208 protein-coding genes and 2 tRNA genes (2 of these 210 running past the window's edge) are annotated in these 223,924 nt (G+C 68.2%); 94 read left to right on the plus strand and 116 right to left on the minus strand.

Translation table 11 applies throughout. The features are described 5' to 3' along the window. The 5 genes from nhaA to AZL_RS01345 form a co-directional block, all read left to right on the plus strand. Positions 1-349 carry the final stretch of a Na+/H+ antiporter NhaA gene (gene nhaA / locus AZL_RS01325; RefSeq protein WP_012972873.1) on the plus strand. The gene continues 848 nt to the left of window position 1, outside the view, so 349 of the gene's 1,197 nt are visible here — the last part of the coding sequence; its start codon lies beyond the left edge, outside the window; the stop codon is at positions 347-349. 160 nt (positions 350-509) lie between these two features. Then, entirely contained in the window at positions 510-947 is a 438-nt protein-coding gene (locus AZL_RS01330) for a DUF4112 domain-containing protein (protein WP_012972874.1), read from the plus strand. An 82-nt stretch (positions 948-1,029) separates the two neighbouring features. After that, positions 1,030-2,493 carry an oxygen-independent coproporphyrinogen III oxidase gene (hemN, locus tag AZL_RS01335; RefSeq protein ID WP_012972875.1) on the plus strand — a complete coding sequence of 488 codons (1,464 nt, stop codon included), beginning with the start codon at positions 1,030-1,032 and terminating at the stop codon, positions 2,491-2,493. Positions 2,494-2,763: 270 nt separating this feature from the next. Then, positions 2,764-3,204, plus strand: a complete 441-nt coding sequence (locus AZL_RS01340; RefSeq protein WP_247894245.1) for an SH3 domain-containing protein — start codon at positions 2,764-2,766, stop codon at positions 3,202-3,204. Positions 3,205-3,346: 142 nt separating this feature from the next. Then, on the plus strand, positions 3,347-4,255 hold the full coding sequence (locus AZL_RS01345) for an ImuA family protein (protein WP_012972877.1): 909 nt from the start codon (positions 3,347-3,349) through the stop codon (positions 4,253-4,255). Positions 4,256-4,277: 22 nt separating this feature from the next. On the opposite strand, the gene AZL_RS01350 is transcribed toward AZL_RS01345, so the two are convergent. Beyond that, entirely contained in the window at positions 4,278-4,487 is a 210-nt protein-coding gene (locus AZL_RS01350; RefSeq protein ID WP_042442309.1) for a hypothetical protein, read from the minus strand. Positions 4,488-4,835: 348 nt separating this feature from the next. Here AZL_RS01350 and AZL_RS01355 point away from each other — a divergent pair, with 348 nt between their 5' ends. Both AZL_RS01355 and AZL_RS01360 read left to right on the plus strand, forming a co-directional pair. Continuing rightward, complete coding sequence (locus AZL_RS01355; RefSeq protein ID WP_042442311.1) at positions 4,836-5,540, plus strand: tRNA-uridine aminocarboxypropyltransferase; 705 nt, start codon at positions 4,836-4,838, stop codon at positions 5,538-5,540. A 154-nt stretch (positions 5,541-5,694) separates the two neighbouring features. Beyond that, complete coding sequence (locus tag AZL_RS01360; RefSeq protein ID WP_247894246.1) at positions 5,695-6,276, plus strand: tyrosine phosphatase family protein; 582 nt, start codon at positions 5,695-5,697, stop codon at positions 6,274-6,276. Between the two features lie 63 nt (positions 6,277-6,339). Here the strand turns inward: AZL_RS01360 and AZL_RS01365 are convergent, their stop codons facing one another. The 3 genes from AZL_RS01365 to AZL_RS01375 form a co-directional block, all read right to left on the minus strand. Then, positions 6,340-6,972, minus strand: a complete 633-nt coding sequence (locus AZL_RS01365) for a 2OG-Fe(II) oxygenase (protein WP_012972881.1) — start codon at positions 6,970-6,972, stop codon at positions 6,340-6,342. A 77-nt stretch (positions 6,973-7,049) separates the two neighbouring features. Next, positions 7,050-7,706 (minus strand): 2OG-Fe(II) oxygenase, encoded by a 657-nt coding sequence (locus AZL_RS01370; protein WP_012972882.1) that lies wholly within the window; start codon positions 7,704-7,706, stop codon positions 7,050-7,052. 191 nt (positions 7,707-7,897) lie between these two features. Further along, entirely contained in the window at positions 7,898-8,905 is a 1,008-nt protein-coding gene (locus tag AZL_RS01375) for a mitochondrial fission ELM1 family protein (RefSeq protein ID WP_012972883.1), read from the minus strand. Positions 8,906-9,058: 153 nt separating this feature from the next. Between AZL_RS01375 and AZL_RS01380 the strand changes: the two genes are divergently transcribed. Then, positions 9,059-9,625: an Lrp/AsnC family transcriptional regulator gene (locus AZL_RS01380; protein ID WP_012972884.1), complete on the plus strand. Its 567-nt coding sequence runs from the start codon at positions 9,059-9,061 to the stop codon at positions 9,623-9,625. Positions 9,626-9,681: 56 nt separating this feature from the next. Here the strand turns inward: AZL_RS01380 and chrA are convergent, their stop codons facing one another. Beyond that, positions 9,682-10,971 carry a chromate efflux transporter gene (gene chrA / locus AZL_RS01385; RefSeq protein ID WP_012972885.1) on the minus strand — a complete coding sequence of 430 codons (1,290 nt, stop codon included), beginning with the start codon at positions 10,969-10,971 and terminating at the stop codon, positions 9,682-9,684. A 153-nt stretch (positions 10,972-11,124) separates the two neighbouring features. On the opposite strand from chrA, the gene AZL_RS01390 reads away from it, so the two are divergent. Then, positions 11,125-12,057, plus strand: a complete 933-nt coding sequence (locus AZL_RS01390) for a dienelactone hydrolase family protein (protein ID WP_148219156.1) — start codon at positions 11,125-11,127, stop codon at positions 12,055-12,057. A 186-nt stretch (positions 12,058-12,243) separates the two neighbouring features. Here the strand turns inward: AZL_RS01390 and greA are convergent, their stop codons facing one another. Next, positions 12,244-12,717 carry a transcription elongation factor GreA gene (gene greA / locus AZL_RS01395; protein WP_012972887.1) on the minus strand — a complete coding sequence of 158 codons (474 nt, stop codon included), beginning with the start codon at positions 12,715-12,717 and terminating at the stop codon, positions 12,244-12,246. Between the two features lie 98 nt (positions 12,718-12,815). After that, entirely contained in the window at positions 12,816-16,061 is a 3,246-nt protein-coding gene (carB, locus tag AZL_RS01400; RefSeq protein WP_012972888.1) for a carbamoyl-phosphate synthase large subunit, read from the minus strand. A 262-nt stretch (positions 16,062-16,323) separates the two neighbouring features. Here carB and AZL_RS01405 point away from each other — a divergent pair, with 262 nt between their 5' ends. From AZL_RS01405 to AZL_RS01420, 4 genes are all read left to right on the plus strand, one after another. Further along, positions 16,324-17,154, plus strand: a complete 831-nt coding sequence (locus tag AZL_RS01405; protein ID WP_012972889.1) for a hypothetical protein — start codon at positions 16,324-16,326, stop codon at positions 17,152-17,154. A gap of 10 nt (positions 17,155-17,164) precedes the next feature. Next, entirely contained in the window at positions 17,165-17,539 is a 375-nt protein-coding gene (locus AZL_RS01410; RefSeq protein WP_042442315.1) for a hypothetical protein, read from the plus strand. A gap of 4 nt (positions 17,540-17,543) precedes the next feature. Beyond that, positions 17,544-18,614 (plus strand): DUF4424 family protein, encoded by a 1,071-nt coding sequence (locus AZL_RS01415; protein ID WP_012972890.1) that lies wholly within the window; start codon positions 17,544-17,546, stop codon positions 18,612-18,614. Positions 18,615-18,830: 216 nt separating this feature from the next. Continuing rightward, a complete protein-coding gene (locus tag AZL_RS01420; RefSeq protein WP_042442319.1) occupies positions 18,831-19,487 on the plus strand; it encodes a hypothetical protein in 657 nt (218 codons plus the stop codon). Positions 19,488-19,571: 84 nt separating this feature from the next. On the opposite strand, the gene AZL_RS01425 is transcribed toward AZL_RS01420, so the two are convergent. The 5 genes from AZL_RS01425 to AZL_RS01445 form a co-directional block, all read right to left on the minus strand. Continuing rightward, the gene (locus AZL_RS01425; protein ID WP_012972892.1) at positions 19,572-20,186 is read right to left on the minus strand and encodes a NapC/NirT family cytochrome c; all 615 of its coding nucleotides are present in this window, start codon (positions 20,184-20,186) and stop codon (positions 19,572-19,574) included. Then, positions 20,183-20,704: a nitrate reductase cytochrome c-type subunit gene (locus tag AZL_RS01430; RefSeq protein WP_042442322.1), complete on the minus strand. Its 522-nt coding sequence runs from the start codon at positions 20,702-20,704 to the stop codon at positions 20,183-20,185. Before AZL_RS01430 ends, AZL_RS01425 begins: the two co-directional genes overlap by 4 nt. A gap of 14 nt (positions 20,705-20,718) precedes the next feature. Then, a complete protein-coding gene (napA, locus tag AZL_RS01435; protein WP_012972894.1) occupies positions 20,719-23,220 on the minus strand; it encodes a nitrate reductase catalytic subunit NapA in 2,502 nt (833 codons plus the stop codon). Positions 23,221-23,304: 84 nt separating this feature from the next. Then, complete coding sequence (locus AZL_RS01440) at positions 23,305-23,571, minus strand: chaperone NapD (RefSeq protein ID WP_012972895.1); 267 nt, start codon at positions 23,569-23,571, stop codon at positions 23,305-23,307. A 36-nt stretch (positions 23,572-23,607) separates the two neighbouring features. Further along, positions 23,608-23,802, minus strand: coding sequence for a periplasmic nitrate reductase, NapE protein (locus tag AZL_RS01445; protein WP_012972896.1), 195 nt, complete (start codon positions 23,800-23,802; stop codon positions 23,608-23,610). Positions 23,803-24,060: 258 nt separating this feature from the next. On the opposite strand from AZL_RS01445, the gene AZL_RS01450 reads away from it, so the two are divergent. The 4 genes from AZL_RS01450 to AZL_RS01465 all read left to right on the plus strand — a co-directional run bounded on the left by AZL_RS01450 (position 24,061) and on the right by AZL_RS01465 (position 31,394). Then, the gene (locus tag AZL_RS01450; RefSeq protein ID WP_247894247.1) at positions 24,061-24,816 is read left to right on the plus strand and encodes an MgtC/SapB family protein; all 756 of its coding nucleotides are present in this window, start codon (positions 24,061-24,063) and stop codon (positions 24,814-24,816) included. Between the two features lie 81 nt (positions 24,817-24,897). Further along, the gene (locus AZL_RS01455; RefSeq protein ID WP_012972898.1) at positions 24,898-27,006 is read left to right on the plus strand and encodes a sensor histidine kinase; all 2,109 of its coding nucleotides are present in this window, start codon (positions 24,898-24,900) and stop codon (positions 27,004-27,006) included. A 192-nt stretch (positions 27,007-27,198) separates the two neighbouring features. Next, a complete protein-coding gene (locus AZL_RS01460; RefSeq protein ID WP_247894346.1) occupies positions 27,199-29,190 on the plus strand; it encodes a sensor histidine kinase in 1,992 nt (663 codons plus the stop codon). 170 nt (positions 29,191-29,360) lie between these two features. Beyond that, entirely contained in the window at positions 29,361-31,394 is a 2,034-nt protein-coding gene (locus tag AZL_RS01465; RefSeq protein WP_247894347.1) for a sensor histidine kinase, read from the plus strand. Here AZL_RS01465 and AZL_RS01470 read toward each other — a convergent pair. The 5 genes from AZL_RS01470 to msrA form a co-directional block, all read right to left on the minus strand. Then, on the minus strand, positions 31,388-32,002 hold the full coding sequence (locus AZL_RS01470) for a pyridoxamine 5'-phosphate oxidase family protein (protein WP_012972901.1): 615 nt from the start codon (positions 32,000-32,002) through the stop codon (positions 31,388-31,390). The two genes, AZL_RS01465 and AZL_RS01470, sit on opposite strands and share 7 nt — an antisense overlap. Beyond that, positions 31,999-32,499, minus strand: coding sequence for a DinB family protein (locus tag AZL_RS01475; RefSeq protein ID WP_012972902.1), 501 nt, complete (start codon positions 32,497-32,499; stop codon positions 31,999-32,001). The genes AZL_RS01470 and AZL_RS01475 overlap by 4 nt, the downstream gene beginning before the upstream one ends. 52 nt (positions 32,500-32,551) lie before the next feature. Then, positions 32,552-34,492, minus strand: a complete 1,941-nt coding sequence (locus AZL_RS01480) for a DNA translocase FtsK (RefSeq protein ID WP_012972903.1) — start codon at positions 34,490-34,492, stop codon at positions 32,552-32,554. Further along, complete coding sequence (locus AZL_RS01485) at positions 34,489-35,058, minus strand: PAS domain-containing protein (protein WP_012972904.1); 570 nt, start codon at positions 35,056-35,058, stop codon at positions 34,489-34,491. Before AZL_RS01485 ends, AZL_RS01480 begins: the two co-directional genes overlap by 4 nt. 167 nt (positions 35,059-35,225) lie before the next feature. After that, positions 35,226-35,867 (minus strand): peptide-methionine (S)-S-oxide reductase MsrA, encoded by a 642-nt coding sequence (msrA, locus tag AZL_RS01490; RefSeq protein ID WP_012972905.1) that lies wholly within the window; start codon positions 35,865-35,867, stop codon positions 35,226-35,228. Between the two features lie 195 nt (positions 35,868-36,062). Here msrA and AZL_RS01495 point away from each other — a divergent pair, with 195 nt between their 5' ends. After that, entirely contained in the window at positions 36,063-36,524 is a 462-nt protein-coding gene (locus tag AZL_RS01495) for an RNA polymerase sigma factor region1.1 domain-containing protein (protein WP_042442326.1), read from the plus strand. 6 nt (positions 36,525-36,530) lie between these two features. Here the strand turns inward: AZL_RS01495 and AZL_RS01500 are convergent, their stop codons facing one another. From AZL_RS01500 to AZL_RS01530, 7 genes are all read right to left on the minus strand, one after another. Continuing rightward, entirely contained in the window at positions 36,531-37,370 is an 840-nt protein-coding gene (locus AZL_RS01500; RefSeq protein WP_012972907.1) for a TrmH family RNA methyltransferase, read from the minus strand. A gap of 35 nt (positions 37,371-37,405) precedes the next feature. After that, positions 37,406-37,984: a YqaA family protein gene (locus AZL_RS01505; RefSeq protein ID WP_012972908.1), complete on the minus strand. Its 579-nt coding sequence runs from the start codon at positions 37,982-37,984 to the stop codon at positions 37,406-37,408. A gap of 128 nt (positions 37,985-38,112) precedes the next feature. Further along, positions 38,113-38,730, minus strand: a complete 618-nt coding sequence (locus AZL_RS01510; RefSeq protein WP_012972909.1) for a YgjV family protein — start codon at positions 38,728-38,730, stop codon at positions 38,113-38,115. Positions 38,731-38,966: 236 nt separating this feature from the next. Continuing rightward, a complete protein-coding gene (locus tag AZL_RS01515) occupies positions 38,967-39,362 on the minus strand; it encodes a winged helix-turn-helix domain-containing protein (RefSeq protein ID WP_012972910.1) in 396 nt (131 codons plus the stop codon). A gap of 105 nt (positions 39,363-39,467) precedes the next feature. Then, the gene (locus AZL_RS01520; protein ID WP_012972911.1) at positions 39,468-40,445 is read right to left on the minus strand and encodes a glucokinase; all 978 of its coding nucleotides are present in this window, start codon (positions 40,443-40,445) and stop codon (positions 39,468-39,470) included. Positions 40,446-40,495: 50 nt separating this feature from the next. Continuing rightward, on the minus strand, positions 40,496-41,905 hold the full coding sequence (gene otsA, locus AZL_RS01525; protein ID WP_012972912.1) for an alpha,alpha-trehalose-phosphate synthase (UDP-forming): 1,410 nt from the start codon (positions 41,903-41,905) through the stop codon (positions 40,496-40,498). Between the two features lie 449 nt (positions 41,906-42,354). Next, the gene (locus tag AZL_RS01530) at positions 42,355-43,296 is read right to left on the minus strand and encodes an N-formylglutamate amidohydrolase (protein WP_012972913.1); all 942 of its coding nucleotides are present in this window, start codon (positions 43,294-43,296) and stop codon (positions 42,355-42,357) included. Between the two features lie 206 nt (positions 43,297-43,502). Between AZL_RS01530 and AZL_RS01535 the strand changes: the two genes are divergently transcribed. Continuing rightward, positions 43,503-43,577 (plus strand) — tRNA-Val (locus AZL_RS01535). 66 nt (positions 43,578-43,643) lie between these two features. On the opposite strand, the gene AZL_RS01540 is transcribed toward AZL_RS01535, so the two are convergent. From AZL_RS01540 to AZL_RS01555, 4 genes are all read right to left on the minus strand, one after another. After that, positions 43,644-44,159, minus strand: coding sequence for a glycosyltransferase family 9 protein (locus tag AZL_RS01540; protein ID WP_148219157.1), 516 nt, complete (start codon positions 44,157-44,159; stop codon positions 43,644-43,646). Positions 44,160-44,216: 57 nt separating this feature from the next. Further along, entirely contained in the window at positions 44,217-45,158 is a 942-nt protein-coding gene (locus tag AZL_RS01545) for a tetratricopeptide repeat protein (RefSeq protein WP_042442328.1), read from the minus strand. Between the two features lie 208 nt (positions 45,159-45,366). Then, positions 45,367-45,442: transfer RNA gene (locus tag AZL_RS01550), tRNA-Ala, on the minus strand. A 150-nt stretch (positions 45,443-45,592) separates the two neighbouring features. Further along, positions 45,593-45,982: a TIGR02300 family protein gene (locus tag AZL_RS01555; protein WP_012972916.1), complete on the minus strand. Its 390-nt coding sequence runs from the start codon at positions 45,980-45,982 to the stop codon at positions 45,593-45,595. Positions 45,983-46,369: 387 nt separating this feature from the next. On the opposite strand from AZL_RS01555, the gene aroA reads away from it, so the two are divergent. The 3 genes from aroA (at position 46,370) to rpsA (ending at position 50,328) form a co-directional block, all read left to right on the plus strand. Further along, positions 46,370-47,728, plus strand: coding sequence for a 3-phosphoshikimate 1-carboxyvinyltransferase (aroA, locus tag AZL_RS01560; protein WP_012972917.1), 1,359 nt, complete (start codon positions 46,370-46,372; stop codon positions 47,726-47,728). Positions 47,729-47,732: 4 nt separating this feature from the next. Further along, positions 47,733-48,431: a (d)CMP kinase gene (gene cmk, locus AZL_RS01565; RefSeq protein ID WP_012972918.1), complete on the plus strand. Its 699-nt coding sequence runs from the start codon at positions 47,733-47,735 to the stop codon at positions 48,429-48,431. A 190-nt stretch (positions 48,432-48,621) separates the two neighbouring features. Continuing rightward, the gene (gene rpsA, locus AZL_RS01570; RefSeq protein WP_012972919.1) at positions 48,622-50,328 is read left to right on the plus strand and encodes a 30S ribosomal protein S1; all 1,707 of its coding nucleotides are present in this window, start codon (positions 48,622-48,624) and stop codon (positions 50,326-50,328) included. Between the two features lie 122 nt (positions 50,329-50,450). Here rpsA and AZL_RS01575 read toward each other — a convergent pair whose 3' ends face one another. Beyond that, entirely contained in the window at positions 50,451-50,903 is a 453-nt protein-coding gene (locus AZL_RS01575; RefSeq protein WP_148219158.1) for a PRC-barrel domain-containing protein, read from the minus strand. A 768-nt stretch (positions 50,904-51,671) separates the two neighbouring features. Here AZL_RS01575 and AZL_RS01580 point away from each other — a divergent pair. The 3 genes from AZL_RS01580 to ppdK all read left to right on the plus strand — a co-directional run bounded on the left by AZL_RS01580 (position 51,672) and on the right by ppdK (position 60,993). Further along, positions 51,672-55,424 (plus strand): vitamin B12-dependent ribonucleotide reductase, encoded by a 3,753-nt coding sequence (locus AZL_RS01580; protein ID WP_012972921.1) that lies wholly within the window; start codon positions 51,672-51,674, stop codon positions 55,422-55,424. Between the two features lie 258 nt (positions 55,425-55,682). Continuing rightward, positions 55,683-57,935: a sensor domain-containing protein gene (locus tag AZL_RS01585; protein WP_012972922.1), complete on the plus strand. Its 2,253-nt coding sequence runs from the start codon at positions 55,683-55,685 to the stop codon at positions 57,933-57,935. Positions 57,936-58,299: 364 nt separating this feature from the next. Continuing rightward, on the plus strand, positions 58,300-60,993 hold the full coding sequence (gene ppdK, locus AZL_RS01590) for a pyruvate, phosphate dikinase (protein WP_012972923.1): 2,694 nt from the start codon (positions 58,300-58,302) through the stop codon (positions 60,991-60,993). 71 nt (positions 60,994-61,064) lie between these two features. Here the strand turns inward: ppdK and AZL_RS01595 are convergent, their stop codons facing one another. The 5 genes from AZL_RS01595 to AZL_RS01610 form a co-directional block, all read right to left on the minus strand. Further along, a complete protein-coding gene (locus AZL_RS01595; RefSeq protein WP_148219159.1) occupies positions 61,065-61,544 on the minus strand; it encodes a hypothetical protein in 480 nt (159 codons plus the stop codon). Positions 61,545-62,426: 882 nt separating this feature from the next. Beyond that, complete coding sequence (locus tag AZL_RS35210; protein WP_012972925.1) at positions 62,427-64,559, minus strand: hypothetical protein; 2,133 nt, start codon at positions 64,557-64,559, stop codon at positions 62,427-62,429. A gap of 130 nt (positions 64,560-64,689) precedes the next feature. Next, the gene (locus tag AZL_RS01600; RefSeq protein ID WP_148219160.1) at positions 64,690-65,049 is read right to left on the minus strand and encodes a helix-turn-helix domain-containing protein; all 360 of its coding nucleotides are present in this window, start codon (positions 65,047-65,049) and stop codon (positions 64,690-64,692) included. Beyond that, positions 65,033-65,437 (minus strand): toxin-antitoxin system TumE family protein, encoded by a 405-nt coding sequence (locus AZL_RS01605; RefSeq protein WP_012972927.1) that lies wholly within the window; start codon positions 65,435-65,437, stop codon positions 65,033-65,035. The genes AZL_RS01600 and AZL_RS01605 overlap by 17 nt, the downstream gene beginning before the upstream one ends. A 229-nt stretch (positions 65,438-65,666) precedes the next feature. Further along, positions 65,667-66,893, minus strand: a complete 1,227-nt coding sequence (locus AZL_RS01610) for an MFS transporter (protein ID WP_012972928.1) — start codon at positions 66,891-66,893, stop codon at positions 65,667-65,669. 88 nt (positions 66,894-66,981) lie between these two features. Here AZL_RS01610 and AZL_RS01615 point away from each other — a divergent pair, with 88 nt between their 5' ends. After that, positions 66,982-67,881 carry a LysR substrate-binding domain-containing protein gene (locus tag AZL_RS01615; RefSeq protein ID WP_012972929.1) on the plus strand — a complete coding sequence of 300 codons (900 nt, stop codon included), beginning with the start codon at positions 66,982-66,984 and terminating at the stop codon, positions 67,879-67,881. Between the two features lie 17 nt (positions 67,882-67,898). Here the strand turns inward: AZL_RS01615 and glgA are convergent, their stop codons facing one another. Then, positions 67,899-69,368 (minus strand): glycogen synthase GlgA, encoded by a 1,470-nt coding sequence (glgA, locus tag AZL_RS01620; protein ID WP_012972930.1) that lies wholly within the window; start codon positions 69,366-69,368, stop codon positions 67,899-67,901. A gap of 133 nt (positions 69,369-69,501) precedes the next feature. Continuing rightward, positions 69,502-70,773 carry a glucose-1-phosphate adenylyltransferase gene (gene glgC / locus AZL_RS01625; protein ID WP_012972931.1) on the minus strand — a complete coding sequence of 424 codons (1,272 nt, stop codon included), beginning with the start codon at positions 70,771-70,773 and terminating at the stop codon, positions 69,502-69,504. A gap of 600 nt (positions 70,774-71,373) precedes the next feature. Between glgC and AZL_RS01630 the strand changes: the two genes are divergently transcribed. The 4 genes from AZL_RS01630 to AZL_RS01645 all read left to right on the plus strand — a co-directional run bounded on the left by AZL_RS01630 (position 71,374) and on the right by AZL_RS01645 (position 77,988). After that, the gene (locus AZL_RS01630; protein ID WP_012972932.1) at positions 71,374-72,816 is read left to right on the plus strand and encodes an ammonium transporter; all 1,443 of its coding nucleotides are present in this window, start codon (positions 71,374-71,376) and stop codon (positions 72,814-72,816) included. A gap of 210 nt (positions 72,817-73,026) precedes the next feature. Next, a complete protein-coding gene (locus tag AZL_RS01635; RefSeq protein WP_012972933.1) occupies positions 73,027-73,884 on the plus strand; it encodes a pirin family protein in 858 nt (285 codons plus the stop codon). A 179-nt stretch (positions 73,885-74,063) separates the two neighbouring features. Next, the gene (locus AZL_RS01640) at positions 74,064-74,606 is read left to right on the plus strand and encodes an invasion associated locus B family protein (RefSeq protein WP_042442334.1); all 543 of its coding nucleotides are present in this window, start codon (positions 74,064-74,066) and stop codon (positions 74,604-74,606) included. A 349-nt stretch (positions 74,607-74,955) separates the two neighbouring features. Then, positions 74,956-77,988, plus strand: coding sequence for a bifunctional diguanylate cyclase/phosphodiesterase (locus AZL_RS01645; protein WP_148219161.1), 3,033 nt, complete (start codon positions 74,956-74,958; stop codon positions 77,986-77,988). Positions 77,989-78,079: 91 nt separating this feature from the next. On the opposite strand, the gene AZL_RS01650 is transcribed toward AZL_RS01645, so the two are convergent. Together AZL_RS01650 and AZL_RS01655 are read right to left on the minus strand one after the other, a co-directional pair. Continuing rightward, positions 78,080-78,496, minus strand: a complete 417-nt coding sequence (locus tag AZL_RS01650) for a hypothetical protein (RefSeq protein WP_012972935.1) — start codon at positions 78,494-78,496, stop codon at positions 78,080-78,082. A gap of 138 nt (positions 78,497-78,634) precedes the next feature. Further along, positions 78,635-79,549, minus strand: coding sequence for a pseudouridine-5'-phosphate glycosidase (locus AZL_RS01655; protein WP_012972936.1), 915 nt, complete (start codon positions 79,547-79,549; stop codon positions 78,635-78,637). A gap of 40 nt (positions 79,550-79,589) precedes the next feature. Here AZL_RS01655 and AZL_RS01660 point away from each other — a divergent pair, with 40 nt between their 5' ends. Both AZL_RS01660 and AZL_RS01665 read left to right on the plus strand, forming a co-directional pair. Continuing rightward, positions 79,590-80,666, plus strand: a complete 1,077-nt coding sequence (locus tag AZL_RS01660) for a ligase-associated DNA damage response exonuclease (protein ID WP_012972937.1) — start codon at positions 79,590-79,592, stop codon at positions 80,664-80,666. Then, positions 80,663-82,264, plus strand: a complete 1,602-nt coding sequence (locus AZL_RS01665; protein ID WP_012972938.1) for a cisplatin damage response ATP-dependent DNA ligase — start codon at positions 80,663-80,665, stop codon at positions 82,262-82,264. The genes AZL_RS01660 and AZL_RS01665 overlap by 4 nt, the downstream gene beginning before the upstream one ends. 27 nt (positions 82,265-82,291) lie before the next feature. Here the strand turns inward: AZL_RS01665 and thrH are convergent, their stop codons facing one another. From thrH to AZL_RS36495, 4 genes are all read right to left on the minus strand, one after another. Beyond that, positions 82,292-82,939: a bifunctional phosphoserine phosphatase/homoserine phosphotransferase ThrH gene (thrH, locus tag AZL_RS01670; RefSeq protein ID WP_012972939.1), complete on the minus strand. Its 648-nt coding sequence runs from the start codon at positions 82,937-82,939 to the stop codon at positions 82,292-82,294. Beyond that, on the minus strand, positions 82,936-83,589 hold the full coding sequence (locus AZL_RS01675) for a LysE family translocator (RefSeq protein ID WP_012972940.1): 654 nt from the start codon (positions 83,587-83,589) through the stop codon (positions 82,936-82,938). Before AZL_RS01675 ends, thrH begins: the two co-directional genes overlap by 4 nt. Before the next feature lie 67 nt (positions 83,590-83,656). Then, entirely contained in the window at positions 83,657-83,722 is a 66-nt protein-coding gene (locus AZL_RS36555; protein WP_086935380.1) for a hypothetical protein, read from the minus strand. Positions 83,723-83,753: 31 nt separating this feature from the next. Further along, positions 83,754-84,017: a hypothetical protein gene (locus tag AZL_RS36495; RefSeq protein ID WP_162470989.1), complete on the minus strand. Its 264-nt coding sequence runs from the start codon at positions 84,015-84,017 to the stop codon at positions 83,754-83,756. Between the two features lie 46 nt (positions 84,018-84,063). Here AZL_RS36495 and AZL_RS01680 point away from each other — a divergent pair, with 46 nt between their 5' ends. Beyond that, positions 84,064-85,008, plus strand: a complete 945-nt coding sequence (locus tag AZL_RS01680) for a LysR family transcriptional regulator (protein ID WP_012972941.1) — start codon at positions 84,064-84,066, stop codon at positions 85,006-85,008. Here the strand turns inward: AZL_RS01680 and AZL_RS36190 are convergent. Further along, positions 84,980-85,156, minus strand: a complete 177-nt coding sequence (locus tag AZL_RS36190; RefSeq protein WP_158305954.1) for a hypothetical protein — start codon at positions 85,154-85,156, stop codon at positions 84,980-84,982. The genes AZL_RS01680 and AZL_RS36190 overlap by 29 nt on opposite strands. A gap of 333 nt (positions 85,157-85,489) precedes the next feature. Between AZL_RS36190 and AZL_RS01685 the strand changes: the two genes are divergently transcribed. After that, positions 85,490-86,653 (plus strand): patatin-like phospholipase family protein, encoded by a 1,164-nt coding sequence (locus AZL_RS01685; RefSeq protein WP_042442336.1) that lies wholly within the window; start codon positions 85,490-85,492, stop codon positions 86,651-86,653. Positions 86,654-86,716: 63 nt separating this feature from the next. Further along, positions 86,717-87,496, plus strand: coding sequence for a 3-hydroxybutyrate dehydrogenase (locus tag AZL_RS01690; protein ID WP_012972944.1), 780 nt, complete (start codon positions 86,717-86,719; stop codon positions 87,494-87,496). A gap of 80 nt (positions 87,497-87,576) precedes the next feature. On the opposite strand, the gene AZL_RS01695 is transcribed toward AZL_RS01690, so the two are convergent. The 3 genes from AZL_RS01695 to hemA form a co-directional block, all read right to left on the minus strand. Then, positions 87,577-88,353, minus strand: coding sequence for an Hpt domain-containing protein (locus AZL_RS01695; RefSeq protein WP_012972945.1), 777 nt, complete (start codon positions 88,351-88,353; stop codon positions 87,577-87,579). 125 nt (positions 88,354-88,478) lie between these two features. Continuing rightward, complete coding sequence (locus AZL_RS01700; RefSeq protein WP_012972946.1) at positions 88,479-89,024, minus strand: hypothetical protein; 546 nt, start codon at positions 89,022-89,024, stop codon at positions 88,479-88,481. 200 nt (positions 89,025-89,224) lie between these two features. Next, positions 89,225-90,439 (minus strand): 5-aminolevulinate synthase, encoded by a 1,215-nt coding sequence (gene hemA, locus AZL_RS01705; RefSeq protein ID WP_012972947.1) that lies wholly within the window; start codon positions 90,437-90,439, stop codon positions 89,225-89,227. 357 nt (positions 90,440-90,796) lie between these two features. On the opposite strand from hemA, the gene AZL_RS01710 reads away from it, so the two are divergent. After that, positions 90,797-91,909 (plus strand): DUF2235 domain-containing protein, encoded by a 1,113-nt coding sequence (locus AZL_RS01710; RefSeq protein WP_012972948.1) that lies wholly within the window; start codon positions 90,797-90,799, stop codon positions 91,907-91,909. Positions 91,910-91,999: 90 nt separating this feature from the next. On the opposite strand, the gene upp is transcribed toward AZL_RS01710, so the two are convergent. The 6 genes from upp to AZL_RS01740 form a co-directional block, all read right to left on the minus strand. Further along, positions 92,000-92,650, minus strand: coding sequence for a uracil phosphoribosyltransferase (gene upp / locus AZL_RS01715; RefSeq protein ID WP_012972949.1), 651 nt, complete (start codon positions 92,648-92,650; stop codon positions 92,000-92,002). 102 nt (positions 92,651-92,752) lie between these two features. Further along, a complete protein-coding gene (locus AZL_RS01720; RefSeq protein ID WP_012972950.1) occupies positions 92,753-93,661 on the minus strand; it encodes a diguanylate cyclase in 909 nt (302 codons plus the stop codon). 114 nt (positions 93,662-93,775) lie between these two features. Further along, the gene (locus AZL_RS01725; RefSeq protein WP_012972951.1) at positions 93,776-94,420 is read right to left on the minus strand and encodes a phosphoribosylanthranilate isomerase; all 645 of its coding nucleotides are present in this window, start codon (positions 94,418-94,420) and stop codon (positions 93,776-93,778) included. Beyond that, positions 94,417-95,142, minus strand: a complete 726-nt coding sequence (gene pyrF / locus AZL_RS01730; RefSeq protein ID WP_042442339.1) for an orotidine-5'-phosphate decarboxylase — start codon at positions 95,140-95,142, stop codon at positions 94,417-94,419. Before pyrF ends, AZL_RS01725 begins: the two co-directional genes overlap by 4 nt. 118 nt (positions 95,143-95,260) lie before the next feature. Then, complete coding sequence (locus AZL_RS01735; RefSeq protein ID WP_012972953.1) at positions 95,261-95,836, minus strand: biliverdin-producing heme oxygenase; 576 nt, start codon at positions 95,834-95,836, stop codon at positions 95,261-95,263. Positions 95,837-95,857: 21 nt separating this feature from the next. Then, positions 95,858-97,780: an ABCB family ABC transporter ATP-binding protein/permease gene (locus AZL_RS01740; protein ID WP_012972954.1), complete on the minus strand. Its 1,923-nt coding sequence runs from the start codon at positions 97,778-97,780 to the stop codon at positions 95,858-95,860. Positions 97,781-98,070: 290 nt separating this feature from the next. Between AZL_RS01740 and AZL_RS01745 the strand changes: the two genes are divergently transcribed. From AZL_RS01745 to AZL_RS01755, 3 genes are all read left to right on the plus strand, one after another. After that, a complete protein-coding gene (locus AZL_RS01745) occupies positions 98,071-100,602 on the plus strand; it encodes a methyl-accepting chemotaxis protein (protein WP_012972955.1) in 2,532 nt (843 codons plus the stop codon). A gap of 191 nt (positions 100,603-100,793) precedes the next feature. Continuing rightward, entirely contained in the window at positions 100,794-101,678 is an 885-nt protein-coding gene (locus AZL_RS01750) for an ABC transporter permease (RefSeq protein WP_012972956.1), read from the plus strand. Positions 101,679-101,742: 64 nt separating this feature from the next. Further along, positions 101,743-102,549 (plus strand): ABC transporter permease, encoded by an 807-nt coding sequence (locus AZL_RS01755; RefSeq protein WP_012972957.1) that lies wholly within the window; start codon positions 101,743-101,745, stop codon positions 102,547-102,549. Positions 102,550-102,552: 3 nt separating this feature from the next. On the opposite strand, the gene AZL_RS01760 is transcribed toward AZL_RS01755, so the two are convergent. Beyond that, positions 102,553-102,798 carry a hypothetical protein gene (locus AZL_RS01760; RefSeq protein WP_042442341.1) on the minus strand — a complete coding sequence of 82 codons (246 nt, stop codon included), beginning with the start codon at positions 102,796-102,798 and terminating at the stop codon, positions 102,553-102,555. Between the two features lie 205 nt (positions 102,799-103,003). Between AZL_RS01760 and AZL_RS01765 the strand changes: the two genes are divergently transcribed. Both AZL_RS01765 and AZL_RS01770 read left to right on the plus strand, forming a co-directional pair. Further along, positions 103,004-103,426, plus strand: a complete 423-nt coding sequence (locus AZL_RS01765) for an acyl-CoA thioesterase (RefSeq protein ID WP_012972958.1) — start codon at positions 103,004-103,006, stop codon at positions 103,424-103,426. 50 nt (positions 103,427-103,476) lie between these two features. Beyond that, entirely contained in the window at positions 103,477-104,808 is a 1,332-nt protein-coding gene (locus AZL_RS01770) for a class I SAM-dependent RNA methyltransferase (protein WP_012972959.1), read from the plus strand. A gap of 56 nt (positions 104,809-104,864) precedes the next feature. Here the strand turns inward: AZL_RS01770 and AZL_RS01775 are convergent, their stop codons facing one another. Beyond that, positions 104,865-106,076, minus strand: coding sequence for a class I SAM-dependent rRNA methyltransferase (locus AZL_RS01775; protein ID WP_012972960.1), 1,212 nt, complete (start codon positions 106,074-106,076; stop codon positions 104,865-104,867). Positions 106,077-106,153: 77 nt separating this feature from the next. Continuing rightward, complete coding sequence (locus AZL_RS01780; RefSeq protein ID WP_042442343.1) at positions 106,154-106,699, minus strand: hypothetical protein; 546 nt, start codon at positions 106,697-106,699, stop codon at positions 106,154-106,156. Positions 106,700-106,946: 247 nt separating this feature from the next. Between AZL_RS01780 and ccoN the strand changes: the two genes are divergently transcribed. From ccoN to AZL_RS01815, 8 genes are all read left to right on the plus strand, one after another. Further along, complete coding sequence (gene ccoN, locus AZL_RS01785; RefSeq protein WP_012972961.1) at positions 106,947-108,443, plus strand: cytochrome-c oxidase, cbb3-type subunit I; 1,497 nt, start codon at positions 106,947-106,949, stop codon at positions 108,441-108,443. 21 nt (positions 108,444-108,464) lie between these two features. Then, positions 108,465-109,202, plus strand: coding sequence for a cytochrome-c oxidase, cbb3-type subunit II (ccoO, locus tag AZL_RS01790; protein ID WP_012972962.1), 738 nt, complete (start codon positions 108,465-108,467; stop codon positions 109,200-109,202). 15 nt (positions 109,203-109,217) lie between these two features. Continuing rightward, positions 109,218-109,379 (plus strand): cbb3-type cytochrome c oxidase subunit 3, encoded by a 162-nt coding sequence (locus AZL_RS01795; protein WP_012972963.1) that lies wholly within the window; start codon positions 109,218-109,220, stop codon positions 109,377-109,379. A 3-nt stretch (positions 109,380-109,382) separates the two neighbouring features. After that, positions 109,383-110,273, plus strand: coding sequence for a cytochrome-c oxidase, cbb3-type subunit III (gene ccoP, locus AZL_RS01800; protein ID WP_012972964.1), 891 nt, complete (start codon positions 109,383-109,385; stop codon positions 110,271-110,273). 263 nt (positions 110,274-110,536) lie between these two features. Next, positions 110,537-111,067: a FixH family protein gene (locus AZL_RS01805; protein ID WP_012972965.1), complete on the plus strand. Its 531-nt coding sequence runs from the start codon at positions 110,537-110,539 to the stop codon at positions 111,065-111,067. A 41-nt stretch (positions 111,068-111,108) separates the two neighbouring features. Further along, on the plus strand, positions 111,109-113,628 hold the full coding sequence (locus tag AZL_RS01810; RefSeq protein WP_012972966.1) for a heavy metal translocating P-type ATPase: 2,520 nt from the start codon (positions 111,109-111,111) through the stop codon (positions 113,626-113,628). Beyond that, entirely contained in the window at positions 113,534-113,758 is a 225-nt protein-coding gene (gene ccoS, locus AZL_RS36800; protein ID WP_042675091.1) for a cbb3-type cytochrome oxidase assembly protein CcoS, read from the plus strand. Before AZL_RS01810 ends, ccoS begins: the two co-directional genes overlap by 95 nt. A 158-nt stretch (positions 113,759-113,916) precedes the next feature. Beyond that, a complete protein-coding gene (locus AZL_RS01815) occupies positions 113,917-114,603 on the plus strand; it encodes a Crp/Fnr family transcriptional regulator (protein WP_086935327.1) in 687 nt (228 codons plus the stop codon). 105 nt (positions 114,604-114,708) lie between these two features. Here AZL_RS01815 and AZL_RS01820 read toward each other — a convergent pair whose 3' ends face one another. From AZL_RS01820 to AZL_RS01830, 3 genes are all read right to left on the minus strand, one after another. After that, complete coding sequence (locus tag AZL_RS01820; RefSeq protein WP_012972969.1) at positions 114,709-115,797, minus strand: COX15/CtaA family protein; 1,089 nt, start codon at positions 115,795-115,797, stop codon at positions 114,709-114,711. Positions 115,798-115,935: 138 nt separating this feature from the next. Continuing rightward, positions 115,936-116,430 carry a lysozyme gene (locus AZL_RS01825; protein ID WP_012972970.1) on the minus strand — a complete coding sequence of 165 codons (495 nt, stop codon included), beginning with the start codon at positions 116,428-116,430 and terminating at the stop codon, positions 115,936-115,938. A gap of 160 nt (positions 116,431-116,590) precedes the next feature. Next, complete coding sequence (locus AZL_RS01830) at positions 116,591-116,830, minus strand: hypothetical protein (RefSeq protein ID WP_042442346.1); 240 nt, start codon at positions 116,828-116,830, stop codon at positions 116,591-116,593. 399 nt (positions 116,831-117,229) lie between these two features. On the opposite strand from AZL_RS01830, the gene groES reads away from it, so the two are divergent. From groES to AZL_RS01860, 6 genes are all read left to right on the plus strand, one after another. Next, positions 117,230-117,520: a co-chaperone GroES gene (gene groES / locus AZL_RS01835; protein ID WP_012972971.1), complete on the plus strand. Its 291-nt coding sequence runs from the start codon at positions 117,230-117,232 to the stop codon at positions 117,518-117,520. A gap of 49 nt (positions 117,521-117,569) precedes the next feature. After that, positions 117,570-119,213, plus strand: coding sequence for a chaperonin GroEL (gene groL, locus AZL_RS01840; RefSeq protein WP_012972972.1), 1,644 nt, complete (start codon positions 117,570-117,572; stop codon positions 119,211-119,213). A gap of 247 nt (positions 119,214-119,460) precedes the next feature. After that, positions 119,461-119,826: a hypothetical protein gene (locus AZL_RS01845; protein WP_012972973.1), complete on the plus strand. Its 366-nt coding sequence runs from the start codon at positions 119,461-119,463 to the stop codon at positions 119,824-119,826. Between the two features lie 14 nt (positions 119,827-119,840). Continuing rightward, positions 119,841-120,758: a DMT family transporter gene (locus tag AZL_RS01850; protein ID WP_012972974.1), complete on the plus strand. Its 918-nt coding sequence runs from the start codon at positions 119,841-119,843 to the stop codon at positions 120,756-120,758. 420 nt (positions 120,759-121,178) lie between these two features. Next, a complete protein-coding gene (locus tag AZL_RS01855; protein WP_042442348.1) occupies positions 121,179-121,883 on the plus strand; it encodes a response regulator transcription factor in 705 nt (234 codons plus the stop codon). A gap of 206 nt (positions 121,884-122,089) precedes the next feature. Then, positions 122,090-123,268 carry a hypothetical protein gene (locus AZL_RS01860; RefSeq protein WP_012972976.1) on the plus strand — a complete coding sequence of 393 codons (1,179 nt, stop codon included), beginning with the start codon at positions 122,090-122,092 and terminating at the stop codon, positions 123,266-123,268. A 22-nt stretch (positions 123,269-123,290) separates the two neighbouring features. Here the strand turns inward: AZL_RS01860 and AZL_RS01865 are convergent, their stop codons facing one another. Then, positions 123,291-123,536 carry a hypothetical protein gene (locus AZL_RS01865; RefSeq protein WP_197540143.1) on the minus strand — a complete coding sequence of 82 codons (246 nt, stop codon included), beginning with the start codon at positions 123,534-123,536 and terminating at the stop codon, positions 123,291-123,293. Positions 123,537-123,800: 264 nt separating this feature from the next. On the opposite strand from AZL_RS01865, the gene AZL_RS01870 reads away from it, so the two are divergent. Further along, positions 123,801-124,811 (plus strand): zinc-binding alcohol dehydrogenase family protein, encoded by a 1,011-nt coding sequence (locus AZL_RS01870; RefSeq protein WP_012972977.1) that lies wholly within the window; start codon positions 123,801-123,803, stop codon positions 124,809-124,811. A gap of 41 nt (positions 124,812-124,852) precedes the next feature. On the opposite strand, the gene AZL_RS01875 is transcribed toward AZL_RS01870, so the two are convergent. After that, positions 124,853-125,746: a LysR substrate-binding domain-containing protein gene (locus AZL_RS01875; protein ID WP_012972978.1), complete on the minus strand. Its 894-nt coding sequence runs from the start codon at positions 125,744-125,746 to the stop codon at positions 124,853-124,855. A 172-nt stretch (positions 125,747-125,918) separates the two neighbouring features. On the opposite strand from AZL_RS01875, the gene AZL_RS01880 reads away from it, so the two are divergent. Next, positions 125,919-126,455, plus strand: a complete 537-nt coding sequence (locus tag AZL_RS01880; protein ID WP_012972979.1) for a substrate-binding domain-containing protein — start codon at positions 125,919-125,921, stop codon at positions 126,453-126,455. 225 nt (positions 126,456-126,680) lie between these two features. Then, complete coding sequence (locus tag AZL_RS01885) at positions 126,681-127,181, plus strand: GNAT family N-acetyltransferase (protein WP_012972980.1); 501 nt, start codon at positions 126,681-126,683, stop codon at positions 127,179-127,181. A 4-nt stretch (positions 127,182-127,185) separates the two neighbouring features. Here the strand turns inward: AZL_RS01885 and AZL_RS01890 are convergent, their stop codons facing one another. Next, a complete protein-coding gene (locus tag AZL_RS01890; protein WP_012972981.1) occupies positions 127,186-128,754 on the minus strand; it encodes an ATP-binding protein in 1,569 nt (522 codons plus the stop codon). Between the two features lie 255 nt (positions 128,755-129,009). On the opposite strand from AZL_RS01890, the gene AZL_RS01895 reads away from it, so the two are divergent. The 3 genes from AZL_RS01895 to AZL_RS01905 are packed head-to-tail and all read left to right on the plus strand — an operon-like array spanning position 129,010 to position 131,481. Then, entirely contained in the window at positions 129,010-130,878 is a 1,869-nt protein-coding gene (locus AZL_RS01895; RefSeq protein WP_012972982.1) for a GGDEF domain-containing protein, read from the plus strand. Positions 130,879-130,928: 50 nt separating this feature from the next. Next, positions 130,929-131,204, plus strand: coding sequence for a BrnT family toxin (locus tag AZL_RS01900; RefSeq protein ID WP_012972983.1), 276 nt, complete (start codon positions 130,929-130,931; stop codon positions 131,202-131,204). A gap of 19 nt (positions 131,205-131,223) precedes the next feature. Next, the gene (locus tag AZL_RS01905; protein WP_012972984.1) at positions 131,224-131,481 is read left to right on the plus strand and encodes a helix-turn-helix domain-containing protein; all 258 of its coding nucleotides are present in this window, start codon (positions 131,224-131,226) and stop codon (positions 131,479-131,481) included. A gap of 30 nt (positions 131,482-131,511) precedes the next feature. Here AZL_RS01905 and AZL_RS01910 read toward each other — a convergent pair whose 3' ends face one another. The 6 genes from AZL_RS01910 to AZL_RS01935 form a co-directional block, all read right to left on the minus strand. Next, the gene (locus AZL_RS01910; protein ID WP_012972985.1) at positions 131,512-132,291 is read right to left on the minus strand and encodes an ABC transporter ATP-binding protein; all 780 of its coding nucleotides are present in this window, start codon (positions 132,289-132,291) and stop codon (positions 131,512-131,514) included. Continuing rightward, a complete protein-coding gene (locus AZL_RS01915) occupies positions 132,288-133,178 on the minus strand; it encodes an ABC transporter ATP-binding protein (RefSeq protein ID WP_012972986.1) in 891 nt (296 codons plus the stop codon). Before AZL_RS01915 ends, AZL_RS01910 begins: the two co-directional genes overlap by 4 nt. Positions 133,179-133,181: 3 nt before the next feature. Next, entirely contained in the window at positions 133,182-134,126 is a 945-nt protein-coding gene (gene nikC / locus AZL_RS01920) for a nickel transporter permease (protein WP_012972987.1), read from the minus strand. Next, positions 134,123-135,133: an ABC transporter permease gene (locus AZL_RS01925; RefSeq protein WP_012972988.1), complete on the minus strand. Its 1,011-nt coding sequence runs from the start codon at positions 135,131-135,133 to the stop codon at positions 134,123-134,125. The genes nikC and AZL_RS01925 overlap by 4 nt, the downstream gene beginning before the upstream one ends. Positions 135,134-135,240: 107 nt before the next feature. Next, on the minus strand, positions 135,241-136,245 hold the full coding sequence (gene trxB / locus AZL_RS01930) for a thioredoxin-disulfide reductase (protein ID WP_012972989.1): 1,005 nt from the start codon (positions 136,243-136,245) through the stop codon (positions 135,241-135,243). Positions 136,246-136,296: 51 nt separating this feature from the next. Further along, on the minus strand, positions 136,297-138,225 hold the full coding sequence (locus tag AZL_RS01935) for a hypothetical protein (protein WP_012972990.1): 1,929 nt from the start codon (positions 138,223-138,225) through the stop codon (positions 136,297-136,299). A gap of 206 nt (positions 138,226-138,431) precedes the next feature. Between AZL_RS01935 and AZL_RS01940 the strand changes: the two genes are divergently transcribed. The 10 genes from AZL_RS01940 to sigJ all read left to right on the plus strand — a co-directional run bounded on the left by AZL_RS01940 (position 138,432) and on the right by sigJ (position 145,242). Further along, entirely contained in the window at positions 138,432-139,079 is a 648-nt protein-coding gene (locus tag AZL_RS01940; RefSeq protein WP_012972991.1) for a PadR family transcriptional regulator, read from the plus strand. 23 nt (positions 139,080-139,102) lie between these two features. Then, a complete protein-coding gene (locus AZL_RS01945; RefSeq protein ID WP_012972992.1) occupies positions 139,103-139,396 on the plus strand; it encodes a DUF2218 domain-containing protein in 294 nt (97 codons plus the stop codon). A gap of 225 nt (positions 139,397-139,621) precedes the next feature. Continuing rightward, positions 139,622-140,077 (plus strand): RrF2 family transcriptional regulator, encoded by a 456-nt coding sequence (locus AZL_RS01950; RefSeq protein ID WP_012972993.1) that lies wholly within the window; start codon positions 139,622-139,624, stop codon positions 140,075-140,077. Between the two features lie 114 nt (positions 140,078-140,191). Then, on the plus strand, positions 140,192-141,151 hold the full coding sequence (gene cysK, locus AZL_RS01955) for a cysteine synthase A (protein ID WP_012972994.1): 960 nt from the start codon (positions 140,192-140,194) through the stop codon (positions 141,149-141,151). A gap of 180 nt (positions 141,152-141,331) precedes the next feature. Continuing rightward, the gene (locus tag AZL_RS01960) at positions 141,332-142,141 is read left to right on the plus strand and encodes a hypothetical protein (protein ID WP_042442353.1); all 810 of its coding nucleotides are present in this window, start codon (positions 141,332-141,334) and stop codon (positions 142,139-142,141) included. Between the two features lie 85 nt (positions 142,142-142,226). Continuing rightward, a complete protein-coding gene (locus AZL_RS01965; protein WP_042443391.1) occupies positions 142,227-143,015 on the plus strand; it encodes a HesA/MoeB/ThiF family protein in 789 nt (262 codons plus the stop codon). A 33-nt stretch (positions 143,016-143,048) separates the two neighbouring features. Then, positions 143,049-143,513: a DsrE family protein gene (locus AZL_RS01970; RefSeq protein WP_012972997.1), complete on the plus strand. Its 465-nt coding sequence runs from the start codon at positions 143,049-143,051 to the stop codon at positions 143,511-143,513. Between the two features lie 15 nt (positions 143,514-143,528). After that, positions 143,529-143,786, plus strand: a complete 258-nt coding sequence (locus AZL_RS01975) for a hypothetical protein (RefSeq protein ID WP_012972998.1) — start codon at positions 143,529-143,531, stop codon at positions 143,784-143,786. A gap of 104 nt (positions 143,787-143,890) precedes the next feature. Next, positions 143,891-144,343 carry a carboxymuconolactone decarboxylase family protein gene (locus AZL_RS01980; RefSeq protein ID WP_012972999.1) on the plus strand — a complete coding sequence of 151 codons (453 nt, stop codon included), beginning with the start codon at positions 143,891-143,893 and terminating at the stop codon, positions 144,341-144,343. A gap of 5 nt (positions 144,344-144,348) precedes the next feature. Continuing rightward, positions 144,349-145,242 carry an RNA polymerase sigma factor SigJ gene (sigJ, locus tag AZL_RS01985; RefSeq protein WP_042442356.1) on the plus strand — a complete coding sequence of 298 codons (894 nt, stop codon included), beginning with the start codon at positions 144,349-144,351 and terminating at the stop codon, positions 145,240-145,242. Between the two features lie 35 nt (positions 145,243-145,277). Here the strand turns inward: sigJ and AZL_RS01990 are convergent, their stop codons facing one another. The 4 genes from AZL_RS01990 to AZL_RS02005 all read right to left on the minus strand — a co-directional run bounded on the left by AZL_RS01990 (position 145,278) and on the right by AZL_RS02005 (position 147,679). Further along, entirely contained in the window at positions 145,278-145,652 is a 375-nt protein-coding gene (locus tag AZL_RS01990; protein WP_042442358.1) for a hypothetical protein, read from the minus strand. A gap of 93 nt (positions 145,653-145,745) precedes the next feature. After that, the gene (locus AZL_RS01995; protein WP_247894248.1) at positions 145,746-146,462 is read right to left on the minus strand and encodes an HAD family hydrolase; all 717 of its coding nucleotides are present in this window, start codon (positions 146,460-146,462) and stop codon (positions 145,746-145,748) included. A gap of 132 nt (positions 146,463-146,594) precedes the next feature. Next, positions 146,595-147,014, minus strand: coding sequence for a hypothetical protein (locus AZL_RS02000; RefSeq protein WP_148219163.1), 420 nt, complete (start codon positions 147,012-147,014; stop codon positions 146,595-146,597). Between the two features lie 233 nt (positions 147,015-147,247). Next, positions 147,248-147,679 carry a Fur family transcriptional regulator gene (locus tag AZL_RS02005; protein ID WP_012973004.1) on the minus strand — a complete coding sequence of 144 codons (432 nt, stop codon included), beginning with the start codon at positions 147,677-147,679 and terminating at the stop codon, positions 147,248-147,250. A 405-nt stretch (positions 147,680-148,084) separates the two neighbouring features. On the opposite strand from AZL_RS02005, the gene AZL_RS02010 reads away from it, so the two are divergent. Beyond that, entirely contained in the window at positions 148,085-149,308 is a 1,224-nt protein-coding gene (locus AZL_RS02010) for a sensor histidine kinase (protein ID WP_042442360.1), read from the plus strand. A gap of 87 nt (positions 149,309-149,395) precedes the next feature. Here the strand turns inward: AZL_RS02010 and AZL_RS02015 are convergent, their stop codons facing one another. The 8 genes from AZL_RS02015 to AZL_RS02050 form a co-directional block, all read right to left on the minus strand. Then, complete coding sequence (locus AZL_RS02015; protein WP_012973006.1) at positions 149,396-151,234, minus strand: hypothetical protein; 1,839 nt, start codon at positions 151,232-151,234, stop codon at positions 149,396-149,398. Between the two features lie 448 nt (positions 151,235-151,682). Then, the gene (gene htpG, locus AZL_RS02020) at positions 151,683-153,563 is read right to left on the minus strand and encodes a molecular chaperone HtpG (protein ID WP_012973007.1); all 1,881 of its coding nucleotides are present in this window, start codon (positions 153,561-153,563) and stop codon (positions 151,683-151,685) included. Between the two features lie 132 nt (positions 153,564-153,695). After that, positions 153,696-155,339, minus strand: coding sequence for a hypothetical protein (locus AZL_RS02025; protein WP_148219164.1), 1,644 nt, complete (start codon positions 155,337-155,339; stop codon positions 153,696-153,698). 93 nt (positions 155,340-155,432) lie between these two features. After that, positions 155,433-156,101, minus strand: coding sequence for a glutathione S-transferase family protein (locus tag AZL_RS02030; RefSeq protein ID WP_012973009.1), 669 nt, complete (start codon positions 156,099-156,101; stop codon positions 155,433-155,435). A gap of 108 nt (positions 156,102-156,209) precedes the next feature. Continuing rightward, positions 156,210-156,671 (minus strand): GNAT family N-acetyltransferase, encoded by a 462-nt coding sequence (locus tag AZL_RS02035; RefSeq protein WP_012973010.1) that lies wholly within the window; start codon positions 156,669-156,671, stop codon positions 156,210-156,212. A gap of 140 nt (positions 156,672-156,811) precedes the next feature. Further along, entirely contained in the window at positions 156,812-158,011 is a 1,200-nt protein-coding gene (locus AZL_RS02040) for a TAXI family TRAP transporter solute-binding subunit (RefSeq protein WP_247894249.1), read from the minus strand. A 183-nt stretch (positions 158,012-158,194) separates the two neighbouring features. Then, positions 158,195-158,689 (minus strand): HupE/UreJ family protein, encoded by a 495-nt coding sequence (locus AZL_RS02045; RefSeq protein ID WP_042442362.1) that lies wholly within the window; start codon positions 158,687-158,689, stop codon positions 158,195-158,197. A 95-nt stretch (positions 158,690-158,784) separates the two neighbouring features. After that, complete coding sequence (locus tag AZL_RS02050) at positions 158,785-159,336, minus strand: hypothetical protein (RefSeq protein WP_148219166.1); 552 nt, start codon at positions 159,334-159,336, stop codon at positions 158,785-158,787. A 192-nt stretch (positions 159,337-159,528) separates the two neighbouring features. Here AZL_RS02050 and AZL_RS02055 point away from each other — a divergent pair, with 192 nt between their 5' ends. Beyond that, the gene (locus tag AZL_RS02055; RefSeq protein ID WP_247894250.1) at positions 159,529-161,028 is read left to right on the plus strand and encodes a DNA polymerase Y family protein; all 1,500 of its coding nucleotides are present in this window, start codon (positions 159,529-159,531) and stop codon (positions 161,026-161,028) included. Between the two features lie 67 nt (positions 161,029-161,095). Here AZL_RS02055 and AZL_RS02060 read toward each other — a convergent pair whose 3' ends face one another. Next, entirely contained in the window at positions 161,096-162,052 is a 957-nt protein-coding gene (locus tag AZL_RS02060; protein WP_012973015.1) for an acetyl-CoA carboxylase carboxyltransferase subunit alpha, read from the minus strand. A 190-nt stretch (positions 162,053-162,242) separates the two neighbouring features. Between AZL_RS02060 and AZL_RS02065 the strand changes: the two genes are divergently transcribed. After that, positions 162,243-162,995, plus strand: coding sequence for a class I SAM-dependent methyltransferase (locus tag AZL_RS02065; protein WP_012973016.1), 753 nt, complete (start codon positions 162,243-162,245; stop codon positions 162,993-162,995). Positions 162,996-163,013: 18 nt separating this feature from the next. On the opposite strand, the gene aceB is transcribed toward AZL_RS02065, so the two are convergent. Continuing rightward, complete coding sequence (gene aceB / locus AZL_RS02070) at positions 163,014-164,618, minus strand: malate synthase A (RefSeq protein WP_012973017.1); 1,605 nt, start codon at positions 164,616-164,618, stop codon at positions 163,014-163,016. Between the two features lie 91 nt (positions 164,619-164,709). Next, on the minus strand, positions 164,710-165,753 hold the full coding sequence (gene pspF / locus AZL_RS02075; RefSeq protein ID WP_012973018.1) for a phage shock protein operon transcriptional activator: 1,044 nt from the start codon (positions 165,751-165,753) through the stop codon (positions 164,710-164,712). A gap of 177 nt (positions 165,754-165,930) precedes the next feature. Between pspF and AZL_RS36560 the strand changes: the two genes are divergently transcribed. The 5 genes from AZL_RS36560 to AZL_RS02095 all read left to right on the plus strand — a co-directional run bounded on the left by AZL_RS36560 (position 165,931) and on the right by AZL_RS02095 (position 168,761). Further along, positions 165,931-166,095 (plus strand): hypothetical protein, encoded by a 165-nt coding sequence (locus AZL_RS36560; RefSeq protein WP_173380465.1) that lies wholly within the window; start codon positions 165,931-165,933, stop codon positions 166,093-166,095. 17 nt (positions 166,096-166,112) lie between these two features. Continuing rightward, entirely contained in the window at positions 166,113-166,784 is a 672-nt protein-coding gene (pspA, locus tag AZL_RS02080; protein WP_012973019.1) for a phage shock protein PspA, read from the plus strand. 107 nt (positions 166,785-166,891) lie between these two features. Next, on the plus strand, positions 166,892-167,119 hold the full coding sequence (gene pspB, locus AZL_RS02085) for an envelope stress response membrane protein PspB (protein ID WP_012973020.1): 228 nt from the start codon (positions 166,892-166,894) through the stop codon (positions 167,117-167,119). A 58-nt stretch (positions 167,120-167,177) separates the two neighbouring features. Further along, on the plus strand, positions 167,178-167,579 hold the full coding sequence (gene pspC / locus AZL_RS02090) for an envelope stress response membrane protein PspC (protein WP_012973021.1): 402 nt from the start codon (positions 167,178-167,180) through the stop codon (positions 167,577-167,579). 54 nt (positions 167,580-167,633) lie between these two features. After that, positions 167,634-168,761: an alpha/beta hydrolase family protein gene (locus AZL_RS02095; RefSeq protein WP_012973022.1), complete on the plus strand. Its 1,128-nt coding sequence runs from the start codon at positions 167,634-167,636 to the stop codon at positions 168,759-168,761. A 77-nt stretch (positions 168,762-168,838) separates the two neighbouring features. Here the strand turns inward: AZL_RS02095 and AZL_RS37370 are convergent, their stop codons facing one another. Further along, entirely contained in the window at positions 168,839-168,967 is a 129-nt protein-coding gene (locus AZL_RS37370; RefSeq protein ID WP_014246717.1) for a hypothetical protein, read from the minus strand. A gap of 294 nt (positions 168,968-169,261) precedes the next feature. On the opposite strand from AZL_RS37370, the gene AZL_RS02100 reads away from it, so the two are divergent. Further along, positions 169,262-169,843: an MAPEG family protein gene (locus AZL_RS02100; RefSeq protein ID WP_012973023.1), complete on the plus strand. Its 582-nt coding sequence runs from the start codon at positions 169,262-169,264 to the stop codon at positions 169,841-169,843. Here the strand turns inward: AZL_RS02100 and AZL_RS02105 are convergent. Next, complete coding sequence (locus AZL_RS02105) at positions 169,782-170,732, minus strand: glycosyltransferase family 2 protein (protein ID WP_012973024.1); 951 nt, start codon at positions 170,730-170,732, stop codon at positions 169,782-169,784. The two genes, AZL_RS02100 and AZL_RS02105, sit on opposite strands and share 62 nt — an antisense overlap. Further along, positions 170,729-172,174 (minus strand): membrane protein, encoded by a 1,446-nt coding sequence (locus AZL_RS02110; RefSeq protein WP_042442365.1) that lies wholly within the window; start codon positions 172,172-172,174, stop codon positions 170,729-170,731. Before AZL_RS02110 ends, AZL_RS02105 begins: the two co-directional genes overlap by 4 nt. Positions 172,175-172,411: 237 nt before the next feature. Here AZL_RS02110 and AZL_RS02115 point away from each other — a divergent pair, with 237 nt between their 5' ends. Then, positions 172,412-174,379 (plus strand): right-handed parallel beta-helix repeat-containing protein, encoded by a 1,968-nt coding sequence (locus AZL_RS02115; RefSeq protein ID WP_012973026.1) that lies wholly within the window; start codon positions 172,412-172,414, stop codon positions 174,377-174,379. 56 nt (positions 174,380-174,435) lie between these two features. Here AZL_RS02115 and AZL_RS02120 read toward each other — a convergent pair whose 3' ends face one another. The 4 genes from AZL_RS02120 to hemC form a co-directional block, all read right to left on the minus strand. Then, positions 174,436-175,785, minus strand: a complete 1,350-nt coding sequence (locus AZL_RS02120; protein ID WP_012973027.1) for a heme biosynthesis protein HemY — start codon at positions 175,783-175,785, stop codon at positions 174,436-174,438. Beyond that, positions 175,782-177,440 (minus strand): COG4223 family protein, encoded by a 1,659-nt coding sequence (locus tag AZL_RS02125; protein WP_042442368.1) that lies wholly within the window; start codon positions 177,438-177,440, stop codon positions 175,782-175,784. The genes AZL_RS02120 and AZL_RS02125 overlap by 4 nt, the downstream gene beginning before the upstream one ends. Positions 177,441-177,576: 136 nt before the next feature. After that, positions 177,577-178,356 (minus strand): uroporphyrinogen-III synthase, encoded by a 780-nt coding sequence (locus tag AZL_RS02130; RefSeq protein WP_012973029.1) that lies wholly within the window; start codon positions 178,354-178,356, stop codon positions 177,577-177,579. A 25-nt stretch (positions 178,357-178,381) separates the two neighbouring features. Then, entirely contained in the window at positions 178,382-179,320 is a 939-nt protein-coding gene (hemC, locus tag AZL_RS02135; protein ID WP_012973030.1) for a hydroxymethylbilane synthase, read from the minus strand. A gap of 169 nt (positions 179,321-179,489) precedes the next feature. On the opposite strand from hemC, the gene tsaD reads away from it, so the two are divergent. Both tsaD and AZL_RS02145 read left to right on the plus strand, forming a co-directional pair. Next, positions 179,490-180,563 carry a tRNA (adenosine(37)-N6)-threonylcarbamoyltransferase complex transferase subunit TsaD gene (tsaD, locus tag AZL_RS02140; protein WP_012973031.1) on the plus strand — a complete coding sequence of 358 codons (1,074 nt, stop codon included), beginning with the start codon at positions 179,490-179,492 and terminating at the stop codon, positions 180,561-180,563. 55 nt (positions 180,564-180,618) lie between these two features. After that, entirely contained in the window at positions 180,619-181,638 is a 1,020-nt protein-coding gene (locus AZL_RS02145; RefSeq protein ID WP_012973032.1) for an NAD(P)H-dependent glycerol-3-phosphate dehydrogenase, read from the plus strand. A gap of 7 nt (positions 181,639-181,645) precedes the next feature. Here the strand turns inward: AZL_RS02145 and AZL_RS02150 are convergent, their stop codons facing one another. The 6 genes from AZL_RS02150 to AZL_RS02175 all read right to left on the minus strand — a co-directional run bounded on the left by AZL_RS02150 (position 181,646) and on the right by AZL_RS02175 (position 188,473). Then, entirely contained in the window at positions 181,646-182,341 is a 696-nt protein-coding gene (locus tag AZL_RS02150) for a helix-turn-helix transcriptional regulator (RefSeq protein ID WP_012973033.1), read from the minus strand. Between the two features lie 31 nt (positions 182,342-182,372). Next, on the minus strand, positions 182,373-182,750 hold the full coding sequence (locus tag AZL_RS02155) for a VOC family protein (RefSeq protein WP_012973034.1): 378 nt from the start codon (positions 182,748-182,750) through the stop codon (positions 182,373-182,375). 133 nt (positions 182,751-182,883) lie between these two features. Next, on the minus strand, positions 182,884-186,015 hold the full coding sequence (locus AZL_RS02160) for an error-prone DNA polymerase (protein WP_012973035.1): 3,132 nt from the start codon (positions 186,013-186,015) through the stop codon (positions 182,884-182,886). Between the two features lie 103 nt (positions 186,016-186,118). Further along, positions 186,119-186,640 (minus strand): hypothetical protein, encoded by a 522-nt coding sequence (locus AZL_RS02165; protein WP_012973036.1) that lies wholly within the window; start codon positions 186,638-186,640, stop codon positions 186,119-186,121. A gap of 44 nt (positions 186,641-186,684) precedes the next feature. Further along, a complete protein-coding gene (locus AZL_RS02170; protein WP_247894251.1) occupies positions 186,685-187,278 on the minus strand; it encodes a hypothetical protein in 594 nt (197 codons plus the stop codon). A gap of 142 nt (positions 187,279-187,420) precedes the next feature. Then, a complete protein-coding gene (locus tag AZL_RS02175) occupies positions 187,421-188,473 on the minus strand; it encodes a GGDEF domain-containing response regulator (RefSeq protein WP_012973038.1) in 1,053 nt (350 codons plus the stop codon). Positions 188,474-188,706: 233 nt separating this feature from the next. Between AZL_RS02175 and AZL_RS02180 the strand changes: the two genes are divergently transcribed. Beyond that, positions 188,707-190,599 (plus strand): potassium transporter Kup, encoded by a 1,893-nt coding sequence (locus AZL_RS02180; protein WP_012973039.1) that lies wholly within the window; start codon positions 188,707-188,709, stop codon positions 190,597-190,599. A 158-nt stretch (positions 190,600-190,757) separates the two neighbouring features. Here AZL_RS02180 and AZL_RS02185 read toward each other — a convergent pair whose 3' ends face one another. The 6 genes from AZL_RS02185 to AZL_RS02210 all read right to left on the minus strand — a co-directional run bounded on the left by AZL_RS02185 (position 190,758) and on the right by AZL_RS02210 (position 195,956). Then, a complete protein-coding gene (locus tag AZL_RS02185; RefSeq protein WP_042442375.1) occupies positions 190,758-191,012 on the minus strand; it encodes a hypothetical protein in 255 nt (84 codons plus the stop codon). Positions 191,013-191,095: 83 nt separating this feature from the next. Beyond that, positions 191,096-191,692 carry a hypothetical protein gene (locus AZL_RS02190; RefSeq protein WP_012973041.1) on the minus strand — a complete coding sequence of 199 codons (597 nt, stop codon included), beginning with the start codon at positions 191,690-191,692 and terminating at the stop codon, positions 191,096-191,098. Positions 191,693-191,806: 114 nt separating this feature from the next. Next, positions 191,807-192,748, minus strand: a complete 942-nt coding sequence (locus AZL_RS02195) for an Hsp33 family molecular chaperone (RefSeq protein ID WP_042442377.1) — start codon at positions 192,746-192,748, stop codon at positions 191,807-191,809. A gap of 167 nt (positions 192,749-192,915) precedes the next feature. Then, positions 192,916-193,860, minus strand: a complete 945-nt coding sequence (gene argF, locus AZL_RS02200; RefSeq protein WP_012973043.1) for an ornithine carbamoyltransferase — start codon at positions 193,858-193,860, stop codon at positions 192,916-192,918. Beyond that, positions 193,857-195,029, minus strand: a complete 1,173-nt coding sequence (locus tag AZL_RS02205) for an aspartate aminotransferase family protein (protein ID WP_012973044.1) — start codon at positions 195,027-195,029, stop codon at positions 193,857-193,859. Before AZL_RS02205 ends, argF begins: the two co-directional genes overlap by 4 nt. A 123-nt stretch (positions 195,030-195,152) precedes the next feature. Beyond that, positions 195,153-195,956 carry an ABC transporter permease gene (locus AZL_RS02210; RefSeq protein WP_012973045.1) on the minus strand — a complete coding sequence of 268 codons (804 nt, stop codon included), beginning with the start codon at positions 195,954-195,956 and terminating at the stop codon, positions 195,153-195,155. Positions 195,957-196,078: 122 nt separating this feature from the next. Here AZL_RS02210 and AZL_RS02215 point away from each other — a divergent pair, with 122 nt between their 5' ends. Further along, entirely contained in the window at positions 196,079-196,669 is a 591-nt protein-coding gene (locus tag AZL_RS02215) for a regulatory protein RecX (protein WP_042442380.1), read from the plus strand. 186 nt (positions 196,670-196,855) lie between these two features. Here AZL_RS02215 and rpmB read toward each other — a convergent pair whose 3' ends face one another. The 10 genes from rpmB to hisN form a co-directional block, all read right to left on the minus strand. After that, positions 196,856-197,155 (minus strand): 50S ribosomal protein L28, encoded by a 300-nt coding sequence (gene rpmB / locus AZL_RS02220; protein ID WP_012973047.1) that lies wholly within the window; start codon positions 197,153-197,155, stop codon positions 196,856-196,858. 230 nt (positions 197,156-197,385) lie between these two features. Then, positions 197,386-198,120, minus strand: coding sequence for a hypothetical protein (locus AZL_RS02225; RefSeq protein ID WP_012973048.1), 735 nt, complete (start codon positions 198,118-198,120; stop codon positions 197,386-197,388). 236 nt (positions 198,121-198,356) lie between these two features. After that, positions 198,357-199,367: a methylmalonyl Co-A mutase-associated GTPase MeaB gene (gene meaB, locus AZL_RS02230; RefSeq protein ID WP_012973049.1), complete on the minus strand. Its 1,011-nt coding sequence runs from the start codon at positions 199,365-199,367 to the stop codon at positions 198,357-198,359. Positions 199,368-199,450: 83 nt separating this feature from the next. Next, positions 199,451-201,091 carry an ABC transporter ATP-binding protein gene (locus AZL_RS02235; RefSeq protein WP_012973050.1) on the minus strand — a complete coding sequence of 547 codons (1,641 nt, stop codon included), beginning with the start codon at positions 201,089-201,091 and terminating at the stop codon, positions 199,451-199,453. A gap of 25 nt (positions 201,092-201,116) precedes the next feature. Then, on the minus strand, positions 201,117-202,196 hold the full coding sequence (locus AZL_RS02240; RefSeq protein ID WP_042442382.1) for an ABC transporter permease: 1,080 nt from the start codon (positions 202,194-202,196) through the stop codon (positions 201,117-201,119). Further along, entirely contained in the window at positions 202,196-203,305 is a 1,110-nt protein-coding gene (locus tag AZL_RS02245; protein WP_012973052.1) for a microcin C ABC transporter permease YejB, read from the minus strand. The genes AZL_RS02240 and AZL_RS02245 overlap by 1 nt, the downstream gene beginning before the upstream one ends. A gap of 85 nt (positions 203,306-203,390) precedes the next feature. Beyond that, entirely contained in the window at positions 203,391-205,181 is a 1,791-nt protein-coding gene (locus tag AZL_RS02250) for an extracellular solute-binding protein (RefSeq protein ID WP_052293682.1), read from the minus strand. A 173-nt stretch (positions 205,182-205,354) separates the two neighbouring features. After that, positions 205,355-207,205, minus strand: coding sequence for an extracellular solute-binding protein (locus AZL_RS02255; RefSeq protein WP_042442384.1), 1,851 nt, complete (start codon positions 207,203-207,205; stop codon positions 205,355-205,357). A gap of 119 nt (positions 207,206-207,324) precedes the next feature. Further along, the gene (locus AZL_RS02260; protein ID WP_012973055.1) at positions 207,325-207,837 is read right to left on the minus strand and encodes a hypothetical protein; all 513 of its coding nucleotides are present in this window, start codon (positions 207,835-207,837) and stop codon (positions 207,325-207,327) included. A gap of 47 nt (positions 207,838-207,884) precedes the next feature. Next, a complete protein-coding gene (hisN, locus tag AZL_RS02265; protein WP_012973056.1) occupies positions 207,885-208,667 on the minus strand; it encodes a histidinol-phosphatase in 783 nt (260 codons plus the stop codon). 201 nt (positions 208,668-208,868) lie between these two features. Between hisN and nudC the strand changes: the two genes are divergently transcribed. Beyond that, entirely contained in the window at positions 208,869-209,777 is a 909-nt protein-coding gene (nudC, locus tag AZL_RS02270; RefSeq protein ID WP_012973057.1) for an NAD(+) diphosphatase, read from the plus strand. A gap of 10 nt (positions 209,778-209,787) precedes the next feature. Here the strand turns inward: nudC and AZL_RS02275 are convergent, their stop codons facing one another. The 3 genes from AZL_RS02275 to AZL_RS02285 all read right to left on the minus strand — a co-directional run bounded on the left by AZL_RS02275 (position 209,788) and on the right by AZL_RS02285 (position 211,989). Next, positions 209,788-210,093: a hypothetical protein gene (locus AZL_RS02275; protein ID WP_042442385.1), complete on the minus strand. Its 306-nt coding sequence runs from the start codon at positions 210,091-210,093 to the stop codon at positions 209,788-209,790. Between the two features lie 255 nt (positions 210,094-210,348). Then, positions 210,349-211,215, minus strand: a complete 867-nt coding sequence (locus AZL_RS02280; RefSeq protein WP_012973059.1) for a prephenate dehydratase — start codon at positions 211,213-211,215, stop codon at positions 210,349-210,351. Positions 211,216-211,275: 60 nt separating this feature from the next. Beyond that, positions 211,276-211,989, minus strand: a complete 714-nt coding sequence (locus AZL_RS02285) for a 3-deoxy-manno-octulosonate cytidylyltransferase (protein WP_042443397.1) — start codon at positions 211,987-211,989, stop codon at positions 211,276-211,278. 445 nt (positions 211,990-212,434) lie between these two features. Here AZL_RS02285 and AZL_RS02290 point away from each other — a divergent pair, with 445 nt between their 5' ends. After that, positions 212,435-212,974, plus strand: a complete 540-nt coding sequence (locus AZL_RS02290; RefSeq protein ID WP_012973061.1) for a c-type cytochrome — start codon at positions 212,435-212,437, stop codon at positions 212,972-212,974. Positions 212,975-213,086: 112 nt separating this feature from the next. Here AZL_RS02290 and AZL_RS02295 read toward each other — a convergent pair whose 3' ends face one another. Beyond that, positions 213,087-213,938 carry an NUDIX hydrolase gene (locus AZL_RS02295; RefSeq protein ID WP_012973062.1) on the minus strand — a complete coding sequence of 284 codons (852 nt, stop codon included), beginning with the start codon at positions 213,936-213,938 and terminating at the stop codon, positions 213,087-213,089. Positions 213,939-214,151: 213 nt separating this feature from the next. On the opposite strand from AZL_RS02295, the gene AZL_RS02300 reads away from it, so the two are divergent. The 5 genes from AZL_RS02300 to AZL_RS02320 all read left to right on the plus strand — a co-directional run bounded on the left by AZL_RS02300 (position 214,152) and on the right by AZL_RS02320 (position 221,460). Beyond that, entirely contained in the window at positions 214,152-214,592 is a 441-nt protein-coding gene (locus AZL_RS02300) for a response regulator (RefSeq protein ID WP_247894253.1), read from the plus strand. Between the two features lie 915 nt (positions 214,593-215,507). After that, positions 215,508-217,454 (plus strand): PrkA family serine protein kinase, encoded by a 1,947-nt coding sequence (locus tag AZL_RS02305; RefSeq protein ID WP_012973064.1) that lies wholly within the window; start codon positions 215,508-215,510, stop codon positions 217,452-217,454. A gap of 146 nt (positions 217,455-217,600) precedes the next feature. Then, positions 217,601-218,893 (plus strand): YeaH/YhbH family protein, encoded by a 1,293-nt coding sequence (locus tag AZL_RS02310; RefSeq protein ID WP_012973065.1) that lies wholly within the window; start codon positions 217,601-217,603, stop codon positions 218,891-218,893. 65 nt (positions 218,894-218,958) lie between these two features. Continuing rightward, entirely contained in the window at positions 218,959-220,512 is a 1,554-nt protein-coding gene (locus tag AZL_RS02315; protein ID WP_012973066.1) for a SpoVR family protein, read from the plus strand. A gap of 45 nt (positions 220,513-220,557) precedes the next feature. Beyond that, positions 220,558-221,460 carry an FkbM family methyltransferase gene (locus AZL_RS02320; protein WP_247894254.1) on the plus strand — a complete coding sequence of 301 codons (903 nt, stop codon included), beginning with the start codon at positions 220,558-220,560 and terminating at the stop codon, positions 221,458-221,460. Positions 221,461-221,529: 69 nt separating this feature from the next. On the opposite strand, the gene AZL_RS02325 is transcribed toward AZL_RS02320, so the two are convergent. Beyond that, complete coding sequence (locus tag AZL_RS02325; protein WP_042442389.1) at positions 221,530-222,381, minus strand: hypothetical protein; 852 nt, start codon at positions 222,379-222,381, stop codon at positions 221,530-221,532. Between the two features lie 190 nt (positions 222,382-222,571). On the opposite strand from AZL_RS02325, the gene AZL_RS02330 reads away from it, so the two are divergent. Both AZL_RS02330 and AZL_RS02335 read left to right on the plus strand, forming a co-directional pair. Then, complete coding sequence (locus AZL_RS02330; RefSeq protein WP_052293611.1) at positions 222,572-223,705, plus strand: serine hydrolase domain-containing protein; 1,134 nt, start codon at positions 222,572-222,574, stop codon at positions 223,703-223,705. A 210-nt stretch (positions 223,706-223,915) separates the two neighbouring features. Beyond that, positions 223,916-223,924: the beginning of a long-chain-fatty-acid--CoA ligase gene (locus AZL_RS02335; RefSeq protein ID WP_012973070.1), read on the plus strand. 1,743 nt of this gene lie beyond the right edge of the window; only the first 9 of its 1,752 coding nucleotides appear in the window; it begins with the start codon at positions 223,916-223,918; the stop codon falls past the right edge of the window.

Below are 223,924 nucleotides of genomic sequence, written 5' to 3' on the forward strand. Positions count from 1 at the left end.
CATCACCCCGGCCAGCCTGCTGGAGCCGGTGCCGCTCGGCATCGCGCTCGGCCTGTTCCTGGGCAAGCAGGCGGGCGTCTTCCTGGCGGTGTGGGCCGCCGTGCGGAGCGGCGTGGTCGAGCGGCCGGCCCGCGCCAGCTGGGGCCAGATCTATGGCGTCGCCGTGCTGACCGGCATCGGTTTCACCATGAGCCTGTTCATCGGGACGCTGGCCTTCGCCGACCCTCAGCATGCGGTCGCGGTGCGGCTGGGCGTGCTGACCGGCTCGCTCGTCTCGGCGTTGGCCGGCTATGGGCTGCTTTATGCCGCCGGTGCCGGGCGGGCGCGGGCGGCGGTCCGCGCCACCTGAGGAGCTGGGGGCTTGGAATTATCGCAAAAGATATCTTTCTGTGGTATCTGTTTGTGTCGCGAACTTTATGGCCGGATGGCGGAACCTGCGGGCCCCCGGTGGGTTCTTCCCCCTGCGGGGAGACGCGCGGCGGGCGCGGGACCGACAGATCGGGGGGACCATGATCGACGCCATCCGCACACGCCGGCGCAGCGTTGCCGAAGACCCTCCGACAAGCGCAAGCGGCGGGTCCGTTCCCATCGATTTCCAACGGCTGGAGCGGCTGCGCCGTCTGGCCCGGCTGATGGACACCCGCTGGCGCATTCCCTTCACCCGCATTCCGGTCGGGCTGGACGGCATCGCCAGCCTGCTGCCGGTTGCCGGCGACACGGCGACGGCGCTGGTGTCCGCCTACATCATCGTCGAGGCGTCCCGGTTCGACCTGCCCAAGGCGTTGGTGGCCCGCATGGTCTTCAACGTGCTGCTGGACTGGGCGGGCGGCTCGGTCCCGGTGATCGGGACGGTGTTCGACATCGCCTTCAAGGCCAACCGGATGAACCTGAACCTGCTGCACGAGCATCTGGAGCGCCGTCTGGCCGCGGCGGCGGCCAAGCGCTGAACCGAAGCGCCGAAGGGGCGCTTCCCCGCGATCTTGACGTGGATCAAGGCGGGGGCGGGGGTGCTGCGGCACTCTGTCGCTTATGAACGCCATCACCGCCCCCCTGGCCCGCGTGGCCGTTTCGCCGGCTTCCGCCGCCCCGTCCCGCTCCCATGGAGCCGCCAACGGAGTCGCCCATGGAGTAGCCCATGGAGTCGATGCCGCGCTGCTCGCCAAATATGACGGGCTGCGGGTGCCGCGCTACACCAGCTACCCGACCGCGCCGCACTTCACGCCCGAGGTGAACGGCGAGGTCTATGGCGGCTGGCTGGGGACCATCGAGCCGGCGCGGTCGGGATCGCTCTACCTGCATGTGCCCTTCTGCCAGAAGATGTGCTGGTACTGCGGCTGCCATACCAAGATCGTCGCCCGCTATGCCCCGATCGCCGAGTATCTCGGCCATATGCGGCGCGAGATCGCCATGGTGGCCGACCGCATTCCCGGCCGGCTGGCGGTGCGCCATATCCATTTCGGCGGCGGCACCCCGACCATGATGGCGCCGGATGATTTCGAGGCGATGATCGCCCTGCTGCGCGGCCGCTTCGACATCGCCGCCGATGCCGAACTTGCGGTGGAGATCGACCCCCGCACCCTGACGGCGGAGATGGCGGCGGCGCTGGGCCGCGCCGGGGTCAACCGCGCCTCGCTGGGCGTGCAGGATTTCGACGGGACGGTGCAGCAGGCGATCAACCGCGTCCAGCCGCGCGCCGTGACCGAACAGGCGCTGGCCTGGCTGAGGGATGCCGGCATCACCAGCGTCAATCTGGACCTGATGTACGGCCTGCCGCACCAGTCGGTGGAGAGCGTCAGCCGGTCCGCCGCGATCGCGCTGGAGATGGCGCCCGACCGTCTGTCGGTCTTCGGCTATGCCCATGTGCCGTGGATGAAGACCCACCAGAAGAAGATCGACGAGTCGGTCCTCGCCGACTCGCTCGGCCGCTGGGAACAGTTCGCCGCCATCGCCGACACGCTGTCGGCCGCCGGCTACAGCGCCATCGGTCTCGACCATTTCGCCCGCCCCGGCGATGAGCTGGCGGTGCAGCAGGAGGAGGGGCGGCTGGGCCGCAACTTCCAGGGCTACACCACCGACGATGCCGAGGTGCTGCTGGGCTTCGGCTCCTCCTCCATCGGCGCGCTGCCGCAAGGCTATGTGCAGAACGCCGTTCCTTTCGACCAGTATGCAGCCGCCGTCGAGGAGGGCCGCCTGCCCACCGGCAAGGGCATCGCGCTGACCGACGACGACAGGCTGCGGCGCGACCTGATCATGCGGCTGATGTGCGACCTGTCGGTCGACACCGCCGCCATCGCCCGTGCCCATGGTCAGCCGGAATCCTGCTTCGACGCCGAACTGGAGGGGATGGCCGATCTGGTCGCCGACGGTGTCGCGGTGGTGGAAGGCCGGCGTGTCCATGTGCCGGAAAGCGCCCGGCCCTTGATGCGCATCGTCGCCGCCCGTTTCGATACCCACCTGTCCAAGGGCGCCGGGCGGCACAGCCGCGCGGTTTGAGGGCGGGAGAGTCCTGGCGTTCAGGAGAACAGGCAGCCGGCGTCACCTGCCGGCCGCCCTTCCCGCGCAGCGGCGGGCGTGAAGATAAAAATTCGCGATAATTCGTTCGATCGGACCGCATATCCCGAAAAACGCATGGCGCGGTTGGGTGCGCTGCGGTGGCGAAGAGGGGGCGGGCTCCTGTATGGTCGCGCCGAAGGTCCTCTTTTCCTGTTCGGCCCGCCTCTGCGAAAGCACCGATCCATCTCAAGGTGAGCGATGATCCGGCGTGTGCGTACCCTTCCCCTGGTCGTGGCCCTGGCCACGCTGATGGTTCCCGGCTGCATGCCGTACGAGCGGATTCCCAATCCGCCGACCGTGCGCAGCGCGCCCGACACCGGAACCGGGCTGGAGCCGATCTATGGGGAGTGGCAGGTGGACAAGCCGACCCCCGCCTATGCCCAGCCGTCCGCCGGTGCCGGCGTCGTCGCCACGCTGGGGGCCGGGCAGGTGGTGACCACGCTGGGCCGGGTGCGCAACAGCGACTGGGTCGCGGTGAAGGCCGGCAGTTCCACCGGCTATGTCCGGCTGCATCTGCTCAGCCTGAAGAGCAACACGCCGCGCGGCAGCCGCGGCACCTCCACCACCCTGGCGAAGCCGGTCGACAATGCCGGCCCGACCATCAAGGCGGCCCCGCGCGGCAAGATCGGCGCCACGCCGATCGCCAATTGACCCGAGAGCCTGGCGGCCGCCGGAAACGGACGGCCGAGAAACGGGACGGCCGAGAAACGGGACGGGAGTCTCAGACTCCCCCTCGACATGGTTCCGTGATAGAACATATCAGAAACAAAAACCTGTCGAGCGGAGCCGAGTCATGTCCGTCCTGCCGTCTCCCGTCCAATCCGCGGAGGCTGCGCCGCGCGACCGTGCCGGCATGCTGGCCGAGCTGCGCGCGCGCATCCGGCGGATCGAGGGGGCGGGAGGGGAGGAGGGGCGGACCCTGCCGTTCGGCCTCGACTCGGTCGATGGCCATCTGTCCGACGGCGGACTGCCGCTGGGCTGCTTGCATGCGGTGGTGACGGAGAATCCGGGGGCGGGCACCGGCTTCGCCGCAGCGTTGCTGGGCCGGTTGGCGACGCCGAAGGCGCCGGCGCTGTGGATTCTGTGCGGGCGCGACCTCCATGCCCCCGGGCTGGCGGCCTATGGTCTGACGGCGGACCGGCTGATCGTGGCGCGGCCGGCGCGGCCGGTCGACGCGCTGTGGGCGATGGAGGAGGCGTTGCGCTGTCCCGCCCTGTCGGCGGTGCTCGGCGAACTGGAGGGGCTGGATCTCACCGCCAGCCGGCGGCTGCAACTCGCCGCCGAATCGTCGGGAGTGACCGGCTTCCTGCTCGATTCGGCGGCCGGCAAGCCGGGGGGGCAAGGAAGCCTGCGGGCGGAGGGGCTCAGCGCCGCGGTGACCCGCTGGCGTCTCGACGCCGCCCCAAGCCTGGGCGAGGAGAATGAAGCGCCGCGTTCGAGCGGAAGCCTGCCCGGCTTGGGGCTGCCGCGCTGGTCCGTCAGGCTGGAGCGCTGCCGGAGCGGACGGCCGGGGGGCTGGACCCTCGCCTGGGACGGCGGGAGTTGGCTCGACCTCGGCAGTGGAGAGGAGGACGGCCTCGCACAGGCCGCGCAACGCGACTCGGGGACATGGCCAACCCGGCGGCCGGTGTCCGACAACCGACAGGAAGGATTGTCGGATCACCGCCCAGGAGGCGGTGAGCGAACGGCGGTCGGGCGGTGACCGCCGCTACAGGAGCGACGGCTCAGTAGTTGGTCGCCCAATCCGGCTCGCACTGGCCGGGTTCGCGGCGGCCGGGCTGCTCCGCCCCGTCCGGCTCGGTCATCCAGCGCGGGTCATCCGCATCCAATGGCGCGTGCAGCGGGGCGTAGAGCGGCAGCTGGCGGGCGAATTCCGCGGTTTCGGCATCGCGGCGCTGCTTCAGCAGGCGATCGGCAAGGTGGGCGGGCAGCATGGCAGGTCTCCTTCTGAGCGCCGGATGGCACCGTGGATCAGCCTGACAAGGCCGGTCCTGGCCCACCCGTCGTCCTGTTTGCCTGGATAACGACTACGCAAGTTCCAGGCCAGCTGTTAAACGCGTCACACGGGTTCCATGACACACGACGAAATCTCTACAAACGGTTTATACGAAGCCACATGAACCCGCATTGACTCAGATGCGACACGGGAGGACCTCTCGTACATGCCGTGGCGGCATCGCTGTTCGATCGGACATCGCCGCCATCCGTGTGAGATGTGTTCCCTTCCGCGCCGTTCCAACCCATATTCGCGGCCAATCTCCTTCAAGGAATGCGTACCTCCCATGCACAGCGCTCCCGCACCGGAATTCTGCCCGAACTGCCTAAAACCTAACCATCTGTGCATTTGCGAGGCAGTCCAGCCGATCGACAATGGCGTGTTCCTGCTGATCCTGCAGCACCCGCAGGAGAAGCGGGAGAATCTGGGCACCGCCCAGATCGCCCATCTGCAATTCGCCAATTCGCTGGTGAAGGTCGGGTTGAGCTGGCCGGGGCTGAAGCGCATCCTGGGGCGGGAGGTCGATCCCAAGCGCTGGGGCGTGCTGTATCTCGGCCCGGTGAAGGATGGCGGCGCCCCCCGGCCGGAGGTGGCGGTGGTCGACAAGAACGGCCAGCCGCTGCGCGACAGCGCCGAAATCCTGGAGGATCTGGAGGGAGTCATCGTCCTCGACGGCACCTGGAGCCAGGCCAAGACCCTGTGGTGGCGCAATGCCTGGCTGCTGAAATGCCGCCGCATCGTGCTGAACCCACAGTTCCGCTCGCTCTATGGGCAGGCGCGCAAGGAGCCGCGGCGCGACAGCGTCTCCACCCTGGAGGCCGGCGCCTTCCTGCTGTCGCGGCTGGAGGGTGACCAGACCATCATGGACACCGCGCTGAAACCCTTCTCGCTGCTGTTGAAGAAGCTGCGGACCCGCCGCCCGCGCCCGGTGCCGCCGCCGGTTGGCGAGGCCGCCGGTTTGGACGGGGACGAGGCTGCCGGAGAGGAATGACGGGGCCGGAGAGGGACTCCGGCGCCGGGTGCGATGACGCCGAGTGTGATGATCTCGTGTACGAACGGTTGTCGGGTTGACGGCGGCGGGGCGGCGGGTGCCAAATGCGGCATCCCAGCCCCTCGTCTCCCTCTTCCCGCAATCCAACGAGAGAATGATGGCCAGCGATTTCGTGCCCTTCGGCCTGACCGTCTGCGGTCTCAGCGAACTGTGCAATTTCGGCGGCGGCAAGGTCAGCCATGTGCTGTCGATCCTCGACCCCGAGGTGGCGGAGCCGAGCGAGTTCGGTGATTACGGCGAGCATCAGCGGCTGGAACTGCGCTTTCACGATGTCATCGAGCCGACCCGTGGCCAGATCGCGCCGGAACGATCGGATGTCGAACGCATCCTGGCCTTCGGCCGCGACCTGCTGGCCGAGCCGGTGGACTGCCGCCATCTGCTGGTCCATTGCCATGCCGGCGTATCGCGCTCCACCGCGGCGCTGACGATGATCCTGGCCCAGGCGCGTCCCGACCTGCCGGCGGCCGACGCTGTGGCGGCGGTGGCCGCCATCCGTTCCCAGACCTGGCCCAACCTGCGGATGACCGAATTCGCCGACGATCTGCTCGGCCGCAAGGGCGAACTGGTCGCCGCCGTCCGCCAGCGTCACCGCACGCTCGGCCGGCAGCGCCCGGAACTGGTCCAGTTCATGATCGACAACGGCCGCATCCGCGAGGTCGAGGATCTGATCGACTGAGGAGCGGTGCCGGGGCGTGAGAGGAGCGCCGGCGCCCCTCTCCGACGCCCCTCCGGTCTTTGCTCAATAGCCGGCCGACTGGCCGCCGAAGACGCCCTTGGCCCAGGCGCCGACGCGGTGGCGCCACTGCTCGTGCCAGATATAGACGCTGCCCTTGACCCAGTTCATCTGGATCGCCCGGCGCTGGCCCTCGAAGGGGTAGTGGCCGTGCCAGGAGGTATCGCTGCGGCGGAAGCACATCAGGGTGCCTTCCTCCGGCGGAACCTCGGCGGCGTAATCCTCCAGATTCTGCGAGCGCAGGATGCGCAGGCGGCCGCCGGTCGCCTCCCAGGGCGGGTTCATGTAGATCAGCACGGTGATGACCTTGCTGGCCGAATCCGGGTGGATCTTGCCATCGGTTGGCCGGCACATGCCGCGCGCCGTGAACATGGTCGGGTATTTCGACAGGTCGAGTCCGAACTTGTCGGAGAAGGCCTTGCAGACCTCCGGCCCCTTCAGTTCGGCGATCATCCGGTCGAAGGCCGGCCCCTGGGGGAAGACGCCCAGCGGGATCGAGCCGGGCTTGTCCACCTTGGGATAGTCGCGGTGCAGCTCTTCAAGATACTCCCGCTTCACGAACCCCGGAACGCACAGGAAATCATAGGGATCGTGCTGCAAGGGGGTGGCGCGGAACTTGTCCAGATCAAGCATGGACATGGGTATCGAACTCCCAAAGAGCGTGCCGGTGGTTGGCTTTGCCCCAAAACCGGCGCCACTTAACCATGACCGGGGTTTTATGCAACAGGTTTGTCGGGGAAGCAGAGCTCCTGCCGGGCCCGCCATTCCGGGCCGACATAGTTCACGATGATCGATTTGCGCACACCGTCGATCGGGCGCTTCTCGAAACCGTGCCAGGTGTCGCTGCCGGGGATGAAGATCAGCCCCTCGTTGAAGGCGTAGGGGGCGCGGGCGACGACCGTCCGGTTCGCGTCCAGCACGTCGGTGCCCCAATGCGAGCAGTTCGGCCCCTTCGAGAGATAGATCAGCATCGTGTATTTCTTGACGCCGATGTCGGTGTGCGGCTCCAGCCAGAAGCCGTCGGTGTCCTGGCAATATTCGATGCGCAGGCTGCTGCCGGTCAGGTCGACGTCGCAGGTCCTCTGGATGGCGTCGACCACCGCGCGGCTTTGGAAGGCCTGGGCCACCGTCTCGCACACCGCGTATTTCGCGCGGTTCTCGGCGCCGAAATAGGTGCGCGACGCGTTGTTCGTCTCGCGCTTGCCATAGGTGTCGGACACCGGTGGCGGTCCCCAGGGCAGCTCGGCGATGGCGTCGGCGGTCTCTTCCGGCAGCACCTCGGACAGCAGCCAGTGATTGTAGGGCTGCTCGGACAGCCGGCTGCCGTCCAGGCAGCGCAGGAAGGAGGCGGAAACGGCGTCGGGGGTGGTCATGGTGGCGGAGATTCCGGATGGAAGGACGGCCCCGGACCGTGCTTCAGGCAAGACGGCCGGTATGCCAGCGCTTATGGCACGGTCCGCGCCGGAACTCCGCAGCAAAGCGGTCCTACCAGTGGGGTGCGCGCATTGGTCGCGCCGCACCCCGCCCGGCTTGCCGGGTTCGCCCGCCCTGTCCGGGCAGCGCGTCAGGACAGTCCGAGGCGCGTCCGGTGGGCGGACAGGCGGCGGCGCACCTCGTCGGCCACCAGCTCCGTCTCGTTCAGCGGCGCATAGTCCCACCGGTCCAGCGAACCGTCGAACGGCCGGGTGATGCCGTCCTGATACAGCCCGTCATGGAAGGCGCGGAACTTGGGCGACCCGCCCTCCAGCTCGATCACATAGACCGGCTTGCCGGTGGAGCAGGCTTCCGACGTCATCGACACGCTGTCGCAGGTGACGACCACCGCGTCGGCGAGACCGAGATAGGCGAAATAGGGGTTCTCGCCGCCGCCGTCCCACACCTCCGCCGGCAGGCCGGACAGGCGGGCGCGCAGGATCGCCTCGTTGTCGGTGCCGGTGCGGCGCGACGGGGTGACCATCAGCCCGGCGCCATGGCTGCGCGTCAGGTTGGCCAGCCGTTCGGCGACATCGCCCATGATGGTCGGCGTCAGGCGGTAGACGCCGTTGTCGCCGCCGATCAGCACGGCTATGCGCGGATGCGGCAGATGCGCCAGACGGGGAGCGAAGCGTTCGGCCGCGGCGGCCAGGATGGCGGGCGTCACCCGGTGCATGGCGCCGCGGGTCACCAGCACATTGTCGCCGCGCAGCTTGTCATGGCGCGGCACGACGATCAGGTCGAAATGCCGCGGGCTCATCACCGGGTCCTGGATCTGGACGGTGAAGGTCCGGCCGCCCGATCGCCGGCGCACCGCCAGCGAGACGGGAATGGATTGCCGGCCGGTGCCGATCAGCAGGTCGGGCCAGGGCGGCCCCACCGGATCGCCGCCGGGACCGGCGGCGAAGCGGTTGCCGATGCGCAAGTAAGGGGTCAGCTGGCGCCAGGGCGTGCGCAGGTGGACGCGCTTGACGACCGGCGTCATGCCGAGCGACTCCGCCAGACCGACGCATTGGTTTTCCATGCCGGCCTTGCCGTCCGACACGACCCAGCAGGTCAGGGGGGGGCGGGGCAGAGGGGGGCGTGTCAGGGGTTGCATGGGAACTCGAACCGTTGAAGCGTCGAAAGAGGGTGCGGCGAAAAGACCGTTATCCGGGTTGCTCGCCCTTGCGAGGGTTTCCGTCTTGGCGTAGACACCATGCCCGTGTAATATCCTTTCTCCAAATCATCCCCGGAGCGACCGAGTAAAACCATGCGGCGGGTCAAACTCGACCGAATTGACCGTCGGATTCTGCGCGATCTGCAGAACGACGGCCGGATGACCAACGTGGAGCTTGCCCGACGTGCCGGCATCTCCGCTCCGCCCTGCCTGCGCCGCGTCCGCGCGCTGGAGGAGGCGGGATTCATCCGTGGCTACCACGCCGACGTCAACCCCGATGCACTGGGGTTCGGCGTCACGGTGTTCGCCCAGGTCGGCCTCAGCAGCCAGGCCGAGGCGGACCTAAAGAAATTCGAGGAGCTCGTCAACAGCTGGCCGCTCGTGCGTGAGTGCAACATGCTGGCCGGCGAATATGATTTCGTCCTGAAGATCGTGGCGGAGGACTGGGACGACTACCAGCGCTTCCTGACGACCAAGCTGACGGCGGCCCCCAACGTCGCCCATGTGAAGTCGGCGCTGTCGATCCGCACCAGCAAACACACCCCCGGCGTTCCCATCGACGTCGATTCCCCCGACATCCCGGAAGGGACGGAGGACGACGAGGACGAGGATTTCGTCGAGGACGAGGCCGAGACGCCCGCCCGCGCCACCCGGCGCTGACGGGGGGCTGGGCTGAAGGGGGCGGGGTCTCGACCGGGTCCCCGCCATGGACCTTGTCAGAGGGACGATGCGGTGGCCTGGATCAGGCCCGCCGCCGCTCCCCCCAGCACCACCCAGTGGATCGCGACGGCCCGGCGGGTCAGCGCGTAGAGCGCGCCAAGCATGATCGCCCAGGCCCAGATCAGGCCGCCCATGCCGTGCCGCCCGTCCGGCAGCAGCACCGCCATCCCCAGATACACGCCCAGATTCAGGATCACCCCCACCACCGCCGCGGCGATGGCGGCCAGCGCCCCTGCGGCCAGACGGTTGTGGATCAGCCGCTCCACATAGGGGGCGCCGGCGAAGATGAACAGGAAGCAGGGCAGGAAGGTGACATAGGTCGTCAGCGCCGCCCCCAGCATTCCCGCCAGTTCCGGTGACAGAGCGCCCGGCCGGTTCCAGCCGGCGAAGAAGCCGACATATTGCGTGACCAGGATCAGCGGCCCCGGAGTCGTCTCGGCCAACGCCAGTCCATCGACCATCTCGCGCGGGCTGAGCCAGCCATAGGCGTCCACCGCCTGCCCGGCGATGTAGGGCAGCACGGCATAGGCGCCGCCGAAGGTGACGAAGGCCGCCTTGGTGAACAGCGCCGCGATGCCGCGCCAGGGATCGGGGCCGAGAGACAGCAGCACCGCCCCCACCGGCACCGCCCACAGCAGGATGAACAGCGCGGCAAGGATGAACAGCCGGCCAGGCTTCGCGGCCGGCTCCGCCAGTTCGCCATCGCCGTCGGCCACCGGGTGCGGGTGGGCGAACCAGTGACGGCCACCGCGCGCCGCCACGCCGCCGACCAGCGCCGCGCCACCGATCACCAGCGGGAAGGGCAGATGTAGCGCCGCCAGCGCCAGGAAGGCGGTCGCGGCCATGGCGACGGCCGCCGGCCCCTTCAGCGTGCGGCGGCCCATTCGCCACACCGCCGCGGCGATGATCGCCACCACCGCCGGCTTGATGCCGTCGAACAGGGCGCCGATCAATCCGGTGTCGCCATGGGCCGCGGCGATCCAGGACAGGGCCAGCAGCAGCAGGGCGCCGGGCAGGACGAACAGCCCGCCGGCCACCAGACCGCCGCGCAGGCCGTAAATCCGCCAGCCGATATAGGTGGCGAGCTGCTGCGCCTCCGGTCCCGGCAGCAGCATGCAGAAGTTCAGCGCGTGCAGGAAGCGGGTCTGGTCGATCCAGCGGCGGCGGTCGACCAGCTCGCTCTGCATCATCGCGATCTGCCCGGCCGGACCGCCGAAGCTGGTCAGGCCCAGCCTCAGCCAATAGAGACAGAAGCTGGCGAAGGGCGGGGCGGGGGAATTGCTCATATAAGCACCCTAGCGTAAACGCAACGGCAAGGCAGCCTTGGCAGAGTGGGAACAATTGCCGGGCACCCATGGCCTTCCGCATCGCGGAGGTTTAATATTGCAATTGCGAGCGCTGCCGTCGGGGCCGGCGCCGGAAGTCGGGGACGTTGCAGAATGAAGGCTTCCACCCGCGGTCTTGCGGCTGTGTTGGGGGCGGCGCTGTGTGCCGGTATCGGGGGAAAGGTGGCTGGCGGGCTGGACCTGTCGGTGGGAACCGCCCAGGCCGCCATCGGCGTCCATGCCGAGGAGATCGTCCGCTTCCCGTCCAGCGACGGGGATCTGACCGGGGGGGCGCCGACGATGCTGAGCGGCCGGCTGCTGCGCCCGGCGGGCAACGGTCCGCACCCGGCGGTGGTGATGCTGCATGGCTGCGGCGGCCTTTATGCCCGCAACGGCCGGGTGTCGCCGCGCCATGTCTGGTGGGCCACCCATTTGCAGCGGCAGGGCTACGAGGTGCTGATGGTCGACAGCTTCGGCCCGCGCGACGTCGAGGAGGTGTGCACCACCCCGCTGAAGGACCGCACCGTCCGCGCCACGGTGGAGCGCAAGCGCGATGCCTGGGCGGCGCTGGCCTTCCTGCGCAAGCGGCCGGAGGTCGATCACGAGCGGGTCGGGTTGATCGGCTGGTCGCAGGGGGGCGGCACCGTGATGGCCGCCTATGGTGCCGGCGAGGATGGCCCCGCGGTGACCGAAGGGGGCGGCTTCCGCGCCGCCGTCGCCTTCTATCCCGGCTGCAAGACGCCGTTGAGCAACGAGGATTGGCAGCCCGACGGCCCGCTGCTGCTGCTGGTCGGCGGCAAGGACGATTGGACGCCGCCGGAAAGCTGCATCGAGCTGGCGGGCCGCGACGGGATCAAGGACAAGGTCGAGCTGGTGGTCTATCCAGACGCCTATCACGGCTTCGATTCCCCGGACGCTCCGGTGCGCAAGCGCAAGGATCTCGCCACCGTTCCCGGCGGTACCGCCCATGTCGGCACCAACGAAGACGCCCGCACGGACGCGATCCGGCGGGTTGGCGACTTCTTCAAGGAAAAGCTTGGGGGGTGAGGGGTGCTTCCCGTTCCCTCTCCCGTCCCGGGAGAGGGAGGGGACCCGCCGCGAAGCGGTGGGGAGGGTGAGGGGTGATGCAAAAATCCAGAAGCGCATTGTGCCTTGCGCTCCCCCCCCTCACCCTTCCCATGCTCCGCATGGGCCCCTTCCCTCTCCCGGGGCGGGAGAGGGAGGATCAAAGCCTCAACGGAACTCGACCGACACGATCTCGTACAGCTTGGAACCGCCGGGGGTGGAGACCTCCACGCTGTCGCCGACGGACTTGTTGATCAGGGCGCGGGCCAGCGGCGCCTGGATCGACAGCAGGCGGTTCTTGATGTCGCTCTCGTCCTGGCCGACGATCTGATAAGTCGTCTCCTCGTCGGTGTCCTGGTCGGCGAGCGTCACGGTGGCGCCGAACTTGACGGTGCTGCCGGTCAGCTTGGCCGGGTCGATGACCTCGGCGCGGCTGATCTTGTCCTCCAACTCAAGCACGCGGCCTTCGATGAAGCTCTGACGTTCGCGCGCCGCGTGGTATTCGGCGTTTTCCGAAAGATCGCCATGTTCGCGGGCCTCCGCGATGGCTTTGATGACCGCCGGGCGTTCGGTGATCTTAAGGTGCTTCAATTCCTCCTGGAGGCGGTTGAAGCCCGCCGCTGTCATCGGAACTTTTTCCATGTTCGGTCCATCACCGCTTGCAGTCGTTCGACCTGTCCAGAGAGCGACATTAGGGACGAAGACGGCGCGGAGGAGGTCCGCCGCGCCGTCGTCCGTCCTTAATACGATCCGCTAAGGTACGACTGGAGCGGGGCGACTTCAAGGCTGCCGTTCCGGAGTGCGGCAATCGCTTCCACCGCCGCGCGAGCGCCCGCGACCGTGGTGTAGTAAGGAATGTTGTAGGTCAGCGCGGTCCGCCGCAGGCTGAAGCTGTCGGACAGCGCCTGGGCGCCCTCCGTGGTGTTGATGACCAGATGCACGTCGCCGTTGATCATGGCGTCGACGATGTGCGGCTTGCCTTCCACCACCTTGTTGACGACCTCGGCCTCGACCCCGGCGTCCTTCAGCACCTTGGCGGTGCCCGACGTGGCGAGGATGCGGAAGCCCATCTCGTGCAGCTTCTTGGAGATGATGGCCAGCGCCGGCTTGTCATGGTCCTTGACCGACACGAAGACGCAGCCCTTGACCGGCAGGGTGACGCCGGCGCCGAGCTGGGCCTTGGCGAAGGCCAGGGCGAAATTATGGTCGAGGCCCATGACCTCGCCCGTCGACTTCATCTCCGGACCCAGCACGATGTCGACGCCGGGGAAGCGGGCGAAGGGGAAGACCGCTTCCTTGACCGCGGTGTGCGGCGGGTTCGGGCCGTTCAGCGTGAAGGAGGACAGCGCCTCCCCCGCCATGACGCGGGCGGCGATCTTGGCGATGGCGGTGCCGGTGGCCTTGGCGACGAAGGGCACCGTGCGGCTGGCGCGCGGGTTGACCTCCAGGATGTAGACGGTGCCGGCCTGGACCGCGAACTGGACGTTCATCAGCCCGACCACCTTCAGCGCGCGGGCCAGCGCGTCCGACTGGCGGTTGATCTCGGCGATGGTCTCGGCCGGGAGCGAATAGGGCGGCAGGGCGCAGGCGCTGTCGCCGGAATGGATGCCGGCCTCCTCGATATGCTCCATCACGCCGGCGACATAGACCGTCTCGCCGTCGCAGACGACGTCGACGTCGACCTCGATGGCGTCCTGGAGATAGCTGTCGATCAGCACCGGGTTCTTGCCCGACACCTGCACGGCGGTGCCCATGTAGCGCTGGAGCCCGGCCATGTCGTGGACGATCTCCATCGCCCGGCCGCCCAGCACGTAGGACGGGCGGATGACGACCGGGAAACCGATCCTGCTGGCGACCGCCTCGGCCTCCTCCAGCGAACGGGCGAGGCCGTTGGCCGGCTGCTTCAGGGCCAGTTCATGCAGCAGCTTCTGGAAGCGCTCGCGGTCCTCGGCCAGATCGATGGCGTCGGGCGAGGTGCCGAGGATCGGAATGCCGGCGGCCTCCAATGCGGCGGCGAGCTTCAGCGGGGTCTGGCCGCCGAACTGCACGATGCAGCCGAGAACGGTGCCGTTGCGCTGCTCGACCCGCACCAGCTCCACCACGTCCTCGGCGGTCAGCGGCTCGAAATAGAGGCGGTCGGCGGTGTCGTAGTCGGTGGAGACGGTCTCCGGGTTGCAGTTGACCATGATGGTCTCGATGCCGGCCTCCTGGAGGGCGTAGACGGCATGGACGCAGCAATAGTCGAACTCGATGCCCTGGCCGATGCGGTTGGGACCGCCGCCGAGGATGACGACCTTGCGCTTGTCGGTCGGGTCCGCCTCGCACTCCGCCTCGCCGGTCCCGTCGGTCTCGTAGGTCGAGTACATGTAGGGGGTGGCCGAGGCGAATTCGGCCGCACAGGTGTCGATGCGCTTGTAGACCGGGGTGACGCCGGCCTCGCGGCGCGCGGTGGCGACCGCGGCCTCGCTGGTCTTGGCCAGCTCGGCCAGACGGGCGTCGGAGAAGCCCATCTGCTTCAGCTTCAGCCAGCCGGCCTTGTCGGTCGGCAGGCCATCGGCGCGGATCGCCGCCTCGCGGTCGACGATCGCCTTGATCTGCTCCAGGAACCAGGGGTCGTACTTGGAGACGGCCTGGACCTCCTCCACGGTGAAGCCGTGACGGAAGGCCTGGGCGATCACCAGCAGACGGTCGGGGGTGGGGGTGGCCAGCGCGCCGCGGATGGCGGTGCGGTCGGGGTTGCCGTCACCGATCTTGACCTCGTTGAAGCCGGTCAGGCCGGTCTCCATCGAGCGCAGCGCCTTCTGCACCGACTCCTGGAAGGTGCGGCCGATCGACATCGCCTCGCCCACCGACTTCATCGAGGTGGTCAGCAGCGGCTCCGAGCCCTTGAACTTCTCGAAGGTGAAGCGCGGCATCTTGGTGACGACGTAGTCGATCGTCGGCTCGAAGCTGGCGGGGGTGGTGCCGGTGATGTCGTTGGTCAGCTCGTCCAGCCGGTATCCGACGGCCAGCTTGGCGGCGATCTTGGCGATCGGGAAGCCGGTGGCCTTCGACGCCAGCGCCGAGGAGCGCGACACGCGCGGGTTCATCTCGATGACGATCAGGCGGCCGTTGGCCGGGTTGACCGCGAACTGGACGTTCGAGCCGCCGGTGTCCACCCCGATCTCGCGCAGCACCGCGATCGAGGCGTCGCGCATGATCTGGTATTCCTTGTCCGTCAGCGTCAGCGACGGGGCGACGGTGATCGAATCGCCGGTGTGGACGCCCATCGGGTCGATGTTCTCGATGGCGCAGATGATGATGCAGTTGTCGGCGCCGTCGCGCACGACCTCCATCTCATATTCCTTCCAGCCCAGCACCGATTCCTCGATCAGCACCTCGCCGACCGGGCTGGCGCGCAGGCCGCCGCGCACGATGTCCTCGAACTCCGCCCGGTTGTAGGCGATGCCGCCGCCGGTGCCGGCCAGCGTGAAGCTGGGGCGGATGATCGCCGGCAGCCCGACGAACTCCAGCGCGTCCATCGCCTCGGTCAGGGTGCGGACCATGCGCGACTTCGGCGATTCCAGGCCCAGCTTGTCCATGGCGTCGCGGAACAGGATGCGGTCCTCGGCCTTGGCGATGACGTCGCGCTTGGCGCCGATCATCTCCACGCCGAGCCGCTCCAGCGTGCCGTCGTCGGACAGCGCCATCGCCGTGTTCAGCGCGGTCTGGCCGCCCATGGTCGGCAGAAGCGCGTCGGGACGCTCCTTCTCCAGGATCTTGGCGACGACGGCCGGGGTGATCGGCTCGATATAGGTGGCGTCGGCCAGACCGGGGTCGGTCATGATGGTGGCCGGGTTGGAGTTGACGAGGATGACGCGGTAGCCTTCCTCGCGCAGCGCCTTGCAGGCCTGGACGCCGGAGTAATCGAACTCGCATGCCTGTCCGATGACGATCGGACCCGCGCCGATGATGCAGATGGATTTGATGTCGGTGCGTTTGGGCATGGGTCCGCTTCTCTGGAATGTGGTCAGCCGAAAACCCCCCGGCGCCGGGAACCGGAGACGGAGAGCAGGGGTGGGCATGTCGTGCAAGGCCCCCTTATAGGGGGTTCCGGTCCGGGGGGGAAGGGGTGGCATGGATGCCACCCTCGCATGACTGAATCTCGGGCACGGCACCTCCGGCCCATGCGGCCCTTGAACCGGTGGGGAAAGGAACGCATCAATTCCCCCTCTCCCTTTTCGGTTCCCCTTTGGAGACACGCCCCCGATGAGCCACGCCTTCGCCAAGGACAGCCGCGCCTGCGCCGCCTGCGTCTCGTGGGGCGGGGAGCGGGCGCTGTCGGACGACAACACGCTGGTGCATGTGGCCCGCCACGGGGTGGAGGGGGAGTGCCGCACCGCCAGCAGCCAGGACTACCGCCGCATCACCAAGGGCTATCACACCTGCACCGCCTGGGCGCCGCTGCCGATGCTGAAGAAGCATGGCGGCCGGATCGGCCACACGCCGGCCGGGCAGGCGCATACGCCGGTCACCGCCGCGGCCTCGCGGCCGATCACCGCCGCGGCTTCCCAGCCGGTGCCGGCGGCGGCGGCCTTCGCGTCGGCGCCGGTGGCGACCCCGGTGCTCGACGCGCCGCCACCGCCCTGCCGGGCCGATGTCATCGATGCGGAGCAGACGCCGCAGGTCCGCGCCCTCTACACCCACTGGGTGCGGCTGAAGCGCAAGCGCCGCATGCCGCTGGCCATCGAGATCGACACCGCCCAGGTGCGGGAGAGCGTGCCGCGCATCGCCCTGATGGAGCCGACCGCCGACGGCGGCGACTTCGTCTACAAATCCTGCGGCCGCGCCCTGCAACGCCGGCTGGCCGAGCGGCCGACGACGCGGCGGGTGACGGAGTGCCATCCCGAACAGGCGGCGAAACGCTGGCTGTCCGACCTGCGCGCCTGCCTGGACAGCGGCGAGCCGCGCTGCCTCCTGGTGCGCGACGACCCGATGCTGCCGGGGGCGAAGTTCGTCGAGCTGCTGCTGCCGCTGGCCGATGTCGAGGGCGGACCGGCCACCCGCGTGCTGGCCTACCGCCATGTGCCGGGCGGCTGAGGGGGCGGCGATGGAAGGCGGACCAGGGCGAGAGGAGCCGAAGGGAGAAGGACCGGGGTCCGAGATCGTCGGCGTCTGGCCGGCGGCGGTGTGGATCATCGTCGGCACCGGGCATTACCTGAACGACCCCGACCATTTCGCCGGCTGGAAGGGGGCCTTGTATTTCGTGCTGGGCACCGGGCTGGTGGCGCTGGTCGGCGGCATCGCCAGCCTGTCGGCCCGGCGCACCGTCGCCGGCATCCAGGAACGCCTGCTGAAGGAGGTCCGCCACCGCCGCGATTGGGCGAGCTGGTGGGTGGCGCTGGGATTGCGCGGGCTGGTGGGCTTGGGCGAGGCGGTGCTGGTGACGCTGCTGGCGCTGTCGGCGGTGGCTCTGCTGGGGTGACGGGATGGCTGCGAAACAACGGTCCGGCAAGGGGGGAATGATGGGCGGCAAAGGGATCGGATGGGGCGTTCTCCTGGCGATGCTGGTCCTGCCGGCGGCGGGCGGCGGCGCGTCGGCCAATGACAGCACCGGCTTCCAGGGCACCGGCGGGATCGAGCTGACCAGGACCGACGCCATCGAGATGCGGTCGGAGGATCTGTGGATCGGGATGGACGAGATCCGCGTCTCCTACGTCTTCCGCAATGTCAGCGACCGTCCGGTCGAAACGCTGGTGGCCTTTCCGCTGCCCGATCTCGACCTGTCGCCGGGATTGACGGCGTCGGCCTGGCAATTTCCCAAGGAGGCCGATGATTTCCTCGATTTCCGCCTGTGGATCGACGACCGGCCGGAGAAGCCCTCGCTGGAGCGGCGCGCCCTCTTCCAGGGCCGGGATGTGACGGCGGCGGTGGAGGCGGCGGGGGCGCTGGGCATGACGCCCTGGGCGCCGGGGGCCTATGACGACTACGCGCGGACACTGGACCCGGCGGCGCTGGCCCGGCTGCGCGATGCCGGGCTGATCCAGAACGGCGATTATAACAACAACCCGCAATGGACGCTGCGCACCCGCTATTTCTGGACGCAGACCTTTCCGCCGGGGCGCGATGTGCGGGTCCGCCATGTCTACCGGACCTTTCTGGGCCATTCCCTTCTCGGAGATGTGAGGAAGATCGACGCGCGCGGCGTGGTCGGGCGTCTGGTCGGCGAGGCGGCCGGGGGCGGAGCCGGGGCCGACCGCTATTGTCTGGAGGAATCGGCGCGGCGGACCGTGGTGGCCGTCCAGGCGAAATACCCGTCGCCGGCCATGCCCTACGGCACCGCGGAGATCGAATATATCCTGACCACCGCCCGCAACTGGCGCGGTCCGATCGGCCGTTTCCACCTGACCATCGACAAGGGCGCTCCGGAAAACATCGTCTCACTGTGCTGGAACGGTCTGAGCAAGACCGGCCCGACGACCTTCGAATCGACGATCACCGATTTCGTTCCCGACCGCGATATCCGCCTGCTGCTGTTCGTCCGGGCGAAAGCCCCCTGAAATCCGCTCGCCGGTCATGCCGGCGGCGTTTCCCGTGAAACGGAAACAGCCCCGCGCCACTCCGAAAAAGGGCGCTGGCCGGCTGGTTGAAATCGCCATGAGTGAATATATGACAATTAAACAATTTTATTGATATATTATATGCATAACATATCCTTCCGGCTGTGCCGCCGCTGCGAGCCAATGCCCTGGCGGCCAACCGATGGAGAGAGTCAGATGGCAGGCGTCGACATCGTGGTCAGCCGTGGGTTCAATCAGGAGTTCCGGCAAAACCCCAACACATCCCCCGGCTACATTTATAATTACGCGACGGATGACGAGACCTATTTCGTCAATCAGATCGCTCCGTTTCTGCCCCCCTGCGTGTCGTTCTCCGCGGACCCGGCGAATGATCCCCTGGTCTTCACGGCGGATACGCCGGGTCAGAGCGCGCTGGCCTGTTGCAGCACCATCTACCCTTATCCGGGCGACGCCCCGGCCTCCCTGCCGCGCCAGCTTGGGCTGTCCCTGTCGAACGGGCTGACGGTCACGCTGACCCTGATCGCCCGCATCCTGTCGATCGTCCCGCTGGCCGGCGATTCGCCCAGCGTCCAATGGGCCAAGGGCGAGATCGAGCGCCAGACCTCGGTCACCTTCCCGGCGGGCGCCGTGTTGCAGGAGATCATCAGCCCGGAGGGGGGGCGCTATGCCCTGGTCGCCGCCTTCGGCGACAGCGGTTACGACGTCACCAGCCTGGACGGGCTGGCCGATTTGCCGCTGCCGACCGGCTACACCTATCAAAGCTCCGTACTGTCCAGCTATCTGACGCTGGCGGTGGAGCAGACCGCCCATATCCTGATCTGCGGCAGCTTCAACTTTCAGCTTTATGCCTGACCGGAGCCGGCGCGAAGCGCACCGGACGCGAAAAGGCCCTTCCCCTCTTGTGGGAGAAGGGCCTTTTCGCGGTCGGGAGGGCGTTCACTTCACCGCGCTTGCGGTCCAGCCCGGCTCGATCCCCTGCATGTCGGGCAGGTGATGGGCGATGCCCTTGTGGCAGTCGATGCAGCTCCTCTCCCCGGTGAACAGGTAGGTCTCGTGCATCTTGGCGGCGCGCGGATTCTGCTTGGTGATGTCCATCGAATCGGCGCTGTGGCAGTTGCGGCATTCCAGCGAGTTGTTGGACTTCAGCCGTGCCCACTCGTGCTCGGCCAGTTCGCGGCGCTTGTCCAGGAACTTCTCGCGGGTGTCGATGGTGCCGAAGATCTTGCCCCAGACCTCCTTCGACGCCTGCATCTTGCGGGCGATCTTGTCGGTCCACTGGTGCGGGACATGGCAGTCCGGGCAGCTGGCCCGCACGCCCGACCGGTTGGTGAAGTGGATGGTCTGCTTCAGCTCCTCATAGGGATTGTCGCGCATCTCGTGGCAACTGATGCAGAAGGCCTCCTTGTTGGTGGCTTCCAGTGCGGTGTTGAAGCCGCCCCAGAAGACGACGCCGGCGATGAAACCGCCCAGCGTCAGGAAGCCCAGGCCGAAATGGACGCTGGGGCGGGCGAACAGGCGCCACAGGCCCAGCAGGGTGGAGCGGATCGTCATTTCTGGCCGCCTTGGGCATGGCCCAGGACCGAGTCGAAGTCTTGGAAGCTGTTGGGAACGATCGGCTGGGCGTCGGTCTGCGGCACATGGCACTGGGTGCAGAAATAGCGGCGCGCCGCCACCGTGCCCAGGGTCTGGCCGTCACGGTCCTGGAAATGGGTGACCGACAGCATCGGCGCCTGCGAGCCGGCCGTGTTGCGGCGGTCGTGGCAGGTCAGGCACTTGTTGATGTTCAAGTCGATCTGGTAGTCGCGGATGGCATGCGGGATCAGCGGTGGCTGGTCGGCGTAGTTGCGCACGCGCTTCTGGTCGTCGGTGATCTCGCGGTGGGTCGCCTCGGCCGGCACGTCCAGGGTGATCGGATGGTTGGTGGAGGGGACCTTGATCCCCCCCACCGTGCCGGTGCCCGACAGGGCGGCGGGCTTGTCGGCGGCCACGCCGCTGGTGGCGACGCCGACGGCCAGGGCCGGGATGCCGGCCAGCAGGGCCAGCGCGGCGATCAGGAAACGGGTCTTCATGATGCCGGCACTCCTCAGGCGTTCACGACGGGCGTGATCTTGACCGCGCATTTCTTGTAGTCGGTCTGCTTGCTGATCGGATCGGTGGCGTCGAGCGTCACCTTGTTGATGAGGACCGTCTGGTCGCAGAAGGGGACGAAGACCAGGCCGCGCGGCGGCTTGTTGCGCCCGCGCGTCTCGACCCGCACCCGCACCTCGCCACGCCTGGAGGTGACGCGCACCTCCTGCCCGCGCCGGACATTCAGATCCTTGGCATCGTCGGGATGCATGAACACCACGGCGTTGGGGAAGGCCTTGCGCAGTTCGGGAACCCGCATGGTCATCGAGCCGCTGTGCCAATGCTCGATCACGCGGCCGGTCGACAGCCAGAACGGGTAATCGGTGTCCGGCGCCTCGGCCGGCGGCTCGTAGGGCAGGGCGAAGACATTGGCCTTGCCGTCCTTGTTGCCGTAGAAGCGCATGCCCTCGCCGGCCTTCACATAGGGGTCGGAGCCCTCGCGGTAGCGCCACTTGGTCTCCTTGCCGTCGACCACCGGCCAGCGCAGGCCGCGTTCCTGGTGATACTGCTCGAAGGGCGCCAGATCATGGCCGTGGCCGCGGCCGAAGGAGGCGTATTCCTCGAACAGACCCTTCTGGACATAGAATCCGGCCTGCTTGGCTTCGAAATTGTTGTAGTTCGCATCGAGGTCGGACAGCGGGAAGCGGTCGACCTGACCGTTGCGGAACAGCACCTCGTACAGCGTCTTGCCGCGCAGCTCCGGCTTCCTGTTCAGGAGATCCTCCGGCCAGACCTCCTCCACGGTGAAGCGCTTGGAGAACTCCATCATCTGCCACAGGTCGGAGCGCGCGCCGTCCGGCGCATCGACCAGCTGGCGCCATAGCTGGGTGCGGCGCTCGGCGTTGCCGTAGCCGCCCTCCTTCTCCACCCACATGGCGGTGGGCAGGATCAGGTCGGCGGCCAGCGCCGTCACCGTCGGGTAGGGGTCGGAGACGACGATGAAGTTCTCGGGATTGCGGTAGCCGGGGAAGGTCTCCTTCGCCGTGTTCGGGGCCGTCTGCATGTTGTTGTTGCACATGACCCAGTAGGCGTTGAGCTTGCCGTCCTTCAGCATGCGGTCCTGCTGGACGGCGTGGTAGCCGACCTTGTCGGGGATGGTCCCCTCCGGCAGCTTCCAGATCTCCTCGGCGTGTTTGCGGTGTTCCGGGTTGGTCACCACCATGTCGGCCGGCAGCCGGTGGGAGAAGGTGCCGACCTCGCGCGCGGTGCCGCAGGCCGAGGGCTGGCCGGTCAGCGAGAAGGGGCCGCAGCCGGGCTGCGAGATTTTCCCGGTCAGCAGATGGATGTTGTAGCAGAGGTTGTTAGCCCAGACGCCGCGGACATGCTGGTTGAAGCCCATGGTCCAGAAGGACACGACCTTCACCTTGGGGTCGGCATACAGCTCGGCCAGCGCCTCCAGCCGGTTCTTCGGCACGCCCGACAGCTCATGCGCCCTGTCGAGCGTGTAGGGCTCGACGAACTTGGCGAACTCCTCGAAGCTGATCGGGTCGGAGTCGTTGGCCTTGTCGGCGTTCTTCGCCTTCTTCTCCAAGGGGTTGTCGGGACGCAGGCCGTAACCGATGTCGTCGCGGCCGCGCTTGAAGTTGCAGTGCTTCCCGACGAACTCCTTGTTCACCCGGCCGGTCTTGATGATGTGGTTGGCGATGTAGTTCAGGATCGCCAAGTCGGAGCCGGGGGTGAAGACCAGCCCGATGTCGGCGAGGTCGAAGCTGCGATGCTCGTAGGTCGACAGCACGGCGACCTTGCAGCCGGGATGGCTGAGGCGGCGGTCGGTGACGCGCGTCCACAGGATGGGGTGCATCTCCGCCATGTTGGAGCCCCACAGCACGAAGGCGTCGGCCTGCTCCATGTCGTCGTAGCAGCCCATCGGCTCGTCCATGCCGAAGGTGCGCATGAAGCCGGCCACCGCCGACGCCATGCAGTGGCGGGCGTTGGGATCGAGGTTGTTGGAGCGCAGGCCGCCCTTCATCAGTTTGGAGGCGGCATAGCCCTCAAAGATGGTCCATTGGCCGGAGCCGAACATGCCGACGGCGGTCGGACCCTTCTTCCTCAGGGTCTCCTTCCACTTCTCGGCCATGATGTCGAAGGCGGCGTCCCAGCTGATCGGCGTGAACTCGCCCTCCTTGTCGAACGCCCCGTCCTTCATGCGCAGCAGCGGCTGGTTCAGCCGGTCCTCGCCATACATGATCTTGGACAGGAAATAGCCCTTCACGCAGTTCAGGCCGCGGTTCACCTCGGCCTTGACGTCGCCGTGGGTGGCGACGACCCGGCCGTCCTTGACGCCGACCATCACGCCGCAGCCGGTTCCGCAGAAACGGCAGGGCGCCTTCGACCAGGTCAGCTTGGCGCCTTCGCCGGTCAGCAGGTTGGCGGCCGACGCGGGCAGGCTTATTCCCGCCGCCGCGGCGGCGGCAGCGGCGGCTTGCGCCTTCAGGTAATCGCGGCGGGACAGGAACATGGCGGGAAGACTCCAGCTTCGGAGAAAGGTCACGGGGAGGAAGCGTGTGCGGCGCGCCCGGAGGGCAACGGGATGGCGGCGCCGTCAGGTGGCGTCGATCGCGTCCGCGGGTTCGTAGTGGTGGTAGACCATGGTGGTGGTGTGCACGCCGGGGACGGCGTTCAGTTCGGCGATGCGGTCGATGACCTCGCCCGCGCTGGCGGTGACCAGCGTCACCACCGCCTTGCCGTTCTCCGCCGCGCACCAGTCCAGCCCGGCGACGGCGCTCGCCGCCTCGCGCACCGCGTCGGCGCGGTCGGGGCTGTGCTGGATGACGAGGCTGGAGATGTGGATCTCTGGCTGGCGCGGCATGATGGTCCTCGGTCCTCGGGGGGGGCTATGTGGGCCTCAATGGGTGAGGAGCTGGTACATCCAGATCGAGAAGCCGTAGGCGGCGACGGTGCCGACGGCGATCACCGGCCAGACCAGAACCGACAGTGACAGGAACATCAGCCCTTCCGCCCGGCGGGTGGGGGCCGGGGCGTGGTCGGTCGCCTTCCGGTCGGACGGATGGGACAGGAGGGGGGACGGGATGGGCCGCATGGCTGCACTCTCGGTCGGTGCGGGAATGGTTCGGGCCGGACGCCGGCCCAGCCCGTCAGGTTGGTCCTGGGCTGGTTCTTGGGTATCGGTTTTCATTCCTTAGTATTGATACTTTCCGCCTGTCTGGAATTGACCCAGGTCAAGTGGCGGCGGTCATGCCCTGTGACGGAATGGCGCTGCGCCATGCGTCGGGATGGGTGTTTCCCCACCCGCCGCGCTACAGTGGGGGCCGCCTCCGGAACGAGGGGCCGATTGGGAATGGAACAGGCGATGGATGTGCTGCGTGCTTACTGGTCACCGGCCGAATTGGTGACCAATGGATTGATTTTGCTTCATCTTCTGGGGGCGCTGGCGGTCGGCATGCTGCTGGGCTACGAGCGCAGCTATCACGGACGGGCGGCGGGGATGCGGACTTATGGGCTGGTCTGTCTGGCCTCCACCGCGTTGACGGTGGTCAACGCCTATCCCGCCATGTGGTTCGGCGGCATCGCGACGCAGGGGGGGCTGCATGGGGCGGTAGCGGCCGGCGACCCGACCCGGGTGATCCAGGGCATCGTCACCGGCATCGGCTTCCTCGGCGCCGGGGTGATCATGCGCGAGGGGCTGTCGATCCGCGGCCTGTCCACCGCGGCGTCGATCTGGGCGACCTCGGCCATCGGCGTGACCATCGGGCTCGGCTTCTACGCGGTCGCCATCGCCGCGGCGCTGCTGAGCATCCTGGTGATGAGTCTGCTGCGTCCGATCGAGCGGTTGTTGCCGCACCGCTCGGTGATCCACCTGACTCTGGTCTTTCCGCGCGACAAGGCGCCACCGCCGGAGGAGTTGCGGGTGCAGGCCAAGGCGCATGGCTTCGAGGTGGTCGACTGGTCCTTCCATCTCGCCAACGGCAGCGGCCAGTTCGAATGCCAGCTGGTTTTGCAGGGCAAGGGCGATGTCGATCCGATGGCGCTGGTCGGCGACCTCGCCTCGACCGACGCGGTGGTCGAGTTCAAGCTGTCTCCGTCGCGCATCTGATCGGGGCGGAGAGGAGGGTAGGGGGAAAATGCATACAGGGTTAATCTTTCTCTAAAGCTTTATCTTTAGCGATATCTGCCGATGATGAAGGACGCGAACAACGGCGGGAAAGCCGGTCTGCCGGCCCGGCAGCGTGGCGAGCGTCAACGGGCTGCGGAGCCCGCGGCCTCGGTGCCTGTCCGGGTCCGCCGGGGGGCCGGCACGTTCCTTCTTCTGTGCGCGGTTCTGCTGTGCGTCGCGGGAATGGCGGTTTCGGCAGCGGCGCGACCGGCGGCCGATCCCCTGCCATTGGGACCGGAGACGGCCAGCGCGACGCTCGCCGGCCATTTCGCCCGTCTGGTCGATCCCGACCGCAAACTGGATTTTGCCGACATCCTGAAGGCCGACGCCGAGGGACGGATGGAGCCGCAGGAGGATTTCCGCGGCGCCGGCCAGACCCAGGACATCCATTGGTACAGGTTCGACCTGATGCGCCAGCCCGGCGCCCCGGCGGACTGGCTGCTGGAGATGGGCGAGGCCTACATCGACCATCTCGATCTCTTCATCCCGAAGGCGTCCGGGGTGGCGATCGGGTCCGGGGGCGACGGGGTAGGAGTGGCGGGCCGGCCGCGATCGCCCGGAGCCTACCGGCTGGTCCGGATGGGCGATTTCGTTCCATTCAGCCAGCGGCCGATGCGGACCCGGCTGCATACGCTGCCGCTGAGCCTGCCGGAGGGGAAGCCGGTCTCGCTCTATCTGCGGGTCGATTCGGTCAGCGCCATCCGCCTGTCCGCCCGGATATGGACGCCGGCGGCCTATGTCGCCCACCAGACGACCGATCTGCTGTTCCAGGGGCTGTTCCTGGGGGTGTTGGGCATTCTGACGCTGGGCTATGTCGCGTTGGGCCTGCTGCTGCGCGACGGGGCTCTGCTGACCTACACCGGCTATGTCGCCACCGTTCTTTTCTACTACCTGTTCGCCAACGGCATCGCCGCCATCCTGTTGCCGGACATGCCCGGCTGGCTCAGCAACCTGATGGTGGGCAGCAGCGGTTTCCTGGGATTCGCCACGGCGCTGACCATGTGGGTCCATATCCTCGACTTGCGGAGCCGGGCGCCCCTGCTGAGCCGCTGCTACCAGGGGCTGGCGCTGGTGACGGTGCTGCTGCTGCCGACGACGGTGTCGCCGCTCTATGCCTTGACCGGGCCGGTGGTGACCCTGTCGGCCCTGGTCGTGGTGGTGATCGCGCTGGTGCTGACCGCGAGGATGATCTGGCAGACTCCTGACGACCTCAGCCCGCGCTTTTATATGGCCAGCACGCTGGTGTCGCTTGCCGGTTTCCTGTTGACGCAGATGTCCCTGCGCGGTGTGCTGCCGGCCGATTTCGCCGTCGCCGACCCCTACCAGATCTCCTCGATGCTGGCGGTGCTGGTGCTGGGCATCGGCCTGGCCCTGCGCATCGGCCGCCTACAGTCGGAGCGGCTGCGGGCCCGCGAGGAATCGGCCTTCGCCACCAAGCGGGCGGAGGAGCAGCGCAGCTTCGTCGCCATGCTGTCGCACGAGTTCCGGACGCCGCTCGCCGCCATCGACAGCGCCGCGCAGATGATCGAGCTGACAGGCACGGTGGCGGCACCGTCCGTACTGAACCGCCTGCACCGAATCCGCGGCACCACCCGCAAGATGGCGGAACTGGTGGAACTGTTCCTGTCCGCCGATGCGCTGGACCAGGGGGCGCTGGCCCTGAAGCCGGAGCCGGTGGCGCTGGGCCAACTGATGGAGGAGGTGCTGGGCGGCCTGAAGGGGACGGACGCGGACGAACGTCTGACCTTGTCCATCGTCTCTCCCGATCATCCGCTGCTGGTGGATGCTCCGTTCCTGGGGGTGGCGATCGGCAATCTGGTGCAGAATGCGCTGCGCTACTCGTCCCCCACCTCGGCGGTCCGGGTGGCGGCCGAAATCGACGGGACCGGAGTCGTCATCCATGTCGCCGACGAGGGGCGCGGCATGAGCCCGGAGGAGGTGGAGCGGATCGGCTCGATCTATTTCCGCGCCTCCTCCTCGCGCGGGACAAAAGGGTCCGGCCTGGGGCTCTACATGACGCAAAAAATCGTCGCCGCCCATGGCGGTACCCTTTCGGTGCGGAGTGGGCGCGACGAGGGATCGGTTTTCACCATCCGGCTGCCCGCGATGGCTGATCGACAAGCAAACTGATCCTCTTTTCCCGCCGGAGCCCTGCTTGGTCGCGGCCGGGAGACGACTGCCGCCCTGTTTGCCATCCTACCTCTTCCGGCGTATTACTTCGGGATCAAACCTTTATGAGCCTGGAGAGTGGAGGGGGCGATCATCGACCGGCTGGGCAAACGATGGAAAGCGGATAGGGCCGGAGGCACGGGCGTGCCCGCCATGGCCCCCTGGTCTCCATGGCTGTTCGGCCTCATCCTGTGGCTGGCGTCGGGTCTCATGCCGGTGGCGGCCTGGGCGCAGCCGGCTGTTCCGGCTGTGGCCGGGGCCGTGGAGCGGGTTGCCGACCCCCTGAGGCTGACGGCCTCGACCGATCGGGCATCGCTCGCCGGACATTTCGCCCGGCTGATCGACCGTGACCATGCGCTCGGCTTCAGCGATGTGCTGCGGGCCGATGCGGAGGGGCGGTTCGAACCCCAGACGATCTTCCGGGGCGCCGGGCAGACGCCCGACATCCATTGGTACCGGTTCGACCTGCTGCGGGAACGTGGGGCTCCGGCGGATTGGATCCTGGAGTTGGGCGAGGCCTACATCGACCATCTCGACCTCCATGTTCCCGATCCCGCCGCCACCGGCGAGACCCCCGGCTATCGCGTCGTCCACATGGGCGACTTCGTGCCGTTCAGCCAGCGGCCATTGAAGACCCGGCTGCACAGCTCGATGCTGGCCCTGCCGGAAGGCAAGCCGGTCTCCCTGTATCTGCGTATCGACTCGGTCAGTTCGATCACCTTGCGTGCGGCGATCTACGCCCCGTCGGCCTATGCCGGCTTCCAACTGCCGAACCTGCTGTTCCAGGGGCTGTTCTTCGGCGTGCTGGGGGTGCTGATCTTGGGGTATGTCGCGCTGGGCGTGCTTCTGCGCGACGGAGCCCTGCTGGCCTTCACCGGCTATGTGGCGAGCGTTTTTACCTTCTACCTGTTTTCGACCGGGGTGGCGTCGGTGCTGCTTCCCGACATTCCGGGCTGGCTGCAAAATCTGGTGGTCGGCAGCAGCGCCTTTCTCGGCGTTGCCGCGTCGGCGTCGATGTGGGACCGCATCCTCAATCTGCGGGTCCATCATCCGCGTCTGCACCGGATCTATGCGGGCATCCGCTGGATGGCGCTGCTGTCGCTGCCGACGGCGGTGTCCTGGCTCTATTCGATCACCAATCCGCTGATGCTGCTGATCGCCACCCTGGCGACGCTGACCGGTGCCCTTCTGTCGATCTGGCAGGCGATCAGGACTCCCGCCGATACCAGTGCCCGCTACTACGCCGCCAGCGGGTTGACGGCCATCGCCGGGAACAGCCTGACCCAGTTCACGGTGCGGGGCGCCCTGCCGGCCGACCTGCTGTTCGCCGATCCCTACCAGGTCGCCGTGCTGGGCACCGTGCTGTGCCTGGGCTCCGGCCTGGCGCTGCGCATCCGCACCCTGCAACGGGAGCGGGTGCGGGCGCAGGAGGAATCGGCCTTCGCCACCAAGCGGGCGGAGGAGCAGCGCAGCTTCGTCGCCATGCTGTCGCACGAGTTCCGCACCCCGCTCGCCGCCATCCAGGGGGCGGCGCAGATGATCGAGCTGTCGGGGGAGCTGCGGGCGCCGTCCATGCAGTCCCGTGTCCGCCGGATCGTCGAGACCACGCGGCGCATGTCCGACCTCGTGGAGCTGTTCCTGTCGGCCGACGCGCTGGACCAGGGGGCGCTGGCGCTGAAACCGGAGACCGTGCCGCTCGACCTCCTGCTCGACGAGGCGCTGGACGGGCTGGCCGGTGTGGAGGGCGAGGGCCGGCTGGTGGTGACGGTCGATGCGCCGGAGCGCCGGGTGCGGGTCGACGTGCCGTTCCTGGGGGTGGCGGTCGCCAATCTGGTGCGCAACGCGCTGCGCTATTCGCCGCCCGACACCGTGGTGCGGGTGGCGGCGGGGGTGGCGGACGGAGCCCTGGTCATCCGCGTCGCCGACCAGGGCCATGGCATGAGCCCGGAGGAGGTGGAACGCATCGGCTCGATCTATTTCCGCGCCGCCTCCTCCCAAGGGACCAAGGGGTCGGGCCTGGGACTCTACATGACGCAGAAGATCGCCGCCGCCCATGGCGGCACCCTGACGGTGGAAAGCACCCTTGGCGCCGGGTCGGTCTTCACCATCCGGCTGCCGGTGACGGACGGGCAGCAGGGAAACTGACATTCTTTTGCGGCTTGGAAGCGTTCGCGGCCTCGTTTGCCATCTTTTTCCTTTCAGCGTATCACTTTGAGGTCGAATCTTTGCGAGCCTGGAGAGCGGAGGGGGCGATCATCGACCGGCCGGACAAGCGATGGATGCTGGAGGCGGCCGGAGGCACGGGCGTGCCCGCCATGGCCCCCTGGTCTCCATGGCTGTTCGGCCTCATCCTGTGGCTGGCGTCGGGTCTCGTACCGGTGGCGGCCTGGGCGCAGCCGGCTGTTCCGGCTGTGGCCGGGGTGGTGGAGAGGGTTGCCGATCCCCTGCGGCTGACGGCCTCGACCGACCGGGCATCGCTCGCCGGACATTTCGCCCGGCTGATCGACCGCGACCATGCGCTCGGCTTCAGCGATGTGCTGCGGGCCGATGCGGAGGGCAGGTTCGAGCCGCAGACGCTGTTCCGGGGCGCCGGCATGACACGCGACATCCATTGGTACCGGTTCGACCTGCTGCGGGAACGTGGGGCTCCGGCGGATTGGATCCTGGAGTTGGGCGAGGCCTACATCGACCATCTCGACCTCCATGTTCCCGATCCCGCCGCCACCGGCGAGACCCCCGGCTATCGCGTCGTCCGCATGGGCGACTTCGTGCCGTTCAGCCAGCGGCCGTTGAAGACCCGGCTGCACAGTTCGGTGCTGGCCCTGCCGGAAGGCAGGCCGGTCTCCTTGTATCTGCGCATCGACTCGGTCAGCGCCATCTCCCTGCGGGCGGCGATCTACGCTCCGTCGGCCTATGCCGGCTTCCAGATGACGAACCTGCTGTTCCTGGGGCTGTTCTTCGGCGTGCTGACGGTCCTGACGCTGGCCTATGTCTCCCTTGGCGTGCTTCTGCGCGACGGAGCCCTGCTGGCCTTCACCGCCTATGTGGCGAGCGTCCTCTGCTCCTACGTGTTTTCGACCGGGGTGGCGTCGGTGCTGCTTCCCGACATGCCGGGATGGTTGCAGAATCTCGCGGTCGGCACCAGCGCTCTTCTCAGCATCGCCGGCGCCGCGGCGATGTGGGATCGCATTTTGAACCTGCGGGTCCATCATCCGCGTCTGCGCCTGCTCTATGTGGGCATCCGCTGGCTGGCGATCCTGTTGGTGCCGTCGGCGCTCTCATGGATGTATGGGATCGCCTTTCCGATCGTGGCGTTGGCCTCCCTGCTCTCGACGCTGCTCGGTGCGGTGCTGTCGATCCGCCAAGCCGTGAAGACTCCCGCCGATACCAGCGCCCGCTTCTATGCCGCCAGCGCGTTGATCGCTGTTCTGGGCTATGTGCTGGGTCAGGCCATCATTCGGGGCGCCCTGCCGGCCGACCTGCTGTTCGCCGAACCCTACCAGGTCGCCGTGCTGGGCACCGTGCTGTGCCTGGGCTCCGGCCTGGCGCTGCGCATCCGCGGCCTGCAACGGGAGCGGGTGCGGGCGCAGGAGGAATCGGCCTTCGCCACCAAGCGGGCGGAGGAACAGCGCAGCTTCGTCGCCATGCTGTCGCACGAGTTCCGCACCCCGCTCGCCGCCATCCAGGGGGCGGCGCAGATGATCGAGCTGTCGGGGGAGCTGCGGGCGCCGTCGATGCAATCCCGTGTCCGCCGGATCGTCGAGACCACGCGGCGCATGTCCGACCTTGTGGAGCTGTTCCTGTCGGCCGACGCGCTGGACCAGGGGGCGCTGGCGCTGAAGCCGGAGACCGTGCCGCTCGACCTCCTGCTCGACGAGGCGCTGGACGGGCTGGACGGTGTGGAGGGCGAGGGCCGGCTGGTGGTGACGGTCGATGCGCCGGAGCGCCGGGTGCGGGTCGACGTGCCGTTCCTGGGGGTGGCGGTCGCCAATCTGGTGCGCAACGCGCTGCGCTATTCGCCGCCCGACACCGTGGTGCGGGTGGCGGCGGGGGTGGCGGACGGGGCCCTGGTCATCCGCGTCGCCGACCAGGGCCACGGCATGAGCCCGGAGGAGGTGGAACGCATCGGCTCGATCTATTTCCGCGCCGCCTCCTCCCAAGGGACCAAGGGGTCGGGCCTGGGACTCTACATGACGCAGAAGATCGCCGCCGCCCATGGCGGAACCCTGACGGTGGAAAGCGCCCTTGGCGCCGGGTCGGTCTTCACCATTCGGCTGCCGGCCGCGGCGGAGCAGGAGGGCGGGAAGGCGTCCGCCGGCGCGGTGGCGCACCGGCTGCCGGTTCAGTAGAGCGTCTTCGGCATCTGTTCCGCCACGATCCGGTCATAGGCCTCGCCGCCTTCGCGCCCGGCGCTGGTCTCGGCCAGCAGGGTTCCCACCGACGGCAGGCTGGCCCGCTCCATCAGCGCCGCCGGATCCCACAGGCGGGAGCGCAGCAGGGCGCGGGCGCACTGGAAATAGACGGTTTCGATGGTGACGATCAGCACCGATTTCGGCGCCTTGCCGTCGACGGTGAAGCTCCCGCACAGAACCGGGTCGGCATCGATCCGCGCGCGGCCGTTGACGCGCAGGGTTTCGTTCATCCCCGGCACCAGGAACAGCAGCCCGACCCGCGGGTCGGCCAGTATGTTGCGCAGGCTGTCGATGCGGTTGTTGCCGCGGCGGTCGGGGATCAGCAGGCTGCGGTCGTCCACCACCCGGACGAAGCCCGGCCCGTCGCCGCGCGGCGAGGCGTCCAGCCCGTCCGGCCCGCTGGTGGCGAGGACGAGGAAGGGCGACGCCTCGATCAGCGCGCGGTAGCCGGGGGTGAGCGCCGGCACTTCCTTGGCGACCGAGCGGGCGGCCGGCTGGCCATAGAGCGCTTCGAGGGTGGCAAGGTCGGTGACCGGGCGGCTCATTGCAGGTTAAGCAGGAAATAGACGAGGTCGATCGACGGCGCATCGAGCCCGAACTGGCTCAGCAGGGCGTGGGCCTGTCCGCGGTGATGGGTCTGGTGGTTGAAGATGTGGGTCAGCACCTGGGTGAAGGGCAGCTCAAAAGCCATGCCCTCCGTGCTGCGGTAGGCGAGGATCGACCCGAAGCGTTCCGCCGGGGTGGCTGCCAGGACGCGCAGAATGCGCTCGTCCTCCGCCTCGCGGGCCGCGCGCAGCCCCGGAAAATCGTCATGCAGGATCTCGCCGAGCGACGACGGCTTCGGCCCGGTGCCCTCGATCCGCTCCAGCCACAGCCGGTCGGCCACCAGGATGTGGTTCAGCGTGCCGCGCAGCGAGCCGAAGAAGGCTCCCCGGTCCTCGCGATACTGCGCGTCGGACAGTTGGGCCACGGTCTCGTAGAGACGGCGGTTGGCCCAGCGGTTGTAGCGGGCGAGCGCCTCGAAATGCGGCTTGGGGTCCATGGGCGGTCTCCTTCCTTCCCGTCCCCTCCCGTTCCGGGAGGGGGAGGATCGATCAAACCCCGGCGCGCTTGGCCGACAGGCCGGCGTGGGACAGCAGAACCTCGCGCTTGCCCTGGTGGTTGGCCGGGCCGACGACGCGTTCGGTCTCCATCCGCTCGACCAGACGGGCGGCGCGGTTGTAGCCGATCTGGAGCTGGCGCTGGATGAAGCTGACCGACACCTTGCCCTCGCGCACCACCAGATTGACGGCCTGCATGTAGAGGTCGTCGCCGGTGGCGGCCGAACCGCCCTCCTCATCCTCCACCGCGGCGGCCTCCTCCTCCTCCTCGGTGATGGCGGTGACATAGTTGGGGGCGCCCTGGGCCTTGACATACTGGACGATCTCCTCGACCTCCGAATCGGAGACGAAGGGACCGTGGACGCGGGTGATGCGGCCACCGCCCTGCATGTAGAGCATGTCGCCCTGGCCGAGCAGCTGCTCCGCCCCGGCTTCGCCCAGGATGGTGCGGCTGTCGATCTTGCTGGTGACCTGGAAGCTGATACGGGTCGGGAAATTGGCCTTGATGGTGCCGGTGATGACGTCGACCGACGGGCGCTGGGTCGCCATGATCAGATGGATGCCGGCGGCGCGCGCCATCTGGGCGAGGCGCTGGATCGCCGCCTCGATCTCCTTGCCGGCGACCAGCATCAGGTCGGCCATCTCGTCGACGATGACGACGATGTAGGGCAGCGGCGTCGGCTCCGACGGCGTCAGGTCGAAGACATTCTCCGGCTCGCCCGGCGCCGGGGCGCGGCGCGGCATCTTCTCGCCGGCGGCGATCATCTCCGCCATGCGGGCGTTGTAGCCCTCGATGTTGCGCACGCCGAGCTTGGACATCGCCTCGTAGCGGCTTTCCATCTCGCGCACGGCCCAGCGCAGGGCGACCACCGCCTTCTTGGGATCGGTGACGACGGGGGTCAGCAGGTGCGGGATGCCGTCATAGACCGACAGCTCCAGCATCTTGGGATCGACCATGATGAAGCGGCAGCGCTCCGGCGGCAGCCGGTAGAGCAGCGACAGGATCATCGTGTTGATCGCCACCGACTTGCCTGAGCCGGTGGTGCCGGCGACCAGCAGATGCGGCATGCGGGCGAGGTCGGCGACCACCGGCTCGCCGCTGATGTCCTTGCCGAGCGCGATGGCGAGCTGGGCGGTGGTGTTGCGGAAGGCGTCGTGGTCGAAGCTCTCGCGCAGATAGACCATCTCGCGCACCGGGTTCGGCAGCTCGACGCCGATGACGCTGCGGCCGGGGACGATGGCGATGCGGGCGGTGACCACGCTCATCGAACGGGCGATGTCGTCGGTCAGGTTGATGACGGTCGCCGACTTGGTACCGGGGGCCGGCTCGAACTCGTACAGCGTCACCACCGGGCCGGGGCGGACGTCCATGATCTCGCCGCGGACACGGAAGTTCTTCAGGACGGTTTCCAGCATCCGCGCGTTGCGGGCCAGCACCGATTCGTCATGCTGCTGCACCGGGCGCGGCGGCGGGGTTTGCAGCAGCGAGACGGTGGGCAGCGAATAGACGGCGGGATAGTCCGCCGGAGCGGCGGGCGCGCAGGGGACGGGCTGGCTGGCGGCCGGTGGCGCCGCCTCGGCGGTGGCCACGACCCGCGCCGGTTCGCATGGCGGTTCGCATGGCGGGATGGCAGGGGCTTCGGCCTCGTCCGCCGCAGGGTCGCGCGCCTCATAGGCCCATTCGACGCCCGACAGGAAGGCGAAACCGGCGACCACCGCCAGCGCCTCGTCCGACAGGTTGGTGGAATAGACGGTGCCGGCGCGCGGCGTGCCGGGCAGCACCTCGACATCCCACATCACCCGGCCGTCGGGGCGCGGGTTGGGAACGAGGTTGAAGGGGCGGCCGTTCAGCGCGCACCACAGGTTGAACTCGTCGGCGGTCACCACGCCCGCCTGGGTGGGCGGGGCGGCGAGATGCGGCATACGCGGAGTCATGCCGAGGCTCCCGGCTTCTGAACGGTGAGGGGGATCGGGCCGGAGGAGGGGCCGCCCGGCCGCCCGCCCGGCCGTCCGTCCGGCCCCTGGGCTTGCAGCGGCGGGCGCGCCGCCAGCTCGCGCGGCGTCATCTCGTAGGCGGCGACCAGCAGCTTGTCGATGGCGACCCCGTCGCTGGACATCGGCAGAACCAGCCGTTCGAAGCTGCGGGTGCGGCCGCCGAAGAGCGCGGTGTGGACGCGGGCGACGGGCAGCCGTTCGCGGCGCACCGTCTCATATTCGGGTTGCAGGACGGCGCGCTGTTCCGGCGGCAAGTCGTCCAGCGTGGCGCCCAGACGCGATTGGCCGAAGGCGGCGGCCAGCGCCTTGCCGTAATAGGAATAGACAAAGGTGCCGGATTCCTCCCCGATCACCTCGAACACGGCGATGTTGTCCTTCCACGGCCGCAGATCGGCGGGGGAGATGCTGCTGGGGACCGGCGGCCGGCCGGCGACGGATTTGGTGAGCCAGAATTCGAGCAGGCCGCTGAGATACGGCGTCGCCAGCTCGGTTCTTTCCTTGGTCATGACAATCGCAGCTGGACGGGCGGCGCTCCCACGGTCTGACGACGCCGGAGCTTTCAAGAGCCGCCCGAACCATACCCGCAAGGGCCGGTGTGGCGCAACCGCGAGGGCCAAGCCCGGCGGGGGCGCCCGGCACCGGCTTTCACCGGCGTCTCATCCCGCCGCGCCGGTCATGCGGCGCAGGTCACGCCGGTGCCGCCCAGCCCGCAATAGCCGTTGGGATTCTTGGCGAGATACTGCTGGTGGTAGCCTTCCGCGAAATAGAAGGGCGGGGCCTCGCGGATCTCGGTGGTGACCGGGCCATAGCCGACCTGGGCCAGCCGGTCCTGATAGGCGGCCAGCGTCGCCGCCGCCGCCGCCGTCTGGGCCGGGCCGTGGGTGTAGACGGCCGAGCGGTATTGCGTGCCGACATCGTTGCCCTGGCGCATGCCCTGGGTCGGGTCGTGCGATTCCCAGAAGACGCGCAGCAGATCCTCGACCTTCACCATCGCCGGGTCGTAGACGACGCGGACCACCTCGGTGTGTCCGGTGCGGCCGGAGCAGACCTCCTCATAGGTGGGATTAGGGGTGTGGCCGCCCTGATAGCCGACGGCGGTCACCCAGACGCCGGGAACCTGCCAGAACTTGCGCTCCGCCCCCCAGAAGCAGCCGAGCCCGAGGTCGAGAACCTCCAGCCCCGGCGGGTAGGGGCCGGTCAGGCGGTGGCCGTTGACGTGATGCTGGTCGGGCACCGGGATCGGGTGGCTGCGGCCCGGCAGCGCCTCCTCCGGCGTCGGCAGCGTCGCCGGCTTGCGCAGAAAATGCCCCAGCATGATCGGGTCTCCCATCAGTGACGATCCGTCGGATCGATGACGATCCGTTCGAGCGACCTCTTATGTCGGGTGGCGGCCGGGCCGCGGCAAGATGGCGCGGGGCACGGATGGCCGCATGGCCCGGTCATGGACCTTCCCGCACGCTCGTGTGTTCGAGCCTGTATCCCGGAGGATTTTGAAGGAAGGAGGGCCAGCATGGCCAGCGCCACCGAAGACCGCCTCATCGACAGGCTGATCGACCACGGCCGCCGCAACGGCAACCGTCTGAGCGCCGAGGCGCTGGGCGCCGCCCTGCCGGTGGACAGCATGACGCCCGAGGAGACCGCCGCGGTGATCGAGCGGGTCGAGGCGGCGGGGATCGAGGTCGAGCTGGACGATTCCCACCTGATGCGCGGCCGACCCGGTCCGGCCCCGGCGCGCCAGCGTGACGACCATCGCCGCGGCGACGGGGTGGTGGACATGGCGAGCCCGGCGGCCCCGGCGGTGTCGGCTCCGGGGGCGGTGCCCTCGCGCCATGGCTGGGCCGACGACATCGCGACCGGTCATGCCGGCGGCCATCACGGCGGCGCGCCAACCTGGACGCGCAACGGGGTGGAGATGCTGCCGCTCGCCTGTGTCGCCGCGGTGGCGGTGGTGCTGATCGCGGCGCTGGGGTAAGGGGCGTTACCCGGCGGCGAGCGCGTGAATGAGGATGGCGGCGGTGGCGGCGACGTTCAGCGATTGGACATGCCCGCTGCCGGGAATGGTCAGCACCGCCTCGCAGGCCGCCAGCGTGGCCGGAGGGATGCCGTCCTCCTCGTTGCCCAGCACGACCGCCGGTGGCTTGGTGTCCGCCTTGCCGCGCCAGCCGGTCAAGGCGCCGGCATCGACCGCCGGCCGGCTCTGGTCCAGCGCCGTCCCGAACAGCCGGTGGCTGGCGCGCAGCCGTTTCAGCACGGCCGGCAGGGCGGGCGCGCGCTCCAGCGCCACCCACTCGAACCCGCCCTCGGCCACGCGGTAGGCGGCCTCCGACGGCAGGGCCTGTCCGGGATGGTCGGAGACCAGCACGCGGGGCAGACCGAAGAAGGCGGCGGTGCGCAGGATGGCGCCGAGATTGTGGGGGTTGCCGACCCCGTCGAGGATCAGCAGCGGCTCCGCCGCCCGGCGTGCAGCCTCGGTGTCGAACAGCGGCAGCGTGCGCGGCGCCATCAGCGCCACCACCCCGCCATGCAGCACCGTGCCGGCGACCTTCGCCAGCTCGTCGGCCTCCACCATGCGGTAGGGTTTGCGGGCCGCCGCCATCGCCTTGCAGAAGGCGCCCACCGCCGGCTTCAGCCGCTCGTCGAAGAACAGGCGCTCCACCCGCTCCGGCTCATGGGTGAACAGGGCCGAGACGGCGGCCAGCCCGGCGACGCGGAACAGCTTGCGCGATTCGGTCGGTTCCGGGGCCGACAGTGGAGCGGTGGCGGCGGCGGTCCGGGTACGGGCGCGGCTGGGATGGGGCGGGCGTCCGCGCGGAGGCATCGAGGATCCTGCTTGTGTGAAAAGGAGGCGGCGGCTTACAGCAGCTTCACCACCAAGAAGCCGCCGACCAGCGCCACCGCGAACACGCTGGTGACGAGCGTCAGCCGCTTTTCGATGAAGGCGCGGATCGGCGGGCCGAAGAAATACAGCAGCGCCGCCACCAGATAGAAGCGGATCGACCGCGAGATGATCGAGGCGCCGATGAACACCCACAGCGGCAGATGCGCCACGCCGGCGGTGATGGTCAGCAGCTTGTAGGGAATCGGCGTCATGCCCTTGATGATCAGGATCTCCGCCCCGTACTCGACGAAGGTCTGGCGCAACTGTTCGAATTTGTCGGTCAGATGGTAGAAGTCGATGACCCAGCGGCCGATGGTCTCATAGAGGAAATAGCCGATCATGTAGCCGGCGATGCCGCCGACCACCGAGGCCAGCGTGCAGATCGTCGCCAGCTTCCACGCCGCCTTGCGGTTGGCGATGACCATCGGCACCAGCAGCAGGTCCGGTGGCAGCGGGAAGAAGGAGCTTTCGGCGAAGGACACGCCGGCCAGCCATTTGGTCGAATCCTTCGACGCGGCCTTGGCCATGGTCCAGTCGTAAAGACGCTTCAGCATGTTGGGCCGCCCTTCGTCGCTGCCGTTGCGGTGCTTGAGGCCTCTTTTAGGCGCGCCGGTGGCGGCGCGCCAGTGCCCAATTCGCCCCCCTCCGGACAGCGGGAGCCCTCCGGAGGGGGTAAGCCCGATCAGGCGGCTTTGGCTGTGACTGCGGCTTTGGCTGCGGCTGTGACGGCGGCTGTGACGGCGGGCACGGCGTTGACGTTGGCCGCCGGCAGTGCGGCCGGGGCCTTGTCCTTGCGCAGCTCGCCGCGCAGGCGCAGCAGGTTGGCGGCGGCGCAGAAGGCGTCGGACGCCATGGCGAAGGGCGACATCACCAGGGCGTTGTGGCTGACCCAGAAGCCGCCGGCGACCAGCAGAAGGATCCGCATCCGCACCGCGTCCGACTGCCAGCGGGCGAGCGTGGAGAAGGTGATGCCCAGGCTGGACAGCGCCGAGGGCAGGCCCGACCAGGTGAACAGCGCGACGGCGGCGATGCCCGGCACCGTGGCGGCGAAGACCGCCGTCTGCCAGCGGCTCCGTCCTTCCGGCAGGGCCGCCAGCGCCTGCGCCACCACCAGCAGGCAGAGCGCGGCGGCGGTGTGGGCGCCCAGCAGAACATAATGGGTGATGAACATCAGGTTGGTGGCGGCCTGCCCGGCCAGCAGGGCGCGGCGCTTCTTCATCAGCGGCCAAAGGCACGAACCGGCGAAGGCGGCCGCACCGAAGGCGTCGGCGGCGCTGAAGGGCAGGGAGAGGGACGGCATGGCGGGGATCGGCTCGGGCGAAAGGCGAGGCGGCACGGCGCCGCGGCTGCGGCCCGTCCGGATGCCGGAGGAGGGGGCGGGGTGGGGAAGGGGTGTTGCCGTTCGGTCACGCTGGCGCCGCGCTGCAACAGGGCCATATGTACGGCGCCTTGCCGCGCCGCACCATGGGGCTTCCGGTCGCCCAGGGCTGCACCATGCGCATGGAAGAAAAAAGCGACGCCAATGTTTCGGCCGGGTCAGCCGGCCGGCGGTTCCGTCGCGGCGGTGTCGTCTCCGGCCGGCGCGTCGGCCTCCTGCTCCTTCAGCGTCTCCTCCAGCCAGCGCAGATGGGGCTCCGCGACCTTGCGGGCCTCCTCCTCGGTCCGGCGGTAGCGGGCGACCACTTCCTGGCCCAACGCGGTCAGGCCGGCGCCGCCGCCCTCGCGGCCGCCGACGCTGGTGCGGATCACCGGCTCGCGGAAGGCGGTGTTCATCGTCTCCACCAGGAACCAGGCGCGGCGGAAGGTCATGTCCAGCGACCGCGCGGCGGCGGAGATCGAGCCGGTGCGGTCGATGGCCTCCAGCAAAGCGATCTTGCCGGGGCCGATGGCGCCCGACGGATGCAGGAAACGGACACGGAGGTCGGCGTGCATGGTGTCCCGATGCCAATCCGGAAGGGATGGGGACAAGCATGTGGCCGCCGCCGCGCCGGTTCAAGCGGCAAGTGGGGAGGCGGATGAGGGCGGCGGCAGCCCGCTCTACTCCGCCCCCGCGGCTTCGGCCAGTCCCAGGAAGGCGGGCAGCTCGTGGGTGATGACATAGGTGGGGATCGGCGCCAGGAAGTCGTGCATGCGCCCCTTCTCCATGAAGCGCTTGCGGAAGCGGGAGTGGGTGAACAGCGGCCCCAGCTTCGGCACGATGCCGCCGGCGATGTAGATGCCGCCGCGCGCGCCCAGCGTCAGGGCGAGGTTGCCGGCGACGGTGCCCAACATGGCGCAGAACATCTCCACCGCCTCGACGCAGTGGGGATCGCCGCCGCCGATCGCGCTGTCCGCCACCTGGGCCGGGGTCAGGGCGGCCGGCTCCCGCCCGTCCAGGATCATCAGCGCGTTATAGAGATTGACGAGGCCCGGCCCGGACAGCACCCGCTCGGCCGAGACATGTTCGAAGCTCTTGCGCAGCTGGTCCAGAACGGCGCTTTCGCGGTCGCTCATCGGCGCCATGGTGGCATGGCCGCCCTCGCCCGACAGCGCGGTCCAGCGGCCGTTCGCCCCCGGCACCAGTCCGGACAGGCCCAGCCCGCTGCCCGGTCCCAGCACGCCGACGACGGCGCCCGGCTGTGCCGCGCCGTCGCCGATCTGGCGCCGGTCCTCCTCCGCCAGACGCGGCACCGACAGGGCGACGGCGGTGAAATCATTGATGACGGCCAGACCATCCAGCGCGAGGGCGTCGCGCACCCGCTTGACCGAGAATTGCCAGACCAGATTGGTCATGGCGATGTGGTCGCCGGTGACCGGACCGGCCACGGCGAAGGCGCCGCGCCGCGGCCGGCCTGGAGTGCCGGGCGCCGCCAGCCCGACGGCCGACAGATAGGCGGTGGCCGCATCCTCGATCGAGGCGTAGTCGGCGCAGCGCAGGACGCGGGTGTCGCGCAAGATCCGGCCGTCGATCAGGCCGAAACGGGCATTGGTGCCGCCGATGTCGGCGACGAGAATGGGGGCGGGGTCGGCGGCCATGGATCCGGGTCTGCGGTTGTGGCGGGGATTGTGGTGGGCCTGGCGGATGCTCAGGTGACCGGAAAGTCATACGGCGCGCGGGTCAGCGCGTCCACATAGCTTTCACGCCACCAGCCGATGTCCTGCCGCCGCAGGGTCTGCATCAGCGCGGCATGGCGTTCCTTGCGCTCGCCCAGCGGCATGGTCAGCGCCCGTTGCAGCGCGTCACCGACGCCTTCGATGTCGAAGGGGTTGACGATCAGCGCCTCGCCCATCTCGTGCGCGGCGCCGGCGAACTGCGACAGCACCAGCACGCCCGGATTGTCGCCGTCCTGGCAGGCGACATATTCCTTGGCCACCAGATTCATGCCGTCGCGCAGCGGTGTCACCAGCCCGACATTGGCCAGCCGGTAGAAGCCGGCGAGCACGCGTTGACCGAAGCTGCGGTTCAGGTAGCGGATCGGCTGCCAGTCGAACTCGGCGAACCGGCCGTTGATGCGGCCGGCCATCTCCGACAGCTCGCGGCGGATGGCGATATATTCCGGCACATCCTCGCGCGAGGGTGGGGCGACCTGGAGGAAGGAGACGCGGTTGCAATGCTCGGGATAGCTTTCCAGAAGCTGTTCGAAGGCGGCGAAGCGCTGTGGCAGCCCCTTGGAATAATCGAGCCGGTCGACGCCGATGATCAGCCGGCGGCCGACCAGGCTCTCGCGCAGCCTTTCGGCCTGGCGCGAGCGGCCGGCGGTGCGGGCCAGGCTTTCCAGCGCCGGGGTGTCGATGCTGATCGGGAAGACCTTCGCCAGCAGGGTGCGGCCGAAGGCGCGGATCATCGCCGTGCCGTAGGCGCCGCGCTGCTCGACCGTGCCGTCGGTCTCGGTGCGGATATAGTCGCAGAAGCCGCGCAGGTCGGTGGCGGTGTGGAAGCCGACCAGGTCATAGGCGCACAGCTCGCGGATCAGGTCGCGGTGGTTGGGCAGGGCGGTCAGCAGTTCCGGCGGTGGGAAGGGCGTGTGCAGGAAGAAGCCGATCCGCTGTGAACAGCCGCGGCGGCGCAGCTCGTCGCCGAAGGGGATCAGGTGATAGTCATGGACCCACACCATGTCGTCCGGGCGCAACAGCGGCTCCAGCCTGTCGGCGAAATAGGCGTTGACCCGGGAATAGCCCTCCCGCGTCCGCCGGTTCACCGAGATCAGCCCCAGCCGGTAATGGAACAGCGGCCATAAGGTCTGGTTGGCGAAGCCGTTGTAATACTCCTCATGGTCGCGGCGGCCCAGATCGAGCGTGGCGTAGGTCAGCTTGCCGGCATCGGTCCGGGTCGGCTCCGCCTGCGACTCGCCATCGACGACCTTTCCGCTCCAGCCGAACCAGATGCCGCCGGTCTTCTTCAGGGCGGCCAGGATGGCGACGGCGAGACCGCCGGCCGCCTGCTTGCCCTCTTCCATCAGGGCCACCCGGTTGGATACGACGACGAGCCTGCTCACGATCTTCTTCTCCTTATTGGCCGCCGGCAGGGTGTTCCGCACTCCACGGTCACGGGATCGCTCTACGGACACCCGATATGGGCCCCGTACGAAACGACCGTCGGCGGTCTTGGTTCCGAGCGTCGACCGTCAAGCTCAAGACAGGGGGGCCGGAGGTCGGAGGCTTCCCGTCCTTTGGGCGGGCGCTCCGCGGCGGGTCATGCTGCGATGCAGCATTTCCGGCTGGCCCACTCTCCGCTTCGTGATACCGTCGCGCCCGGTTAACGCAATGTAATAGATAGGAAATTCTTTTTTCTTGAAGGCGGGCGGGTGCGCGCCCATATTGTGCAGTGCGGCAGCGATCGCGCCTTGGCGCGGGCGTTGGCGTAACGCACTTCTTGGGCGTTTCCTCCCTAGACTGAGGCCGCGGGTCCGCCCGCGGCCCTTTTTTGCGTGATTGCGTCTTCGGGTCAGCGCGGACCCAGCCCGTCCGGCGGCAGCAGGCCCAGCGTATCGACCAACTCGGTCATATGGCGGGCCAGAATGTCGAGATAGGGCAGGCGGGTCAGCGCCGCCTCGTCCATATAGAGGGTGCGGGCGATTTCGATCTGAAGCGTGTGGATGCCCTGGCGCGGCCGGCCATAGTGGCGGGTGGTGTAGCCGCCGGCATAGGGGTTGTTGCGGCTGACGGCATAGCCCAGCCCGCGCAGGTAATCCTCGGCCGCGTCGATCACCGCCGGGGCGCAGGCGTTGCCGAAACAATCGCCCAGCACGATGTCGGGATGGCTGCCGCCGCGTCCGCCGCCATGCCCCCCCGTGGTGACGCTGCCCGACGGCATGGAATGGCAATCGATCAGCAGCGCGTGGCCGAAACCGTCGCGGGTTCCGTCCACCAGTTGGCGCAACGCGGTGTGATAGGGGGTGTAGCAGTGGCCGATCCGGTCAAGCGCCTCGGCGAAGCGCAGCTTGCCCTTGTAGATGTCCTCGCCGTTGGCGACGACGCGGGCGATGGTGCCCAGTCCCGCCGCCACCCGGGGTGAACGCGTGTTGACATAGGCCGGCAGCGGATCGGAGAACATCTCCGGATCCAACTCGTAGGCCTCGCGGTTGACGTCCAGATAGGCGCGCGGGAACAGGGCGCGGATCAGCGGCACACCGATGCCGGGGGCGAAGGCGAAGATCTCGTCGACGAAACAATCCTCCGACTTGCGCAGGGCGCGGGCGTCCAGGCGGGAGGAGGCGAGGAAGGCGGCGGAATAGGCGTTCCCGCTGTGCGGCGACGCCAGGACGAGCGGCAGCCTCTGGCTCCGCGGGGCCAGAATCTCGAAAGCCGGGCTGTCGGTCGGCGGAGCGTCGGCGGCCGGATCCGGACCGGCGCCGGCGGTGCGCTGCGCGTCGAAGGAGGCGTCCATGGTCGAAAGATGTAATGGACGCCGGCCGCCATGTCACGGGAGCTATGTCACGGGACCTGTGACGCGGGATTGACCGCCGCTCCGCCGCCGGCGGATAAAAAGAGCGTCGGGGCCATGAAAGGGCTTGCGCGGCGGCGAGGAGATCGGTATACACCCGCCCACGCCGGACGGAAGACGCCAAGCGCTCCGCCGCCGGCCGCTACAGTGGGCGGTTAGCTCAGCGGGAGAGCACTACGTTGACATCGTAGGGGTCACTGGTTCAATCCCAGTACCGCCCACCATTCTGAAGGCCGTGAACCGGAACGGGTTCGCGGCCTTCGCCGTTTTGGCGCGGTTCGGATCGGGGGTCACCGGACGATCGTGGTGGACGGAGCGGGGGCCGGGATGTGTCCCGGCAATGCCGCCAGGGCTTGCCGCAACTGATCCACGACATCCACCCACTGATGGGGCGCGTGTTGCCGGAACATCCGGGCGGTCGGGTACCAGAGCGGCCCGCCGTCCGGGGCTGGCATCCATCGCCAATCCGCCTGCAACCACCCCATCACCCAGGTCTCCTGGCCCATCGCGCCGGCCAGATGGGCGACGGCGGTGTCGGAGGTGATCACCAGATCCAGTGACGCGATGATCGCCGCGGTATCCGCGAAATCGGCCAGCCCTTCGCCGAGGTCACTGACATGGGACGGCAGGGATATCCCGTCGAGATCCCGCCGCCCGTCCCCGGCCTGCAAAATCACCGGTCGCCATCCCGGGGGGTCGAGCAGCCGGCGAACCGGTTCCAGGCGCGGCGACCGCAGGCGATCATACAGATAGTCGGAATTCCCCGCCCAGACGAGACCGAACGACCGTTCCGCCCCGGCGGGCAATTCGGCGCGCCACCGCCGGACCCGGTCCGGCGCCGCGCGAAGATAGGGATGGCGGAGCTAGGTCCCCGGTGTCACGCTCAACAGCTTTGCCAGTGACATCAGCGGCAGCGCGGCGTCGGCGTGCGCGATATCCCCGAAGGGCTGCACCGTTATGTTGGCGATCTGTCCTTGCAGCAGCGGAACCAGGGGAGCATGGACCTGGAGGATGATCCGCTTGACCCGCGCCGCGGCCAGGGGCAGGAAACGGCAGAACATCAGGACATCGTCGATCCCTTGCTCGCCACACAGGGCCAGCACCCCGTCCGGCATCGGCGTGCCATCCCAGCGCTTGATCCGGGTGGCCCATTTGACCGGTGGGGACAGGCTCGGAATCAAGGCGCGGCTCTCGCAATCCTCCCACCCGCGCGCCCAGTCGCCCGCCAGCAGGCGCTGATTGCCCCGCTCGAAACGGACCGACGCGGAGTGCGGCTCGACATCCGCGAGATGCCGGTACAGAGCCAGCGCTCGTATCCGGTCGTCGGCCTTGTCCAGCGCCACGGCGAGATTGTAGCGATGGCCGGGATTGTCCGGCTGTTGGCGGCAGGCCATGCCGAGCCAATCGATGGCCTCCGCCACCCGGCCGGTTGCGGTCAGGACGATGCCCAGATTGGCCATCGCGCCGGGAGCGTCCCGGGAGAGCGCCAACCGCCGCCGCAACCATGTCTCCGCCGCTCCGCTCTGCCCGCGCTCATGCAGGAGAGCCCCGAGATTCTCGATGGCGGCGTCCCTGGAGGGAGCGAGCGCGAGCGTGCGCCGCAGCCAGCGGGCCGCCTCCTCCAGCCGCCGGGTCTGGAGCAGCAGCGCCCCGAACCCGGCATAGAGACCGATGTGCTGAACCTGTTCGACGACCGCCCGGTAATCCTCCTCGGCGCCGGGCAGGTCGCCGGCGGCATGACGCGACATGGCGCGCATCGCCCGTTCGACCAAACTCTGCGCCTGGCTGGCCTGTGGGGTGCTCATGGCTGTCTTTGTGATCGTGCTCGGATATCGGCGGGCACTTTGCGGGGAGTCACGCCGCCATGGCAATCCCCTCGGCGTGGGCGTGGCCACGCGTTTCCGTCCCCGTGCGAGGAGGGGTCAGGGCGCTCCCTCGGCCGGTGATCGGGCTGGAGGCATGCTTGAAAACATCAAGGGCCCGGCGATGCGTTCGCCGAGCCCTTGATCGATTTGGTGGAGCCAAGGAGGATCGAACTCCTGACCTCTACAATGCCATTGTAGCGCTCTCCCAGCTGAGCTATGGCCCCTTATTCCTGGGGGCCGGTCGTTTCCGTCCGGCCTTGGTGGAGCGGGATAATAGTCAGGCAGCGGAGTGATGCAAGCGGAAAATTCGACCCTTCCGCGCTTTTTTCGCACCACCCCGCCGGACCTGCCGCCGCCACCGGGAAGGGCGCCGCTCAGCGCTCCTCCTCGTCCTCGCCCTCGACATCGACGACCTCGTCCATGTCGTCCTCGCCCAGCTCGGACGTGTCCTCGATCAGGACGTCGTCCTCGTCCTCGGCGGTGTCGCCGGCTTCCTCGATGTCGTCGACCGACATGTCGTCCTCGACATCCTCCAGTTCCGGAGTCTCGGCCTCGGCCTCGACCTCCTCCTCGTCCTCGGCCACGACCGCCACCTTCTTGGTGTCGTCGGCCGGAGCCGGACGGGCCTTGCGGGACTTCAGCAGAGCCTCGGGATCGAACTGCGCGCCACAGCTCGGGCAGACCGGCGGGTCCTTGCGCATGTCGTAGTAACGAGCGCCACAGCTCGGGCAGATGCGCTTGACGCCCCATTCGGGTTTGGCCACGCCACGTCCTCCGTCACAAAAAATCAGGGGTTCTCAAGAGGCGCCCTTTGCCACGCCCTGCGGCGCTTGTCAAAAAAAAGATGAGGTCGGCAGGCGCCCGCGGCGTCGCCGCCGCCGCGGGAAAGAGGTATTCCACCCGGCCAGGGGTTGCCTTTACACAGCGTTAACCATAATTCGCTACAACCGACCTGCACGCTGTGCAATGCCTCCATTTGGTTTCCTCCTTGACCTCGGGGCCGCCTTCGGGCGGCCTCCTTTCATTTGCGCGGAGACGATGCCGCAGGCGGCCGGGCGGCGGACGGCTTGGCCCCTCTCGCATCGGGGCGGGGGCTGTGATAGGAACGGCGGCCACAAGTATTTTCCGTTCCGATCCGAAGGACCCGTCCCATGACGCAGGCAAGGCCGCTGCGCTCCACCACCACCGGCGCGATCCGGGGCAGCATCCGCGTACCCGGCGACAAGTCGATCTCGCACCGGTCGCTGATGCTGGGCGCCATCGCCGTGGGCGAGACGGTCATCCATGGCCTGCTGGAGGGGGAGGACGTCCTGCACACCGCCGCCGCCATGCGCCTGCTGGGCGCCGAGGCGGAGCGTGAGGATAACGGCCAGGGGCCCGGCGTCTGGCGCGTGCGCGGCGTCGGGCTCGGCGCCTTGCGGGAGCCGGCCCAGGTGTTGGACATGGGCAACAGCGGCACCGCCGCCCGCCTGCTGATGGGGCTGGTCGCCGGCCATCCGATCACCTGCGTCTTCACCGGCGACGCCTCGCTGAACAAGCGGCCGATGGCCCGCGTCACCAAGCCGCTGGAGGAGATGGGCGCCCGCTTCGTCGGCCGCTCCGGCGGGCGGCTGCCGCTGACCGTGGTCGGCAGCGGCGATCTGGTGCCGATCACCTACCGGCTGCCGGTGGCCTCGGCCCAGGTGAAGTCGGCGATCCTGCTGGCCGGCCTCAACACCGCCGGCGCCACCACGGTGATCGAGGCGGAGCCGACGCGCGACCATACCGAACTGATGCTGCGCCATTTCGGCGCCAGCGTGACGACGGAGCGGCTGGCGGACGGCGCGCTGGCCGTGACCGTGATCGGCCAGCCGGAACTGACCGGCCGGACCATCCATGTGCCGGCCGATCCCAGCAGCGCCGCCTTCCCGGTGGTCGCCGCCCTGCTGCGGCCGGGGTCGGAACTGCTGCTGAACGATGTCGGCATGAACCCGCGCCGCACCGGCCTCTATGACACGCTGGTCGAGATGGGCGCCGACATCGCCTTCGAGAACCGCCGCGACCAGGCGGGCGAGCCGGTGGCCGACCTGCGGGTGAGGCACGGCGCCCTCAAGGGCGTGGTGGTGCCGGCCGACCGGGCCCCCAGCATGATCGACGAATATCCGGTGCTGGCCGCCGCCGCCGCCTGCGCCGAAGGCACCACGGTGATGCTCGGCCTGAAGGAACTGCGGGTGAAGGAGAGCGACCGCCTCGCCATGGTGGCGGAAGGGCTGACCCGCTGCGGCGTGTCGGTCGAGGTCGGCGCCGACGACAGCCTGACCGTTCACGGCACCGGCGGTACCGGCAAGGCGCCGAAGGGCGGCGCCACCGTCCTCACCGCCATGGACCACCGCATCGCCATGAGCTTCCTGGTGCTGGGCATGGCGACGGAGCAGCCGGTGTCGGTCGACGACGGGGCCTTCATCGACACCAGCTTCCCCGGCTTCGTCGGGCTGATGAACGGGCTGGGCGCCGCGATCGTGGAGGCGTAAGGCGATGACGCAGCCGCTTTCCAACCAGTCGGAACCCGCCAAGGCGGTCGTCGTCGCCATCGACGGCCCGGCCGCCAGCGGCAAGGGCACCCTGTCGCAGCGCATCGCCGACGCCTTCGGCTTCGCCCATCTCGACACCGGCGTGCTGTATCGGGCGGTCGGCGTGGCGGTGCTGCGGGCCGGCGGCGATCCGGCCGACACTGCGGCGGCGGCGCGCGCGGCCTATGAGCTGCACCCCGAGCATCCCATCCTGCGGGAGGTGGCGCTGCGCACCGACGAGGCGGCGCAGGCGGCCAGCAAGGTGGCGGCGGTGCCGGAGGTGCGGGCGGCGCTGCTCGACTTCCAGCGGCGTTTCGCCTCGCACCCGCCGGGCGGCGCGCCGGGGGCGGTGCTGGACGGACGGGACATCGGAACGGTGGTCTGCCCCGACGCCCAGGCCAAGCTGTTCATTACCGCTTCGGTGGAGGTTCGGGCCGAACGGCGACTCAAGGAGTTGCAGCGACGGGGGATTCCCGCTATATCCTCCGATGTCCTGGAGGACATGAAGTCTCGTGATGCGCGCGACAGCCAGAGAGCGGTGGCCCCGCTCCGTCCGGCTGCCGACGCTTTTGTGCTTGATACGTCCGCTCTCGATGCCGATCAGGTGTTCTCGATGGCGGTCGCCCACATCGGTTCGAAAACCGGTCTGAAGCCCACGGCGTAACGCCGCCGCTTTCGACCTCCGTTGACGGGCCGCCGGTGGCGGCGCGAACGGGTCCGACTCCCTCCACGGAAAACCATCAACCAAGTCGCCGGGCGTGGTGCCCGGCGCGGCGGTTCGGTCGAGGTCCAACCCGTTTTGCCGCGGGAGGGACCGGAACGGGGCCGCTTTCGCGCCACCTTTAGGAGTTTCAATGGCACAGTCACTGGCCCGCACGGTCGAAAAGGAAAGCTTCGCGTCTCTGCTTGAAGAGTCGCTGGGCGCGGCCGAGTCGCTCGAAGGCACGGTCGTCAAGGGACGCGTCGTCGCCGTCGAGAACGACATGGTCACCATCGACGTCGGTCTGAAGTCGGAAGGCCGCGTCGCGCTGAAGGAATTCGCCGTTGCCGGCCAGCCGCCCGAGCTGAAGGCGGGCGACACCGTCGAGGTCTATCTCGAGCGGATGGAAGACAAGAACGGCGAGGCGATGCTGAGCCGTGAGAAGGCGAAGCGCGAAGAGGCCTGGGCCCTGCTGGAGAAGTCGTTCAACGACCAGACCCGCGTCACCGGCGTCATCTTCGGCCGCGTCAAGGGCGGCTTCACGGTCGACCTGTCGGGCGCCGTCGCCTTCCTGCCCGGTTCGCAGGTCGACATCCGTCCGGTCCGCGACATCTCCCCGCTGCTGGGCACCCCGCAGCCCTTCCAGATCCTGAAGATGGACCGCTCGCGCGGCAACATCGTCGTGTCGCGCCGCGCCGTGCTCGAAGAGAGCCGTGCGGAGGCCCGTTCGGAGCTGGTGGCCAACCTCAAGGAAGGCCAGATCCTCCAGGGTGTGGTCAAGAACATCACCGACTACGGCGCGTTCGTGGATCTGGGTGGTGTCGACGGCCTGCTGCACGTCACCGACATCGCGTGGCGCCGCATCAACCACCCGTCGGAAGCCCTGCAGATCGGCCAGACCGTCACGGTCCAGGTCATCCGCTTCAACCCGGAGACCCAGCGCATCAGCCTCGGCATGAAGCAACTGGAAGCCGATCCGTGGGAAGGCGTCGAGGCCAAGTATCCGGTCAGCGCCAAGTTCAAGGGCCGCGTCACCAACATCACCGACTACGGCGCCTTCGTGGAGCTGGAGCCGGGGATCGAGGGCCTGGTCCACGTCTCGGAAATGTCCTGGACCAAGAAGAACGTCCATCCGGGCAAGATCGTGTCGACTTCGCAGGAAGTCGAGGTCATGGTCCTGGACGTCGATCCGCAGAAGCGCCGCATCAGCCTCGGCCTGAAGCAGTGCCTGGACAACCCGTGGGAGACCTTCACCGACAAGTTCGGTCCGGGTACCGAGCTGGAAGGCGAAGTCAAGAACATCACCGAGTTCGGTCTGTTCGTCGGCCTGCCGGGCGACATCGACGGCATGGTCCACATGTCCGATCTCGACTGGAACAAGTCGGGTGAAGAGGCGATCGCCGAGTACAAGAAGGGCGACCGCGTCAAGGTCAAGGTTCTCGACGTCGACGTCGAGAAGGAGCGCATCAGCCTCGGCATCAAGCAGCTGGCCAGCGATCCGTTCGAGTCGGCCACCGCCGGCCTGAAGAAGAACGAGGTCGTGACCTGCACCGTGACGCAGGTGACGGATGGCGGCATCGAAGTGACCGTCGGCGAGGGCTACACCGGCTTCATCCGCAAGTCGGACCTGTCCCGCGACCGTTCGGAACAGCGCCCGGACCGTTTCGCCGTCGGCGAGAAGGTCGATGCCAAGGTCACCCAGATCGACCGCGCTTCCCGCCGCATCTCGCTGTCTATCAAGGCCCGCGAGATGGAGGAGGAGAAGCAGGCGATGGCCGAGTTCGGTTCGTCCGACTCGGGCGCCTCGCTGGGCGACATCCTGGGCGCCGCTCTGAAGCGCAAGCAGCAGAACGACGAGTGATCGCCTGACGCCGCTTTCCCCTTCGGCAACGGAGGGGGAGGGGGCTCGCGATCTCCCGGAAGGGTAAGAGAAAGGCCGCGTCCCGGTTGGGGCGCGGCCTTTTTCCTTGCGTGCCTTCGTTGCTATCGCCGCGGTTCCGGGCTGCGGGTCAGCGAGGTGATGCTGTCGTCGTAGCGGAATTCCGGCATGTCGCGGACGCTGGCGGCGGTCACCTCGCGCAGCCGGATCGCCTCGTCGCCCCCGCCGATATCGGCGAGGGCCAAATCGGCCGCGATGTCCTTGCCGCCGAAGCCCAGCAGGCCCCCCGAATGGATGAGGATGTACTGGGCCTCCCCCTTGTCATTGAGGATGACGTCGGTGACGGTGCCGATCTTCGATCCGTCGGCGCCGACGACGCCGCGGTTCATCAATTGATCGACGCTGGGGCCGGTCTTGCGGTCCGCCACGGCACCGACAGCCGGAGTCGCGCCGTTGATGATGACGGTCTGGGCAAGGGACACCGGCGGCCCGGCCATCCCGACCAACAGTGTCAGCGTGGGTAATTCCAACCACATCTTGTGGGTGATCGTCCGCATGGGTGCCTCTCCTTCCCCAGGCTCGTCCGGGATCCCTCTTGGCTCCATGCGCCTCAACCGCGGAGGCCGGAAATGGTTGCGGGGAGGCCGTCACCGCCCTTTGCCGTGTCGATCCTCCCACCGGTTTGATGGCGACTCGCCTGCGGGCAAGGTCGGCTTTTCGAGTCGGTTCCCGCAGTCCGCCAGCGGGCCCGACAATTTGGCCCCGAGTCGCCACGCAGCGAATCGGTGGTGGGTACAACGGTGCGTAGGCAACAAGATATTGATTTTCACCACAAGGAAGCTCTGGCGGTCCGGCCTGTTTTGCGCTCTAATCAAGGGGTGCCGCGGCCATATCCAGGATCGGCGGCGAGTCGCGTGTCCACAGTTGGTGCCTTCCGGCCGCGATGCGGCCCAGATGCCGCCTCCCCGAAAATTTGCTTGGCGGGCGGGAACGAGATCCCCGGCAAGGGGTTGAACACCACAAGCCCAAGGTTTTGAGGGGTTCGGTCATGTCAACCACAATATCTAGCAGAGTGGGGCTTGCCTGCCCCGGTCGCGCTGGCTAGGATGCGGCTCACGTGACCCGGCCGGCCAAGCGGCGGCCCCGGTCCGGTGGGAGAGCGGCGACGGCGGACAGTTGGGCATAGGGCCCCTGCCCGCACGGCGCCGCGTCCATTGCCGGACCGCATGGCGGACAGGGACCGCCCGCCGCTCCGTCGGGACGGGTCGCACCATATTTACAGTCGAGCGCGCCGTGGCGCGCTCCAAGCAGGGGACAGTCTCATCATGCGGATCGAGCGTCGTTTCACGCACGAAGGTCAGGACGCCTACGCCAGCCTCGGCTTCCGCCAGGCGACCAGCGAGATCCGCAACCCGGACGGGACCATCGTCTTCCAGCAGACCGGCATCGAGGTGCCTGACAACTTCTCGCAGGTCGCCAGCGACATCCTGGCCCAGAAGTATTTCCGCAAGGCCGGCGTCCCCGCGGCGCTCCGCGCCGTTGAGGAGAACACCGTCCCGTCCTGGCTGTGGCGCAAGGAAGCCGACCAGGAGAAGCTGGCGGCCCTGCCGAAGGAGAAGCGTCTCGTCGGTGAGACCTCCGCCAAGCAGGTCTTCGACCGTCTGGCCGGCACCTGGACCTATTGGGGTTGGAAGGGCGGCTATTTCGACGGCGAGGCCGACGCCCGCGCCTTCTTCGACGAGATGCGCTTCATGCTGGCCGCCCAGATGGCGGCCCCGAACAGCCCGCAGTGGTTCAACACCGGTCTGCATTGGGCCTATGGCATCGACGGCCCGAGCCAGGGCCATTTCTACGTCGATTTCAAGACCGGCCTGCTGACCTCGTCCGCCTCGGCCTACGAGCATCCGCAGCCGCACGCCTGCTTCATCCAGTCCGTCGCCGACGACCTCGTCAACGAGGGCGGCATCATGGACCTGTGGGTGCGTGAGGCCCGCCTGTTCAAGTATGGCTCGGGCACCGGCTCCAACTTCTCCCGCCTGCGCGGCGAGGGCGAGAAGCTGGCCGGCGGCGGCAAGTCGTCGGGCCTGATGAGCTTCCTGAAGATCGGCGACCGCGCGGCGGGCGCCATCAAGTCGGGCGGCACGACCCGCCGTGCGGCCAAGATGGTCACGGTGGACATGGACCATCCGGACATCGAAGGCTACATCGACTGGAAGGTGAACGAGGAGCAGAAGGTCGCCGCGCTGGTGACCGGCTCCAAGATCTGCCAGAAGCACCTGACGGCGGTGATGGCCGCCGCCCAGTCGGGCCTCGACCCGAAGGAGAACAAGGAGCTCAAGAAGGCGATCCTCGCCGCCCGCAAGGACCAGGTGTCGGAGAACTACATCCAGCGCGTGATCCAGTTCGCCGGCCAGGGCTTCACCTCGATCGAGTTCAAGACCTACAACACCGACTGGGATTCGGAAGCCTACCTGACGGTCTCCGGCCAGAACTCCAACAACTCCGTGCGCATCTCCAACGAGTTCGTGCAGGCGGTGCTGGACGATGCCGACTGGAACCTGATCGGCCGCACCAACGGCAAGGTGGTGAAGACCGTCCGCGCCCGCGACCTGTGGGACAAGGTCGGCTATGCCGCCTGGGCCTGCGCCGATCCCGGCGTGCAGTTCGACAGCACCATCAACGAGTGGCACACCTGCCCGGCCTCGGGGCGCATCAACGCCTCGAACCCGTGCTCGGAATACATGTTCCTCGACGACACCGCCTGCAATCTGGCATCGCTGAACCTGATGTCGTTCCGTCTGAAGGACGGTTCCTTCGACGTCGAGGCGTTCGAGCATGCCTGCCGGCTGTGGACCATCGTGCTGGAAATCTCCGTGCTGATGGCGCAGTTCCCGTCGAAGGAGATCGCCCAGCTCTCCTACGAGTTCCGCACGCTGGGCCTCGGCTTCGCCAATCTCGGCGGCCTGCTGATGGCGTCGGGCCTGTCCTACGACTCGGACGAGGGCCGCGCCTATTGCGCTGGCATTTCCGCCGTGATGACCGGTGTCGCCTACGCCACCTCGGCCGAGATGGCGCAGGAGCTCGGCACCTTCCCGGGCTTCGAGGCCAACCGCGACCATATGCTGCGGGTCATCCGCAACCATCGCCGCGCCGCCAACGGCGAGATGAACGGCTATGAGGGGCTGGCGGTCGAGCCGGTGCCCTTCGTCGCCGACCTCTGCCCGGACCAGGAGCTGGCTCTGGCCGCCGTCCGCGTGTGGGACGAGGCGCTGGAACTGGGCGAGGCCCATGGCTTCCGCAACGCCCAGGCCACCGTGGTCGCTCCGACCGGCACCATCGGTCTGGTGATGGACTGCGACACCACCGGCATCGAGCCCGACTTCGCCCTGGTGAAGTTCAAGAAGCTGGCCGGCGGCGGCTATTTCAAGATCGTCAACCGGCTGGTGCCGGAGGCGCTGAAGACGCTCGGCTACACCCCGGACCAGATCGAGCAGATCGCGCTCTACGCGGTCGGCCACGGCACGCTGAGGAACGCCCCCGGCGTGAACCATGAGGCGCTGAAGGCCAAGGGTTTCACCGACGAGCTGCTGGAGCGTCTGGAAGGCAACCTGACCACCGCCTTCGACATCAAGTTCGTCTTCAACCGCTGGACCATCGGCGCCGAGTTCTGCACCCAGACGCTGGGCATCCCGGCCGAGACGCTGGACGCCCCCGGTTTCGACCTGCTGAGCCATATCGGCTTCACCAAGGCGCAGATCGAACTGGCCAACACCTTCTGCTGCGGCGCCATGACGCTGGAGGGCGCCCCCTTCCTGAAGGACGAGCATCTGGCGGTGTTCGACTGCGCCAACCCCTGCGGCCGCATCGGCAAGCGTTTCCTGTCCTGGGAATCGCACATCACGATGATGGCGGCGGCGCAGCCCTTCATCTCCGGCGCCATCTCCAAGACCATCAACATGCCGAACACGGCGACGGTCGACGAGTGCAAGGACGCCTATCTGATGTCCTGGCGCCTGGGCCTGAAGGCCAACGCGCTGTACCGCGACGGCTCCAAGCTGAGCCAGCCGCTCCAGGCCGCCCTGCTCGACGATGAGGAGGATGGCGAGGCGGTCGAGGCGGTGATCGAGGCGCCGGCCGCCGTCCGCGCCCAGATGGTCACCGAGCGCATCGTCGAGAAGGTGATCGAGCGGGTGGTCGAGCGGAAGAGCAGCTCGCGCGAGCGTCTGCCGCACCGCCGCAAGGGCTACACCCAGAAGGCCAATGTCGGCGGCCACAAGGTGTATCTGCGCACCGGCGAGTATGAGGATGGCCGCCTGGGCGAGATCTTCATCGACATGCACAAGGAGGGCGCCGCCTTCCGCTCGCTGATGAACAACTTCGCCATCGCGGTGTCGATCGGTCTCCAGTATGGCGTTCCGCTCGAGGAGTTCGTGGAGGCCTTCACCTTCACGCGCTTCGAGCCGTCGGGCATGGTCACCGGCAACGACACCATCAAGATGGCGACGTCGATCATCGACTACATCTTCCGCGAGATCGCCATCTCCTATCTGAACCGCACCGATCTGGCGCACGCCACGCCGGAGGATCTGGTGCCGTCGACGGTCGGCAGCGGCGACAAGCAGGGCGACCTGCCGGACACCCAGGTGCAGCCGTCCGACATCGTCCGCCGCATCGCGTCGACCGGCTATGTCCGCAACAACCTGCGCGTCCTGCATGGTGGCCAGACGGGCGGTCAGGTCCAGCGCGCCAGCGCCGCGGCGGCCTTCGCCGCCACCGGCACCGACACGGCCGCCGTCGGCGTCACCGCGTCGGCCGGCACCCAGGCCTCCGCCCAGGCCGCCATGGCGGCCAGCCCGGCGGTCGCCGCCGCCACCGCCCATGGCCATGTCGCCGCCACCGCCGCCACCGGCACCGCCTATGGCGGCAGCACCAGCGACCAGCGCTTCGACCGCATCCGCGAGGCCCGCGCCCGCGGTTACGAGGGTGATCCCTGCGGCGAATGCGGCAACATGACCCTGGTCCGCAACGGCACCTGCCTGAAGTGCGACAGCTGCGGTTCGACCACCGGCTGTAGCTGATCCGCCGGACGGTCGCCTGCCGGACGGTAACAAGTCCGGGCTGCCCTGAAGACAAGGAAAGGAGGAGGCGGGAGACCGCCTCCTCCTTTTCGCATGTGCAAAGACGATCCCTCCATGCCCCTTGGAATTATTCTTGTGTGCAAATAGCGTAATGGCCGGAGCGCGACGAATCTTGACCGCGCCGCCTGTGCTCATGTTAGCTGGGTCCATGGGGCGCCGGCGCGGCGTTCCCGAAGCTTGTCCGGAGGCACAGGGGTCATGGATTCGGCCGGGACCGCGCTGGACGACCGTCTGCCGTCCGATCGCCTCTTGCGGGTGACCGCCGCGCAATGGAGCGCGGCGCTGGTCTGGATGTCGGCCGACGGCATCATCATCGGAGTGAATCCCGGATTCTGCCAACTGGCCGGCAGCCCTCCGGAGGCGATGATCGGCCGTTCGCTGCCGGACCTGCTCGATCTCGGCGGGTATGATTGGCGTGCGGTGTGGGACGGGGTGCGGGGGGACCATCCAGCACCCGGAACCGGCGCCTTGCGGCTGCCCCAACGCGATGCGATCCCCGTCGATCTGCAATGGCAGCCGCTCACCGATGGGGACGAGACGTTCCTTCTTTGCGCGATGCGCTGTTTCGACGAGCGCGAGCGGGCGGAGGCGGTGGCCCGCCTCCAGCAGAATGTGCTGGAACTTGTGGCCGCCGGGCGATCGCTGAAGCAGGTTCTGGACTTTCTCTGCCGGCAGGTGGAGGCCTGCGCGCCGGATGCCGCCTGTTCGGTGATGTTGTGCGACGACGAGAACCGCATGCGGGTGGCGGCGGCGCCCTCCCTGCCCGCCGCCTATGTCGCCAGCATCGAAGGCTTTCCAATCGGGCCGGATGTCGGGGCCTGCGGCAGCGCGATGAGCCGGGGTGTGGCGATCATGTCGGCCGACATCGCCACCGATCCGCGTTGGAAGCCGTTTTGGGCGGAGACGCAGGCGCACGGGCTGGCCGCCTGCTGGTCGAATCCGATCAAGGGTCGTGGTGCCCGGATACTGGGCAGCTTCGCGCTCTATTACCGTAAGCCGCGCGCCGTTTCTCCTTTCCACAGCTCTCTGGTCCAGGCCTGCGCCCATCTCTGCGCGCTCGCCATCGAACATGACCGGGCACGGGCGGAGATCAACCGGCTGGCCTATTTCGACACGCTGACCGGGCTGCCCAACCGTCAGCTTCTGGCCGACCGCGCCACCGCGGCGCTCGCGCTCGCCGGACGCACGCGCCAGTCGGTGACCGTGATCTTCCTGGACATCGACCGCTTCAAGACCGTCAACGATTCTCTCGGCCATGCCGTCGGCGACCGGCTGCTGGTGGAGGTGACGGCGCGCCTGCGCCCCCTGTTCATCGAGGGCGATACGCTGGCCCGTCTGGGCGGGGACGAGTTCGTCGCCCTGTTGCCGGGCTGCGACGCCGCCCATGCCTCGCTGCTGGCCGAGCGGGTGCTCGCCGCCCTGTCGGTGCCGATGACGGTGGCCGATCTGACGCTGACTCCCACCGCCAGCATCGGCATCGCCGTCCATCCCGACGACGGCCTGGATTTCGATACGCTGCTGCGCCAGGCCGACGCGGCGATGTACCGGGCCAAGCAGGCCGGGCGCAACCGCTGCCACTTCTTCCGCAGCGACATCAACGAACAGGCGGTGCGCCGGCTGGAGATGGAGGCGGCGCTGTGCGAGGCGCTGGAGCGGCAGGAGACGGGCTGCGCCGGGGGCGAGTCGCCGTTCGAGCTGCATTACCAGCCCCAGGTCCGGCTGAGGCCGCGCTGCCTGCACCGGGTCGAGGCGCTGATCCGCTGGACCCATCCGCGCTGGGGCGCGGTGCCGCCGACGGAGTTCGTGCCGCTGGCCGAGGAGTGCGGGCTGATCGACCGGCTGGACAGCTGGGTGCTGAAAACCGCGGTGGCGCAGCTCGGCCGCTGGCGCGCGGCGGGGGTTCCGGTGCCGGGGATGGCGGTGAATGTCTCCGCCGTCCGTTTCGCCCGCGGCGACCTGCCGGATCAGGTCCGCACCGCGCTGGCCACCAACGGCATCCCGGCCAATGATCTGACGCTGGAGATCACCGAGCGGCTGATGATGACGGAGGAGGGCGGCGTCCATGACGCGTTGGACGCCCTGCACGCCCTGGGCGTCACCCTGTCGATCGACGATTTCGGCACCGGCTATTCGAGCTTGAGCTATCTGAAGCGTTTTCCGGTCGGCGAGCTGAAGATCGACCGCAGCTTCGTCAAGGAGTTGGACATCGATGCCGCCAACCGGCCGCTGGTCCGCGCCATCATCCAGATCGGCGAGGCTTTGGGCCTGACCGTGGTGGCGGAGGGGGTGGAGCGCGAGGCCCAGCACCTCATGCTGGAGGCGGAGGGCTGCGCCATCGGCCAGGGCTACCGCTTCGCCCGACCGATGCCGGCGGCGGCCCTGGTGGAATGGCTGGCGAACGAGGGCAAGGACTGGGTCGATTGTCCGCCCGAGGACTGCATCAGCTTCTGAAACATTTGCGATGGAAATGGTCCCGTGGTTCGTCCGGTTTTCTTTGAATTTGCGGGGTACTTCGGCGGCAATTCGCCGGTCGAATCGGTGTTATGCCCATCCGCCGGAGTAATGGGTTCCGGCCAATACGATATAGTCGCAACGCTCCTTTGCCGGTGAAGCGCGGGTCATCCCGATCTAGGCCACGCGACTGTCTTGTATCCCAACGTTTGGGGCGATAGAAGGTCCACTCAGCGGCATGTGCGGTCAAGCAAACTGACCACGGCGTTTCGCTGAGCGGAAAGGACCCGCCCGGTGGATCGCCCGTGGAGCACAAGGGGAGCACCCGCATGCCGGACGACCATGGGGCGAGAGGAAATCCGCGATGGCGAGCCAGGGTGAATCCAAGTGGGTCTACAGCTTCGGGGCCGGTGCCACCGAAGGACGGGCCGATATGAAGAACCTGCTGGGCGGCAAGGGCGCCAATCTGGCCGAGATGGCCAATCTTGGCCTGCCCGTTCCGCCGGGCTTCACGATCACCACCGAGCTGTGCACCTATTTCTACGCCAACGGCCGCTCCTATCCGCCGGAGCTGACGGTGCAGGTGAATGCCGCCATCGCGCGGCTGGAACAGGCGATGGACGCCAAGTTCGGCGACCCGGTCAACCCGCTGCTGGTGTCGGTCCGCTCCGGCGCCCGCGCGTCGATGCCCGGCATGATGGACACCGTACTGAATCTGGGCCTGAACGACGCCACCGCCGCCGGCCTCGCCAAGCGCTCGGGTGACGGCCGCTTCGCCTATGACAGCTATCGCCGCTTCATCCAGATGTACTCCAACGTCGTGCTCGACGTTGAGCATCACCATTTCGAGGATATCCTCGACAACCATAAGCGCGACAAGTCCTACAACCTCGACACCGACCTGTCGGCCGAGGATTGGCAGGCGGTGATCGAGGATTACAAGAAGGCGGTCGAGCGCGAGCTGGGCAAGCCCTTCCCGCAGGATGTGCAGGAGCAGCTGTGGGGCGCCATCGGCGCCGTGTTCGGGTCTTGGATGAACGCCCGCGCCATCACCTACCGCAAGCTGCACGACATCCCGGCCGATTGGGGCACCGCGGTCAACGTGCAGTGCATGGTCTTCGGCAACATGGGCAACGACTGCGCCACCGGCGTCGCCTTCACCCGCAACCCGTCGACCGGCGAGAACGCCTTCTACGGCGAGTATCTGGTCAATGCCCAGGGTGAGGACGTCGTCGCCGGCATCCGCACGCCGCAGCATCTGACCGTCGCCGGCAAGCTCGCCAACAAGTCCGACCTCCCCGCCATGGAGGAGGTGATGCCGGAGGTGTTCAACCAGCTGAACGAGGTCCGCCTCACGCTGGAGAAGCACTATCGCGACATGCAGGACATCGAGTTCACCGTCCAGCAGAACAAGCTGTTCATGCTCCAGACCCGCAACGGCAAGCGCACCGCTCCGGCGGCGCTGAAGATCGCGGTGGATCTGGCGAACGAGGGCGTCATCGACCGCAACGAGGCGGTGCGCCGCATCGACCCGGCCTCGCTCGACCAGCTGCTGCACCCGACGCTGGACCCCAAGGCCGACCGCAGGATCATCGCCAAGGGCCTGCCCGCCTCCCCCGGTGCCGCGTCCGGCAAGGTGGTGTTCACCGCCGACGAGGCCGAGCAGATGGCCGGCAAGGGCGAGGCGGTGATCCTCTGCCGCATCGAGACCTCGCCCGAGGACATCCACGGCATGCATGCCGCCCGCGGCATTCTGACCAGCCGCGGCGGCATGACCAGCCACGCGGCGGTGGTGGCCCGCGGCATGGGCCGCGCCTGCGTGTCGGGCGCCGGCGACCTGCGCATCGACTACAAGACCAGGCAGATGTCGGTCCGTGGCGTCGCCGTCAAGGAAGGCGACATCCTGACCATCGACGGCTCCACCGGCGAGGTGATGCTGGGCGAGGTGCCGACGATCCAGCCGGAGCTGTCGGGCGACTTCGCCACCTTGATGGGCTGGGCCGACAAGATCCGCCGGATGAAGATCCGCGCCAACGCCGAGACCCCGCTGGACGCCCGCACCGCGCGGAAGTTCGGCGCCGAGGGCATCGGCCTGTCGCGCACCGAGCATATGTTCTTCGACCCGGAGCGCATCCTGGCCGTCCGCGAGATGATCCTGGCGGAGGACGAGGCGGGCCGCCGCAAGGCGCTCGCCAAGCTGGAGCCCTTCCAGAAGAAGGACTTCGTCGAGCTGTTCACGATCATGACCGGCCTGCCGGTGACGATCCGCCTGCTCGACCCGCCGCTGCATGAGTTCCTGCCCAACACCGAGGAGGACATGGCGGAGGTGGCGGCGGCCACCGGCACCGATCCGCTGCGGGTGCGCCACCGCACCATCCAGCTGCATGAAGCGAACCCGATGCTGGGCCATCGCGGCTGCCGCCTGGGCATCTCGTACCCCGAGATCTACGAGATGCAGGCCCGCGCCATCTTCGCCGCCGCCGCCGAGGTCGCCAAGACCACCGGCGAGGCCGTCATTCCCGAAGTGATGATCCCGCTGATCATCACCAGGAAGGAGTTCGACATCCTCAAGGCGGTGATCGACCGCGCCGCCGAGCAGGTGAAGGCCGAGACCGGGGTGACGGTGGAGTATCTGACCGGTACGATGATCGAGATCCCGCGCGCCGCCCTGAAGGCCGGCGAGATCGCCTTGTCGGCCGAGTTCTTCAGCTATGGCACCAACGACCTGACCCAGACCACGCTGGGCCTGTCGCGCGACGACGCCGGCAGCTTCCTGCCGGAGTACCAGCGCCAGGGCATCCTGGAGCAGGACCCGTTCCAGTCGCTGGACGTCACCGGCGTCGGCGAACTGGTGGAGATCGCCACCGAGCGCGGCCGCAAGGTCCGTCCGGACATCAAGCTCGGCATCTGCGGCGAGCATGGCGGCGACCCGGCCTCGATCTCCTTCTGCGAGAAGATCGGGCTGACCTATGTCTCCTGCTCGCCCTACCGCGTGCCGATCGCCCGTCTGGCGGCGGCGCAGGCGGCGCTGAACAGCGACACGGTCAAGCGCGACTGAGCCGAACCGGGTAGCTGAAACGACGACGGCCCTCTTCCCGCAAGGGAAGGGGGCCGTTCCGTTTCGGGGGATTACGCCACCAGGGAGAGGCGGCGTCCCCGCGCCGGTCCTGACACAGGCGAATCCATCAAGTCACGCCGGCTCGGCGCATCTGCGCGCCCGTCGTAACGATCGATCGAGATGCCGGCCCCCAGGGTCTTGGCCAAGTCACGAACATAGAGGTCGTTCATCTGTCCTTGCGACAACCCGGAGGACATGCCCTGCTGAATGAGCCTCTCCTTATCCCAGGGCTGGCCTGTGGGTTTCCTGACCTCCGTGGTGCCATCGGACCACTGGATGGCGGCGATCTCACCATTCCTGCGCAATACGCTGTGGGCCTTGGTCGCAAAGAACCGCGCCGTCTGCGCGGCGTCGGGCTCCGCCTTCATCCGCTCCATCGCCGCGCGGGCGTTCCTGATCACATCGGGATCGGGAGCGGCGCGGGCGGGGTTGACCGGAATCATGTTCGACAACAAGGGAAGCATCCCGCCAATCTGCCCGATGCCAGCCATCGCCCCCTCCACTTGCGGATTTCCACGAGTGGGCGTTTTGCAACTTTCGGGCCGAGCGGGCGAGTGCGACGCGAGCCTGTATTCCTGTCGATATTCGCAAGCTCGACGGGAGCGCGGGCAGATTCTGCCGCCTGAGAGCGGACGATTCCTTCCCCTGGAAAACGGTCAAGGGGCAAGACCTGCCGCGGCATACGGATGGTCGACGTGTCCCGTGAGGGAAGGGGGATGGTTCGTTTCGGGGGCGGAGGTGGGCGGGTGGAACAGCGTGGAACGGATTTCGGGGGACTGTTCACTGTTCCATTTGGGGCACCCGGCAGGGGTGGTGGTGGTCGGATGGAACGTTTGGAACAGTTTGGAACGGTTTTCCGGGGGCCGTTCACTGTTCCATCCGGCGGGGCGGGTGTGCGGGAGAATGGGCGCAAGGGGGCGTGGCACCATTGGCGATGCATGCAGGAGACTCCTCGGGCGGTTGAGGCTTATAGTCCTATCGCGGATGGCCGTTGGCGGTAAGGGTGTGTGGGAAAGGCGTGGCAGACGTGTGGTCTACCGCGGCGATAGGGCTGGTCGTTCGTTGAGAGTGCCTCAGCTATCGAGCCAGTCCGCGACATCGCGCAAGGGGATCGCTTGGTCGACCGCAACTTGGAACCGCGCTTCGGCGATGGGGTGTGTAGCGCATCGTCATCAACTGGTTCGGATACGGTTGAAAGTTCGGCCATCGGGCACTTTCATCACCGAACATATGTAGCGAGTGTGGAGTGCTCCAGTTGATACGGATTAAGAGAGTACAGAACGAAGGCTCAAAGCATTGGGAAGCGCGCTTGGAGGGCGGCAGAGGCCGCCCCCATTTCACCTTAAATAGAAAGCTATCTTCGAAGAAGCTGATTAATCATTTGGAACATCTAATTCTCCGGCGGCACTGTCACTAAAGTATGCGGCTTCTGCGGCTTGTGTAATTCTATATGCTTTAACCGCACCAGCTTGTTCTCGTGCTACTAGGCCTCGATCTGCAAGATTTTTTGCACGTCGACCAATGAGCTGGCCCGAACAGTCAAGGTCAACTGCAATTTCAGACGCATACATCGACCTTTGTTCAGCATGTAAAATTTGGAGCATTCCCAGCTCAGTTTCTGGAAGTAGGAGTTCAATGCTGACCCCGTCTAACAGATCTGAATATTTTTTCGATAGATTGACAACAGATACCCGTCCAGAAGCGCATGAGGGGCATTTCATCCCAAACATCTGGAGTGCTGACAATTTGTCTATGTCAAATGCTGTGTGGCATGAATCGCATTTAATCTCCTGATTTTTCTGAAGATAAGCTCTTATGATGCCGTTATAATCAAATATTCTTTCGATGAAGTAAGCTCTTGCCTCCCGGATCATTGGATGATTTAAAGGTCTTCCAAACGCAATCTGGAATTTTTCACATAGTCCGTAGTTTAGACAATATACAGAAACTCTTCTTCCATCTCTGTCAGACTGCTCATAGTATTTTGTTACAAAGAAAGACAGTTCAAGTGTGGTAAGGAGGTCATCATAGGTTGTTAATACAAAGAAGTGGCTAGAAGGAGTTCTGCCAGATATAACCTTCGTTATCCGTGAATCTTTGTAATTTTTCAGTTCCTTTGATCTTGAAACAATCGCCTCTAAGAGCTCTTTGAGGGAGTAGATAGACGAGCGTTCATGAAAGGAAGTGTCTCGGAAGCGACCTGAAGAAAAGAAAGAGGAAACCTTCTCTTCATAATAACGCTTAGCTGCTTCTTGTATTGCTTTAATGCCAATCGGCTTCTGAAATAGCAAATTTGATTCATAGGCATATAACATAATATGCCCAAGTATTCTTGGGTTTGCTACTGTCGAATAAAACATTGTTCTCCATATATCGCTTGAAGAGGTGTCGAAAAAAGCTTCGGCATCTTTTCCGCAATAGTATGAAAGTCTTTTTTCGACTATTCTTTTTGTGAAGTGAATGCTTTTTTCTTCCATCGTGGAAACGTCGTTCGATCCATACATTGCATGTATGTCAAGGTAAACTTCTTCAATCTTAGTCTTATCTAGGCTGCCCAGGTATATTCTTCCGGGGTAGCCAGCTATTTTAAATCTAATAAACTCTGACCAACGTGTGAAAGGCGATATAATTGCATTCACAACAATCTTCATTTCCGGGAGAGGGAGTTCTGAAAAGTCATCAAGAAAAACATAGAGGTATTTTACACCTATAGTGTCCAAGACGTTCTTCAGTTCGTCAATAATCTCATTGATACCTACAACCCTCATCATCACATTTGCGTATTTTTCATCAAATGAGTGCTCGTCGCCAAATTCTCCTTTTGCTTCACTCTTCAAGCTTAGGGATGGCTTTTCTAAGCTAAGTGATGAGTCCAGAGAGGCGCCGAATATTTTCTTGTTTGTATATTTCTCAACTGCTGCGGTCTCTATGCTCACAAATCCGGAAATGCTCTCGAATTTCGGATTGCTTAGGCGTTGTAATATCTCATCAAGATTAGAAAATATCTCTTTCGCACTTCCCATAAACCGTTCCTTAAGACGCGAAAGAAAACTAAGCTCAACCTGTTTATATAAGTCTTCGCGGATACCACTGATAAGGGCTCGAAAGAAAGACAGATATAACATTAGGCGCTTAATTTCATCTGCGGGAAGCGTAGAATTTAACTGTGCTGCTTTCTCAATTGTCGCGGAGTCTACCTGAGAAGCTTCATAAACATTGCGTATATCCATATAGGAAGAAATAATATTTTTCTTGTTCTTTCTTATCTCATGCTGAGCGCGTTGGAAAATTGTTGATTTCCCAGTGCCCTTTCTACCGATTATCAGTGTAGTGTTATCTGCTAACAATGTCTTGAAAACTTGATCATTTGGCAGAGGGTCTACATAGAGTTGCTCTATGATTGAGCGGTTACTTTCGTCGCTAAGCTCAGAGCGGCTATATAGCTTCAGAGACGCTGCGGCCTGATGAAATGCGTCAAGTTGTTTTTCTGTATACAATTGCGGCATGTGTTCCCCCGTTTTCTATAGGGGTAACCCTAAGGCAGGGTGCCATTTCTTTCAAGCGGAGCGTTCTCTGCTGTGCAGCGTTTCATTGTGATTCTGGCGAGGGTAGCGACATGGCACGAGAGGCGATCTACTATTCCCTAGCCACCACCCGGCAAGTCCCCTGCACCAGATCGACATCGATCTCCGCCGCGACCAGTTCCGGCCGGATGCTCATGCCGTCGCGGACCAACCGCACCAGACCGTGCTTTGCCAAGTCTTGCAGGGCTCGCGAGACATTCGGCTGTGCGCGGTCGGCGAGTTGGGCGAGGCGGGAGACCGTCTCCGGGCCTTCGGTGGCGATCAACTGCATCAACGCCCGGTTGGCCGGGGTCAGCACGCCGAGAAGGCCGGACACCGACTCGCCATCCGTCACCGACCGCACCGGGGGAACCGGGCGGGTGCCCTGGGCGACCGCCAGCATCTCGTCGCGCACATCATGCAAGGTCCGCATCGCCGGTCCCTCCGTCGTCGTCATCCTCGGTGTCTTCCATCGCGATGGTCAGCGCGACACCCGCCGTCTGGCAAGCGCGCTCCGTCGCCGCGAAGAAATCGCTCAGCAGCGCGTCCGCTCCGGTGAAGGCGTAGGGAACCGGATCGGCCACGCGGCCATAACGGTGCTCATGGTCGAAGCGGGTTTCCCGGCCGACTCCATGCGCGTTGTCGAAGCCCATCAGGCGGGTGCCGTCCACATCATGCAGGGGCAGCGAATAACGCATGCCGTGGGGCTTCTCCGCGGTGACTGGCGTCCGCCAGAGGCGAAACCGCAGGCTCCACCCATTCTCCAGCCAGTAGCGCCGCCGGTGATATCCGAGAAGGCGCTCAACCGTTTCATCAACCATATATCGGATTCCAATATACCCTTCAATATGGGTTCATTGTATATCTCCGAAAGATATAAGGACAAGGGTCGATGGGAGAGGGTGGAGGGGGCGCTTTCGCGCGCCGCAAGGGGCATGCTGCCCCTTCGCGATCCCCTGGCAAAGGCTGGCGCCTTTGCTGCCTCCTCACCTTGAGCCTCCCCCCAGGGGGGAGGGGAAGTTTGCGGAGGGGAGGGGGCCGGAGGGCGGATCAGTCGCCGGCGGTTTCCACCGTCGGCGCCATGGCCCGCCGTTTGGTCAGCATGGGAAAGGCGGTGGCCAATTGCAGCAGGGCGATCAGGGCGAGGCAGCCGGCCCAGCCGAAGCGCTGCCAGAGGAGAGCCGGAACCAACGACCCCAGGCTCCCGCCCAGATAGTAGAAGAACAGATATCCACCGCTGGCCCGTGCGCCGGAGGTGCCGCCGCACAGGCTCAGCGCATGGGCCAGTACCGCCTGGAGGAAGAAGACAGCGGTGCTGAAGACGACGAGGCCGGCGATGACCGGCAGTGGCGACCCGGCCAGCGTCATCAGCAGGCCGAGCCAGGACAGCAGGGCGCCCGCCGCGACGGTCCGGCCATGGCCGATCCGGCTGACGACACGCCGCGTGCCATGGACGAAGACCAGCGACGGCAGGAAGACCAGATACAGGCTGCCGAGCATGGCGGTGCTCCAGCCGAAGGGCGGCTCCGCCAGCCGGAAGGCGATATAGGTGAAGACCGCGATCTGCGAGAACAGCAGGGCAAAACCGCCGGCATAGACCGCCGGCAGGCCCCAGGCGCCCTTCTCCCGGCTGTGGCTTCGCGGATCGCCGGCAGGCTGCCGGGCCGGACCGCTCCGCTCGGACGCCAGCGTCAGCGCCGGCAGCAGGGCAAGGCCATGCAGCAGCGCCATGGTCAGAAAGGCCGCCGGCCAGCCGAAGGACGGGATCAGCGAGGCAGGTCCCAGGCGCCCGACGATGCCGCCGCAGACCGTCCCCATGACATAGGTCGCCGACATGCCGAGCGCCGCGCGGGTGGAGGGCTGCCGTTCGATGCCGGCGAGCAGAGCGGACAGCACCATCGGCATGGTGGCGCCCTGCATCGCGCGCAGGACGAGCAACTCCGCGAAGCCGCCCGCCACCGCCAGCCCGACGTCCAGCAGGCCGAGCAGCGTCAGCCCGATGACGAGGGCGCGGCGCAGGCCAAGCCGCTGCACCAGCAACCCGGCCAGCGGCGAAGCCAGGGCAAGCCCCAGCGTCGTCACGGTCAGCAGCGCCGCGCATTGCCGCACCGACAGCCCGTGCAGCCTTTGCAGCTCTCCGCCCAGCGACTGGGTGAGATAGAGACTGCTGAAGCCGACCATGGCGCAGCAGAGCATCACGCAATGGTCGCGCCAGGGCGCCGCCGGTGTCGCTGCGGTAACGCCGGACCGGTTGTGTTCGTCTGAAATGGCTGTCATGCCGCCAAGCTAGACACGCGCCGGCGGCCGTGTGAAATACTGACTTCGATCGCTGTGATACGGGAATCAAATCAATGGGACGGCTGCGATGGATTTTCGTCAGATCGCCTGTTTCGTCGCCGTCGCCGAGGAACTGCATTTCGGCCGTGCCGCCGCCCGGCTGAACCTGTCGCAGCCGCCGCTGAGCCAGCAGATCAAGGGGCTGGAGGACCGGCTGCGTGTACGGCTGTTCGAGCGCAACCGGCGCGGCGTAAGGCTGACCCCGGCGGGGGAGACCTTTCTGCATTATGCCCGTCAGGTGCTGGACAGCGCGGCGGCCGGGGCGGAGGCGGCGCGCCGGGTGGCCGGCGGCGAGGTCGGCAGCCTTCGCATCGGCTATTCCGCCTCGGCGCTCTATTCCGACGAGGTGCTGCTGGCGATCGCCCGCTATCGCCGCCGCTATCCGGCGGTGGACATTCGGCTGCTTGAAAACACCACCCGGATTTGCGCACGGGAGGTGGAGGCCGGCCGCGTCGATCTGGCCATCGTGCGCGGTCCCCTGCCGGAGGCGGCGGACGGCTGGCCGGCGGACCGGCGACTCGTGGTGTCGCGGGAAAGGCTGATGGTGGCGATACCCCAGGACCATGCCCTGGCGAGCCGTGACCGGCTGGCGCTGGCCGACCTCGGCGACGAGCGGTTCGTCATCATGGCGCGCCGGCTCGGTACCGCGCTCAACGAACTGCTCGACCGGCTGTTCGCCGCCGCGGGGTTGCGTCCGCGGATCGCGCTGGAGACGGCGGAAATGGCGTCGCTGCTGGGGCTGGTCGGGGCGGGGGCCGGCATCGCGATCGTGCCGGCGGCGGTGACGGGCCACCGCTCCGGCCATATCGCCTTCCGTCCGCTGGCCGACCGGGATGCGGAGGTGGAGTTGTTCCTGCTGTTGCCGCCACTCCCCTCTCCGACCGCCGTCAGGCTGCGCGCCGAGTTGGTGGCGGCCGGGGCCGGCTGAACGCCCCTACTTCGGCCTTACCGTCCCCCAAGCCCCCGATACAGCTCCATGTACTCCTCCGCCGGCCCGTGCCAGCCGAAGTCGCGCGTCATGGCGCGGTGCTGCATCGCCTGCCAGCGGTCGGGCTTGCGATAGACGCCCAGCGCCCGGCGCAGCGCCCACAGCAGCTCCTGGCCCGTCGCGTTGACGAACTGGAACCCCGTAGCACTGCCGTCGGCGCTGGCGGCCGGGTTGGCGTCGATCACCGTGTCGGCGAGGCCGCCGGTGCGGCGGACCAGCGGCAGGGTGCCGTATTTCAGGGCGTAGAGCTGGGTCAGGCCGCAGGGCTCCGAGCGGGACGGCACCAGGAACAGGTCCGATCCCGCCTGGATGCGGTGGGACAGCGGCTCGTCATAGCCGATGCGCACACCGATGGAGTGCGGATGCCATTGGGCGAGCTGGCGGAAGCCGGCCTCGCTGGAGGCGTCGCCGCTGCCCAGAACCACCAGCTGGCCGCCCCACGACACCCATTGGCCGGCGGCCTCCAGAACCAGATCGAGGCCCTTGTGCCAGGTCAGGCGGCTGACCACGGCGGCCAGCGGGGCATCCGGCCGGCGGTCCAGGCCGAAGGCGGATTGCAGGTCGGCCTTGCAGGAATCCTTTCCGCCGAGATCGTCGGCGCTGTAGCGGGCGGGCAGATGCGGGTCGCTCGCCGGATCCCACACCGCGTAATCGACCCCGTTCAGGATGCCGGTCAGGACATCCGCCCGGCTGGCGAGCAGGCCTTGCAGGCCGGTGCCATGCTCGGCCGTCTGGATCTCGTTGGCGTAGGTCGGGCTGACCGTGGTCAGGCGGTCGGCGTAGAAGCAACCGGCCTTCAGGAAGCTGACATTGCCGTAATACTCCACCCCGTCGATGCGGAAGCTGGACGATGGCAGGCCGAGATCGCCCATCAGCCAGGGGCCGAAGAGGCCCTGATAGGCGATGTTGTGGATGGTCAGAACCGTGCCCGGCCGGACCGGGCCGGCGAAACGGTCGGGGCGCAGGGTCAGATAGGCGGGGATCAGCGCCGCCTGCCAGTCATGGCCGTGCAGGATGTCGGGCCGCCACCACGGGTCATAGGATTTCTCGGCCGCGAAGCCGGCGGCGACCCAGGCCAGCGCCGCGAAGCGCAGGGCGTTGTCGGCCCAATCCTTGCCGTCCGGTCCGAGATAGGGGTTGCCGGGACGGTCGAACAGCGACGGCGCGTCCAGCGCATAGGCCAGAACCCCGTCCGCCGTGGTGCCGACGCGAAGCCGGGCGCGATCGCAGCCGGGCAGGTCGGTGATCAGGTCGCCGACCTCGTGCAGGTTCCGCAGGCTGTTCAGAACGGCGGGATAGCCCGGCAGCAGCAGGCGGACATCGGCGCCGGCGGCGTTCAGGGCCGGCGGCAGGGCGGCGGACACGTCGGCCAGCCCCCCCGTCTTGACCATCGGGTAGCATTCGGACGTGACGTAGAGGACGCGCATCGGGAAGGCACTCGGATGAAAGGCGGGAGGGGGCGCTCATGGTATGGCGCCGATGCGGGGCCGGTGGGGAGCCGGGCCGCATCGGCGCGGGGCCATGGTGATGGTCCAAAAGAGGGGAGCGGCGAAATGCCGCCTACTCCTTCGGCAGCTTCTCGATCATCTCGCGGGTGATCAGGACGACGCCGCCCTCGCTGCGGTAAAAGCGCTTGGCGTCCAGCTCCGCATCCTCGCCGACGACGAGGCCGTTGGGGATGCTGACGCCGCGGTCGATCACCACCTTGCGCAGGCGGCAATGGCGGCCGATGTCGCATTCCGGCAGCACCACCGCCTCGTGCAGCTCGCTGTAGGAGTTGACGCGGACCGAGCTGAACAGCAGCGACCGCCGCACGGTGGAGCCGGAGATGATGCAGCCGCCAGACACCAGGCTGTCCACCGCCATGCCGCGCCGGTTCTCGTCGTCGAAGACGAATTTGGCCGGGGGAAGCTGTTCCTGGTAGGTGAAGATCGGCCAGTCGCGGTTGTACATGTTCAATTGCGGCGTGACGTGGCAGAGGTCGAGATTGGCTTCCCAATAGGCGTCGATGGTGCCGACGTCGCGCCAGTAGGGGGCGTCGTCCGGCGCGTCGATGATTGCGCTGTCGGCATAGTCGTGGGCGATGATGCGGGCGCCCGACTTCACCAGATGCGGGATGATGTCCTTGCCGAAATCACGGCTGGAACCGGGGGTGGCGACGTCGCGCTCCAACTGCTCGTAGAGGAACTGGGCGTTGAAGACGTAGATGCCCATGCTGGCCAGCGCCATGTCGGGCCGGCCGGGCATCGGCGGCGGGTCGGCCGGCTTCTCGACGAAATCGATGATGCGGCGCTCCTCGTCGATGTGCATCACGCCGAAGCCGGTCGCCTGTTCGCGCGGAACCGCGATGCAGGGCACGGTGACGTCGGCCTTGCGGTCGATGTGGTCGAGCAGCAGCGCGCCGTAATCCATCTTGTAGATGTGGTCGCCGGCCAGGATCAGGACATATTCCGGCTCGTGGTCGCGCAGGATGTCCAGGTTCTGATACACGGCGTCGGCGGTGCCCTGGTACCACTCCGTCTCGCTGACACGCTGCTGGGCCGGCAGCAGGTCGCAGAACTCGTTCATCTCGCCGCGGAACACGTTCCAGCCGCGCTGGAGATGGCGCAGCAGGCTGTGCGACTTGTACTGCGTCAGCACGCCGATGCGGCGGAAGCCGGAATTGACGCAGTTGGACAGCGCGAAGTCGATGATGCGGAACTTGCCGCCGAAATATGTCGCCGGCTTGGCCCGCCGGTCGGTCAGCTGCTTTAGGCGGCTTCCGCGTCCCCCGGCCAGCACCAGCGCCACCGCACGTCGTGGCGCGAGGCGCAGATCGCGTTTGTCGAGCATGGCCGTTACTCCCTTTGCCTTATTCTTGCGGCCGCGTGCGAGCGGCATTCCCGATGGAGGCGTTGACGGTGCCACATCTCGCCGCCATGTCCAATAGGCCCGGCGGTGGGGGCGCATCGGCCGACCCGCCGCCCGTCCCCCGCCGCCTCCCTCCGCGGTCCTAGGCGGAAAGAGGGGGCCGGTGATCGCCGCGCGGGCCATTGCCTGCCTATTTTTTGGACATTTGCCGGAATGGCAGCCAAAACGCTGTCATCGATCCCGGTTTCCGGCCCGGCCGATCCGTCGAAAGCCCGAAAATTGCGGCGAAATGTCGGAATCGGCATATGCTCATTTTCTGTGCAAGGGCTGGGTGCGACTCGTAGGAGGCTGCCCGTTCGGGAGTCCGCCGCCCGACAGCCCTGACGATTCCGAGCCATTTTCGGCTGGCACGCTTCTTGTAAAGGTGGAGGCGTCCTTGGTCCCGTCCGCCGCCCCGTCTTTGCCGGGGACGGGGCGACCGGGACGGGGTCGCCCCGATGCGGTGCCCGAGCGCGCGGAACACCTCCGGTGCCGCGCCGGCCGCAAGGGGGTGGGAGCGATTTTGGAGAAAGAGGAGCCTCGATGAACCGTCTGTTCCTTCTGGCCGCACCGATGATGGCGGTTGCTCTGGGCGCCGTCGGCCTGCCGGCCGCAGCCCTTGCCCAGGATCCGGCGGCTGCCGCCGCTGCGGCGGCGGCGGCCGCGGCCACCGCCACCGCTGCCGCCGCGCCGGCGGCTCCGGCGCTGAATGGCGGCGACACCGCCTGGATGCTGGTCTCCACGGCGCTGGTGCTGATGATGACCATCCCCGGCCTGGCGCTGTTCTATGGCGGCATGGTCCGCAAGATGAACGTGCTGGCGACGGTGATGCAGAGCTTCGCCATCACCTGCCTGGTCAGCGTCCTGTGGTACGTGATCGGCTACAGCCTGGCCTTCAGCGGCACCGGCGCCTATGTCGGCGGGCTGGACCGGCTGTTCCTCAACGGTCTCGACTTCACCAAGGCGTTCGTCCTGGGCGAGGCGACGGGCTCCGGCGTTCCGACGACGATCCCCGAGCCGGTCTTCATGATGTTCCAGATGACCTTCGCGATCATCACCCCGGCGCTGATCACCGGCGCCTTCGCGGACCGCATGAAGTTCTCCTCGCTGCTGGTCTTCACCGCCCTGTGGTCGATCGTGGTCTATGCGCCGATCGCCCACTGGGTCTGGTATCCGTCGGGCTTCCTGTTCGGCCTTGGCGTGCTCGACTTCGCCGGCGGCACGGTCGTCCACATCAACGCCGGTGTGGCCGGCCTGGTCGCCGCGCTGGTGATCGGCAAGCGCAAGGGCTATCCGAAGGACGCCTTCATGCCGCACAACCTGGTGCTGTCGCTGATCGGCGCCTCGCTGCTGTGGGTGGGCTGGTTCGGCTTCAACGCCGGTTCCGCCCTGACCGCCGGCCCGCGCGCCGGCATGGCGATGGCCGCCACGCATATCGCCACCGCCGGCGCCGCCATGGGCTGGCTGTTCGCGGAGTGGATCGTCAAGGGCAAGCCGTCGATCCTCGGCATCATCTCCGGCGCCGTCGCCGGCCTGGTCGCCATCACCCCGGCCGCCGGCTTCGTCGACCCGACGGGCGCCATCATCATCGGCATCGTCGCCGGCGTGATCTGCTTCTGGTCGGCCACCAGCCTGAAGCACATGCTGGGCTATGACGACAGCCTGGACGCCTTCGGCGTGCATGGTGTCGGCGGCCTGATCGGCGCCCTGCTGACCGGCGTGTTCGCCAAGATGTCGGTGTCCAACAGCGAGGGCGGCTTCGCCTCCGTCCTGCAAGCCGACCCGAAGGCCACGCTGGGCATGCTGGAAGGCAACGCCGCCGCCCTGTGGATCCAGGTCCAGGGCATCGCCTACACCGTCGTCTGGTGCGCCGTCGCCACCTTCATCCTGCTGAAGGTCGTCGATGTGGTGATGGGCCTGCGCGTCGAGGAGGATGTCGAGCGCGACGGTCTCGATCTCGCCCTGCATGGCGAAAGCATCCACTAAGACACACTCCCTTTCCCTCGGGTCTCTTCGAGAAGGCCGCCGGTTCTCCGGCGGCCTTTTTCGTCCGTCCGGCCCTTTCCGGCGGAGGGTCGCCCGTTGGGATTGTTGCGCGGGGAGGAACGCTGTGGCGCGGGCGTGCCGGCTTCACGGCGCGGCCGCGACGGACTAACTGTGGGACATTCGCCACGATGTCCGTCAGGAGTTGCCGCCATGTCCACCCAGCCCGCCATCCCCGGTGTCCGTCCGGTGCTCGCCGCCGTGGAGGGCATGGCCACCTCCGACGGCGCCGGGGTCAGCATGACCCGCATGCTTGGCACGCCGCGCCTGCGCACGCTCGATCCCTTCCTGATGCTGGACCTGTTCGGCTCCGACCGGCCGAACGACTATCTGGCCGGCTTCCCCGACCATCCCCACCGCGGGTTCGAGACGGTGACCTACATGCTCGCCGGCCGCATGCGCCATGCCGACAATCATGGGCATGAGGGGGTGATCGAGACCGGCGGCGTGCAGTGGATGACCGCCGGGCGCGGCCTGATCCATTCGGAGATGCCGGAGCAGACCGAAGGGCTGATGCGCGGCTTCCAGCTGTGGATCAACCTGCCGGCCCGGTTGAAGATGACCGAGCCGCGCTATCAGGAATTCCCGGCCGCCTCCATCCCGGTGGAGCGGCGAGAGGAGGGGGCGACGGTCACCGTGATCGCCGGCGACACCGCCCGCGGCACCGCCGGCCCGGTGCGGGCCGAGGCGACCGACGCCCGCTATTTCGACGTGGTGCTGCCGCCGTCCGTCGCCTTCGCCGAGCCGCTGCCCGCCGGCCACACCGCTTTCCTGGTGCTGTCCGAGGGCACGCTGACGGTTGGCGACGAAGGGCCGCTCTCGGGCCAGCGGGTGATCGTGCTGGGCGACGGCGAGCGGGTCGAGGCGGTGGCCGGGCCGGAGGGTGCCCGCTTCCTGCTGCTGGCCGGCGCGCCGATCGGCGAGCCCATCGCCTGGGGCGGTCCCTTCGTCATGAACACCCGTGAGGAGGTGATGCAGGCCTTCCGCGATTTCGAGGAAGGGCGCATCTGATCCCATGATGCCGCGCTTCGCGCCTGAACCCCCTGCGCGAGTCCCCTTGCGCGAAATCTCGCGCAAGCCCTTGTTCAAGCTCTTGTGCAAGCGCGGCATCTCGTTCCTTGCGCCCCCGCCGTCCCCGGTTATCATGGCGCTTTCGGTGTTAACGCGAATGATGGCGAGGAGCCGGAGCGATGCGTGCAATGGGTCTGTTGGGTGGCTTCAAGGCGGTGATCGCCACGGGGCTTCTGGCCGTGACGCTGGCCGGAAGTCCGGTCACCGCCAAGCCGGCCGTGGCGCTGGATGTCGCCAAGGCCGCCGCCGATTTCGGTCCGGAGGGCGCCTGGACCAACCAGTGCGACATCGACCGGATGACCGACAGCAAGACCTGCCGGCTGATGATCTACCGCCTGTTCGATGACGGAAAGGATGTCGGCTTCATCGCGCTGAGCATCATTCCGACCGGCAACGACTTCCACCTGTTCCTGACCACCAGCCAGGGCCTGCTCGACCGCTGCGCCATCCGCGTCGACCGCCAGCCGCGCATCGAATCGCATGTGGCGACGCTGAACATGTGCATGTTCCCGAACTTCGTGTCGGGCCGCGTCGCCGACCAGTTCCGCAACGGCACCACCATCCTGGTGCGCATCACCACCCGCCAGGGCAAGCGCGACATCGACTTCCCGCTGAACGGCTTCTCCCGCACCTTCGAGGAGATGCAGCGCGGCCTGCAATGACGGCCGGGAGCGTCTCCCCGTTCGCCCCCCTGTCCACGCCGGGCGTTGCCCGGCCGGGATGGGGGATGACTGCCTTTTAATAAATTGCGATGTGAAGTCGGGAAAAGGCGGGCGGTAAATATTCCCGCGGTCGATGCGCGTGGCGCTTGGGGATTCCCAATGGGCTGACCCGCATTAACAATGATATCCGGGACGGTCCCTAGGGGAACTCCTTACTAGAATCCTGTGGCGCCGAATTCGGCGCGCTGCATATCCTTTGATGTCAGAAGACCTAACTCTTCAGGGGCCATACGATTGGTGATATGGTGGCTGAAGGGTGGTTCGGGTCCCCGAGATCGAAGGATACCCCATGGCCGGATGGTCCATCATAGGCAGGCCCAGCCTCGTCCTGATGCTGGCTCTGCTGCTGGCGGCCATAATGCCGGCCGCCGATGGCCGGGCGACGGCGCCGAACCGCACGGTGCTGATTCTGCATTCCTATCACCAGGGCTATGAGTGGACCGACGGGCAGGCGGCCGGCATCGCCGAGTCGCTGGAGGTGGCTGCGCCCACCGCCATGGGCGTCACCTATTACCTGGACTGGAAGCGCTATCCCAACCCGGATGGGCTGGAGCGCCTGCGGGCGCTGATCGCCTACCGCCATCCCAAGGGGACCGTCGATGCCGTGATCGCCACCGACGACGCGGCGCTGGCCTTCGCGCTGGACCTGCGGCGCGAGATCTACGGCCCGGTGCCGCTGGTTCATGGCGGCGTCGTCGCGGCGACGGCGCGCCGGTTGACCCTGGGTGAGAGCAATGTGGCCGGGGTGGAGGAGGCCAAGGACATCGAGGGGACGGTGCGCATGGCGCTGGCGGCCAACCCGAGGCTGAAGCGCCTGTATCTGCTGCGCGACCGTACCGAATCGGGGATCGTGCTGGACGGCGAGGTCGCGGCGCTGGCGGCGGCCGGGCGCATCCCCGCCGGGCTGGAGCGGCTGGTCCTGCCCGATCTGCCGCTGCCGCAGTTGGAGGAGCGGCTGGCCGCCCTGCCGCCCGACAGTGCCGTGCTGCTGGGAAGCTACGCCACGGATCCCAACGGGCTGGTGCTGCCGCCCCAGCAGTTCCTGGAGCTGCTGAGCGCCGGCAGCGGAGCGCCGATCTATGGCTTGCAGGAGTATCTGCTGGGCCATGGCATCGTCGGCGGCAGCCTGCTGAGCGCGCAGGAGCATGGCCGTGCCGTGGGACGGCTGGTGGCGGAGCTGCTGAAGGGGAGCGCGCCGGTCCGTCCGCTGTCCCAGCAGCTGGTGGCGGCCGACAGCTCCTTCATCCGCGGGATCGATTACCAACAGGTCGAGCATCATGGGCTCAATCTGGCCGCCATCGCGGCGCAGACCGGGCCGATCGACCGGCTGGTCAACAAGCCCTTCTCGTTCCTGGAGACCTACCGCTGGCTGGTGTTGTCGGTCGGCGGCGCGCTGCTTCTGCTGTCCGGCATGGTGCTGCTGCTGGCCTTCGCGCTGCGCCAGCGGCGGATGGCCGAAGCGGCATTGCAGGTGAGCAACCAGGCGCTCGGCGAATCGCGCCGGGAATTGCAGGGCAAGGTCGAGGAGCTGACCGCCAGCAAGGACGCGCTGCGCGAGCGCGAAAGGCGGATGCGGCTGGTGGCGGAATCCTCCCGCGACATCCTGTGGACCTGGGACATCGTCAACGACATCCGCGTCCTGTCCGGGCGGGTGGAGGAGCTACTGGGCATCGATGCCCTCAGCATCGATTCGCGGCGGGCCTGGACCGACCGCATCCATCCCGAGGATCAGGCGCTGGCGGCCGAGGCGCTCCAGCGTCACCTGTCCGGCGAGCTGCCGGATTACCGGGCGGAATATCGCGTCCGCCACCGCGACGGCAATTATCTGTGGATCTACGCCACCGGCAAGGCCACCTTCGACGCGGGCGGAAAGCCGACGATGATGGCCGGTTCCTACACCGACATCACCGACCAGAAGCGGCAGCAGGCCTGGCTCGACCATCTGGCCCATTTCGATCCGCTGACCGGCCTGCCCAACCGGCTGACGCTGGAACAGCATGTCGATCGCCTGATCGCCGACAACAAGGCGTCCGGCAATGCCGCGCCGCTGGCGCTGCTGTTCCTCGACATGGACAATTTCAAGTTCATCAATGACGGGTTCGGCCACAAGTCGGGCGACGAGCTGCTGATGATGCTGGGCCTGCGCATCCGCAAGGGGGCCGGCGACGGGGTTTTCCTGGCGCGGCTGGGCGGTGACGAGTTCGTGGTGGTGGTGCAGGGCGGCGACGCCGAAGAGCCGGTGGAGGTGGCGAGGCGGGTGGAGCAGGCGATGGCGGCCCCCTTCCTGGTCGAAGGGCAGCATTTCTTCGTGTCTTGCAGCGTCGGCATCGCCCGCTATCCCTGGGACGGCCGTTGCTTCGACGATCTGCTGCAGAATGCCGACACCGCCATGTACCGGGCCAAGGACAGCGGGCGCGGGCGCATCTGCACCTTCACCTCCGACATGAACCGTAATGTGGTGGAGCGCATGCGGCTGCTCAGCCGCGCCCGGCTGGCCTTCGAGCGGCAGACCTTCTCCCTGCATTACCAGCCGCAGGTCGCGACGGCGGACGGGCGGGTCCGCGGCTTCGAGGCGCTGGTCCGCTGGACCGATTCGGAACTGGGCCCGGTGTCGCCCGACCGCTTCATTCCCGTCTGCGAGGATTCGGGCCTGATCGTGCCGCTCGGCTTCTGGGTGCTGGAGACCGCCTGTATCGAGGCGGTCGGTCTGGCCTGCCGCGGGGCCGGCGAGGTGACGATGAGCGTCAATATGTCGGCGGTCCAGCTCGCCCAGCACGACTTCGTGCCGCGGGTCCTGGAGATTCTGGCGAACACCGGCCTGCCGCCGCACCGGCTGGAGCTGGAGATCACCGAATCGCAGATGATCGGTTCGCTCGACGCCGCCATCGAGAAGCTGAACCTGCTGCGGCGGGCCGGCATCCACATCGCGCTGGACGATTTCGGCACCGGCTATTCCTCGCTGACCTATCTGCGGACGCTGCCGATCAACACGCTGAAGCTGGACAAGGCCTTCATCAACGACGTCCACCGCCGGCCCGATGCGCGCAGCATGGTGTCGTCCATCTCGCGCATCGCCCATGACCTGACCCGCAAGGTGGTGGCGGAAGGGGTGGAGGACACCGCCCAGTGGGAGGTTCTGGCGCAGATGGGGTGTGACCTGATCCAGGGCTATTTCGTGAGCCGCCCCCTGCCCGCCGACCGCATCGACGCCTTCCTGGTCGCCTGGGAGGAGCGGCGGGCCGGTCTGCCCTTCGTCCGGCACGACGTGGTGGTCGGCATGCCCACCGCCGGGACGGGCCGGCCGCCGGTTCCGGTTTCCTGAGCGGGCTGGCCCGTTCGCGGGGTTTCGGAAGCGAAAACGCCCCGCAGAGGATCTGCGGGGCGTTTTCGCATGCGGGGCTTTTCGGACCGGCTCAGTGCCGGGTGCGGGCCGGGGTGATGTAGACGCCGTCCCAGTCGACGCCGAACAGGGCGTCGTCGCCGGCCTCCTCCACCAGATCGTCATATTCGCCGGCCTCGATCAGGCCGAAGATCGAGGCGGTGCCGGAGGCGTCGAGGTCGCAGGTCACGACATGGCCGCCGACCTCGACCGAGGTGAAGAAGACTTCCGGCAGCTCCATGCTGTCCAGGTCGGCGGTGACGGCCACTTCGATCTCGTGGATGCTGCGGGCCGACAGCGACACGCGCAGCTTGGCCGCCTGGGAGGCCCAGACGATCCGCTTGACGTGAGCCGGCTCCTTCATCTCGGCGGCGCCTGGCGCCTCGTCGCCTTGGCCGGCCATGGCAATCATCCGGGAAACCAGGGTCGAGGTGCTGCCAGGTGCGCGCATGAAAGCCTCCGCTCGTGTGATGGGCCAAGATTTGCGCGCCGGCGGTTAACGGGGCCTTAAGCCGGCACCGGGGCTAAAGCCTTACCACCCATGCGGTATGACATAGCTGATCGGATTGGGATGATTTCGAAGGCGTTCTCAGGGGCTGGCCAGAGCCGCGGCGACTCCCGCCGCGATCCGCGCGTTGTTGCGGATCAGCGCGATGTTGGCGGTCAGGCTGCGTCCGCCGGTGAGGCGCTCCAGCGCCGCCAGCAGATGGGGGGTGATGTCCTTCCCCTTGATTTTCCTGGACTCCGCGTCGGCCAGCGCCTGGGTGACGGCGGCCTCCATGAGGTCGGCGTCCAGCGCGTCGGCGGCGGGGACCGGGTTGGCCAGCAGGACGCCGCCCTCCAGCCCAAGCCGCCATTTCGCCCGCAGGATGTCCGCCACCTGCCGCACGTCGTCACAGCGCTGATCGATGGGCAGGCCGCTGCGCCGGCTGTAGAAGGCGGGAAATTCGTCGGTGCCGAATCCCAGGACCGGCACGCCGCGCGTCTCCAGCACCTCCAGCGTCTTGGGCAGGTCGAGAATCGATTTGGCCCCGGCGCAGACGACGCAGACCGAGGTCCGCGCCAGCTCGTCGAGGTCGGCCGAGATGTCGAAGCTGGTCTCCGCCCCGCGATGGACGCCGCCGATGCCGCCGGTGGCGAAGACCGCTATTCCGGCCAGCCGCGCGCCGATCATCGTCGCCGCCACGGTGGTGGCGCCGAGCGCCCCGGTGGCGAGGGCGATGGGCAGGTCGCGCCGGCTCAGCTTGCGCGCCTTGGCGCCGGCGGTCGCCAGCCGCTCCAGCGCCTCGTCGTCCAGCCCGACGCGGATGCGCCCATCCATCACCGCGATGGTGGCGGGGACGGCGCCGGCGGCCCGCACCTCCGCCTCCAGCGCGCGGGCGGTCTCCAGATTGCGCGGATGGGGCATGCCGTGGGAGATCACCGTCGATTCCAGCGCCACCACCGGGCGTCCGGCGGCCAGCGCGTCGGCGATCTCGGGTGTCGGCAGCAGGATCGGGTTCATGCGCTGTGTCTCCGCTGGGTGGCGCCCTATATTAGGACCCATGTCCGCCGCACTCCAATCCAAACCCGACCGTCCCCATCCCGACAGGTGGATCAAGGTCCTGCCGGAGGGACTTTATGTCGAGCCCGGCGGCTTCTTCATCGACCCGGTGCGCCCGGTGGAGCGCGCCATCGTCACCCATGGCCATTCCGACCATGCCCGGCCCGGCAACCGCCATGTGCTGGCGACACCGGGCACGCTCGCCATCATGCGCCAGCGGATGGGCGAGGCGGCGGGCGGCGGCCTGCAACCGCTGGAGTATGGCGAGGGGCTGAGGATCGGCGAGGTCCGGGTCCGGCTGGTCCCCGCCGGCCATGTGCTGGGCAGCGCCCAGGTGGTGCTGGAGCATGGCGGGTGGCGCGTCGTGGTGTCGGGCGACTACAAGCGGCGGTTCGACCGGACCTGCGCCGCCTTCGAGCCGGTGCCCTGCGACGTCTTCGTCACCGAGGCGACCTTCGGCCTGCCGGTGTTCCGCCATCCCCCCGATCTGGAGGAGGTGGGGAAGCTGCTGCGTTCGATGGCGCTGTTCCCGGAGCGCAGCCATGTCGTCGGCGTCTATGCGCTGGGCAAATGCCAGCGGCTGATCACGCTGCTGCGGGCGGCGGGCTATGATCGGCCGATCTGGCTGCATGGCGCGCTGGAGCCGCTTTGCCGGCTCTACCGCGAGTTCGGCGTCGCGCTGGGGGAGTTGCGGCCGGCGACGGCGGCGGCGAAGGAGGCGTTGAAGGGCGCCCTGGTGCTGGCCCCGCCGGCGGCGGTGGCCGACCGCTGGGCGCGGCGGCTGGCCGATCCGGTGGTGGCGATGGCGTCCGGCTGGATGCGGGTGCGCCAGCGCGCCCGCCAGCGCGGGGTGGAGCTGCCGCTGATCATCTCCGACCACGCCGACTGGGACGAGCTGTGCCGGACGCTGGAGGATGTCGGCGCGCCGGAGGTCTGGGTCACCCATGGCCGGGAGGAGGCGCTGGTCCATCACGCCACCAGCCGCGGCATCCATGCCCGCGCCCTGGCGCTGATCGGCTTCGAGGACGAGGATGCGGACGGGCTTCCGGCTGGGGCCGCCGGGGGAGAGGCGTCGTGAACCGCTTCGCCGCGCTGATCGACGCGCTGGTCTTCATGCCGTCGCGCAGCGGCAAGATCCGTCTGCTGGTCGATCATTTCGCCAGCGCGCCGGACCCGGAGCGCGGCTGGGCGCTGGCGGCGCTGACCGGCGCCCTGAGCTTCCGCGAGGCCAAGCCGGCCGCCATCCGCGAGTTGGCGGCGGCGCGGGTCGATCCGGTGCTGCTGGCGCTGTCCTATGATTATGTCGGCGATCTGGCCGAGACGGTGGCGCTGATCTGGCCGGAACGGCCCAACCCTGCCAACAGCCCGCCGCCCGGCCCATCCCCCGGCCTGGACGAGGTGGTCGAGGGCTTGCGGGCGGCCAGGCGCGGGCAGGTGATGGGGCTGGTGGAGGGGTGGCTCGACACGCTCGATCCGTCGGGGCGCTTCGCCCTGCTGAAGCTGATCACCGGGGCGCTGCGCATCGGCGTGTCGGCGCGGCTCGCCAAGACGGCGCTGGCGGAATGGGGCAGGGCGGCGCGGCCGGAGGTCGGCGTCGATGACGTCGAGGAGGTCTGGCACGGGCTGACCGCCCCCTATCCCGAGCTGTTCGCCTGGCTGGAGGGGCGGGCCGAGCGTCCGGCGACCGGGGCCGGCGCCGGTTTCCGCCCGATGATGCTGTCCCACCCGCTGGAGGAGGAGGACCGCGCGGGACTCGACCCCGCCGCCTATGCCGCGGAATGGAAATGGGACGGCATCCGCGTGCAGCTGGTGGCGCGCGGTGGCGAACGGCGGCTCTACAGCCGCACCGGCGACGACGTGTCGGGCGCCTTTCCCGACATCGTCGATCACATGAGCTTCGACGCCGTGCTCGACGGTGAGCTGCTGGTGGCGCGCGACGGGGTGGTGGCCCCCTTCAACGACTTGCAGCAGCGCCTCAACCGCAAGAGCGTGACGGCGCGGATGCTGCGCGACGGGCCGGCCTGGGTCCGGCTCTACGACATCCTGTTCGACGGCGAGGAGGATCTGCGCGGCCTGTCCTTCGTCGAGCGCCGCGCCCGGCTGGAACGCTGGTTCGAGACGGTGCGGCCACGGCGGATGGATCTGTCGCCGCTGGTGCCCTTCGCCGGCTGGGACGAGCTGGCGGGCTTGCGCGAGGGCGCGCGGGAGAACGGCATCGAGGGGCTGATGCTGAAGCGCCGCGACAGCGCCTATCTGGCCGGGCGGCCCAAGGGGCCGTGGTTCAAGTGGAAGCGCGGGGCGCTGACGCTCGACACCGTGATGATGTACGCCCAGCGCGGCCACGGGAAGCGGTCGAGCTATTATTCCGACTACACCTTCGGCGTCTGGCGCGGCGAGGAGCTGGTGCCGGTCGGCAAGGCCTATTCCGGCTTCACCGACGCCGAGCTGATCGAGCTGGACCGCTGGGTGCGCACTCATACCACCCGCCGCTACGGCCCGGTGCGCGAGGTGGAGGCCGGGCTGGTGCTGGAGGTCGCCTTCGACAGCGTCCATCCCTCCACCCGGCACAAGAGCGGGCTTGCCATGCGCTTTCCCCGCATCCACCGCATCCGCTGGGACAAGCCGGCCACCGAGGCCGACCGGCTGGAGACGCTGGCGGCGCTGGTGGCGGGGTAGAGGCGGGGGGACGGGGCAGGGGGACCTTCAGCCTTCCTGCCCGCCGCCCTGATGCCGCCGGTAAGAGCTGTCGAACGCGGCCAACAGCTCGCCATACTCCGTGGCGACGGACAGGTCCGGGGCCGACGATCGGGTCTTGGCGGAGGGACGGAACAGGACCCCGCGCGTCGCCCGTCGCAACATCTCCACATCGTTCAGCGCATCCCCGACCGCGAAGGCGAACCCCCCGGAGCGTGGAAACAGATCGTAGCAGAGATGTTTGCCCCTGAAGCCGTTCCACGGGTCGCAGCCGGCGATCATCCCGTCGCCGTCGATCAGGAAGCGGTGGCAGATGATCCGGTCCAGATCGAAGCGGCCCACAAGGTCGCTGTTCATCGGCCCGAACGAATCGGAAACCAGCACCACCGTTCCCCGTCGCTTGAGGTCCCGCACGAAATCGATCGCCCCCGGCAACGGGGCGAGCCGGCGCAACTCCGTCAGGATCGGCTGGATGCCAATCCCGCCTTGCCGCAGAGCCGCGATCCGCTTGTCCATGAGGGCGACATAGTCCGGCGTCTCCCGCGTCGTCTCGCGCAGGGCGGGGAGAGCGAAGCGGTCGGCGAGGAAGGGCCACATTTCAGGAACGAGCACCCCTTCGAGATCCACGAAGGCGGTGGAGGGGACGGGGGTCGTCATCCGATGCTCCCGCCCTGTTCGAAGGCCAGAAGCAGGATGCCGAAGGTCGTGAGGATCGCACCGATCGCGACGTTGAAGATACGCTGCCGCCGCATGACGAAGGCGCGGACCTCGGGCCGGGACAGCCAGATGGACACGAGGGAGAACCACAGGAAATGCGACAACGAGATGAACAGGCCCCAGGCGAACTGCTGGGAGACCGGTGTCTCGCGGCCGATGACCTGGCTGTAGAGGCTGATCACGAAGATGGAGGTCTTCGGGTTGAGCCCGTTGGTCAGCACGCCGGTGAAAATCCCCCTGGCACCCGACCTTCCGGCGTGACCGGCCGACTCCCCGGCGGCGCCGGCCGCTCCGATCGCCCCGGTCGCGACAACACGGCTGAGCGCCGTCGAAGCCCCCATATAGATCAGATATGCCGTACCGAGCAGCTTGATGACGTCAAGCGCCTCGGGAAAGACCTTCTGGATGATCGCGATGCCGAAGATCGCATAGGCGATGTGGAACCAGCACGCCATCGCGATGCCCACGCTGACCGCCAGTCCCGCCCGCCGGCCATAGAGGCAGCTGTTGCGGGATACCATCGCGAAGTCGGCGCCGGGACTGAGGACGGCGAGCCATACGATCGATACAATGAGAACGGCCTGCTCCATATATGCCTCCTGGACGTTGAGATCGCCCAGCCGCCCGACATCGCCGGCACGGCCGGGTTTCCCCGTTTCACTTTCTGCGGAAGGTGAGGACCAGCACGTCGCGATGGCCGGGTTCGTTGGGGTTGAGACGCATGATCGGCGTCACGCCATGCGCAACCCGTTCGTCATTGACGTCGGCTTGCCGCCGTCACCGACGGCGTCGATGCGGAATTGATGGGCCTTGACATGCCGGTGCCCCGGGAAAACCGCTTGCCTTTGAGCAAAGGAATATCTTTATCGGCTGTATTTCTGCGGGTGGAAGATAAAAAATGGCCGGATTTTTGCTGATTATATCGGTTATTGCGCTGGTATGCATCTCTGTTCCCCAGTTTGGTCTTGTTGCCGCTTCTGTGGTTGGCGTAAATATGGGAACATATCGTGCTGATCATTTAAATCGACTTCATCTCACCTGTTTCCATGAGGAAAAGTCACAAGATGAGTGATCGACCCAATGTCCGGACACGCCTGCCGCAGCTCGGCGCTTTGAGGGTGTTCGAATCGGCCGCTCGCCACGGAAGCCTGACCCGCGCCGCCGAGGAGCTGCATGTCACGCATGGCGCCGTCAGCAAGCAGATCAAGAATCTTGAGCTGGAGCTTGGCGAGGACCTGTTCCTCCGTCGCAATCGCGGGGTGTTCCTGACCGAACGGGGACGGTCTTTGGCGGAAAGGTTGGGCATGATCTTCACGGAGCTGGAGGAGACACTTGTCGGCTTCCGCAGGAAGGGTCCGGATCAGCCTCTCGTCGTCTCGTGCGAGCCGACCTTGTGCCTGAAATTTCTCATTCCCAGTCTCGGCGACCTTTTGAAGGATACCGGGATGGAGGTGCGGGTGCTCGCGGCGGGGGGGAGCATCGATTTCAGGCGTGACCATATCGATCTCGCCATCCGACGGAACGACTTCGCCATCGATGGCTCCATCCATTCGACGATCATCTGCGACGAGGTGATGGGGCCGGTCTGCAAGGCCGGGATGTTGACGGCGGCCGATGCCGGAACCGGACGGTTCAAACTTCCAGCCCTTCACACCCGGACACGTCCCGATGCCTGGACGACATGGCGGCGGCTGAAACATCCTGCCGTGGACTGCGATTCGAACATCACCTACGAGCATTTCTATCTGGCGATCGAGGCCGCCATGGCCGGTCAGGGCATCGCGCTCGCATCACTTCATATGGTCCGCCGCGATATCGCCGCGAACCGGCTGAGCAGCCTCTGCGGGTTCTGGCCGGATGGCACCCATTACGTCGTCCTGTCGGAACGTCCGATCGAACAGGATGAAAGGGCCGTCCGTTTCGTGGGCTGGCTGTCCAAGGCGATGAATGACACTCTGGCCGACGGTGTGGCGGGCGGCCTCAGCGCAGCGGCGCCGTCACCACGGTGACGGAGGTCTCGGCCACGCTGCCGGCGACATCCACCGCGGTGCCGGCCATGCTGGCGGTGGCGCCGGCGACCCCGGTGACGACGCCGCAGCCGGTCAGCGGACCGCCCATCAGCAACAGGGCGACCAGTGGAAGCAGGCGGCGGGACATGGCGTCCTCCAGAGGATAGGGCTGGCCCGAGGCGGACCTCGACGGGATTGCAGCACGCAAATCCGACCGAAAGGTTAATTCGGGTATTTGACGCAAGTGTTGCGGAAGTTCCGATTGTGATCTGCGGCTTTCCATACAATGAGAAATAGTTAATCGTTTGGCTCGTGTCCGAAAAAGCGTGGTATGCCACAGGAAAAACAGCATGGCTGCCATGAGGAACCGGCCATTATCCAGCGGTGTTTCCGCGTGGCGGCAGTCAATTCCACTCCCATATCAGGCCTGCCGACCGAGGCGAACCATCTCCAATCCATTGATTGGTTGGGAAAGACACCGATGCGTGACGGATCCTTCGCTGATCTCATCGCCCCCTATGACCGGGTGGCTCTCGTCCTACAGGGCGGCGGCGCGCTCGGCGCCTATCAGGCCGGCGTCGTCGAAGGGCTGTTCCAGCACGACATCCATCCGACCTGGGTGGCCGGCGTGTCGATCGGCGCCATCAACGCGGCGCTGATCGCCGGCAATCCGCCGGACCGGCGCTGCGCCGCCCTGACCGAATTCTGGACCCGCGTCGCCCCGCCCTCGCCCTGGGAACATGCGGAGGCGTTGTGGCGGCAGCTCGATCCCGACGGCCCGTCGATCGCCATCCTCAACCAGTGGAGCGCCTGGCGGACGGCGCTGTCCGGCCAGCCCGGCTTCTTCCGCCCGCGGCCGCCGGTGGAATGGGCGGCGGCCGGTCCCTATGCCGGGCCGACCAGCGTCTATGACACCGGGCCGCTGAAGCGGACGCTGGAGGATCTGATCGATTTCGAGCGGATCAACCGCGGCGACATCCGGCTGTCGCTGGGGGCGGTCAATGTGCGGACCGGCAATTCGATCTATTTCGACACCGAGACCCACCGGATCGGACCCGAGCATGTGATGGCGAGCGGCGCCCTGCCGCCCGGCTTCGCCCCGGTCGAGATCGACGGCGAGTTCTACTGGGACGGCGGGCTGGTCTCCAACACGCCGCTCGACCATGTGCTGGAGGATCAGCCGCGCCGGGACACGCTGGTTTTCCAGGTCGATCTGTGGAGCGCCAGCGGACAGGTGCCGCGCGGCATGTCGGAGGTGCTGGAGCGCCAGAAGGACATCACCTATTCCAGCCGCACCCGCTTCAACACCGACAAGGCGACCTACGAGCAGACCCTGCGCAACCAGCTGGTCACCCTGCTCGACCGACTGCCCGACCATCTCAGCGACACGCCGGAGGCGAGGGCCCTGCGGCAGGCCGCCTGCGGGGCGGCGATCAACATCATCCACCTGATCTACCGCCGCAAAAGCTACGAGCGCGACAGCAAGGATTACGAATTCTCCAACGCCGGCATGCGGGAGCATTGGCAGACCGGTCTCAACGACACGCTGGCCACGCTCGCCCATCCGGACTGGCTGGCGGTGCCGTCGCGGCTGGACGGTCCCGTCACCCATGATGTGCGGCGCGACGACGCCCGGCCGTCCTGACCCCTGCGGCATCACCGACAACAGCCACCCCAACCGACATCGCAACCGATAAGGAGCCGACCCATGCGTTTGCAGGACAAAGTCGCCGTCATCACCGGTGCGGCGAGCGGGATCGGTCTGGAGATCGCCCGGACCTTCGCCCGCGAGGGCGCGCTGGTCGTCATCGCCGACCTCAACCAGGCCGGCGCCGACGCGGCCGCCGCCAGCCTCGACCCCACCGGGAAACGGGCGCTCGGCGTCGCCATGAATGTGACCGACGAGGCCCAGGTCGATGCCGGCATGGCCCGCGCCGTCGCCGCCTTCGGCCGGATCGACATATTGGTCAGCAATGCCGGCATCCAGACCGTGGCGCCGGTCGAGCAGTTCGAATTCGCCAAGTGGAGGCAGCTTCTGTCCATCCATCTGGACGGCGCCTTCCTGACCACGCGCGCCGCCCTGCGGACCATGTACGCGCAGGGAGGCGGCAGCATCATCTATATGGGATCGGTGCATTCCAAGGAGGCGTCGGCGCTGAAGGCGCCCTACGTCACCGCCAAGCACGGGCTGATCGGCCTCGCCAAGGTGGTCGCCAAGGAGGGGGCGGCGCATGGCGTGCGCGCCAACGTCATCTGTCCCGGCTTCGTCCGCACCCCGCTGGTCGAAAAGCAGATCCCGGAGCAGGCCAAGGAACTCGGCATCTCCGAAGAGGCGGTGGTGAAGACGGTCATGTTGAAGGAGACCGTCGACGGCGAGTTCACGACGGTCGAGGACGTCGCCGAGGCCGCGCTGTTCTTCGCGTCCTTCGGCTCCAACGCGCTGACCGGCCAGTCCCTGGTGGTCAGCCACGGCTGGTTCATGCAATAGGCGGCATCGAAAGCCGCCGGAACGGAAAAGGCGCCGGGTCGCCATCGGCCCAGCGCCTTTTCCGCTTTTCCGGCCTTGGCTCAGCCCAGATTGTGCTTGGCCACCACGGCGGCGAAATCATCGCCGAAATGCTCGCCGACGCGGATGACGGAGACGCCCTGGGGGATTTCCTGCAACGACGGATGGTCGAGGTTCAGCGAGGTCAGCAGCGCCATCGGCACATGGTGGGTCACGCTCATGGCGCGCAGCCCGCGGATCAGGTCGAGACCCGACAGCCCGTCCATCACCATCGAGGCGATGACCATGTCCGGCGGCACACGCACCGCGAGGCTGATCGACTCGATGGGGTCGGTCACCGTCATGGTGCGGAAGCCGCAGGCCGCCAGTTCCCCGCCCAGCTTCTTGGCGACCACCTTGGACGGGGTGACCAGCATGATCTCGACGTTGTGGACCTCGACGTCGGTGACCTGGAACTCGTAGCGCACCGGCAGGGCGCGGATGATCCGGTTGGTCTCGGCCAGCAGCGGCTGCTCGGCGCGGTCGACCAGCTCGGCGATGCGGTCGATGAAGATCTGGGCGTCGATCAGCTGCTTCTCGTCCAGCCGCTTCAGGCCGCTGAGGTAATCCTCCAGACGGTGGGCGACCAGGCTGACGGTGGGATAGCCGAAGCTGGTGCCCATGCCCCTGAAATTATTGGCGGCCAGCCGCAGGACGCCGATGGTCTCGGCATCGTTGCGCAGGCCCTTCACGCGATCGGCGAGCGTGACGTTCATCATCTCCAGCCGATCGCGCGCGTCGTCGACGAACTCCATGCGCAGGCGGTCTTCGAGATCGTCGGTCGACAGGTACGAGGCCATGGAGCGGTTTCCGGCTGGGGAAAGGGGTACTCCGAATGTACAGCAAATCCACGTGCCGAAACAGTCGCGGCGCGCCCCTATGAAAAAGGACGCGCCGCCGTTAAGGCTTTCCTGCGCAGCCGGGGTCAAAGCCGGGCGAGCAGCCCCTGGAACCAGGCCAGACGATCCTCGGCCTGGGCGATGTCCTGGTCCAGCCAGGAGGCGAAATGGCCGTCGCTGCCGACATCCGCCCGCTTCAGGTCGCCCAGCCGGGCCAGTTCGGTCTCGCAAAGGGCGACGAGATTGTCGATCTGGTCGCGCTGCGACTCGATGTCGAGCAGATGCAGGAAGCGCAGCTTCAGCCCGATCACCAGCTTGTTCAGCCCGTCGGCCGACGGTGCGCGGACATTGGCGCGCATCAGCGTGTCGAACTCCGCCCGGCCGGAGTCGGTCGGCCCGAGCAGGGCGTTGTCCTCCATGCCGCTGCCGTCGAGCGCCTCGATCAGCCCTTCGTAGCGCAGCATCTCCAGCGAGGTGCCCATCAGGTCCAGCGACGGTCCCATGATGCGGTCGAGGAAATGACGCACGGCACCGGCCAGATCGGCATAGCGCAACGGCCCGCCCTGGATCAGGGTGCCCAGGACGACGAGGCGCACAGCCTCCTTCGGCATCAGCGAGTTGTCACGGTACATGGCGAACCCCCTGGGCGATGCCCCGGAAAGACGGAATGAGCGGCATGGCCACGCCCGGTCCGCAGTACAAAAACTGCGAACCGGTCGCAACGCTATCCCCAAATTAGGGATGCGCGCCCCGTCTGTCCAGAGGGCAAAATGTCCGTACCGCCAAAGGGGGTTTCCGGTTCCGCCTCGGGCGGACCCGCCCGAGGCTATCGTCAGGCGGCGAGCCGCAGGTCCAGCCGGCTCCACACATCCAGCAGCGCATCGACCAGCATGCCCATCTGGGCGTCGGTGTGCAGCGGGGTCGGGGTGAAGCGCAGCCGCTCCGCCCCGCGCGGGACGGTGGGGTAGTTGATCGGCTGGACGTAGATGCTGTGACGCTCCAGCAGCTCGTCCGAGGCGCGCTTGCAGCGGTGGGCGTCGCCGACCATCAGCGGCACGATGTGGCTGACCGACGGCATCACCGGCAGGCCGGCATCGGCGAACATCCGCTTCAGCGTGGCGGCGCGTTCCTGGTGCTGGGTCCGTTCGGTCTGGCTGTGCTTCAGGTGGCGGATGGAGGCGAGCGCCCCGGCCGCCAGCACCGGCGACAGCGAGGTCGAAAAGATGAAGCCGGCGGCGAAGCTGCGGATGCAGTCGATCAGCGCGCCGGAGCCGGTGATGTAGCCGCCCTGCACGCCGAAGGCCTTGCCCAGCGTGCCCTCGATGATGGTCAACCGGTCCATGACGCCGTCGCGCTCGGCCACGCCGGCGCCGCGGGCGCCATACATGCCGACGGCATGGACCTCGTCGAGATAGGTCATGGCGCCATGCTTGTCGGCGATGTCGCAGAAATCATGGATGGGGGCGATGTCGCCGTCCATCGAATAGACGCTCTCGAACGCAACCACCTTGGGCCGGCCGGGGGCGATGCCCGACAGCAGCTCGTCCAGATGCTTGGGATCGTTGTGGCGGAAGATGTGCTTCTCCGCGCCGGAGTTGCGGATGCCGGTGATCATCGAATTGTGGTTCAGCGCGTCCGACAGGATCACGCAATTGGGCAGGATCTTGCCCAGCGTCGTCAGCGTCGCGTCGTTCGACACGTAGCCCGAGGTGAAGAGCAGCGCCGCTTCCTTGTGATGCAGGTCGGCCAGTTCGCGTTCCAGCAGCACATGGTAATGGTTGTTGCCGGAGATGTTGCGGGTGCCGCCGGCGCCGGCACCGACCCCGTCCAGCGCGTCGTGCATCGCCTTCAGCACGTCCGGGTGCTGGCCCATGCCGAGATAGTCGTTGGAACACCAGACCGTGACCGGACGCTCGCGCCCTTGGGAATCGCGGAAGGTCGCCGTCGGGAAATTGCCCGCATGGCGTTCCAGATTGGCGAACACCCGGTAGCGGCCGTCCTGCTTCAGGGTCGCAATCTGGTTGCGGAAGAAAGTCTCGTAATCCATCGCGCGTTTCCGTTCGCGTTCGTCCACAAGGGTCGCTGCACCGGTCGAAGCCAGAGGCGGAACCTATCCGTTTGGCGCATCGAAGAGGATGGCATGATCATTGCCGACATGCCAACCGGCATTGATCGAAATCAAGCCGCCGCCGCATGGGACCTTCGCACAAGTGGCGGGCTGCCCTGTCCCGCGGACGGCGCATGCCGGCATCCCGCCCGCCACCCGCCCAAACCGCGACTCCGGTCGTGGAATCGATGGCGGGAATCCTCCCTGGTTGCGATTTGTCTCAATTGATCTGTTGAAAGGGGAAAATTCTCATTGTCATCATCTCCTGCGCGCGGAGAGTCGGCGGGGAGGGCCAAGATGGCGAAGCGGATCGTCCTGTGTTTCGATGGAACCTGGAACAAGCCGGGCAGCGGCAACCGGCCCGATCAGGACAACGAGGCGTCGACCAACGTCTGGAAATTCTACAAATCGATTCTCGAGAACGCCCCCGACGGCACGGCGCAGCTCCCCTTCTATGATTCCGGCGTCGGCACCGACGAGAAGGGCGGCTTCCTCCATGACTGGTTCGACAAGGTCTTCGGCGGCGCCTTCGGCCTGGGGATCGACAAGAAGATCAAGGACGGCTACCGCTTCCTCGCCGCGAACTACAGGGATGGCGACCATGTCTTCATCCTGGGCTTCTCGCGCGGCGCCTACACCGCCCGCAGCCTCGTCGGGCTGATCCGCAATGCCGGCCTGCTGCCGGCGGACAGGCTGGATCAGACCGATGCCGCCTATGCCCTTTACCGCAAGCGCGACGAGGGCCCGGATGTCGAGGAGGCGAAACAGTTCCGCGCCACCCATGGCTCGGCGCTGATCCCCATCCATTTCCTCGGCGTCTGGGACACGGTGGGGGCGCTGGGGGTGCCGCTCGGCCTTTTCGAGCATCTTGACGAGGAGCTTTACGGCTTCCACGACACCGCGCTCACCAGCCTGGTGCGCAACGCCTTCCAGGCGCTGGCGATCGACGAGCATCGCAAGCCCTTCGCCGCCAACCTGTGGGATCCGCGGGAAAAGCCGGCGCAGCGGATGGAGCAGCGCTGGTTCGCCGGCTGCCATTCCAACGTCGGCGGCGGCTATGACGACGACAGGCTGTCGGACATCACGCTGAAATGGATGATGGACCACGCCATGGCCTGCGGGCTGGCCATCGACCCGATCTGGGTGCCGGACGTGACGCCCGGCAACGCGCTGGGCGTTATCGTCGATTCCTACGCCCGCTTCCTCGACGGGGTCGGCGAGCTGGTGGAGCCGCGCCATTACCGGCCGGTCTGCGTCCTGCCCTTCAGCGAGGAGAACCTGCACGACTCGGTGCCGCGCCGCGCCGCCGCCGACCCCGGCTATGCGCCGCCCAACATCGGCTACCGCAAGGCGCTGGTGCAGTTCGGCGCGGCGCCCGCGCCGCAGCCGGCTCCGGCCGCCGCCGGCTGACGGCGGGGGCCCGACGCGAAACGGGGCGGAGCCGTCCTCCGGCATCCGCCCCGTTCCATGTCGGTCCCGGCAATGCTTGCCTGGCAACCCTTACTTGGTGCCGAACATGCGGTCGCCGGCGTCGCCCAGGCCGGGGACGATGTAGGCGTCCTCGTTCAGGTGGCTGTCCAGCGCCGCGGTGAAGACCTTCACATCCGGGTGCGCCTCGTGGAAGCGGCGCACGCCCTCGGGTGCCGCGACGAGCGCCATGAAGCGGATGTTGTGGTCGTCCACCCCATGGCGGTTCAGCACGTCGCAGGCATGGGCGGCGGAATTGCCGGTCGCCAGCATCGGGTCGACGACGATGAACAGCCGCCCTTCGGCCGGCGGCAGCTTCACCAGATACTCGTGCGGCTGCTTGGTGTCATGGTCGCGGTAGAGGCCGATGTGCCCCTCGCGCGCCGACGGCACCAGCTCCAGCAGTCCGGCCGACATGCCGAGCCCGGCGCGCAGCACCGGCACCACCGCCAGTTTCTTGCCCAGGATCACCGGCGCGTCCATCGGTTGCAGCGGCGTCTCGATGCGCTCGGTGGTCAACGGGATGTCGCGCGTCAGCTCATAGCCCATCAGCAGCGAGATCTCGCGCAGAAGCGTGCGGAACCCGCCGGTCGACCGCTCCTTGTTCCGCATGTGGGTCAGCTTATGCTGGATCAGCGGATGGTCGAGGATGAACAGGTTGGGAAATTCAGGCAGGGTGCGCATGGAATCCGGATCACGGCTGACGGTTGGGTTGGACCCGATCCTAGCGCGCCCGGGGGGGCGGGGCCAAGGGTCCAAGGAACCCGGACCGGCGGCCGCGGTGTCCTACCCCCGCGCCACCTTCGCTACCACCTGCTTCGGGTCCGGACGGTCGATGCCGTAGCGGATCACGCGGTTGCGGCCGGAATTCTTGGCCTGATAGAGCGCGCGGTCGGCGCAGACCACCAGATCCTCGACGGTCAGGTCGGCCACCGCCTCCACCAGCCCGAACGACGCGGTGACCGGAATCATCCGCCCGTCCGGCAACACCACCGGCGAGCGCATCAGATCGACGCGCAGCCGCTCGATCACCGCATGGCCCTCGTCCAGCCCGGTCTCCTTCAGGCAGACCAGGAACTCCTCGCCGCCCATGCGGAAGGCCTCGTCGAAGCTGCGGACGCCGCGGCTGATGACGGCGGCGGTGGCGGCCAGCACCCGGTCGCCGATGTCGTGGCCATAGCTGTCGTTGATGCCCTTGAACTTGTCGATGTCGCACAGCGCGACGCAGAAGGGCTGGCCGGTGCGGCGGTAGCGGTTGTGCTCGCGCTCCAGCGCCTCGCCCATCCCGCGCCGCGTGCGCAGGCCGGTCAGCGGATCCAGCCCGGACGCGGCGGCGGCGAAGGCGCGCTCCATCCGGCGCAGATGCAGCATGAACTCCTCGAAGCGGCCGATCACCCCCTCGAATTCGGACTCGGTCGGCAGCTCGCCGCCGGACGCCTTCAACAGGATCAGCCGGGCCTGCCGGTGCATCTGCTCATGCAGGGTGACCAGCTTCTGCACCGCCGGCTGTTGCAGCACGTCGTCGCGGCTGGCGGCCTGGCACCAGGCGGCGAAGGACGCCGGCGCCGACGCCCATTCGCCGCCGCGGCCGTCGCGGTAGAAGACGGCGCGCTGCCACTGGCCGATCCAGCGCAGATGCTCGTCGAGCACGGCGCCGAGCGCCTCGGTCGTGGAGGGAGTGGTCGAATCGCTCATTGGCGCATCCTACCCGACGGCGCAGGGTTCCGCCATGCGATCAAGATAAGCCGAAGCATTCGTCTAAAACAGGGCGCGATCGCGACAAGGAGGTCTACATCGCGACAAGGAGGTCTACAGTGCCGCCACCGCCGTCAGGAAGGCGCTCACCAGCGCCGGATCCTTGTGGCCGGGGCGATCCTCGACGCCCGACGACACGTCGACCTCGGCGGCGCCGGTGATCCGCACCGCCTCGGCGACATTGTCCGCCGTCAGGCCGCCGGACAGCATCCAGGGGCGCGGCCAGCGCCGCCCGGCCAGGATCGTCCAGTCGAAGGCGATGCCGTTGCCGCCGGGCAGCGCCGACACCTTGGCCGGCGGCTTGGCGTCGAACAGCAGCCGGTCGGCGACCTCCGCCGCCGCCATCGCCGCGGCCAGATCCTCCGGCCCGCCGATCTTCACCGCCTTCATCACCGGCAGGGCGTAGCGGGCCTTGATCTCGGCGATGCGGCGCGGGGTCTCGCCGCCATGCAGCTGGATCAGGTCGAGCGGCACCTGCCCGGTGACATGCTCCAGGAACTCGTCGTCGGGATCGACGAACAGCCCGACGGAGCGCACGCCGGTCGGCAGCAGCCGCGCCAGTTCCGCCGCCATCGGCGGGGCGATGGCGCGCGGGCTGCGCGGATAGAAGACGAAGCCGACATAGCGCGCCCCGCCGGCGACGGCGGCGCGCAGGCTTTCCGGCTCGCCCAGCCCGCAGATCTTGGCGGCGACGCTCATGCGGCCCCTCGGGAGCTGGCGTCAATCTCGGCGGCGATGCGGCGGGCGGCGGCGGCCGGATCGGGTTCGGCGGTGATCGGGCGGCCGATGACCAGATGGTCGGCGCCGGCGGCCAGCGCCTCCGCCGGGGTCATGAAGCGCTTCTGGTCGTTGGTGGCGGCCCAGGCCGGGCGGATGCCGGGCACCATCAGGATGAAGTCGGGACCGCAGGCGGCGCGCACCAGCGCCACCTCGGCCGGCGAGCAGACGATGCCGTCCACCCCCGACGCCTTGGCCAGTTTCGCCAGCCGCACCACCTGCTCGGCCACCGGCTGCGACTGGCCGACCGCCGCCAGATCGCCCTCGTCCAGGCTGGTCAGCACGGTGACGGCCAGGATCTTCGGCCGGTCGGCCCCGGATGTCGCCGCCGTTTCCGCCGCCGCGCGCATCATCGCCGGCCCGCCGGAGCTGTGGATGGTCATGAAGGCCGGCTTCAGCGGCAGCGCCGCGCGCACGCCGCCGGCCACCGTGTTGGGGATGTCGTGCAGCTTGAGGTCGAGGAACAGCGGCGGGCCATCCTCGCCCACCACGGCGCGGACGCCGGCCGGGCCCTGGGCGATGAAGAATTCCAGCCCCAGCTTGATGCCGCCGACGGCCCCGGCCACCTGCCCGGCGATGCGGCGGGCGGCGTCGATCTCGGTGGTGTCGATGGAGCAATAGAGGCGCGAGGCTGGCGCGGTCATGGGAAGGCGGTCTCCAGAACCCGGATGAGGATGGTCCGGCACCCTAGATCGGATCGCGCGAAAGCGGAATCGATTTGAAGCGTGACGCCGATCGCCTGACGTAAAGCCGGCGCCGGCTTCACCCCTCTTGCCCAGCCGTCCAGCGCTCCAGCGCGGCGAACAGGCCGGCGGCGGCGGCGCAGGCGGCGGCGAGGGCCGCCGGCTCCGCGAGCTCGTCCTCCAGCCGCAGCGTCAACGTCCTCCAGGCCCCGGCCATGTCCAGCCCGTCCGAGGCGAGGAAGCGGGCGCCGCGCCGGGCGTCGAAGCCCAGCGCGCGGGTGATGCCCGGCAGCATCGCCCGCCCGCCATGGGCCGATCCGTCCAGCACATAGCGCGCCGCCAGCCGCGCTGGCGCGCCGTCCAGCGGCGGCAGGTCCGTCATCTCCGCCAGCCCGCCGGGATCGATGCCGAGGACCCGCAGATCCTCGCGCAGCAGCGCCAGCCGCGCCGTGCCCACCTCTCCCCGGACGGTCGCGAGCGTCCGCTCCACCGGCGCGTTGAAGCCGTGGAGCACCGCCAGGGCGCGGCCATACTGATCGGCGGTGATGTCCGGCCGGACCAGCGGCCGCAACACCGCCGCCTTGTCGAGCCGGTCATGCGTTTCCCGCGTCGCGGCGCGCAGCGCCTGCCGTGCCGGTCCCATGATCGGTGCCATGATCCTCGGCCCCCGTTCCGGTCAGGTCGGCGCCAGCACGCCGGGCAGCGGCCCGCGACCGTCCGGGGGACCGTCCGGGAGGTCTTGCGCCGGGTCTTCTTCCACCGGGCTTTCCGTCGCCGCCCGGCTGGTTTCCTGCTGCCGGGTCCACAGGGCGGCGTAGGCGCCGCGGGCGGCCAGAAGATCGGCATGGCGGCCGCGCTCGATCACCCGGCCGGCCTCCAGCACCAGGATCTCGTCGGCGTCGATCACGGTGGACAGGCGATGCGCGATCACCAGCGTGGTGCGGCCGCGGCTGACCTCGCGCAGATTGGCCTGGATTTCACGCTCGGTGTGGGTGTCGAGCGCGCTGGTCGCCTCGTCGAACAGCAGGATCGCCGGGTCCTTCAGGATGGTGCGGGCGATGGCGACGCGCTGCTTCTCGCCGCCGGACAGCTTCAGCCCGCGCTCGCCCACCGTGGTCTGATAGCCGTCGGGCAGCGCCATGACGAAATCATGGATGTGGGCCAGCCGGGCCGCCCGCTCCACCTCCGCCGGGCTGGCGCCGGGGCGGCCATAGGCGATGTTGTAGAAGACGGTGTCGTTGAACAGGACGGTGTCCTGCGGGACGATGCCGATGGATGCCCGCAGCGAGGCCTGGGTGACAGTGCGGATGTCCTGCCCGTCGATCAGCACCCGCCCGCCCTTGACGTCGTAGAAGCGGAACAGCAGCCGGCTGATGGTCGATTTGCCGGCGCCCGACGGGCCGACGATGGCGACCGTCCGTCCGGCCGGCACGGTGAAGCTGACATCCCTCAGGATCGGCCGGCGCGGGTCATAGCCGAACTCCACCCCCTCGAAGCGCAGTTCCGCGCCCTCGACCGCCAGCGGCCGGGCATCGGGGGCGTCGGCCACCTCGCGGTCCACCGCCAGCAGGGTGACCATCGATTCGATGTCGATCAGCGACTGCTTGATCTCGCGATAGACCACGCCGAAGAAGTTCAGCGGCTGGTAGAGCTGCAACAGATAGGTGTTCACCAGCACGAAGTCGCCCAGCGACATGCCGCCGTCGACGATGCCCTTGGCCGCCATGCCCATCACCACCGCCAGCCCCAGCGAGATGATCGCCGACTGGCCGACATTCAGCAGCGACAGGCTCTGCTGGCTGCGCACCGCCGCCTGTTCATAGCTTTGCAGCGCGTCGTCATAGCGGCGGGCCTCATGCTCCTCGTTGCCGAAATACTTGACCGTCTCGTAATTCAGCAGGCTGTCGATCGCCTTGGTGTTGGCCTTGCTGTCGGTGTCGTTCATATGGCGGCGGAACTTGATGCGCCATTCCGACAGGAAGAAGGTGTAGAGGATGTAGCCCATCACCGTGACGAAGGTGGCGAGCGCGAACCAGACGCTGAACAGCCTCCACAGGATGGCGCAGACCAGCGTGATCTCCACCAGCGTCGGCCCGATCGAGAACAGGGTGTAGCGCAGAAGCGCTTCGATGGCCCGCGTTCCCCGTTCCAGCGAGCGGGTCAGGCCGCCGGTCTGGCGTTCCAGGTGGAAGCGCAGCGACAGCGCGTGCAGATGCCGGAACACCGACAGCGCCACCTTGCGGATGGTGCGCTGCGCCACCGTGGCGAAAACGGCGTCGCGCAACTCGGCGAAGAGCAGCGAGGTGACGCGGGCGAGACCATATGCGACGATAAGTCCCAGGGGGATGGCGACCGCCGCCGGCGCGGTTCCCGATCCGGGGGTCAGCGCATCCACCGCATGCTTGTAGAAGATCGGCACATAGACGTTGGCGACCTTGGCGCCGACCAGCAGCAGCATCGCCACCACCACCCGCACCCGTGTCTCAAGGGACTCTCGCGGCCAGATATAGGGCGCCAGCGAACGGATCGCGGCGCGCAGGTCGCCGGACGGACGGCTGAAGGCATTGGTGCCGGAGGTCTGCGGAAGGCTGCGGCGCATCGGTTTTTTCGCTGGTCCCTGTAGTTTCGCGGGAAACCGACCCCTTGGGCATGGGCCGGAAAACGGCTCCGTCCCGAAAGCCGTCCCGGAAATCGCTGCACAGGCGACCTAACCTAGGGACCGGTGCGGCATCGTCAAAGCCCCGCGGCCCGGGCAGGGCGTTATTTTGACGCGGCCCTGGACCGCTTTCGGCGCATTTCTCAGCCCGATGGCAACGGACTGGAAACCATCTTCCACTACCCTTCCGGGCGAATCGCGTTCAAAGCGCACCGCAGATCAAGGCTTCGACCATGCAGAACGCCAGCTTCGCCGGCCGTTTCAAGGTGGGCACCCGCATCCAGGTGGGGTTCCTTCTGATCCTCGCCCTTCTCGCCCTGGTGGCCGCGCTGGGCGTGCGGTCGTTGTCGACGGTGGAGGACGGCTTCACCCGCTACGCGACCATCTCAGACGCGTCGCTGCGGATTTCCGACGTGGACGGCTCGGTCTCCGACATGCGCCGCAACGCGCTCAACTACTCCTTTACCGGCAACGCCGCCCTGGTCGCTCCGGTCCAGGACCAGCAGAGGAAGCTGGGCGAGAAGCTGCGCTCCATCCGCGAAATCACGCAGGATCCCGGCCGCCGCGCCAATATCGAGGCGATGATCCGCTATTTCGACAGCTACACCGCGAATTTCGCCCGGCTGGTCAAGGCGCGCGAGCTGCGCGCCCAGGTGGAGACGGAAGAGCTGACGCCGATGGGCATGAAGGCGCGCGAGGAGGTCGCTCAGACGATGGCCGCCGCCCAGGCCGCCGGCGATTTCGAAGCGGCCGCCCAGGCTGGCAAGGTCCAGGAACTGATGCTTGTCGCCCGGCTCGGCGCCCTGCGTTACACCTCGGCGCCGACGGTGAAGGGGGCGGAGGACGCGCGCGGCCAGATGGCCGATTTCATCAAGGCCGCGACCACCCTGTCGACCCGTCTGGCCGATCCGGCGCAAAAGCGCGCGATGGAGGATGCGGCGCAGACCGGCGCCCGCTATCTCGACGCCTTCAACCGCATCGTCAAGGCCGTCGACGAGGTCCAGGCGCTTGCCTTCAGCGTCATGACCAAGGAGGCGGAGGAGTTCGCCACCCTGGTGGACAAGACCATCGCCTCGCAGACGGAGGCGCGCGAGAGCGTGCTGGCGGGTGCGCAGACCGACATCGCCAACACCCGCAACCTGCTGATCGGCATGGCGGTCGGCGCCTTCGTCCTCGGCATCCTGGTGGCGCTGATCACCGCGCGCTCCATCGTCCGCCCGGTGGTGCAGATGACCGGCACGATGACGCAACTCGCCGCCGGCACCCTGACGGTCGATGTTCCGGCGCTGGAGAACCGTGACGAGATCGGCCTGATGGCCAAGGCCGTCCTGGTGTTCAAGGAGAACGCCATCGAGAAGAAGCGGATGGACGAGGCCGAGCGTGAGCGGCTGGAGGCCGAACGCCGCGCCGCCGAGGCCCAGCGCGCCCGCGAGCAGGCGATCGGCGAGGAGATCGCCGGCCTGATCGACGCGGTGTCGAAGGGCGACCTGGAACGCCGCATCGATCTGGCCGGCAAGGATGGCTTCTACAGGACCATGTCGGAGGGCATCAACCGCCTGACCGACACGGTGGAGGCGGTCATCGCCGATCTGGGCGAGGTTCTGGCGGCCCTGGCCCAGGGCGACCTGAACCGCCGGGTCACCCGCGATTACCAGGGCGCCTTCGAGCGGGTGAAGACCGACGTCAACGCCACCTCGACCCGGCTGGCCGAGATCGTCGGCCAGATCACCCAGGCGGCGGAGACCATCGCCGCCGCCGCCGCCGAGGTGTCGCTGGGCTCCTCCGACCTCGCCGACCGGACCGAGCAGCAGGCCTCCTCGCTGGAGGAGACCGCGGCCAGCATGGAGGAGCTGGGGGCGACCGTCCGCTCCAACGCGGAGAACGCCCAGCGCGCCAACGTGATGGCGGCCCAGGCCCGCAGCTCCGCCGAATCGGGCGGCGGCGTCGCCGGATCGGCCATCGAGGCGATGCGGCGGATCGAGGAATCCAGCCGCAAGATCACCGACATCATCGGCGTGATCGACGAGATCGCCTTCCAGACCAACCTGCTGGCGCTGAACGCGGCGGTGGAGGCGGCGCGGGCCGGCGACGCCGGGCGCGGCTTCGCCGTGGTGGCGCAGGAGGTGCGGCAGCTCGCCCAGCGCTCCGCCCAGGCGTCGAAGGAGATCAAGGGGCTGATCCTGGACAGCGACGCCCAGGTCAAGGACGGCGTCGATCTGGTCAGCAAGGCCGGTCAGGCTTTGGACGGCATCGTGTCCGGGGTGCAGCAGGTTGCGACCCTGATTGCCGAGATGGCATCCGCCTCCTCCGAGCAGGCTACGGCGCTGGACGAGATCAACTCGACCGTCGCCAACATGGACGAGATGACGCAGAAGAACGCCGCCCTGGTCGAGGAGACCACCGCCGCCGCCCAGGCGATGAGCGGTCAGGCCGGCGACCTGAAGGCCCTGGTCGGCTTCTTCAAGCTCGAACAGCCGGCGGGCTTCGGCTATGCCCCGGCACCGCGCGCGATGGCGGCCGCCCATGCCGTCCATACCGCCCCGGCGGTCGTCACCACCCGCCGCCCGCCGCCCGCCGTCCGTGCCACCGCCGCCAAGCCCGCGGCCCGCGGCAATGGCGGCAACGGCGGCGGCACGGCCCACGCCGCTGGCGCCAAGGCGCCGGCCCGTCCGGAGGCCCGGTCCGAGTCCTCGACGCGCGTCGCCGGCACGGTTCCGGTGCTGAAGCACAGCGTCGGCGACGACGATGACTGGAAGGAGTTCTGAGCGGACCCGCGAAGGCCGCCGGCCGGACGATCTTCGGCCGGACGATCTTCGGCCGTCCGGTCGGGGGCCGCGGGCCTTGAGGGCGTCGAGCGGCCCATTTCCCACCCACATCGTCATACGGCCGCGCTTGCGCCGGCACGAACCCCCATGATAGGCGTCGAATCGGTCCAACAGGTTGGAGCAGCGCCCGAATGACGGAGGTTCTTCGCCGGTACGGCCCGGTTCTGACCGGGGTCATCCTGCTCGCCGTGGCGCTGTGGCTGGCGCTGCTGGTGGTGCTGCCGCAACTGATGATGGTCGGCTTCTCCTTCCGGCCGTCGCTGCCGCCCTCGAAGATCGGCGGGCCGGAGGATGTCTTCACGGTCAGGAACTACCTGACGCTGTGGACCAACCAGATCCATCTGACGATCTTCCTGAAAACGATCTGGGCCAGCGCGCTCGTCACGGCGACCACCTTGGCGGTCTGCTATCCGGTCGCCTTCTACCTGGCCCAGGTCGCGCCGAAGCGGCGGCTGCCGCTGTTGATCCTGATGCTGGTCGTGCCCTTCTGGATCAACGAGCTGCTGCGCACCTTCTCCTGGTACATCATCCTGGCCTTCAACGGGCCGCTGAACGCGCTGCTGCTGGGGCTGGGCATCATCGACGAGCCGCGGCGCTTCCTGGGCGGCGACGCCGGGGTGATCGTCGGCATGGTCTATGTCTACATCCTGTTCATGGTCTTCCCGCTCTACAACGCCATCGAGTCGCTGGACCGCAACCAGATCGAGGCGGCGCGCGATCTCGGGGCCGGCTGGCTGCGCATCCATCGCCGGATCGTCCTGCCCCATGCCAAGCCGGGCATCGCCGTCGGCTGCATCATGACCTTCATGCTGGCGGCCGGCAGCTACGCCGTGCCGGCCCTGCTGGGCGGGCCGAACAGCCGCTGGTTCACCGAGATCATCTACAACTGGTTCTTCGAGGGCGGGAACTGGAACCAGGGGGCGGCCTACGCCTTCATCCTGCTGGTGCTGTGCATCGGCTTCATCCTCGGCGCGATGCGGTTGTTCCGCGTCGGGCTGGCGGATATCGCGAAATGAGCCGCCGCCAAATCTGCCCGCAGCCCATGGAATCGCAGACAGGATCGCAGACAGGATCGCCGACATGACCGCCGCCCGACTCCGCCGCCTGCTGACCGGCTCCTATCTGGTGCTGTTCTTCGCCTATCTGTTCCTGCCGCTGGGCATCATGGCGGCGGCGACCTTCAACAGCAGCCGCTTTCCCACCGTGACGCCCTGGATGGGCTTCACGCTCGGCTGGTTCCAGGCTTTGTGGGAGGATCAGCGCATGTGGGCGGCGCTGGGCACCAGTCTGGTCGTCGGGGCCGGAGTGATCGCGCTGGCGGTGCCGCTGGGGCTGGCGGCGGCGCTGCTGCTCGACCGGCTGCATAGCCGGGCCAAGACCTTCCTCTATGCCCTGATGGTGTCGCCGCTGCTGACGCCGGGGGTGATCGTCGGCATCTCGACGCTGGTGTTCTGGCGGGAATGGTTCGGGGTCAGCGGCGGTCTGTTCCTGACCGTGGTGGCGCAGTCCAGCTTCATCGCCGCCTACGCCATGCTGCTGTTCTCGGCAAGGCTGGAGCGGTTCGACCCGGTGCTGGAGGAGGCCGCCCTCGACCTCGGCGCCACCCATGGGCAGGTGTTCCGCCGCATCACGCTGCCGTACCTGATGCCGGCGATCCTGTCGGCGGCCCTGCTGGCCTTCCTACAGAGCTTCGAGAACTACAACACCACGATGTTCGTGCGCGGGCTGGACACCACGCTGACCGTCTATATCGCCAGCAAGGTGCGCACCGGCCTGACCCCGGCGGTCAACGCCCTGTCGCTGGTGCTGATCGCGCTGACCATCCTGGGGGCGGTCGTCTATGAAATCCTGCGCCGGCGCGAGGCGCGCCGGCAGGCAGGACCCTGACCCTCAGTCCTCGTCCGCCTCGTCGGCGTCCGCCTCGATCTGGGCGGCGAGGTCGCGCAGCATGTCGATGACGTCCTCGTGGCTGGTCTCGTCGACGGCGGCGTTGACCGCCGCCTCGATCATGGCGACGGCGATGTAGGGGCCGAGCGGGCCACCTTCCTTGATCGCCTCATCCAGGTGCTTTTCGGCGATCGACAGCGCCTTTTCGAACAGCGCCTCGGCCGTCTGGTTGGTGGTGTCCTTGCTCATCGTCCGGTCCGTTGCGGAGGGGTGGGTCCGACTCCAATAACACGGCCACCGGCGGATTGGTGCTGGAATTCGCGGACCCCGCCGGAAATAGCGGCTCCCAGACCATCGAGCGGAACCGTAAGCGGAACGGCAGGCCGGGCTTGCGCCGTCCCGGACCATACGCCACAGTCCGGGACCGCATTGACCTATACGGCAAGGGAACAGCATGACCGGGACGCCCGACCTGACCAGCCCCGACCTCTACCGCTTCTGGTGGGAGGAGCGGGTGCGTTTCAACGATCTTGACGCGCTCGGTCATGTCAACAACAACGCCCTCGGCGTCTTCTTCGAACAGGCGCGCATCGCCCTGCTGCACGGCGCCGGCGGCTTCCGCAAGGATGACCCCTGGACCGTGGTGCTGGCCCGCAGCCTGATCGAATTCAAGGCGGAGCTGCTCTATCCCAACACCGTGCGGGTGGGGGCGCGGGCTCTCAGGGTCGGCACCAGCTCGATCACGCTGGGCTGCGCCATCTTCCTGGGCGACCGCTGCATCGCCACCCAGGAGGCGGTGTCGGTGATCGTCGACAAGGCGGCCCATCGCCCGACGCCGATCCCGGAACCGTTGCGCGCCAAGCTGCTGGAGGCGTAAAGGGGGCGCTGACGTCCAGCATCCTCCCTCTTCGCTCCCGGATTCCCGCCATGACACGCCCCGCCAAGCGTCCCTTCGCCAAGGGACGCCCAGCCGCCCGCAAGACCGCCCAGCCGCCCCGCGACCTGCGGGAGATCGAGGTGACCATCACCGATGTCGGGGCGCGCGGCGACGGGCTGGCGCTGGCCGAGGGCGTACGCCTGTTCGTGCCGCACACGGTGGCCGGCGACCGCGTACGGGTCAGAGCCGGCGATGGCGATGGGAAGGGGGAGGGCGTACGCGCCGAGCTGCTGGAGGTGCTGGAGCCCGGTCCAGGCCGCCGGTCCCCGCCCTGCCGCCATTTCGGCCGCTGCGGCGGCTGTACGCTCCAGCAGATGGAGGACGATACCTATGCCGCCTGGACGGTTGGCGTGGTGCGCGGCGCGCTGGAGCGGGTCGGGCTGGGCGATACGGCGCTGGAGCCGTTGGCGCGTACACCCGCCGCCGCCCGCCGCCGCGCCCGGTTCGCGGCGCTGAAGCGCGGCGGGCGCGTCTGGTTCGGCTTCAACGAGCGGCAGAGCCATCGGCTGGTCGATCTGGAGGAGTGTCCGGTGCTGGCGCCCCGCCTGTTCGCCCTGGTGGAGCCGCTGCGGGTGCTGCTGGCCGGGCTGCTGCCGGAGGGCGGTGACGCCGACGTGATGCTGACCGACCTGGAGGGCGGGGCCGACCTGCTGCTGATCGGGCCGCGCGGCCTCGACCGTGCCGCCCGCGAGGCGCTGGTCGGTTTCGAGCCGGAGCGCGTCGCCCGCATCGCCTGGCAGCCCGCCGACCGCGCGGCGGTGGAGCCGGTGGCGAACCGCCGTCCGGCCTTCATCCGTTTCGCAAGCGTTCCGATCCAGCCGCCGCCGGGTGCCTTCCTCCAGGCCAGCGCCGAGGGGGAGGCCGCCCTGCTGGCGGCGGTGCGCGCGGGGGTGGGGCAGGCGGCCCGGATCGCCGACCTGTTCGCCGGCGTCGGCACCTTTTCCATTCCGCTTGCGCAACAAGCGTCGGTTCATGCGGTGGAGGGGGATGAAGCCGCGGTGACGGCGCTCGGCCGCTCGGTGCAGGGGCTGCGGCTGACGGCGGAGCGGCGCGACCTGTTCGAAAACCCGCTGGGGGTGAAGGAACTGAACCGCTATGACGCGGTGGTGTTCGACCCGCCGCGCGCCGGTGCGGCGGCCCAGGCGGCGGCGCTGGCCGGAGCCAGGGTGCCGCGGGTGGTGGGGGTGTCCTGCAATCCGGCCAGCTTCGCCCGCGATGCGCGGGTTCTGGTCGATGGCGGCTATCGTCTGGTCAAGGTCTGGCCGGTCGACCAGTTCCTGTGGTCGGCCCATATGGAACTGGTCGGCCTGTTCGAGAGATGATGTGCGGGCGGTGAAGGGAGGGGGGCGAGGGAACGGCGCCCCCCGCCGCCCTCTTCTCAATCCAGTTGCAGGACGATCGCCTTCAGATAGGCCGACTCCGGCAGGTGCGGATGGACCGGGTGGTCCGGCCCGGCGCCGGCGCTGCGCAGGATGCGGCCGGTGCGGCCGGCGTCGTTCAGGCCGCGGGCGACCTGCTCGGCGAAGGTCGGCGGGTCGACATTGTGGCTGCACGACCCGCAGAGCAGATAGCCGCCGGGGGCGGTGATCCTGGCGGCGAGACGCGCCATCTTGCGGTAGGCGCGGCAGCCGACCGCCAGATCCTTCTTCGACTTCACGAAGGCCGGCGGATCGGCGACCACCACCTGGAAGGTCTCGCCGGCGGCGTTCAGCCGTTCCAGCTCCTGGAAGGCGTCGGCCTTGCGCGCCTCGAAGCGGTCGGCGACGCCGTTCGCCTCGGCGGCGCGGGTGGCGTTCTCCAGGGCGAGCGCGGAGCGGTCGACCGCGATCACCCGGGTGGCGCCGGCCACCGCGCACTGGATGCCGAAGCCGCCATTGTAGCTGAAGAAGTCGATGGCCCGGCCGCCCCTGGCCAGCGAGGCGATGAAGGCGCGGTTGTCGCGCTGGTCGTAGAACCAGCCGGTCTTCTGGCCGTCCAGCGGGTTGGCGAAGAAGATGACGCCGTTCTCCTCCAGGCGGATCGGGCCGTCGATCCCGCCCTTCACCAGCCGGGTCTCCTCCGCCAGGCCCTCCAGCGCGCGCTGGGTGCTGTCGTTGCGCAGGATGACGGCGCGCGGGGCGATCACCTCGTCGATGGCGGCCAGGATCTCGTCGATCCGGCGGTCCATGAAGACGGAATTGGCCTGCACCGTCACCACATCGTCGAAGCGGTCGACGATCAGGCCGGGCAGCCCGTCCGCCTCGGCATGGACGACGCGGTAGAAGGGGCGCGGGAACAGCCGGTCGCGCAGCTCGACGGCCCGGCGCAGACGTCCGGCGATGAAGGCATGGTCCACCACGGTCGCCGGGTCGCTCGACAGCAGCCGGGCGGCGATCAGCGTGTGCGGATTGAAGGTGTAGATGCCCAGCGGCGTCCCGCCGGGGTCCAGCAGCCGCACCGGGCTGCCGGGCGGCACCGCCTTGGCGGTGTTGTCCATCTGGACTTCGTTGGAATAGACCCAGGGATGCCCATGCATGACGCGCCGCTGGCGGCCGGATTGCAGGTGGATCGCCGGGTATTTCTTGACGGGTTTGGTGCCGGTGTCGCTCATGGGCCCGCATCCTAGCGGCAAATCGGCGGCGCGCAATGGCCGCATGATGGCCGCGTGACGCGCCGCCGTCGGCCCGCCTATTCCGCCGAGACGGCGCCGTCGGGCGCTTCCCGGACATTGTCGTTGACCACGGCCAGATCCTTGCAGAAGCGGATCGTTTCCTGCCGGTGCCCTTCGATGAGGAAACAGCCGGGGATCGGATCGCGGCGGGACCCCTGCGGAAGATGGCGGTCCGGCAAGCTGGTGTGGATGGCGGCGCAGCCCAGCCGCCGGGCCAGCCCCTCCATCGCCCGCAGCAGCGTCTCGGCGATGCCGGCGACGTCGAACAGGTCGAGCACGACGAAATTGTCGACGCAGAGCGTGCGGCCATGGCGCAGATGCGGTTCCGCCGCGTAGCTGAACAGGCCGTGCAGGTATCCCTGGGCGTTCTGCACCGTCATGATGCCCTTGTGCGCGGGCACGCCGTCCCTGCCGGCATCGCTTCCGGTTGCGCCGCCCAGCAATGCTGCGGCAAATGCGCGCCATTGGTCGACCCCCAGGCCCGGCGCGATGGCGCAGACCAGCGGGTAGGCCTGGTCGATCTGGCGCCGACCAAGGGGTTTTGCGATGAAGCCGTCGTCCATTTCAGCCCGGGCGATTGCAAGGACGTTGAACGATGGCAGGCTCGGGGCGGAAGGGTCGTTGACGTAGATCAATGTTGCTTGCGCCCCCCCTCCACATAGTGGGCGCCATTGGAGACAGGCGCGCCCGGCGTCCCTCTCGGCATTGCCGAGTGCAACCTGTCCCGCTCCTTAACAGTACGTACCCAGTTGGTGGTGCAACCCAGAAGGCGCGGCCCCACGGCCGCCCGGGGCAAACGGGAGAGATTGTATGACATCAGCGACTCTGACTTCAGGGGCCACCCTGGGCAGCCAGCGGGTGTCGGAAGACGTGCGTTACCATGAGGACGCCATCCGACTCTTCGTGATCGCTGCAGTGTTCTGGGGCGTGGTCGGTTTCCTGGCCGGCACCTTCATCGCTCTGCAGCTGGCCTTCCCGGCGCTGAATCTCGGGCTGGAGTGGACGAGCTTCGGGCGCCTGCGCCCGGTCCACACCTCGGCCGTGATCTTCGCGTTCGGCGGCAATGTGCTGTTCGCCACCTCGCTTTATTCGGTTCAACGGACGTGTCGTCAGCATCTCTTCGGGGGCGAAGGGCTGGCGAAGTTCATCTTCTGGAACTACAACGTCTTCATCGTGCTCGCGGCGCTGAGCTATGTCCTGGGCTACACCCAGGGCAAGGAATACGCCGAGCCGGAGTGGATCCTCGACCTGTACCTGACGGTCACCTGGGTGCTCTATGCGGTCCAGTTCATCGGCACGGTGATGACGCGGCGCGAGTCGCACATCTATGTGGCCAACTGGTTCTTCATGGCCTTCATCCTGACCGTCGCCATCCTGCACATCGGCAACAACGTCAACATCCCGGTGTCGCTGTTCGGCATGAAGTCCTACACCTTCGTGTCGGGCGTGCAGAGCGCCATGGTGCAGTGGTGGTACGGCCATAACGCGGTCGGCTTCTTCCTGACCGCCGGCTTCCTGGGCATCATGTATTATTTCGTGCCCAAGCGCGCCGAGCGGCCGGTCTATTCCTACCGCCTGTCGATCGTCCATTTCTGGACCCTGATCTTCCTCTACATCTGGGCCGGTCCGCACCACCTGCACTACACCTCCCTGCCGGACTGGGCGCAGACGCTGGGCATGACCTTCTCGGTCATGCTGTGGATGCCGTCCTGGGGCGGCATGATCAACGGCATCATGACCCTGTCGGGCGCCTGGGATAAGCTGCGCACCGACCCGGTCCTGCGCTTCCTGGTGACCTCGGTCGCCTTCTACGGCATGTCGACCTTCGAAGGTCCGCTGATGTCGGTGAAGCCCGTCAACGCCCTGTCGCACTACACCGACTGGACCATCGGCCACGTGCATTCCGGCGCGCTCGGCTGGGTCGCCTTCATCTCCTTCGGCGCCATCTACTATCTGGTTCCGGTGCTGTGGAAGCGCTCGCAGCTCTACAGCCTGCGTCTGGTCAGCTACCATTTCTGGACCGCCACCATCGGCATCGTGCTCTACATCACCGCCATGTGGGTGTCGGGCATCATGCAGGGCCTGATGTGGCGCGCCTACGACAATCTGGGCTTCCTCCAATACTCCTTCGTGGAGACCGTGGCGGCGATGCACCCGTTCTACGTGATCCGCGCGCTGGGCGGCGTCCTGTTCGTCACCGGCGCCCTGATCATGGTCTACAACCTGTGGCGCACGGCGAAGGGCGATGTCCGCATCGAGAAGCCCTATGTCACCACGCCGCACAAGGCGACGGTCGGCGCGGCCTGACGCTAGGGAAGGATGCGAGAAATGGCTCAGGAAAAAAAGGGCTTCAGCCACGACCTGATCGAGCGGAACACCCTTCTGCTGATCGTGCTCGTGCTGATCACCGTGTCGATCGGCGGTCTGGTTCAGATCGTCCCGCTCTTCACGATCGAATCGACCATCGAGAAGGTGGAGGGGGTCCGTCCCTACTCCCCGCTCGAACTGGCCGGGCAGAACATCTACCTGCGCGAAGGCTGCTACAACTGCCACAGCCAGCAGATCCGTCCGTTCCGTGACGAGGTCGAGCGCTATGGCCACTACTCGCTGGCGGCGGAGTCGATGTACGACCACCCGTTCCAGTGGGGCTCCAAGCGTACCGGCCCGGATCTGGCCCGCGTCGGCGGCAAATACTCCAACGACTGGCAGGTCGCCCATCTGGTGAACCCGCGCGCGGTCGTGCCGGAGTCGATCATGCCGACCTATGGCTGGATGCGGGACCGTCCGCTGAGCTACGGCGACATCGCCGACCATCTGAAGACCTTGAAGATCGTTGGTGTGCCCTACACCGACGAGCAGATCGCCAACGCCAAGGCCGACCTGGAAGCGCAGAAGAACCCGGACGGCGACACCGCCGCCCTGCTGAAGCGCTACCCGAAGGCCGTGGTCGCGAACTTCACCGGCAACAAGACCGTCACCGAAATGGACGCTCTCGTCGCCTACCTGCAAGTGCTGGGCACCATGGTGGATTTCACCAAGTACCAGTCCAAGCAGTTGCAGCAGTAATCGGGGGAGGGATCCATGGACTTGGATTCGATCACGGTGATGCTTCGGTCCTTCTGGACGGTGTGGTTGATGCTGCTGCTGACGGGCATCCTGGTTTACGCCATGTGGCCCGGCAACCGCCGCACCTTCGACGACGCCGCCCAGATCCCGCTCAAGGATGATGGTCAGGAGCTTTAGACCATGGCACAGAATTACAAGGACGAGCTGTCCGGCGTCGAGACCACCGGCCACGAGTGGGATGGACTGCGCGAGCTGAACAACCCGCTGCCGAAATGGTGGCTCTATCTCTTCTATGTCTGCATCGCCTGGGCGATGGTGTATTACGTGTTCTACCCGGCCTGGCCGCTGGGCAAGACCTACACGAAGGGCATCCTGGGCTATTCCCAGCGCGAGGAGCTGGACAGCAAGCTGGCGGAAGCCAAGGCCGGTCAGGCCAAGTATCTGACCGCCATCGCCGCCAAGTCGGTCGACGAAATCCAGAAGGACAAGGACCTGCTGGGCTTCGCCATGGCCGGCGGCCGCTCCTACTTCAACGAGAACTGCGCCGCCTGCCACGGCGCCGGCGGCCAGGGCGCCAAGGGCTTCCCGACGCTGGCCGACGACGTGTGGCTGTGGGGCGGCACCTCGGCCGACATCTACAAGACCATCCAGCACGGCATCCGCTCGGATGACGGCGACACCCGCGGCACGCCGGGCACCGGCATGACCGCCTTCGGCAAGGATGGCATCCTCACCCGCGACCAGATCGATCAGGTGACGGACTATGTGCTGTCGCTGAACGGCAAGGCCGCCGATGCCGGCAAGGTCGCCAAGGGCAAGACCGTCTATGACGAGAACTGCGCCGCCTGCCATGGCGACACGGCCCAGGGTGCGCTTGCCGCCGGTGTCGACGGCGTCGGCGCCCCGCCGCTGAAACAGGCCAACTGGCTCTATGGCGGCGACAAGGCGACGCTGGTGGAGACGGTGACCAACGGCCGCGCCGGCGTGATGCCGGCCTGGTCCAAGCGTCTGGACGACGCGACGATCAAGTCGCTGGCCGTCTACGTCCACAACCTGGGCGGCGGCAAGTAAGCCGAACGGTCTGGAGCCAGCCGCTGGAACCAGAAGCTGGAACCAACGTCGGAACCGACAGGAAAGGGCGTCGGGGAGGTCACTCCCCGGCGCCTTTTTCTTTGCCGTCCGGGCGCTGTCGGCGGGCCGGAAAGGCCGATTCGTTAACTTCCTGTCATTTGATCCATCGCAATGTCCCTGCGGCAATCCGTCGCCATAGTTCCCGCGGCCGGAGTTTTCCGCCACTCTGACGACGCCGACTAGTCGAAGGGCAGCCAGCGACCATGAGCATCAGCACCATCACCGGAAATCGCCCCGCCGCTCCGAAGCGCGTCAAGCCGCCGCGCCAGAAGGGCTGGTACATTCCCTGGATTTTCGTCGGCGTCTTCATGATCGTCCTGGCGGTGAACGGGGTCATGGTCCATTTCGCGATGTCGAGCTGGACCGGGCTGGAGACCGAGAACCACTTCATCAAGGGGCTCGGCTACAACAACGACCTTGCCGGCGCCCGCGCCCAGGCCGAACGCGGCTGGCAGGTCCAGCCCGATTTCACCAGCACCGAACCGCGCAAGGCGGTGATCTCCATCACCGTCCGTGACAGGCAGGGCAACATCCTGAAGGATGCCGCCGTCACCGTGACGATGATCCGTCCGATCGCCGAGGGGCATGACAAGACGCTGTCGCTGCCCTATCTGGGCGAGGGCCGCTATGGCGCCCCGGTGGAGCTGGATCTGGAAGGCCAGTGGGACATGCGTTTCGTCATCACCCATGCCAGCGGCGATTATCAGGATCAGAAGCGCGTCTGGGTGCAGTGACGGCGGGACACGGGTGACGCCAGGATACGGGTGACGTTGAGATGACCGTCTGCCTCCATTGCGGACAAGAGCTTGGCGAGGGGGCGCAAGCCTTCTCCACGACCGCGGGCGATGGTGCCGGGCCCTTCTGCTGCACCGGCTGCGCCGCCGCCTACGACCTCGTCCGCGGGCTGGGGCTGGAGCGCTATTACGAGCGCCGCAGCGTCGATCCCACCGCCCGCCCGCTGCGCCCCGACGACGGCCCGGCGGCCGATTACGAGCCCCACGCCCGCGACGAGTCCGACGGCAGCCGCAGCCTGCACCTGATGGTCGACGGCATGCAGTGCGCCGCCTGCGTCTGGCTGATCGAATCGGCGCTCAATCGGCAGCCGGGCGTCGGCCACGCCCGCATGAACATGACCACGCGCCGGCTGACGGTGCGCTGGGATCCCCAGGCGACCGATGCCAACGCCGTGGTCGGCACGGTGGCGCAGCTGGGATACCGTGCCGTCCCCTTCGACCCCGACCGGCTGGGCGGCGTCCAGGCCAGGAGCGAGAAGGAGCTGCTGCGCTCGATGGCGGTGGCCGGCTTCGCCATGGGCAACGTCATGCTGCTGTCGGTGTCGGTGTGGGCCGGCCACAGCCAGGGCATGGGCACCGCCACCCGCGACCTGATGCACTGGATCTCGGCGCTGATCTGCATGCCGGCCATCGCCTACGCCCTGCGTCCCTTCGCGCGCTCGGCGCTGTCGGCGCTGCGTCATGGCCGCACCAACATGGATGTGCCGGTCACCATCGGCGTGCTGCTCGCCACCGGCATGAGCCTGTTCGAGACCATCCACAGCGGCGAGCACGCCTATTTCGACGGCGCCGTCATGCTGCTGTTCTTCCTGCTGGTCGGCCGCTATCTCGACCAGCGGGCGCGCGGCCGGGCGCGGTCGGCGGCGGAACAGCTGCTCGGCCTGCGTGCCAATGCCGTGACCATCCTGAACGCCGACGGCACCAGTGCCGTGGTGGCGCCGGAGCAGGTCACCCTGGGGAGCACCATCCTGGTCGCGGCCGGCGAGCGCATCCCGGTCGATGGCCGGGTGTCCGACGGGGTGTCCGACCTCGACACCGGCCTGATCACCGGCGAGACGGTGCCGGGCACAGCGCGGCCGGGCGACCAGGTCTTCGCCGGCACCCTGAACCTGACGGCGCCGCTGCGGCTGACCGTCACCGCGGTGGGCGAGGGCACGCTGCTGGCCGAGATCGTCCGGCTGATGGAGGTGGCGGAGCAGGGCCGCGCCAGATATGTCGCCATCGCCGACCGGGTGTCGCGCCTCTACGCCCCGGTGGTCCACCTGACCGCGCTGACCACCTTCACCGCCTGGATGCTGCTGGGCGGGGCGGTGTGGCAGGACGCGCTGATGAACGCCATCGCCGTGCTGATCATCACCTGCCCCTGCGCGCTGGCGCTGGCCGTGCCGGTGGTGCAGGTGATCGCCAGCGGCCGGCTGATGCGCCAGGGCACGCTGTTGAAGAGTCCGACCGCGCTGGAACGGCTCGCCGCCATCGACACGGTGGTGTTCGACAAGACCGGCACCCTGACCGAGGGGCGCCCGGTGCCGCAGCTCGATGGATTGGCGGCCGAGGATCTGGCGTTGGCCGCCTCGCTCGCCGGCGCCAGCCGCCATCCGCTGGCCCGCGCGCTCGCCGCCGCGGCACCCGAGGTGCCGGTGGCCGCCGGAGTGCGGGAGACCGCCGGCGCCGGCGTGTCGCTGCCGACCGCCGACGGCGAGGTGCGGCTGGGCAGCCGCCGCTTCACCGGCGCCCCGCTGGATGCGGAGGACGCCGCCGGCCCGGAGCTGTGGCTGGCCCGTCCCGGCGCCGCGCCGCGCCGGATCGTCTTCCTCGACGCGCCGCGTCCGGATGCCGCCGCGGTGGTGGCGGCGCTGAAGGCGCGCGGGCTGGAGGTGCGGCTGCTGTCGGGCGACCGCCGGGGGGCCGTGGCGGCGGTGGCGGAGCGGCTGGGCATCGCCGACTGGCGGGCCGAGCAGACGCCGGCCGACAAGACGGCGGCGCTGGCCGAACTGGCGGCCCGGGGCCGCAGCGTGCTGATGGTCGGCGACGGGTTGAACGACGCCCCGGCGCTGGCCGCCGCCGCGGTGTCGATGTCGCCGTCGACCGCGGTCGATGTCAGCCAGACCGCGGCCGACGTGGTGTTCCAGGGCCGGCTGCTGCGCCCGATCGTCGAGGCGGTGGAGGTGTCCCGCCGGTCGGGCCGTCTGGTCCGGCAGAATTTCGGCATCGCCCTGGTGTATAATCTGTGCGCCGTGCCGCTCGCCATGGCCGGCATGCTGACGCCTCTGCTGGCGGCGCTGGCGATGTCATCGTCGTCGCTGATCGTCATTCTGAACGCGCTGCGGTTGGCCCGCGGCGCCATCGTCAAGGATCTTCCCGTGCGGGACAACGCCGTCCGGGAACTGTCGGGTAAGGATTCGGGTGATGGACGAGCTTCTCTATCTGATCGCGATCGCGCTGAGCCTGGGCGGCCTGGGGCTGGCGGCCTTTCTGTGGGCGCTGAAATCCGGTCAGTTTGACGATCTGGACGGTGCCGCCCATCGTGTCCTGTTCGACGACGACCTGCCGGCGGCGCCCCATGGAGCCCCCGGCGCTGTCCCCCGGGCCGTCCCCGAGCCGTCCGCTCCGGAGGCCCGCCGCGGGCAATAGTACCAAATCTCCTATGGGCAAAGATTAGGTTGTATGCGTGCGAGGTTGCGATTCTCGGCGATTGCCACCAATATGGCCCCATGCGGAATGACAGGCTGGGTTCCTCCATGCCACCTTTTGATATGGTTCGCGCTCGGGAGAAGAGCGCTGCGACGGAAATGAATCCCTGCGGGGCCTGTCCCGTGCGCAGCCTGACGGTCTGTGCCGCCCTGGAACAGGAGGAAGTGCGCCGTCTTGCCGACATTCTGCAGAATGTGCGCATCGATGCCGGCCACACGCTGTTCGCGGAAGGCGACGCCGCCGACGCGCTCTACAATGTCACCTCCGGCACGGTGAAACTGTACAAGCTTCTGCCCGACGGGCGCCGCCAGATCACCGGCTTCCTGGTGACCGGCGATTTCCTCGGGCTGGCCGTCAACGACAGCTATGCCTACACCGCCGAATCGGTGACCAGCGCTTCGCTCTGCCGCTTCCCGCGCAAGAAGATCGATGCGCTGCTGGAGGAATTCCCCAAGATGCAGCGGCGCCTGTTCTCGATGGCGTCGAACGAATTGGCCGCGGCCCAGGACCAGATGCTCCTGCTCGGCCGCAAGACGGCCAAGGAGAAGATCTGCTCCTTCCTGCTGATGCTGTCGCAGCGCGCCGCCCGGCGCGGCCACAAGGAGAATCCGGTCTTCGTGCCGATGAGCCGGGCCGACATCGCCGACTATCTCGGCCTGACCACCGAAACCGTCAGCCGCACCTTCACCCAGTTGAAGACCGCCGGGGTGATCTCGTTGCAGGAAGGCAACAAGGTCCTGATCGCCGACCTCGACGCGATGTATGATCTGGCCGAAGGGGCGTGACGCGGCGCCCCGCGCCTTCGCGGGGCATGGGCGTGTTTGGTGATAAGTTCTTGAAATCCGTATAATTCTTGCCGGACCGGCTCGCCAGCCGGCAAGAACCGGGCGCTACCCGCGCCCGATCGGCCGCAATTCGAACAGCAGCCAGACCAGCATCGACACCAGCAGGATGGCGCCGGCCTGATGGGCGGCGGCGATCGGAATCCACACCACGGTCAACAGCGTGGCGATGCCCATCGCGATCTGCAACAGCACCATGGCGCCGGAGGCCAGCGCTGCGCGGCCGGCGCGGCCGGGAAGGCGGGTGGCCAGGACTCGGGCGCTCAGCAGCAGGACGACAAGACCGGTCAGGATCGCCAGCGTGCGGTGGATCAACTGGATCGCCGCGGTGTTCTCCACCGGGTTGAGCCACCAGGGGGTCAGCGTGTTCACCTCCGGCGGGATCCAATGACCGTCCATCAGCGGGAATGTGTTGTAGGCGAAGCCGGCATCCGATCCGGCGACGAAGGCGCCCCAAACGATGGTCACGGCGACCAGCCCCAGCGCCCAGCGGGCATGGCGGCGCAACCCCGCCGCCTCCGGCCGCCAGCCGGCCAGCGGCAGCGGGTCGAGCAGGCCGAGCGCGGTGCGCAGCAGCAGGGCATAGATCAGGATCGCGGTGCCGAGATGCAGGGCCAGCCGGTAATGGCTGACATTGGGTGAATCGACCAGCCCGCTCTTCACCATGAACCAGCCGATGCCGCCCTGCAAGCCGCCGAGCAGGAACAGGCCGGCGAGCTTCGGCCACAGAGCGGACGAGATGCGGCCCCGCATCCAGAAGCGCAGGAAGGGGATCAGGAAGACGAAGCCGATCAACTGGCCCCACAACCGGTGGAACCACTCCCACCAGAAGATCGACTGGAAACCGGCCAGATCCATGTGGCTGTTGTAGATGCGGAATTCCGGCGTCGCCCTGTACAGTTCGAAGACCCGGTTCCATTCCGCCTCCGACAGCGGCGGCAGGATGCCGATCAGCGGCTTCCATTCCACCATCGACAGGCCCGATTCGGTCAACCGGGTGATGGCGCCGATCACGGCCATGACCAGCACCATGGCGGCGCAGACCAGAAGCCAGAGGGCGATCGGCCGGTTCGGATTCGGCCGGATGGCGGAGGCGAGGCTGTCGGAGGCGAGGCTGTCGGAGGCGAGAGCGGTCAAGGCGGCATTCCGGAGCGCGGCGGTGGGATGTCCGCAAATGTGGGGCGAACATCCCGTCCCGTCAAACGGCTCTTGTCCGATGCCGGCAACGCCGGCTCGAAGGGGCCGGCACAAAGGGGCCGGCTCGGAGGACCTGGCTCAGGGCGTGCCGTCCCCGGTGGTGACGCCGGTCTTGGGCTGGCCGGTCTGGCTCACGAACAGCGCCTCCTCCGCCGCACGGCGGGCGACGAGGCCGGGCAGCCTGGTCGGCGTGCCGTTCACCGTGGCGTAGACCCAGCGGCCGAACTGGCCGGCGGCACCGGCATAGTCGCCGCTGTTCAGCAGCCTCAGCAGGGTCGAGCTTTCCAGGCTGCCGGCGCCCAGATTGAAGACGAAGGAGGCGAGCGCGCCGCGCTGATCCTCGTTCAGGGCAACCGTGACCAGGGCGTCGACATGACCGGCGGCGGCGGTCAGGTCGGAGGCGAGAAAGGCGTCCGCCTGTTCGACGGTGATGGTCTGCCCCATCTCGACGCCGGCGGTGTGACCGTAGCCGATGGTGGGAACGCCGGCCGGGCAGAGATAGGCGTCGAGATAGAGACCTTCGAAATGCTTCACGAGGTCGACCGCGGCTTGGCAGACCGGCTGGGTGGCCATGGATGGAAACTCCCGGATGGCGCGTTTTGCGGTCGCTGCCGACCGCCTTCGGGCGCGATCCTATCCTGCACGCTCGCGTGACGGGAAGTGTCGGTTTGAAATTGTCGTATTTGGTCGGAAGCGAATGGTCCGGGGGCGGCGATGGGATGGGGCGATGGTGTCAGGGCGTGAGGGTCTGCGCGGCGGCGAACAGCACGAACAGGGCGAACAGCAGCGCGAACAGCCCGGCGATGGTCGTGGCCTCCAGAAACGCCTCGATCAGCTGGCTTTCCCGGTTCCGCCAGCGCGTCCACAGGCCGGAAGCGATCTGACGGACGATGTGACGGAGGATTTGGGCGACGATGGCGGATGGCGCCTCGTGGCTTTCCATCCAGCGTTCAGCCTTCCGCTTCGCCATCATCGTGCCCTCCATCCTTGCCCCGGTGATTTATTAAAATTTTAGCGAAAGGCCGGAGACAGGGCTGTGACGGCGGTCACAGGGAGCCGTCGGGATCCGTTTTCCTGGTTCGGTGGGGACTCGCCGGCACGGGGACGGCCGGGTCCCGAATCGTGACCGTTCGAAGAAATCTCGCCGGCCCGCCATGCGGGTCGGAACAGGAAAATCAATACATCCCAATATGTTATCGGAAGGCTCCGAGGAATGGCGTCGACAGTCGCGTCAAATTCCCGAACGAGCCTCTTGAATCCCAAAACCGCTTCGATTAGCTGTCTGGCACTCGCCGGGCGGGAGTGCTAACAGCCTCCGGCCGGCGGAAAATCCATCAGTCAGAACCAAGCCTTGATCCAAGGAGGCATTCCCATGAAGTTCCGTCCGCTGCACGACCGCGTCGTCGTCAAGCGTCTGGAGTCCGACACCAAGACCAAGGGCGGGATCATCATCCCCGACACTGCCAAGGAAAAGCCGCAGGAAGGCGAAGTCATCGCCGTCGGTCCCGGCGCGCGTGACGAGTCGGGCAAGGTCGTGGCGCTGGACGTCAAGGCCGGCGACCGCATCCTGTTCGGCAAGTGGTCGGGCACTGAAGTGAAGATCGAAGGCGAGGATTTCCTGATCATGAAGGAATCCGACATCATGGGCGTGATCGAGGCCTAAGTCCTCCGCCCGTATCCTTCGAAATTTACCAGTAACAAGGAATCGAGACATGGCTGCCAAAGACGTCAAGTTCGGCCCCACCGCGCGCGAGAAGCTGCTGCGTGGCGTTGACATCCTCGCCGACGCCGTGAAGGTCACGCTGGGCCCGAAGGGCCGCAACGTCGTGATCGAGAAGTCCTTCGGCGCTCCGCGCATCACCAAGGACGGCGTGTCGGTCGCCAAGGAAATCGAGCTGGCCGACAAGTTCGAGAACATGGGCGCCCAGATGGTCCGCGAGGTCGCCTCGAAGACCAACGATCTGGCCGGTGACGGCACCACCACCGCCACCGTCCTGGCCCAGGCCATCGTCCGCGAAGGCGTGACCAAGGTCGCCGCCGGCCTGAACCCGATGGACCTGAAGCGCGGCATCGACCTGGCCGTCGCCACCGTCGTCGCCGACATCCAGGCCCGCGCCAAGAAGGTCACGACCAACGACGAGATCGCCCAGGTCGGCACCATCTCCGCCAACGGCGAAGCCGAGATCGGCAAGATGATCGCCCAGGCGATGGAGAAGGTCGGCAACGAGGGCGTCATCACGGTGGAAGAGGCCAAGAGCCTGGACACCGAGCTGGACGTCGTCGAGGGCATGCAGTTCGACCGCGGCTACCTGTCGCCGTACTTCGTGACCAACGCCGACAAGATGGTCGCGGACCTCGAGAACCCCTATATCCTGCTGCACGAGAAGAAGCTGTCGGGCTTGCAGCCGCTGCTGCCGGTTCTGGAAGCCGTCGTCCAGTCCTCGCGTCCGCTGCTGATCATCGCCGAGGACATCGAGGGTGAGGCGCTGGCCACCCTGGTGGTCAACAAGCTGCGCGGTGGCCTGAAGATCGCCGCCGTCAAGGCTCCGGGCTTCGGCGACCGCCGCAAGGCGATGCTGGAGGACATGGCCATCCTGACCGGCGGCCAGGTCATCTCCGAGGATCTCGGCATCAAGCTCGAGAACGTCACGCTCGACATGCTGGGCACCGCCAAGAAGGTCGTGATCTCCAAGGAGACCACCACCATCGTCGACGGCGCCGGCGACAAGGCCGACATCGAGGCCCGTTGCGGCCAGATCCGCGCCCAGGTCGAGGAGACCACCTCGGACTACGACCGCGAGAAGCTCCAGGAGCGTCTGGCCAAGCTGGCCGGCGGCGTCGCCGTCATCCGCGTCGGCGGTGCGACCGAGGTCGAGGTGAAGGAGCGCAAGGATCGCGTTGACGACGCGATGCACGCCACCCGCGCCGCCGTGGAAGAGGGTGTGGTCGCCGGCGGCGGCACCGCCCTGCTGTACGCCTCCAAGGCGCTGGACGCCCTGACCCCGGCCAACGACGAGCAGCGCGTCGGCATCGACATCATCCGCCGCGCCCTCCAGGCGCCGGTCCGTCAGATCGCCTACAACGCCGGCACCGACGGCTCGATCGTGGTCGGCAAGCTGCTCGACCAGACCGACACCAACTTCGGCTTCGACGCCCAGAAGGGTGAGTTCACCGATCTGGTTGCCGCCGGCATCATCGACCCGGTGAAGGTGGTCCGCACCGCCCTGCAGGATGCGGCCTCGATCGCCGGCCTGCTGATCACCACCGAGGCGATGATCGCCGAGAAGCCGGAGAAGAAGGCCGCTCCGGCCGGCATGCCGGGCGGCATGGGCGGCATGGACGACATGGGCTTCTGATAGCCCGTCGTTTCGACCGTTCCACGGTTCGGAAAGGGGCGCCTCCGCAAGGGGGCGTCCTTTTCTTTTGGTAGAATCGGCGCGCGCGGCCGTGCCACCGCTGCGCGGCCCCATCCGGAAATGTCAAGGCGAAGTCCGCCTTGCTTTGGCGCGGGCGGCTCCCAATAATCCGCCCCTCTTCGCCGGGAACCCCAGCCTGGGGCGCCGGCCTCCTGACTTCCGTATTTTTTGAACGAGGGCCTGTTCCATGCGCTCCTTCGAGGGCCAGCATTCCGACAACGTCGCCATCAAGCGCACCCGCGAGGAGAAGCAGCGTCAGCTGGTTCAGCTCAAAGAGCAGCTGGCGACGCTGAAAGCCCACGCGGCCCCCGCCATCCGTGAAGCGCTGGTCAAGCGCATCGCCGAACTCGACGCCGAGCTGCGCCAGCCCGCCAAGCCACCCCGCGAAGGGCGTGAGGGCAGGGCAGAAGGCCGGGGCGAAGGCCGCGACGATGCGCCGCGCCATCCCCGCCGCGAACCCCGTGCCAGCGTCTTCCGCGCCGAGGACGGCACCGACCGCAGCGCCGGTCCGACCGCGGCGAGCGTCTTCGCGTCGCCCCGCCGCCGCAGCTGAGGATCGGCAGCGCCATGCCCGCCGACCGCTCCGTCCCGGCCAAAGGGCTTCGTCTCGCCGACCAGGCCTGGCTGCTGATGATGATGCCGCCCCTGTTCTGGGCCGGCAACGCGGTCATGGGGCGGGCGGTCGCCGGGGCGGTGCCGCCCGTCGGGCTGGCCTTCTGGCGCTGGTTCCTGGGCATGCTGATCGTGCTGCCCTTCGCCTGGCGTCATCTGCGCCATGATCTCACGCCGATGCTGGCGCGCTGGAAAAGCGTTCTGCTGCTGGCGACGCTGGGCATCGGCGTCTTCAATACCCTTCAATACATCGCGCTGAACAGCACGACCGCGCTCAACTGCGTGATGCTGCAATCGTCGATGCCGGTGATGATCGTCCTGATGAGCGTCGTCCTGTTCCGCGACCGGGTGGGGGCGATGCAGGGGCTGGGGATCGTCGTGTCGCTGGCGGGTGCCACCACCCTGATCTCCCACGGCGATCCGGCGACGCTGCTGGGGCTGGAGCTGAATTCGGGCGATCTCTGGATGCTGGCGGCGGTGGTGATCTATGCCGCCTACACCACGCTTCTACGCCGCCGGCCGGCGGTTCATGGCCTGAGCTTCGTCGTCGTCACCTTCGCCATCGGCGCGCTGGAACTGCTGCCCTTCTATATCTGGGAGAGCCTGGGCGGCCATCCGATGCGGGTCAGCGGCATCACCCTGCTGGCGGTCGGCTACACCGTGCTGTTCCCGTCGATCGCCGCCTATCTCTGCTTCAACCGGGCGGTGGAACTGCTCGGCCCCAACACCGCCGGGCTGGCCATCCATCTGGTGCCGGTCTTCGGCAGCCTGCTCGCCATCCTGTTCCTCGGCGAACAGCTGCATCCGTATCATGGCATCGGCATCGCCCTGATCGCCGCCGGTATCCTTCTGGCGACCCGCCGCCGCGCCTGAGCCGTGGCGTTCGGGCGCCGGCAGCGCGCGACATGAAATTTCCCTTTTGTGCAATTAAGGGACTTGATCACAGCGGCATCGCGGTTCCACCAAGTCATTTTCCGCTCCGGCGAGCTTCTGATGAGATTGGTTATCAATTCGTTGGTTGTGTGTATGGCTAATTTGCGAAAATACTTCCGCTGTTCGCTGGCCGGTTTCGAACTATACCCTGGGGTAGCGCGAGGATTGGGCGGCTTGTTCGCCTGCTCGCGCGTATAATATCCCCGATATCCTTTTAGACATCCCCACTATCCCTCGCGATTGCAGCGGTCAATAAGGGATGACCGCTAAAATGCCGGACATGACGGTGGTTCGACACGGATCGATCGTCATCTGGAGCCGGCGCTGTTCGCCGGTCCGATGTGGTGGAGGTCCCCCAAAATGCCCCTGCAAATGTCCGCGCCCGTTTCCGTGCAAACCGCCTGCCTCGTTCACATCGTCGATGGCGACCTGCTGTCGCGCAGCACGCTGTCCCGGGCGCTGGGCGCCGTCGGCATCGCCTGCCGCGTCCACAGCACCGCCGCCGACGCGCTGGCCGTGCTGGGCACCGCCTCGTCCTGCATCGTCCTGCGCAGCGACCTGCCGGACATGACGATCAGCGAATTCATGGCCGAAGCCTCGCTGCATGGCCACGACCTGCCGGTCCTGGTGATGACCGAACAGGGCGACGTCGATGCCGCCGTCGCGGCGATGAGGGCCGGTGCCGTGGACTGCATCGCCCGCCCCTTCGCCGTCCCGGCCTTCCTGGAGCGGCTGCGCGCCTGCCTGGCCTCGGGCAACCCCCATGCCCAGCAGCGCGACCGCAGCCGCGACGCCGTCCGCCGGCTGGCCATGCTGAGCCGGCGCGAGTCGGAAGTGCTGGAACTGATCGTCGAAGGCAAGCAGAGCAAGACCATCGCCTGGGAACTGGGCATCAGCATCAAGACGGTGGAGGTCCACCGCGCCCGCATCATGGAGAAGACCGCCTGCCGCTCGATCGTCGGGCTTGGCCGTCTGTGGGAAGCGGCGGAAATGCTGCGCGGTCGCGACATGCCGCCCGTCCTGCCGATCCGTCAGCCGGCGCTGATGGGGGTGGCCGCATCCTGACGCCGTTCGGGGGGGCGGGCCCGCCCAATCGTCCTTGCCCGCCACCTTCTCCGCCACCTTCTGTCCGCCTTCCCCCATCCGGTGCCGTTTCGCCGGCACCGGCCGGTTGAAAAATGGGGATGGCCGCGTCCTTTTCTTGGGATTGACCGGGAGAGGATTGTAAAGTCACGGGGAACAGCAACCAGAGCGCTGACAGGAGCGGTCCGATGTTTCCCGATCATGGTCACCGTCGCATCGTCGTGGCTTCGCCCGACGACATCGCCACGGCGCGTCGGATCGCGGCGGAGCGGGCCGGGGGCGTGCTGGACTCCGGCGATGCGGCCCGGCTGGACCGGGTGGTGACCGCCGCGGCCCGCCATGCGCTGGGCCGGCCGGACGGTACGCTTCTGATCGCGCGGATGCGGAACGGGGCCGGTGTCGAATGCCTGGCTTACGACCGCGATCCCACCACCGTCGACCCGTCGGTACCGCCCGGCGCGGATGCGGCCCGGGATGGCGTTCCCGCCGCCGCCGCCCATGCCGCCGCCCATGCCTCCGGCTGCGCTCTGGACGCGGTCCGTGAAGAGGCCGATCGTTTCCATTTCCACATCACGCCGGGCATCGGGTCGGCGCTTCTGGCCCGCATCCTGAGGCCGGAAGCGGATGACGCGGCGCCGCCCGACGCCCTGGCGCAGACCGGGGCGGTGATGGTCGAGCGGAGCGGGGGCGGGGCCGCGCGTGGTGGGCCTTTCATCGATCACTGGTCCGTCGGTTGCGCCCCGGCCCGTGGTGGGGATGGCCCCTGCGGAATCGCCCTGATGATCGACGGCGACATCGCCAGGGAGGATGAGGCCAAAGCCGATGGCGATCCGCCGCCGCCCGTCACCATCATGACGCCCGAGGTGGTCCGGCAGGTGGAGACGGTGGTCGCCGCCACCGTGCCCGGACTGCCGGCTCCCGTGGTGGTGAACGCCATCCGGCGCGATCTGACCGGTCGGCCGGAGTTGCGGCTGTCCCATGGCCAGCCCCTGACCCGGATCGGGCGCTCCGCCGTCGCGGTCCTGCGGTTCGACGCCGAGGCGGTGGACTATACCGCTCTCGGCACCCTGGCCGGAGCGGTGGTGCGCCCTCAGGAGATCACGGCGCTCGGCGCCCGTTGGGCGATGATCGGGTTCAACCCGCTGGCTCCGGCCTCGGTCCATCTGCGGTGGGCGCCGGGGGATCATGTCGTGCTCTATACCGACGGATGCGACCGGTTGCCCGCCCTGTTCCTGCGCCGCGACCTGCACGAGGTCGAGCCGACGCTGGCGGCTCTGGTGCTGTTGCGCGACGGCGCGGTGCGCGACGACGACCACTGCATCGTGATTCTGCGCAACCGGGCCGACCGCCTGCCGGCGGCGGGCTGACGTCGTCGGGCTCCGCCGCCGGTCAGCGCCAGCCGCGCGGGCCGCCCCAGCCGCGTCCCGGTCCGTACCAGCGATCATGCCAGGGGCGGTGATAATAGTATCCCGGCCCGACCACCACCGGCGGCGGCACCGCATAGACCGGGGGCGGCGACACCACCACCGGCTCGCGATAGGCGGGATAAGGCTCGTAGGCGACGCAGCCGGACAGCGCGGCCGCACCGGCGGCGAGAAGCAGGGCTGTCAGGATCTTGGGGCCGCGTATGCTCATGGTCTTGGTTCCTGGCTGGACCCTCCGGTCGTCCGAGCCTTGCGGAAACCGGCGGCGGTGACGAAAGGCGGTCATCGGTATGAACAGCCCGTCCCGGCCGTCTATTCCATACCTCTTTCGCGTCCCGTCCCGCCCTGGTCGCGCCCGTTCTTTCATCCATCGCGATTTTGGATGGATGAAACAAGAACTATGAATTTCACCTATTCCGCTGGCTGCGCCATCCTGGGCCTCGACTTCTTCCCCTTCTTTGAAGACGAGGCCATCATGAAAGCCATCGGCTATCGCAAGTCCCTGTCCATCACCGAGGCCGACGCGCTGATCGACGTCGAGATCGACCGCCCGGCCGCCACCGGCCGCGACCTTTTGGTCCGGGTGGAGGCGGTATCGGTCAACCCGGTGGACACCAAGCTGCGCCGCAACGCCGCGCCCGCCGATGGCGCCCTGCGCATCCTGGGGTTCGACGCCGCCGGCGTGGTCGAGGTGGTCGGGCCGGACGCCACCCTGTTCCGCCCCGGCGATGCGGTGTTCTATGCCGGCTCCATCGACCGCCCCGGCACCAACGGCGAATATCATCTGGTCGATGAGCGCATCGTCGGCGCCCGCCCGGCCAGCCTGGGCGCCGCCGAGGCCGCCGCCCTGCCGCTGACCGCCATCACCGCCTGGGAGATGCTGTTCGACCGGCTCGGCCTGCCCCGTGATGGCGGAGACGGCAAGTCGCTGCTGATCGTCGGCGGGGCCGGCGGTGTCGGCTCCATCGCCATCCAGTTGGCCCGCCGGCTGAGCAAGGTCCGGGTGCTGGCCACCGCCTCGCGGCCGGAGACCGCCGACTGGGTGCGGGAACTGGGCGCCCATGACGTGATCGACCACAGCCGGCCGATGGCGGAGCAGGTGAAGGCGCTGGGGCTGGCCGGCGTCGATTACGTCTTTTCCACCAACGCGACCGATCGTCATTTCGGGGATCTGGTCGAGCTGGTGGCGCCGCAGGGTCATATCGGCCTGATCGACGATCCCGAGCCGATCGATGTCCGCCTGCTGAAGCGCAAGAGCGTCTCGCTGCATTGGGAGCTGATGTTCACCCGTCCGCTGTTCCAGACCGCCGACATGATCGCCCAGCACGACCTGTTGACCGAGGTGTCGCGGCTGGTCGATGCCGGCACCTTGCGCACCACCCTGACCGAAACGCTGGGCCGCATCGACGCCGCCACCCTGCGCAAGGCGCATGCCCTGATCGAATCGGGCAAGGCGCGCGGCAAGATCGTGCTGGAGGGCTTCTGATCCGCCTTGCGCCCGGCCTTCGCCGTTCCCCCGCCCGGCCGCTATACCGCCAGGGCGAGCGGCGGGCGGGCCGGGCGCAGGCCCGACAGGCCGTCGAGGAGGAAGCCCACCAGCGCTTCGGCGAGGTGGCGGTTGCGCGGCGTCTCGCCGAAGATGGCCATGTCGACATCGCCCAGCTCGGGCAGCCCGTCTTCCGGCCCCAGCCGGCGCATGCCGTCGGGGATGGAGGACTCGCTCAGCACCGCCACGCCCAGCCCGGCGCGGACGGCGGCCTGTACCCCCAGAACGCTGCCGCTGGTGTAGACCACCCGCCAGGATCGTCCGGCCTCGCCCAGCGCCGCCAGACCTCGGTTGCGGAAGACGCAGGGCGCCGGCAGGGCGCAGAAGGGCAGCGGGCTGTCGGCCGGAATCTCCAGCCCGGGCGCCGCCACCCAGCGCAGCGGTTCGCTCCAGAAGCCGCGGCCCCGGCCGTCGCCGGTGTCGCGGCGGGAGATGGCCAGATCCAACTCGCCGCCATCGAGCGCCGAGACCAGCTCGCCGCACAGCCCGACCCGCACATCGATGTGGAGGCGCGGGTGCAGCTTGGCGAAGCGGCGCAGGACGTGGGGCAGATGGTCGGCCAGGAAGTAATCGGCCACGCCGAGCCGCAACTCCCCCTCCGCCGCCGGTTCGGCGAAGCGGCGCACCGTCTCGTCGTTCAGGTCGAGCAGGCGGCGGGCGTAGCCCATCAGCAGTTCGCCGTCATGGGTCAGGGCCAGCGAGCGGCTGGTCCGCTCGAAGACCCGGCGGCCGAGAGTTTCCTCCAGCTTCTTGATCTTGACGCTGATCGCCGACTGGGTCCGGCCCAGCCGGTCGGCGGCCGCGGTGAAGCCGCCGGCCTCCGCCACGGTGACGAAGGCGCGCAGCGCGTCGATCTCCAGATCGGGCAGGGACATCGGGAATCATTCCGAACCATGATCATTCCCGGTCATTCTATCGCTGATGTTCATCGATGGCGAGTGTCCGCTGGGAGGGGGCCGGTGGGACAAGCGTTGGCCGGGCCGTTGAAGTGCCGCCGGGGCGTTCTCATTGTCAGCCTCCCGACGATCCCGAGGAGAGAGACGACCGATGACCCGTTTTCCCGCGCCGGCCGGCGGAGTGGCTCTTGGCCATCTGGCCCTTGCCTTTGCCGCTGCGGTGCTGCTCGCCGGCTGCCAGATGCCGGGCTTCGCGCCGCCGCCGCAACAGACCGCCGCCCTGCCGCCGCCGGCCGTGCCGAAGCCGCCGCCGGAGGCGCGGGGCATCTGGATCGTCGGCAGCCCGGCGCTGCGCGGCACCATCGACCAGGCGGCGGCCGGCTATGCCGGCGGGCCCGACACCAAGCCGCGGTTGGACGCCCGCGGCACCGCCGCCGGTTTCCGTGCCTTCTGCGCCGGGGTCGGTCTGGACCATCCCGACATGGTGGCCGCCGACCGTCCGATCACCGCCGCCGAGTTCCAGCGCTGCCGCGCCGCCGGCATCACGCTGACCGAATATGGTTTCGGACCCAAGCGCTTCGTCTATGTCAAGGACTCGCACCGGATGGCGGTGCCCGGCGTCAATGATTTCGTGACCAGCTGGGGCCAGGGCGGCAAGCCGGTGAGCGTGCCCGCCACCGGAAGCTGAGGGGCCGGACGCCGACCATTCCAAGCCGAAGGGGGCCTCGCTGGTTGCACCCTCGTATTTTCCCTGGGCCGCTCGTTGAGCGGCCCTTTTCGTCATCGCGGACCGTCGCGTGCCGGCCGAGGAGCTTCGCAATCAATTTGGTGGAATACAATCCAGTATAATGGAATCATGGTTCCGTGATCGGCAGTGCCGCATCGACACCATCGGGAACCGAAGGAGCGATCCATGACCCACGCCATCCGGGCGGCCACCGAGGCCGACCTTCCCGCGATCGTCGCCATCCTGAACGAGGCCATCCTCACCACCACGGCGGTGTGGAGCCTGACGCCGACCACGCTGGAGCAGCGCCGCGTCTGGATGGCGGAGCGTCTGGCCAACGGCATGCCGGTTCTGGTGTCCGAGATCGATGGCGAGGTGGCCGGCTTCGCGTCCTACGGCGAGTTCCGCCCCTGGGAGGGATACCGGCATACCGTCGAGCATTCGATCTATGTGGAGACCGGGCTTCGTGGCCGGGGACAGGGCCGTGCGTTGCTGACGGCGCTGCTGGATGATGCGACGCTCAAGGGCAGGCATATGATGGTCGCCGGCATCGAAGCGGAAAACGCCGCCTCGATCCGTCTGCATGCCGGCCTGGGATTCGTCGAGGCCGGCTGTCTGCGGCAGGTCGGCCGCAAGTTCGATCGCTGGCTTGACCTTCTTTTCATGCAGAAGCGTCTGGCCGCGTGACCGTTCACCCCGCCGCGAACAGCCCGCCCTCCTCGGGGGCGTCGGCCCTGTCGTCGGCGTTGGGGTCGCCGAGCGCGGTTTCCCAGCCGAGCGCCGGCAGGGCGATGGCGCGGGTGTTGCCCAGGCCGCTGCGGCTGGCGATGAAGCCGCGCTGTTCCATGTAGGTCAGCAGGCGGCGGCCGCGTCCTTTCGACCGGCTGCCGCAGGCCCGCGCCACGTCGGCGTCCGACGGGCAGGGGGCGTGGTCGAGGGCGGCGCGGGCCAGCAGCAGGAAGACCGGCTGGATGTCCTCCGCCAGGGTGGCGGCGACCTCCGTCGCCCGCTGCCAGGCGGGATCATCGCCGCCGCCGCCGGCCCCGGCGCGCGCGGTCGCCAGACGGCGGCGGAAGGCGGGCAGGGTCAGCCGGTCACCATCCACCCCACGCCCCCGGCAGCGCACCAGGAAATCCTGGTACAGCACGGCCAGCGAGCGGTAGGGCGCCTCCGGGTCGGCCAGCACCTCGGCCAGCACCGCGTCATAGCCGGCCTCGCGCTCGGCGGCCTGTTCGGGCGTTTCCTCCGGTTCCGGCGGCGGCACGGACGGTTCGGCCGCGGTCTCGTTGGGGGAGGGCGGCGGTTCGGCTGGCGGCTGGGCGGCGGTTCGGCCGCGCGCCAGCTGCGCCATCAGGTCGGCGCTGGCCGAGGTCGAGGGGCGGCGGACGTAGCGCGGCGGCTCCGGCCCGGTCGTGGTGAAGATCAGGTCGCGGGCATCCGCCACCGGGGTGGCGGGGGGCGGCATCAGGGTCGGGCTGCCGGTGCGGCCCTGGGTCTCCACCGCGCCGATGCGCAACGGCAGCGGCCGGCGCGACAGGGCGGGGCCGAGGGCGATGAAATGCCCGCGCTCCAGATCGCGGAACATCTCCGCCTGCCGGCGCTCCATGCCGAGCAGATCGGCGGCGCGCGCCATGTCGATGTCGAGGAAGGTGCGGCCCATCAGGAAGTTCGACGCCTCGGCGGCGACATTCTTCGCCAGCTTGGCCAGACGCTGGGTGGCGATCACCCCGGCCAGCCCGCGCTTGCGTCCGCGGCACATCAGGTTTGTCATGGCGCCGAGCGAGACCTTGCGCGCCTCGTCCGACACCTCGCCGGCGGCCGACGGGGCGAACAGTTGCGCCTCGTCCACCACCACCAGCATCGGATACCAGAAATCGCGGTCGGCATCGAACAGCCCGCCCAGGAAGGCGGCGGCGTGGCGCATCTGCATCTCCGCGTCCAGCCCCTCCAGGTTCAGCACGACGGAGACGCGGTGCTGGCGCACGCGGGCGGCCACCGATTGCAGGGCGGCCTCGCTGTGCTCGTCGGCCTCCACCACCACATGGCCGAAGCGTTCGGCCAGCGTGACGAAGTCGCCCTCCGGATCGATGACCGCCTGCTGAACCCACTGGGCGCTCTGTTCGATCAGCCGGCGCAGCAGGTGCGACTTGCCGGAGCCGGAATTGCCCTGGACCAGCAGACGGGTCGCCAGCAGCTCCTCCAGGTCGAGCGTCGCGGCCCCGCCCGCGTTCGTCGCCCCCATGTCGATGCCGACCTTCATTCCGCTCGCCTCCCACGCACCCGAACCGTCCCCGTTTGGGGAGGCGCTTCCTATAGCGCAGGCGGGCGCGGCGATACGAGGATTCGATTCGGGGCGGCAGCCTTGCCGACGGGGCGGCGCTCCCCGGCCGTACACACTTCAGCGGCGGGTGATCCGCACGCGCAACAATCTGGCGCTGCGGTCATGAAAACGCAAACAAGCCCTGTTACAAACAACGGCTGACCCGATGCGGGATCGGCGCTGGCGGACCGAGCGATGACTGTGCTGACCACGACCAAGGCCGGGATCCAGGCCGGACAGACGGAGAGCGACCGCGCCGAGCCCTATGGCGCGAGCTGGTCGGCCATCCGCTCGGGTCAGGGCGAGGGCGTCGCCTTCGACTGGGTGGCGGCGACCGGCGCGCTGAGTTATGCCTTCCAGCCCATCGTCCAGCTGCGGTCCGGCCGTTGCCACGGCTATGAGGCGCTGCTGCGCGGGTTCGAGCGTACCGGTTTCGCCAATGCCGCCGAGCTGCTGGACGCCGCCGAAGCCGCCGGCCTGCTGGCGGTGCTGGAGACCGCGCTGCATGCCAAGGCGGTCGCCGCCTATCGCGCGCTGTCCGGCTGGAGCGAGGCGAAGCTGTTCCTCAACCTCGACGCCCGGCTGGTCGGGCGCCCGGACTCCCCCTGGATTTCCTGCGATCCGGGGACGTCGCGCAACAGCGGCATCGTGCTGGAGCTGTCGGAGAATCGGCCGGTCGGCCGCGGGGTCGCGGTGGATGCCGCGGTCGACCGTTATCGCCAGAGCGGGAGCGGCATCGCCATCGACGATTTCGGCGTCGGTCATTCCGGCCTGCGCACGCTGTACGAGGCGCGGCCGGACTATGTCAAGATCGACCGCTTCTTCATCGCCGGCATCGACGCCGATGCGCGCAAGCGGGCGCTGGTGGCTGCGTTGGCCGGTCATGCCCACGCGCTGGGCATCCAGATCGTGGCGGAGGGGGTGGAGACCGAGACCGAATTCTACACCTGCCGCGATCTCGGCTGCGACTTCGCCCAGGGGTTCCTGATCGCCCGGCCGCGGCTGGATCTGACCAGCCTGCCGAACCGCTATCCGGTGATCGAGGACCTCAACCGCCGCGACCGCCGCCAGCCCAGCGAAGCGCACCGGCGCCTGTCGGAGGTGATCGAACGGCTGCCGCCGCTGCGGGTGGATTCGCGCAAGACCGAGCTCTTGGACTATTTCCGTCGCGAGGGCAGCGCCGCCATCGCCCCGATCATCGACGAACATGACCGGCCGCTCGGCCTGATCCTCGAGCGCGATCTGAAACGCTTCGTCTATTCGCGCTTCGGTGGAGAATTGCTGCGCAATCGCGGGCTGGGCGATCGGTTGGACGATCTGGTCATCCGCTCCCCGGTCTGTGACATCTCCACCCCGCTGGACCGGGTGATCGAAGCCTTTTCGACCGAGTCGGCCGCCGACGGCATCGTGATCGTCGAGGGCGGCGCCTATGCCGGCGTGCTGTCGAGCGGCGCGTTGCTGCGGCTGGTGCATGAACGCAATCTGGCGATGGCGACCGACCAGAATCCGCTGACCCGGCTGCCGGGCAACGCGGCGATCGTCCGCCACATCGAAGGGGCGCTGGACGACAGCGCGCGCGGCCATGTGCTGGCCTACCTGGATTTCGACAACTTCAAGCCCTTCAACGACAATTTCGGCTTCCGCCAGGGCGACCGCGCCATCCTGATGTTCAGCGAGCGGCTGAAGGCCTGGGCCGGCGGCGCCGGCGCGGTCATCGATGCCGACGCCTTCGCCGGCCATATCGGCGGCGACGACTTCTTCCTCGGCGTCAGCGGCGGGACGGAGGGCGAGGTTCTGGCCCGGCTGACGGAGCTGCTGGCCCTGTTCCGGTCGGATGCCGAGAGCCTGTATGATGCGGAAACACGGGTGAGCGGCGGCTTCCTGGCGAAGGACCGTTATGGGGCGCTCCGCCGCTTCCCGCTGCTGGCGGCCAGCGGGGTGGCCGTCGTCGTTCCGCCCGGCCAGCATGGGCTGACCCCCGACGCCATCAACGCCGCCATCGCCGACCACAAGGCCGCCGCCAAGGAGGCGGAGGACAAGCTGTGCGTGGTGCGGCTGGCGTGATGTAATATCCCTCTGGCATGGGCTCCGTCATTGACGTAGGATGACATCCCATGGGTGAGCCTTTCGATCCCGTCAAGAACCTGCTCAATCGTCGCAAGCATGGTTTGGACCTGTCTTTCGGGGCCGAGGTTCTTCGTGACCGGAACCTGATCGAAATGCCCGATCTGTCGATGGATTACGGCGAGGAGCGCTTCAACGCGCTGGGCATGGTCAATGGCAAGGTCTACGCCGTCACCTATACTGAGCGTGCGGAGGGGATAAGATTCATTTCCGTGCGGGAGGCCGACAAACGCGAGGCGGCCCACTATTTCAAGGCCAACTCCTGAGCAACGGCGTCCTAGCCCCATGGTGATCCCGATGAACGAGCACGAAACCTTTACCGATGAGCAGCTCGCCGCCATGAGGCATCCGCCTCTGGCGAAGCGCGTTCGCCGTTCGACCGGTCTGTCGCAGGAAGCCTTCGCCGAGCGTTTCGGCATTCCGCTGCGCACGCTCCAGGAGTGGGAGCAGGGGCGGCGGGAGCCGGATGGCGCCGTCGCGTCCTATCTGCGTGTCATTGAAAAGCAACCGGACATGGTGGCAGAGGTTCTGGCGGCCGAGTGATCGCAAGCCGGCGTGAAGAGGCGCCTCCCCTCACGCATAATCCCGGAAGCCCGCAGCCGCCACGCGGTCGTAGCCCCGGCTGGCGCGCAGGAGCTGCAAGGTGTAGGGCTCGCGCGCGGCACCCAGGCGCAACCCTTCCACACTCATCTCCTCGACCAGACGGCCGCGGTTCATCACCGCCAGCCGGTCGCACAGGTTGGCGACGACGGCGAGGTTGTGGGTGACCAGCACCAGGGTCAGGCCATGCTCCGCCCGCAACCGGCGCAGCAGGTTCAGGATCTCCGCCTGTACCGACACGTCGAGCGCCGAGGTCGGCTCGTCCAGCAGCAGGACGCGCGGTTCCAGCACCAGGGCGCGGGCGATGGCGACACGCTGGCGCTGGCCGCCCGACAGCTGGTGCGGGTAGCGGAAGCGGAAGGCGGGGCCGAGCCCGACGTCACTCAGCACCCGGTCGATGCGGGCGTCGGCGTCGCCCAGCCCATGGATGGCGATCGGTTCGGACAGGATGCGGTCCACCGTGTGGCGCGGGTGCAGCGAGCCGTAGGGGTCCTGGAACACCATCTGGCAGAGCTTGTGGAAGCCCTTCGGCCGCCGGCGCCCCTGGTCGGTGCCGGCGATGGCGATGCGGCCGGTCCAGTCGTCGTTCAGGCCGCTGACCGCGCGCAGGACCGTCGATTTGCCGGACCCCGATTCGCCGACAAGGCCGAAGCTCTCGCCGTCGCGCACCGACAGGGTGACGCCGTCCACCGCCGTGATGGCATCGGCACCCTGGCCGAAGCGGATCCGCAGGTCCTGGATGTCGATCATCATCCTCGGGCCTCCAGCCCATCGGTCAGCCCATCGGTCAGCCAGGCGGGATCGCGGCTCAGCACCGGCAGGTCGCCCGCCGGCGCGTCGATCCGCGGCAGGCTGGCCAGCAGGCCGCGGGTGTAGGGGTGGGTCGCCGCGTGCAGCTCCGACGCGCGGCAGCTCTCCACCACCCGGCCGGCATACATGATCAGGATGCGGTCGCAGAAGGAGGCGACCAGGTTCAGATCGTGGCTGACGAAGATCATGCCCATGCCGCGCCGGGAACAGAGATCGTCGAGGATCGCCAGAACCTGCATCTGCACGGTGACGTCGAGCGCCGAGGTCGGCTCGTCGGCGATCAGCAGGTCGGGGTCGGGAATCAGCATCATCGCGATCATGATGCGCTGGCCCATGCCGCCCGACACCTCGTGCGGGTAGCGGTCATAGACCCGCTCCGGGTCGCGGATGCGCACGGCGGCCAGCATCTCCAGCGCCCGGCGTTTGGCTTCGGCGGCGCCGGCCTTGTTGTGGACGCGGTAGGCCTCGGCGATCTGGCGGCCGATGGTCATCACCGGGTTCAGCGAGTATTTCGGGTCCTGCATCACCATGGCGATGCGCCGGCCGCGGATGTCGCGCATGCGCCGGGGCGACGCCGCCAGCAGATCCTCGCCGCTGAAGGCCAGCCGGTCGGCGGTCACCCGGCCGGGCGAGGGGACGAGGCGCAGGATGGAGCGTCCGGTCATCGACTTGCCGGATCCCGATTCGCCGACGATGCCCAGCTTCTCCCGCCCCAGGGTGAAGGAGACGCCGCGCACCGCCTCGGCCATGCCGGTGCGGGTCGGGAAGGCGACGCGCAGGTTGGCGACGTCCAGCAGGGGGGTATTGTCCGCCGGTCTTTTGTCGGTCATGGCTCAGTCCCCCTTCGGGTCCAGCACGTCGCGCAGACCGTCGCCCAGCAGGTTGAAACCGAGGCTGACGATGAAGATGGCGAATCCCGGCATGGCGGCGACCCACCATTGCTCCAGCACATATTGCCGGCCGCTGGCGATCATCGCGCCCCATTCCGGCAGCGGCGGCTGGGCGCCCAGCCCGAGGAAGCCGAGGCCGGCGGCGGTCAGGATCACGCCGGCCATGTCCAGCGTCGTCCGCACGATCAGCGAGGCGACGCACAGCGGCATGATGTGGCCGAGGATGATGCGCGGGCTGGAGGCCCCTTGCAGCCGGGCGGCGGCGATGAAGTCGGCGCGGCGCACGGTCAGCGTCTCCGCCCGCGCGATGCGGGCATAGGGCGGCCAGGAGGTGATGGCGATGGCGATCACCGCGTTCTCGATGCCGGGGCCGAGTGCCGCGACGAAGGCCAGCGCCAGGATCAGCTTGGGAAAGGCCAGCGCGATGTCGGTGACGCGCATCAGCGTGATGTCGACCCAGCCGCCGAAATAGCCGGCGACCGTGCCGATCACCAGCCCGGCCAGCGGCGCCGTCGCCGCCACCAGCGCCACGATCATCAGCGTCAGCCGCGCGCCATGGATCAGGCGGGACAGGATGTCGCGGCCGAAGGAGTCGGTGCCCAGCCAATGGGCGGTACCCGGCGGCATCAGCCGGTTGTTCAGATCCTGGGCGTAGGGGTGGTGGGGCGCCAGCAGCGGGGCGAGTGCCGCGACGACGACCAGGGCCAGCACGATCAGCAGGCCGGCGACGGCCAGCCGGTTGCGGCTGAACGCCACCCAGCCGGACCAGGCGCGGCCCAGCCGGGCCTGGGCGCGCGAGTGCGGCGTGTCGGTGGTCAGCCAGTGCCGCCAGCCGGCGGGCTGGGGGGTGGGCTTGGGGGCGGATTGGGGGGCGGTGCGCGCGGTCATCGGGCCCGGGGATCCAGAAGGCGGTAGAGAAGGTCGGACAGCAGGTTCAGCGCGATGAAGACCGCGCCGACCACCAGCGTCCCGCCCAGCACCGCGTTCATGTCGGCGCTGAGCAGCGAATTGGTGATGTAGAGCCCGAGGCCGGGCCAGGCGAACACCGTCTCGGTCAGCACCGACCCCTCCAGCAGGCTGGCATAGGACAGGGCGATGACGGTGATCAGCGGCACCGTGATGTTGCGCAGCGCATGGCCCCAGACCACGCGGGTCTCCGACAGGCCCTTCACCCGGGCGGTGGTGATGTATTCCTGGCGCAACTGGTCCAGCATGAAGCCGCGGGTCATCCGCGCGATGTAGGCGACGCTGTGGAGGCCGAGGATCGCCGACGGCAGCACCAGATGATGCAGCGCGTTCCAGAAGATATCGGTTTCGCCGGCCAGCAGCGCGTCCACCGTTATCAGGCCGGTGACCGGATCCACCATCCCCTCGTAGAAGACATCGACCCGGCCCGGCCCCGGTACCCAGTCCAGCCTGGCGTAGAACAGCAGCAGCGCCATCAGACCGAGCCAGAAGATCGGCACCGAATGGCCGATCAGTCCGAGCAGCCGGATGGCATGGTCGGGCCAGCGGCCGCGGTTGGTGGCGGCGGACACCCCGGCGGGAATGCCCAGGACCGCGCCGACGATGGCGGCGACCGTCGCCAGCTCCAGCGTCGCCGGGAAGACGCGCAGCACATCCTCCAGCACCGGGCGGGAGGTCAGCACCGAGGTGCCGAGGTCGCCCTGGACCACGTCGCCGAGATAGAGCAGGAACTGCCGCCACAGCGGCAGGTCGAGGCCGAGCTGCGTGCGCATCCGCGCGACGCTTTCGGCATTCGCCCGGTCGCCGAGGACGGACAGCACCGGATCGATCGGCACCACGCGGCCGATCAGGAAGGTGACCAGCAGCAGGCCCAGCAGGGTGACGGCCACCGTGACCAGCAGGGTCAGGCCGCGTTTCAGTGTAGGCAAGAGGACTCCCTCGCGGTGTGACGCTTCAGGGAATCACAGTCGGGGCTTTGCGCAAAGCCCGTCAAGGGCATATGGGGGTATGGGAGGGGGCAAACGCCCCCTCAAGCTCACCAGGTCCCGGCCGGGCTGCGGTCGCCATGGGCGCCGGCGGCCGGCTCATGGTGGGCGAGCCAGCGTTCGGCCTCGAGCGCCGCCATGCAGCCCATGCCGGCGGCGGTGACCGCCTGGCGGTAGACCTTGTCCTTGACGTCGCCGGCGGCGAAGACGCCGGGGATGTTGGTGGCGGTCGAGTCGGGCACCGTGACGATGTAGCCCGCCTCGTCCATCTCCACCTTGCCCTGGAAGATGCCGGTCGCCGGCACATGGCCGATGGCGACGAAGACGCCGGCCACCGGAATGACGCGCTCCTCGCCCGACTTCACGTTCTTCACGCGCACGCCGGTGACGGCGCGCGGGTTGCCCATGGTGCCGTCGCCCTCGCCGACGATCTCCTCGACCGTGCTGTCCCACACCACCTCGATCTTGGGATGGCGGAACAGGCGGTCCTGCATGATGCGTTCGGCGCGGAAGCCGTCGCGGCGATGGATGACCGTCACCTTGCTGGCATGGTTGGTCAGGTAGAGCGCCTCTTCAACGGCCGAATTGCCGCCGCCGACCACCGCGACCTCCTTGCCGCGGAAGAAGAAGCCGTCGCAGGTGGCGCAGGCCGACACGCCGAAGCCGCGATAGATCTCCTCGGTCGAGATGCCGAGCCAGCGCGCCTGGGCGCCGGTGGCGATGATCACGCTGTCGGCGGTGTAGGTGTCGCCGCTGTCGCCCTTGCAGACGAAGGGGCGCCGGGTGAAGTCGACGTCGGTGATCAGGTCGAACACCATCCTGGTGCCGACATGCTCCGCCTGCTTCTGCATCTGCTCCATCAGCCAGGGGCCCTGGATCGGATCGGCGAAGCCGGGGAAATTCTCCACGTCGGTGGTGATCATCAGCTGGCCGCCCGGCTGCATGCCCTGGACCATCAGCGGCTCCAGGTTGGCGCGCGCGGCATAGATGGCGGCGGTATAGCCGGCCGGGCCGGCGCCGATGATGAGGACCTTGGTGTGGTGCGTGCTGGCCATGGGTCTGATCCCGCAAGATATCGGCAGAAGGGGAGGGCTTTTGGAACGCTTCTAGAAGCCAAACATATGGTCAAGGCTGAAGGCGTTGTCACCGGCGGCAAGGCAGCCATGGTAGCCGAACAGGCGGCAACTGGTGTCGCGGATCAGCACATAGGCATGCTCGCCCGCCGCCAAACGTTCCGCTTCCGTGAACATCTCGCGATAGCGCCAGAACCGCGAGCCGCCGCAGGGGATGGCCAGCCGCTTGCGCGCCACCTCGACCCCATCGCGCCGCACCAGCACGAGGCTGGTGTCGGAGGTGGCATGCCAGCGGGTCGAGGCCGGATAGACGAGATGGCAGAGCGTGTCCCACGGGTCGGTGCCCAGCCGCAGGAACAGGCGGGTCGACAGGCCGGGCGGACGGCCATGGTAGCTCTGCGGCTCGTCTCGATAGACCATCGCCATGTTGAACATGTGGCTGCCGAAGCTGGTCTCCGCCACATGGCCAGTCGTTACGTCCTCGTAACGGACCAGGGCATGCAGCCAGCCGTCGGCAATCGTTCCGGCTTCGAAATCATAGACCAGTTCGACATGGCCCCAGCCATCGACAACCGGCCGGTCGGCGACCAGGCCGGTGACGTCCAGCGCCACGCTGTCGGAGCGCTTGAGGTTGCCGAAACGGTGCTCGGCCATGGCGGCGCCGTCGCGGTCATAGACGACGGCCTTCACCGGCAGTTCGGTCTGCGCCGTGCTCATCGGCGTCGGCAGCAGGATGGTGCGCCAGCGGCCCATCGGCAGCAGCGGCGCCGGCAGGATATGGCCCTTGCCGACGACGCCCTTGTCCACGGCGCCGCCGGTCAGTCGCGGCAACTTCGGGTCCGGCTTCAGGTCGGTGCGTTCGACATTGGCGTGCGCCATGCGGCGGCGGCCGTCGGCGGCGACGATCTCATAGCGCGGGCGGACGAAATGCTTGCCGGCCTGCACCTCGAACTGTTGCGGCCAGCGCGCCTCGGGGAACAGGCTGGCGACGTCGAGTTCGATGGTGGCGAAGGCGGGGACCGCGCGGTCGAGCCTGCGGATGTCGGCCGAGCCCATCAGGTTCAGCCCGACGGCGCCGGCCGGGATCGGGGTCGGGTGGCTGTTCTGGATCCACAGGGTCACCCGCTCGCCCTCGCGCGGGGCGGGCAGTCCGGCATAGAGGTCGGCCGGCCAGGCGTTGGCGTCGTGGGTGCAGGACAGCACCGTGTCGTCGTCGCCATAGGTATCGAGCGCGTATTTCACCACGTCATGGCCGGCGGCGCCGATGACATGCAGGAACAGCGATCCGCAGAAGTCGGACAGGTTGAAGCGTTCGCGCACCTGCCGGCTGTCGATCACGACGGTGCCGTCGGTCGGCGGCATCGGCTCGGTCCAGTCGGCGATCGGGCGCCCGTCGCCATCGAACAGGCAGGCCCACAGCCGGGTGCCCTTGGCGCCGTAGCGCGGCCAGTAATTGGCCGACACCACGCGGGTGTGGTGGCCGTCGCCGTCGCGGAACCAGGCGAAGTTGGTCGCCCAGTTGAATTTCGACAGGTAATGGCCGGGGTCGTTCAGCATGTCTTCCGGCACGCGCATGGCGTCGAGCGAAACGACACCGGCCTGCTTCGGAATCAGATGGGCGATGTGGCCTTCCAGCCGCTGCGAATCGAAGGCGACGACGAAGATCGTGCGGGCGCCGCTGGCCGGCAGGTCGGTGACCGGGCGGGCGGCATGGCCGAACACCTCCTTCCCCACCTGTTCCACGTCCTGGACATAGACGCCGCAGAGCTGGATGGCGGACAGGTCGTAGAACTCCGCCAGCCCCGACAGCAGCCCCAGCGGGTCATAGACCGCCACCGGGCCGAAGGAGGCCAGCCGCGCGATCAGGATCGCCGCCTTGGGGGCCGCCAGCGGATGGCCCACCGCCTTGAAGAAGCTGGAACCGCCGGTGACGTTGGAAAAGGTCTCGATCCGAAGGGGCATCAGGGCACACACGCGCGAAAGCAAAGCCGGGGCGTCGGTTATAGCCCCATCGGCCGGACAGGCGACAGAGATTTGCGGGCGGCGGCGTTTTGTCGGGATGGGCGGGGCCCGCCGGCATGGCCATCCGAAAGATCCCCCTTGTCTGAGAGCGTGTTTCGATATATCTAAGATTTCGTTATATCGAAACTGCATCAAGAGAGGGTTCCATGCTTCGGCATCTGTTTCACAAACATGGGCGCCGCTTTTCGCGTCCGGACTTCGACGACGAGGCTCCCGAGGGGCGCGGAGAGGGTAGGGGCCGTCATGGCCGTCATGGGCATCGCGGTGGCCGGGGCGGTGGCTGGGGCGGCGGCTTGGAAGGCTGGGGTGGTCATGGGCGGGGCGGCCGCGGCGAGCGGCGCGTCTTCGACCATGGCGACCTGCGCCTGGTCCTGCTGTGGCTGATCGCGGAGAAGCCGCGCTCCGGCTATGATCTGATCAAGACCATCGAGGAGATGGTCGGCGGCGCCTACAGTCCCAGCCCCGGCGTGGTCTATCCGACGTTGACCCTGCTGGAGGAGCAGGGACACATCCGGGTCGGCGCCACCGAGGGCAACAAGAAGCTCTATGAGATCACCGACGAGGGGACGGAGGCGCTGAAGGCGGCGGAACCGGCGGTGGCCGGTGTGCGCGAGCGCATCGCCCATGCCAAGGCCCGCCAGCAGCGCGAATCGTCGCCGCAAATCCATCGCGCCATCGAGAATTTCAAGCTGGCGCTCAGGCTGCGGCTGTCGCGCGGCGACCTGACGGCGGAGCAGACCCGGGCCATCGCCGACATCATCGATGACGCCGCCCGCAGCGTCGAACGCATCTGACCGGAGACGGAGGAGGCAGGACCATGGCCGTATCGACCGCGCGTGTCGCCACCGTGAACGGGCGCCGTTACATGACCCAGCTGTGCAAGCACTGGGGGCACAAGTTCGCGGTGGTCCATGACGAGACCCAGGGCCTCGTCCCCTTCGGCCCCGGCAGCCGCTGCCGCATGGCCGCCGACGCCGACGGGCTGACGCTGACCCTCGACGTGGCGGAGGACGGACGGATGGAGCGCATGCGGGGGGTGGTCATCGACCATCTGAAGCGCCTCGCCTTCCGCGAGGATCTGGGGGAGGTGGCCTGGACCCCGGCTGGGTGAGGGCGGCGCCGCAAGGCGGGTTGGCGCGATCTTCCCGGCCGCGCATTTTCCCGGCGGTTCATTTTCTCTGTCACGCATTTTCCCGAGTCCGACTGCGACAAATCCTGTTGAGAACTACCGCATTTGTGGTGTAAAACGATCCTTAACCAACAGGCGGGACTGGGATAGGCCGTGCGGTTTCCGCCGCCCGACCGTTCACAGTCGGATTACCGGGAGTCGTTCGTGATGCTCCGCATCTCCAAGAAGCTGATGTTCGCCATCGAGGCGGTCCTCGACATCGCCTACAACGCGGGCACCGAACCGGTGCAGTCCGGGGAGATCACCCGGCGCCAGGGCATTCCGAAGCGGTATCTGGAACAGGTGCTGCAACAGCTGGTGCGCGAAGGCGTGCTGGCCGGGGTGCGCGGCCCGCGCGGCGGCTACCGGCTGGCGCGCGAGCGGCGGCGGATCACGCTGGGCGAGATCGTCAAGGTCGTCCGCGCGATGGAGACCGCGACCGACCCGATCGAGGAGCCGGCGGGCTCCGTGCTGGGCCATCAGGTGGTGCGGCCGCTGTGGGGCGAGTTGCAGGACGAATGCATGGCCAAGCTCGACACCATCACCATCGAGGATCTGTGCATGCGGGCACGCCGCGCCGGGGTGGAGAGCGAGACCGAGGACCGGATCGACTTCACCATCTGAGGCGTCCCGTCGCGCCGGGCTTTCCCACTTCCCGTTTGACACGCCCCTTGCGCTGGATAATGTTCCACCCGGGGTGTTGAACTTACGTATAACACAAATTTCAGAGGTGGAATCATGGCTGCACCAGAGTTCCGCGGCAAGATCTACGACAGCATCCTCGACACGATCGGCGCCACGCCGCTGGTGCGGCTGGACCGCCTTGCCGCCGACGCGGGCGTCAAGGCGCAGATCATCGGCAAGCTGGAGTTCTTCAACCCGCTGGCCAGCGTCAAGGACCGCATCGGCCGCGCCATGATCGAGGCCGCCGAGGCGGCCGGCACCATCGCCCCCGGCCGCACGACCCTGGTTGAGCCCACCTCCGGCAACACCGGCATCGCGCTGGCCTTCGTCGCCGCCGCCAAGGGCTACAAGCTGATCCTGACCATGCCGGAGAGCATGTCGGTGGAGCGGCGCAAGATGCTGAAGCTGCTGGGCGCCGAGCTGGTGCTGACCCCGGCGGCGGAAGGCATGAAGGGCGCCATCCGCAAGGCCGAGGAGATCCTGGCCGCCGATCCCGACGCCTATGTCCTGCAACAGTTCAAGAATACCGCCAACCCGGCCGTCCACCGCGCCACCACGGCGGAGGAGATCTGGAAGGACACCGACGGTCAGGTCGATTTCCTGATCTCCGGTGTCGGCACCGGCGGCACGCTGACCGGCACCGCCGAAGTGATCAAGGCGCGCAAGCCCTCCTTCAAGGTGGTGGCGGTGGAGCCGGAGGACAGCCCCGTCCTGTCCGGCGGCATGCCCGGCCCGCACAAGATCCAGGGCATCGGTGCCGGTTTCGTGCCCGACATCCTGAAGAAGGAACTGATCGACGAGGTGGTGCGCATCTCCAACCAGCGCGCCTTCGAGACCGCCCGTGCCGTCGCCCGCCTGGAAGGCGTGCCGGTCGGCATCTCGTCCGGCGCGGCGTTGGCGGCGGCGCTGGAAATCGGTGCCCGTCCGGAGAATGAGGGCAAGCAGATCGTCGTCATCCTGCCGTCCTTCGCCGAGCGTTATCTGTCGACCGCCCTGTTCGAAGGGCTGGAATAATATAGCCTTTATGCGGGTGGGGGTGTGCGCCGCCCCCATTCCGCAGCCTTGCCGCGAAATTCCGGTCCGAAATTTGACGGAATTCGCGATTTCGGTTAAGCTTCCCGGGAATTCCAACGTCCTTTCCATCCGTGCCGCCGGAGTGCGCTGACGCGGGGGGGCTGCTGGGGAGTGACCGCCATGACGGATGTCTCATCTGCCACCTCTACCCCGCCCTATGTTCCGAATCTGTCGAACAGCGCGTTCTCCCAGCTCAAGGGAAGGACGACGGGGCTGAATTCCGACGGGGCGAACGCCGACACCCAGACCTTCACGGTCGGCAAGGCCGGCGAGTTCAACTTCAAGATCAACAACACCTTCACCAACGTCGAGATCCGCAACTCGCGCAACGAGGTGGTGACCACCATCCGCTCCACCGATTCGGCGGCGGACACCAGCGCGCGGTTGGGGCCCGGCACCTATACGGCGACCATCTCGCAGGCCAACCGGGCGGCCGGCGTGCGCGATTATTCGATGGACATCACCGAGCGGCAGAATGTCCTGGTGACAGCCGGCGGTGCGACGCTGAAGGGCACCGCCCAGCCACCGCAGAACGGCGACACCGGCGTCCAGAAGCACACCTTCAACGTGGCCCAGGGCGGCACCTTCACCGCCGACATCTCGCTGCCCAACACGCGCTGGGCGCTGATGGACAAGGACGGCAAGGTCGTCGCCGCCAGCGACTCGAACAAACCCGACGCGCAGGAGACCTTCCTGAAGAAGCCGACCTACAAGCTCGATCCCGGCCAATACACCATGGTGGTGGTGCCGCCCGCGAACCTGAAGTCGCCGACCGATTTCCGGTTGACCCTGGTGCCGCGCAACCCGACGCTGACCGAAACCGGCAGCAACCAGGAGAGCGAGATCGCCAAGACGCTGCGCGAACGCCAGACGCGGTTGCAGCAATGGGCGTCGCAGGCCAAGACCAAGCCGACCTCGGTCAAAGCCTGACCGGCTTGCGGCGCGTTGCCGCCGCGCGGAAAAGGCGGCGTCGAATGTTGCCGCAACGGTCCGTTCTTGCGCTATGCTGCCGGCCATGGACTTCACGGATACCCAGCTTCACCGCTATTCCCGCCATATCGTGCTGCCGGAAGTCGGCGGCATCGGGCAGGAAAAGCTGTTGCGTTCCAAGGTGCTGGTCGTTGGTGCCGGTGGGCTGGGGGCGCCCCTGCTCCTCTATCTGGCGGCCGCCGGCGTCGGCACCATCGGCATCGTCGATGACGACACCGTCGATCTGTCGAACCTGCAACGGCAGGTCATCCACGACGAATCGACCCTGGGCCTGCCGAAGGTGGAGAGCGCCGCCGCCCGCATCCATGCGCTGAACCCGGACGTCCGGGTGGAGGCCCACCGCATGCGGTTGAGCCGGGACAATGCGATGGAGCTGATCGGCGGCTATGATCTCGTCGCCGACGGATCGGACAATTTCGCCACCCGCTTCCTGCTGAACGACGCCTGCTTCCTGGCCGGCAAGACGCTGGTGTCGGCGGCCATCCTGCGCTTCGACGGGCAGTTGAGCAGCTTCAAGGCGCATCTGGGGGCGCCGCACCCCTGCTACCGCTGCCTGTTCCCGGAACCGCCGCCGCGCGGCACCGTGCCATCCTGCTCGGAAGGCGGGGTGCTGGGGGCGCTGGCCGGCTTCATCGGTTCGCTGCAGGCGACGGAGGTGCTGAAGGAACTGCTGGGGCTGGGGGAGAGCCTGTCGGGCAGCCTGCTGATGATGGACACGCTCTATGCGTCCTATCAGCGCATCGCCATCAGGCGGGATCCCGACTGCGCGCTTTGCGGCGATCATCGCACGATCCACGACCTCTCCGCCCACTGACGGGCGCCGTGGCGAAGACGGGAGGCGGCCAGCATGTCCATACCCAACTCCGCGACCGGTGCCGGCGGCACGACGGCTCTGTCCATCGTCCTGTTCGCCGGCGGTTTCGACCGCGTCCATTACGCCCTGGTGATGGCCAGCGCCGCGGCGGCCACCAATCGAAAGGTGACGCTGTTCTTCACCGGCCGCGCCCTGCGCGCCCTGGTGCGGGAGGAGGAGCCCGGCGTGCTGGGCTGGCACGACCTTGATCCGGCCGATGACGGCAGTTCGCCGGTGGCGCGCGACCGCTATTTCGCCACCCACGGCCTCGCCACCTTCGAGGAGTTGCTGGAGGCCTGCGTCGCGCTGGGCGTCACGGTGATGGCCTGCGAGATGGGGTTGCGGGCGCTGGGCCTGCCGTCGGGCGTGCCGCTGCGCGCGGACGTGCCGGTGACCAGCGGCGGCGTCGTCACCTTCCTGAACGAGGCGCCGGGTGGCGGCGCCATGCTGTTCGTCTAGGCCGCGGGACCAGCTATGAGCGACAATCGCGAGATCCTCGACCTCGCCAACCGGTTCGAGTCGATCGCCACCGATGGGTTCGAAGGGCGCCCCTACCGTCCGGCGCTGACCGACCTCGCCCGCCGGGTCCGGGTGCGGCCGGGGATGGCGCCACGCGTCGCCCATGCCCTTGGCATCATGATCCGGCTGATCGGCGAGAGCGATCCCGAGGAGCGTTTCGCCGCCAAGACCGCCATCCTGCGCGAGGCGGTCGGGCTGCTTGGCGACGCCTGAATCGGCACCCGGCGGGGTTGGTTGGGCGCAAGGCAGCCATGCGTCACGCCGGAGCGGTCCGTCCCGTCATAGGGGCGATGACACTCCAGACGAGGATGACCGCCATGGCTTTCCGTTTCACCGTCGCCGCCGACGCTCCCTCCCTGTACGCCACGATGCTGGCCACCACCAAGTCCATCCGCGGCGGCGGCCTGCCGACCGGGCTGATCCACCTGATCGACCTGCGCGTGTCGCAGATCAACGGCTGCGCCTATTGCATCGACATGCACGGCAAGGAAGCCCGTCATGACGGGCAATCGGAGCAGCGCATCGCCGCCGTGGCGGCGTGGGAGCGGTCGGACCTGTTCCTGCCGGACGAGCGCGCCGCCTTCGCCTGGGCCGAGGCGCTGACCCGCAACCGTCATGACGACATCGACGCCGCCCATCGGGAGCTGACGCGCCATTTCAGCGCCGGGCAGATCGCCCAGCTGACGGTGACGGTGGCGCAGATCAACGCCTGGAACCGCGTCGGCATCGCCCAGCATGTCGAAGGCACCGCCGTGGGACTGGCGGCGTGACGGCGATGGCCGACCCGGACGGCGCGCCCGCCGCCTTAGCCGCCTTAGCCGCCTTCGCCGGTGAACGGGCGCGGCTGCGCGCCCTGGCCTACCGGCTGCTCGGTTCTGTGGCGGAGGCGGAGGATGTCGTGCAGGACGCCTGGCTGCGCTGGGCGGCGGTGGACACCGCCGGCGTCGGGTCGGCCCCCGCCTATCTCACCACCCTGGTGACGCGGCTGGCGCTCGACCGGCTGCGCTCCGCCCGGATGGCGCGGGAGCGCTATTACGGTCTGTGGCTGCCCGAACCGGAGGTCACCGGCTGGGATCAGGCGGCCGGCGAGGAGGGGGAGCCCGAATCGGTGTCGCTGGCGATGCTGCTGCTGCTGGAACGGCTGGCGCCGGACCAGCGGGCGGTCTTCGTCCTGCGCGAGGCGATGGACCTGGATTATGCCGAAATCGCGGCGATGCTCGGCAAGTCGGCCGAGGCCTGCCGCCAGATCATGCGACGGGCCCGCGCGCGTCTGGCCGAGCCGGCCGCCGCCCTGGCCGACCCCGATGCCGGGCGGCGCCTGGCCGAAGCCTTCGCCGAGGCCAGCCTGCGCCGCGATCATGCCGCCATCGTCGCCCTGCTGTCCGACGACGCCCAGTGGCTCGGCGACGGCGGCGGCATGGTGCGGACGGTGGTCAATCCGCTCCATGGCGCCGACCGCATCGCGCGCTTCCTGCTGGGGGTTCAGCGCAAGCGCGGCGTCGGCTTCGCCTTCGTTCCCGTCCGGGTGAATGGCGGGCCGGGCCTGCTCGCCGATCTCGGCGGGGCCTTCCGCAGCGTGTGGGCCTTCGACATCGCCGATGGCCGCATCCGGCGGATCTACCAGATCGCCAACCCGCGGAAGCTCGGCCATGTGACGGGGTTCGGGTGACCGGCTTCCCGTGACGGGTGGCCGGCCAGCCGATGTTACGCCGCCGCCTCGTCCAGCCAGCGGTCGAGCGCGCCCAGGTCGACCGGGCGGGGCAGGACGGGGAAGGGCAGGTGCGGCATGCGCGGGCCGGTCATCAGGATGCGCGTCTGCGGATAGAGCATGGCGGCCAGCGCCGCGGCGCGGTCGCCTGCATCGCCCTCGTGATCGAGCGGCAGCAGGGCCACGACCGGCGCCTCCGCCCCGATGAGGGTGAGGGCCTCCAGCGGGTCGGCGGTCTGCGACACCTGGAAACCGCGGCCGGCCAGATGGCCGGCCAACGCCTCGCGTTGGTTGCGGTCGGCATCGGCCACCACGGCGCGGCGTCCGCCATAGCCCGGCATCCGAATGTCGGCATCGATGCTGAAAGCCACCTTCCCCCTCCGGCCATCCTGTTTTCGGTATGGCACGTTTTGCTTATGGACGGGCGGAGTATGGGGGCGGGCGGGCGGCTTTGTAAACGACCGCTACCTGTGGTTCGACCTTCGTCGAATACGGACGATTTCGCCCTTGTGCATCAGCGCCAGCATCGGCAGGTCGCTGGGATGGTTGCCGTAACCCCAGGTGGCGACGACCGGGCCGTTGCCGGCGATCCAGCCGGTCACCCGCTCGGCCTTGTCGCGGCGCACGCAGTTGGCGGTGCTCAACCGTCCGGTCAGCGCCCCGTCCACCACCTCCATGCCGGTGGCCAGCAGATCATCCACTTCCAGCCCGCGCAGCAGCGCCGGCATATAGAGGTCGAGCGCCCCGGTGGCGACCACCACGCGGCGGCCCTGGCGGCGATGCTCCTTCAACACCTCCAGCATCGGCTGGTGCCAGCGCACGCGCGGGACCATCCGTTCCGCCGCGGCCAGCGCGTCGGCGACCGGCAGGCCGCCCAGGGTGCGCTTCAGATAGATCGCCTTGACCGACCCCGGAAAATCGCAGCCCGGCCCGCGGCCGCGGACATGCCGATGCAGCGCCGACCGGATGGCGTCGGCCAGCGCCAGGGCGGCGCGGCGGCGGCCGATCACCTCGCCGACGAACATCGGGAGGCTGTCGCCATGGATCAGCGTTCCGTCGAAGTCGAAGAAGGCGACACCCGCCGGTCCGGTAACCGCCGGGCCGGCGGCGGAGGCCGGCGGCGTGAGGCCGGACACGAAATCGGATAGGGAGCCGGGTGGCGGGGCGGAACTTGTCTGCATGACCACGTTTATCCCGCCACGGCGGTGCGGTGGGCAAGGCTTTTCAACCCGCCCCGATGCGGGCCGCCCCCGATGCGGGCCTGAAGAGGATCGTCCCGGCCAGCCATTCCCAGCCGGCCGGTTCCGGCCCGGTCAATGGAGCATGGTCGGGCCGCAGGGCAGCCCGAACAGAGGACCGTCTTCCGATCCGGCATCGGACCCCGCTTCGGAGCCATCCTCCGGCCCGGTGCCGTCGTCGGCCTCCTCCAGTTGGGCGATGAGGTCGCCGGACGCCTCCTCCAGCCCGGCCTTGACGGCGATCAGCAGATTGATGATCTCGCCATTGTCCTGCTCCAGGCCGCGCACCCGCTCCTCCAGCCGGTCGATACGGCGCATCAGCAGGTCCGACAGCCGGTCCAGCCGCTCCAGGATGGGCTCGGCTGCCCCCGCGGTCCTGGTGCCGCTTCCGGTGTCGGCGATGGTCGGTCCCGCCCTGTCGGATGGGGGTTCCGGCGGGTTTTCCGGCGGCCGGGGGCGCCGGGCGTCGAGATGTCGGGTGTCGTGGTCATCCATGGGCGGCCGGTTCCGGTCAGTGATGTTTTCTCCCCGCCTAACCTTGGGCCGGCGGCCGGCAAGGTCCAGACCGTCAGCCGATGCACCCCGCAAGCGATGGCCGCCTGACCCGCCCGTCCCGCCCACGGCGATTCCGGAGAGGGGCGGGCTTGGCCGACACCCCTTGTGCGCGTGCTGGCGCGCGCATGTCGGGGTGCGGATTTCGCGGTGCGCGCATCCGGCGGCTCCCGTGGTCAGGACTCGGATTTGTCGGCGCGGCGCTTGCGGGGAACACCGTAGAGTTCAAGCCGGTGGCCGATCAGGTCATAGCCCAGTTCACGGGCGATGCTTTCCTTGAGCCGTTCCATCTCGTCATTGGTGAACTCGATGACTTCACCCGAATCGACATCGATCAGATGGTGATGGTGATCGGTTCTCGTCTCTTCATAGCGTGCCCGGCCATCGCCGAAATCGAGCCGGTCGATGACATGCGCCTCTTCGAACAGGCGCATGGTGCGGTAGACGGTGGCGATGGAAATGCGCGGGTCGATGGCGGCGGCGCGGCGATGCACCTCCTCCACGTCGGGATGGTCCGTCGCGTCCGACAGCACGCGCGAGATCACGCGCCGCTGATCGGTCATCTTCAACCCCTTTTTCACGCACAGCTCTTCGAGGCGCGAGGGCATGGACATCCCCTGTGATCCTGTCTTCTATGGTGGGCGGCGGTTCGCCCCTCCGGTCCCCCTGATGCCCGGTATGCCAGGAAAAACCGCCGGCCCGGCGATGGGCCGGGGACGGCCGCTCGCGGCATCCCGAATACCCGACCATCATACTGTGTTTCGGAGGCATTCTCAAACGCCCAGCTTTCCGCTGGCTGATAGCCGGCGGACCGGGCGAAAGACGGCGTTCGCGACGGGAATATGGGATTTTTGCCGCAATGTGCGGCGGGAACCGACGGTTGGGGTGGAAACCAATTGCTCATGATCCATTGCTAAGCTTTGTTGAAAGCCATGCCCTGCGATCCGACCTGTAGGAAAATGGCTGGCACGGGCTGTGAAACGAACCTGACGGAAGGGGAGAGCGGAGCCGCGATGACGCCATTCGATTTTCCGTCCTCCGTTCCGGCGATCCTGATCGAACAGCCTGCCGACGAACCTGCTTTCACCGCCGCCGGGCTGGCCGTTCCGGTGGCACCGCTGGCGCCGGCCGAGGAATGTGGTGCCGCCCTGGCCCGGTTCCTGCGCCAGCCGGAGCTTGCCGCCCTGCCGGTGGTTGATGCCGACGGCCATGTCGCCGGGCTGTTGGAGCGCCGCCGGCTTCTGCCCGATGGCGGGGGGGAAGGCCCCCTCGGACCGGAGCGCGAGCTGCCGGTCTCCACCCTGATCGACCGGCAACCGCTGGTGATCGAAGCGGCGACTCCGCTGGCGGAGATTGGACGGCGGCTGGCCCGGCTGAAGCCATCGGCTCTGGCGACCGGCTTCCTGGTGGTGGAGCAGGGCCGGTATCTCGGCGTCGGCACGGTGACCGGGCTGATGGCGCGTTCGGCCGAACAGACGGATCTGCGCGCCCGCCAGTTGGAGGAGGCGCGCCAGAAGGCCGAGCGGGCGATCCGGGCCAAGACCGCCTTCCTCGCCAACATGAGCCACGAGATCCGTACGCCGCTGACCGCGATGATGGGGTTCGCCGAACTGCTGGAGCAGGAGGTGCTGGGGCCGCACGCCATTCCGCTCTACCGTGAATACGCCCGCGACATCGCCGAAAGCGGCCGGCACCTGATGGAGCTGATCAACGACCTGCTCGACCTGTCCAAGGCCGATGCCGATCGGCTGGAGCTGGTGGAGGGGACGGTGGACGTGGTGCGGGTGGCGATCGGCGCGGCGCGGCTGCTGGCCGAGCGGGCGGCGCGCCATGGCGTGCGCATCGCCACCACCGTGCCGCTGGATCTGCCGCCTCTGCGCGCGGATGAGCGCAAGCTGCGTCAGATGCTGTTGAACCTGCTGTCCAACGGGGTGAAGTTCACCCCGGCCGACGGGGTGGTGACGCTCGGCGCCCATATGGCGGCGGACGGCGCCTTGTGGCTGTCGGTCCATGATACCGGCATCGGCATGACCGGGGAGGAGCTGGCCAAGGCGCTGGAACCCTGGGGCCAAATCGACAGCGCGCTGGCCCGCGTCCAGGTCGGCAGCGGGCTGGGGCTGCCCTTGACCAAGCGGCTGATCGAACTGCATGGCGGCCGGCTGGACATCGTCAGCCGCTGCGACGACGGCACCACAATGTCGTTGGTCTTTCCCCCGGCGCGGGTCGGGCGGGGGTAGCCGGCTCCCCGTCCGCCGGGTGGCCAATCAGGGGGCGGCCAATCGGGGGGTGGCCAATCAGGGGGCGGCCAATCGGGGAGCGGCCAATCAGGGAGCGGAAAGCCGGAGGTCCCGGTTGTCCTTGTCGCGCGCGTAGGTCAGATCGCGGGCGTATTTCCGAATTTTCTGCTGCACGTCCCTCAGCGTCATCATGCCGATGCCGATCTTGGCGATGTTGACGTTCTCGTCGTCGTCGATCCATTCCGCCAGCTTGACCAGCGCTTCGACTTCCCAGGTCGAACCATGGTAGCGCAGCTTGCCGGCGGTATAGATCTGCTGCCGGACACGGGCGTCGTCGGCGCTGGAGAAGCCCATGCTTCCTTTGACCGACTGCTTCCAGATCTTGATCAGCCCGGTCGCGTCCAACCGTTGCACGCAGGCATCCTTGGGCTTGCGGTTGCGTCCGCTGAGCCTTTCGTTCGCGATCACCCGGCACCACATCTTGATCTCGCACAGCTCCGCGAAGGCTTTGGCGTCGCCGGGCGTGACGCTGGAGGCTGGCACGTTGAAGGTGCTCACCCATTCGGTCTTCACCGTCCGGCGCAGCTCGTCGAGATAGGTGTCGATGCCGCGATGGGCGCCGTGCAGGAGCAGGAGCTGGGGCGCCGTGCTGGTCACATGCTCGATGAAGATGTCGACGATCGCATAGACATTCCTGTCCATGGTGCCTTCGAGCGTGCGATGGCCGAGATTTCCGGCCAGGACGGCGAGACGTGGCACCGTCGACCCCGACCGGTCCTTCACCGTCATGATGGTGTCGAACAGCGCGTGCTTCAGGTGTTGGGTCATCTCAAGGATCATGTCGCCGAACCGGTTCATGATCGTGACCTTGATCTGGGCCTTCCCCGGAACGCCGGTGATGTTCATCGCCCGATCCGCCACGTTCCTGCGGAATGACCGCGCGGCGCGGTGAATGATGGATTGGTTGAGGGTGGGCGGGCTGACGACCCGGCTGGCCTCGGCCCAGCTGCTGTCCGGCGCCTTGCTGTATTCGAACAGCCCGGTGGTCACGGTCGCTTCGATGCCTGATTTCAGCGCGTCCTTCGCGGTCTGGGCCGACACCTCGACGATATGACCGATCAGCCGTACGGCGACATCCGCCAGGGGGCCGCCGGCCAGGATCAGGCCTGACCGGACGATCGACAGGGCGAGCCCGACCTTGGCCTTCTCCGCCTCGCCGTCCTTGATCATCGCCTTTTCAAATTCGCCGTAAGCCGCCTCGACCCCTTCGAGCATCGCCTGGATGTGCCCCTGGAGAAGAAACAGGCTGCCCTGGACGTCGAGAAGGTCGCCGGTGGTCAGGAAATTGTCGAGTTTGGTCTTCAAGGCCGACTTCTCGCCATCCGCGAGCGACCGCGCCTGCCGCAGGGGGGCGTTCTTCTCGTGGATGTCGGCGCGGACCTTGGTGGCGGCCTGCCGGAAACGGAACAGGGGAGCCGGCCGGGCCGGCGGGGCGACGGTCATGATCCGGGACGGCGGCGGCGACGGCGGCTGCACCAGGGCAAGGGACAGTTCCGGCTGGACGGAGGGCGGAGCGGCGCGGCCGACGGCAGCAGCCTTGCCGCGGATCAGGCCGTCGAGATCGCCGTCGGACTTGCTCAACAAGGTGGCGCGGACGGTCGGCGCGTCGGCCGTCGTGGTTTCGCCGAGCAGCAGTTGGATGAGAAGCACCGCCCTGGCGCGATCACGGTGGTCCTTGGTGCCGGGCATGGTCATGCCGGACCGGGGAATCTGGAGCACGCGCATGAAGTCGTTGGCGGTCGACTCGTCCAGATCGGTCATCGCCTTGCGGATCTTGTCGACGAAGCCGCCGGCATTGGCCAGACGCAGGCCGGAATTGACGTCATTCCATTCCTTGACCCGTGTGAACGCGCCGCTGTTCGCCATGTTTTCCTTCCCTCCCTTGCCGCGCCGGGTCTTCCAACCCAGGCGATCCCCCGGTGACGCCAAGCCAACGACTTATCAGAAACGTAAAGACCGCTTTGGGGCTTGGTCAAAAAGACCGCTATCAACCGAAAAAACAACCGCCCAGCGGCAGGTTTGGGGAGGTAATATGACAAAGCGCATGTAGAGCCTGTGGGGAAATCCGCTAAATTTCACCGTGCTTCGCTTTATTATCCGCATAGATATGATTATATATTTTCTGCATATTCACAGTATTTCCAGAATTGTTCAATATCGATTGGTGCAAATGAATTTCCACTTGGGGTGGATTGCCGCGTCGCAACCGTGCGGGGAGGGCGGGGGCACGAGACTCCGCGCATGAAAAAAGCCCCCTCCTCCGGAGAGGAGAGGGCTTGGTCCCGCGCTTCAGGCAAGGGAGAAAGGGAGGGATTTACGCCAGCCCCTTCTCCATCGCGCTCGCCAGGCGGCGGGCGAAGGCGGCGGGGTCGGGCAGCGGCTCGCCCTCGACGATGCGGGCCTGGTCCAGCAGCAGCCACGCCGCATCCTCCAGCGCGTCGGTGGCGCCGCCGCCCTTGGCCCGGTCGGCCAGCCGCTTGATCAGGGCGTGCGACGGGTTGATCTCCAGGATGCGCTTGCCGGCCTCGCCGTTGAGCTGCTTGTGCTGCTTCAGCAGGCGTTCCAGATGCATGTCCATGTCGTTGTCGTCGGCGACCAGACAGACGGCGCTGTCGGTCAGACGCTCGGACTTGCGGACATCCTTCACCGCGTCGGACAGGGTCAGCTTCAGCAGGGCCAAGAGGTCGGTCAGCTCGCCCTCCGGCGCCTTCTCCTCCGGCTTCCCGGACTCCTCGCCCTTGATCTTGCCGAGGTCGGCGCCGCCGCGGGTCACCGACTTGAAGGGCTTGCCGTCATAGACGCCGACCGACGGCATCCAGAACTCGTCGACCGGGTCGGTCAGCAGCAGGACCTCCACACCCTTGGCCTTGAAGCCTTCCAACTGCGGGCTGCGCAGCAGGGTGTCGATGTCGTCGCCGCTGATGGTGTAGATGGCGTCCTGGCCCTCCTTCATGCGGCCGACATACTGCTCCAGCGAGACGAGATCGTCGCCGGCGGTGGTGCGGAAGCGCAGCAGCTTCAGCAGCTCGTCCCGGTGCTCGTAGTCCTCATAGAGGCCCTCCTTCAGCACCGCGCCGAAATTCTCCCAGAAGCTGTCATATTCGGCGGCGTTCTCGCCGTCCTTGGCCTTCTTCGACAGCTCCGACAGCACGCGCCGGGTGATGCCGGCCTTGATCTTGGCCAGCATCGGGTTGTGCTGGAGCATCTCGCGGCTGATGTTCAGCGGCAGATCCTCGCTGTCGACCACGCCGCGCAGGAAGCGCAGATAGGGCGGGATCAGCCCCTCGGCCGCGTCGGTGATGAAGACGCGCTTGACGTACAGCTTCACCCGGTGGGCACGCTTGGGGTCGAACAGGTCGAAGGGCTTGGTCGAGGGGACATAGAGCAGGTTGGTGTATTCCAGCGCCCCTTCGGCCCGCCAATGCAGGGTCAGCCACGGCTCGTCGAAGGCGTGGCCGACATGGTGGTAGAATTCCTTGTACTGGTCGGCGGTGATCTCCGACTTCGACCGCGTCCACAGGGCCGACGCGCTGTTCAGCGCCTTGGCGTCCTCGCCCTCGCCGAACAGGATCGGGATGGCGATGTGGTCGGAATATTTGCGGACGATGCCGCCGAGCCGGGTCTCGTCGAGATACTCGTCGTCGCCGTCGCGCAGATGCAGGACGATCCTCGTCCCGCGCGACAGGCCGTCGGCCTCGGAGATCGTGAACTCGCCCTTGCCGTCGGATTCCCAGCGCCAGCCGGTGGCCTCGCCGGCCTTGCGGGTCAGCACGGTGACCGTGTCGGCGGCCATGAAGGCGGAATAGAAGCCGACGCCGAACTGGCCGATCAGGTTGACGTCCTTCTTGCCGTCACCCTTCTCCGCACCCTCCAGCGACTTCATGAAGGCGGCGGTGCCGGAGCGGGCGATGGTGCCGAGATTCTCGACCAGATCTCCGCGGTTCATGCCGATGCCGTTGTCGGCGACGGTCAGGGTCCGCGCATCCTTGTCGACCAGCAGGCGGACCTTGAGGGTCGGATCGTCGGCCGAGAGTTCGGGCTGGGTCAGCGCGGCGTAGCGCAGGCGGTCGCAGGCGTCCGACGCGTTGGAGACCAGTTCGCGCAGGAAGACTTCCTTCTCGCTGTAGAGCGAGTGGGCGACGATGTCGAGCAGACGGCTGACCTCGGCTTGAAAACTGAGCCGTTCCTCGGTCATTGGGGGCACCTTCGTTGGTTTTTGCACGGGTGGTTGCGTCAAGACGGCGGAGATATGTGAAAGCGTCTCCGCCGTTCAAGAGGCTTGTGGCGTGCAACCGCGGGAGGTGCGCGGCGGGGTGTCGCGGTCCCCTTACTTCTTCTTCGGCTTTTCCGCCGGGGCCGGAGCCGGGGCGGGCTCGGCGCCGCCGCCCAGCAGCGCGGTCATGTCGGCGCCGTTCAGCAGGATCTGGCCGGTTTCCGTCACGTCGATCTTGTAGGTGCGGATGTCGGCGCCGCTGTCGTCCTTGCCGGCCTGGCCCAGGGCCTGGACCATCGCCAGACCGCCCAGCAGATCCTGGGTCTCCTTGTCGGCCTTGGCGCCCGGTGCCGGCTGCATCGCCTTCACCGCCGTGTCGATGCCGCGCAGCACCACGTTGGCGCCGCCCGCGACGCCGAAGGCGGCTCCGGTGGCGACCCGCAGCGCGCCGCTGGCGGTGCCGGCGGAGGCCGGGGTGTCGAGATTCAGCGCGTCGATGCGCAGTTCGGTCCCGGCCTGCCCCATCGCGGCCATCGCCTGCATCATGGCGGCGTCGGCCGGATCGGGCGTTGGGGCGGCGGCCGGCTTGGTCTTGCCGCCCTTCTTGGGCGGGGTCTCTTCCGCCTCGGCGCTCTTGGCCAGGTCGGTGAAGGCCTTCCACAGGGCGGCGTTCGGCAGCTTGGCGACCGACAGCTTCATCTCGAAGGCGCGCGGGGTGAAGGCGGCGGGGGCGGGCGACGGCGTCATGACGAAGTCGCGGGCCTCCAGGCCCATGCTGGCCGTCGACTGGTCCTTGTCGAGGTCGGTCAGGCTGCTGGTGGCGGCGAATTGTCCCAGCTTGACCGTCGTGCCATCCTCGGGATTGACGAAGGACAGGTTGGACAGGCGCATCGCGCTGGTGAAGCCGCCGAAGAGTCCCTGAAGTTTCGGCAGCAGCTCGCCGCTGTTCGGGGGCGCGCCCTTGGCGGCGGCCTGTTCCGACAGCTTCTGCAACTCGCTGATCTTGGTCAGGTCGATCCGGCTATAGGTGGCCTCGCCGGTGATGCTGCCGATCTTGACGAATTCCTTGTTCTTGTCGTCCTGGACCGACAGGCCGGTCAGGGCGGCGGCGGCGGGCCCGCTCCACAGCGTGGCGCCGCCGGTTCCGGCCTCCGGCTTCAGTTCCTGGGCCGTGGTGAAGGAGGCGATGGTGATCTTGCCCTTGCCGTCGGCGGCGGCGATGGCGATGTCGCTGTAGGCGGCGTCGAGCGCCAGCAGCGTTTCCAGCGTGCCCGACCAGGTGCTGGAGAAGGACTGCTTGCCGATGGAGATGATGGCGGCATCGACGTAATCGTCGTTGTCGCCCAGATTCTGCACCTTCATCGTCGAGGGCAGCGTGATCGCCACGCCATACTGGCCGTCATCCTTCGGCGTGACCGACAGCAGGACGGTGCCGATGTCGAACAGCGTGCCGTCGCCGGCTTCCGCCGACAGGCGGGGCAGGGTGACGTCGTAATGGTCGCCCGCCGGCTTGACCGTGGGCTCGCCGTCCCATTCGAAGCCGACGCCGTCGCCATCCTCGCTCGGCGGCGGGAACCAGCGCGCGAGATCCTTCTTCAGCGACGCGGCCAGGGTCTTGGCGCCGGCATCGTCGACCGCGGGGGCGGCCTGGGCCGGCGACCAGCCGGCGACCAGCGCCAGCATGCCGCCGGCGATCAGGGCGGGTTTCAGGGACCGGACCGGCCGGGCCGGGGCGGTCGGAAAACGGCGCAGACGCATCGAGGAAACTCTCCCAGCTACGATTTGGGAGTACGTTATGCTCGATACCCGAGGCGGGTCCATGCCCCTAATGGGCGAAATGCCAACGGGCGGTTAAAAATCCAGGTCGGCATAGTGCCTGGGCGGTGGGCAGCCGGTGATGTTGTCGGCCAGCAGCGCGCGGAAGCTGGGGCGCGACTTGATCCGGGCGTACCAGTCCTTGGCCTCCGGACTGCGGTCCCACGGGACATTGTCGATATAGTCCAGGCAGGACAACTGCACCGCGGCGGCGATGTCGGCCAGGGTGAAGACCGGCCCCGCCAGCCAGGGCCGGCGTTCCGACAGGAAGGCGATGTAATCGAGATGATAGGTGACGTTGGCCAGCCCGGCGCGAATCGCCGGGGCGAAGGGATGGCCCTGGCCGGACAGCCGCTTGATCAGCTTCTCGCCGACCAGATTCTCGGTCACCTCGCGCTCGAACTTCTGCAGGAACCAGTCGGCGACCCGCCGCACCTCGGCCCGCGCCGCGATCTCGCGCGGCAGCAGCGGGGTGTCGGGATAGGCCTCCTCCAGATATTCGATCACGGCGAGGCCGCCGGCGACGACCGTCCCATCCTCCTCCACCAGAACCGGAACCTCGGCGGCCGGGTTCAGCTTCAGGAAGTCGGTGCGCCGTTCCCATGGCCGTTCGACCACGGGTTCGAAGGGCAGGCCCTTCTCGGCGAGCATGACGCGCGCGGTGCGCGACAGGGCGTGGATCGGGTGGTGGTACAGGGTTCGCATGGCGGCGCGACTTTACCGCAACGCCGCAAACGAAAACAGCCCGCGCATCGGAGTCTTCGAGACTCGTCCAGGGAGGGGCGGAGGGGCGGGCGGTATGACGGCGCCCCCTTATCCCGCCCGTGATAGACGGTAGAGCACCAGCGCGTCCGGCTGGTTGGAGGGGGCGGCCACCGGAGTCCAGCCGTTGCGTTCATAGAAGGCGCGGGCGGCGGCGTTGCGGGCGGCGCAGGCCAGTTCGGCCGGACCCGGCGCGCCGTGCAGCAGGCCCAGCGCCTCGCGCAGCAGGGCGGAGCCGATGCCGCGCTTGTGCCATCCGGGGTCGATGAACAGGTTGTGGATTATGCCGGCCTTGGGGTCGAGCGAGACGAAACCGACCACCGTCCCGTCCGTCTCGGCGACCAGCACCGAATCCTCGCGCACGCAATCATAATAATCGTCGAGGCCGAATCGGTCGGCGGGCTGCCAGGAGAAGGCCTGGAGGCGGCCATGCAGGAAGATTTCGGCGCAACGTGCGGCGTCGGCGGCGCGGGCGGAACGGATCGCGATGCGTCCCCCATTGCCTGCCGGCATGCCCGTCCCCCTCTGTCCGTTGCGGTCCGTCCCGCGGAATGGTCCGACAGGATCAACCGGATTCCGGCCAGACTATTCCAGCGGCGGGGCCTGCGGAAACGGTCCTTTCGTCCTGTCCGCCGGTGGCGGGAGGGGGGCGCTCAGCGCGGGGCCTTGTCGTCGGCCGCCTTGTCATTTGGGGCCCTGTCATTCGGGGCGCGGCCATTCGGGGCCCGGTCATTCCGAACCCTGTCGGGGCCGGAGGCGCCCTTTTCCGGGGCGGCGTCGATGCCGCTTGCCGGCGGGCGCGCCGGCTCGTTGGCGGCGTTGCCCAGCAATCCCGTCTCGCGGTAATAGCGCTCGGCCCCCGGATGCAGGGGAACCGACACGTTGGCGACCGCGCGGGCGGGGTCGAAGTTGCGGCCCTGCGGGTGCCCTTCGGCCAGCACCCGGCGGGTGTTCTCGTGCCACAGCGCGCGGACGACGCCATAGATCAGATCGGGGTCGCGGTCGGCGCGGGTCAGCAGCTCCGCCCCCAGGCTCAGCGTCGGGGTGGGAGCGCTGCCGGGATAGGCGTTGGCCGGGATCTCGTGCTCGATGTAGAAGCGCTGGGTGCGCAGCAGCCGCTCGGCCGGCTCGCCGTCCAGCGGCACCAGCCGGATCGGCACCCGCGCCGCCACGTCGCTGACCGCCGCCACCGGATAGCCGCCGACCATGAAGAAACCATCCAGTTCCCCCTTCGCCAGCCGGTCGGCCGACGTGCCGGGCTTCAGGTAGAGCGGTGTGACCGTGCCTTCCGACAGGCCGTAGGCGTCGAGGATCAGCCGCGCCTCCACCAGCGTGCCGGATCCCTCCTCGCCGAGGGAGACGCTGCGGCCCTTCAGATCGGCCATGTGGTCGATGAAGCCGTCGGAACGGACGACGACCTGGATCGCCTCCGCATAGAGCATGCCGAGCGAGCGCAGCTCCGGGAAGGGGCGCTTGCCGGTGAAGCTGCCGGTGCCGGTATAGGCCCAATAGGCGACGTCGGCCTGGGCGAAGCCGGCCTCCACCGTGCCGGCGCGCAGCATCTCGACATTCTCCACCGACCCGTTGCTGGCCTGCGCCACCACGATCAGGCCGGGGATGCCGCAGCTTCCCCCCTTGTCGCAGGGGCGGGAGCCGGGCGGGTTGGAGATGGCGTTGGCGATCAGCCCGCCGATGGGGAAATAGGTGCCGGAGGTGGTGCCGGTGCCGATGCGGAAATAGCGCAGTTCCTGCGCGGCGGCGGGGCGGCCCGACAGCCCGTCGGCCAGCAGCGGCGCCAGGGCGGCGCCCCCCATCAGGCCGCCCATCAGACGGCGGCGGCTGAGGGCGGGCATGGCGGAAGATGCGGCGGAATCGGCCCGATGCTCCGGCAAGGGAAGCGCCGGCGGGGGAGGGCAGGCCTGGGCGTCTGCGCGGGGCACCGGGGAGGTCCGTTCGTCTTGCCCCTTCGTCCGGAGGTGGGAAGGGCGTGCCCTTGAAGATCTCCGCGCAACCCCGTCATTTCAAGGCACAAGCGGTCAAATCACCCCGACGAGGTCGAGAACGCCGGCGACTGCTACCGCACCGCCACACAAGCGCGCCGCCCGCTCCGACTCGGCCTGCGTCACCGCGATGGACAGCCCCAGCCCGCCGCAGGCGACCAGCATCAGCCCGGCGGCGAATCCGGCCCAATAAAGCGGCGGTCCCTGGTGGGCGTGGCCGTGGAACAGGGCGGCGACCGCGGCGACCAGCACCGCCAGCACGGCCGGCGCCCGCACCCCCAGCGCCACCAGCGAGCCGACCACGATCAGCGAGGCGGCGAGTCCCGGTCCGGCATAGGGCAGCCGCAGCCCCATCTGCGCGGCGAAGCCCGCCGCCAGCGCGGCGGTCACGGCGGCGGCCGGCACCTGCCAGACCGCGGTGCCGCCGGCCTGTCCGGCCCACATGCCGATGCCGAGGATGCCCAGCAGATGTTGCAGCACCCAGACCGGCGTGGTCAGCCCGGTGCCGAAAGCTCCCGTCAGCGTCGTCATGCGCCCGCATCCCCATCCGTTCCGCTCCGCAAGCCGGTATGGCGGCTGGGACGGTGCGGGGTCAAGCCGCCGTGCTGTGGCCAGGATGGGGCAGGTCACCGCGCCAGCGGGTCGCCCCATTGGCGCAGGTCGTTCTCGCGCCGCATCAGATCGCGCTGGCCCAGCGGATCGAGCCGCCCTATGGCGTCGTCGGTGCGCATGCGGTCGACCTCCGGCCGGATCAGGTCGCGCTTGAAGGCGTCGGTGGCGCTCTGCGACGAGGGGGGGGGAGGCAGCGGCACCGGGCGCGGCGGTTGGGGCAGGGCGGCCGGATCCGGCGGCGGCGACGAGCTGCCGCGCCGGCGCTTGGGCGGAGGCTGGCCGGTGTCGTTCGAGTCGCGGTCCGAGCCGCGGTTTGCCTGCCGGTCGGCCCGCGACTGGTCCGCCTGGTTCTGGTCTGCCTGGATTCCGCTCCAGGTCCGCCGGCCGCCGCCGGGGATGAAGGTCTCGGTGTGGATCGGCGGGAAGGCCTGGGTGCTGTTGGGGGCGCTGTCGGAGGCACGGCCGGGCTGGTCCCCGCGTGGATCCGAAGGCGCGCAGGCGCCTGCCGCCAGCAGGACGGCCAGCGCGAGCAGGGGGCGGAGACGGGGCGGGGGAGCTGGGATCATGACTGGAATGTCGGCATCACCAGCCATTTCGGCAAGGAGATCCCGAAGGAGAGACTCCCCTTGCGGTCAAGCCGGCGCTAGGATGTTCGTTGTTTGTTCTTGTCCGCCGGGCTCCCCATGCCACCTGTCCTTCTCCCCCCTCCTCGATCCCCCGCTCCCCCTGGGGAGAGGGGACGTCGCCGCATCCTCGCCTTGTGGCTGCCGCGCCTGCCGACCGACGCGCGGGAGCGGCTGCTGCCGCCCGAGTCGCGGCGACGCCCCTTCGCCCTGCTGCGGACCGAGCGCCAGCGGCGGATGGTGGTCGCGGTCAACCGGGCGGCGGCGGCGCTGGGCATAGCACCCGGCCATAGCCTCAGCGACGCCCGCGCGCTGGAGCCGGCGCTGGAGGTGGCGGAGGCCACGCCGGAGGCCGATTCGCTTCTGCTCGGCCGCATCGCCGACTGGGCGCGGCGCTACAGCCCGTGGGCGGCGGCGGACGAGCCAGACGGGGTGGTGATCGACATCACCGGCTGCGCCCATCTGCTGGGCGGCGAGCCGGCGCTGGTCGCCGACCTGACCGGCCGGCTGCGCGCCGCCGGCTTCTCCGCCCGCGCCGCCATCGCCGATACCCCGGCCGCCGCCTGGGGGCTGGTGCGCTTCGGCGGCCCGGACGACCGGCGGCGGGAGCGGCTGGACGGCCTGCCGCTGGCCGCCCTGCGCCTGGCGGCGGAGACGGCGGAGGGGCTGCATGCGTTGGGATTGCGCCGGATCGGCGATCTGCACGCCATGCCGCGGGCCGGGCTGGCCGCGCGGTTCGGCGCCGGGCTGCTGCGACGCTACGATCAGGCCTTCGGTCGGCTGGACGAGCCGATCTCCCCACGCCGGCCGGTGTCCGACCACCGCGAGCGCCTGACCTTCGCCGAGCCGATCGCCACGGCCGAATCGATCGCCGGGGCGCTGCGCCATCTGCTGGGGCGGCTGTGTCGGGGGCTGGAGGCGGCGGGGCTGGGGGTGCGACGGCTGCGGCTGGACGTCCACCGCACCGACCAGCGGGTCGATGACGAGCCGCAAAGCCTGACGCTCGGCACCAGCCGCCCGACCCGCGACCCGGCGGCATTGGCCCGGCTGTTCGCCCCGCTGGTCGAGCGGATCGAACCAGAGCCGGGGCCGGGGCAGGGGCTGGAAACGCTGGTGCTGTCGGCGACGGAGACCGGGCCGCTGGCCGCCATCCAGATCGGCACCGATGGGGAGGGGAGCGATGACGGGCTGGCCGCGCTGGTCGACCGGCTGACCCTGCGGTTGGGGGAACGGGCGGTGCTGCGGCTGGTGCCGCGGGAAAGCTGGCTGCCGGAACGCTGCGTGGCGCCGTTTCCGCCCTTGGAGACGCTGCCGGCGCCGAAGCCCTGGCCGGTCGGGCATCCGCGCCCTCCGCGCCTGCTGGCCCCGCCCGAACCGGTGGAGGCCATCGCCCCGCTGCCCGACGACCCGCCACGCCACTTCGTCTGGCGCGGCACGCGGCACCGGGTTTGCCGGGCCGAGGGGCCGGAGCGGATCGAAAGCGAATGGTGGCGTCCGGCAGGATCGCTGGGGTTGGCCGTGCGCGACTATTATCGCGTCGAGGACGAGGACGGCCGCCGCTTCTGGCTGTTCCGCGCCGGCCTGTATCGGCCGGGGGAGACCCCGCGCTGGTTCCTGCACGGGTTCCTGGGGTGAGGTGCCTCCGCCCCCTCCCAACCCTCCCCCCTACCCAGGGCGGGGGAGGGGGGATATGGACCCGGTCTCAGCCCAGCCCCTTCTGCCCCATCTCCAGGAACTTCTCGCGGCGCTTGGCGCGCAGGGTGGCGCCGTCGAGCCCATCCATCTGGACCAGCGATTCCTCGATGCAGTCGCCCAACTTCCGGATCGTCTCGGCCGGGTCGCGATGAGCGCCGCCGATCGGCTCGCTCACCACCTGGTCGATGACGCCCAGCTCCTTCAGGTCCTGGCTGATCAGGCGCAGGGCGATGGCCGCCTCGCCCGCCATGTCGGAGCTGCGCCACAGGATCGACGCGCAGCCTTCCGGCGAGATCACCGAATATATCGCGTGTTCCAGCATCAGCACGCGGTCGGCGGTGGCGATGGCGATGGCGCCGCCCGACCCGCCCTCGCCGATGACCGAGGCGACCATCGGCACGGTCAGCCGCAGGCAGCGCTCGATGCTCTTGGCGATGGCCTCGGCCTGGCCGCGCTCCTCGGCCTGGACGCCGGGGAAGGCGCCGGCGGTGTCGACCAGCGAGAGGACCGGCAGCTTGAAGCGGTCGGCCAGATCCATCAGGCGCTGGGCCTTGCGGTAGCCTTCCGGCTTGGCCATGCCGAAATTGTGGCGGACGCGCGATTCGGTGTCGTTGCCCTTTTCCTGGCCGATCACCACCACCGAGCGGCCGCGGAAGCGCCCCAGCCCGCCGATGACCGCGCGGTCCTCGGCGAAATGGCGGTCGCCGGCCAGCGGCGTGAAGTCCTCGATCAGCCCATGCACATAGTCCAGGCAGTGCGGCCGATTGGGGTGGCGGGCCACCTGAACCTTCTGCGCGGGCGTGAGCTTGGCGTAGGTCTGCCGCAGGAGCTTGTCGACCTTGGCCTGCAGCTTGGCGACCTCGTCGGCGATGTTGATGTCGCCGGCGTTGGTCAGGTGCCGCAACTCCTCGATCTTGCCTTCAAGCTCGGCGATCGGCTTTTCGAATTCCAGGAAGGTCTGCATGCCGGACACGGGTGGTTGGCGAGGCGCACGAAAAAACGCGCGCTTGGTAGCACGCCCGGCGCGCCTGCGCCACAGCGGAAAGATGCGGGGCACCCCAGGGAGCTCCGGGGAGGGTTCCGCGACGAACCCACAGGGTTTATCCTCAAGCGCCGGGAAATTCCAAGCCCAATCGTGGAAGGCCGATCGTTCCATGCCCGTCTTCAAGGACCATTTCTCCGGCCATGCCGGTGATTACCGCCTTTTCCGCCCGACCTATCCCGACGGGCTGGCGGCGGCGCTGGCCGATGCGGCGCCGGGGCGGGACGCGGCTTGGGACGCCGGTTGCGGCAACGGCCAGCTCTCGGTTTCCCTGGCGGCGCATTTCGCGACGGTCCATGCCACCGACGCCAGCGCGGAGCAGATCGCCCAGGCGGAGCCGCATGACCGTGTCCGCTATGCCGCCGCCCCGGCGGAGGAGAGCGGCCTGCCCGACGGCTGCTGCGACCTGATCGTCGCGGCGCAGGCGGCGCATTGGTTCGATCTGGAGCGCTTCCACGCCGAGGTGCGGCGGGTGGCGAAGCCGGGGGCGGCGGTGGCGCTGGTCTGCTACGCGTTGCAGCAACTTGAGGATCAGCCGCTGAACGCAGCGGTGGAGCGGTTCCACAACGCCACGCTCGGCCCCTATTGGCCGGCCGACCGCTGGAAGGTGGTGAACGGCTACCGCGACCTGGAATTCCCCTTTCCGGAACTGCCGGTGCCGGCGCTGGCGATGGAGGCGGTCTGGCCGCTGCCCCGGCTGCTCGGCTACATGAGCACCTGGTCGGGGGTGAAGGCGGCGGCCAGGGCGCTCGGGCGCAACCCGCTGGAGGCCTTCGCCGAGGAGATCGCGCCGCTGTGGGGCGATCCGGCGACGGAGCGGCGCATCCGCTGGCCGCTGACGGTGCGGCTGGGGCGGGTGGAGTAGGCTTCGGCTGCCCTTTGCTTACGCCCCCTCGGCCACCACGCGCTCATAGGCCGGCAGGGTCAGGAAGTCGGTGAAATCCTCGCGCGCGACCAGATCGCGGAACAGGGCGGCGGCATCGGCGTGGCGGCCCCTGGCGTAAGCGTCGGCGCCGACGCGCTCCTTCCAGGCCGCCAACTCCTCGGCGATGACGCGGTCGACGAGGTCGAGCGTCACCATCCGCCCGTCGTCCAGCGCCGTGCCGGTGTGGACCCACTGCCAGAGCTGGGTGCGGCTGATCTCCGCCGTGGCGGCGTCCTCCATCAGGTTGAACAGCGGGACGCAGCCCTGGCCACGCAGCCACGCCTCGATATAGCCGATGCCGACCGCGACGTTGTTGCGCAAGCCCGTCTCGGTTCTCGGCCCGGCGGGCACCGCCAGCAGGTCGGCGGCGGTGACGGTCACGTCGCTGCGTTTGCGGGCGATCTGGTTCGGCGTCGGCATGTAGGTGTCGAACACCTCGCGGGCCACCGGCACCAGTCCGGGATGGGCGACCCAGGTGCCGTCATGGCCGTTGGACGCCTCGCGCTCCTTGTCGGCGCGCACGCGGGAGAAGGCGACCTCGTTGGCCTCCGGATCGCCCTTGACCGGGATGAAGGCGGCCATGCCGCCGATGGCGGGCGCGCCGCGCCGGTGGCAGGTACGGACGGCGAGCTGGCTGTAGGCCGACAGGAAGGGGGTGGCCATCGTCACCTCCGCCCGGTCGGGCATGACGGCGGCCGGATCCTTGCGGAACTTCTTGATGAAGCTGAAGATATAGTCCCAGCGTCCGCAGTTCAGGCCGGCGGAATGCTCGCGCAGCTCATAGAGGATCTCGTCCATCTCGAAGGCGGCGAGGATGGTCTCGATCAGCACCGTCGCCTTGATCGAGCCGTGCGGCAGATGCAGATACTCCTCCGCCACCAGGAAGACCTCGCGCCACAGCCGCGCCTCGAAATGGCTTTCCAGCTTGGGCAGATAGACATAGGGGCCGCTGCCGCGCGCCAGCAATTCCTTGGCGTTGTGGAAGACATGCAGGCCGAAGTCGAAGAGGGCGGCCGACATCGGCTCGCCATCCATCAGCACATGGCGCTCTTCCAGATGCCAGCCGCGCGGCCGGACCTTCAGCACCGCGGTCTTGTCGCCGAGGCGGTATTTCCTGCCGCTGGCGGGGTCCTCGTGGCTGATGGTCCGGCGCACGGCGTCGCGGATGTTGATCTGCCCCTCGACCAGATTGCTCCAGGTCGGGCAGGTCGCATCCTCGTAATCGGCCATGAAGACATTGGCGCCGCTGTTCAGCGCGTTGATGACCATCTTGCGGTCGACCGGGCCGGTGATCTCGACCCGGCGGTCGAGCAGATCGACGGGCAGCGGGCTGACGGTCCAGTCGGCTTCGCGGATGGCGCGGGTCTCCGGCAGGAAATCGGGCCGGTGCCCCTGGTCGAGCAGCGCCTGCCGTTTGGTCCGCACATCCAGCAGCCGCAACCGTTCCGGACCGAAGCGCCCCTCCAGCTCGGCGAGGAAGGCCATCGCCTCCGGCGTCAGGATCTCCTCGAAACCGGGCTTGATCGGACCGCGGATTTCAAGTCCCGAGATGCTGCTGGCCATCGTGATGATCCCCTTCCCTGATTGTGATGAACCGCTCTCTCGACGGTTGAGGCCCCGGTATATCACGGGATATGGGCGATCCGGGGACGGCCTATGGTCGCAGAGGCGGCGGCGGGAGCAGCCCGTGCTTCTTCAGCATGCCGCGCAGCTGGTGATAGCCGAGCCCCAGCGTCTCGGCGGTCTGGCGCTGGTTGAAGCGGTTGCGCTCCAGCGCCTCGCGCAGCATGGCCGCTTCGAAGGCCCGGACCTGATCGAGGATGCCGCCGTCGGCGGGGAGGGGGGCAGCCGCCTCCGGGGGCGGGTCCGGAGTCGCCTCCGGGGGCGGCGGCGCCTCCCGGCGGGCGGTCGGTGACGCCGCCGGGCGCCAGGGCGACTCGAAGGGATCGAGGATGACGTGGTCCAGCGGCTCGTCGGGATCGGCGGCGGCGACCGAGCGTTCCACCGCGTTGCGCAGCTCGCGCACATTGCCCGGCCAGTCATGGCGGCACAGCCGATCCAGCGCCGCGTCGGTGAAGCCGGGGAACAGCGGGCGTTGCAGCTCGCGCACCATGCCGCGGGCGAAATGCTCGGCCAGCGGCGGGATGTCGTCGGGACGGGCGCGCAGCGGCGGCAGGGTCACCACGTCGAAGGCCAGCCGGTCCAGCAGGTCGGCGCGGAACCGCCCGGCGGCGGCCAGCGCCGGCAGGTCGGCGTTGGTCGCGCCGACGACCCGGACATCGACGGTGGCGGTGCGGCCGCCGACCCGCTCGATCTCGCCATATTCGACGGCGCGCAACAGCTTCTCCTGAACGGCGGGGGAGGCGGTGGCGATCTCGTCCAGGAACAGGGTGCCGCCGTCGGCCTGCTCGATCCGGCCGGTCTGCCGGCGGGTGGCACCGGTGAAGGCCCCGGCCTCATGGCCGAACAGCTCCGAATCGAGCAGCGACTCGGGCAGGGCCGCACAGTTCACCTTGACGAAGGGGCGGTCCCACCGCTGCGACAGGTAATGCAGGCGGGCGGCGATCAGCTCCTTGCCGGTGCCGCGCTCCCCGATGACCAGCACCGGCCGTTCCAGCGGCGCCACCCGCGACACATGGGCCAGCGCCATCTGGAAGGCCGGCGATTCGCCGAGCAGGGAGGGGGGAGCCGTTGCCATCGCATATTCCGCAACTTATTCGCCATTATGACGATAATATCGCTGAATCGGCGATGCGGCAATTCGGGCGTGCCGGCGGCCGGATCGGGCCAAGCCAAGGCATCGCAACGGGTTGGTGCCGTCCTGCGGAACTGGCATGGCGGTTGCGATAGCCGTGGCATGGCAAGGAGGTCATCCATGAGCGACTTCAGCGATTTCCGCCGCCGCTACGGCGGCGACCGCTTCGACACCACCCAGGGCCGCCAGACGCTGCATCGCGTGCGCAGATTCCTGGCGACCCGGCCGGCGGAAAGCTGGCTGTTCTTCTTCGCCGGCATCATCGCCGGCGCCATCCTCGGCTGATTGACGGGACACCGACCATGAGCATCTTTTCGCGCCTGACCGACATCGTGCAGTCGAACCTCAACTCCCTGCTCGACCGCGCCGAGGAGCCGGAGAAGCTGATCCGTCTGATCGTCCAGGAGATGGAGGACACGCTGGTCGAGGTGCGCTCCTCCACCGTCAAGATCATCGCCGAGAAGAAGGAGATCGAACGCCGCGTCGTCGATCTCCACCGCGAGCGCGACGAGTGGGACCGCAAGGCCGAGGTGGCGCTGACCGCCGGCCGCGAGGATCTGGCCAAGGGGGCGCTGATGGCCAAGGCCAAGCTGGTGGAGCAGGCCGACGCGCTGACCGAGCAGCTGGTGCAGGTCGAAGCGGCGCTGGCCAAGGCCAACGAGGACATCGCCCGCCTCCAGGCCAAGCTGACCGACGCCAAGACCCGCGAGAAGGCGCTGGTGGCGCGGACCCAGACGGCGACCAACCGGGTCAAGCTGCGCACCGCGCTGCATGACGAGCGGATCAACGACGCCCTGTCGCGCTTCGAGCAGGTGGAGCGCAACCTGGACGAGATGGAGGGTCGTGTCGAATCCTACGACATCGGCCGCACCAAGAGCCTGACCGAGGAGATCGCCGAGATCGAGGCGGCGCAGAAGGTCGAAGCCGATCTGGCCGCGCTGAAGGCCCGCATCGCCGCCCGCGGCAACCGCTGACCGGGCGCTGACCGGGCGCTGACCGGGCGCCTGGGGGTGGGGCCTGATGGCTCCGCCCCCTCTCCTCACGACATCAAGCCCTCACGATAATAAGAAGGCCGACGACCATGGGGTTCCTGGGTTTCGTCCTCGCGGTGCTGTTCCTGGTGGTGGTGGCGCCGGTGTGGATCGTCTTCCACTACATCACCAAATGGCGCTCCCAGCGCGGGCTGTCCGCGCAGGACGAACGGCTGCTCGCCGAACTGTGGGAGATCTCCAACCGGCTGGAGACCCGCGTCCATGCGCTGGAGCGCGTGCTCGACACCGAGGCGCCGCACTGGCGCAACAAGGTTTGAGCGCTTCGGCGCCTGCCCCTTCCCCAATCCGAACCTCAGCGAAAGGAGCGAGGCCGCCATGGACCGCGCGTCCCCCTACGACTCGCCGAATCCGCACCGTCTCTATCGCGACCCCCGGCGCGGGGTGCTGGGCGGGGTGTGCACCGGTGTGGCCGATTATTTCGGCGTGCAGCCGGGCGTCGTCCGGTTGGCGATGCTGGTCGCCCTGTTCTTCTTCTCGGTGCCGCTGGTGATCGCCTATGTCATCGCGCTGATCCTGCTGCCGGTGCGCCCGCCGCAGCTCTATCGCGATGCCGAGGAGGAGGCGTTCTGGCGCACGGTGTCGACCAAGCCCGACCGTTCGCTCGCCGGCCTGACCCAGCGCTTCCGCGACATGGAGAAGCGGATCGTCGGGATGGAGGCCTATGTCGCCTCGAAGGAATTCGAACTGAACCGGGCGATCCGCGATCTGGACCGCTGAGGCTGGACCGCTGAGGCTTGGGCTGCTGACTTTCTTCCCTTACGGAGCGCCGAGATGACGCGTTTCCCGCCTTCCGCGCTCCTGGCGCTCGCTGTCGTGGCGCTCGCCGTCCTGGCGCCGGCGCTTCCCGCCCATGCCGACCAGCCGGCCGCCGAACCGCCGGTCATCGGTTTCCAGAAGCTCGCCCTGCCGGCGACGCCGGAGCACCGCGCGCTTGAGGTCGCGGTCTGGTATCCGGCGGAACCGGTGGGGGACTCCACGCTGGTCGGCGATACGCCGGTCATGACCGGGATGGCGCTGCGGGCCGGCGCCCCGCCACGGCCGGGGCGGCATGGGCTGGTGGTGCTGTCCCACGGCTATGGCGGCAATTGGACCAATCAGCAATGGCTGGCCGCCGGTCTGGTGGCCCAAGGCTATGTCGTCGCCGCCCCCAACCATCCCGGATCGACCAGCCGCGACATGGCCCCGCCGGGAGCCAGCATGCTGTGGAAGCGTCCCGGCGACATCAGCCGGGTCATCGACTGGTTGACCGGGGAGCCGCGCTGGTCCGGGCTGCTCATCGCCGACCGGGCGGCGGTGATCGGCCATTCGCTCGGCGGCTGGACCGCCGTGGCGCTGGCCGGCGGACGGTTCGAGCCATGGCGCCACGAGGCCGCCTGCAAGGCCCATCCGGCGATGGCGGCCTGCGGGCCGGAGATCGGCGCGTTGGAGGGCGGTGACACAAACGCGCCGACACCGACGTCCCAGGCTTGGTCAGGTGCGGCCTTGGCGGACCGGCGGATCGCGGCGGTCGTCACGCTGGATCTGGGCTTGGCGCAGGGGTTCGATCCGGCCAGCCTCGCCGCGCTCGACAAGCCATTCCTGGTGCTGGGTGCCGGTCCGGGCAACCCGAAAATGCCGGTGGAGCTGGAGTCGCGCCATCTGGCGGCGCTGCTGCCGCGCGACAAGGCGCGCTATGTCGAGATCGCCGATGCCAGCCATTTCAGCTTTCTCGGCATTTGCAAGACAGGCGCCATCCCGCTGCTGGAGGCCGCAAGCCCAGGGGACGGGATGATCTGCCGGGATGGCGACGGAACCGACGGGGACGGCCGCAACCGCGAGGCCATCCACCGTCAGCTGTCGGAACTGGTCGTCGGCTTCCTCACCTCAGCGATGCCCCCGCGAGCGATGCCGCCGAACTGAAGCGGCGCCCGCCGCGATGGCAAGCGGTCGATTGGGAACGGGACCGGCCGGACTGCCGACCCCGCGACGCGGACAGATCAGCGACGCTGACGGCGCCGGTCGCGGATGCGGATCGGAATCGGTTTCGGCGTGGGCATCGTGGCGATCAGACCGGCCAACGCCGCAGCCGTCGCCACCGCACCACCGAGCAGAACGAGATCCATCATAGGCCCTCCACCATCGAGATCGGCACCTTCACCCACATGGTGAAGCAGATGATTAGAACATGGTAGCGAAAAGAGAGACCGACAACATCCCTCTCCATCAGGGCAATCCCCAGGATGTGCTGTCGAACACAGCGATATCGGACACCCAGGACGCTCACCCGGCCTTGATCCAAATCACGGGCTGGGCCGTTATTGGATAAAAGGACAGGGCGTGGCCGTTCCCGCATCGGATGGGGCGGGCCGCCCCTGTCGTCCACGCGCCGCCTTCCCGGCCTTCGACGGAGCCCCACCCAGATGTCCGATACCGGTCTTCGCCCGCAAGCCGCCCGCCCGCAAGCTTCCCACGGGCGCAAAGGCCTGGTCTTCCGCGCCCTGCTGGTGAACGGGGCGGCCGGCGCGCTGACGGTTCTGCTGTTCGTCCTGCTGCTGTCGCTGGTGGCGCCGCCGGACGGGGTATCCTCGCCGGCGGCGCGGATGGCGCTGTGGGCGAGGCTGGCGGTCTGGCCGGCGCTGGTGCTGTTCCTGATGGTCGGCGGCGTGATGGCGATGCGTGGGCGCCATGCCGCGCTCAACCCGATCGACGATCCCGAATCGCGCGGGCAGCGCATCTGCCAGCGGGTGCTGTCCAACAGCGTGGAGCAATCCGCCATCTTCCTCCCGGCGCTGGCCGGTCTGGTCGCCACCCTGCCGCAGCCCTCGCTGGCGGCGGCGGCGGTGGCGACCGGACTGTTCGTGCTTGGCCGGTTGCTGTTCTGGGCCGGCTATCTTATCCATCCCTTCGCCCGGGCGCCGGGGATGGCGATGACGCTGACCGTCACTCTGATCGTGCTGGGCTGGGCCGTTCTGCTGCAACTGGGCGGGATGCGGCCCGGCTGACGGCTTTGTCGGCGGGCGCCGCGCTGGCCGGCGCCGCCGTCCTCGCCAGATGCAGCCAGCGCCGGTAGGCCCCGACGCCGACCGGCGCCCGATGCTTCAGCCCGATGCGCAGGATCTCCGGCAGAGCCAGCAGCACCTTCAGGTCGGTCAGGCGCGGGCCGTGGCGCAGGTTCTTCCAGCTGTTGCCGGCCCAGCTCCGCGCCAGCCGCCATGCCATCAGCGGGGCGGGGCAGCGCGCCACCTCGCGGATCAGGTCGTTGCGGTGGTTGTAGAAGCGCTCCAGTCCCGGCTTGCGGCCCTTCTCGCTCTTGTCGTGGTAGACCATCACATCGGGCAGGGCCACGACGCGGAAGCCGGCGCCGACCAGCCGCAGGCAACGGTCCTTCTCCTCGCCCTGGCGATAGAGCTCGGGCATGTAGAGGCCGACCCGCTCGACCGCGCTGCGCCGCAGCAGATGGCCGCATCCGACATACCAGGGCACATCGAAGGGGGCGGCATTCCTGGGGAAATAGACCAGCCCGTCGCGCGTCTCGATGTTGCAGGCGACGGCGGCGACCTCGGGATGGCTTTCCAGATGGGCGACGCAGCGGGCCAGCCCGTCCGGCTCCGCGAACCAGCTGTCGTCGTCCACCGACAGGATGCAGTCGCCGCTCGTATTCACGAAGCCGAAGTTGCGGGCCAGGATCAGCCCGCCATTGTGCGGCTGGCGGACATAGCGGACGGCCGGGAACTCCGCCCGCATCATCGCGCCGGTGCCGTCGCTGGAGCCGTCGTCGATGACGATGATCTCCATCGGCGGGGTGGTCTGGGCCATCAGCCGGGTCAGCGCGATGCGCAGTTCCGGCCCGCGGTTGTAGGTGGCGATGACGGCGCTGACGGTCAGCGTCATGACGGCTCCCTTCTGGCCAAGGACGGCCGGGGGCCGCCGGCGAAGCGTGTTGCGGGATTGGGCGGGGCCACCACCGGACCCAGCGGGTCGTCGTCCAGGATCCCCCAGGCGCGCAAGGCGCGGGTCAGCGCGATCCACAGCAGGATCGGCAGCAGCGAGAAGAAGCCGAACTTCACGATGGTGATGTTGCCGTCGCGGAACCATTGCAGGCACAGCGGCAGGAAGGCGCAATAGAACAGCACGGCGTAGCGGTTGCGGAATCCGCTGGTCCAGAACCAGCGGTGCAGCCGGCCCAGGATCAGCCCGACCACGACCATGGTGACGACCATGCCGATCCAGCCGGCGCTCATCCAGCCGTCGCCGGGCAGCGAGGTGGTCAGGTTGTAGAAGACGCCGTAATCGTTGAGGTCCACCCATTTCACCGGCGCCCCCACCGGCTTGCCCGGCCACAGCAGGCGCGGGATCGGTTCGGTGAACAGTTGCAGATACTGGGTGAACCAGGTGTAGGTCGCCGACTGTTTCGGCACCACCCACAGGATATAGGCGAGGAAGTCGAAATTGGCCAAATCCTGACCGGCCAGCGCGTCGAGCGCCCGGCCGCCGCCGCTGCCGCCGTTGAACCGGAAGAGGACGGAGACCGGGGCGTCGCCCGCCAGCACGTCGCGGAAGGCGTCGCGGTTGTTGCCGAGCACGGTGAACAGCCCCAGCACCGGGATGGCGGCCAGCACATGCCACAGCCGGAACCATTTGCTGCGGCTGCGGTAGAGCAGCAGCAGCACCAGCCCGAGGATGCCCATGATGATCGCCCAGCGGCCCCAGCCGAGATAGGCGCGGTAGGCGACGAAGCCGGCGAAGGGGATGAAGGACAGCGGGTGGAAGCGGCAGACCCAGATCAGTCCCAGGGTCAGCGGCAGGCCCATCGAATGGGCCTCGGCGATGTAGCCGGTGGTGTTGGTGTAGATCGGCTGGCCGGTCAGCGGATCGCGCTCCATCTGCACGTCGCCGGTGCCGTCGAAGCTGGCGCCGGCCTGGCGCTGGACCGCCGAATAGATGGCGAGCGGGGCGAGCAGCGCCGCCGTGGTCAGGAAGGCGACGATGTCGACGCGGTCGAAGGTGAAGCCGGGCGCCGGTTCGCCGTCCGGGGTCCAGTCGGGCCGGGCCAGACCGGCCCAGACGCAGGCGGCGGCGAAGGCGATCAGTCCGACCGAACTGACCACCAGCGTCATGACGAATTGCCGTTCGTCCGGCCAGAAGCCCATGAACAGCCAGACATCGTCGAAATGCTGGGTGTGGACCAGGATCGGCCGCATGACGAAGACCAGGGCGTGGAAGATCAGATACAGCGTCATCGGATGGAACATCGATGCGCTGCCGGAGCTGAGGAACACGGCGGTCACCAGCACCAGAACCAGGACCTGCGCGATCAGCGCCATTTCGATCATCGGCAAACCGTCCCCGGTCGGGGGCGTCCTTGGAAAGCGGCTGACGGGAGCGGCCAGCCTATACGCCCCGTTCCGGGCCGGCAGGGGTGCAGAGGGCGTGGCCCCTTCGCACCCGCACACCCCCTTCGCGCTTTTGCCGGTGCGGCGGGGCTGGGTCAGTCTCCCTCCACCGGCGGCCTCGCCGCTGGTTTTGAGGCCCATCGGCGGCATCGCCGCCGTCTTTGAGGAGGTTCTCCCATGTTCCGTTCCCACCCTCGTTTTCGACGTGGAGCGGCCCAAATCCTGCCTCGGCTTTTCCTGACCTGCGCGGTTCTGCTCCCGGTTGCCGGAGGGGGGCCGGCAATCGCGGCCGACACCAGCTTCGCCAGCACCACCTTCTATGTCTCGCCCACCGGCAACGACCGCTGGTCGGGACGCCTGTCACAGCCGTCGCCGGACGGGCGCGACGGTCCCTTCGCCACCCCGGCCCGCGCGCTGGCCGCCGCCAAGGGAAGCGGCCCGGTCATTGTGCGGCTGCATGGCGGCACCTATCGGCTGACCGCGCCGCTGGTGGTGGACGGCTCGCTGCCGGGGCTGCGGCTGACCGCGGTGGAGGGGGAGCGGCCGGTGCTGTCGGGCGGCGAAGCGGTTGGCGGCGCCCGGATGGCCGACGGCGTGTTGTCGGCGCCGCTGGCGCGCGATCCGGGGCTGGACGTCGCGATCGGCGGCCCCGGTGACGCTCGGCGGCTGGATGCGGCGCGCAGCGGCGATTTCAACCCCGGCGACCCGCGCAGCGGCTGGTTCCCGGCCAGGGCGGTCCAGTCCGATCCCAAAAGCCAGGGGAGCAAGCGCCAGATGCGGCTGCCGCCCGGCTTGCTGAAGGCCGGCTGGGCCGGGCCGGGGGTGCGGGCGCAGGCGCTGGACCGCGAACGGCTGTCCGACGACCTGCTGGACGTGGTGTCCGCCGATCCGGGCGGGCTGCTGAGCTTCGGCGGCGACGGGCAGTATCCCTACCGCGACGGCTCCACGGTGCGGCTGCTCGGCCATCCCGATTTCCTGACGCGGCCGGGCGAGTTCGCCTGGGACGCCGGGGCCAAACGGCTTCTGGTCAAGCCGCCGGCCGGGGTGAACGCCGCGGGGGCGGAGCTGGTGGTGGCGCGGCAGCCGGTGCTGCTGCGGCTGGACAATGCCCGCAACGTGACGGTGGACGGGTTGACCTTCACCGACGTGCCCTGGGACGGCAACGCGGTGGTGGTGAAGGGTGGCGGCGGCGCGCGCATCGCCGGCAACCGCTTCGCCCTGGTCGGCACCGCGGTGATGCTGGACGGGGCCGGCGGCAGCGAGGTGTCGGGCAACCGGATGGAGCATCTCGGCCGGTCGGGCGTGGTGCTGGCGCCGGGCAGCAACGGCAACCGCATCCTCGCCAACCGCATCGGCGACATCGGCGAGGTGCGCTTCTTCAGTGGCGGGGTGATGGGCGCCGGCATCCGCGACACGCTGATCGCCCACAACGACATCCGCCGTTCGGCCCGCTACGGCATCTCGATCAAGAACTGGAACCCGCAGACGGTGAACAGCGACAACACCATCGAGTTCAACCGCATCCGTGACACGGCGCGCCAGAGCGCCGACGCCGGCGCCATCGAGATGCTGGGCCGCAGCGGCAACGACACCCGCAGCGTCATCCGCTTCAACGACATCCGCGACACCGGCGGCCTCGCCACCGACGCCCAGGGCCAGTGGCTGGTCCGCTACAAGGGCTTCGGCATCTATCTGGACGACATGACCAGCGGGGTGACGGTTCAGGGCAACCTGCTGGCCAACACCGGCATGGCGGCGATCTTCCTGCATGGCGGCGACAACAACCGGGTGGCCGACAACGTCACGGTGATGAATGACGGCAAGGACCGCTTCCTGCGGCTGGAGTGGGTGCCCGGCGCCGGCCCGGCCGGCCGCATGCATGGCAATGTGGCGGACGGCAACGTCGTGGCCGGGCCGTCGCCGAAGGAGCAGCTGGTCAACAGCCTGTCCGGCGGCGACTACCGCATCGACAACACCCGGTTGGAGAACGCCGCCCCCGTTGTGGAGGCCGCCGGCATCGCCGGCGCCGCCAGGGCCGCGGCTCCGCCTGCCTCGGTTCCGCCTGCCGGGGACCGTCTGCTGGACCGTTTGGTGGCGATGAAGGAATTGCCGCTGGATCGCGTCGGGCCGGAGGGGATGCGGTAAGGGAAATAAAAACGCCCTCTCCCCGGGGGGAGAGGGCGTTCTTCAACGGCTTGTCGTCACGCCGTCGCCGGGCGGGCGAGGGCCGGGGGGAGGTCGGTCGCTTCCATCAGCGGGACGGCGACCGTCGGGGCCTTCCAGCTCAGGCTGTCGAAGGCGCCGCAATGGCCGCACAGCCCGCCCCAGTTATGGCTGACCGCCCCGCAGGAGCCGCAGGTCCACACCGGATCCTCCGGCGCGTTGGCGGCCTTGGCCAGCCAGTCCTTCGCCACCTCCTCGTCATGGCGCTCGCCGCGGTCCAGCGCGGCCATCAGCCGGTAGGTGCGGCGGGTCGGGCCGATCTCCATGGCGCGCTCCAGATGCTGGCGCGCCTCGCCCCAGAGCTGGGCGTCGATGGCGGCGCGGGCGACGGCGAGATGCGACTCGGCCGAGTCGGGGGCCTGCCGCACCAGCTTCTGGAACAGCCGGACACGGGTCAGCGCGTCATAGCTGGCGACGATGGTGCCGTAGATGTCGGCGAGCTCCGGATGGGGCTCGTGGCGCCAGGCCCGCTCCACCACCTTGGCGGCCGGCTTCAGCCGGTCGGCGGCGACCTGGAGACGGGCGAGACGCACCGCGGCGGGGGCGAAGCCCGGCATCAGGTCGTGCGCCGCCTGGGCGTGCGACAGGGCGGCGTCGGCGCGGCCGCGGCGTTCCGCCTCGAAGCTGCGCTCGAGCAGCAGGACGACGCGATGGCGGCGGCCCTCCTCGGTCGGCATCGCCCCGGCCTGGATCGCCTGTTGCAGCGTGCCCTCGGCGGCGGCCCAGTCACCGGCCCGCGCCTCCAGGTCATAGAGCGTGCCGAGCAGCCAAGGCGTGTTGGGTTGCAGCCCGCGCGCCTTGCGGGCGAGCGTCAGCGCCTCCACCCGGTCGCCCGACTTGATCGCCTGGGTCAGCAGCCCGCGCATGCCGAGGAAGGCGGTTTCCGGCCGTTCCAGCATGGCGGTGAAATACTGCTTGGCGGCGCGCTCGTCGCCCTGCAACTGGGCGGCCTGGGCCGACAGCAGCATGGTCAGCGGCGGCTCGTTCAGCAGCACGTCGGCCTTGCGCGCCATCTTGCGCGCGGTCGGCGCGTCGCCGGCGGCGATGGCGACCATGCCCTGGGTCAGCGCGCGATAGCCGCGCTCGCGCCGGCGGGCGCGGCTGTGGCGGCGCAGGCGCTGCGGCAGGCGGATCGTGCCGCGCAGCAGGCGGTAGCCCAGCGCCGCGAGGCCCAGCGCCGCCAGCAGAACCAGCAGGGCGACCCAGAAGGGCGCCTCGACGGCGTAGCCCAGCCAATGGACGCTGACGCTGCCGGGACGGTCGGCGAGCCAGATCGCGATCGCGATGACGACCGCGAGCTTCAGAAGGAACCAGAGGGCGCGGATCATTGGGCCGCCCCTTTCCCGCCGGCGGCGGTGGTCATCAGGGCGATGGCGCGGTCGTTCAGCTGGCGCGCGGCCTGATCGGCGGCCAGGCGCGCCTTGGCGTCGGCCAGCCACGCGGCGGCGGCCTGCGCCGCCGGACCCTGGAGCGCCGACAGCTCCTCCGCCGCCTTGGCGAGGTTGCCGGCGGCGAGATCCGCCTCGGCGCGGGCGACGACGGCGTCGGCGGTGGTGCCGACCACCCCGCCGCCCTCACGGCGCACGGTGACCAGGGTGGACAGCTTGCCGACCGCCGAATCGATCCAGCCGTTGCCCTCGCCGCGCACCTCGGCCCGGACGATCTCGCCGGCCAGCGGCTGGAAGCGGTCGGTCAGTTGGGCGCGGGTCGGGATGCCTTTGGCGGCATAGGGCGCCACGGCGTCGAGCGGCTGGGTCACGCCAGGGTCGGAGAGGCCGAGCGCGCGAACCGCCTGGAGGTCCTGCTGGAACGGCTGCCCGCCCGACAGGGCGGCGCGCAGCTGGCCGGCGGCCAGCACCAGCGCCTGGGCGGTGCTGGCGGCGTCCTGCCGTTCGCTGACGGTCTGCTTGATGCCGGCGATCTGCTGAGTCAGCGCCACGACCTCGCCGCGCAGATCCTGGGCGGCCTGGGCGCCGCCGGCGGCGGCGGTGACCTTCTGCTCCAGGGCGGCGAGGCGGTCGGCCAGCGCCTTCTGGGCGTCGCCGGCATCGGCACCGGCGGCCGGGCGCTTCTCCAGCGCGTCGATCCGCTGGGCCAGCGCGGAGAGGTCGGCGTTGCCGCCGCCGGCCGCCGCCGGCCGCTGCTCCAGCTTGCCGACGCGGTCGGCGAGCTGCTGGATCTGCGCGCGCAGGGCCGGGTCGGCCGGGGCGGACGCGCCGCTCGCGGCGGAGGTGGCCGGCCAGCCGGGCAGGGCCGGACCCCACCAGGGTTCCGACAATGCCGCGGCGCCGACCAGCAGGGCGACGACCGACAATGCCGCGGCGAAGCCGCCGCTGGGCCGCGGTTCCTCGAGATAGGACGGGGTCGGGGCGATGGTCGGGCGCACCGGTTCGGCATTGGCGCCGCGGCTGTAGCCCGCGCCGCCGGCGGTGGTCGTCGGTTTGTCCTTATCCGCGCCGGCCTTTTCCGTGCCGTTCTTCGGCGCGTCGGCAAGGCTGTCGGCGGCGCCAACCGGCGTGACCGGCGGAATCAGGGCGTCGGCCGATCGCAGTTCGGTCACCGGTCCGGGTGGGGGCGTGTCGGCGGCCGGACCGCCGTCGGCCGGGGAAGCGGCCGTGGAAGGTGCCGGCTCCGCCACCGGGGTGACGTCGATGGTGGTTTCGGCCGGGACGGCGGCGACGGAGGCGTCGGCCTGCCGGTCCTCGCTGGGGGTGGCGGCGTCCAGGTCGGCGTCGTCGAGCTTGATGCGGTGCTTGGCGGCGGCGGCGCGGAGGTCGGCATGGCGGGCCAGCGGGATCGCGCCCCGCTTCTTCCAGCCCTGGACCGTGGTCACCGGGGTGTCGAGCTTGTTGGCCATCGGGCGGATGCCGCCGAAACGTTCGACGATGCGGTCGACCGCCGCATTGCCGGTGCTGGCGCCGTCGCCGTCACGGTCGGGGCCTGGGCCGGCGCCGGGGCGTTCGGAGCCTGGACGAGAGGTCATGGGCTGTACCTTCGGTTCGCTGTTGTTCGTTTCAACGTCACAGCCCCCTGACCGGTCCCCCTCGTCCCCCGTCCGGCCGAGATCCCCACCGGACGCGCCGGGCGGAGGTAAGCCGTACGGCCGGACCGCGCCGGGGTTACCCGGCGACCGGCAACAGATCGAGCAGGGAGTCCTGCTCTGGCCGCGCCGCCACCCGTACGCTCTTCCACGGCACCGCTCCCCCGTCGCCGTACGCACAGGCAGCCTCCGCGACCGCGGGGCTGAGGCAGAACGCGTCGACCGTACGACAACGATCGACCAGTCCCGCCCCGGCCAGCAACCTAACAAAGGATGAAGCGGTACGGGGAGAGAAAAACAGCACGCCGTCCAAACCGGACGTACGCAAAAATGTCGCGGTCTCATCCGACAGGGTTAGCGCGGGTACGGCGTCGTACATCACGCTGCGCCGCAGCATGAAGCCGGCGGCGCCCAGCAAGCCGGCAAGGTCGCCGGCGACCTTGCTTCCCGCCACATGCAGCAGCGTACCGGCGGACGGATCGCGCAGGGCGCGGACGCGCCCGGCCAGCGCGTACACGTCGCCCGACGCGCTGTCGACCATGGTGAAGCCGGCGGCCCGCGCCGCCCGCGCCGTGGCGTCGCCGACGGCGTGCACCGGACGGTCGCGCCGGCTCGTACGTTTGGAGTATGCCCGTACGCCGTTCGCGCTGGTGAAGAGCAGCGCCTGTACGTCGGAAAGGTCGGGCTCCGGCCCGTCGAGCCAGACCATCGACAGCATCGGTTCCACTGCCGTGTCGTGGCCGAGCGCCTCCAGCCGCCGGACCAGCGGCTCGGCGTCCTCCGCCGGACGCGTCACCAGCAGACGCGTACGGGGGCGGGACGGGGACGGGACGGGACGGGCGGGCTGCTTTTCCGTCATGCGGAAAACCTCCCGGAGTGGAGGGTCAGTGCGGGGTGGCGGCGAAGAAATCGGGCGGAAGCTGCGCCCGGATCTCGGCCCCGGCGTCGGCGCCAAGCGACTCGGCGTTCGCCGCCTTGCCGCGCCGCTCCGCCCGGAAGATGCTGCGGCCGTCGCAGGACAGCACCTTGGCGCGCAGATGCAGCGCGTCGCCGTCCAGCAGGGCCAGTGCCGCGATCGGGGTGCGGCAGGACCCGTCCAGCGCGGCGAGCAGCGCCCGCTCCGCCGTGACGCGGACCATGGTCTCGGCGCAGTTCAGCGGGGCGAGCAGGGCGCGGGTGGCGTCGTCGGCGCTGCGGATCTCGATGCCGATGGCGCCCTGGGCCACCGCCGGCAGCATGGTTTCCGGTTCCAGCACCGCGCTGATGCGGCCGGTCAGGCCGAGGCGGCGCAGGCCGGCCAGCGCCAGCAGGGTGGCGTCGACCTCGCCGGCGTCGAGCTTGGACAACCGGGTCTGCACATTGCCGCGCAGCGGGAAAATCCTCAGGTCGGGACGCAGCTCCAGCACCTGGGCCTGGCGGCGCAGCCCGGCGGTGCCGACCACGGCGCCGGCCGGCAGGTCGGCCAGACCGCCGCCGGAGCGGGAGAAGAAGGCGTCGCGCGGATCCTCGCGCGGCAGCAGGGTGGCGATCTCCAGCCCGTCGGGAAGCTGGGTCGGCACGTCCTTCATCGAATGGACGGCGAGGTCGGCGCGGCCGTCGAACAGCGCCTCCTCCAGCTCCTTGGTGAACAGGCCCTTGCCGCCGGCCTCCGCCAGGGTGCGGTCGAGGATGCGGTCGCCGGTGGTCTTGAAGACGACGATCTCGATGGCGCCGGGCGCCGCGAGATGCGGATGGGCGGCGATCAGGCGGTCGCGGGTTTCATGGGCCTGCGCCAGCGCCAGCGGGCTGCCGCGCGTCCCGATACGGAGCGGGTGGGTCGTCATGGGCCCGAGTTCTAGGGGATCCGCGCAGCTTTGCAAGGATTCGTCTGTTTCCCATACATAAGATTGAGGCGGATCAAATTCCGGGCGCGCGGCCCGCGGCGGGGTATCGGGCGGGGGCGGGCGCAACTCCGCCCTATACCCGGACGGCCAAGGCGGCTAATTTGGCGCCATGATCGTTCTTGGAATCGAAACGAGCTGCGACGAGACGGCCGCCGCGATCGTCACCGACGCGCGTGAAATCCGCGCCGACGTCGTGCTGTCGCAGCTGGACGACCACACGCCCTATGGCGGCGTCGTTCCGGAAATCGCCGCCCGCGCCCATCTGGAGCATCTCGACGGGCTGATCCGCCGCGCCATGGCCGAGGCCGGGATCGGCTTCGGCGACCTCGACGCGGTGGCGGCCACCGGCGGGCCGGGGCTGATCGGCGGCGTCATCGTCGGGGTGATGACCGCCAAGGCCATCGCCGCGGCGCGCGGACTGCCCTTCGTCGCCGTCAACCATCTGGAAGGCCATGCGCTGACCGCGCGGCTGACCGACGGCGTCGCCTTTCCCTATCTGCTGCTGCTGGTGTCGGGCGGCCATTGCCAGCTGTTGGCGGTGGAGGGGGTCGGGCGTTACCGCCGGCTCGGCACCACCATCGACGACGCGGTCGGCGAGGCGTTCGACAAGACCGCCAAGCTGCTGGGGCTGGGCTATCCCGGCGGGCCGCTGGTGGAGAAGGCGGCGGCGCGGGCGACCGATCCGGCGCGCTTCAGCCTGCCGCGGCCGATGCTGGGCCGTCCGGGCTGCGACTTCTCCTTCTCCGGGCTGAAGACCGCGGTGCGGCGCCATGTGGAGGAGTTGGGGGGCACGCTGACGGAGGCCGACCGCAACGACCTCGCCGCCGCCTTCCAGGCGACGGTGGCGGAGGTGCTGGCCGACCGCTGCGCCCGCGCCATCCGCCGCTTCAAGGAGGAGCATCCGCAGGGCGGCGCCCTGGTGGTGGCCGGCGGCGTCGCCGCCAACAAGGCGATCCGCAGCCGGCTGTCGATGCTGGCGCAGACGCAGCGCATGCCGTTCGTCGCGCCACCGCTGCGCCTGTGCACCGACAACGCCGCGATGATCGCCTGGGCCGGGATCGAGCGCTTCCGGCTGGGCGGGAGCGATCCCTTGAACTTCGCCCCGCGTCCGCGCTGGCCGCTCGACCCGGACGCGGCGCCGGTGATCGGGCGCGCCGGGGTCGGCGCGGGGGTGAAGGCGTGAAAATCCCCCTCTCCCGAGGCGGGAGAGGATTTTGACCGGATTGGATAGTGGTGAGATGACAATGATGCCCCCCTCCCCCCTTCACCGCGTCGGCGTCGTCGGCGGCGGCGCCTGGGGGACGGCGCTGGCGCTGGCGGCCTTGCGGGCCGGGCGCGAGACGCTGCTGTGGGCACGGGAGCCGGCGGTGGTGGAGGCGATGAGCCTGCGCCGCGAGAACCGCGACTATCTGCCCGGCGTGCCGCTGCCCGACGCGCTGCGCATCACCGGCGACCTTGCCGATCTCGGCGGGTGCGACGCCGTGCTGCTGGTGTCGCCGGCCCAGCATGCGCGCGGCGTCACCGCGCGGATGGCGCCGCTGCTGAAGCCGGGTGTGCCCGTCGTCGTCTGCGCCAAGGGGATCGAGCTGGACAGCCACGCGCTGATGAGCGAGGCGGTCGCCGCCTCCCTGCCCGCCGGCAACCCGGTGGCGATCCTGTCCGGCCCGACCTTCGCGGCGGAGGTGGCGCGCGGGCTGCCGACGGCGGTGACGCTGGCCTGCGCCGACGGGGCGCTCGGCACGGCGCTGGTCGCGGCGCTGGGCAGCCGCACCTTCCGGCCCTACCGCTCGGACGACGTCATCGGCTCCCAGGTCGGCGGGGCGGTGAAGAATGTGCTGGCGATCGCCTGCGGCGTCGTCGAGGGGCGGCGGCTGGGCGACAACGCGCGGGCGGCGCTGATCACCCGCGGGCTGGCGGAGATCACCCGGCTGGCGCTGGCGCTCGGCGGCCGGGCGGAGACGCTGATGGGGCTGTCGGGGCTGGGCGATCTGACGCTGACCTGCTCCAGCCTGCAATCGCGCAACATGTCGCTGGGGGCGGCGCTGGGCGAGGGCAAGGCGCTGGCCGACATCCTGGCGGTGCGCCGCTCGGTGGCGGAGGGGGTCTACACCGCCGCCGCCGTGGTCGGGCTGGCGGCGAAGCGGGGGGTCGACATGCCGATCTGCGGCGCCGTCGACGCCATCCTGAACCGCGGCGCCGGGCTGGACGAGACCATCGACGGGCTGCTGTCGCGCCCCTTCCGCGGCGAAGGGGGGTAAGGAGGGGCTATCCCGGCCGGCAACCGTCCTCGCGCCAGCGGGCGAGGTAATCCGCCAGCCCGCGTCCGGGGGTCTCGTCGAAGCGGCGCTCCAGCGCCATCAGGGTCTCCATGCGGTCGATGCGGAAGCTGCGGAACTCTTCGCGCAGTTCGCACCAGGCGCCCAGCGTCCACACCCGGCCCCAGAAGAACAGGCCGAGCGGCTGGACCGCGCGGGCGGAATGGGTGCCGTCCTGGCGCCGGTAGTCGAACAGCACGACGCGCCGGGCGTTGATGGCGCAGCGCAGCACGTCCATCCGGTCGCGCAGGGCGGCGGGGAAGGAGAAATCCGGGACGAAGACGCGGCTGTCGGCCAGCTCGCGCCGCCGCGCCTCCGGCACCACCGCCTCGACCTTGTCGAGCGCGCGGGCGGCGGCATCGGCGAGAGCGCCGCCGACCCAGGCGCGGGCGAGGCGGGCGCCGACCACCAGCGCCTCCACCTCGTCCCGGGTGAACATCAGCGGCGGCAGGTCGTAGCCGTCGCGCAGCAGATAGCCGACGCCGGCCTCGCCCTCCACCGGCACGCCGGAGGCGGCGAGGTCGCGCATGTCGCGGTAGACGGTGCGCTCCGACACCTCCAGGCAGCGCGCCAACTCGCCAGCCGTCACCAGCCGCCCCTTGCGGAGATGCTGGACGATCTGGAACAGGCGGTCGGCGCGGCGCATGGCGGCGGCTTTGGGGCGGCGGCTTTGGGCGTCAGTGCATCGAGAACAGGCCGATGCGGTTGCCCTCGCTGTCGATCAATTGGGCGAAATAGCCGATCTCCGGCGTGATCAGCGTCTTCGGCACGACGATGGCGGCGCCGGCCTGCTCGGCGCGGGCCAGCGGGGCGGACAGGTCGTCGCCGCCGTTCAGATAGACGGTGGTGCCGTCGGCGCTGGGCTTGCAGGCCTCATGCTGGATCAGGCAACCCTTGACCGCGTCGCCCTCCGCCGGGAAGACGGCCATGGTCATGCCGCCGGGGCAGGGTTCCTGGATCAGTTTGGTGGCGAAGACCGTCTCGTAGAAGCGGACGGCGCGGGCGAGATCGGCGACGGGGATTTCAAACCAGGTGACGACGTGCGGGAAGGCCATGGAACGGACTCCTGACAGAGGGGAGAGGAATGTTCGTGGTTCGTGCCGGCACGCCCCCTTGATAGCACACCCCCTCCTGACAGCGTGATGTCAGGAGCTATCGGCGGTCCCGAATAAAACCTGCCAGCCACCCTCAGTGGAAGTTGCGGCCCTTGGAGAAGGAGCCGGCGGCCTCCCTCGGCGGGGCGGGGCGGTCCTCCCCGGTCAACTCGGCCAGCCGGTGGGTCAGGTCGACCAGCGACTCCACGCGCAGATGCACCACTCCCTCGTGGCTCTGCACCCGGCCGGTGGCGGCCATCAGCCGCGCCGTCATGATCGGGCGGCGGAAGGTCTCGAACAGGTCGGGCATGACGACGAGGTTGGCGATCCCGGTCTCGTCCTCCAGCGTCAGGAAGACGACGCCGGCGGCGCTGCCCGGCCGCTGGCGCACCAGCACCAGACCGGCGGTGGTCAGCCGCCGGCCGTCGCGGGTCCGGGCCAGCCGTTCCGCCGGGGTGACGCCGGGCAGGCCGTCGCGCAGCAGGGCCAGCGGGTGGGCCTTCAAGGACAGCGACAGGCTGCCGTAATCCATCACCACATGCTCGCCCAGCGCCATGGCGGGCAGTGGGGCGTCGGGTTCCCCGGCCATTGGGCCGTCGAGCCGCGCGAACAGCGGCAGCGGCGCGTCGCCCAGCGCCCGCACCGCCCACAGTGCCGCCCGCCGGTCCAGCCCGACCGAGCGGAAGGCGTCGGCCCTGGCGAGCTTTTCCAGCGTGGCGACCGGCAGGCGGGCGCGGCGCCACAGGTCGTAGGGGTCGCGGTAGCCGCCGGCGCGGGAGAGGACGATGGCGTCGGCGTGGTCCTCGGTCACGCCCCGGATCAGGCGCAGGCCGAGGCGGAGGGTGAGTCCCGTCTCTCCCGCCTCCACCGCGCAGTCCCAGCCCGACAGGTTCACATCGGGCGGCAGCACGGTGACGCCATGCTCGCGGGCGTCGCGGACGATCTGCGCCGGGGCGTAGAAGCCCATCGGCTGGCTGTTCAGCAGGGCGGCGGCGAAGATGGCGGGGTGATGGCGCTTGATCCAGGCCGAGACATAGACCAGCAGGGCGAAGCTGGCGGCGTGGCTTTCCGGGAAGCCATATTCGCCGAAGCCCTCGATCTGCTGGAAACAGCGCTCGGCGAAGGCGGCATCGCAGCCGTTGGCGGTCATGCCGGCGATGAATTTGTCGTGGAAGCGGCGGACCTGCCCGGTCTTGCGGAAGGCGGCCATGGCGCGGCGCAACTGGTCGGCCTCCTCCCCGCTGAAGCCGGCGCCGACCATGGCGACCTTCATCGCCTGCTCCTGGAACAGCGGCACGCCCAGCGTCCGGTGCAGGACCGGTTCGAGCCGTGGCATCGGGTAGGTCACCGGTTCCGCCCCGCTGCGGCGGCGCAGATAGGGATGGACCATGCCGCCCTGGATCGGGCCGGGGCGGACGATGGCGACCTCGATCACCAGATCGTAGAAGCAGGTCGGCTTCAGCCGGGGCAGCATGCTCATCTGCGCCCGGCTTTCGACCTGGAAGACGCCCAGGCTGTCGGCCCGCCCCAGCATTCCGTACACCGCCGGGTCGTTCTGGGGGATGGTGGCCAGCGTCCAGCGCGTTCCATGCAGCCGCTCGATCATGTCGAAGGTGCGATGGATGCAGGTCAGCATGCCCAGCGCCAGCACATCGACCTTCAGGATGCCGAGCGCGTCGATGTCGTCCTTGTCCCATTCGATGGTGGTGCGGTCCTCCATCGCCGCGTTGGCGACCGGGCACAGGTCGGACAGCGGGCCGCGGGTGATGACGAAGCCGCCGACATGCTGCGACAGATGGCGGGGAAAGCCGGTCAGTTCCTGCGCCAGCTCCAGCGTCCGCCGCAGGCGCGGGTCGTCGGGGTCGAGACCGAGCGAGCGGGCGCGCTCCTCGTCCACCCCCTGGCCGCTCCAGCCCCAGATCGAGCCGGTCAGCCGCGCCACCAGATCGGCTGACAGCCCCATCGCCTTGCCGACCTCGCGCAGGGCGCTGCGGGCGCGGTAGCGGATGACGGTGGCGGTCAGCCCGGCGCGGTCGCGGCCGTATTTGCGGTAGATGTACTGGATCACCTCCTCCCGCCGCTCATGCTCGAAATCGACATCGATGTCGGGCGGCTCGTCGCGGGCGGCGGAGATGAAGCGCTCGAACAGCAGATCGACCTCGGTCGGATCGACCGAGGTGATGCCCAGGCAGTAGCAGACGGCGGAGTTGGCGGCGCTGCCGCGCCCCTGGCACAGGATGTCCTGTTTCCTGGCGAAATTGACGATGTCGTGGACGGTCAGGAAATAGGGGGCGTAGCGGCGGTCGGCGATCAGGGCCAGCTCGCGCTCCACCGTCTGGCGCACCGGGTCGGGAATCCCCGCCGGATAGCGTTTGGCCGCCCCCTCCCAGGTCAGCGTCACCAGCGTCTCCTGCGGGTCGCGGCCTTCCGCCACCTCGTCGGGATATTCGTAGCGCAGTTCGTCCAGCGAGAAGCGGCAGGCGTCGGCGATCTCCGCCGTGCGGGCGACGGCCTCGGGATGGTCGCGGAACAGGCGCGCCATCTCGACGGCCGGCTTCAGGTGGCGCTCGGCATTGGCGCAGAGGCGCCATCCCGCCTCGTCGATGCTGGTGTGATGGCGGATGCAGGTCATCACGTCGGCCAGCGCCCGCCGCCCGGCGCCGTGATAGAGCACGTCGTTGGTCGCGACCAGCGGCACCCCCTCCGCCTCCGCCAGTCCGGCCAGCCAGCGCAGCCGCCGGGAATCGTCGCCCTGATAGCGGTGGCTGGCCGCCAGAAAGAGCTGTCCGCGGGCCAGCCCGCCGCGCCAGGCCCGCAATTCCCGCAGGAAGGACTCGTCGCGGCGGTCGGGCGACAGCAGCAGGAACAGCATGCCCTCGGCATGGGCCAGCACGTCGGCGCGGGCGATGAAACACTCCCCTTTCGGCGCCCGCCGCTTGCCCAGCGTCAGCAGGCGCGACAGCCGGGCATAGGCGGCGCGGTCGGTCGGGTAGGCCAGCAGGCCGCCGGCGTCGGTCAGGTCGAGCCGGCAGCCGATCAGCGGACGGATGCCCAGCTTCCTCGCCGCCACATGCATCTGGACCACGCCGGCCAGCGAATTGCGGTCCGTCACCCCCACCGCCGCCAGCCCCAGCGCGGCGGCGGTCAGCGCCAGCTCGTCAGGCTGCGAGGCCCCCTCCAGAAAGCTGAAGCTGGTGGCGACCTGCAATTCGGCGTAACGGATCATGGCAAGGCTCCCCGGCGCGCAGGAATGGCTGCGGCGGGGATGATAGTCCGGAAATGGGACTTATGTCATCATTGTGGCGGGGGAGGGGTACCCGGTGCCATGCCTATCCCAGATAGGACTCCGCGCCCATCACCGTGAAGCCCTTGTTCTCGGGGAAGCGGGAATGGAGCTTTTCGCGGGCCTTCTTCTCGTCCAGCGCCCAGACCAGGAAACGCCGGCCACGCTTCCAGCTGTGCAGGGCGGTGGTGGTGAGGCCGGAATTGACCCGGGAGCCATATTCGATGTTCACCACCCGCAGCAGCCAGCCCTGGTCCTTCTGGGTGCGGCGGTCGTCCAGCACATAGATGCGGCGGTCGGACGCCCCGGCGGCCTTCAGGCGCTGTTCGAGATCCTCGCAGCCCAATTCGGCCATCGCCTTGCGGCGGCGGGCGTCGCGCAGGTCGCGGGCCTGGCGGAGCGTGACGCGGGCGACCTTCCTGATGCGCTCCACCTGCGCCTGTTTGCGGGACACGGCGGTGGCGATCCGCTCCTCCGACGTCTTCAGGCGGCGCAAGGCCAGAAGCAGCGACACCGCCAGCGAGGCGAAGCCGACCAGACCGGCGAAGATGTAGGGCATGCTGTCCATGGCGGATCCGTTTCCGGGGCGTGTCCGTTGCCGGGAGGAGGGCGTCAGCTGGCCTTGGCGACCGGCGTATCGGCGGACAGGAATTCCTGCATCCGCGTCACCGCATAGCCGAAGGCGGGCGGGTAGCGCCGTTCGATCTCCGTCCGGGCCTCCGCCATCGAGCGCGCCCAGACCTCGATCATCTGCGGTTGGGCCCAGCTCGGGTCGACCAGCGTGTTCTGGCTCTGCGGGCTGTTGCCGGAGCCGACATATTTGTTCACCACCATGGCGACATAGCAGGGGCAGCCCTGGACCTCCTCGCCGATCAGGCGGACCAGCCGTTCGCCGGACTGGCGCGCATCCTCGACCTGACGCTCCATCACCTTGCGGCGGCGCAGCACGTCCTCGACCGCGCCGTCCAGCTCCTTCAGCTCGCGGACGCGATCGGCGCGGCGGGCCTCGAACTTGGTTTCCATCTTGGCGCGGCGGGCGATGATGTCGCGCACCCCCTCCGACCCGTGGCGGCGTTCGATCGCCCGCTCACCGAACAGGATGACGAGCTTGCCGATGCCGAAGCCCAGGCCCGACAGTCCAAAGGCGGTGATCAGCGCGTTGGTGTAGTCCTGCCACATGTGCGACCCCCCGATCGGAGCATCCATCCGGATGCCTGCTTGGATTGATGCTCCCCAGGGATAGGAGTACCCCTTGGCTCGCCCCCGTTCAATCTTGGCGCTGTAACGATATTTCACATGAAACATGCAGGTCGGTGGGGGCGGAAACGGGCTGCGCGGGAACCCGCACTCAGGCCCGCTCCACCCGGTCGCGGCCGCCCCGCTTGGCGGCATGCAGCGCCCGTTCGGCACGATGCAGGGTCTGTTCGACCCCAGGCTCGTCGGGGAGCCAGCTGGCGATTCCGATGCTGGCGGTGACGGGGATCGCCCGCTCCTCGGCCGCGACCGGGCTGCCGGCCAGGGCGGCGCGCACCCGCTCCGCCACCACGGCGGCGCCGGCGGCATCGGTTTCCGGCAGAAGCACGACGAACTCGTCGCCGCCGGAGCGGGCGATGTGGTCGGAGATGCGCAGGGCCGCCCGGACCCGCTTCACCACCGCGCGCAGGACCGCGTCGCCGATGGTGTTGCCATGGGCGTCGTTGACCGCCTCGAAGCCATCGAGATCGAGCAGAAAAAGGGCGAGCGGCCGGCCATAGCGCCGCGCCCGCGCCAGTTCCGCCGCCGCCAGATCCAGAAAACGGCGGCGGTTCCAGACGCCGGTCAGCGGGTCCAGCGTCGCCAGGCGGTTCAGGCGGACGGTCGCCTCCTCCAGGGCCCGGTTGGTCTCGGTGAGCCGCTGTTCCAGCGCCGCCATGTCGGCATAGGCGCGCAACGCCGTGACCACGCCGGTGAACAGGCGCCGCGCGGTCAGTTCGGTTTTCGCCGTATAGCCGTCGATCTCATAGGCGAGGACCAGATCCTCCTCCGGCACGTTGGCCGGCTGGCCGGTGCGCAGGACGATGCGGACGGTGCGGTTGCCCAGATCCTCGCGGATGCGGCGGACCAGCCGCAGGCCGGCATCCTCGGTCTCCATCACCACGTCGAGCAGGATGACCGCGATGTCCGGCGTCTCGCGCAGGATGCGTTCGGCCTCGGCGGCGCTGGCGCAATCGAGCAGACGGACGGGACGGCCGCGGAAGCGCAGGCGGGACAGGGCCAGACGGGTGACGGCATGCACCTCCGGCTCGTCGTCGGCGACCAGGATCAGCCAGGGTGGGCCACCGGAGTCGTCCTCCCCCCTCCCCGCAGGGGCGTCCTGCGGGGGGAAAGACTCGTCCGAGGCGAACAGGAGATCGTTGGACATGGCTGCCGGCTCGGGACTGTCAGCGGTACAAGCAAGGATGGAAGCATGCCCCCGCCGCCGATGCAACGGTGCCGAATGACGCGGCCACCCTATGTCATTTCGAACCCAGCATGGCGGAAACGACGGCGGATCGGGCTGGCGGGCCGCAAGTTTCTCCATTCGGTGCTTGCGCATGCACGCCAAGCCACCTTAGGCATGGCCCTGCGTGTGAAAACGATCGGAGCGGACCGGGTATGGAAGCAAGCATGGACGAGCGGGAGCAGGCGGCAAAGCTGCGCGCGCTCGCGCTGGGGGCGCTGGGTGTCGTCTATGGCGACATCGGCACCAGCCCGCTCTACACGCTGCGCGAATGCCTGACCGAGGGCGGCGGCTTCCCGCTGGTGCCGGAGGTCATTCTGGGCGTGCTGTCACTGATCTTCTGGGCGCTGATCATCACGGTGACGGTGAAGTATGTCGTCTTCATCATGCGCGCCGACAACCAGGGCGAGGGCGGCATCCTGGCGCTGACCGCTCTGGCTCTGCGCGGCATGCGGCCGGGGCACCGGCGCACCGGGGTCGTCATGGCGATCGGCGTGATGGGCGCCTCGCTGTTCTACGGCGACAGCCTGATCACCCCAGCCGTTTCGGTGTTGAGCGCCGTGGAGGGGCTGCATGTCGTCGCCCCCGCCCTGGACGCCTATGTCATCCCGATCACCCTGACCATCCTGGTCGGGCTGTTCGTGTTGCAGCGGTTCGGCACGGAGAGCGTCGGCAAGCTGTTCGGGCCGGTGATGATGGTCTGGTTCCTGACGCTGGCGGCGCTGGGCATCGGCCAGATCGTTCGCTATCCCGCCGTGCTTGGGGCGATCTGGCCCGGCCATGCGGTGGAGATGCTGTCCCAGCACGGCTGGCACGGCTTTCTTCTGCTGGGGTCCGTGGTGCTGGCGGTGACGGGCGCCGAGGCGCTCTATGCCGACATGGGCCATTTCGGCCGCAAGCCGATCCGTTGGGCCTGGTACGTCATCGTGCTGCCGTCGCTGCTGCTGTGCTATTTCGGCCAAGGCGCCCTGCTGCTGCACGAACCGCAAGCGATCGAGAATCCCTTCTTCCATCTGGCGCCGGAATGGGCGCAGGTGCCGCTGCTGCTGATGGCCACCGCCGCCACCGTCATCGCCGGGCAGGCGGTGATCTCCGGCGCCTATTCGGTGACGCTGCAAGCGATGCATCTGCGCTATCTGCCGCGGATGGAGGTTCGCCACACCTCGGAGCATGAGAAGGGCCAGATCTACATGCCGCAGCTCAACTGGCTGCTGCTGGCCGGCGTCCTCCTGCTGGTACTGAGCTTCCGCACCTCCAGCAACCTCGCCGCCGCCTACGGCATCGCGGTGACCGGCACCATGGTGGCGACCACGCTGCTGGCCTACAAGGTGGCGCGTTCGCTCGGCCGCTGGAAGCTGTGGCAGGCGGTGCTGGCGCTGGCGGTGTTCCTGACCGTCGACATGGCCCTGTTCCTGGCCAATCTGGTCAAGGTCGAGGAGGGCGGCTGGTTCCCGCTGGTGGTCGGCGCGCTGGTCTTCCTGCTGATGGCGACCTGGCGGCGCGGTCGCGAGGTGGTGCGCAAGCGGCTGTCCGAGGATGCGCTGCCCTTCGACATGCTGCTGGAGCGGCTGAAGAGCGGGTCGGTGCAGCGGGTGCCGGGAACCGCCGTCTTCCTGACCGGCAACCCGCGCGGCCTGCCGCCGGGGCTGCTGCACAGCATGAAGCATTACAAGGTGCTGCATCAGCGCGTGGTTCTGCTGACCGTCGACATCGAGGATGTGCCCCATGTGCCGGACGACCAGCGTTTCGAGCTGAAGGCGCTGTCCGCCGGCTTCTTCCGGCTGATCGTCCATTTCGGCTTCAAGGACGAGCCGGACATCCCGCAGGCGCTGGAGATCCGGCGCATTCCGGGATTGCCGTTCGAGCCGATGGAGACGACCTATTTCGTCAGCCGCGAGACGCTGATCCGCAGCCATGGCAAGGCCGGCCTGCCGCGCTGGCAGGAGCCGCTGTTCATCTTCCTGTCGAAACTGTCGTCGAGCGCGTCGGAATATTTCTGCATCCCGCCCAACCGCGTGGTCGAACTGGGCATGCAGCTGGAAATCTGACGCGACGTCCGCTGGGCAAACTCTGCCGGACAGACTTTGCCGACGACATGGCCGACCGGGCGGCGGGCGGGGCAGCTTCTGCCGCTCCCGCCCGCAAGATCACCCGCCTCATGCCGCTACCGGCCAGTCTTCACCAAGTGGTCTTCACCGGACAGCCTTCACCAGACGATCGACACCGGCGGCTTGTAGGCGGAGGCGGCGAACATCTGCCGCACCGCCAGTTCCAGCTTGATCTGCGCCTCCGACTTCTTGACGAAGGACAGGTCGATGTCGCCCAGGGACTTCACCACGCAGCCGGAGCGGCTGAGGTTGCGGAGCGCCGCCTGGGACGATTGCTGTTTCTCCTCGGGGATGGCGGTGATCGTGGCCGATCCCTCCGGCGGCCGGACGACGTAAAGGTCGAATTTCGGCATGGGCACTCTCCGTTGTGACGAAATGTCGGGTGCCTCGTCGCAAGAGCCGGGCCAACTGTCATGGTCCAACCGTCACGAACCGATCAGCGCCGGACCATCGGCGCCAGATCCTTGCGGATGCCGGCGTCGAGCCGGGCGTTCAGGTCCTCCATCATCCGGCGGGTGATGTCGAGGAAGGTGGCCTCGCGGTCGGCCAGCGAGATGTTCTCCGCCACGCTCATGGAATGGGTGACGGTGGCGCGGGTCACGCCGCGGAAGCCGCCATTGCCGCTGTCCGGCACCTCGCCGGTGATCTCGACCTCGATCCGGCCGTCGTAGCGCTGGGCCTGATCGTTGGTGAAATAGCCGGTGATGCCGGTCTTGGTCGGCAGTTGGACCTCGACGATGCTGGCGTCGCGGATGGTGACGCGCACGCGGCCAGTGCCGCCGCCCGTCTGCAACCGCTCCGCCGCCCAGCGCCGCACCGCCTCGGCCGGCGGAACGGCGGAACGGCCCTCCACATGCTTGCCCCCGATCGGACGGTAGGCGTCGACCACGTCGATGCCGCCGGCGTTCAGCACGATCGGCCCGAAATTGGAGAAGTCGATGGGGCGCGGCGCCGGCCGGGGCGGTGTGCTCTGGCAGGCGGCGAGCAGGAGGGTGGCCGTTCCGGCGGCAAGGGCAAGGCGGCGCGACAGCATGATTGCTCCGGGTGAGGGGCTGGAGGTCGGCGGATAAGGGAAAGGGCGCGGCGCGGACGCCGCGCCCCCATGAACGCGCTGGTGCGGGAGCCTATTCCCAAGCGGGAAAAGGGATCAGGCGGCGGGACCATACACGCGGTCGAGATCCGCGTCGGTGAAGTGGTAGTCGGTCGAACAGAACTGGCAGGTCACCTCGACCCGGCCATCGTCGATCTTCAACTCCTGCACCTCTTCGCGGGGCAGGCTGCGCAGCATGGTCTCCACCCGCTCGCGCGAGCAGCGGCAGCCGAAGCGCAGGGCATGGCCGTCATAGACGCGCACCCCGTCCTCATGGAACAGGCGATAGAGCAGGTCGGCGGCCGGCAGCTCGGTCGACAGCAGTTCATCGCCGGACACGCTGGCCATCAGCGCCATGGCGCGGCGCCAATCGTCCTCGTTGTCCGATGCGGTCAGACCCTGTTCCTGCGGCAGGCGCTGGATCATGATGCCGCCGGTGCGCCATGGCCCGAAGGAGCCGTCCGGCAGCGCCGCGCGGTCGACCGAGACGGTCAGGCCGGTGTCGATCTGCTCGGATTGGCGGAAGTAATGCTGGACGCAGTCGGTCAGCGTCTTGCCATACAGCTCGACGATGCCCTGGTAGCGGTCGGTATCGGGCCCCTGGTCCACCGTGAAGGCGATGTAGCCCTTGCCCAGCAGTGCCGCGGCCGGGGCGATGTCGACATCCCGCTCGGCCTTGGCCAGCGCTTCCGGATCGAACTGGGCGTAGGCGCGCACGTCACCGACCGAGGTGACGTCGGCCACCATCAGGCGGATCGGACCGTCGCCCTTGGTTTGCAGGGTGAAGATGCCCTCGTATTTCAGCATGCTGGCGAGCAGCACGGCCAGCGTCGCCGTCTCCGCCAGGAAGCGGGCGACGGTGGGCGGATAATCGTGGCGGGTCAGGATCTCGTCGATCGCCGGCCCCAGCTTGACGATGCGGCCGCGCAGGCGCGACGCCTCGATCTGGAACGGCAGGACGAAATCATCGGTGAGCGGGCGGACGGACGGATCGTCCATAGGGCGCATTCCTTAAGACAGAGACCGGTGATGCGGGCGTAGGGCCGAAGATCGGGGCGGGCAGGGGGCTAATCAAGGGCGGCAGGGCACCCATGCGAGTTCGGCCCTCCCCCGGCGGCGGGAGAGGGCCAAACAAAGCGTGGCGTGTCAGTGTTGGACGTGGAGCGTCAGTCCAGCACGCCCATGCACCAGCCGAGGATGGCCTTCTGGGCGTGCAGGCGGTTCTCCGCCTCGTCCCAGACCACCGAATGGCGGCCGTCGATCACGCCGTCGGTCACCTCCTCGTTCCGGTGGGCCGGCAGGCAGTGCATGAACAGCGCATCATGGTGGGCGTGCGCCATCAGCGCCTCGTTCACCTGATAGGGGGCGAGGATCGCCGCGCGTTCATCCACGTCGGTGTTGTGCATCGAGGCCCAGGCGTCGGTGATGACGCAGTCGACCCCGCGCACCGCCTCTTCCGGCGATTCGGTGACGACCAGACGGCCGCCGCCCTCGCGCTCCGCCCAGGCCAGCAGCTCCGGCGACGGACCATAGACGCTCGGGCAGGCCAGACGCATCTCGAAGCCGAAGCGGACGGCGGCATGCGCCCAGCTGACGGCGACATTGTTGCAGTCGCCGATCCAGGCCACGGTCCGGCCGCCGATCGGACCGCGATGCTCCTCGAAGGTCATCAGGTCGGCCATGATCTGGCAGGGGTGGGTCTGGTCGGTCAGGCCGTTGATGATCGGGATGCTGGCATGGGCCGCCAGCTCATGCACCCGCTCCTCGCCGGTGGTGCGGACCATCACCGCGTCGACGAAGCGCGACAGCACGCGGGCGGTGTCGCCGATGGTCTCGCCGCGGCCGAGCTGCATGTCGTCGGGCTTCAGCACCACGACATTGCCGCCGAACTGCTGCATGCCGACCTCGAACGACACGCGGGTGCGGGTCGAGGGCTTCTCGAAAATGAGGGCGAGCGAACGGCCGGCCAGCAGGGTGGAATGGGCCAGCCGGTCCTTCTTCAGGTCGGCCTTGATACGGACGGCATGGTCGAGCAGGCGGCGCAGGGTGGCGCCGTCCATCCGGTCGATATCGAGGAAATGCCGAACGCTGTTGTTGTCGTCCCCACTCATCCCACACACTCCTGGGCCGTCCGGTCGAGAATCCCGACGGCTTCGTTCACTTCGGCTTCGCCGATGGTCAGGGGCGGTAGCAGCCGCACCACATTGTCGCCGGCCGGAACCGCCAGCAGGCCGTTGGCGCGCAGCTTCGCCACCACCTCGCCCACCGGCTGGCCCAGCTTCAGGCCCAGCATCAGGCCCTGGCCGCGCAGGTCCAGGAACATCGCCGGATGCTTGGCGATCAGCTCCTCCAGGCGCGCGCGCGCATAGCCGGCGGTCTTCCGCACCTCGTCGAGGAAGCCGGGCGCCAGCATCACGTCCAGCACGGCGTTGCCGACGGCGGTCGCCAGCGGGTTGCCGCCATAGGTCGAGCCGTGGGTGCCGGCGGTCATGCCCGCCGCCGCGCGCTCGGTCGCCAGGCAGGCGCCGAGCGGGAAGCCGCCGCCGATGCCCTTGGCGACGCACATGACGTCCGGCGTGATACCGGCCCATTCATGGGCGAACAGCTTGCCGGTGCGGCCCATGCCGCACTGGATCTCGTCGAGGAACAGCAGCAGGCCATGCTCGTCGCACAGCGCGCGCAAGCCGCGCAGGAACTCCACCGAGCCGGCGCGGATGCCGCCCTCGCCCTGGATCGGCTCGACGCAGATGCCGCCGGTGGCGGGGGTGATCGCGGCGCGCACGGCGTCGAGGTCGCCGAAGGGCACCTGGTCGAAGCCGTCCAGCAGCGGGTCGAAGCCATGCACCAGCTTCTCCTGCTTGGCGGCCGAGATGGCGCCCAGCGTGCGGCCGTGGAAGGCCTGCTCGAAGGTGATGATGCGGTTCTTCTGCGGGTTGCCGCTGTCATAATGGTACTTGCGGACGGTCTTGGCGCCGCATTCCCATGCCTCCGCACCGGAGTTGGTGAAGAACACGGTGTCGGCGAAGGTGACCTCGGTCAGGCGCTTGCCCAGGCTCTCCTGCCCGGCGACGCGGAACAGGTTGGAGGTGTGCCACAGCTTCCCCGCCTGCTCGGTTAGCTTTTCCACCAGATAGGGATGCGCGTGACCCAGGGCGTTCACCGCGACGCCGGCGGCGAAGTCGAGGAATCGTCGCCCGTCGGTCGCGTAGAGATACGGACCTTCACCGCGCTCGAAAACGACATCGGCGCGGGCGTATGTGGGCATAACGACGGGGATCACGGTTCGGTCTCCCAAAATGGAAAAGCCGGCGGTCATGGTTGGCCGCCGGGAACGGCAAATATCCGGAGATTGATGGGTTCTGTCAACGGACAGGTCGGAAAAGACGCAAGCGACGCGGAAACTTCACGCCTTCAGCTTGTAGCCGGTCTTGAACATGCGCCAGGCCAGCCACCAGAGCCCGGCATTCACCGCCAGCATCACCACGACCCCCAGCCAGCGCGACCCGTCGGACGTGCCGATGAAGCCGTAGCGGAAGCCGTCGATCATGTAGAAGAAGGGGTCGAAATGGGCGACCCACCAGAAGACCGGCGGCAGCGTGTCGACCGAATAGAAGGTGCCGGACAGGAAGGACAGCGGCGTCACCACGAAGTTGGTCACCGCCGCGATGTTGTCGAACTTCTCCGACCAGACGCCGCCGACCAGCCCCAGCAGCGACAGCAGCATCGACGCCATCACCGCGTGGTACAGCACGAATCCGGGATTCGGCATATGCATCGGGATCACCGCCCAGATGGCCAGCCCGGTGACCAGACCGACCACGACGCCGCGGGTGACGCCGCCGAAGACGAAGCCGCTGACCAGCTCCATCGGCGACAGCGGCGGCATCAGGATGTCGACGATGTTGCCCTGGACCTTGGCGATCACGACGGAGGAGGAGGTGTTGGCGAAGGCGTTCTGCACCATCGCCATCATGATCAGGCCCGGCGCCAGGAATTCCAGATAGGGGGTCGCGCCGACCATCCGCACCGCCGATCCCAGCGACAGGGCGAACACCGCGTAATAGAGCAGCGTCGTCACCACCGGCGCCCAGATGGTCTGCTGGTGCACCTTGATGAAGCGCCGGACCTCGCGCGCGTAGAGCGTCCACAGGCCGATCCAGTTGACGGAACCGACGTTGCGCGGCATGGGAGGAAGGGGAAGGGTCATCGCGTCACAAACCGCCTGTGGGGCCGCCTGTCTGGCTGCCTGTTTGGGAACCGGCCGGAAAAGGCCACGGACTGTACGTGCGGCCGGTCCATCCGGCAACCGCCGCCGCCGAAGGGACTGCCATGAACACCGACGACACGCGTTCCGTTCCCCCCGCCCGTTCGCCGGCGAGGACGCCGCCGAAGCGGGTCACGCCGCGGTATCTGGAGAATGCGGCGCTGCATTACCTGGAGCGCTTCGCCAGTTCGACGTCCAACCTGCGCCGGGTGCTGATGCGCAAGGTCGATCTGTCGGCCAAGGCCCATGGCACCGACCGCGAGGAGGGCGCGCGCTGGGTCGAGGAGCTGCTGGCCCGCTATGTCCGCAGCGGCCTGCTGAACGACGAGACCTATGCCCGCATGCGCACCGAAAGCCTGCACCGGCGCGGCGCCTCCACCCGGCTGATCGCCCGCAAGCTGGCCGGCAAGGGCATCGGCCGCGACGAGACCGACAAGGCGCTCGACAGCCTGCGCGAGGATGTCGGGCCGGATCTGGACCTGACCGCCGCGCTGGCGTTGGCGAAGCGGCGTCGGCTGGGACCCTACCGGCGGCCGGAGCAGCGCGAGTCGCACCGGGAGAAGGACATGGCGGCGCTGGGACGCGCCGGCTTCGGCTACGAGATCGCCCGGCGGGTGGTGGACGCGGAGGATCCGGACGAGCTGCCGGGGGAGTGAGGGGGCCAACTTTTCAGGTCGCAACACCCTCCCCCGAAACGACGAAACGCGCGGCACCCTTTCGGATGTCGCGCGCCGCTCTCTTACCGGGAGTCGGAATCGTCCTGTACGCGTCCTAAATCTCATCTGCGGAGCGGCAAGCGCCCCGCCTCAGCACACCAACGCGCCCAAGAATCGGGGAAGCGATCAGGCCGCGGCCTGCTGCTTCTCCTGCGCCTTGGAAATCCGCCGCTTGATGCGACGGGCGTCCAGGCTCAGCACGGCGTCCTTCGCGTCGAGCAGGAAGGCGTCGAGGCCGCCCTTGTGCTCGATCGAGCGGATCGCGTTCACCGAGAGGCGCAGACGCACCAGCTGCCCCAGGCTGTCGCTCAGCAGCGACGTTTCCTGGAGGTTCGGCTGGAAGCGGCGGCGATTCTTGTTGTTGGCGTGGCTGACGTTGTTGCCAAACTGCGTGCCCTTGCCGGTCACGGAGCACCGACGTGCCATCGGACTGATCCTTTATTTTAGCAAATGAAACCCGGTAACGGACGGCCTGCCGCCCGAAGGAGGCCGCTATATAGTCGAACAAAAGCGCCGTCGTCAAGCCTGTCGTCAGACCGGGATCCGCGATGAAGCCATAAAAGGCCGAGTCGTCGCGGGCGTGTGGAGAGTCGAAACGCGGCGGCCTCTTCGTTCCGGTGAAGAGACGCGCCGCGCCAGTCTTGTCCTGACTGCTGTCAGTTCACGGTGGGGGAGGTCTTCGACGCCGGCTTGGCGGCGACCGGCTTGGCGGCGCGGCGCGGCGCCGGCTTGGCGGCGGCCTTCGCCTCGGCGGCGATCGCCGCGGCGGGGGCGGCCGTCTCGGCCTTCACCGTTTCGACCAGCTGCTGCACCGGGACCTCGGCCGGCTGGGCGGCCGGCTGGGCGGCTGGGGCGGCCGGGGCGGCGACGGTGGCGGCGACCGGGGTATCAACGACCGGGGCTTCGACGATCGGGGCCGGAGCGGCGGCCTCGGCTTTCGGGGTTTCGACCTCCGGCGTGGCAACGGCGGCCGGGGCCTCCGGGACCGTCACCGGCGCGGCCTTCGGCGCCGGCGCGGCCACGGGGGCGGCGACGGGGGCGGCAACCGGGGCAACATCGGCGGCCGGAATCGGCAGGGCGGTGATCTCGGCGGCGATCTTGCTGGAAACGTCCAGGAAGCTCTGCACGCTCTCGGTCACGCGGGCCTGGGTGGTTGAGAGCCAGTCGCGCTGCAAGGCGGCCAGATCGGCGGCGTTGCGGGCCTTGCCCAACCCGGCGGCCAGACGGCTGGCATCGGTGACCGAGGCGGTCACGCCGTCGAACCAACGGCGATAGCCGTCCTGCACCAGCGTGGCGACGCGGGCGGACTTGGCGGCGGCGGTGGCGGCGGTCGTCTGGGCGTTGGTCTTGAACAGGGTCAGGACGGCGGCGGGGGTCGGCTGAGCGGTCATGGCGTTGTCTCCCGTAGGTGAAGGCGCGTTGGCGGAAACGGAAAGGCCGCTCCGGCGTAACCCCAGGAGACCGCGGGCACCCCGGCCCAAGCGATATGATCGATTCGGCCGAATCGGCACAGATCGCCCCTTTCCCGCCCGATGCAGGATAGCCCTACGGCTGCTGCGGCGCAACGGATTTGTTGCGGTGCAACATGAGCGGGACGACTTATACGCCGCCGGATCCGGCGGTTTCCTCAGCAGGTTTCCGGCCGGTCGAGGAAGCGCCCCAGCAGGGTGTGGGCCGCCGCCGTCGGGATGGTGGTGCCGGCGGTCACCTCCGCCTCGAGTCGCGCCAGATCGGCGCGCACGGCGGGGTGGGCGCGGAAGCGGTCGATCAGCGTCTCGCGGATCTCGCTCCACAGCCAGGCGCGGGCCTGTTCGGCGCGGCGGGTGGCGCGGGCGCCGTTGGCACCGGTCAGGGCCTTGTGCTCGCCGATGGTGTCCCACACCGTGTCGATGCCCACCTTCCGCACGGCGGAGCAGCTCAGCACCGGGACCCGCCAGTCGCCATGGCGCAGCAGGGTCAGCGCGTGGCGGTAATCGGCGACGGTGTGGCGGGCGGTGGCGGCGAGGTCGCCGTCGGCCTTGTTGACGACGACGAGGTCGGCCAGCTCGACGATGCCCTTCTTGATGCCTTGCAGCTCGTCGCCGCCGGCCGGCAGCAGCAGCAGCATGAACAGGTCGACCATGTCGGCCACCGCGGTCTCCGACTGGCCGACGCCGACGGTCTCGACGATGAGGACGTCGAAGCCGGCGGCCTCGCAGATCAGCATCGCCTCGCGCGTGCGCCGCGCCACCCCGCCCAGCGTGGCGCCCGCCGGGGAGGGGCGGATGAAGGCGTCGGGCTCGCGCGACAGGTCGACCATGCGGGTCTTGTCGCCCAGGATCGAGCCACCGGTGCGCTGCGACGACGGATCGACCGCCAGCACCGCCACCTTGTGCCCCAGCCCGATGACATGCAGACCGAACGCCTCGATGAAGGTCGATTTGCCCACCCCCGGCACGCCGGAGATGCCGAGTCGCACCGAGTTGCCGGTGTGGGGCAGCAGGGCGGCCAGCAGCGCGTCGGCGATGGCGCGATGGTCGGCGCGCGTCGATTCGATCAGCGTGATCGCCCGCGCCAGCGCCCGCCGGTCCCCCGACCGGACGGCCCCCGCGAGTTGGGTTGCGAGGTGGGCGGCGTCCTGCGGGGCGGTGTCGGTCATGATGGCGGCGTCGGTCAGTGCGAGGGGAGCGGTACCCTACCCGTGGAGCGGTCGGCGATAAAGCCCGCTCACGTCCGCGCCACTCACGTCCGCACCGCCGGCGACTCCACCGCCTCCAGGTTCAGCGCGGCGGCGAGCAGGGCGCGGGTGTAGGCCTCGCGCGGCTCCTCGAAGATGCGCTGGGTCGGCCCCTGTTCGACCACCTTGCCGTCCTTCATCACCATGACATGGCTGGACAGCGCCCGCACCACCCGCAGGTCATGGCTGATGAACAGGTAGGCGAGGTTGTGGCGGGCCTGGAGGTCGCGCAGCAGATCGACGATCTGCGCCTGCACCGACATGTCGAGGGCGGAGGTCGGCTCGTCCAGCACGACGAATTTCGGCTTCAGCACCAGGGCGCGGGCGATGGCGATGCGCTGGCGCTGGCCGCCGGAGAATTCATGCGGGTAGCGGTTGCGCGCCTCGGGCGGCAGTCCGACCTCCTCCAGGGCGCGGGCGACCATCGCCTCGCGTTCGCCGCTGTCGCCGATGCCGTGGATGCCCAGCCCCTCGCCGATGATCTGGCCGACCGACAGGCGGGGCGACAGGCTGCCATAGGGGTCCTGGAAGACGATCTGCATCTCGCGCCGCAAGCCGCGCAGGCGCTTCGGCTGCCAGCCCTGGATGTCGGCGCCGTCGAAGCGGATGGCGCCCTCGCTGGCATGCAGCCGCAGGAGCGCCAGGCCCAGCGTCGTCTTGCCCGATCCCGATTCGCCGACGACGCCGACGGTGTGGCCGCGGCGGACCGCGACATCGACGCCGTCCACCGCCTTGACATGGCCGACGGTGCGGCGCAGCAGCCCCTTCTTGATCGGGAAATGCACCTTCAGCCGCTCGGCGGCCATCACCTCCGCCGCATCCTCGGGCGGCGACAGCGGGTTGCCGCGCGGCTCGGCCGACAGCAGCTTCCGGGTGTAGGGGTGGCGCGGGCGGATGAACAGGTCGTCGACCTTGGCCTGTTCGACGATCTCGCCCTGGTTCATCACGCAGACGCGATCGGCCATCTTGCGGACCACGCCCAGATCATGGGTGATCAGCAGCAGTGCCATGCCGAATCGGCTCTGCAAATCCTTCAGCAGCGCCAGGATCTGCGCCTGGATCGTCACGTCGAGCGCCGTCGTCGGCTCGTCGGCGATCAGCAGGTCCGGCTCGTTGGCCAGCGCCATGGCGATCATCACCCGCTGGCGCTGGCCGCCCGACAGCTCGTGCGGGTAGGCGGTCAGCCGCTTTTCCGGGTCGGGCAGGCCGACGAGGCGCAGCAGCTCCAGCGTGCGGGCGCGCGCGGCGCTCTTCGACAGGCGCTTGTGCAGGAACAGCGTCTCGTTGATCTGCCGCTCGATGCTGTGCAGCGGGTTCAGCGAGGTCATCGGCTCCTGGAAGATCATGGCGATGCGGTTGCCGCGCACCTGCCGCAGGGTGCGCTCGTCGGCGCCCAGCAGCTCGGTGTCGCGGAAGCGGATCGAGCCGGCGGGGTGGTGCGCCATCGGGTAGGGCAGCAGTTGCAGGATCGACAGCGCCGTGACCGACTTGCCGGAGCCCGATTCGCCGACCAGCGCCAGCGTCTCGCCCTTCTGGATGTCGAAGGAGACGCCCTTGACCGCCTGGGTCGCTCCGGCGCCGGAGCGGAAATCGACGCGCAGGCCGCGCACGGACAGCAGGTCGGGGTTGGGGGGCATGGGGCTCATGTCGGGCTCTTCACGGTCGTCATCGTCACTCCGCCGCCTCCTTGCGCGCCGCCGCCGCGGTCTCGTCCGGCGGCGCGCTGGACATCTGGGCGATGGTCTTGCGCGGGTCGAAGGCGTCGCGCACCGCCTCGCCGATGAAGATCAGCAGGCTCAGCATGATCGCCAGCACGAGGAAGGCGGTCAGCCCCAGCCAGGGCGCCTGGAGGTTGGCCTTGCCCTGGGCCAGCAGCTCGCCCAGCGACGGCGAGCCGGGCGGCAGGCCGAATCCCAGGAAATCCAGCGCGGTCAGGGTGGTGATCGAGCCGTTCAGGATGAAGGGCATGAAGGTCAGCGTCGCCACCATGGCGTTGGGCAGCACATGGCGCACCATGATGGTGACGTCGCCGGCCCCCAGCGCCTTGGCGGCGCGCACGTAATCGAGGTTGCGCGCCCGCAGGAACTCCGCCCGCACCACATGCACCAGCGCGGTCCAGGAGAACAGCAGCAGCAGGCCGAGCAGCCACCAGAAGGTCGGCGTCACCACGCTGGCCAGGATGATCAGCAGGAACAGCGTCGGCAGCCCCTGCCAGATCTCGATGAAGCGTTGGAACAACAGGTCGGTCAGCCCGCCGAAATAGCCCTGGACCGCGCCGGCCGCCACGCCGATGACCGAGGAGAAGGCGGTCAGCACCAGCCCGAACAGCACCGAGATGCGGAAGCCGTAGATCAGCCGCGCCACCACGTCGCGCCCCTGGTCGTCGGTGCCGAGCCAATTGTCGGCGGACGGCGGGGCGGGGGCGGGGACCGGCAGATTGTAGTTGATGGTGCGGTAGCTGTAGGGGATCGGCGGCCAGACCATCCAGCCCTTGGCGGTGATCAGGTCGCGGACATAGGCGTCGCGGTAATCGGCCTCGGTCTCGAACTCGCCGCCGAAGGTGGTCTCGGGGTAGGTCCGGAAGACCGGCCAGTAATAGTGATCCTCGTAGCGGACCAGCAGCGGCTTGTCGTTGGCGATGAACTCCGCCCCCAGCGAGACGGTGAACAGCGCCAGGAAGATCCAGAAGGACCAGAAGCCGCGGCGGTTCGCCTTGAAATTGGCCAGCCGGCGCCGGGTCAGCGGAGTCATCACACCCTCCGCGAATCGAAGTCGATGCGGGGATCGACCATCACATAGGTGATGTCGCCGACCAGATTCATGATCAGCCCCAGCAGGGTGAAGAAATAGAGCGTGCCGAACATCACCGGATAGTCGCGGTTGATCGCCGCCTCGAAGCCCAGCAGTCCCAGCCCGTCGAGCGAGAAGATCACCTCGATCAGCATGGCGCCGGTGAACAGGATGCCGATGAAGGCGCCGGGGAAACCGGCGATGACGATCAGCATGGCGTTGCGGAAGACATGGCCGTACAGCACGCGGTTCTCGGTCAGGCCCTTGGCCCGCGCGGTGGTGACATACTGCTTGCCGATCTCCTCCAGGAAGGAGTTCTTGGTCAGCATGGTCAGGCCGGCGAAGCCGCCGATCACCATGGAGAGCACCGGCAAGGCCATGTGCCAGAAGTAATCCAGAATTTGCCTGTACCAGGGCAGGCCGGACCAATTGTCCGACACCAGACCGCGCAGCGGGAACCAGTCGAGATAGCGGCCGCCGGCGAACACGACGATCAGCAGAACCGCGAACAGGAAACTGGGGATGGCGTAGCCGACGATGACGATTCCGGAGGTCCAGACGTCGAAGGGCTGGCCGTCGCGCACCGCCTTGGCGATGCCGAGCGGGATGGAGACCAGATAGACGATCAGCGTCGTCCAGATGCCGAGCGAGATCGACACCGGCATCTTTTCCAGCACCAGATCGACGACGCGGCGGTCGCGGAAGTAGCTGGTGCCGAAATCGAACAGGATGTAGTTCGACATCATGTGGATGAAGCGCTCATGCAGCGGCTTGTCGAAGCCGAATTCCTTCTCCAGCTGCTTGATGAAGGCGGGATCCAGTCCCTGGGCGCCGCGGTATTTGCCGCCGCTGTCGCCGGCGGTCTGGGCCTGGCGTTGGGCGGCGTTGGCGTCGCCGCCGGCGCTGCCGCCGATGCGCGACGTCGCCTCCACCGCGGTGCCCTGGACGCGGGCGATCATCTGTTCGATCGGACCGCCGGGGGCGATCTGCACGATCAGGAAATTGATCACCATGATCCCGAACAGGGTGGGGATGATCAGCAGCAGGCGGCGGATGATGTAGGCCAGCATCGCGGGTGTCCCGACCCTCCCCAATCCTCAACGGTGACGCAAATCTAGACCGGTTTCGTGTCCCGGCGATGTCCCGGGCACCGTTTCAGGGCCCGGTCCTGCGGGCGCTGTTGGCGAGCTTGGCGTTCTTGTCCGCGTCGACCCACCAGCTGTCGAGGAAGCCCAGCCCGTATTTCTGGGCAACCGCGGGGTGGGAGAAACGGTTCCAGTAGGCGACGCGGTAGACGTTGTCGTACCAGTTCGGGATGACATACCAGTTCCACAGCAGCACGCGGTCGAGCGCGCGGGTGGCGGTGATCAGCGCCGCGCGATCGGGCGCGGCGATCACCGTTTCCACCAGCTTGTCCACCGCCGGGTTCTTGATGCCGATGGCGTTGCGGCTGCCCGGCTGGTCGGCGCGCGAGGATTCCCAGTAGTCGCGCTGCTCGTTGCCGGGCGACAATGACTGGAGGAACCGCTCGGTGGCCATATCGTAATCGAAATTATCGCTGCGGTTCTGATACTGCGCGCTGTCGACCACGCGGATTTGCGCCTCGATCCCGGCGCGTTCCAGGTTGCGGACGAAGGGTTGGACGACACGCTCCAGATCGGCTTGGACCAGCAGGATCTCGAAGCGGAAGGGTTGGCCCTCGGCGTTGGTCAACTTGCCGTTCTTCAACTCCCAACCCGCCTCCTTCAGCAGGCCGAGTGCTGTGCGCAGGCTGCCACGGATGTTGCCGCTGGCATCGGTCTTCGGCGGCTCATAGGGCTTGGTGAACACCTCGTCCGGGATCTGGCCGCGCAGCGGTTCCAGCAGCTTCAGCTCCTCCGGGGAGGGAAGCCCGGTGGCGGCCAGTTCGGTGTTGGCGAAATAGCTCTTGGTGCGCTGATAGAGGCCGTAGGACAGGTTGGCCCGCGTCCATTCATAATCAAACAGGTAATTCAGCGCCTCCCGCACGCGGCGATCCTGGAAGATCGGGCGGCGGATGTTGAAGACGAAGGCTTGCATTCCCTGCGGATCTTCGTTCTTCAACTCCTCCCGGATGATCTGACCGCTTTCGATCGCGGGGGTTTTGTAACCGGTGACCCAGTTCTTCGACGAGTTCTCCAGCCGGAAATCATAGGCGCCGGCCTTGAACGCCTCGAAGGCGACGTCTAGGTCGCGGTAATAGTCGTAGCGGATGCGGTCGAAATTGTAGCGGCCGCGGTTGATCGGCAGATCCCGGCCCCACCAGTCCTTGACCCGTTCATAGGTGATGGCGCGGCCGGGCTGGACATCGACCACCTTGTAGGGGCCGCTGCCGAGCAGGGGCTCCAGCGTCGTGGCGGCGAAATCGCGGTTGGCGAAGAACTGTTTGGGCAGCACCGGCAGCTGGCCCATGATGACCGGAAGCTCGGGGTTGTCGCCATTCCGGAACGAGAACCTGACCGTGCGTTCGCCGGTCTTCTCCGCCTTCACCACATCGGCGTAATAGGTGCGGTAGAGCGGGTGGCCCTTTTCCTTCAGGGTGTCGAAGCTCCAGATCACGTCGTCGGCGGTGACCGGCGTGCCGTCGTGGAAGCGGGCCTGGGGACGCAGGGTGAAGGCGACCCAGGTCCGGTCGTCGGCGACCTGGATGGTCTCGGCCAGCAGGCCATATTCGGTGAGTCCGCCCTCGTCGCCGTTGCTGGTGGTCAGCGTCTCGAACACCAGCCCGGCCCCGGCGGCGGCCTGTCCGCGCAGGATGAAGGGGTTGAGGTTGTCGAAGGCGCCGAAGGCCATCATCTTGACCTCGCCGCCTTTCGGGGCGTCGGGGTTGACATAGTCGAGATGCTGGAAGTCCGGCCCGTATTTCGGCGCTCCATGCAGACTCAGGGCATGGCCGCCCTGGCTCTGCGCCGCCAGCGGGGAGGCCATCAGCAGGAGCCCCGCGACCGCTCCGGCCACGCCACTGCCCAGCCCACGGCCCAGCCCCCTGCCCAATCGGCCTCCCAGCGACCGCATCCGACCCGCCATTCCCGATCCCCTCCCTTGCCCGTTTTGCCGAAAGCTCTTCAGTCTGATGGAGTTAGCCCCGCAATGGGGCGGCATCAAGGCTGTGCGGCCTTCTTGGTCGCATCGACCCACCAGGTCGCCGGGAAATTGGTGCTGCGGAAGCCCTGGTCGTATTTCGGCCAGACCGTGGGATGGGCCAGCCACGCCTTGTGGGCGACCCAGCTGTCCGGGTTGTGCCATTGCGGCACCATGTAGAAGCCCCACAGCAGAACGCGGTCGAGCGCGCGGGTGGCGGCCTGGACGGTTTCCAGATCCTTCGCCGTCAGCGCCTTCTCGATCATCGCGTCGGCCACCGGGTCATGGATGCCGGAATAATTGGCCGATCCCTTGAGGCCGGCGGCGGCGGAGCCGAAATAGCTGCGCAGCTCGGTGCCGGGCGGGGTGAAGAAGGCGAGATTGATGGTGGTGGCGTCGAAATCGAACTCGTCGAGCCGCGCCTGATACTGGGCGGTGTCGACGAGGCGCATGGTGGCGTCGATGCCGATCCGGCGCAGGGTCTCGATATAGGGCTGGGTGACACGGGTCAGCGCGCCGGTGCCGTCGAGGAACTCGATCGCCATCACCGCGCCGGTCTTCACGTTGGTCAGCTTGCCGTTGCGGGTCTCCCAGCCGGCCTCCTTGAACAGGCGCGTCGCCTCGCGGACCTGGGCGCGGTTGTTGCCGCCGCCGTCGGTGGCCGGCAGGGTGAAGGGCTGGGTCAGCAGCCGCTCGGACAGTTGCGCCTTGAACGGCTCCAGCAGGGCCAGCTCCGCCGGAGTGGGCGGCCCCTTGGCGCCGAAGTCGGAATTGGGGAAGTTGCTCAGCGTCCGTTTGTACTGGCCATAGAGGATGTTCTTCTGGATCCAGTCGAAATCGAACAGCAGGGTCAGCGCCTCGCGCACGCGCGGGTCGGCGAACTTGTCGCGGCGGGTGTTCAGGCGGAAGCCCTGGGCGCCCAGCGGCAGCTCGCTCGGCACCTCCAGCTTCAGGACGCGGCCGTCCCTGGCGGCGGGGAAGTCGTAGCCGGTGGTCCAGCGCGCCGCCCGGTATTCGCCGCGGAAATCATAGGCGCCGGCCTTGAACGCCTCGAACATCACGTCGTCGTCACGGTAGAAATCATCCTTCACCGTGTCGAAATTGTAGAAGCCGCGCGCGGTCGGCAGATCCTTCGCCCACCAGTCGGCGACCCGCTCATAGGTGATGGAGCGGCCGGGATCGACCGTTTTGATGCGGTAGGGACCGCTGCCCAGCACCGGTTCCAGCGTCGTCTTGGCGATGTCACGACCGTTCGATGTCCACCAATGCTTGGGCTGGGGCGAGAAGGTGGTGGCGAAATCGATGATCGGCTTGATCTCCCCGGTGCCGGTCAGGGTGATCTTGAAACGGCGCTCGTCCAGCGCCTCGACCTTGGCGATGTGGTCGAGAAAGGATTTGAGGAAGGGCGCGCCATGGGCCTGGATCGCGTCCCAGGTGAAGACGATGTCGGCGCTGGTGATCGGCGCGCCGTCATGCCAACGCGCACCCTGGCGCAGCGTGAAGACCGCCCAGCCGTAATCGTCGGGGAGCTCCACGCTTTCGGCGAGATGGGCATAGGCGGCGTCGAGTTCCCAGCCGGAGCCGACCATCAGCGTGTCGGAGATCAGCCCCAGCGTGCGCGGCCGCACCCCGCGCAGGATCAGCGTGTTCAGGCTGTCATAGGTGCCCGGCTGCGATTCCGCCACCCCGATCGAGCCGCCCTTGGGCGCGTCGGGATTGACCTGGGGGAAATGGGTGAAGCCGGGCTTGAACCGCGGCTCGCCGAACTGCCTCAGCGCGGTGACGGTTCTGGTCGCCGCGAGGGCGGGCGCGAGGGCGGCCGGCGCGGCCAGGGTCAGGATCGTGGCGGCGAGGACGAGAAGGCGGCGCATCGGCGGTCCTGTGCGGGGGACGGGCATTCTGGTTAGATTGCCACGCCGGCCCCCCGGTCAAGCGCAATCCTCTGGCGCAATCCTCTGGCGCGATTCCCAAGCGCAATTGGGCTGCGGGGTCAGAGGCCCGGCACCGCCCGCCAATGGTCGGCCATGCGGTCCATCAGCTGGCGGTAGCGGCGGTCGGTCCGCATCAGCTTGCGCAGCGCCTTGCCGTTGCGCGGGTCGGCCAGCATCCAGCGCTCCGCCGCCGCCTGATGTTCGGGATGGATCGACAGGATGTAGAAGCCGGCCTGTTCCGCGGACGAGATGTCCGCCTCCCGCAGCCCCTCCAGGATGGCGCCGACATAGATCGGCAGCACCCGGCGGAAATCCTCCGGCCCGCTCGCCGCCTGCCCCTCGGCCTCGGCAAGGTCGGCGGAGGCGCCGCCGCCGGCCATCAGCGCCTGCCGCTCCGCCGCCGGCAGGGCGAAGAAGGCGTCCAGACCCAGCAGCAGGTCGCAGATGGTCTTCTTGCGCACCATCCAGTTGGACCCGTCCGACACCCGCGCCGCCAGCCCTTCCAGAAAGGGCTTCAGCTTTTCAGGGGAGGTTTCGAAGACGGAACGGGCGGGCGGGTCGATGGAGATCATTTCGGAGTCCGAACGGATGATTGATGGCGGTGGTTCGGCCAGCCAGCTCAGCCGGCGAGGGCGGCCATGGCCTCCCGGTGGGTCCGCGGGTCGCCGGCGGCGATCACCCGGCCGCCGGAGGTGGCGTCAAGCGGCTTGCCCTCCCAATCCGTCATCACCCCGCCGGCTCCGGTCACCACCGGCACCAGGGCGGCGAAGTCGTACAGCTTCAGCCCCGACTCGACGACGAGGTCGTAATAGCCCGACGCCAGCAGGCCATAGCTGTAGCAGTCGCCGCCATAGGAGGCGGTCTTCACCCTGGCGGCGACGCGGCGGTAGGCCTCGTAATCGCCGCCGGGGAACAGGTCGGGCGAGGTGGTGCCGAACATGGCGGCGGAAAGACCGCCGGGGCAGGGGCGCACCCGCACCGGCTGGCCGTTGTGGGTGGTCGGGCGGCCCTCGACGCCGATCCAGCGGTCGCCGACGATGGGCTGGTCGATGATGCCCAGCACCGGGCGGCCCTGGTGCAGCAGGGCGATCAGCGTGCCGAAGATCGGCCGCCCGGTGATGAAGGATTTGGTGCCGTCGATCGGGTCGATCACCCACACCCACTCCGCGTCCAGATTCTTGACGCCATGCTCCTCGCCATGAATGCCGTCGTCGGGGCGCTGGCTTTCGATGATGGTGCGGATGACATGCTCCGCCTCGCGGTCGGCGACGGTGACCGGCGAGGCGTCGGCCTTGTCGTCGATGGCGACGGGGGTGCGGAAATAACGGCGGACCACGCTGCCGCCGGAGTCGGCCAACCGCTGGGCGAGCGCCACCATCGGGGCGGGGCAGGGTTCGGTCATGGTCGCTCCTTGAAAGCTGCTGTCGGAATCGGTCGCCGCATCCTAACGGCGCGGGTTCGCCCCGGAAACCCGAAAGCGCCCGGCGCATCATCCGGGGCCGGGCGCTCTCGGGTTCCCGGGGACAAGCCCGATTTGCGCTGGACAGCTCATCCGCCGGGAGGGCTTTCCGGCCGGCGCGTCCTGTGGCAGCCTCGACCGGCCATGACGAACCGCCCCAACATCTACGCCGCCGCGCCGGTCGACCGCGCCTCCCTCCGCCGCAAGGACGAGGATTGGCTGACCCAGGCCTGGCTGGCGCCCGCCTCCCGCGTCCTGCCGGTCTGGCAGAGCAGGAGCTTCGTCGCCGGTCCGCAGGAGGCGCCGCGCGCCGTCCTGCTGCCGGCCGACGGGCTGGACGCGGTGCCGATCTTCCTCGGCCTGATGGAGGACGGCACCCCACTCTTCGCCGTCGATCTGTCGATGGTGGAGGAGCCGGACGCCCTGCCGGCGCTGCGCGGCGGCGGCCGCTTCGAGGATCTGCGCGCCACCGGGCCGCTGATGCCGGAAGGGGAGGCGGCGCTGTGCGCCTATGCCCGCGGCATGGTGTGGTGGAACGCCCGCCACCGCTTCTGCGGAGTCTGCGGCTCCCCGGCGGCATCGGCGGAAGGCGGCCATGTGCGGCTCTGCACCAATCCGGATTGCGCCACCCAGCATTTCCCGCGCACCGACCCGGCGGTGATCATGCTGGTCCATGACGGCGGCGACCGCGTGGTGCTGGGCCGCCAGAGCCGGTTTCCGCCCGGCATGCATTCGGTTCTCGCCGGCTTCCTCGAACCCGGCGAGAGCCTGGAGGACACGGTGGCCCGCGAGGTGTTCGAGGAGGTCGGGCTGACCGTGACCGACATCCGCTACCGCTCGTCGCAGCCCTGGCCCTTCCCGTCGTCGCTGATGCTGGGCTTCACCGCGCGGGCCACCAGCTTCGCCATCGACACCGGCAACGACGAGCTGGAAAGCGCCGCCTGGTTCGACCGCGCTTTCCTGCGCGGCCATGTGCCGGACGAGAGCTTCCGCCTTCCCCGGACCGACTCGATCGCCAACCGCCTGATCCGGGAATGGCTGGCGGAGGGGTGATCAACCTTCCTCAATGCCAGTGCCGCGTCTCCGCGGCCCGGTGGGGAGAGTGGCGGCGATCGAAGGGGTTGGGGTGGCGGGCGCAGGTGTCGTTGTACAGCGCCAGCAGCGTCGCGGTCTCGGCCGGGTTGTGATGGGCGCGGCAGAGATTGTCCCACACCATCTGACGGACGGCGGCGTCACCCCAGGGTTCGTTGAGAAAGGCCGCCCCCTTCTCAAGCGCGGTCATGAAGGGGAGATGTTCGTGAGTGGCGATCTGCGCCACCTCCTCCGCCTCCAGATTGGCCAGTCCCAGACAATCTTCCATCGTGAGCATGGCAACCTCCATCCATGGCGCCATGGCCGTCGGCGGGGTCTCACCCGTCAGCCGCCGTGGGAGTGTGCCGTGTTGTGGTCGGTCCTGTTCGTGGTCGCTTGAAACCGACCCGTTCCAGCCCCTCCTTTATAACAACTTCCGCTAATCTTTCCCAGGCCCCGGCTCTCGTGACGCGGGTTAAGTCACGTCACTGCGGCGGAATGACGCGCGACTTGCGGCAATCGCGAAACAGGCTTGATGTGTCGCGGGAGGGACTCAGTCCTCGCCGATGCGCTGGCTGTCCTGATAGCGGAAGGGGTTGGCCGGATAGACGCCGAGGATCTTCACCTCGCGGGCGAAGAAATCCAGCTCCTCCAGCGCGAGGCGCAGCGGGCGCTCGTCCGGATGGCCCTCGACGTCGGCATAGAACTGGGTCTGGGTGAAATGGCCGCCGACCATGTAGCTTTCCAGCTTGGTCATGTTGATGCCGTTGGTGGCGAAGCCGCCCAGCGCCTTGTAGAGCGCCGCCGGCACGCTGCGGACGCGGAAGACGAAGGTGGTGATCGTCTTGCAGGATCCGGCGGCCGGCAGCTTCGGCTCGCGCGCCAGGATCAGGAAGCGGGTGGTGTTGTGGCTGGCGTCCTCGATCCCGCTCTTCAGGATGTCGAGGCCGTAGATCTCGGCGGCCAGCGAGGAGGCGATGGCGGCATGGCGCGGATCGTTCAGCGCCGCGATCTCCTTCGCCGCCCCCGCCGTGTCGGCATGGTTGATCGGCTCCAGGCCCAGGCCGCGGATGGCGGTCTGGCATTGCGACAGCGCCTGGATGTGGCTGCGCACCGTCCGGATGCTGTCCAGCGTGGCGCCCTTCGGCGCCAGCAGCTGATGGTTCACCCGCTGGAAATGCTCGCCGATGATGTGCAGGCCGCCTTCGGGCAGCAGGTAATGGTTGTCGGCGACGCGGCCGGCGATGGAATTCTCCACCGGGATCATCGCCAGCGAGGCCCGGCCCTCGCGCACGGCGGCGAAGGCGTCGTCGAAGGTGGCGCAGGGCATCGTCGTCATGGTCGGCCGGGCGTTGCGGCAGGCCAGATCGGAATAGGCGCCGGGGAAGCCCTGGAAGGCGATGATGTTGGACGTGCCCATGAACGGAATTCCCCCGGCGAATCTTATAACAAGGCTTGTGAGTGGGTGGTCTGTCAGGCGTCAGCCGGCGTCGCGGCCGGACAGCAGGGCGCAGGCGCGCTCCAGGTCGGCGGGAGTATCGACACCCAGCGGAACCGCGTCAACGACCGCCGCGTCGATGCGCATGCCGTTGGACAGGGCGCGCAGCTGTTCCAGCCTTTCGCGCCGCTCCAGCACCGAGGGCGGCAGCGAGACGAAACGCTCCAGCGCCGCCCGGCGGTAGGCGTAGAGGCCGATGTGGTGATGGAGCGGGCCGTCGCCGGTCGGGGCGGTGGCGCGGGTGAAATAGAGCGCGCGGCCCAGCCGGGCTCCCGCCGGCAGTTCCAGCACCGCCTTTACCACGTTGGGATCGGTCCGCTCCTCCTCCCGCGTGATCTCGGCCACCAGGGTGGCGATGTCGACCTCCGGGTCGGCCAGCGGGGCGAAGGCGGCGCGCACGCTCTCCGGTTCGATGGTCGGCAGGTCGCCCTGCACATTCACCACCGCGTCGTGACGCCCGTCCGGATCGATCAGCCGCAGCGCCTCGAAGATGCGGTCGGAGCCCGAGGGATGGTCGGGCCGCGTCAGCACGGCGGTGCCGCCGGCGGCCTCGACCGCGCGGGCGATCTCCGGTTCGGCGCAGGCCACCACCACCGGGCCGATCTCCGCCTCCAGGGCGCGGCGCAGCACATGGACGATCATCGGCGCGCCGAGGATGTCGGCCAGCGGCTTGCCGGGCAGCCGGGTCGAGGCCATGCGCGCCGGGATCACCACGACCGGGTTGGCGGGACGGCCGCCGGCGCGTTTGCCGGGGGAGGCGGCGGAGTGGTTGGCGGAGGTGGCGGTCGGCATGGCGCGGAAACTCCGGTGGGACGGTCCGGTCGATCACGGATTCGTGACATGACCGGCGCGGGTGAACCACGGACGCCGGGGCGGCGTCAAGGGCCGGCATCGCGCATCCCTGTCATGGGGCAGGCGTCAAGTCGGTGGCGGGACGCGACATATCCTGTTTTGCGATGCAGCGTAATGCGCAAGTAAATTAAGAGGCTGGTGACTGCGGCAAATTTGTATGCGACCTTTTTTCGCGGTCCGCCGGGCTATGACAAGCTTCGGACCGCGGGCTATGGTAGCCGCGGCGCGTTCAGCCGCGGGCGGGAGAAACGCCGGGTGCACTGAAATTAGGGAACAAAGGGGCTCATCAATGAGCATGGAGTGGAACAAGATTTTCGGCGCCGTGCTGCTGGCCGGGCTGATCGCGATGCTGGCAGGATTCGCGTCCAAGGTGCTGGTTCATTCGAAGCCGCTCGAAAAGAGCGTCTATGTCGTCGCGACGCCCGAGGGGGCAAGCGCGCCCGCCGACAAGGGTGCCGCTCCCACCGGCCCGGCGCCGATCGCGCCGCTGCTCGCCGCCGCCAGCCCGGACGCCGGCCAGAAGGTCGCCAAGGCCTGCGCCGCCTGCCACAGCTTCGACAAGGGCGGTGCCGCCAAGGTCGGACCCAACCTGTATGGCGTCGTCGGCGGCCCGAAGGGGCACATGTCGGGCTTCGGTTACTCCGACGCGCTGGTCAAGACCGGCGGCAGCTGGAGCTATGACGAGCTGAACAAGTTCCTCTATGATCCGAAGGCCTATGCCCCGGGGACCAAGATGACCTTCGCCGGTCTGAAGAAGGACGAGGACCGCGCCGCCGTCATCGCCTATCTGCGCTCGCTGGCCGACAGCCCGCAGCCGCTGCCGCAATAACCGCCGCGACGATCAAGGTGCCGGGCGTCCCCCGGCTGAACAATCGAAGGCCCTGCTCTCCCGGGAGGGCGGGGCCTTTTTCCGTTCGCGGTCCCGCGCGCCGATCCGGCGCCTACCGGCGCAGGCCGCGGGCGATCTCCAGATAGTCGGGCTCGTTCTCCGGGGTCAGCCAGCCGTGGCGGATCAGGAAATCGGTCACCACGAGGTTGACGTTGAATTTCCAGTCATCGCCGCCGCGCACCGACTCCGCCACCTTGTCCAGCGGCCAGAGCTCGAAGGACTCGACCTCGCCGTCGGTGTTGACCGGGATGAGGTCGGGCGGCAGTTCCAGGTCATAGACGAACAGGCGGTCGCGCTTCAGCCCGGCCGGGGTCTCCATCATGTAGCTGATGGCGCCCACCGGCACCGCCAGCCGTGCGGTCGCCGCGTCCAGCCCGGCCTCCTCGGCGGCCTCCTTCTCCAGATTCTCGGCCAGGCTCAGGCCGATGGGCTGACCGCCGGCGATCAGGTTGTCGAGCTGTCCGGGGGCGATTTCGCGGTCGCGGGCGCGGCGGCCGACCCACAACGACAGGCCGCCGGAGCCGGTGCGGACGAAGCCGTTGATGTGGAGGCCATAGGCCTCGATCCCGAAGGCGCCGACGGCGGCGCGGTCCAGCCGGGCCAGCGGCTCCGCTCCCCAGCGTGGCAGGACCGGATAATATTCCCCGCGCAGCGCCTTGACCGTGCCCTGTTCCACCAGAAAGGCGGCGGCATGGTCGAGCAGGGTGGAGCGCGCCTCGAAATCCCGGATCCCTGGCGCGATGGTCAGCCGCTCGGCGGTGACGACGAAGCCGGGATCGACGCCGGGCAGTGCCTCGGCCAGGGTGTGGCGCACCCAGCCCACGGTGTGGCCGTCCAGCTCGAACGGGCGGAAGCCGGACAGGTCATGCGCGTTGCACGCGCGGATATGATCGAGGAAGCTCATGCCGTCCATCTAAGCGGGGGCGGGCGGGCGGCGCAACCGCTCATCCAGGGCAGTCCCAGGGCAGAGGGCCCAGGGCGGTCCGGGGGCTTGTCCGGCCCGTCATGACCTTCGGCATCTTGCGCGGCACTGGTTGCCATCGTACACAATACGGGTCACGAAATGACCGCCGGTGCGCATCCGCCTGGGGTCGCTCAAGCGAAGGGGCGGGGCGTGGTGGCTGACCGATCGGCTGAGATCGCTGCGATGGGCAAGACGGAGACGCTGTTCGGCGCCCTGTCGGTCCTGGTGGTCGAGGATGAATCCTTCACCCGGATGGTGTTGGCCAAGATGCTGGGCGCGCTGGGCGTCAAGGCGGTGCATCAGGCCGCCGACGGCGAATCGGGGCTCGCCGCCGTCGCCGCCCATTCCCCCGATCTGGTTCTGTGCGACGTGGAAATGCAGCCAATGGACGGTTTTGGATTCGTCCAGAAGTTGCGTGTCAGTGGCGAGCCGCGCGGCAGCGCCTTGCCGGTCGTGCTGATGAGCGGCCGTGTCGATGACGACCGCAAGGCCAAGGCGCAGGCCAGCGGAGCCGACCGGGTGCTGGTCAAGCCGGTCACGCCGGCCAGTCTGCGCGAAGCCCTGGCGATGGCGACGGCCGCCCAGCCGGCCTGAGGCCCGCCTGATCTGGGAATTGTGCGAAACTCGGGTCATCCCTTGGAAATCCGGGACAGCCGCGCTTGGCAAGGGGCCATGCGCGAGCGGGCCAAAAAAATGTCCTGAGCCGTGGCAAGCCTGCCAAGTGGTTGAAACAGTTCGGTAATCGAGCGGTAACGATTCGCCGTGCCCCATCCTTGTCCGACCGCCTCCAAATTTCCGCCTTGTTGATGGGCATGATTGGGACGCAACATCGTCGGAAAGAGGTGTTGTGAGGCCCGGCTGCCATCGCGGCAAGCCACTGCGGCAAACCGCAACGCCCCTTGCGGGAATTGTTAAGGTTTGGAGTTCAGCATCGACGGTAATTCCCTGCGCCGTGCTTGGTCGAGGCGGCGCGCTTGCTTGAGGAGGCCGATGGCGTGATCAGGAGCGCCCAGTCGAATCGCAATGGGCACCTCTCCCCGACTGGACGGGCAATGACGATTGCCGCCGGTTTCACGCCGTCACCCGCCGATGCCGTCACACTTTTTTCGCCGAACCTTCCGCCGCTCTCGCGGGTTGAGAGGGCGCGCTCGCCGCACCCATACCAGCCATGGGACCTAGGTCCTAAGGCCGAGGCCGGCTTCAAGGCCGGCTCAAAGGCGGGCATTCCGGCTATGGAGCCTGAATGCCTGGAAAGCTCCAGGTGGAGCATTACATTCAAAAATGACTCGTTCGGGGGTTGCCGCGTCGTGAGACGGACGGCTCCCGGCCCTCAAAGGACCGTTCCTTACACCAGACCGCTGGCTTCTACCGCTGAGCGGGAAGGTTGCGGACCCGATGCGGTCGGCGCCTTCCCTGGAGTGCCCCTTGGATCGCGGCATGCGCCGCGCCCTGCCGCCGCAGCCACCGGCGGCGCCCCGGCGCATCGGACCAGATAAGACGGAGCGACGAATGTTCCCGGCCGACGAACTGTTCACGCGCTACACGCAGAATTACGAGACCCGCCGCGAGACCGAGATGTCCTTGATGGACTATCTCCAGCTGTGCCGCGACGATCCCATGGCCTACGCCTCGGCCGCCGAACGCATCCTCGCCGCCATCGGCGAGCCGGAGGTGGTCGATACGGCCCGCGACCCGCGCCTGGGCCGCATCTTCATGAACCGGACCATCAAGGTCTATCCCGCCTTCTCCGAGTTCTACGGCATGGAGGAGACGATCGAACGGATCGTCGGCTTCTTCCGCCACGCCGCCCAGGGACTGGAGGAGCGCAAGCAGATCCTCTACCTGCTGGGTCCGGTCGGCGGCGGCAAGTCGTCGCTGGCCGAACGGCTGAAATCGCTGGTGGAGAAATGCCCGATCTATGTCCTGAAGGCCGGCAAGGAGATCAGCCCGACCTTTGAAAGCCCGCTCGGCCTGTTCAACCCGGACGAGATCGGCGACGAGCTGGAGGATCGCTTCGGCATCCCCAAGCGCCGCCTGACCGGGTTGATGAGCCCGTGGGCGGTCAAGCGCCTCGACGAGTTCGGCGGCGACATCACCCGCTTCAAGGTGGTGAAGCTGCACCCCAGCAAGCTGCGCCAGATCGGCGTGACCAAGACCGAGCCGGGCGACGAGAACAACCAGGACATCTCGTCCCTGGTCGGCAAGGTCGACATCCGCAAGCTGGAGATCTACAGCCAGAACGATCCCGACGCCTACAGCTTCTCCGGCGGCCTGAACCGGGCGACCCAGGGCATGCTGGAATTCGTCGAGATGTTCAAGGCGCCGATCAAGATGCTGCATCCCCTGCTGACCGCGACGCAGGAGGGCAATTATGTCGGGTCGGAGAATATCGGCGCCATCCCCTTCCAGGGCGTGATCCTGGCCCACTCCAACGAGGCGGAGTGGCAGACCTTCAAGAACAACAAGAACAACGAGGCCTTCATCGACCGCATCTGCGTGATCAAGGTCCCCTACTGCCTGCGGGTGGCGGAGGAGCAGAAGATCTACGACAAGCTGGTGCGCGGCTCCGATCTGGCGACCGCCCCCTGCGCGCCGTCGACCTTGGAGATGCTGGCCCGCTTCTCGGTGCTGTCGCGCCTGCGCGAGCATCCCAACAGCAGCTTCTACAGCAAGATGCGGGTCTATGACGGCGAGAGCGTCAAGGAGACCGATCCCAAGGCCAAGTCGATGCAGGAGTACAAGGACCAGGCCGGCGTCGACGAGGGTATGGGCGGCATCTCCACCCGCTTCGCCTTCAAGGTGCTCGCCTCGACCTTCAACTACGACTCGACCGAGATTTCGGCCGATCCGGTCCATCTGATGTATGTGCTGGAACAGGCGATCAAGCGCGAACAATTCCCGGAGGAGACCGAGAAGAAATACGTCGAGTTCATCAAGGCCGAACTCGCCCCGCGCTATGCCGAGTTCATCGGCAACGAGATCCAGAAGGCCTATCTGGAATCCTACTCCGACTATGGCCAGAACCTGTTCGACCGCTATGTCGATTACGCCGATGCCTGGATCGAGGATCAGGACTTCAAGGATCCCGACACCGGCCAGCTGATGAACCGCGAACTGCTGAACCAGGAGCTGACCAAGATCGAGAAGCCGGCGGGCATCGCCAACCCGAAGGATTTCCGCAACGAGGTGGTGAAGTTCGCCCTCAGGGCGCGGGCCGCCAATGCCGGACGCAACCCGTCCTGGACCAGCTACGAGAAGATCCGCGAGGTGATCGAGAAGCGGATGTTCAGCCAGGTCGAGGATCTGCTGCCGGTGATCAGCTTCGGCTCGAAGAAGGATGGCGAGACCGAGAAGAAGCACACCGAGTTCGTCTCGCGCATGATGACGCGCGGCTATACCGAGCGGCAGGTCCGCCGGCTGGTCGAGTGGTACATGCGGGTGAAACAGGCGGGCTGAGGCCGGTGGACTGATGCCATGGACGGGGGGACGCGGAATTGCCGCGGGGTGGGGCGTTGCAACGCCCCGCGGCAACCCCACTGTCATAGAATGCTGTCAGAGTGTGAAGGCCGCGTGACGAAACGGGTGGGAGGGCCAGCCCCTTGATGAACATCATCGACCGTCGCCTGAACCCGCAGGGCAAGAGCCTGGCCAACCGCCAGCGTTTCCTGCGCCGCGCCAAGGAACAGGTGGTCAAGGCGGTCCGCGACGCCTCGGGAAAACGGGGCATCCAGGATATCGAGAATGGCGAGAAGGTGACGATCGCCGCCGGCGGGGTGCGCGAGCCGTCCTTCCATCGCGCCTCCCAGGGCGGCGTGCGCGATTACGTGGTTCCCGGCAACAAGGAGTATGTGGAAGGCGACACCATCCAGCGCCCGGACGGCGGCGGTGGCGGGCGCGGCAGCGAGGGCAGCGCCGACGGCGAGGGCGAGGACGAGTTCCGCTTCGTCCTGTCGCGCGACGAGTTCCTCGACATCTTCCTGGAGGATCTGGAGCTTCCCGATCTGGTGAAGCAGAAGGTCAAGCAGTCGGAATCGCACACGCTGACCAGGGCCGGCTATTCGGTGTCGGGCTCTCCGGCCAACCTGAACCTCGTCCGCACCATGCGGAACAGCCTGTCGCGCCGCATCGCGCTGAAGCGCCCCAAGCGCGACGAGATCCGCGAGATGGAGGAGCTGCTGCGCGAGGCGGAGGAAGCGGGCGAGGATGCCGAGCAGATCCAGGCGCTGCGCGAACAGCTGGAACGCATCGTCCTGCGCTCCCGCCGCATCCCCTTCATCGACCCGATCGACGTCCGCTACAACCGGTTCGAGACGGTGCCGAAGCCGATCGCCCAGGCGGTGATGTTCTGCCTGATGGACGTCTCCGGCTCGATGACCGAGCACATGAAGGATCTGGCCAAGCGCTTCTTCATGCTGCTCTACCTGTTCCTGAAGCGGCGCTACCGCTCCGTCGACATCGTCTTCATCCGCCACACCCACGAGGCCAAGGAGGTCGACGAGGAGACCTTCTTCTACTCCACCGAGACCGGCGGCACCGTGGTGTCGACGGCGCTGGAGGAGATGCGGAAGGTGGTGGAGGAGCGCTACCCGCACAATGAATGGAACATCTATGCCGCCCAGGCGTCGGACGGCGACAACATGTCGTCGGACAACGCCAAGTCGGCGACCCTGCTGCGCGACGTCATCCTGCCGATGTGCCAGTATTTCGCCTATATCGAGGTGGCGGCGGAACACAATATGGGCCTGTCGGCGCTGGGCCGCGAAACCGAGCTGTGGCGCACCTACAAGCAGGTGCAGAGCCCGGAACGCCCGTTGGCGATGCGCCGGGTCCGCTCCCGCCGGGAGATCTTCCCGGTCTTCCGCGAGCTGTTCGCCCGCGAGAAGGCGGGGGCCTGAGGGGTCATAAGGAAATCACCGCCCCATCCCGTATAGGGGGCGGGGGCGGTAGGGGGAGATCGAGAATGACCGCTGTGATCACCAGACCCGAGGCGCTGCTGTATGACGGCGTCGAGTGGGATTACGACAAGATCAAGCGCGTCTATGACGCCGTCGAGCATATCGCGCTGAAGGAGATGGGCCTCGACGTCTATCCCAACCAGATCGAGGTCATCACCGCCGAGCAGATGCTCGACGCCTATTCGTCCATCGGCATGCCGCTGATGTACAAGCACTGGTCCTTCGGCAAGCATTTCGCCCGCGACGAGATGATGTACCGCAAGGGCTATCGCGGCCTCGCCTACGAGATCGTCATCAACTCCAGCCCTTGCATCAGCTACATCATGGAAGAGAACACCATGACGATGCAGACGCTGGTCATCGCCCACGCCGCCTTCGGACACAATCATTTCTTCAAGAACAACCAGCTGTTCCAGCAATGGACCGATGCCGAGGGCATCCTCGACTATCTGGAATTCGCCAAGACCTACATCACCCATTGCGAGGAACGCTATGGCCATGCCGCGGTGGAGCGGGTGCTGGACGCCGCCCACGCGCTGATGAGCCAGGGCGTCCACAAATACCCGAAGAAGCGCTCCGACCTGCGGACCGAGCAGCGGCGCGAGCGCGAGCGGCAGGAATATCAGGACCAGACCTTCAATGATTTGTGGCGCACCGTGCCCAAAACCGCCGCCGGTCCGCGCCCGGCCAAGTCGGTGTCGGAGCGCAAGAAGCTTCTCGGCCTGCCGGAAGAGAACATCCTCTATTTCCTGGAGAAGAAGGCGCCGCGGCTGGAGCATTGGCAGCGCGAGATCCTGCGCATCGTCCGCCACATCTCGCAATATTTCTATCCGCAGAAACAGACCAAGGTGATGAACGAGGGCTGCGCCACCTATGTCCATTACCAGATCATGAGCCGTCTGCACGAGACCGGCCAGATCAGCGAAGGCGCCTTCCTGGAATTCCTGCACTCGCACACGTCTGTGGTGTTCCAGCCGGAATTCGACGACAAGCGCTTCTCCGGCATCAACCCCTACGCGCTGGGCTTCGCGATGATGCAGGACATCGCCCGCATCGCCGAGACGCCGACCGACGAGGACCGCCAATGGTTCCCCGATCTGGCCGGTCGCGGCGACGGCATGGCGGCGGTGCGCGAGGCCTGGGCCAATTTCCGCGACGAGAGCTTCGTCCTGCAATATCTCAGCCCGCAGCTGATGCGGAAGCTGAAGCTGTTCAGCGTGCGCGACGACGCCGAGGATCCCTATCTGCTGGTCGACCACATCCACAACGAGCGCGGCTATCGCGACATCCGCAAGAAGCTGGCCCGCCAGTACGACCTGGGCCATCTGGAGCCGGACATCCAGATCGTCGACGTCGATCTCGCCGGCGACCGCAAGCTGATCCTGCAACACCGCGTCACCAACGGCGTGCTGCTCGACGAGGGCGATGCCAAGGCGGTGCTGCGCCATATCGCCAACCTATGGGGCTACGAGGTGCAGCTGATCGAGGTGTCGGCGATCTCCGAGGCGATCCTGAAGGAACATGCCGTCACCGCCCCCAGCGGCATCGGCGTGGTGTGACGGCCGCGCCCGGCTCCGCTACACTGCCGGCCGATGAGAGGGCCAATGGCGGGGCGGGAGGCGGCGGTGGCGGATGATCTGTTGGGCGGGGCGGGGCCGGTCGGGCTGGTCAGGGCGCGGCATGGCCTGATGATGTACCGGCGCACCGACAGCGTCGTCGGCCGGTCGCTCGACTATTATGGTGAGTATTTCGAGCAGGAGGTCCTGCTGTTCCGCCAGTGCGTCCGCCCTGGCGACCGGGTGATCGATGTCGGCGCCAACATCGGCGCCCACACGGTGGCGCTGGCCCGGCTGGTCGGCCCCGCCGGCCGGGTTCTGGCGCTGGAACCCATCGACGCCAACCATCGGCTGCTCTGCGGCAATCTGGCGCTGAACGGGCTGGACTGGGCGGACGGCCTGCTGGCCGCCGCCGGGGCCGCCGATGGGACGCTGCATCTGGCCGGCGTGGCGATGGACGAGGAGGGCAATTACGGCGCCCTGTCTCTGGAGGCGCTTGCCGGCGACCGGCCGGTGCCGGTCCATCGTCTCGACGGTATCGCCGGCGCTGACCGCATCCGCCTGATCAAGATCGATGTCGAGGGGATGGAGGCCGAGGTGCTGGACGGCGCGCGTGGCCTGATCGCCCGCGACCGCCCGGTCCTCTATGTGGAAAACGACCGTCCCGACGGCTCGGCGGCCCTGATCGGCCTGCTGGGCGAGCTGGGCTATGCCTGCTACTGGTATTTGCCGGCCTTCCACAATCCCGCCAACTTCGCCGGCCGGTCGGAGCCGATCTTCGGCCATGGGCTGGTCGACAATGGGACGGAGATCCACGGGCTCGGCATGGGGATCAACCTGTTCTGCCTGCCGGCCGAGGTGGCCGGGCGGGTCAACGGCCTGCTGCCCGTCGCCGGCCCGGACGAACATCCGCTGCGACGCGGCCATAACAGGCGCTTCATTGGCGGCTGAATCGGCGGTTGAGTCGGGGTCTGATGGCTCGCGGCCCGACGGCGCGGGCCGGGATGCGGACGTCCGCGGTCAACGCTCCGGTTCCGGCTTGATGCCGGCATCCTTCATCGCGTGGATCAAATCCAGCATCACGGTGCTGATGTCGGGAAAGGAGAGCGCCACCGCCCGGCGGTCGGGGTCCAGCCGGACGACATGGGCGATCTGCCGGCCGCCGACCCGATGGACCGCCTTGTCCGGACCGACGGTCTCCGGGATCTCCGGGCAACGCAGCTCCAGCCGCAGCTTGCCGCCGACGGCATGGGCGAATTCCTCCGGCGGCAGATCGACCAGCAGGCCGCGGGTCGACCAGTTGATCGTGGCGCACCGCCGTCCCTCCGCCTCCACCGCCAGCACCGGATCCATGTAGCGGATGGCGCGGCGGCGTTCGATCCCGTTCGGCGGCTTGGCGCCGACATCATGCTGGTCGAGCTTGCGTTTGGCCGCCTGCTTGGTGCGCTCGTCCACCCCGTCCTTGCTGGTCATCAGCGTCGCCTGGACGCGGCGCTCGACGCCGTGGCGGAAGTCGTCGTCGGCCCCGAAGCGCAGGGCCTTGGCGAAATGGTCCTTGGCCTGGGTCAACAGCGCGTTGCGCCCCTTCTCGTCGCCGCGATGGCCGCAGCGTTCGGCCTGGACCAGCAGGGAATCGACGCTGCGCTGATAGGCGCCGCGCTGGATGGCGCGGGTCAGTTCGCGGAACTCGGTGGCGCGCAGCGTCGGGAACTCGCGGGTCTTCAGCAGGCCGGCGAGCCCCTCCGCCAGGGACTCGACACGGGTTGGATCGCCGGTCTCCGCCTCCCGGCGCAGCGACCGCACCGCCTCTTCCGCTTTGCGAAGCAACTGGTCCTCCAGTTTCCTGCGCTGGTCGGCGTCCATCACGGGCATGGCGCGGCGTTCCACAGAGGTCGGTTGTATGAGGATAGCGCAACCGCATGCCGGGCGACAGAGCGGACAGCGATAGTTAACGCCGCACCTGCGGGGCGCCCCAGTGGGACTCGACCGGATTTCAATTTGTCCCGCGACGGCTTCTTTATCTGTCAGGACAAACGGATCGGGCAGCGGGGACGGGCGGACGATGGGCAGGAGCAAGGATGGGACAGCTGGGGCCGAAGCCGGGCTGGACGTGTTGAAAGCCGCCCTGACCGGCCTGTTGTCCGAGGACAGCACAGGCCCGGCCCCGGCCGGGACCGCGCTCGTCGCCTTCATCCGCGGCCGGGGCGCCGATGCCGGGCCGGTGCGCACGCTGGTCCTGCGCCGCCGGTCACCGCGGTCCGCCGAGGGTGACGAGCCGAAGCCGAACGGCCGCATGAGGGACGATCCGGCGGAGCGGCGCGCCTTGGTCTACAGCCTGACCAAGACCATCCTGGCCGCCGCCGTGCTGCGGCTGGCGGCGCGGGGCGCCGTCGATCTCGACGGGCCGGCGGAGCGCTGGCTGCCGGAACTGGCCGGGCGGCCGGGATCGGTCACCGTCGCCCAGATCCTGACCCACCGGGCCGGCCTGCCCGATTACGGCGGCCGGGCCGACTATCATGCCGCCGTCGCCGCCGGCGGGGAGCCCTGGAGCGGTGACGAGTTCCTGGCCCGCTGCGGTGTGAGCCCGGACGGGGAGGGGCCGCCGGTCGGTTCCTTCGCCTATTCCAACATCGGCTATCTGCTGATCGGCCGGCTGCTGGAACGGGCGGGCGGCGCCCCGCTGGCCGAGATGCTGGCACGGGAGGTCTTCGTCCCGCTCGGCCTGTCGAGCGCGTCGCTGCTGTGCGCGCGCGCCGACCTCGACGGTCTGTTCTTCGGGCCGAGCCCGGTCTTCGGCGACAGGCCGGTGGCCGCCGCCTATCATCCCGGCTGGGTGTCGCATGGGGTGGTGGCGATGACGGTCGCCGATGCCTGCCGCTTCCTTCATGGACTGACCGAGGAGTATCTGCCGGGCCTGTTGCTGCGGCGGATGCGGGACGGGCTGCCGGTCGACGGGCCGATGGGCGGACGGCCCTGGGTCGAGCCGTCCTATGGGCTCGGCATGATGGTGGAGCTGGATGCGGCGCCCGGCCCCTATTGGGGCCACACCGGCGGTGGTCCCGGCGTGACGCCGGCGGCCTACCACACGCCGGGACCGCTGCCGGTCTCCGTCGCCGTCTTCCTCGATGGCGAGGATGGCGCGCTCGCCGAATGGATGGCGGTGGAGGTGCTGCATCGTCTGCGCGGCGGGCGATAGGGCGGCGGGCGCGGTAGCCCCCGCCTTTCGCAAGCCGCCAATCCGCACCCTGCTTGTACCGCCTTGCCGCGATCCCATTTCCTGTTCAAGGACAAGTCCGCGTTCCCCGGCCCGGCCGTGATGGCTTAGGCTCGGGGGGTGGCTGTGCCGGGGCAAACCGGCACCGGGAAACAAGAACCGGCAAACAAGATCTCAGGGGAGGAATCGCGCATGGGAGAT

The organism is Azospirillum sp. B510 (assembly GCF_000010725.1).
GTDB lineage: Bacteria > Pseudomonadota > Alphaproteobacteria > Azospirillales > Azospirillaceae > Azospirillum > Azospirillum lipoferum_B.

What these genes read in the sequence shown, in the direction of transcription:
- AZL_RS01660 (WP_012972937.1), top strand. Translation starts at nt 79,590, where the DNA reads ATGTCCGCCGCACTCCAATCCAAACCCGACCGTCCCCATCCCGACAGG.
- AZL_RS01775 (WP_012972960.1), bottom strand. Translation starts at nt 106,076, where the DNA reads ATGAGCGACACCGGCACCAAACCCGTCAAGAAATACCCGGCGATCCAC.
- AZL_RS02315 (WP_012973066.1), top strand. Translation starts at nt 218,959, where the DNA reads ATGACCGCTGTGATCACCAGACCCGAGGCGCTGCTGTATGACGGCGTC.
- AZL_RS02215 (WP_042442380.1), top strand. Translation starts at nt 196,079, where the DNA reads ATGAACACCGACGACACGCGTTCCGTTCCCCCCGCCCGTTCGCCGGCG.
- ccoS (WP_042675091.1), top strand. Translation starts at nt 113,534, where the DNA reads ATGGACGAGCTTCTCTATCTGATCGCGATCGCGCTGAGCCTGGGCGGC.
- AZL_RS02015 (WP_012973006.1), bottom strand. Translation starts at nt 151,234, where the DNA reads ATGGCGAACAGCGGCGCGTTCACACGGGTCAAGGAATGGAATGACGTC.
- AZL_RS01370 (WP_012972882.1), bottom strand. Translation starts at nt 7,706, where the DNA reads ATGACCACCCCCGACGCCGTTTCCGCCTCCTTCCTGCGCTGCCTGGAC.
- AZL_RS01485 (WP_012972904.1), bottom strand. Translation starts at nt 35,058, where the DNA reads ATGACCAAGGAAAGAACCGAGCTGGCGACGCCGTATCTCAGCGGCCTG.
- rpsA (WP_012972919.1), top strand. Translation starts at nt 48,622, where the DNA reads ATGGCACAGTCACTGGCCCGCACGGTCGAAAAGGAAAGCTTCGCGTCT.
- AZL_RS01515 (WP_012972910.1), bottom strand. Translation starts at nt 39,362, where the DNA reads ATGCACGCCGACCTCCGTGTCCGTTTCCTGCATCCGTCGGGCGCCATC.
- AZL_RS01655 (WP_012972936.1), bottom strand. Translation starts at nt 79,549, where the DNA reads ATGAACCCGATCCTGCTGCCGACACCCGAGATCGCCGACGCGCTGGCC.
- AZL_RS01595 (WP_148219159.1), bottom strand. Translation starts at nt 61,544, where the DNA reads ATGGCTGGCATCGGGCAGATTGGCGGGATGCTTCCCTTGTTGTCGAAC.
- AZL_RS01910 (WP_012972985.1), bottom strand. Translation starts at nt 132,291, where the DNA reads ATGATGATCGACATCCAGGACCTGCGGATCCGCTTCGGCCAGGGTGCC.
- AZL_RS01970 (WP_012972997.1), top strand. Translation starts at nt 143,049, where the DNA reads ATGTCCATACCCAACTCCGCGACCGGTGCCGGCGGCACGACGGCTCTG.
- AZL_RS01960 (WP_042442353.1), top strand. Translation starts at nt 141,332, where the DNA reads ATGACGGATGTCTCATCTGCCACCTCTACCCCGCCCTATGTTCCGAAT.
- meaB (WP_012973049.1), bottom strand. Translation starts at nt 199,367, where the DNA reads ATGACCGACACCGCCCCGCAGGACGCCGCCCACCTCGCAACCCAACTC.
- AZL_RS01585 (WP_012972922.1), top strand. Translation starts at nt 55,683, where the DNA reads ATGGATTCGGCCGGGACCGCGCTGGACGACCGTCTGCCGTCCGATCGC.
- AZL_RS02295 (WP_012973062.1), bottom strand. Translation starts at nt 213,938, where the DNA reads ATGAGCTTCCTCGATCATATCCGCGCGTGCAACGCGCATGACCTGTCC.
- AZL_RS01915 (WP_012972986.1), bottom strand. Translation starts at nt 133,178, where the DNA reads ATGACCGACAAAAGACCGGCGGACAATACCCCCCTGCTGGACGTCGCC.
- AZL_RS36495 (WP_162470989.1), bottom strand. Translation starts at nt 84,017, where the DNA reads ATGATCAGCACGATATGTTCCCATATTTACGCCAACCACAGAAGCGGC.
- AZL_RS02185 (WP_042442375.1), bottom strand. Translation starts at nt 191,012, where the DNA reads ATGCCGAAATTCGACCTTTACGTCGTCCGGCCGCCGGAGGGATCGGCC.
- AZL_RS01650 (WP_012972935.1), bottom strand. Translation starts at nt 78,496, where the DNA reads ATGCGCGCACCTGGCAGCACCTCGACCCTGGTTTCCCGGATGATTGCC.
- ccoP (WP_012972964.1), top strand. Translation starts at nt 109,383, where the DNA reads ATGGCACAGAATTACAAGGACGAGCTGTCCGGCGTCGAGACCACCGGC.
- AZL_RS02325 (WP_042442389.1), bottom strand. Translation starts at nt 222,381, where the DNA reads ATGCCCGTGATGGACGCCGACCAGCGCAGGAAACTGGAGGACCAGTTG.
- AZL_RS02285 (WP_042443397.1), bottom strand. Translation starts at nt 211,989, where the DNA reads ATGGCCTCGACCCGGCTGCCCGGCAAGCCGCTGGCCGACATCCTCGGC.
- msrA (WP_012972905.1), bottom strand. Translation starts at nt 35,867, where the DNA reads ATGCTGGGGCATTTTCTGCGCAAGCCGGCGACGCTGCCGACGCCGGAG.
- AZL_RS02255 (WP_042442384.1), bottom strand. Translation starts at nt 207,205, where the DNA reads ATGCGCCGCCTTCTCGTCCTCGCCGCCACGATCCTGACCCTGGCCGCG.
- AZL_RS02115 (WP_012973026.1), top strand. Translation starts at nt 172,412, where the DNA reads ATGTTCCGTTCCCACCCTCGTTTTCGACGTGGAGCGGCCCAAATCCTG.
- AZL_RS02210 (WP_012973045.1), bottom strand. Translation starts at nt 195,956, where the DNA reads ATGACCCTTCCCCTTCCTCCCATGCCGCGCAACGTCGGTTCCGTCAAC.
- AZL_RS01375 (WP_012972883.1), bottom strand. Translation starts at nt 8,905, where the DNA reads ATGCAACCCCTGACACGCCCCCCTCTGCCCCGCCCCCCCCTGACCTGC.
- AZL_RS02330 (WP_052293611.1), top strand. Translation starts at nt 222,572, where the DNA reads ATGGGCAGGAGCAAGGATGGGACAGCTGGGGCCGAAGCCGGGCTGGAC.
- AZL_RS36190 (WP_158305954.1), bottom strand. Translation starts at nt 85,156, where the DNA reads ATGTCCCGCCGCCTGCTTCCACTGGTCGCCCTGTTGCTGATGGGCGGT.
- AZL_RS01640 (WP_042442334.1), top strand. Translation starts at nt 74,064, where the DNA reads ATGCGTGCAATGGGTCTGTTGGGTGGCTTCAAGGCGGTGATCGCCACG.
- AZL_RS02320 (WP_247894254.1), top strand. Translation starts at nt 220,558, where the DNA reads ATGGCGGGGCGGGAGGCGGCGGTGGCGGATGATCTGTTGGGCGGGGCG.
- AZL_RS01750 (WP_012972956.1), top strand. Translation starts at nt 100,794, where the DNA reads ATGACGGAGGTTCTTCGCCGGTACGGCCCGGTTCTGACCGGGGTCATC.
- AZL_RS01880 (WP_012972979.1), top strand. Translation starts at nt 125,919, where the DNA reads ATGACCCGTTTTCCCGCGCCGGCCGGCGGAGTGGCTCTTGGCCATCTG.
- ccoN (WP_012972961.1), top strand. Translation starts at nt 106,947, where the DNA reads ATGACATCAGCGACTCTGACTTCAGGGGCCACCCTGGGCAGCCAGCGG.
- AZL_RS01580 (WP_012972921.1), top strand. Translation starts at nt 51,672, where the DNA reads ATGCGGATCGAGCGTCGTTTCACGCACGAAGGTCAGGACGCCTACGCC.
- AZL_RS01845 (WP_012972973.1), top strand. Translation starts at nt 119,461, where the DNA reads ATGCGCTCCTTCGAGGGCCAGCATTCCGACAACGTCGCCATCAAGCGC.
- glgC (WP_012972931.1), bottom strand. Translation starts at nt 70,773, where the DNA reads ATGCTCGACAAACGCGATCTGCGCCTCGCGCCACGACGTGCGGTGGCG.
- AZL_RS01995 (WP_247894248.1), bottom strand. Translation starts at nt 146,462, where the DNA reads ATGCAGACAAGTTCCGCCCCGCCACCCGGCTCCCTATCCGATTTCGTG.
- AZL_RS02290 (WP_012973061.1), top strand. Translation starts at nt 212,435, where the DNA reads ATGAGCATGGAGTGGAACAAGATTTTCGGCGCCGTGCTGCTGGCCGGG.
- argF (WP_012973043.1), bottom strand. Translation starts at nt 193,860, where the DNA reads ATGAGTGGGGACGACAACAACAGCGTTCGGCATTTCCTCGATATCGAC.
- rpmB (WP_012973047.1), bottom strand. Translation starts at nt 197,155, where the DNA reads ATGGCACGTCGGTGCTCCGTGACCGGCAAGGGCACGCAGTTTGGCAAC.
- hisN (WP_012973056.1), bottom strand. Translation starts at nt 208,667, where the DNA reads ATGACCGAACCCTGCCCCGCCCCGATGGTGGCGCTCGCCCAGCGGTTG.
- AZL_RS01645 (WP_148219161.1), top strand. Translation starts at nt 74,956, where the DNA reads ATGGCCGGATGGTCCATCATAGGCAGGCCCAGCCTCGTCCTGATGCTG.
- AZL_RS02180 (WP_012973039.1), top strand. Translation starts at nt 188,707, where the DNA reads ATGGAAGCAAGCATGGACGAGCGGGAGCAGGCGGCAAAGCTGCGCGCG.
- nudC (WP_012973057.1), top strand. Translation starts at nt 208,869, where the DNA reads ATGACGAACCGCCCCAACATCTACGCCGCCGCGCCGGTCGACCGCGCC.
- AZL_RS01445 (WP_012972896.1), bottom strand. Translation starts at nt 23,802, where the DNA reads ATGCGGCCCATCCCGTCCCCCCTCCTGTCCCATCCGTCCGACCGGAAG.
- AZL_RS01945 (WP_012972992.1), top strand. Translation starts at nt 139,103, where the DNA reads ATGGCCGTATCGACCGCGCGTGTCGCCACCGTGAACGGGCGCCGTTAC.
- ccoO (WP_012972962.1), top strand. Translation starts at nt 108,465, where the DNA reads ATGGCTCAGGAAAAAAAGGGCTTCAGCCACGACCTGATCGAGCGGAAC.
- AZL_RS01760 (WP_042442341.1), bottom strand. Translation starts at nt 102,798, where the DNA reads ATGAGCAAGGACACCACCAACCAGACGGCCGAGGCGCTGTTCGAAAAG.
- AZL_RS01695 (WP_012972945.1), bottom strand. Translation starts at nt 88,353, where the DNA reads ATGGCCTCGTACCTGTCGACCGACGATCTCGAAGACCGCCTGCGCATG.
- AZL_RS01690 (WP_012972944.1), top strand. Translation starts at nt 86,717, where the DNA reads ATGCGTTTGCAGGACAAAGTCGCCGTCATCACCGGTGCGGCGAGCGGG.
- AZL_RS01815 (WP_086935327.1), top strand. Translation starts at nt 113,917, where the DNA reads ATGAATCCCTGCGGGGCCTGTCCCGTGCGCAGCCTGACGGTCTGTGCC.
- AZL_RS01575 (WP_148219158.1), bottom strand. Translation starts at nt 50,903, where the DNA reads ATGCGGACGATCACCCACAAGATGTGGTTGGAATTACCCACGCTGACA.
- nikC (WP_012972987.1), bottom strand. Translation starts at nt 134,126, where the DNA reads ATGACCGCGCGCACCGCCCCCCAATCCGCCCCCAAGCCCACCCCCCAG.
- AZL_RS02280 (WP_012973059.1), bottom strand. Translation starts at nt 211,215, where the DNA reads ATGGGCACGTCCAACATCATCGCCTTCCAGGGCTTCCCCGGCGCCTAT.
- AZL_RS01895 (WP_012972982.1), top strand. Translation starts at nt 129,010, where the DNA reads ATGACTGTGCTGACCACGACCAAGGCCGGGATCCAGGCCGGACAGACG.
- groL (WP_012972972.1), top strand. Translation starts at nt 117,570, where the DNA reads ATGGCTGCCAAAGACGTCAAGTTCGGCCCCACCGCGCGCGAGAAGCTG.
- cmk (WP_012972918.1), top strand. Translation starts at nt 47,733, where the DNA reads ATGACGCAGCCGCTTTCCAACCAGTCGGAACCCGCCAAGGCGGTCGTC.
- AZL_RS01420 (WP_042442319.1), top strand. Translation starts at nt 18,831, where the DNA reads ATGGCAGGCGTCGACATCGTGGTCAGCCGTGGGTTCAATCAGGAGTTC.
- AZL_RS01940 (WP_012972991.1), top strand. Translation starts at nt 138,432, where the DNA reads ATGCTTCGGCATCTGTTTCACAAACATGGGCGCCGCTTTTCGCGTCCG.
- AZL_RS02170 (WP_247894251.1), bottom strand. Translation starts at nt 187,278, where the DNA reads ATGGATGCTCCGATCGGGGGGTCGCACATGTGGCAGGACTACACCAAC.
- AZL_RS01825 (WP_012972970.1), bottom strand. Translation starts at nt 116,430, where the DNA reads ATGGCCACCCAGCCGGTCTGCCAAGCCGCGGTCGACCTCGTGAAGCAT.
- AZL_RS01510 (WP_012972909.1), bottom strand. Translation starts at nt 38,730, where the DNA reads ATGCCGTCCCTCTCCCTGCCCTTCAGCGCCGCCGACGCCTTCGGTGCG.
- AZL_RS01810 (WP_012972966.1), top strand. Translation starts at nt 111,109, where the DNA reads ATGACCGTCTGCCTCCATTGCGGACAAGAGCTTGGCGAGGGGGCGCAA.
- AZL_RS02130 (WP_012973029.1), bottom strand. Translation starts at nt 178,356, where the DNA reads ATGACGGAAAAGCAGCCCGCCCGTCCCGTCCCGTCCCCGTCCCGCCCC.
- AZL_RS01610 (WP_012972928.1), bottom strand. Translation starts at nt 66,893, where the DNA reads ATGACAGCCATTTCAGACGAACACAACCGGTCCGGCGTTACCGCAGCG.
- AZL_RS02145 (WP_012973032.1), top strand. Translation starts at nt 180,619, where the DNA reads ATGACAATGATGCCCCCCTCCCCCCTTCACCGCGTCGGCGTCGTCGGC.
- AZL_RS02275 (WP_042442385.1), bottom strand. Translation starts at nt 210,093, where the DNA reads ATGCTCACGATGGAAGATTGTCTGGGACTGGCCAATCTGGAGGCGGAG.
- AZL_RS02175 (WP_012973038.1), bottom strand. Translation starts at nt 188,473, where the DNA reads ATGTCCAACGATCTCCTGTTCGCCTCGGACGAGTCTTTCCCCCCGCAG.
- AZL_RS02040 (WP_247894249.1), bottom strand. Translation starts at nt 158,011, where the DNA reads ATGCCCGCCCTCAGCCGCCGCCGTCTGATGGGCGGCCTGATGGGGGGC.
- AZL_RS01415 (WP_012972890.1), top strand. Translation starts at nt 17,544, where the DNA reads ATGGCTGCGAAACAACGGTCCGGCAAGGGGGGAATGATGGGCGGCAAA.
- AZL_RS01740 (WP_012972954.1), bottom strand. Translation starts at nt 97,780, where the DNA reads ATGCGCCGCAGCCTTCCGCAGACCTCCGGCACCAATGCCTTCAGCCGT.
- pyrF (WP_042442339.1), bottom strand. Translation starts at nt 95,142, where the DNA reads ATGACCGCGCCAGCCTCGCGCCTCTATTGCTCCATCGACACCACCGAG.
- AZL_RS01950 (WP_012972993.1), top strand. Translation starts at nt 139,622, where the DNA reads ATGCTCCGCATCTCCAAGAAGCTGATGTTCGCCATCGAGGCGGTCCTC.
- AZL_RS02305 (WP_012973064.1), top strand. Translation starts at nt 215,508, where the DNA reads ATGTTCCCGGCCGACGAACTGTTCACGCGCTACACGCAGAATTACGAG.
- AZL_RS01465 (WP_247894347.1), top strand. Translation starts at nt 29,361, where the DNA reads ATGGCCCCCTGGTCTCCATGGCTGTTCGGCCTCATCCTGTGGCTGGCG.
- AZL_RS02120 (WP_012973027.1), bottom strand. Translation starts at nt 175,785, where the DNA reads ATGATCCGCGCCCTCTGGTTCCTTCTGAAGCTCGCGGTCGTCATCGCG.
- AZL_RS02155 (WP_012973034.1), bottom strand. Translation starts at nt 182,750, where the DNA reads ATGGCCTTCCCGCACGTCGTCACCTGGTTTGAAATCCCCGTCGCCGAT.
- upp (WP_012972949.1), bottom strand. Translation starts at nt 92,650, where the DNA reads ATGCGCACCCTGCCTGAATTTCCCAACCTGTTCATCCTCGACCATCCG.
- AZL_RS37370 (WP_014246717.1), bottom strand. Translation starts at nt 168,967, where the DNA reads ATGATGGATCTCGTTCTGCTCGGTGGTGCGGTGGCGACGGCTGCGGCG.
- AZL_RS02245 (WP_012973052.1), bottom strand. Translation starts at nt 203,305, where the DNA reads ATGCTGGCCTACATCATCCGCCGCCTGCTGCTGATCATCCCCACCCTG.
- aceB (WP_012973017.1), bottom strand. Translation starts at nt 164,618, where the DNA reads ATGGCCAGCAGCATCTCGGGACTTGAAATCCGCGGTCCGATCAAGCCC.
- AZL_RS01965 (WP_042443391.1), top strand. Translation starts at nt 142,227, where the DNA reads ATGGACTTCACGGATACCCAGCTTCACCGCTATTCCCGCCATATCGTG.
- AZL_RS02260 (WP_012973055.1), bottom strand. Translation starts at nt 207,837, where the DNA reads ATGATCTCCATCGACCCGCCCGCCCGTTCCGTCTTCGAAACCTCCCCT.
- AZL_RS01425 (WP_012972892.1), bottom strand. Translation starts at nt 20,186, where the DNA reads ATGACGATCCGCTCCACCCTGCTGGGCCTGTGGCGCCTGTTCGCCCGC.
- AZL_RS01605 (WP_012972927.1), bottom strand. Translation starts at nt 65,437, where the DNA reads ATGGTTGATGAAACGGTTGAGCGCCTTCTCGGATATCACCGGCGGCGC.
- groES (WP_012972971.1), top strand. Translation starts at nt 117,230, where the DNA reads ATGAAGTTCCGTCCGCTGCACGACCGCGTCGTCGTCAAGCGTCTGGAG.
- AZL_RS01870 (WP_012972977.1), top strand. Translation starts at nt 123,801, where the DNA reads ATGAAAGCCATCGGCTATCGCAAGTCCCTGTCCATCACCGAGGCCGAC.
- greA (WP_012972887.1), bottom strand. Translation starts at nt 12,717, where the DNA reads ATGGAAAAAGTTCCGATGACAGCGGCGGGCTTCAACCGCCTCCAGGAG.
- AZL_RS01545 (WP_042442328.1), bottom strand. Translation starts at nt 45,158, where the DNA reads ATGAGCACCCCACAGGCCAGCCAGGCGCAGAGTTTGGTCGAACGGGCG.
- AZL_RS01505 (WP_012972908.1), bottom strand. Translation starts at nt 37,984, where the DNA reads ATGCTGAAGCGTCTTTACGACTGGACCATGGCCAAGGCCGCGTCGAAG.
- hemC (WP_012973030.1), bottom strand. Translation starts at nt 179,320, where the DNA reads ATGACGACCCACCCGCTCCGTATCGGGACGCGCGGCAGCCCGCTGGCG.
- AZL_RS01380 (WP_012972884.1), top strand. Translation starts at nt 9,059, where the DNA reads ATGCGGCGGGTCAAACTCGACCGAATTGACCGTCGGATTCTGCGCGAT.
- AZL_RS01830 (WP_042442346.1), bottom strand. Translation starts at nt 116,830, where the DNA reads ATGATGGCGAAGCGGAAGGCTGAACGCTGGATGGAAAGCCACGAGGCG.
- AZL_RS01390 (WP_148219156.1), top strand. Translation starts at nt 11,125, where the DNA reads ATGAAGGCTTCCACCCGCGGTCTTGCGGCTGTGTTGGGGGCGGCGCTG.
- AZL_RS01330 (WP_012972874.1), top strand. Translation starts at nt 510, where the DNA reads ATGATCGACGCCATCCGCACACGCCGGCGCAGCGTTGCCGAAGACCCT.
- AZL_RS02165 (WP_012973036.1), bottom strand. Translation starts at nt 186,640, where the DNA reads ATGGACAGCATGCCCTACATCTTCGCCGGTCTGGTCGGCTTCGCCTCG.
- AZL_RS36560 (WP_173380465.1), top strand. Translation starts at nt 165,931, where the DNA reads ATGAGCGACTTCAGCGATTTCCGCCGCCGCTACGGCGGCGACCGCTTC.
- AZL_RS01855 (WP_042442348.1), top strand. Translation starts at nt 121,179, where the DNA reads ATGCCCCTGCAAATGTCCGCGCCCGTTTCCGTGCAAACCGCCTGCCTC.
- AZL_RS01875 (WP_012972978.1), bottom strand. Translation starts at nt 125,746, where the DNA reads ATGTCCCTGCCCGATCTGGAGATCGACGCGCTGCGCGCCTTCGTCACC.
- AZL_RS02050 (WP_148219166.1), bottom strand. Translation starts at nt 159,336, where the DNA reads ATGATCCCAGCTCCCCCGCCCCGTCTCCGCCCCCTGCTCGCGCTGGCC.
- pspB (WP_012973020.1), top strand. Translation starts at nt 166,892, where the DNA reads ATGGGGTTCCTGGGTTTCGTCCTCGCGGTGCTGTTCCTGGTGGTGGTG.
- AZL_RS01345 (WP_012972877.1), top strand. Translation starts at nt 3,347, where the DNA reads ATGTCCGTCCTGCCGTCTCCCGTCCAATCCGCGGAGGCTGCGCCGCGC.
- AZL_RS01440 (WP_012972895.1), bottom strand. Translation starts at nt 23,571, where the DNA reads ATGCCGCGCCAGCCAGAGATCCACATCTCCAGCCTCGTCATCCAGCAC.
- AZL_RS01720 (WP_012972950.1), bottom strand. Translation starts at nt 93,661, where the DNA reads ATGAGCGATTCGACCACTCCCTCCACGACCGAGGCGCTCGGCGCCGTG.
- AZL_RS02000 (WP_148219163.1), bottom strand. Translation starts at nt 147,014, where the DNA reads ATGGATGACCACGACACCCGACATCTCGACGCCCGGCGCCCCCGGCCG.
- AZL_RS02240 (WP_042442382.1), bottom strand. Translation starts at nt 202,196, where the DNA reads ATGACTCCGCTGACCCGGCGCCGGCTGGCCAATTTCAAGGCGAACCGC.
- AZL_RS01765 (WP_012972958.1), top strand. Translation starts at nt 103,004, where the DNA reads ATGACCGGGACGCCCGACCTGACCAGCCCCGACCTCTACCGCTTCTGG.
- AZL_RS01710 (WP_012972948.1), top strand. Translation starts at nt 90,797, where the DNA reads ATGGCGAAGCGGATCGTCCTGTGTTTCGATGGAACCTGGAACAAGCCG.
- AZL_RS01495 (WP_042442326.1), top strand. Translation starts at nt 36,063, where the DNA reads ATGGCCAGCGCCACCGAAGACCGCCTCATCGACAGGCTGATCGACCAC.
- AZL_RS02150 (WP_012973033.1), bottom strand. Translation starts at nt 182,341, where the DNA reads ATGCGCCGCGCCGACCGCCTGTTCCAGATCGTCCAGCATCTCCGCAAG.
- AZL_RS01685 (WP_042442336.1), top strand. Translation starts at nt 85,490, where the DNA reads ATGCGTGACGGATCCTTCGCTGATCTCATCGCCCCCTATGACCGGGTG.
- AZL_RS01885 (WP_012972980.1), top strand. Translation starts at nt 126,681, where the DNA reads ATGACCCACGCCATCCGGGCGGCCACCGAGGCCGACCTTCCCGCGATC.
- trxB (WP_012972989.1), bottom strand. Translation starts at nt 136,245, where the DNA reads ATGGCCAGCACGCACCACACCAAGGTCCTCATCATCGGCGCCGGCCCG.
- AZL_RS02065 (WP_012973016.1), top strand. Translation starts at nt 162,243, where the DNA reads ATGCCCGTCTTCAAGGACCATTTCTCCGGCCATGCCGGTGATTACCGC.
- AZL_RS01500 (WP_012972907.1), bottom strand. Translation starts at nt 37,370, where the DNA reads ATGCCTCCGCGCGGACGCCCGCCCCATCCCAGCCGCGCCCGTACCCGG.
- AZL_RS02030 (WP_012973009.1), bottom strand. Translation starts at nt 156,101, where the DNA reads ATGCGAACCCTGTACCACCACCCGATCCACGCCCTGTCGCGCACCGCG.
- AZL_RS01745 (WP_012972955.1), top strand. Translation starts at nt 98,071, where the DNA reads ATGCAGAACGCCAGCTTCGCCGGCCGTTTCAAGGTGGGCACCCGCATC.
- pspC (WP_012973021.1), top strand. Translation starts at nt 167,178, where the DNA reads ATGGACCGCGCGTCCCCCTACGACTCGCCGAATCCGCACCGTCTCTAT.
- AZL_RS01935 (WP_012972990.1), bottom strand. Translation starts at nt 138,225, where the DNA reads ATGCCCCTTCGGATCGAGACCTTTTCCAACGTCACCGGCGGTTCCAGC.
- AZL_RS02235 (WP_012973050.1), bottom strand. Translation starts at nt 201,091, where the DNA reads ATGAGCCCCATGCCCCCCAACCCCGACCTGCTGTCCGTGCGCGGCCTG.
- aroA (WP_012972917.1), top strand. Translation starts at nt 46,370, where the DNA reads ATGACGCAGGCAAGGCCGCTGCGCTCCACCACCACCGGCGCGATCCGG.
- AZL_RS01460 (WP_247894346.1), top strand. Translation starts at nt 27,199, where the DNA reads ATGGCCCCCTGGTCTCCATGGCTGTTCGGCCTCATCCTGTGGCTGGCG.
- AZL_RS01780 (WP_042442343.1), bottom strand. Translation starts at nt 106,699, where the DNA reads ATGGACGACGGCTTCATCGCAAAACCCCTTGGTCGGCGCCAGATCGAC.
- AZL_RS02195 (WP_042442377.1), bottom strand. Translation starts at nt 192,748, where the DNA reads ATGGACGATCCGTCCGTCCGCCCGCTCACCGATGATTTCGTCCTGCCG.
- AZL_RS01850 (WP_012972974.1), top strand. Translation starts at nt 119,841, where the DNA reads ATGCCCGCCGACCGCTCCGTCCCGGCCAAAGGGCTTCGTCTCGCCGAC.
- AZL_RS01470 (WP_012972901.1), bottom strand. Translation starts at nt 32,002, where the DNA reads ATGAGCCGCCCGGTCACCGACCTTGCCACCCTCGAAGCGCTCTATGGC.
- AZL_RS01615 (WP_012972929.1), top strand. Translation starts at nt 66,982, where the DNA reads ATGGATTTTCGTCAGATCGCCTGTTTCGTCGCCGTCGCCGAGGAACTG.
- AZL_RS01700 (WP_012972946.1), bottom strand. Translation starts at nt 89,024, where the DNA reads ATGTACCGTGACAACTCGCTGATGCCGAAGGAGGCTGTGCGCCTCGTC.
- AZL_RS01360 (WP_247894246.1), top strand. Translation starts at nt 5,695, where the DNA reads ATGATGGCCAGCGATTTCGTGCCCTTCGGCCTGACCGTCTGCGGTCTC.
- AZL_RS01890 (WP_012972981.1), bottom strand. Translation starts at nt 128,754, where the DNA reads ATGAAGGTCGGCATCGACATGGGGGCGACGAACGCGGGCGGGGCCGCG.
- AZL_RS02125 (WP_042442368.1), bottom strand. Translation starts at nt 177,440, where the DNA reads ATGACCTCTCGTCCAGGCTCCGAACGCCCCGGCGCCGGCCCAGGCCCC.
- AZL_RS01725 (WP_012972951.1), bottom strand. Translation starts at nt 94,420, where the DNA reads ATGAGCGTCGCCGCCAAGATCTGCGGGCTGGGCGAGCCGGAAAGCCTG.
- pspF (WP_012973018.1), bottom strand. Translation starts at nt 165,753, where the DNA reads ATGGCAACGGCTCCCCCCTCCCTGCTCGGCGAATCGCCGGCCTTCCAG.
- AZL_RS01975 (WP_012972998.1), top strand. Translation starts at nt 143,529, where the DNA reads ATGAGCGACAATCGCGAGATCCTCGACCTCGCCAACCGGTTCGAGTCG.
- AZL_RS01480 (WP_012972903.1), bottom strand. Translation starts at nt 34,492, where the DNA reads ATGACTCCGCGTATGCCGCATCTCGCCGCCCCGCCCACCCAGGCGGGC.
- glgA (WP_012972930.1), bottom strand. Translation starts at nt 69,368, where the DNA reads ATGCGCGTCCTCTACGTCACGTCCGAATGCTACCCGATGGTCAAGACG.
- AZL_RS01455 (WP_012972898.1), top strand. Translation starts at nt 24,898, where the DNA reads ATGATGAAGGACGCGAACAACGGCGGGAAAGCCGGTCTGCCGGCCCGG.
- AZL_RS02250 (WP_052293682.1), bottom strand. Translation starts at nt 205,181, where the DNA reads ATGGCCTCCCCGCTGGCGGCGCAGAGCCAGGGCGGCCATGCCCTGAGT.
- AZL_RS01365 (WP_012972881.1), bottom strand. Translation starts at nt 6,972, where the DNA reads ATGTCCATGCTTGATCTGGACAAGTTCCGCGCCACCCCCTTGCAGCAC.
- AZL_RS01980 (WP_012972999.1), top strand. Translation starts at nt 143,891, where the DNA reads ATGGCTTTCCGTTTCACCGTCGCCGCCGACGCTCCCTCCCTGTACGCC.
- AZL_RS02225 (WP_012973048.1), bottom strand. Translation starts at nt 198,120, where the DNA reads ATGACCGCTCAGCCGACCCCCGCCGCCGTCCTGACCCTGTTCAAGACC.
- AZL_RS01905 (WP_012972984.1), top strand. Translation starts at nt 131,224, where the DNA reads ATGGTGATCCCGATGAACGAGCACGAAACCTTTACCGATGAGCAGCTC.
- AZL_RS02025 (WP_148219164.1), bottom strand. Translation starts at nt 155,339, where the DNA reads ATGCGTCTGCGCCGTTTTCCGACCGCCCCGGCCCGGCCGGTCCGGTCC.
- sigJ (WP_042442356.1), top strand. Translation starts at nt 144,349, where the DNA reads ATGGCCGACCCGGACGGCGCGCCCGCCGCCTTAGCCGCCTTAGCCGCC.
- cysK (WP_012972994.1), top strand. Translation starts at nt 140,192, where the DNA reads ATGGCTGCACCAGAGTTCCGCGGCAAGATCTACGACAGCATCCTCGAC.
- AZL_RS01350 (WP_042442309.1), bottom strand. Translation starts at nt 4,487, where the DNA reads ATGCTGCCCGCCCACCTTGCCGATCGCCTGCTGAAGCAGCGCCGCGAT.
- AZL_RS01795 (WP_012972963.1), top strand. Translation starts at nt 109,218, where the DNA reads ATGGACTTGGATTCGATCACGGTGATGCTTCGGTCCTTCTGGACGGTG.
- AZL_RS01600 (WP_148219160.1), bottom strand. Translation starts at nt 65,049, where the DNA reads ATGCGGACCTTGCATGATGTGCGCGACGAGATGCTGGCGGTCGCCCAG.
- AZL_RS02110 (WP_042442365.1), bottom strand. Translation starts at nt 172,174, where the DNA reads ATGATCGAAATGGCGCTGATCGCGCAGGTCCTGGTTCTGGTGCTGGTG.
- ppdK (WP_012972923.1), top strand. Translation starts at nt 58,300, where the DNA reads ATGGCGAGCCAGGGTGAATCCAAGTGGGTCTACAGCTTCGGGGCCGGT.
- tsaD (WP_012973031.1), top strand. Translation starts at nt 179,490, where the DNA reads ATGATCGTTCTTGGAATCGAAACGAGCTGCGACGAGACGGCCGCCGCG.
- AZL_RS01865 (WP_197540143.1), bottom strand. Translation starts at nt 123,536, where the DNA reads ATGAGCATACGCGGCCCCAAGATCCTGACAGCCCTGCTTCTCGCCGCC.
- AZL_RS02005 (WP_012973004.1), bottom strand. Translation starts at nt 147,679, where the DNA reads ATGCCCTCGCGCCTCGAAGAGCTGTGCGTGAAAAAGGGGTTGAAGATG.
- chrA (WP_012972885.1), bottom strand. Translation starts at nt 10,971, where the DNA reads ATGAGCAATTCCCCCGCCCCGCCCTTCGCCAGCTTCTGTCTCTATTGG.
- AZL_RS01530 (WP_012972913.1), bottom strand. Translation starts at nt 43,296, where the DNA reads ATGGACGCCTCCTTCGACGCGCAGCGCACCGCCGGCGCCGGTCCGGAT.
- AZL_RS02190 (WP_012973041.1), bottom strand. Translation starts at nt 191,692, where the DNA reads ATGCTGTCGCGCCGCCTTGCCCTTGCCGCCGGAACGGCCACCCTCCTG.
- AZL_RS01770 (WP_012972959.1), top strand. Translation starts at nt 103,477, where the DNA reads ATGACACGCCCCGCCAAGCGTCCCTTCGCCAAGGGACGCCCAGCCGCC.
- AZL_RS35210 (WP_012972925.1), bottom strand. Translation starts at nt 64,559, where the DNA reads ATGCCGCAATTGTATACAGAAAAACAACTTGACGCATTTCATCAGGCC.
- AZL_RS01450 (WP_247894247.1), top strand. Translation starts at nt 24,061, where the DNA reads ATGGAACAGGCGATGGATGTGCTGCGTGCTTACTGGTCACCGGCCGAA.
- AZL_RS02095 (WP_012973022.1), top strand. Translation starts at nt 167,634, where the DNA reads ATGACGCGTTTCCCGCCTTCCGCGCTCCTGGCGCTCGCTGTCGTGGCG.
- AZL_RS01405 (WP_012972889.1), top strand. Translation starts at nt 16,324, where the DNA reads ATGAGCCACGCCTTCGCCAAGGACAGCCGCGCCTGCGCCGCCTGCGTC.
- AZL_RS02160 (WP_012973035.1), bottom strand. Translation starts at nt 186,015, where the DNA reads ATGATCCGTTACGCCGAATTGCAGGTCGCCACCAGCTTCAGCTTTCTG.
- carB (WP_012972888.1), bottom strand. Translation starts at nt 16,061, where the DNA reads ATGCCCAAACGCACCGACATCAAATCCATCTGCATCATCGGCGCGGGT.
- AZL_RS01635 (WP_012972933.1), top strand. Translation starts at nt 73,027, where the DNA reads ATGTCCACCCAGCCCGCCATCCCCGGTGTCCGTCCGGTGCTCGCCGCC.
- AZL_RS01680 (WP_012972941.1), top strand. Translation starts at nt 84,064, where the DNA reads ATGAGTGATCGACCCAATGTCCGGACACGCCTGCCGCAGCTCGGCGCT.
- AZL_RS01900 (WP_012972983.1), top strand. Translation starts at nt 130,929, where the DNA reads ATGGGTGAGCCTTTCGATCCCGTCAAGAACCTGCTCAATCGTCGCAAG.
- AZL_RS02035 (WP_012973010.1), bottom strand. Translation starts at nt 156,671, where the DNA reads ATGCCGGCAGGCAATGGGGGACGCATCGCGATCCGTTCCGCCCGCGCC.
- AZL_RS02310 (WP_012973065.1), top strand. Translation starts at nt 217,601, where the DNA reads ATGAACATCATCGACCGTCGCCTGAACCCGCAGGGCAAGAGCCTGGCC.
- AZL_RS02045 (WP_042442362.1), bottom strand. Translation starts at nt 158,689, where the DNA reads ATGACGACGCTGACGGGAGCTTTCGGCACCGGGCTGACCACGCCGGTC.
- htpG (WP_012973007.1), bottom strand. Translation starts at nt 153,563, where the DNA reads ATGACCGAGGAACGGCTCAGTTTTCAAGCCGAGGTCAGCCGTCTGCTC.
- AZL_RS01755 (WP_012972957.1), top strand. Translation starts at nt 101,743, where the DNA reads ATGACCGCCGCCCGACTCCGCCGCCTGCTGACCGGCTCCTATCTGGTG.
- thrH (WP_012972939.1), bottom strand. Translation starts at nt 82,939, where the DNA reads ATGACGACCCCCGTCCCCTCCACCGCCTTCGTGGATCTCGAAGGGGTG.
- AZL_RS01430 (WP_042442322.1), bottom strand. Translation starts at nt 20,704, where the DNA reads ATGAAGACCCGTTTCCTGATCGCCGCGCTGGCCCTGCTGGCCGGCATC.
- AZL_RS01355 (WP_042442311.1), top strand. Translation starts at nt 4,836, where the DNA reads ATGCACAGCGCTCCCGCACCGGAATTCTGCCCGAACTGCCTAAAACCT.
- AZL_RS01520 (WP_012972911.1), bottom strand. Translation starts at nt 40,445, where the DNA reads ATGGCCGCCGACCCCGCCCCCATTCTCGTCGCCGACATCGGCGGCACC.
- hemA (WP_012972947.1), bottom strand. Translation starts at nt 90,439, where the DNA reads ATGGATTACGAGACTTTCTTCCGCAACCAGATTGCGACCCTGAAGCAG.
- AZL_RS01860 (WP_012972976.1), top strand. Translation starts at nt 122,090, where the DNA reads ATGTTTCCCGATCATGGTCACCGTCGCATCGTCGTGGCTTCGCCCGAC.
- AZL_RS01675 (WP_012972940.1), bottom strand. Translation starts at nt 83,589, where the DNA reads ATGGAGCAGGCCGTTCTCATTGTATCGATCGTATGGCTCGCCGTCCTC.
- pspA (WP_012973019.1), top strand. Translation starts at nt 166,113, where the DNA reads ATGAGCATCTTTTCGCGCCTGACCGACATCGTGCAGTCGAACCTCAAC.
- napA (WP_012972894.1), bottom strand. Translation starts at nt 23,220, where the DNA reads ATGTTCCTGTCCCGCCGCGATTACCTGAAGGCGCAAGCCGCCGCTGCC.
- AZL_RS01630 (WP_012972932.1), top strand. Translation starts at nt 71,374, where the DNA reads ATGAACCGTCTGTTCCTTCTGGCCGCACCGATGATGGCGGTTGCTCTG.
- AZL_RS02100 (WP_012973023.1), top strand. Translation starts at nt 169,262, where the DNA reads ATGTCCGATACCGGTCTTCGCCCGCAAGCCGCCCGCCCGCAAGCTTCC.
- AZL_RS02105 (WP_012973024.1), bottom strand. Translation starts at nt 170,732, where the DNA reads ATGACGCTGACCGTCAGCGCCGTCATCGCCACCTACAACCGCGGGCCG.
- AZL_RS01805 (WP_012972965.1), top strand. Translation starts at nt 110,537, where the DNA reads ATGAGCATCAGCACCATCACCGGAAATCGCCCCGCCGCTCCGAAGCGC.
- hemN (WP_012972875.1), top strand. Translation starts at nt 1,030, where the DNA reads ATGAACGCCATCACCGCCCCCCTGGCCCGCGTGGCCGTTTCGCCGGCT.
- AZL_RS01410 (WP_042442315.1), top strand. Translation starts at nt 17,165, where the DNA reads ATGGAAGGCGGACCAGGGCGAGAGGAGCCGAAGGGAGAAGGACCGGGG.
- AZL_RS01475 (WP_012972902.1), bottom strand. Translation starts at nt 32,499, where the DNA reads ATGGACCCCAAGCCGCATTTCGAGGCGCTCGCCCGCTACAACCGCTGG.
- AZL_RS01735 (WP_012972953.1), bottom strand. Translation starts at nt 95,836, where the DNA reads ATGGCACCGATCATGGGACCGGCACGGCAGGCGCTGCGCGCCGCGACG.
- AZL_RS02060 (WP_012973015.1), bottom strand. Translation starts at nt 162,052, where the DNA reads ATGCAGACCTTCCTGGAATTCGAAAAGCCGATCGCCGAGCTTGAAGGC.
- AZL_RS02010 (WP_042442360.1), top strand. Translation starts at nt 148,085, where the DNA reads ATGACGCCATTCGATTTTCCGTCCTCCGTTCCGGCGATCCTGATCGAA.